The 229,376-nt window shown below is 71.5% G+C and carries 208 protein-coding genes, 5 tRNA genes, 1 pseudogene and 1 riboswitch (1 of these 215 running past the window's edge); of the genes and pseudogenes, 62 read left to right on the forward strand and 152 right to left on the reverse strand.

What is annotated here, in order from left to right:
* Window positions 1-278: 278 nt before the first annotated feature.
* Genes ISU07_RS08875 through argC form a run of 10 tightly spaced genes read right to left on the reverse strand, consistent with a single transcriptional unit; the run spans window position 279 to window position 9,868 of the window.
* The gene (locus tag ISU07_RS08875) at window positions 279-866 is read right to left on the reverse strand and encodes a DNA-3-methyladenine glycosylase (protein WP_194706436.1); all 588 of its coding nucleotides are present in this window, start codon (window positions 864-866) and stop codon (window positions 279-281) included.
* Window positions 863-2,278: an argininosuccinate lyase gene (gene argH, locus ISU07_RS08880; RefSeq protein ID WP_194706437.1), complete on the reverse strand. Its 1,416-nt coding sequence runs from the start codon at window positions 2,276-2,278 to the stop codon at window positions 863-865. The genes ISU07_RS08875 and argH overlap by 4 nt, the downstream gene beginning before the upstream one ends.
* The gene (locus ISU07_RS08885) at window positions 2,275-2,736 is read right to left on the reverse strand and encodes an NUDIX hydrolase (RefSeq protein WP_194706438.1); all 462 of its coding nucleotides are present in this window, start codon (window positions 2,734-2,736) and stop codon (window positions 2,275-2,277) included. Before ISU07_RS08885 ends, argH begins: the two co-directional genes overlap by 4 nt.
* Complete coding sequence (argG, locus tag ISU07_RS08890) at window positions 2,736-4,169, reverse strand: argininosuccinate synthase (protein WP_194706439.1); 1,434 nt, start codon at window positions 4,167-4,169, stop codon at window positions 2,736-2,738. The genes ISU07_RS08885 and argG overlap by 1 nt, the downstream gene beginning before the upstream one ends.
* Window positions 4,170-4,176: 7 nt before the next feature.
* Entirely contained in the window at window positions 4,177-4,695 is a 519-nt protein-coding gene (locus tag ISU07_RS08895; RefSeq protein ID WP_194706440.1) for an arginine repressor, read from the reverse strand.
* Window positions 4,692-5,618, reverse strand: coding sequence for an ornithine carbamoyltransferase (gene argF, locus ISU07_RS08900; RefSeq protein ID WP_194706441.1), 927 nt, complete (start codon window positions 5,616-5,618; stop codon window positions 4,692-4,694). Before argF ends, ISU07_RS08895 begins: the two co-directional genes overlap by 4 nt.
* Window positions 5,615-6,784 carry an acetylornithine transaminase gene (locus ISU07_RS08905; protein ID WP_194706442.1) on the reverse strand — a complete coding sequence of 390 codons (1,170 nt, stop codon included), beginning with the start codon at window positions 6,782-6,784 and terminating at the stop codon, window positions 5,615-5,617. Before ISU07_RS08905 ends, argF begins: the two co-directional genes overlap by 4 nt.
* Window positions 6,781-7,704, reverse strand: a complete 924-nt coding sequence (gene argB / locus ISU07_RS08910; protein WP_194706443.1) for an acetylglutamate kinase — start codon at window positions 7,702-7,704, stop codon at window positions 6,781-6,783. Before argB ends, ISU07_RS08905 begins: the two co-directional genes overlap by 4 nt.
* Window positions 7,701-8,852: a bifunctional glutamate N-acetyltransferase/amino-acid acetyltransferase ArgJ gene (gene argJ / locus ISU07_RS08915; protein ID WP_194706444.1), complete on the reverse strand. Its 1,152-nt coding sequence runs from the start codon at window positions 8,850-8,852 to the stop codon at window positions 7,701-7,703. The genes argB and argJ overlap by 4 nt, the downstream gene beginning before the upstream one ends.
* Entirely contained in the window at window positions 8,849-9,868 is a 1,020-nt protein-coding gene (argC, locus tag ISU07_RS08920) for an N-acetyl-gamma-glutamyl-phosphate reductase (RefSeq protein ID WP_194706445.1), read from the reverse strand. The genes argJ and argC overlap by 4 nt, the downstream gene beginning before the upstream one ends.
* A 79-nt stretch (window positions 9,869-9,947) precedes the next feature.
* On the opposite strand from argC, the gene ISU07_RS08925 reads away from it, so the two are divergent.
* A complete protein-coding gene (locus tag ISU07_RS08925) occupies window positions 9,948-10,748 on the forward strand; it encodes a maleylpyruvate isomerase N-terminal domain-containing protein (RefSeq protein ID WP_194706446.1) in 801 nt (266 codons plus the stop codon).
* 116 nt (window positions 10,749-10,864) lie between these two features.
* On the opposite strand, the gene pheT is transcribed toward ISU07_RS08925, so the two are convergent.
* The 10 genes from pheT to ISU07_RS08975 all read right to left on the reverse strand — a co-directional run bounded on the left by pheT (window position 10,865) and on the right by ISU07_RS08975 (window position 21,982).
* Window positions 10,865-13,348 carry a phenylalanine--tRNA ligase subunit beta gene (gene pheT / locus ISU07_RS08930; RefSeq protein ID WP_194706447.1) on the reverse strand — a complete coding sequence of 828 codons (2,484 nt, stop codon included), beginning with the start codon at window positions 13,346-13,348 and terminating at the stop codon, window positions 10,865-10,867.
* Window positions 13,349-13,355: 7 nt separating this feature from the next.
* The gene (pheS, locus tag ISU07_RS08935; protein ID WP_194706448.1) at window positions 13,356-14,453 is read right to left on the reverse strand and encodes a phenylalanine--tRNA ligase subunit alpha; all 1,098 of its coding nucleotides are present in this window, start codon (window positions 14,451-14,453) and stop codon (window positions 13,356-13,358) included.
* Between the two features lie 42 nt (window positions 14,454-14,495).
* Complete coding sequence (locus ISU07_RS08940; protein WP_194706449.1) at window positions 14,496-17,030, reverse strand: DUF4153 domain-containing protein; 2,535 nt, start codon at window positions 17,028-17,030, stop codon at window positions 14,496-14,498.
* Window positions 17,027-17,740 carry a response regulator transcription factor gene (locus tag ISU07_RS08945; protein WP_194706450.1) on the reverse strand — a complete coding sequence of 238 codons (714 nt, stop codon included), beginning with the start codon at window positions 17,738-17,740 and terminating at the stop codon, window positions 17,027-17,029. The genes ISU07_RS08940 and ISU07_RS08945 overlap by 4 nt, the downstream gene beginning before the upstream one ends.
* A gap of 120 nt (window positions 17,741-17,860) precedes the next feature.
* Window positions 17,861-18,919: a sensor histidine kinase gene (locus ISU07_RS08950; RefSeq protein ID WP_194706451.1), complete on the reverse strand. Its 1,059-nt coding sequence runs from the start codon at window positions 18,917-18,919 to the stop codon at window positions 17,861-17,863.
* Between the two features lie 10 nt (window positions 18,920-18,929).
* Window positions 18,930-19,748 carry a TrmH family RNA methyltransferase gene (locus tag ISU07_RS08955; protein ID WP_228521595.1) on the reverse strand — a complete coding sequence of 273 codons (819 nt, stop codon included), beginning with the start codon at window positions 19,746-19,748 and terminating at the stop codon, window positions 18,930-18,932.
* The gene (gene rplT / locus ISU07_RS08960) at window positions 19,745-20,137 is read right to left on the reverse strand and encodes a 50S ribosomal protein L20 (protein ID WP_194706452.1); all 393 of its coding nucleotides are present in this window, start codon (window positions 20,135-20,137) and stop codon (window positions 19,745-19,747) included. The genes ISU07_RS08955 and rplT overlap by 4 nt, the downstream gene beginning before the upstream one ends.
* Before the next feature lie 47 nt (window positions 20,138-20,184).
* Complete coding sequence (locus ISU07_RS08965) at window positions 20,185-20,397, reverse strand: large ribosomal subunit protein bL35 (protein WP_194706453.1); 213 nt, start codon at window positions 20,395-20,397, stop codon at window positions 20,185-20,187.
* A gap of 106 nt (window positions 20,398-20,503) precedes the next feature.
* Window positions 20,504-21,217 carry a translation initiation factor IF-3 gene (infC, locus tag ISU07_RS08970; RefSeq protein ID WP_228521597.1) on the reverse strand — a complete coding sequence of 238 codons (714 nt, stop codon included), beginning with the start codon at window positions 21,215-21,217 and terminating at the stop codon, window positions 20,504-20,506.
* Window positions 21,218-21,463: 246 nt separating this feature from the next.
* A complete protein-coding gene (locus ISU07_RS08975) occupies window positions 21,464-21,982 on the reverse strand; it encodes an SseB family protein (RefSeq protein ID WP_323742512.1) in 519 nt (172 codons plus the stop codon).
* A gap of 117 nt (window positions 21,983-22,099) precedes the next feature.
* Here ISU07_RS08975 and ISU07_RS08980 point away from each other — a divergent pair, with 117 nt between their 5' ends.
* From ISU07_RS08980 to ISU07_RS08995, 4 genes are all read left to right on the forward strand, one after another.
* Window positions 22,100-22,567, forward strand: coding sequence for a cellulose synthase (locus ISU07_RS08980; protein WP_194706455.1), 468 nt, complete (start codon window positions 22,100-22,102; stop codon window positions 22,565-22,567).
* Window positions 22,568-22,637: 70 nt separating this feature from the next.
* Window positions 22,638-23,198: a nucleoside/nucleotide kinase family protein gene (locus ISU07_RS08985; RefSeq protein WP_194706456.1), complete on the forward strand. Its 561-nt coding sequence runs from the start codon at window positions 22,638-22,640 to the stop codon at window positions 23,196-23,198.
* Between the two features lie 31 nt (window positions 23,199-23,229).
* Window positions 23,230-23,760, forward strand: coding sequence for a hypothetical protein (locus ISU07_RS08990; RefSeq protein ID WP_194706457.1), 531 nt, complete (start codon window positions 23,230-23,232; stop codon window positions 23,758-23,760).
* A gap of 22 nt (window positions 23,761-23,782) precedes the next feature.
* Window positions 23,783-24,700 (forward strand): aldose 1-epimerase family protein, encoded by a 918-nt coding sequence (locus tag ISU07_RS08995; RefSeq protein ID WP_194706458.1) that lies wholly within the window; start codon window positions 23,783-23,785, stop codon window positions 24,698-24,700.
* A 72-nt stretch (window positions 24,701-24,772) separates the two neighbouring features.
* Here ISU07_RS08995 and ISU07_RS09000 read toward each other — a convergent pair whose 3' ends face one another.
* From ISU07_RS09000 to ribD, 7 genes are all read right to left on the reverse strand, one after another.
* Entirely contained in the window at window positions 24,773-25,207 is a 435-nt protein-coding gene (locus tag ISU07_RS09000) for a PH domain-containing protein (RefSeq protein WP_323742513.1), read from the reverse strand.
* Window positions 25,208-25,220: 13 nt separating this feature from the next.
* Window positions 25,221-26,066 (reverse strand): ATP phosphoribosyltransferase, encoded by an 846-nt coding sequence (hisG, locus tag ISU07_RS09005; RefSeq protein WP_194706460.1) that lies wholly within the window; start codon window positions 26,064-26,066, stop codon window positions 25,221-25,223.
* 24 nt (window positions 26,067-26,090) lie between these two features.
* The gene (locus ISU07_RS09010) at window positions 26,091-26,357 is read right to left on the reverse strand and encodes a phosphoribosyl-ATP diphosphatase (RefSeq protein WP_323742530.1); all 267 of its coding nucleotides are present in this window, start codon (window positions 26,355-26,357) and stop codon (window positions 26,091-26,093) included.
* Between the two features lie 80 nt (window positions 26,358-26,437).
* Window positions 26,438-26,926 carry a 6,7-dimethyl-8-ribityllumazine synthase gene (gene ribH / locus ISU07_RS09015; protein WP_194706462.1) on the reverse strand — a complete coding sequence of 163 codons (489 nt, stop codon included), beginning with the start codon at window positions 26,924-26,926 and terminating at the stop codon, window positions 26,438-26,440.
* 1 nt (window position 26,927) lies between these two features.
* Entirely contained in the window at window positions 26,928-28,169 is a 1,242-nt protein-coding gene (locus ISU07_RS09020) for a bifunctional 3,4-dihydroxy-2-butanone-4-phosphate synthase/GTP cyclohydrolase II (RefSeq protein WP_194706463.1), read from the reverse strand.
* On the reverse strand, window positions 28,166-28,774 hold the full coding sequence (locus ISU07_RS09025) for a riboflavin synthase (RefSeq protein WP_194706464.1): 609 nt from the start codon (window positions 28,772-28,774) through the stop codon (window positions 28,166-28,168). Before ISU07_RS09025 ends, ISU07_RS09020 begins: the two co-directional genes overlap by 4 nt.
* Entirely contained in the window at window positions 28,774-29,817 is a 1,044-nt protein-coding gene (ribD, locus tag ISU07_RS09030) for a bifunctional diaminohydroxyphosphoribosylaminopyrimidine deaminase/5-amino-6-(5-phosphoribosylamino)uracil reductase RibD (protein ID WP_228521574.1), read from the reverse strand. The genes ISU07_RS09025 and ribD overlap by 1 nt, the downstream gene beginning before the upstream one ends.
* Window positions 29,818-29,903: 86 nt before the next feature.
* Window positions 29,904-30,032: riboswitch (FMN riboswitch) on the reverse strand.
* A 107-nt stretch (window positions 30,033-30,139) separates the two neighbouring features.
* Between ribD and ISU07_RS09035 the strand changes: the two genes are divergently transcribed.
* Window positions 30,140-31,033, forward strand: coding sequence for a hypothetical protein (locus ISU07_RS09035; RefSeq protein WP_194706465.1), 894 nt, complete (start codon window positions 30,140-30,142; stop codon window positions 31,031-31,033).
* Here ISU07_RS09035 and rpe read toward each other — a convergent pair.
* Window positions 31,021-31,701 (reverse strand): ribulose-phosphate 3-epimerase, encoded by a 681-nt coding sequence (rpe, locus tag ISU07_RS09040; RefSeq protein ID WP_194706466.1) that lies wholly within the window; start codon window positions 31,699-31,701, stop codon window positions 31,021-31,023. The two genes, ISU07_RS09035 and rpe, sit on opposite strands and share 13 nt — an antisense overlap.
* Before the next feature lie 124 nt (window positions 31,702-31,825).
* Window positions 31,826-32,788, reverse strand: coding sequence for a non-homologous end-joining DNA ligase (ligD, locus tag ISU07_RS09045; RefSeq protein WP_194706467.1), 963 nt, complete (start codon window positions 32,786-32,788; stop codon window positions 31,826-31,828).
* A gap of 38 nt (window positions 32,789-32,826) precedes the next feature.
* Between ligD and ISU07_RS09050 the strand changes: the two genes are divergently transcribed.
* Entirely contained in the window at window positions 32,827-33,558 is a 732-nt protein-coding gene (locus tag ISU07_RS09050) for an AAA family ATPase (protein ID WP_194706468.1), read from the forward strand.
* A gap of 202 nt (window positions 33,559-33,760) precedes the next feature.
* On the opposite strand, the gene ISU07_RS09055 is transcribed toward ISU07_RS09050, so the two are convergent.
* From ISU07_RS09055 to ISU07_RS09140, 18 genes are all read right to left on the reverse strand, one after another.
* Window positions 33,761-35,107 (reverse strand): RsmB/NOP family class I SAM-dependent RNA methyltransferase, encoded by a 1,347-nt coding sequence (locus tag ISU07_RS09055; protein WP_194706469.1) that lies wholly within the window; start codon window positions 35,105-35,107, stop codon window positions 33,761-33,763.
* Window positions 35,100-35,516 (reverse strand): MmcQ/YjbR family DNA-binding protein, encoded by a 417-nt coding sequence (locus tag ISU07_RS09060; protein ID WP_194706470.1) that lies wholly within the window; start codon window positions 35,514-35,516, stop codon window positions 35,100-35,102. Before ISU07_RS09060 ends, ISU07_RS09055 begins: the two co-directional genes overlap by 8 nt.
* Before the next feature lie 10 nt (window positions 35,517-35,526).
* Window positions 35,527-36,447: a methionyl-tRNA formyltransferase gene (fmt, locus tag ISU07_RS09065; RefSeq protein WP_194706471.1), complete on the reverse strand. Its 921-nt coding sequence runs from the start codon at window positions 36,445-36,447 to the stop codon at window positions 35,527-35,529.
* A gap of 2 nt (window positions 36,448-36,449) precedes the next feature.
* Window positions 36,450-36,995, reverse strand: a complete 546-nt coding sequence (gene def / locus ISU07_RS09070) for a peptide deformylase (protein WP_194706472.1) — start codon at window positions 36,993-36,995, stop codon at window positions 36,450-36,452.
* A 161-nt stretch (window positions 36,996-37,156) separates the two neighbouring features.
* Complete coding sequence (locus ISU07_RS09075) at window positions 37,157-39,193, reverse strand: primosomal protein N' (RefSeq protein WP_194706473.1); 2,037 nt, start codon at window positions 39,191-39,193, stop codon at window positions 37,157-37,159.
* A gap of 42 nt (window positions 39,194-39,235) precedes the next feature.
* Entirely contained in the window at window positions 39,236-42,097 is a 2,862-nt protein-coding gene (locus ISU07_RS23910; RefSeq protein ID WP_194706474.1) for a M4 family metallopeptidase, read from the reverse strand.
* A gap of 95 nt (window positions 42,098-42,192) precedes the next feature.
* Complete coding sequence (gene metK / locus ISU07_RS09085) at window positions 42,193-43,383, reverse strand: methionine adenosyltransferase (protein WP_194706475.1); 1,191 nt, start codon at window positions 43,381-43,383, stop codon at window positions 42,193-42,195.
* A 63-nt stretch (window positions 43,384-43,446) separates the two neighbouring features.
* The gene (coaBC, locus tag ISU07_RS09090) at window positions 43,447-44,697 is read right to left on the reverse strand and encodes a bifunctional phosphopantothenoylcysteine decarboxylase/phosphopantothenate--cysteine ligase CoaBC (protein ID WP_194706476.1); all 1,251 of its coding nucleotides are present in this window, start codon (window positions 44,695-44,697) and stop codon (window positions 43,447-43,449) included.
* A gap of 22 nt (window positions 44,698-44,719) precedes the next feature.
* Window positions 44,720-45,046, reverse strand: coding sequence for a DNA-directed RNA polymerase subunit omega (gene rpoZ, locus ISU07_RS09095; protein ID WP_194706477.1), 327 nt, complete (start codon window positions 45,044-45,046; stop codon window positions 44,720-44,722).
* Between the two features lie 36 nt (window positions 45,047-45,082).
* The gene (gmk, locus tag ISU07_RS09100) at window positions 45,083-45,652 is read right to left on the reverse strand and encodes a guanylate kinase (protein ID WP_194706478.1); all 570 of its coding nucleotides are present in this window, start codon (window positions 45,650-45,652) and stop codon (window positions 45,083-45,085) included.
* Between the two features lie 23 nt (window positions 45,653-45,675).
* Window positions 45,676-45,993, reverse strand: coding sequence for an integration host factor, actinobacterial type (mihF, locus tag ISU07_RS09105; protein WP_194706479.1), 318 nt, complete (start codon window positions 45,991-45,993; stop codon window positions 45,676-45,678).
* A gap of 119 nt (window positions 45,994-46,112) precedes the next feature.
* Window positions 46,113-46,607, reverse strand: coding sequence for a hypothetical protein (locus ISU07_RS09110; RefSeq protein WP_194706480.1), 495 nt, complete (start codon window positions 46,605-46,607; stop codon window positions 46,113-46,115).
* 4 nt (window positions 46,608-46,611) lie between these two features.
* Window positions 46,612-47,445 carry an orotidine-5'-phosphate decarboxylase gene (gene pyrF / locus ISU07_RS09115; RefSeq protein ID WP_194706481.1) on the reverse strand — a complete coding sequence of 278 codons (834 nt, stop codon included), beginning with the start codon at window positions 47,443-47,445 and terminating at the stop codon, window positions 46,612-46,614.
* 4 nt (window positions 47,446-47,449) lie between these two features.
* Window positions 47,450-48,475 (reverse strand): quinone-dependent dihydroorotate dehydrogenase, encoded by a 1,026-nt coding sequence (locus ISU07_RS09120; protein ID WP_194706482.1) that lies wholly within the window; start codon window positions 48,473-48,475, stop codon window positions 47,450-47,452.
* Window positions 48,472-51,819 (reverse strand): carbamoyl-phosphate synthase large subunit, encoded by a 3,348-nt coding sequence (gene carB / locus ISU07_RS09125; protein WP_194706483.1) that lies wholly within the window; start codon window positions 51,817-51,819, stop codon window positions 48,472-48,474. Before carB ends, ISU07_RS09120 begins: the two co-directional genes overlap by 4 nt.
* Window positions 51,819-53,054 carry a glutamine-hydrolyzing carbamoyl-phosphate synthase small subunit gene (carA, locus tag ISU07_RS09130; RefSeq protein WP_194706484.1) on the reverse strand — a complete coding sequence of 412 codons (1,236 nt, stop codon included), beginning with the start codon at window positions 53,052-53,054 and terminating at the stop codon, window positions 51,819-51,821. Before carA ends, carB begins: the two co-directional genes overlap by 1 nt.
* Before the next feature lie 100 nt (window positions 53,055-53,154).
* Window positions 53,155-54,564 carry a GntP family permease gene (locus ISU07_RS09135; RefSeq protein ID WP_194706485.1) on the reverse strand — a complete coding sequence of 470 codons (1,410 nt, stop codon included), beginning with the start codon at window positions 54,562-54,564 and terminating at the stop codon, window positions 53,155-53,157.
* On the reverse strand, window positions 54,561-55,112 hold the full coding sequence (locus ISU07_RS09140) for a gluconokinase (RefSeq protein WP_194706486.1): 552 nt from the start codon (window positions 55,110-55,112) through the stop codon (window positions 54,561-54,563). The genes ISU07_RS09135 and ISU07_RS09140 overlap by 4 nt, the downstream gene beginning before the upstream one ends.
* A gap of 60 nt (window positions 55,113-55,172) precedes the next feature.
* On the opposite strand from ISU07_RS09140, the gene ISU07_RS09145 reads away from it, so the two are divergent.
* Window positions 55,173-56,546 carry a pyridoxal phosphate-dependent decarboxylase family protein gene (locus tag ISU07_RS09145; protein WP_323742514.1) on the forward strand — a complete coding sequence of 458 codons (1,374 nt, stop codon included), beginning with the start codon at window positions 55,173-55,175 and terminating at the stop codon, window positions 56,544-56,546.
* Between the two features lie 112 nt (window positions 56,547-56,658).
* On the opposite strand, the gene ISU07_RS09150 is transcribed toward ISU07_RS09145, so the two are convergent.
* From ISU07_RS09150 to pyrR, 7 genes are all read right to left on the reverse strand, one after another.
* Complete coding sequence (locus ISU07_RS09150) at window positions 56,659-57,498, reverse strand: SDR family oxidoreductase (RefSeq protein ID WP_194706487.1); 840 nt, start codon at window positions 57,496-57,498, stop codon at window positions 56,659-56,661.
* Between the two features lie 13 nt (window positions 57,499-57,511).
* Window positions 57,512-58,591 carry a M36 family metallopeptidase gene (locus ISU07_RS09155; RefSeq protein WP_323742515.1) on the reverse strand — a complete coding sequence of 360 codons (1,080 nt, stop codon included), beginning with the start codon at window positions 58,589-58,591 and terminating at the stop codon, window positions 57,512-57,514.
* Window positions 58,592-58,661: 70 nt separating this feature from the next.
* Complete coding sequence (locus tag ISU07_RS24745) at window positions 58,662-59,669, reverse strand: phospholipase D-like domain-containing protein (RefSeq protein ID WP_323742531.1); 1,008 nt, start codon at window positions 59,667-59,669, stop codon at window positions 58,662-58,664.
* 602 nt (window positions 59,670-60,271) lie between these two features.
* A complete protein-coding gene (locus tag ISU07_RS09165) occupies window positions 60,272-61,879 on the reverse strand; it encodes an ABC-F family ATP-binding cassette domain-containing protein (protein WP_194706489.1) in 1,608 nt (535 codons plus the stop codon).
* Window positions 61,880-61,984: 105 nt separating this feature from the next.
* Complete coding sequence (locus ISU07_RS09170) at window positions 61,985-63,262, reverse strand: dihydroorotase (RefSeq protein WP_194706490.1); 1,278 nt, start codon at window positions 63,260-63,262, stop codon at window positions 61,985-61,987.
* Window positions 63,259-64,221 (reverse strand): aspartate carbamoyltransferase catalytic subunit, encoded by a 963-nt coding sequence (locus ISU07_RS09175; protein WP_194706491.1) that lies wholly within the window; start codon window positions 64,219-64,221, stop codon window positions 63,259-63,261. The genes ISU07_RS09170 and ISU07_RS09175 overlap by 4 nt, the downstream gene beginning before the upstream one ends.
* Entirely contained in the window at window positions 64,218-64,820 is a 603-nt protein-coding gene (pyrR, locus tag ISU07_RS09180; RefSeq protein WP_194706492.1) for a bifunctional pyr operon transcriptional regulator/uracil phosphoribosyltransferase PyrR, read from the reverse strand. Before pyrR ends, ISU07_RS09175 begins: the two co-directional genes overlap by 4 nt.
* A 138-nt stretch (window positions 64,821-64,958) precedes the next feature.
* Here pyrR and ISU07_RS09185 point away from each other — a divergent pair, with 138 nt between their 5' ends.
* From ISU07_RS09185 to ISU07_RS09200, 4 genes are read left to right on the forward strand one after another with little or no spacing between them, the layout of a single operon-like run.
* On the forward strand, window positions 64,959-65,363 hold the full coding sequence (locus tag ISU07_RS09185) for a TIGR03618 family F420-dependent PPOX class oxidoreductase (protein ID WP_194706493.1): 405 nt from the start codon (window positions 64,959-64,961) through the stop codon (window positions 65,361-65,363).
* Window positions 65,364-65,411: 48 nt separating this feature from the next.
* Window positions 65,412-66,692 (forward strand): aminotransferase class V-fold PLP-dependent enzyme, encoded by a 1,281-nt coding sequence (locus tag ISU07_RS09190; protein WP_194706494.1) that lies wholly within the window; start codon window positions 65,412-65,414, stop codon window positions 66,690-66,692.
* A 7-nt stretch (window positions 66,693-66,699) separates the two neighbouring features.
* A complete protein-coding gene (locus tag ISU07_RS09195) occupies window positions 66,700-67,632 on the forward strand; it encodes an aminotransferase class IV (protein WP_194706495.1) in 933 nt (310 codons plus the stop codon).
* Window positions 67,629-68,366 carry a sulfotransferase-like domain-containing protein gene (locus ISU07_RS09200; protein ID WP_194706496.1) on the forward strand — a complete coding sequence of 246 codons (738 nt, stop codon included), beginning with the start codon at window positions 67,629-67,631 and terminating at the stop codon, window positions 68,364-68,366. The genes ISU07_RS09195 and ISU07_RS09200 overlap by 4 nt, the downstream gene beginning before the upstream one ends.
* A gap of 38 nt (window positions 68,367-68,404) precedes the next feature.
* Here ISU07_RS09200 and ISU07_RS09205 read toward each other — a convergent pair whose 3' ends face one another.
* The 11 genes from ISU07_RS09205 to ISU07_RS24750 form a co-directional block, all read right to left on the reverse strand.
* On the reverse strand, window positions 68,405-68,914 hold the full coding sequence (locus tag ISU07_RS09205; protein WP_407671399.1) for a general stress protein: 510 nt from the start codon (window positions 68,912-68,914) through the stop codon (window positions 68,405-68,407).
* 48 nt (window positions 68,915-68,962) lie between these two features.
* Window positions 68,963-70,006: a hypothetical protein gene (locus ISU07_RS09210; RefSeq protein WP_194706497.1), complete on the reverse strand. Its 1,044-nt coding sequence runs from the start codon at window positions 70,004-70,006 to the stop codon at window positions 68,963-68,965.
* A gap of 77 nt (window positions 70,007-70,083) precedes the next feature.
* Entirely contained in the window at window positions 70,084-71,472 is a 1,389-nt protein-coding gene (locus ISU07_RS09215; protein WP_194706498.1) for a dihydrolipoyl dehydrogenase family protein, read from the reverse strand.
* A gap of 35 nt (window positions 71,473-71,507) precedes the next feature.
* Window positions 71,508-72,329 (reverse strand): DUF1206 domain-containing protein, encoded by an 822-nt coding sequence (locus tag ISU07_RS09220; RefSeq protein ID WP_194706499.1) that lies wholly within the window; start codon window positions 72,327-72,329, stop codon window positions 71,508-71,510.
* 60 nt (window positions 72,330-72,389) lie between these two features.
* On the reverse strand, window positions 72,390-72,800 hold the full coding sequence (gene nusB / locus ISU07_RS09225) for a transcription antitermination factor NusB (RefSeq protein WP_194706500.1): 411 nt from the start codon (window positions 72,798-72,800) through the stop codon (window positions 72,390-72,392).
* Between the two features lie 12 nt (window positions 72,801-72,812).
* Window positions 72,813-73,376 (reverse strand): elongation factor P, encoded by a 564-nt coding sequence (efp, locus tag ISU07_RS09230; RefSeq protein ID WP_194706501.1) that lies wholly within the window; start codon window positions 73,374-73,376, stop codon window positions 72,813-72,815.
* 120 nt (window positions 73,377-73,496) lie between these two features.
* Window positions 73,497-73,916, reverse strand: coding sequence for a type II 3-dehydroquinate dehydratase (locus ISU07_RS09235; protein ID WP_194706502.1), 420 nt, complete (start codon window positions 73,914-73,916; stop codon window positions 73,497-73,499).
* A complete protein-coding gene (gene aroB / locus ISU07_RS09240) occupies window positions 73,913-75,004 on the reverse strand; it encodes a 3-dehydroquinate synthase (protein ID WP_194706503.1) in 1,092 nt (363 codons plus the stop codon). Before aroB ends, ISU07_RS09235 begins: the two co-directional genes overlap by 4 nt.
* The gene (locus ISU07_RS09245; RefSeq protein ID WP_323742516.1) at window positions 75,001-75,504 is read right to left on the reverse strand and encodes a shikimate kinase; all 504 of its coding nucleotides are present in this window, start codon (window positions 75,502-75,504) and stop codon (window positions 75,001-75,003) included. The genes aroB and ISU07_RS09245 overlap by 4 nt, the downstream gene beginning before the upstream one ends.
* A complete protein-coding gene (aroC, locus tag ISU07_RS09250) occupies window positions 75,501-76,679 on the reverse strand; it encodes a chorismate synthase (RefSeq protein ID WP_228521575.1) in 1,179 nt (392 codons plus the stop codon). The genes ISU07_RS09245 and aroC overlap by 4 nt, the downstream gene beginning before the upstream one ends.
* A 19-nt stretch (window positions 76,680-76,698) precedes the next feature.
* A complete protein-coding gene (locus ISU07_RS24750) occupies window positions 76,699-77,493 on the reverse strand; it encodes a prepilin peptidase (RefSeq protein ID WP_194706504.1) in 795 nt (264 codons plus the stop codon).
* A gap of 245 nt (window positions 77,494-77,738) precedes the next feature.
* On the opposite strand from ISU07_RS24750, the gene ISU07_RS09260 reads away from it, so the two are divergent.
* The gene (locus tag ISU07_RS09260) at window positions 77,739-78,668 is read left to right on the forward strand and encodes a type IV toxin-antitoxin system AbiEi family antitoxin domain-containing protein (RefSeq protein WP_194706505.1); all 930 of its coding nucleotides are present in this window, start codon (window positions 77,739-77,741) and stop codon (window positions 78,666-78,668) included.
* Window positions 78,669-78,795: 127 nt separating this feature from the next.
* On the opposite strand, the gene ISU07_RS09265 is transcribed toward ISU07_RS09260, so the two are convergent.
* From ISU07_RS09265 to ISU07_RS09335, 15 genes are all read right to left on the reverse strand, one after another.
* Entirely contained in the window at window positions 78,796-79,590 is a 795-nt protein-coding gene (locus ISU07_RS09265; RefSeq protein WP_194706506.1) for a shikimate dehydrogenase family protein, read from the reverse strand.
* Between the two features lie 10 nt (window positions 79,591-79,600).
* Complete coding sequence (mltG, locus tag ISU07_RS09270; protein WP_194706507.1) at window positions 79,601-80,809, reverse strand: endolytic transglycosylase MltG; 1,209 nt, start codon at window positions 80,807-80,809, stop codon at window positions 79,601-79,603.
* Complete coding sequence (gene ruvX / locus ISU07_RS09275) at window positions 80,802-81,287, reverse strand: Holliday junction resolvase RuvX (RefSeq protein ID WP_194706508.1); 486 nt, start codon at window positions 81,285-81,287, stop codon at window positions 80,802-80,804. Before ruvX ends, mltG begins: the two co-directional genes overlap by 8 nt.
* Before the next feature lie 10 nt (window positions 81,288-81,297).
* Window positions 81,298-83,994, reverse strand: coding sequence for an alanine--tRNA ligase (alaS, locus tag ISU07_RS09280; RefSeq protein WP_194706509.1), 2,697 nt, complete (start codon window positions 83,992-83,994; stop codon window positions 81,298-81,300).
* Window positions 83,994-84,275, reverse strand: coding sequence for a DUF6167 family protein (locus ISU07_RS09285; RefSeq protein WP_194706510.1), 282 nt, complete (start codon window positions 84,273-84,275; stop codon window positions 83,994-83,996). The genes alaS and ISU07_RS09285 overlap by 1 nt, the downstream gene beginning before the upstream one ends.
* The gene (locus ISU07_RS09290) at window positions 84,272-84,793 is read right to left on the reverse strand and encodes a hypothetical protein (protein ID WP_194706511.1); all 522 of its coding nucleotides are present in this window, start codon (window positions 84,791-84,793) and stop codon (window positions 84,272-84,274) included. Before ISU07_RS09290 ends, ISU07_RS09285 begins: the two co-directional genes overlap by 4 nt.
* 11 nt (window positions 84,794-84,804) lie before the next feature.
* Window positions 84,805-86,187 (reverse strand): replication-associated recombination protein A, encoded by a 1,383-nt coding sequence (locus tag ISU07_RS09295; RefSeq protein ID WP_323742517.1) that lies wholly within the window; start codon window positions 86,185-86,187, stop codon window positions 84,805-84,807.
* Window positions 86,188-86,254: 67 nt separating this feature from the next.
* Complete coding sequence (locus tag ISU07_RS09300) at window positions 86,255-87,499, reverse strand: ABC transporter ATP-binding protein (protein WP_194706512.1); 1,245 nt, start codon at window positions 87,497-87,499, stop codon at window positions 86,255-86,257.
* A 7-nt stretch (window positions 87,500-87,506) separates the two neighbouring features.
* On the reverse strand, window positions 87,507-88,715 hold the full coding sequence (locus ISU07_RS09305; RefSeq protein WP_194706513.1) for an ABC transporter ATP-binding protein: 1,209 nt from the start codon (window positions 88,713-88,715) through the stop codon (window positions 87,507-87,509).
* Window positions 88,712-89,707, reverse strand: coding sequence for an ABC transporter permease (locus ISU07_RS09310; RefSeq protein WP_194706514.1), 996 nt, complete (start codon window positions 89,705-89,707; stop codon window positions 88,712-88,714). Before ISU07_RS09310 ends, ISU07_RS09305 begins: the two co-directional genes overlap by 4 nt.
* Before the next feature lie 148 nt (window positions 89,708-89,855).
* Window positions 89,856-91,589: an ABC transporter substrate-binding protein gene (locus ISU07_RS09315; RefSeq protein ID WP_194706515.1), complete on the reverse strand. Its 1,734-nt coding sequence runs from the start codon at window positions 91,587-91,589 to the stop codon at window positions 89,856-89,858.
* A gap of 79 nt (window positions 91,590-91,668) precedes the next feature.
* Window positions 91,669-92,670: an ABC transporter permease gene (locus tag ISU07_RS09320; RefSeq protein ID WP_194706516.1), complete on the reverse strand. Its 1,002-nt coding sequence runs from the start codon at window positions 92,668-92,670 to the stop codon at window positions 91,669-91,671.
* 282 nt (window positions 92,671-92,952) lie between these two features.
* Entirely contained in the window at window positions 92,953-94,725 is a 1,773-nt protein-coding gene (gene aspS, locus ISU07_RS09325; RefSeq protein ID WP_194706517.1) for an aspartate--tRNA ligase, read from the reverse strand.
* Between the two features lie 10 nt (window positions 94,726-94,735).
* Window positions 94,736-96,076 (reverse strand): histidine--tRNA ligase, encoded by a 1,341-nt coding sequence (hisS, locus tag ISU07_RS09330; RefSeq protein WP_194706518.1) that lies wholly within the window; start codon window positions 96,074-96,076, stop codon window positions 94,736-94,738.
* Between the two features lie 4 nt (window positions 96,077-96,080).
* A complete protein-coding gene (locus ISU07_RS09335) occupies window positions 96,081-96,803 on the reverse strand; it encodes an MBL fold metallo-hydrolase (RefSeq protein WP_194706519.1) in 723 nt (240 codons plus the stop codon).
* 136 nt (window positions 96,804-96,939) lie between these two features.
* On the opposite strand from ISU07_RS09335, the gene ISU07_RS09340 reads away from it, so the two are divergent.
* Window positions 96,940-98,349 (forward strand): DUF349 domain-containing protein, encoded by a 1,410-nt coding sequence (locus ISU07_RS09340; RefSeq protein ID WP_323742518.1) that lies wholly within the window; start codon window positions 96,940-96,942, stop codon window positions 98,347-98,349.
* 8 nt (window positions 98,350-98,357) lie between these two features.
* Here the strand turns inward: ISU07_RS09340 and ISU07_RS09345 are convergent, their stop codons facing one another.
* Both ISU07_RS09345 and ISU07_RS09350 read right to left on the reverse strand, forming a co-directional pair.
* On the reverse strand, window positions 98,358-99,812 hold the full coding sequence (locus ISU07_RS09345; protein ID WP_194706521.1) for a DUF7379 domain-containing protein: 1,455 nt from the start codon (window positions 99,810-99,812) through the stop codon (window positions 98,358-98,360).
* 10 nt (window positions 99,813-99,822) lie between these two features.
* Window positions 99,823-101,994, reverse strand: coding sequence for a CHAT domain-containing protein (locus ISU07_RS09350; RefSeq protein WP_194706522.1), 2,172 nt, complete (start codon window positions 101,992-101,994; stop codon window positions 99,823-99,825).
* Window positions 101,995-102,132: 138 nt separating this feature from the next.
* On the opposite strand from ISU07_RS09350, the gene ISU07_RS09355 reads away from it, so the two are divergent.
* Window positions 102,133-104,358 (forward strand): CHAT domain-containing protein, encoded by a 2,226-nt coding sequence (locus ISU07_RS09355; protein WP_194706523.1) that lies wholly within the window; start codon window positions 102,133-102,135, stop codon window positions 104,356-104,358.
* A 102-nt stretch (window positions 104,359-104,460) separates the two neighbouring features.
* Here the strand turns inward: ISU07_RS09355 and ISU07_RS09360 are convergent, their stop codons facing one another.
* From ISU07_RS09360 to pdxT, 11 genes are all read right to left on the reverse strand, one after another.
* Window positions 104,461-105,339, reverse strand: a complete 879-nt coding sequence (locus tag ISU07_RS09360) for a hypothetical protein (RefSeq protein ID WP_194706524.1) — start codon at window positions 105,337-105,339, stop codon at window positions 104,461-104,463.
* A gap of 331 nt (window positions 105,340-105,670) precedes the next feature.
* Window positions 105,671-107,902, reverse strand: a complete 2,232-nt coding sequence (locus ISU07_RS09365) for a RelA/SpoT family protein (protein ID WP_194706662.1) — start codon at window positions 107,900-107,902, stop codon at window positions 105,671-105,673.
* Between the two features lie 101 nt (window positions 107,903-108,003).
* A complete protein-coding gene (locus ISU07_RS09370) occupies window positions 108,004-108,540 on the reverse strand; it encodes an adenine phosphoribosyltransferase (RefSeq protein ID WP_194706525.1) in 537 nt (178 codons plus the stop codon).
* A gap of 5 nt (window positions 108,541-108,545) precedes the next feature.
* Window positions 108,546-109,781 (reverse strand): protein translocase subunit SecF, encoded by a 1,236-nt coding sequence (gene secF / locus ISU07_RS09375; protein ID WP_194706526.1) that lies wholly within the window; start codon window positions 109,779-109,781, stop codon window positions 108,546-108,548.
* A complete protein-coding gene (gene secD, locus ISU07_RS09380; RefSeq protein ID WP_194706527.1) occupies window positions 109,781-111,607 on the reverse strand; it encodes a protein translocase subunit SecD in 1,827 nt (608 codons plus the stop codon). Before secD ends, secF begins: the two co-directional genes overlap by 1 nt.
* A 1-nt stretch (window position 111,608) precedes the next feature.
* Complete coding sequence (gene yajC, locus ISU07_RS09385) at window positions 111,609-111,953, reverse strand: preprotein translocase subunit YajC (protein WP_194706528.1); 345 nt, start codon at window positions 111,951-111,953, stop codon at window positions 111,609-111,611.
* 118 nt (window positions 111,954-112,071) lie between these two features.
* A complete protein-coding gene (gene ruvB, locus ISU07_RS09390; RefSeq protein ID WP_194706529.1) occupies window positions 112,072-113,154 on the reverse strand; it encodes a Holliday junction branch migration DNA helicase RuvB in 1,083 nt (360 codons plus the stop codon).
* A gap of 4 nt (window positions 113,155-113,158) precedes the next feature.
* Window positions 113,159-113,758, reverse strand: a complete 600-nt coding sequence (ruvA, locus tag ISU07_RS09395) for a Holliday junction branch migration protein RuvA (RefSeq protein ID WP_194706530.1) — start codon at window positions 113,756-113,758, stop codon at window positions 113,159-113,161.
* A complete protein-coding gene (gene ruvC, locus ISU07_RS09400) occupies window positions 113,755-114,270 on the reverse strand; it encodes a crossover junction endodeoxyribonuclease RuvC (protein WP_228521622.1) in 516 nt (171 codons plus the stop codon). Before ruvC ends, ruvA begins: the two co-directional genes overlap by 4 nt.
* Window positions 114,271-114,377: 107 nt before the next feature.
* The gene (locus ISU07_RS09405) at window positions 114,378-115,142 is read right to left on the reverse strand and encodes a YebC/PmpR family DNA-binding transcriptional regulator (protein ID WP_194706532.1); all 765 of its coding nucleotides are present in this window, start codon (window positions 115,140-115,142) and stop codon (window positions 114,378-114,380) included.
* Between the two features lie 20 nt (window positions 115,143-115,162).
* Complete coding sequence (gene pdxT / locus ISU07_RS09410) at window positions 115,163-115,795, reverse strand: pyridoxal 5'-phosphate synthase glutaminase subunit PdxT (protein WP_194706533.1); 633 nt, start codon at window positions 115,793-115,795, stop codon at window positions 115,163-115,165.
* A gap of 55 nt (window positions 115,796-115,850) precedes the next feature.
* Here pdxT and ISU07_RS09415 point away from each other — a divergent pair, with 55 nt between their 5' ends.
* A complete protein-coding gene (locus ISU07_RS09415; RefSeq protein WP_194706534.1) occupies window positions 115,851-116,423 on the forward strand; it encodes a peptidoglycan-binding domain-containing protein in 573 nt (190 codons plus the stop codon).
* Here ISU07_RS09415 and ISU07_RS09420 read toward each other — a convergent pair.
* Window positions 116,420-117,112: a response regulator gene (locus ISU07_RS09420; RefSeq protein WP_194706535.1), complete on the reverse strand. Its 693-nt coding sequence runs from the start codon at window positions 117,110-117,112 to the stop codon at window positions 116,420-116,422. The two genes, ISU07_RS09415 and ISU07_RS09420, sit on opposite strands and share 4 nt — an antisense overlap.
* Window positions 117,109-118,701, reverse strand: a complete 1,593-nt coding sequence (locus ISU07_RS09425) for a sensor histidine kinase (RefSeq protein WP_194706536.1) — start codon at window positions 118,699-118,701, stop codon at window positions 117,109-117,111. The genes ISU07_RS09420 and ISU07_RS09425 overlap by 4 nt, the downstream gene beginning before the upstream one ends.
* Before the next feature lie 90 nt (window positions 118,702-118,791).
* On the opposite strand from ISU07_RS09425, the gene ISU07_RS09430 reads away from it, so the two are divergent.
* Window positions 118,792-120,153: a cation:dicarboxylate symporter family transporter gene (locus tag ISU07_RS09430; protein ID WP_194706537.1), complete on the forward strand. Its 1,362-nt coding sequence runs from the start codon at window positions 118,792-118,794 to the stop codon at window positions 120,151-120,153.
* Window positions 120,154-120,336: 183 nt separating this feature from the next.
* Here the strand turns inward: ISU07_RS09430 and pdxS are convergent, their stop codons facing one another.
* The 5 genes and pseudogenes from pdxS to ISU07_RS25060 form a co-directional block, all read right to left on the reverse strand.
* Entirely contained in the window at window positions 120,337-121,233 is an 897-nt protein-coding gene (gene pdxS, locus ISU07_RS09435) for a pyridoxal 5'-phosphate synthase lyase subunit PdxS (protein WP_194706538.1), read from the reverse strand.
* 33 nt (window positions 121,234-121,266) lie between these two features.
* A complete protein-coding gene (gene pgsA, locus ISU07_RS09440; protein WP_194706539.1) occupies window positions 121,267-121,902 on the reverse strand; it encodes a phosphatidylinositol phosphate synthase in 636 nt (211 codons plus the stop codon).
* A 12-nt stretch (window positions 121,903-121,914) separates the two neighbouring features.
* Window positions 121,915-123,159, reverse strand: coding sequence for an ROK family transcriptional regulator (locus ISU07_RS09445; protein WP_194706540.1), 1,245 nt, complete (start codon window positions 123,157-123,159; stop codon window positions 121,915-121,917).
* A 6-nt stretch (window positions 123,160-123,165) separates the two neighbouring features.
* Window positions 123,166-123,516, reverse strand: a complete 351-nt coding sequence (locus tag ISU07_RS09450) for an ABC transporter permease subunit (protein WP_323742519.1) — start codon at window positions 123,514-123,516, stop codon at window positions 123,166-123,168.
* A 232-nt stretch (window positions 123,517-123,748) separates the two neighbouring features.
* Window positions 123,749-124,498, reverse strand: a pseudogene (locus tag ISU07_RS25060) (thiamine pyrophosphate-binding protein); the annotation flags it as partial.
* Here ISU07_RS25060 and ISU07_RS09460 point away from each other — a divergent pair.
* Entirely contained in the window at window positions 124,476-125,093 is a 618-nt protein-coding gene (locus ISU07_RS09460) for a hypothetical protein (RefSeq protein ID WP_194706541.1), read from the forward strand. The pseudogene ISU07_RS25060 and the gene ISU07_RS09460 overlap by 23 nt on opposite strands.
* Window positions 125,094-125,099: 6 nt before the next feature.
* Here ISU07_RS09460 and ISU07_RS09465 read toward each other — a convergent pair whose 3' ends face one another.
* A complete protein-coding gene (locus tag ISU07_RS09465) occupies window positions 125,100-125,720 on the reverse strand; it encodes a hypothetical protein (protein ID WP_194706542.1) in 621 nt (206 codons plus the stop codon).
* Between the two features lie 378 nt (window positions 125,721-126,098).
* A complete protein-coding gene (locus ISU07_RS09470; RefSeq protein ID WP_194706543.1) occupies window positions 126,099-126,464 on the reverse strand; it encodes a DUF2568 domain-containing protein in 366 nt (121 codons plus the stop codon).
* Window positions 126,465-126,529: 65 nt separating this feature from the next.
* On the opposite strand from ISU07_RS09470, the gene ISU07_RS24450 reads away from it, so the two are divergent.
* Together ISU07_RS24450 and ISU07_RS09475 are read left to right on the forward strand one after the other, a co-directional pair.
* Entirely contained in the window at window positions 126,530-126,661 is a 132-nt protein-coding gene (locus ISU07_RS24450; protein ID WP_267238912.1) for a hypothetical protein, read from the forward strand.
* Between the two features lie 35 nt (window positions 126,662-126,696).
* The gene (locus ISU07_RS09475) at window positions 126,697-127,191 is read left to right on the forward strand and encodes a GNAT family N-acetyltransferase (protein ID WP_194706544.1); all 495 of its coding nucleotides are present in this window, start codon (window positions 126,697-126,699) and stop codon (window positions 127,189-127,191) included.
* On the opposite strand, the gene ISU07_RS09480 is transcribed toward ISU07_RS09475, so the two are convergent.
* Genes ISU07_RS09480 through thrS form a run of 3 tightly spaced genes read right to left on the reverse strand, consistent with a single transcriptional unit; the run spans window position 127,188 to window position 130,893 of the window.
* On the reverse strand, window positions 127,188-127,733 hold the full coding sequence (locus ISU07_RS09480; RefSeq protein WP_323742520.1) for an HIT family protein: 546 nt from the start codon (window positions 127,731-127,733) through the stop codon (window positions 127,188-127,190). The two genes, ISU07_RS09475 and ISU07_RS09480, sit on opposite strands and share 4 nt — an antisense overlap.
* Window positions 127,730-128,899, reverse strand: a complete 1,170-nt coding sequence (locus ISU07_RS09485; RefSeq protein WP_194706545.1) for an acyl-CoA thioesterase/bile acid-CoA:amino acid N-acyltransferase family protein — start codon at window positions 128,897-128,899, stop codon at window positions 127,730-127,732. The genes ISU07_RS09480 and ISU07_RS09485 overlap by 4 nt, the downstream gene beginning before the upstream one ends.
* A 5-nt stretch (window positions 128,900-128,904) precedes the next feature.
* Window positions 128,905-130,893, reverse strand: coding sequence for a threonine--tRNA ligase (gene thrS, locus ISU07_RS09490; RefSeq protein ID WP_194706546.1), 1,989 nt, complete (start codon window positions 130,891-130,893; stop codon window positions 128,905-128,907).
* A 170-nt stretch (window positions 130,894-131,063) separates the two neighbouring features.
* Between thrS and ISU07_RS09495 the strand changes: the two genes are divergently transcribed.
* Window positions 131,064-132,989 carry a DUF4012 domain-containing protein gene (locus tag ISU07_RS09495; RefSeq protein ID WP_194706547.1) on the forward strand — a complete coding sequence of 642 codons (1,926 nt, stop codon included), beginning with the start codon at window positions 131,064-131,066 and terminating at the stop codon, window positions 132,987-132,989.
* Between the two features lie 6 nt (window positions 132,990-132,995).
* Here the strand turns inward: ISU07_RS09495 and ISU07_RS09500 are convergent, their stop codons facing one another.
* A complete protein-coding gene (locus ISU07_RS09500; RefSeq protein ID WP_228521577.1) occupies window positions 132,996-133,334 on the reverse strand; it encodes a hypothetical protein in 339 nt (112 codons plus the stop codon).
* A 47-nt stretch (window positions 133,335-133,381) separates the two neighbouring features.
* Window positions 133,382-134,989 (reverse strand): MFS transporter, encoded by a 1,608-nt coding sequence (locus tag ISU07_RS09505; RefSeq protein WP_194706548.1) that lies wholly within the window; start codon window positions 134,987-134,989, stop codon window positions 133,382-133,384.
* Between the two features lie 105 nt (window positions 134,990-135,094).
* Between ISU07_RS09505 and ISU07_RS24755 the strand changes: the two genes are divergently transcribed.
* Window positions 135,095-136,285 (forward strand): glycosyltransferase, encoded by a 1,191-nt coding sequence (locus ISU07_RS24755; RefSeq protein WP_194706549.1) that lies wholly within the window; start codon window positions 135,095-135,097, stop codon window positions 136,283-136,285.
* A gap of 2 nt (window positions 136,286-136,287) precedes the next feature.
* Here ISU07_RS24755 and ISU07_RS09515 read toward each other — a convergent pair.
* From ISU07_RS09515 to ISU07_RS09530, 4 genes are all read right to left on the reverse strand, one after another.
* Window positions 136,288-136,359 (reverse strand) — tRNA-Ala (locus ISU07_RS09515).
* Window positions 136,360-136,365: 6 nt separating this feature from the next.
* Window positions 136,366-136,437 (reverse strand) — tRNA-Val (locus tag ISU07_RS09520).
* Window positions 136,438-136,519: 82 nt separating this feature from the next.
* A complete protein-coding gene (locus ISU07_RS09525) occupies window positions 136,520-138,952 on the reverse strand; it encodes a M6 family metalloprotease domain-containing protein (protein WP_194706550.1) in 2,433 nt (810 codons plus the stop codon).
* Between the two features lie 115 nt (window positions 138,953-139,067).
* On the reverse strand, window positions 139,068-139,889 hold the full coding sequence (locus tag ISU07_RS09530) for an aminotransferase class IV (RefSeq protein WP_194706551.1): 822 nt from the start codon (window positions 139,887-139,889) through the stop codon (window positions 139,068-139,070).
* A 113-nt stretch (window positions 139,890-140,002) separates the two neighbouring features.
* Here ISU07_RS09530 and ISU07_RS09535 point away from each other — a divergent pair.
* The 3 genes from ISU07_RS09535 to ISU07_RS09545 all read left to right on the forward strand — a co-directional run bounded on the left by ISU07_RS09535 (window position 140,003) and on the right by ISU07_RS09545 (window position 140,286).
* Window positions 140,003-140,075, forward strand: a tRNA-Gly gene (locus tag ISU07_RS09535).
* A gap of 31 nt (window positions 140,076-140,106) precedes the next feature.
* Window positions 140,107-140,177: transfer RNA gene (locus ISU07_RS09540), tRNA-Cys, on the forward strand.
* Between the two features lie 34 nt (window positions 140,178-140,211).
* Window positions 140,212-140,286 (forward strand) — tRNA-Val (locus ISU07_RS09545).
* A gap of 135 nt (window positions 140,287-140,421) precedes the next feature.
* Here the strand turns inward: ISU07_RS09545 and ISU07_RS09550 are convergent.
* Window positions 140,422-140,628, reverse strand: coding sequence for a helix-turn-helix domain-containing protein (locus ISU07_RS09550; protein WP_194706552.1), 207 nt, complete (start codon window positions 140,626-140,628; stop codon window positions 140,422-140,424).
* A gap of 205 nt (window positions 140,629-140,833) precedes the next feature.
* Between ISU07_RS09550 and ISU07_RS09555 the strand changes: the two genes are divergently transcribed.
* The 6 genes from ISU07_RS09555 (at window position 140,834) to mobF (ending at window position 155,925) form a co-directional block, all read left to right on the forward strand.
* The gene (locus ISU07_RS09555; protein ID WP_194706553.1) at window positions 140,834-142,288 is read left to right on the forward strand and encodes a type I restriction-modification system subunit M; all 1,455 of its coding nucleotides are present in this window, start codon (window positions 140,834-140,836) and stop codon (window positions 142,286-142,288) included.
* Window positions 142,285-143,421: a restriction endonuclease subunit S gene (locus ISU07_RS09560; RefSeq protein WP_194706554.1), complete on the forward strand. Its 1,137-nt coding sequence runs from the start codon at window positions 142,285-142,287 to the stop codon at window positions 143,419-143,421. The genes ISU07_RS09555 and ISU07_RS09560 overlap by 4 nt, the downstream gene beginning before the upstream one ends.
* A gap of 21 nt (window positions 143,422-143,442) precedes the next feature.
* Entirely contained in the window at window positions 143,443-144,507 is a 1,065-nt protein-coding gene (locus tag ISU07_RS09565) for a PDDEXK family nuclease (RefSeq protein ID WP_228521579.1), read from the forward strand.
* Between the two features lie 9 nt (window positions 144,508-144,516).
* A complete protein-coding gene (locus ISU07_RS09570; protein ID WP_194706556.1) occupies window positions 144,517-147,867 on the forward strand; it encodes a DEAD/DEAH box helicase family protein in 3,351 nt (1,116 codons plus the stop codon).
* 242 nt (window positions 147,868-148,109) lie between these two features.
* Entirely contained in the window at window positions 148,110-152,141 is a 4,032-nt protein-coding gene (locus ISU07_RS09575; protein WP_194706557.1) for an NACHT domain-containing protein, read from the forward strand.
* Between the two features lie 190 nt (window positions 152,142-152,331).
* Window positions 152,332-155,925, forward strand: a complete 3,594-nt coding sequence (mobF, locus tag ISU07_RS09580; protein WP_194706558.1) for a MobF family relaxase — start codon at window positions 152,332-152,334, stop codon at window positions 155,923-155,925.
* Here mobF and ISU07_RS09585 read toward each other — a convergent pair.
* Window positions 155,846-156,796, reverse strand: a complete 951-nt coding sequence (locus ISU07_RS09585; RefSeq protein WP_194706559.1) for a hypothetical protein — start codon at window positions 156,794-156,796, stop codon at window positions 155,846-155,848. The genes mobF and ISU07_RS09585 overlap by 80 nt on opposite strands.
* A 98-nt stretch (window positions 156,797-156,894) precedes the next feature.
* Between ISU07_RS09585 and ISU07_RS09590 the strand changes: the two genes are divergently transcribed.
* The 4 genes from ISU07_RS09590 (at window position 156,895) to ISU07_RS09605 (ending at window position 159,327) form a co-directional block, all read left to right on the forward strand.
* Entirely contained in the window at window positions 156,895-157,539 is a 645-nt protein-coding gene (locus ISU07_RS09590) for a helix-turn-helix transcriptional regulator (RefSeq protein ID WP_194706560.1), read from the forward strand.
* 196 nt (window positions 157,540-157,735) lie between these two features.
* The gene (locus tag ISU07_RS09595) at window positions 157,736-158,515 is read left to right on the forward strand and encodes an RNA polymerase sigma factor (RefSeq protein ID WP_194706561.1); all 780 of its coding nucleotides are present in this window, start codon (window positions 157,736-157,738) and stop codon (window positions 158,513-158,515) included.
* Between the two features lie 338 nt (window positions 158,516-158,853).
* Entirely contained in the window at window positions 158,854-159,057 is a 204-nt protein-coding gene (locus tag ISU07_RS09600) for a hypothetical protein (RefSeq protein WP_194706562.1), read from the forward strand.
* Window positions 159,058-159,162: 105 nt separating this feature from the next.
* Window positions 159,163-159,327, forward strand: a complete 165-nt coding sequence (locus ISU07_RS09605; protein WP_323742521.1) for a zinc ribbon-containing protein — start codon at window positions 159,163-159,165, stop codon at window positions 159,325-159,327.
* 74 nt (window positions 159,328-159,401) lie between these two features.
* Here the strand turns inward: ISU07_RS09605 and ISU07_RS09610 are convergent, their stop codons facing one another.
* The gene (locus ISU07_RS09610) at window positions 159,402-160,004 is read right to left on the reverse strand and encodes a COG1361 family protein (protein ID WP_194706563.1); all 603 of its coding nucleotides are present in this window, start codon (window positions 160,002-160,004) and stop codon (window positions 159,402-159,404) included.
* A 75-nt stretch (window positions 160,005-160,079) separates the two neighbouring features.
* On the opposite strand from ISU07_RS09610, the gene ISU07_RS09615 reads away from it, so the two are divergent.
* The 3 genes from ISU07_RS09615 (at window position 160,080) to ISU07_RS09625 (ending at window position 162,084) form a co-directional block, all read left to right on the forward strand.
* Window positions 160,080-160,955: a hypothetical protein gene (locus tag ISU07_RS09615; RefSeq protein WP_194706564.1), complete on the forward strand. Its 876-nt coding sequence runs from the start codon at window positions 160,080-160,082 to the stop codon at window positions 160,953-160,955.
* Window positions 160,952-161,533 (forward strand): restriction endonuclease, encoded by a 582-nt coding sequence (locus tag ISU07_RS09620; protein WP_194706565.1) that lies wholly within the window; start codon window positions 160,952-160,954, stop codon window positions 161,531-161,533. Before ISU07_RS09615 ends, ISU07_RS09620 begins: the two co-directional genes overlap by 4 nt.
* A gap of 137 nt (window positions 161,534-161,670) precedes the next feature.
* A complete protein-coding gene (locus ISU07_RS09625; RefSeq protein WP_194706667.1) occupies window positions 161,671-162,084 on the forward strand; it encodes a helix-turn-helix domain-containing transcriptional regulator in 414 nt (137 codons plus the stop codon).
* Between the two features lie 2 nt (window positions 162,085-162,086).
* On the opposite strand, the gene ISU07_RS09630 is transcribed toward ISU07_RS09625, so the two are convergent.
* The 5 genes from ISU07_RS09630 to ISU07_RS09650 form a co-directional block, all read right to left on the reverse strand.
* A complete protein-coding gene (locus ISU07_RS09630) occupies window positions 162,087-162,584 on the reverse strand; it encodes a hypothetical protein (protein WP_228521581.1) in 498 nt (165 codons plus the stop codon).
* Window positions 162,581-163,642: a tyrosine-type recombinase/integrase gene (locus ISU07_RS09635; protein WP_323742522.1), complete on the reverse strand. Its 1,062-nt coding sequence runs from the start codon at window positions 163,640-163,642 to the stop codon at window positions 162,581-162,583. Before ISU07_RS09635 ends, ISU07_RS09630 begins: the two co-directional genes overlap by 4 nt.
* 349 nt (window positions 163,643-163,991) lie before the next feature.
* Window positions 163,992-165,179, reverse strand: a complete 1,188-nt coding sequence (locus ISU07_RS09640; RefSeq protein WP_194706567.1) for a FlgD immunoglobulin-like domain containing protein — start codon at window positions 165,177-165,179, stop codon at window positions 163,992-163,994.
* A gap of 610 nt (window positions 165,180-165,789) precedes the next feature.
* Window positions 165,790-166,434 carry a response regulator transcription factor gene (locus tag ISU07_RS09645; protein ID WP_194706568.1) on the reverse strand — a complete coding sequence of 215 codons (645 nt, stop codon included), beginning with the start codon at window positions 166,432-166,434 and terminating at the stop codon, window positions 165,790-165,792.
* On the reverse strand, window positions 166,422-167,837 hold the full coding sequence (locus ISU07_RS09650) for a sensor histidine kinase (RefSeq protein ID WP_194706569.1): 1,416 nt from the start codon (window positions 167,835-167,837) through the stop codon (window positions 166,422-166,424). Before ISU07_RS09650 ends, ISU07_RS09645 begins: the two co-directional genes overlap by 13 nt.
* 107 nt (window positions 167,838-167,944) lie before the next feature.
* Between ISU07_RS09650 and ISU07_RS09655 the strand changes: the two genes are divergently transcribed.
* Together ISU07_RS09655 and ISU07_RS09660 are read left to right on the forward strand one after the other, a co-directional pair.
* Window positions 167,945-168,904, forward strand: a complete 960-nt coding sequence (locus tag ISU07_RS09655; RefSeq protein WP_194706570.1) for an alpha/beta fold hydrolase — start codon at window positions 167,945-167,947, stop codon at window positions 168,902-168,904.
* A complete protein-coding gene (locus ISU07_RS09660; RefSeq protein WP_194706571.1) occupies window positions 168,901-170,439 on the forward strand; it encodes a TRAP transporter substrate-binding protein in 1,539 nt (512 codons plus the stop codon). Before ISU07_RS09655 ends, ISU07_RS09660 begins: the two co-directional genes overlap by 4 nt.
* Here ISU07_RS09660 and ISU07_RS09665 read toward each other — a convergent pair.
* The 6 genes from ISU07_RS09665 to ISU07_RS09690 all read right to left on the reverse strand — a co-directional run bounded on the left by ISU07_RS09665 (window position 170,414) and on the right by ISU07_RS09690 (window position 175,897).
* Complete coding sequence (locus tag ISU07_RS09665; RefSeq protein ID WP_194706572.1) at window positions 170,414-171,718, reverse strand: sensor histidine kinase; 1,305 nt, start codon at window positions 171,716-171,718, stop codon at window positions 170,414-170,416. The two genes, ISU07_RS09660 and ISU07_RS09665, sit on opposite strands and share 26 nt — an antisense overlap.
* 49 nt (window positions 171,719-171,767) lie before the next feature.
* Window positions 171,768-172,184: a nuclear transport factor 2 family protein gene (locus tag ISU07_RS09670; protein WP_194706573.1), complete on the reverse strand. Its 417-nt coding sequence runs from the start codon at window positions 172,182-172,184 to the stop codon at window positions 171,768-171,770.
* A gap of 63 nt (window positions 172,185-172,247) precedes the next feature.
* Complete coding sequence (locus ISU07_RS24760) at window positions 172,248-173,771, reverse strand: HD domain-containing phosphohydrolase (RefSeq protein ID WP_194706574.1); 1,524 nt, start codon at window positions 173,769-173,771, stop codon at window positions 172,248-172,250.
* A gap of 6 nt (window positions 173,772-173,777) precedes the next feature.
* Window positions 173,778-174,335, reverse strand: a complete 558-nt coding sequence (locus ISU07_RS09680) for a dTDP-4-dehydrorhamnose 3,5-epimerase family protein (RefSeq protein ID WP_194706575.1) — start codon at window positions 174,333-174,335, stop codon at window positions 173,778-173,780.
* Between the two features lie 7 nt (window positions 174,336-174,342).
* The gene (locus ISU07_RS09685) at window positions 174,343-175,374 is read right to left on the reverse strand and encodes a glycosyltransferase family 2 protein (protein WP_194706576.1); all 1,032 of its coding nucleotides are present in this window, start codon (window positions 175,372-175,374) and stop codon (window positions 174,343-174,345) included.
* A 25-nt stretch (window positions 175,375-175,399) separates the two neighbouring features.
* A complete protein-coding gene (locus ISU07_RS09690) occupies window positions 175,400-175,897 on the reverse strand; it encodes a hypothetical protein (protein WP_194706577.1) in 498 nt (165 codons plus the stop codon).
* A gap of 87 nt (window positions 175,898-175,984) precedes the next feature.
* Here ISU07_RS09690 and ISU07_RS09695 point away from each other — a divergent pair, with 87 nt between their 5' ends.
* On the forward strand, window positions 175,985-176,953 hold the full coding sequence (locus tag ISU07_RS09695; protein ID WP_194706578.1) for an NAD-dependent epimerase/dehydratase family protein: 969 nt from the start codon (window positions 175,985-175,987) through the stop codon (window positions 176,951-176,953).
* A gap of 4 nt (window positions 176,954-176,957) precedes the next feature.
* On the opposite strand, the gene ISU07_RS09700 is transcribed toward ISU07_RS09695, so the two are convergent.
* Window positions 176,958-177,953 carry a hypothetical protein gene (locus ISU07_RS09700; protein ID WP_194706579.1) on the reverse strand — a complete coding sequence of 332 codons (996 nt, stop codon included), beginning with the start codon at window positions 177,951-177,953 and terminating at the stop codon, window positions 176,958-176,960.
* A 144-nt stretch (window positions 177,954-178,097) separates the two neighbouring features.
* Here ISU07_RS09700 and ISU07_RS09705 point away from each other — a divergent pair, with 144 nt between their 5' ends.
* The 5 genes from ISU07_RS09705 to ISU07_RS09725 all read left to right on the forward strand — a co-directional run bounded on the left by ISU07_RS09705 (window position 178,098) and on the right by ISU07_RS09725 (window position 185,405).
* The gene (locus ISU07_RS09705) at window positions 178,098-178,412 is read left to right on the forward strand and encodes a hypothetical protein (RefSeq protein ID WP_194706580.1); all 315 of its coding nucleotides are present in this window, start codon (window positions 178,098-178,100) and stop codon (window positions 178,410-178,412) included.
* Between the two features lie 224 nt (window positions 178,413-178,636).
* A complete protein-coding gene (locus ISU07_RS09710; protein ID WP_194706581.1) occupies window positions 178,637-181,030 on the forward strand; it encodes an AAA family ATPase in 2,394 nt (797 codons plus the stop codon).
* A complete protein-coding gene (locus ISU07_RS09715) occupies window positions 181,027-182,280 on the forward strand; it encodes an HNH endonuclease family protein (RefSeq protein ID WP_194706582.1) in 1,254 nt (417 codons plus the stop codon). Before ISU07_RS09710 ends, ISU07_RS09715 begins: the two co-directional genes overlap by 4 nt.
* A 13-nt stretch (window positions 182,281-182,293) precedes the next feature.
* Complete coding sequence (locus ISU07_RS09720; RefSeq protein ID WP_194706583.1) at window positions 182,294-184,195, forward strand: patatin-like phospholipase domain-containing protein; 1,902 nt, start codon at window positions 182,294-182,296, stop codon at window positions 184,193-184,195.
* Between the two features lie 124 nt (window positions 184,196-184,319).
* Window positions 184,320-185,405, forward strand: a complete 1,086-nt coding sequence (locus tag ISU07_RS09725; protein WP_194706584.1) for an Ig-like domain repeat protein — start codon at window positions 184,320-184,322, stop codon at window positions 185,403-185,405.
* Window positions 185,406-185,412: 7 nt separating this feature from the next.
* On the opposite strand, the gene ISU07_RS09730 is transcribed toward ISU07_RS09725, so the two are convergent.
* The 3 genes from ISU07_RS09730 to ISU07_RS09740 are packed head-to-tail and all read right to left on the reverse strand — an operon-like array spanning window position 185,413 to window position 187,145.
* Complete coding sequence (locus ISU07_RS09730; protein WP_194706585.1) at window positions 185,413-186,096, reverse strand: hypothetical protein; 684 nt, start codon at window positions 186,094-186,096, stop codon at window positions 185,413-185,415.
* Window positions 186,097-186,142: 46 nt separating this feature from the next.
* Window positions 186,143-186,907 (reverse strand): hypothetical protein, encoded by a 765-nt coding sequence (locus ISU07_RS09735; protein ID WP_194706586.1) that lies wholly within the window; start codon window positions 186,905-186,907, stop codon window positions 186,143-186,145.
* A gap of 4 nt (window positions 186,908-186,911) precedes the next feature.
* Window positions 186,912-187,145, reverse strand: coding sequence for a hypothetical protein (locus tag ISU07_RS09740; RefSeq protein ID WP_194706587.1), 234 nt, complete (start codon window positions 187,143-187,145; stop codon window positions 186,912-186,914).
* Between the two features lie 108 nt (window positions 187,146-187,253).
* Here ISU07_RS09740 and ISU07_RS09745 point away from each other — a divergent pair, with 108 nt between their 5' ends.
* Window positions 187,254-188,468, forward strand: coding sequence for a hypothetical protein (locus tag ISU07_RS09745; RefSeq protein WP_194706588.1), 1,215 nt, complete (start codon window positions 187,254-187,256; stop codon window positions 188,466-188,468).
* Between the two features lie 244 nt (window positions 188,469-188,712).
* Complete coding sequence (locus ISU07_RS09750) at window positions 188,713-190,587, forward strand: Ig-like domain-containing protein (RefSeq protein ID WP_194706589.1); 1,875 nt, start codon at window positions 188,713-188,715, stop codon at window positions 190,585-190,587.
* Window positions 190,588-190,602: 15 nt separating this feature from the next.
* Here the strand turns inward: ISU07_RS09750 and ISU07_RS09755 are convergent, their stop codons facing one another.
* The 5 genes from ISU07_RS09755 to ISU07_RS09775 form a co-directional block, all read right to left on the reverse strand.
* The gene (locus ISU07_RS09755) at window positions 190,603-192,339 is read right to left on the reverse strand and encodes an N-acetylmuramoyl-L-alanine amidase (RefSeq protein WP_194706590.1); all 1,737 of its coding nucleotides are present in this window, start codon (window positions 192,337-192,339) and stop codon (window positions 190,603-190,605) included.
* A gap of 571 nt (window positions 192,340-192,910) precedes the next feature.
* Complete coding sequence (locus ISU07_RS09760; RefSeq protein ID WP_194706591.1) at window positions 192,911-195,622, reverse strand: beta propeller repeat protein; 2,712 nt, start codon at window positions 195,620-195,622, stop codon at window positions 192,911-192,913.
* Between the two features lie 93 nt (window positions 195,623-195,715).
* Entirely contained in the window at window positions 195,716-196,081 is a 366-nt protein-coding gene (locus tag ISU07_RS09765; RefSeq protein WP_194706592.1) for a VOC family protein, read from the reverse strand.
* 263 nt (window positions 196,082-196,344) lie between these two features.
* Entirely contained in the window at window positions 196,345-197,001 is a 657-nt protein-coding gene (locus ISU07_RS09770) for an SDR family oxidoreductase (protein ID WP_194706593.1), read from the reverse strand.
* Complete coding sequence (locus ISU07_RS09775) at window positions 196,998-197,474, reverse strand: PGPGW domain-containing protein (protein WP_323742523.1); 477 nt, start codon at window positions 197,472-197,474, stop codon at window positions 196,998-197,000. The genes ISU07_RS09770 and ISU07_RS09775 overlap by 4 nt, the downstream gene beginning before the upstream one ends.
* 80 nt (window positions 197,475-197,554) lie before the next feature.
* On the opposite strand from ISU07_RS09775, the gene ISU07_RS09780 reads away from it, so the two are divergent.
* On the forward strand, window positions 197,555-200,191 hold the full coding sequence (locus ISU07_RS09780; RefSeq protein ID WP_194706594.1) for a bifunctional acetate--CoA ligase family protein/GNAT family N-acetyltransferase: 2,637 nt from the start codon (window positions 197,555-197,557) through the stop codon (window positions 200,189-200,191).
* A 49-nt stretch (window positions 200,192-200,240) separates the two neighbouring features.
* On the opposite strand, the gene ISU07_RS09785 is transcribed toward ISU07_RS09780, so the two are convergent.
* Together ISU07_RS09785 and pta are read right to left on the reverse strand one after the other, a co-directional pair.
* On the reverse strand, window positions 200,241-201,461 hold the full coding sequence (locus tag ISU07_RS09785; protein ID WP_194706595.1) for an acetate kinase: 1,221 nt from the start codon (window positions 201,459-201,461) through the stop codon (window positions 200,241-200,243).
* Window positions 201,458-203,566: a phosphate acetyltransferase gene (gene pta, locus ISU07_RS09790; protein ID WP_194706596.1), complete on the reverse strand. Its 2,109-nt coding sequence runs from the start codon at window positions 203,564-203,566 to the stop codon at window positions 201,458-201,460. The genes ISU07_RS09785 and pta overlap by 4 nt, the downstream gene beginning before the upstream one ends.
* 64 nt (window positions 203,567-203,630) lie before the next feature.
* Here pta and ISU07_RS09795 point away from each other — a divergent pair, with 64 nt between their 5' ends.
* The 3 genes from ISU07_RS09795 to ISU07_RS24455 are packed head-to-tail and all read left to right on the forward strand — an operon-like array spanning window position 203,631 to window position 205,404.
* A complete protein-coding gene (locus tag ISU07_RS09795; RefSeq protein WP_194706597.1) occupies window positions 203,631-204,170 on the forward strand; it encodes a type 1 glutamine amidotransferase domain-containing protein in 540 nt (179 codons plus the stop codon).
* Entirely contained in the window at window positions 204,167-205,282 is a 1,116-nt protein-coding gene (locus tag ISU07_RS09800; RefSeq protein WP_267238915.1) for a carboxylate-amine ligase, read from the forward strand. The genes ISU07_RS09795 and ISU07_RS09800 overlap by 4 nt, the downstream gene beginning before the upstream one ends.
* Entirely contained in the window at window positions 205,279-205,404 is a 126-nt protein-coding gene (locus ISU07_RS24455) for a hypothetical protein (protein ID WP_267238913.1), read from the forward strand. The genes ISU07_RS09800 and ISU07_RS24455 overlap by 4 nt, the downstream gene beginning before the upstream one ends.
* Before the next feature lie 5 nt (window positions 205,405-205,409).
* On the opposite strand, the gene ISU07_RS09805 is transcribed toward ISU07_RS24455, so the two are convergent.
* The 4 genes from ISU07_RS09805 to ISU07_RS09820 are packed head-to-tail and all read right to left on the reverse strand — an operon-like array spanning window position 205,410 to window position 209,797.
* Window positions 205,410-205,628, reverse strand: a complete 219-nt coding sequence (locus ISU07_RS09805) for a hypothetical protein (RefSeq protein WP_194706599.1) — start codon at window positions 205,626-205,628, stop codon at window positions 205,410-205,412.
* Between the two features lies 1 nt (window position 205,629).
* A complete protein-coding gene (locus ISU07_RS09810) occupies window positions 205,630-207,612 on the reverse strand; it encodes an ATP-binding protein (protein WP_194706600.1) in 1,983 nt (660 codons plus the stop codon).
* 3 nt (window positions 207,613-207,615) lie between these two features.
* Window positions 207,616-208,734 (reverse strand): potassium channel family protein, encoded by a 1,119-nt coding sequence (locus ISU07_RS09815; protein ID WP_323742524.1) that lies wholly within the window; start codon window positions 208,732-208,734, stop codon window positions 207,616-207,618.
* Window positions 208,715-209,797 (reverse strand): YihY/virulence factor BrkB family protein, encoded by a 1,083-nt coding sequence (locus ISU07_RS09820; RefSeq protein WP_228521583.1) that lies wholly within the window; start codon window positions 209,795-209,797, stop codon window positions 208,715-208,717. The genes ISU07_RS09815 and ISU07_RS09820 overlap by 20 nt, the downstream gene beginning before the upstream one ends.
* A 42-nt stretch (window positions 209,798-209,839) precedes the next feature.
* Here ISU07_RS09820 and ISU07_RS09825 point away from each other — a divergent pair, with 42 nt between their 5' ends.
* The gene (locus ISU07_RS09825; RefSeq protein WP_194706601.1) at window positions 209,840-211,462 is read left to right on the forward strand and encodes an acyl-CoA dehydrogenase family protein; all 1,623 of its coding nucleotides are present in this window, start codon (window positions 209,840-209,842) and stop codon (window positions 211,460-211,462) included.
* A gap of 12 nt (window positions 211,463-211,474) precedes the next feature.
* Window positions 211,475-212,149 (forward strand): hypothetical protein, encoded by a 675-nt coding sequence (locus ISU07_RS09830; RefSeq protein WP_194706602.1) that lies wholly within the window; start codon window positions 211,475-211,477, stop codon window positions 212,147-212,149.
* Here ISU07_RS09830 and ISU07_RS09835 read toward each other — a convergent pair.
* Complete coding sequence (locus tag ISU07_RS09835; RefSeq protein WP_194706603.1) at window positions 212,052-212,525, reverse strand: MarR family winged helix-turn-helix transcriptional regulator; 474 nt, start codon at window positions 212,523-212,525, stop codon at window positions 212,052-212,054. The two genes, ISU07_RS09830 and ISU07_RS09835, sit on opposite strands and share 98 nt — an antisense overlap.
* A 39-nt stretch (window positions 212,526-212,564) precedes the next feature.
* Here ISU07_RS09835 and ISU07_RS09840 point away from each other — a divergent pair, with 39 nt between their 5' ends.
* Together ISU07_RS09840 and ISU07_RS09845 are read left to right on the forward strand one after the other, a co-directional pair.
* A complete protein-coding gene (locus tag ISU07_RS09840; RefSeq protein WP_194706604.1) occupies window positions 212,565-213,230 on the forward strand; it encodes an MOSC domain-containing protein in 666 nt (221 codons plus the stop codon).
* Window positions 213,231-213,298: 68 nt separating this feature from the next.
* Window positions 213,299-214,429, forward strand: coding sequence for a phosphotransferase (locus tag ISU07_RS09845; RefSeq protein ID WP_194706605.1), 1,131 nt, complete (start codon window positions 213,299-213,301; stop codon window positions 214,427-214,429).
* A gap of 137 nt (window positions 214,430-214,566) precedes the next feature.
* On the opposite strand, the gene ISU07_RS09850 is transcribed toward ISU07_RS09845, so the two are convergent.
* Window positions 214,567-215,988 carry a glycine hydroxymethyltransferase gene (locus ISU07_RS09850; protein ID WP_407671409.1) on the reverse strand — a complete coding sequence of 474 codons (1,422 nt, stop codon included), beginning with the start codon at window positions 215,986-215,988 and terminating at the stop codon, window positions 214,567-214,569.
* 376 nt (window positions 215,989-216,364) lie between these two features.
* Between ISU07_RS09850 and ISU07_RS09855 the strand changes: the two genes are divergently transcribed.
* The 5 genes from ISU07_RS09855 (at window position 216,365) to ISU07_RS09875 (ending at window position 221,357) form a co-directional block, all read left to right on the forward strand.
* Window positions 216,365-218,089: a nitrite/sulfite reductase gene (locus tag ISU07_RS09855; protein WP_194706607.1), complete on the forward strand. Its 1,725-nt coding sequence runs from the start codon at window positions 216,365-216,367 to the stop codon at window positions 218,087-218,089.
* Window positions 218,086-218,286, forward strand: a complete 201-nt coding sequence (locus ISU07_RS09860; RefSeq protein WP_194706608.1) for a hypothetical protein — start codon at window positions 218,086-218,088, stop codon at window positions 218,284-218,286. Before ISU07_RS09855 ends, ISU07_RS09860 begins: the two co-directional genes overlap by 4 nt.
* Complete coding sequence (locus ISU07_RS09865; protein ID WP_194706609.1) at window positions 218,283-219,029, forward strand: phosphoadenylyl-sulfate reductase; 747 nt, start codon at window positions 218,283-218,285, stop codon at window positions 219,027-219,029. Before ISU07_RS09860 ends, ISU07_RS09865 begins: the two co-directional genes overlap by 4 nt.
* Window positions 219,030-219,135: 106 nt before the next feature.
* Complete coding sequence (locus tag ISU07_RS09870; protein WP_194706610.1) at window positions 219,136-219,876, forward strand: sirohydrochlorin chelatase; 741 nt, start codon at window positions 219,136-219,138, stop codon at window positions 219,874-219,876.
* 62 nt (window positions 219,877-219,938) lie between these two features.
* On the forward strand, window positions 219,939-221,357 hold the full coding sequence (locus ISU07_RS09875; protein ID WP_323742525.1) for an amidase family protein: 1,419 nt from the start codon (window positions 219,939-219,941) through the stop codon (window positions 221,355-221,357).
* Here ISU07_RS09875 and ISU07_RS09880 read toward each other — a convergent pair.
* The 8 genes from ISU07_RS09880 to recA form a co-directional block, all read right to left on the reverse strand.
* Window positions 221,308-222,129, reverse strand: a complete 822-nt coding sequence (locus ISU07_RS09880; protein ID WP_194706611.1) for an alpha/beta fold hydrolase — start codon at window positions 222,127-222,129, stop codon at window positions 221,308-221,310. The two genes, ISU07_RS09875 and ISU07_RS09880, sit on opposite strands and share 50 nt — an antisense overlap.
* Complete coding sequence (locus tag ISU07_RS09885) at window positions 222,126-222,509, reverse strand: DUF3037 domain-containing protein (protein WP_194706612.1); 384 nt, start codon at window positions 222,507-222,509, stop codon at window positions 222,126-222,128. Before ISU07_RS09885 ends, ISU07_RS09880 begins: the two co-directional genes overlap by 4 nt.
* Entirely contained in the window at window positions 222,506-223,294 is a 789-nt protein-coding gene (locus tag ISU07_RS09890; protein ID WP_194706673.1) for a HipA family kinase, read from the reverse strand. Before ISU07_RS09890 ends, ISU07_RS09885 begins: the two co-directional genes overlap by 4 nt.
* A 5-nt stretch (window positions 223,295-223,299) precedes the next feature.
* Window positions 223,300-224,166, reverse strand: a complete 867-nt coding sequence (locus ISU07_RS09895) for a polyphosphate kinase 2 family protein (protein ID WP_194706613.1) — start codon at window positions 224,164-224,166, stop codon at window positions 223,300-223,302.
* 28 nt (window positions 224,167-224,194) lie between these two features.
* The gene (locus ISU07_RS09900) at window positions 224,195-224,416 is read right to left on the reverse strand and encodes a hypothetical protein (protein ID WP_194706614.1); all 222 of its coding nucleotides are present in this window, start codon (window positions 224,414-224,416) and stop codon (window positions 224,195-224,197) included.
* A gap of 171 nt (window positions 224,417-224,587) precedes the next feature.
* Window positions 224,588-225,061 carry a GNAT family N-acetyltransferase gene (locus ISU07_RS09905; RefSeq protein WP_323742526.1) on the reverse strand — a complete coding sequence of 158 codons (474 nt, stop codon included), beginning with the start codon at window positions 225,059-225,061 and terminating at the stop codon, window positions 224,588-224,590.
* A 43-nt stretch (window positions 225,062-225,104) separates the two neighbouring features.
* Entirely contained in the window at window positions 225,105-225,752 is a 648-nt protein-coding gene (locus ISU07_RS09910; RefSeq protein WP_194706615.1) for a regulatory protein RecX, read from the reverse strand.
* A gap of 103 nt (window positions 225,753-225,855) precedes the next feature.
* Window positions 225,856-226,899 (reverse strand): recombinase RecA, encoded by a 1,044-nt coding sequence (recA, locus tag ISU07_RS09915; RefSeq protein ID WP_194706616.1) that lies wholly within the window; start codon window positions 226,897-226,899, stop codon window positions 225,856-225,858.
* A gap of 181 nt (window positions 226,900-227,080) precedes the next feature.
* Between recA and ISU07_RS09920 the strand changes: the two genes are divergently transcribed.
* On the forward strand, window positions 227,081-228,103 hold the full coding sequence (locus ISU07_RS09920) for a GNAT family N-acetyltransferase (RefSeq protein ID WP_194706617.1): 1,023 nt from the start codon (window positions 227,081-227,083) through the stop codon (window positions 228,101-228,103).
* Here ISU07_RS09920 and ISU07_RS09925 read toward each other — a convergent pair.
* The gene (locus tag ISU07_RS09925) at window positions 228,039-229,337 is read right to left on the reverse strand and encodes an MFS transporter (RefSeq protein WP_194706618.1); all 1,299 of its coding nucleotides are present in this window, start codon (window positions 229,335-229,337) and stop codon (window positions 228,039-228,041) included. The genes ISU07_RS09920 and ISU07_RS09925 overlap by 65 nt on opposite strands.
* A protein-coding gene (locus ISU07_RS09930) for a DUF3046 domain-containing protein (protein ID WP_194706619.1) crosses the window boundary here: on the reverse strand, window positions 229,334-229,376 show its end. Its footprint extends 152 nt past the window's final position; 43 of the gene's 195 nt are visible here — the last part of the coding sequence; the start codon falls outside the window, past its right edge; it ends in the stop codon at window positions 229,334-229,336. Before ISU07_RS09930 ends, ISU07_RS09925 begins: the two co-directional genes overlap by 4 nt.

A 229,376-nucleotide genomic window follows, 5' to 3' on the forward strand; every position in this document is an offset into this window, starting at 1 on the left:
GTAAAAAACAAACATCAAACCCAAACCAAAAAGATCAGGGCATGACAAACTAATTCGTCGACTAAATGACACACTGTTGAGTTCTCAAAAATCAGACGCGCTCCAGTCGTGCCCTCTCGGGCCGTGCTGGGGGCAACCTGAGAAAACTTACCGGAGCGGCACCATCGGCGCAACTCGGTAGAGCTCCTCGTGTGTCGCGTTCCAGGGGGCCTTCTGGCCCGGCCCGGAGGCGACTCGGAGAAACCTACACACGCCCTCAGCGGCGTTCCAAATCGGGGTCATGGTGCGGGTGGGAGGCGCTTCGCGGGCCGGTACGACGACACCGTGGCAGCCCCCGACTCCCAGAACCGCCAGGGCCGGTCGGGGGCTCCGCGGAGACCCACGCGCGGGCCTGTGGAGACCGCGGTGACCTGCTCCCCGAGCTCCAGGGTGAGCGGGCCGGAGGTGAGGTCGGCGCCGTTCTCGGCCAGGCCGATGGCGAGCGCCTGGCACAGCCGCGCCGGGCCGCGGGCCAGGTCGCGGTCGGACCTGCTGGTGCGCCGCGATCGCGCGATCTCGGCGCCCCGGACGACCTCGCCGGCGCGGAGCAGGACGGCGCTGGGGGTGCCGGGCGGACCGCAGACGACGTTGCAGCAGTGGTGCATGCCGTAGGTGAAGTAGACGTAGAGGTGGCCGGGGTCGCCGAACATCGCGGCGTTGCGCGGCGTCCGGCCGCGGAAGGCGTGGGAGCCCGGGTCGTTGGGACCGTCGTAGGCCTCGACCTCGGTGAGGCGCACGGCGACGTCGCCGTGAGTCAGGACGGCCCCGAGGAGCCTCGGGGCGACCTCGAGGACCGGACCGGCGAGGACCTCGCGCAAGCTGCTCACGTCAAGCGGGCACGGTGTCCGGCGAGCCGGTCGGTCAGCTCCGCGAGCTGCTCGCGTACCCGGTCGGGTGCGGTCCCGCCCCGGCCGTTGCGCGAGGCGACCGAGCCCTCGACGGTGAGCACCGACCGCACGCCCGGCGTGAGCAGCGGCGAGATCGCGGCGTACTCGGCGTCGCTGAGGTCGGGCAGGTCGCAGTCGAGCTCCTCGCAGCGGCGTACGCAGGCACCGGCCAGCTCGTGGGCGATGCGGAACGGCACTCCCTCGCGGACCAGCCACTCGGCGACGTCGGTGGCCAGCGAGAAGCCCTGGGGGGCCAGCGCGGCGAGACGGGCCGTGTCGAAGGTCAGGGTCGCGACCAGGCCGGTCATCGCGGGCAGCAGCACCTCGAGGGTGTCGACGGAGTCGAAGACCGGCTCCTTGTCCTCCTGGAGGTCCCGGTTGTACGCGAGCGGGAGCGCCTTCAGGGTGGCGAGCAGGCCCGTGAGGTTGCCGATCAGCCGGCCTGCCTTGCCGCGGGCGAGCTCGGCGATGTCCGGGTTCTTCTTCTGCGGCATGATCGACGACCCGGTCGACCAGGAGTCGTGCAGCGTCACGAACCCGAACTCCTGCGTCGACCACAGCACCACCTCCTCGGCGATCCGCGACAGGTCGACGCCGATCTGCGCCGCGACGAAGGCCAGCTCGGCCACGAAGTCGCGGGATGCGGTGCCGTCGATCGAGTTGGGGGTCGAGTCGTCGAAGCCGAGCTCGCGGGCGACGGCGTGCGGGTCGAGGCCGAGGCTGGATCCGGCCAGGGCACCGGCGCCGTACGGCGAGTCGGCGGCCACGCGGCGGTCCCAGTCGCGCAACCGCTCGACGTCGCGCACCAGCGCCCACGCATGGGCGAGCAGGTGGTGGGACAGCAGCACGGGCTGCGCGTGCTGGAGATGGGTGCGGCCGGGCATCACGACGTCGAGGTGACCCCGCGCCTGGTCGGCGATCGCCGACACCAGCTCGAGCAGCAGCACGGCGACGGTGCGGGCGTGGTCGCGCAGGTACATCTTGAACAGTGTCGCGACCTGGTCGTTGCGCGAGCGGCCGGCCCGCAGCCGGCCGCCGATCTCCTCGCCGACCTCGAGGATGAGCAGGCGCTCGAGGGCGCCGTGCACGTCCTCGTCGGACGGGTCGGGGTGGAGCGCGCCTGCGGCGTACCGCTCCCCCAAGGCGTCGAGACCGGCGAGGAGCGCCGCGTGATCAGAGGAGGTCAGCAGGCCAGCCGAGAACAGCGCGTTGGCGTGGGCGCGGGAGCCGGCGAGGTCGTACGGCGTGAGCCGCCAGTCGAAGTGGGTCGACCGGGAGAGGGCCTCGAGCTCGGGCGACGGGCCGGAGGCGAACCGGCCGCCCCAGAGCGCGCCCTCGTTGGTGCCGCTCACCCCAGCACCGCCTCGACCGCGAGGGTCATCAGACCGGGCAGGTCCCGGGCGATGGCGCCACCGTCGGCCGCCAGGGCCTCGGGCGTCCACCAGCCTGCGGCCACCACGTTGCCGACCTCCTCGGGGACGAGGTGGTCGAAGGACACCTGGACGTCACGACCCATCGGCAGGGCGAACCAGGTGTTGTCGCTGACGTAGCTCACGCCGTCCCAGCTGAACGCGTTGGTGCTGCGGTGGAACGGCGGGGTCAGGGCCGCGGGGTCACCGACCAGGCCGGTCTCCTCGTACATCTCCCGGATCGCCGCCTGCTGGTGCGTCTCGCCGGGGTCGAGGGCGCCGCCGATCGTGCCCCAGCGCAGGACGCCGGGGTACGTCGGGTCCTGGTCCTGCAGGAGCAGTACCTCGCCCTCCGGGCAGACGGGCAGGACTCGCGCCGAGACGCGCGGGATCGGCTCCATCAGTCCGTGCCCACCTCCATGGCGGCATTGTCCAGCGCCTCGTCGTCGATGTCGTCGGCGAGGGTGGGGTTGGAGGTGATCCGGTCGTACCCACCAGCGGGCAGGGCGCCGAGCAGGATGCCGTGCTCGACCAGGACCTGGCCCTCGTCGAGGGGTTGGTCGGCGTACAGCTCGAGCTTGGCCCGCGAGTCGGCGATGTCGAGGTTGCGCATCGTCAGCTGCCCGATCCGGTCGGTGGGTCCGAACGCCGCGGTCTCGACACGCTCCATCGACAGCTTGTCGGGGTGGTAGGAGAAGTTCGGACCGTCGGTGCGCAGGATTGTGTAGTCCTCGCCGCGGCGCAGCCGCAGGGTGACCTCGCCGGTGACGAGCGAGCCGACCCACCGCTGCGTCGCCTCCCGGATCATCAGCGCCTGCGGGTCGAGCCAGCGGCCTTCGTACAGCAGCCGGCCGAGGCGACGACCCTGGTCGTGGTAGGACGCGAGCGTGTCCTCGTTGTGGATCGCGTTGAGCAGCCGCTCGTAGGCGATCCAGAGCAGCGCCATGCCCGGCGCCTCGTAGATGCCGCGCGACTTGGCCTCGATGATGCGGTTCTCGATCTGGTCGGACATGCCGAGGCCGTGGCGGCCGCCGACGGCGTTGGCCTCCAGGACCAGCGACACCGCGTCGTCGTACGTCGTGCCGTTGATCGCGATGGGCCGGCCCTTGTGGAACCGGACCGTGACGTCCTCGGCCTCGATGACCACGGACGGGTCCCAGTGCTTGACGCCCATGATCGGCTCCACCGACTCCAGCGACACGTCCAGGTGCTCGAGGGTCTTGGCCTCGTGGGTGGCGCCCCAGATGTTGGCGTCGGTGGAGTAGGCCTTCTCGGCGCTGTCGCGGTAGGGCAGGTCGTGCTCGGTCAGCCACTGGCTCATCTCGTGGCGGCCGCCGAGCTCGGTGACGAAGTCGGCGTCCAGCCACGGCTTGTAGATGCGCAGGTCCGGGTTGGCCAGCAGGCCGTAGCGGTAGAAGCGCTCGATGTCGTTGCCCTTGAACGTCGACCCGTCGCCCCAGATGTCCACGCCGTCCTCGTGCATGGCCCGGACGAGCATGGTGCCGGTCACGGCGCGGCCGAGCGGGGTGGTGTTGAAGTACGCGCGGCCCGCGCTGCGGACGTGGAACGCCCCGCACGCCAGGGCCGCGAGGCCTTCCTCGACCAGCGCGGAGCGGCAGTCGACGGCACGGGCGATCTCGGCGCCGTAGGCGATGGCGCGGTCGGGGACGGCGGCGATCTCGGGCTCGTCGTACTGGCCGAGGTCGGCGGTGTACGTGCACGGGACCGCGCCCTTGTCGCGCATCCAAGCGACGGCCACCGAGGTGTCCAGGCCGCCGGAGAACGCGATGCCGACGCGCTCGCCCTTGGGGAGGGTGGTCAGGACCTTGCTCATGTTGGGCTCATGTCTGGTGCTCCTCGGCGAGGGTCAGGAAGCGTCGGGCGACCGACTCCCCGCCCTTGGGGTCGCGGGTGATGACGAGGACGGTGTCGTCGCCGGCGATGGTGCCGAGCACGGAGTCGAGCTCGGCCTTGTCGACGGCGCTGGCGAAGAACTGGGCGGCGCCGGGGGGCGTCCGCAGCACGACCAGGTTGGCGCTGGCCTCGGCGCTGACCAGCAGCTCACCACAGAGGCGGGCCAGCCGGTGCGAGGCGGCGGCGGTCTCCCCCGGCGCCGCGGGTCGTCGGTCGCCGCCCTCGCCGGGGACGGCGTACACGAGGGCGCCGGTCGTGGAGCGGACGCGGACAGCGTCCAGCTCGACCAGGTCGCGGCTCAGCGTGCCCTGGGTGACGTGCACGCCGTTGGCGGCGAGCAGCTCGGCGAGCTCGGTCTGGGAGCGCACCTCGTGCGCGCCGACGAGGTCGACGATCTGCTGGTGCCGGGCGCTCTTGGTGGCCGGCCTGAGGGCGGCCTTGGTCATCCGCTCTGCTCCAGCAGCCAGGTGATGACGGCCTTCTGGGCGTGGCGGCGGTTCTCGGCCTCGTCCCAGATGACGCTCTGCGGACCGTCGAGGACGTCGGCGTCGATCTCCTTGCCGCGGTACGCCGGGAGGCAGTGCATCACGATCGCGTCCGGGTCGGCGTGCGCCATCAGCTCGGCGGTGACGGTGTAGTCGGCGAACTTCACCAGTCGCTCCTCGGCCTCGCTCTCCTTGCCCATCGAGACCCAGGTGTCGGTGACCACGACGTCGGCGCCCGCGACCGCCTTGACCGGGTCCTGCTCGAGCAGCGCGGAGCCGCCGGTGGTCCGGCCGATCGCGTTGGCGCGGTCGACCATCGACTGCTCGGGGTTCTGGCCCTCGGGCGCGCTGATGCGGACGTGCATGCCGGCGGTGGCCCCGGCCAGCAGCCAGGAGTTGCCCATGTTGCAGGCCCCGTCACCGACGAACGCCACGGTCAGCCCGGCCAGCGATCCCTTGCGCTCCTTGACGGTGAGCAGGTCGGCGAGCAGCTGGCAGGGGTGGTACTCGTCGGTGAGGGCGTTGACGACGGGCACGCCGGAGTACGCCGCCATCTCCTCGATGGCGTCCTGGCCGTAGGTGCGCCAGACGATGACGCTCGCCTGCCGGCCGAGCACGCGGGCGACGTCGGCGACCGACTCGCGCTTGCCGATGTCGGCCAGCGTGCCGTCGACGAGCATCGGGTGCCCGCCGAGCTCGGCGATGCCGGCTGCGAAGGAGGCCTGGGTCCGCAGGGTCGGCTTGTCGTAGATGGTCGCGACGGTGAGCGGTCCGGCGAGCGGCTTGGCGTCGTACGGCGCCCGCTTCAGGTCGGCGGCCAGGTCGAGCATCGCGGCCTGCTCGGCCGGGCTGAGGTCGTCGTCGGCGAGGAACGAGCGGGTCATCTGAGACCTCCGTAGGCGTCGTCGAGGATCGCTGGCCAGGCGGCCAGGAACGCGTCGACGTCATCGTGGCCGATGACCAGCGGCGGGGCGAGGCGGACGCGCTCGGGCGTCGGGTTGTTGAGGATGAAGCCGTGGGTCAGCGCGGCGGCGGCCACCTGGGCGGACACCGGCTCGGAGAGGTCGAGGCCGATGAACAGGCCGCGGCCACGTACCTCGGTGACCCGCGGGTCCTGCGCCAGCCCGTCGCGCAGCCGCTGCCCGACCTCGGTCGCGTGGTCGAGCAGGCCCTCCTTCTCGATGGTGTCGAGGACGGCGAGCGCGGCGGCGCAGGCGACCGGGTTGCCGCCGAACGTGGTGCCGTGGTTCCCGGGCTGGAGAAGGGTGGCCGCGTCGCCGAGCCCGATACAGGCGCCGATCGGGATGCCGCCGCCGAGACCCTTGGCGACCGTGACGACGTCCGGATCGGCCGACTCGCCCGCGAACCACCGGCCGGTACGGCCGATGCCGGTCTGGATCTCATCGAGCCACAGGAGCGCGCCGTTGTCGCGGGTGATCTCGCGCGCCGCCGCGAGGTAGCTGTCGGGCGGGACGACGACGCCGGCCTCGCCCTGGATCGGCTCCAGGACCACGGCGGCCGTCTGGTCGGTGACGGCGCGAGCGAGCGCGGCCTCGTCGCCGTACGGGACGAAGGTGACGTTGCCGGGCAGCGGCTCGAACGGCGTGCGGTAGGCCTCCTTGGCGGTCAGTGCCAGCGCGCCCATGGTGCGACCGTGGAAGGCGCCCTCTGCGGCGACCAGGTGCGTGCGGCCGGTGCGCCGGGTCAGCTTGAAGGCCGCCTCGTTGGCCTCCGTGCCGGAGTTCGTGAAGAACACGCGGCCGTCGGCCCCGACGAGGGACAGGAGCCGCTCGGCGAGCTCGACCTGCGGGGTGCTGGTGAAGAAGTTGGAGATGTGGCCCAGGGTGCCGAGCTGCTCGGTCACGGCGGCGACGAGCGCGGGATGGGCGTGGCCGAGGGCGTTCACGGCGATGCCGCCGAGCAGGTCGACGTACTCCTTGCCGTCGGCGTCCCAGACGTGCGCGCCCTCGCCCTTGACCAGCACCAGCTTGGGCGGGCCGAAGGTGTTCATCACCGAGGCGGCGTAGCGCTCTTGCCACTGCTGACTCATGAGCTCTTCGCCTTCCGGACCTTGGTGGCGACCCCGGGAAGGACCTGGGTGCCGACGCCCTCGTCGGTGAACAGCTCGAGCAGCACGGCATGGTCCTCGCGGCCGTCGACGACGGTTGCGCGGGGGACGCCGCCCTGGACGGCCTGCAGGCAGGCGGCCATCTTCGGGACCATCCCGCTGGCGAGAGTGGGCATCAGCTCGGCGAGCGCCTCGGGCGAGATCTCGCCGATGACGTCGTCGCTGTCGGGCCAGTCGCGGTAGAGCCCCTCGACGTCGGTGAGGACGAGGAGCTTCTCGGCGCCGAGAGCGATCGCCAGGGCGGCGGCAGCGGTGTCGGCGTTCACGTTGTGCACCGTGCCGTCGACGTCGGGCGCGACGCTCGAGATGACCGGGATGCGGCCGGCCTCGACGAGGTCCAGCACAGCCTCGGGGCGCACGCTGGCCACCTCGCCGACCAGGCCCAGGTCGACCTCCTCGCCGTCGACGACGGTGTTGGTGCGCTGGGCGGTGAAGAGACCGGCGTCCTCGCCCGAGAGCCCGACGGCGAGCGGGCCGTGCTCGTTGACCAGTCCGACGAGCTCGCGCTGCACCTGGCCGACGAGCACCATCCGGACGACGTCCATCGCCTCGGGCGTGGTGACGCGCAGGCCGCCCTTGAACTCCGACGCGATGCCGAGCTTGTCGAGCATGGCGGAGATCTGCGGGCCGCCGCCGTGGACCACGACCGGCTTGAACCCGGCGAACCTCAGGAACGCGACGTCCTCGGCGAACGCGCGCTTGAGGGTGTCGTCGGTCATCGCGTTGCCGCCGTACTTCACCACCACGATCTTCCCGTGGTAGCGCTTGAGCCACGGCAGCGCTGCCGCGAGCACGGCGGCCTTGGCGGGCTCGACGGCGGGCCGGACATCGGTGTCGGTCATGAGCTGTACGCGCTGTTCTCGTGGACGTAGGCGTGGGTCAGGTCGTTGGTCCAGATCGTCGCCCGGTGGTCCCCGGACTTGAGGTCGACGGTGACGGTGACCTCGCGACCGGTGAGGTCGACCTTGGCGGGGTCCTCGGCGGGAGTGGACTGGCGGCAGACCCAGACGCCGTTCATCGCGACGTCCAGGTCGGCGGGGTCGAACGCCGCCTTGGTGGTGCCGATCGAGGCGAGCACCCGGCCCCAGTTGGGGTCGTTGCCGAAGACCGCGGCCTTGAAGAGGTTGCTGCGCGCGATGCTGCGCCCGACCTCGGTGGCGTCGTCCTCGCTGGCCGCGCCCTGGACGGTGATCGCGATCTCGTGGTCGGCGCCCTCGGCGTCGGCGAGCAGCTGCATGGCCAGGTCGGTGCACGCGCGGGTGACGGCGTCGGTGAGGTCGGGCAGGGACGGGGTGATGCCGGAGGCGCCGCTGGCCAGCAGCGCCACGGTGTCGTTGGTCGACATGCAGCCGTCGGAGTCGAGCCGGTCGAAGGACACCCGGGTGGCGGCTCGCAGCGCGGCGTCCAGGTGGCTCGCGGACGCGACGGCGTCGGTCGTGAGGACGACGAGCATGGTCGCCAGCTGGGGCGCGAGCATGCCGGCGCCCTTGGCCATGCCGCCGACCGACCAGCCGGCGCCCTCGACCACGACCTGCTTGCTCACCGAGTCGGTCGTCATGATCGCGTGGGCCGCGTCGTCCCCGCCCTGCGGTGAGAGGGCGCCGTACGCCGCGTCCGTGCCGGCGAGCACCTTGTCGCGCGGGTTGGCCAGGCCGATCAGGCCGGTCGAGCAGACGACCACGTCGCCCGCCCCGGCGCCGAGGTGCTCGGCGACCCGCTCGGCCACCGCGTGGGTGGTCTGGAAGCCGTCGGGGCCGGTGTAGCAGTTGGCGCCGCCGGAGTTCAGGAACACCGCGCGCACGACCCCGTCCTTGACGACCTGCTCGCTCCAGAGCACCGGGTTGGCCTTGCAGCGGTTGGCCGTGAACACCGTCGCGGCGTCGTACCGCGGTCCCTGGTTCACGACGAGCGCGACGTCCTTGCCGCCGCTGGACTTGAGGCCGGCCTCGACGCCGGCGGCGGCGAAGCCCTGGGGATGGGTGACGCTCATGGCGCGAGTCCTACGGTGCTGAGGCCCGTGGTCTCGTCGAGACCGAGGGCGAGGTTCATGCACTGCACGGCGGCGCCGGCGGTGCCCTTGGTGAGGTTGTCGACGGCACCGACCGCGACCAGGCGCCCGGCCCGCTCGTCGACGGTGACCTGGAGGTGCACGGCGTTCGAGCCGAGCACGGCCTGGGTCTGGGGCCACTGGCCGGGCGGAAGCACGTTGACGAACGGCTCGTCGGCGTACGCCTTCACGTACGCCGCCCGGGCGTCGTCCGCCGTCACGCCGCTCTTGATGGGCGCCGAGCAGGTGGCCAGGATGCCGCGGGGCATCGGCACCAGGACGGGGGTGAAGCTGACCCTGGCGCCGAGGTTCTGCTCGATCTCGGGAGTGTGCCGGTGGACGCCGCCGACGCCGTACGCCGAGACGTTGCCCATCACCTCGGAGCCGAGGAGGTTGGCCTTGAGGGACTTGCCGGCGCCGCTGGTGCCCGAGGCCGCGACCACCACGACGTCGGGCTCGACGAGCTGGTCGTTGACGGCGGGGGCCAGGGCGAGGGTGGAGACGGTCGGGTAGCAGCCGGGTACGGCGATGCGCCGGGCGCCGCGGAGCGCGTCGCGGGCGCCGGGCAGCTCGGGCAGGCCGTAGGGCCAGGTGCCGGCGTGGTCGGAGCCGTAGAAGTCCCTCCAGGCGTCGGCGTCCTCCAGGCGGAAGTCCGCCCCGCAGTCGACGACCACCGTGTCCTCCCCCAGCGCCTCGGCGATCGCGGCAGAAGTACCGTGCGGCAGGGCGAGGAAGACGACGTCGTGGCCCTCGAGGACCTCCGGCGTCGTGGGCTCGAGGACCCGCTCGGCGAGCGGGACGAGGTGGGGCTGGAGCGACCCGAGGAGCTCGCCGGCGTTGCTGTTGGCGGTCAGCGCCCCGACCTCGACCGCGGGGTGGCCGAGCAGCAGGCGCAGCAGCTCGCCGCCGGCGTACCCACTGGCTCCGGCGACCGCGACTCGTACCTTCGACACCCGCATGACTATACATACCTCTGCATGTTCATGCACATCGGAATCCGCCCGTGACGATGTCGGCCGTCGGGTCTACCGTCGTTCCATGAGCCGGTTGAGCGCGTCCCAGTACCTGTCCGCCATCGAGTCCGAGTCGGCCCGCTTCCGGGAGGTGCTGGGAGGCGCAGAGCCCGCCGCCCCGGTTCCCAGCTGTCCCGCCTGGTCGGCGATCGACCTGCTCAACCACCTGGCGGAGACGCAGGCGCAGTGGGCCTGGGTCGTGACGAACCGCCCGAAGAACCCCGACGAGCGCCCGCAGCCGGACGCCTCCCCCACGACGTACGACGCCGCCCTCACCGCCTTCGACGAGGCCTCGGCCGGACTGGTCGCCGCGCTGCGCGACGCCGATCCTGCTGATCCGGCCTGGACCTGGTCGAAGGAACAGACGGTCGGCTTCATCCTGCGACGACAGGCGCACGAGGCCCTGATCCACCGCCTGGACGCGGAGCTCACCGCGGTCGGGCACATCTCCGACCTCGACGCGGCACTGGCGTCCGACGGTGTCGAGGAGGTGCTCGACGTGATGTTCGGCGGCTGCCCCGAGTGGGGCGAGTTCTCACCGCTGCCGCACTACATCCGCGTCGAGCTCACCGACACCGGCGAGAACGTCTGGGTGCAGCTCGGCCGGTTCAGCGGGACCGACCCGTCCGACGGCACCCACTACGACGAGGACGACATCCACGTGGTGGCCGACCCCGGCGTGGATGCCGACGCGGTCATCTCCTCCCCCGCCGCGGTGATGGACGCCCGCCTGTGGCGCCGCGGCGACGGCGACTCGATCCACCTGGCGGGTGACCTGGAGATCGTGGATCACTTCCGGAGGGTGATCCACCAGCCGATCAACTGAGCTCGCTCCGCTCGCTCGGTCCGCGCGCTATAACCCTTGGTCTTCCTCCTCGCTTCGCTCGCAGAGCTCGCTCCGCTCGTCGTGCAGACCAAGGGGCGCGCGCGGACAACCCTGTATCACCTCTGTACGGCGCCGCACCTCTCGGCGGCTGAGGCCACGGCGGCGTCGCGGAAGGCGCCGGCCTCGGACTCGGTGAGCGTGCGGTCGGGGGCGCGGAAGCGGAGGGCGAAGGCGAGGGACTTCTTGCCCTCGCCGACCTGGGGGCCGGTGTAGACGTCGAAGAGGCGGACCGACTCGAGGTACTCCCCCGCACCGGCGCGCAGGGCGGCCTCGACGTCGGCGGCCGTGACCGTGTCGTCGACGACCAGCGCGACGTCCTCCTTGGCGACCGGGAAGCTGGAGTACTCCGGGGCCTCGACCATCGACGAGGCGTGCTCGAGCAGCCGGCTCAGGTCGATCTCGGCGGCGGCGGTGCGGGCCGGGATGCCGTACGCCGCGCAGACGCGCGGGTGCAGCTCGCCGGCGTGCCCGAGGACGGCGTCGCCCACGGCGATCTCGGCGCAGCGGCCGGGGTGCCAGGGGGCGTGCGCGGTGGCGCGGACCGTGACCTCGACCCCGACGGACTCGGCGACGCGGCGCACCCCGTCGAGAGCGTCGGCCCAGGTGCCCGGTCGACCCGGGCCCCACCAGCCCGCACGCTCGCGCTCGCCGGAGACGGCCAGGCCCAGGTGCAGCGGCTGGCCCGGCAGGGCCTTGTCGAGCTCGTCGAGCTGGGCGTCGCTGGGCCGGTGGTCGACCCCGAAGATCGGGGCCGGACCGCTGGCCCTGGGCAGGGTCACCGTGGCGGTCTCGAACAGGGCCACGTCGAGCGCGCCGCGGCCGGCGTTGCGGGCCACGGTCTTCAGCAGCCCGGGGAGCAGCGTGGTGGTCATGGCCGGCTCCTCGGAGGAGAGCGGGTTGGCCAGCCGCAGCAGCGTGCGCCGCGGGTCGCTGGCGTCGAGCCCGAGGGCGTCCAGGTCGCGCGTCCCGATGAACGGGAAGCTGACCACCTCGACGTACCCCTCCCCGGCCAGCGTCCGGCCGACCCGGCGCCGCAGCCGCTGGGACCGGGTCAGGCCACGGCCGTGGGCGGCGGGCGGGAGGACGGAGGGCACGTCGGAGTACCCGACGATCCGCGCCACCTCCTCGACCAGGTCGAACGGGTCGGTCAGGTCGCCGCGCCACGGCGGCGGCGTCACCGTCAGCGTCGAACCGGACTCGACGACCGTGCAGCCGACCGCGCGCAGGTTGGCGACCGTCACCGACGCCGGGATGTCCATCCCCGACACCCGAGCCGGCAGGCCGGCGTCGACGGTGATCGACGCGATGGCCGGCGGGGCGCCCACGTAGGTCACGCCGTCGTCGACGATGCCGCCGCCGTACGTCGTCAGCAGCTCGGCGACGCGGTCCGCGGCGACGAGCGGGATGGTCGGGTCGGTGCCGCGCTCGAACCGCTTCGACGCCTCCGACGGCAGCTTGTGCCGGCGCTCGGTGCGGAAGATCGCGACCGGGTCCCAGTGGGCGGCCTCGATGAAGATGTTGGTGGTCGTGTCCGACAGCTCGGTCGTCTCGCCGCCCATCACGCCGGCCAGGCCGATCGGCCCGGAGTCGTCGGTGATGAGGAGGTCCTCCTCCGACAGCGTCCGGTCGGCGCCGTCGAGGGTCCGCAGCTTCTCGCCCGCGCGAGCGCGCCGGACGACGATCGGGCCGGCCAGCTTGTCGCGGTCGAAGCCGTGGATGGGCTGCCCGAGCTCGAGCATCACGTAGTTGGTGACGTCGACCGCCAGCGAGATGGGCCGCATGCCCGCCAGCTGGATCCGGCGCGCCATCCAGTCCGGCGTCGGCGCGGACGGGTCGAAGCCGGTCACCGAACGGCCCGTGAACACCGGGCAGCCGACCGGGTCCTCGACCACGACGTCGTACGCCGCCTGGTCGGAGGCCGGCACCGGCCGGTCGGCCGGGTCGTCGAAGTCGACCCCGTAGGCCAGGGCGGCCTCGCGCCCGACGCCGCGCAGGGAGAGGGCGTAGGCACGGTCCGGGTTGATCTCGAACTCGATGACCTCGTCGCGCAGGGGCAGGACGTCGAACACGTCGTCACCCGGTTCGCCGGCGTCGGCCGGGAGCACGATGATCCCGTCGTGGTCGTCGCCGAGGCCGAGCTCGCGGGCCGAGCAGATCATGCCGGCGGAGACGTGCCCGTAGGTCTTGCGGGCGGAGATCTCGAAGTCGCCGGGCAGGACGCCGCCCGGCAGGATCACCGGCACGAGGTCGCCCACCACGAAGTTGTGGGCGCCGCAGACGATGCCCTGCGGTTCACCGGTCCCGTTGGCGGACCCGACGTCCACCGAGCACCAGCGGATGGTCTTGCCGTTCTTCTGCGGCTCGTCCTCGAACGACAGCACGCGGCCGACGACGAGCGGACCGGTGACGTCGTGGCCGGGGCGCTCAATGGCCTCCTGCTTGAGGCCGAGGGCGGTCAGCCGGTCGGCGAGCTGCTCGGTGGTGACGTCCGCGGGCAGGGCCGGGACGACAGCACGGATCCAGGAAACAGCGGCACGCATCGCGGGCTCAGAGCTCCGTTCCGAAGGCCGAGGAGAACCGGACGTCGCCCTCGAACAGGTCGCGCAGGTCGCTGACGGCGTACCGCATCATCAGCGTGCGGTCGATGCCCATGCCGAACGCGAACCCGGTGTAGCGGTCGGTGTCCACGCCGCACGCCGTCAGCACGCGCGGGTTCACCACCCCGCAGCCGCCCCACTCGACCCAGCCCTCGCCGCGGCAGGTACGGCAGTCCTCGGAGTTCACGCCGCGGCAGATCCAGCAGATGAGGTCGACCTCGGCGCTGGGCTCGGTGAAGGGGAAGTACGACGGGCGGAACCGCGTCGTGATGCCGTCGCCGAACATCGCGGCGGCGAAGTGGTCCAGCGTGCCCTTGAGGTGGGCCATGGTGATGCCCTCGTCGACGACGAGGCCCTCGACCTGGTGGAACATCGGCGAGTGCGTGGCGTCGTACGGGTCGGTGCGGTAGACCCGGCCCGGGCAGACCACGTGGATCGGCGGCGTGCGGGTCAGCATGGTGCGCGCCTGCACAGGAGAGGTGTGGGTGCGCAGCACGACGTGGTTCTCGGCCGGCTCCGCCCAGATCGTGTCCTGCATGGTGCGCGCCGGGTGGTCCGGGCCGAGGTTGAGGGCGTCGAAGTTCAGCCACTCGGCCTCGACGACCGGGCCCTCCGCGACCTCCCAGCCGAGGGCGACGAAGACGTCGGCGATGTCCTCGGCCAGCGTGGTCAGCGGGTGTCGGGAGCCCGCGGGGCGGCGCGAGGTCGGCAGCGTGACGTCGACGGTCTCGTCGACGAGCATCCGCTCCTCGGCCTGCACCTCGAGCTCCGCCTGGCGGGCCGCGATGGCCTGCTGCACCGCGCCCCGCGCCTGTCCGACCCGCTGGCCGGCCTCCTTGCGGGCCTGCGGCGGCAGCGCGCCGATCTCACGGTTGGCCAGGGCCAGCGGCGAGCGGTCGCCGGCGTGGTCGAGGCGCACCTGCTTGAGCTCCGCGAGGTCGCCGGCGGCGGCGATGGCGGCAAAGGCCTGCTCGCGCATCTCCTCGACCTGGTCAGCGCGCAGCGGCGTGACCTCGACGGGGTCGTACGACGAGTTGGGGCCGGACATGCCCCGAAGTCTAGGAACGCGGCCTCACACGCGGCGAACCGGTTAGCCCCCGGCAAGACGATCCGCGAGATCGTCCTGCGCCCGGGAGCGACCGAGGTTCCACTCCAGCCAGTCGTCGTCGGCGGGCCGGCGGTCGCCCAGCGCCTCGGTCCGCAGGGGCTCCGGGAGGCTGAGCAGGGCCGGTACGGCGTCGTCGGAGAGCCCGGCGAGGTACGCGGTGTCGACCTTGCCGGTGTCGACGTACCGCTCGATGTTGTGCCGGGCGATCCACGCGTCGGGGTTGATCGCCGCGATGCCGAGCAGCCCGACCACGCCGGTGACGAACGCGAACCGCGGCACCCACGTGCCCCAGCGCACCAGGCCGGCCACGGCGACGGCGAGCACCACGAGCCCGAGCCAGCCCTCGAAGACGTCGACGACCAGGCGGGCCTGGGTGAAGCCGTAGGCCTGCTGGTAGAGGTGCATGCGGTGGAGTGCGGAGACCACGACGACCAGCGTGAGCGCGCACAGCAGCCCGAGCGAGAGCCGCATCGCCAGGACGTCGCGCGGGTCGGTGCCGACGCGGCGGGAGGCGGCCCAGACGACGAGCAGGGTGAGCAGCGTGGCGACGGTCAGCTGCCCGAAGCCCTGGTGCACGTACTCGGCGTACGTCAGCCCGGTGGTCCGCTGCACGTAGTCGTGGCCACCGAAGAGGACGGCCGCCTGCGCCGCCACGAACACCGCGACGACGGCGTCCACGACGAGGACCGGCACCAGCCACTCGAAACGGCGGGCGGCCGGGCGCGCGGTCCGGCCGGGGACCGCGGAGACGTCGGGCGGGTTGAGGGCGAGGTACGCCGCGCCGAGCGTGGCGCAGCCGACGAAGACCGCGACGAAGACCCGGAACACGAACGACTGGATCGTCAGGTCGGGCAGCACCGAGTCGGCCCACCCGGCGACCACGGCGTCCGCCGAGGCGAAGAGCACGCCGAACACCAGCAGTCCCAGCACGGACCACGCGACGGTCACGGCGATCCGCGGGGCCTTGCCGTCACCGACGATCCCGCGCACGCTGCGTCCGAGCCAGGGCAGCCCGCGGATCGCCGACAGCGGCCAGGCGATGCCGGCGACGACGTACTCGGGGATCCGGGTGCCGCGAGTGACCCCGATGATCATCGAGGCGACGCCGGCGAACACGCACAGGACGCCGATCCACGGCGCGTCGAGCAGCACGACGGGCAGGCAGCACAGCGCCCCGAGCACCATGCAGGTGACCGTGAAGGGATCGCGCCGGTGACGGGCGGCCCACCAGACCGAGGCGCCGGCCGCGGCGAGCACCAGGAACATCGCGAGGCCGGGGTCGCGGTACGGCAGCAGTACTCCCGCGAGCACGCCGACGCCGGCCGCGACGAGGACGACGTCGCGTCGGCCGCCGGGTACGTCGGGCCAGTGCCGGCCGAACAGCGGGTCGATCACCGGCGATGCGGCAGGCGGGACCGCCGTCGGGGTCGGAGCAGGCGCGGGCGCGGACATGGTGGCGGCCTCCGGGGTCGGGACGGCGACGGGAACGGGTACGGCGGCCGGGCGCGGCGGCGGGTCGAGCGGCAGGTCGGCACGCACCACCGCACCCGTGGTGCCGGCCGGCGGGTCGACGAAGCGGACCGTGCCGCCGTGCAGGCCGGCCACCCAGCGGGCGATGGCCAGGCCCAGGCCCGTGCCTCCCCCGCCCGCGGCCCCGGGGTCGGAGCCGAGCGTGCCGAACCGCTCGAACGCCCGCTCCCGGTCGGCCGGCGCGACGCCGGGCCCGGAGTCGGCGACCTCGAGGTCCCAGCGGTCGCCGGCGGGTGCCGCGGTCACCCGGACCGTGCCGCGCTCGGGGCTGTGCCGCACGGCGTTGTCGAGCAGGTTCGTGAGCAGCTGGCGCAACCGGGCCCGGTCCGCGCGGACGGTCAGCGCCGGGTCCGCGTCGACATGGAAGGACACGCCCCGGCCGGTGGGGACCAGGTCGGCGACCACCTCGTCGAGGAGCTCGCCGACGGAGAGCTCGGCCAGCCCGAGCGCCGTCACTCCCGCATCGACGCGCGAGAGGTCGAGCAGGTCGGTGACCAGAGCGGACAGCCGTCGGGCCTGGCCGACCGCAGCCTCGAGGTGGACCTCGTCGCTCGGCACCACGCCGTCGGCGAGGTTCTCCAGGACGGCGGTCAGGCCGGCGAGCGGCGTACGGAGCTCGTGGGACACGGTGGCGACCAGCTCGCGCTGCTCGCGGTCCACCGTGGCCAGCTCGGCCGACATCTGGTTGAACGCGCGGGCCAGCTCGCCCACCTCGTCGGACGAGTCGTCGGTGACCCGCGCCGAGTAGTCGCCCCGGGCCATCCGCCGCGCCGCGTCGGTCATCTCGCGCAGCGGGCTCGTCATGCCCACCGCGAGCAGCTGGGTGACCCCGAGCGCCAGGGCGACGGTCACGGGGAGGGCGAGCGCGAAGGGCACGTCGGCGCCGACCCCGAGCGCGCCGGTGACGGCCGCGACCAGGACGCTGACCACGACCAGCACGCCGAACTTGACCTTGATGGAGCCGACGGTCGCCAGCGGGGTGGTCACGGGTGGCTCACCTGCGCCTCCTCCAGCGCGTACCCGACCCCGTGCACGGTCCTGACCCGGTGCGCGCCGATCTTGGCGCGCAGCGCCTTGACGTGGCTGTCCACGGTGCGGGTGCCCGCGGCGTCCGGCCAGTCCCACACGTCCGCGAGCAGTCGCTCGCGCGGCAGCACCTCGCCGGGCACCTGGGCCAGCCGGACCAGCAGGTCGAACTCGGTCGGTGTCAGCCGGACCTCCTCCCCCGCGACCGCGACCCGCCTCGCCCCCGTGTCGACGAGCAGGTCGCCGACCTCGAGACGGGCCGCGGGGCGGGACGCCAGCTCGGCGGCCCGGTCCACGCGCCGCAGCAGCGCTCGTACCCGGGCGACCAGCTCACGCATCCGGAAGGGCTTGGTCAGGTAGTCGTCGGCGCCGACCGCCAGGCCGACCAGGATGTCGGCCTCGTCGTCGCGTGCGGTGAGCATCAGCACGGGCACGGGCACGGGCGCCGGCGACAGGTCAGGGGCCTGGATCCGCCGGCACACCTCGAGCCCGTCGAACCCGGGCAGCATCACGTCCAGCACCACGAGGTCGGGACGGACGGCGGCGTACGTCGTCACCGCGCCCGGCCCGTCGAAGGCCTGCTCGACGTCGAACCCCTCGGCCCGCAGCCGGTCGGCGACGGCGTCGTTGATGACGCGCTCGTCCTCGACGACCAGCACCTTCGGGCTCATGTCAGCAGGCTAGGAGTCCGGGCGTGCAGGACGTCGGTGCAACTCGTGAAGGCTTTGTGGAGGTTGAGGGCGCACCCGTCCACGCCGAACCGAGGAGCTTCGTCCGGCGCGCCCCTTGCGTCAGTACAGGTCGGGGGGCTCGCCCGGCCAGTCCATGACGATGCGGGCTCCGCCGGTGGGGGCGTCGAGGATCGCGACCTGGCCGCCGTGGGCACGGGCGATGCCGTTGACGAGGTACAGGCCGAGGCCGGTGCCGCCGCGGTTGCCGTGGCCGGTCCAGAACTTCGTGAACACCCGTCGCCGCATGTCGTGCGGGATGCCGTCGCCCTCGTCGTCGACGGTGAGGCGGACGCCCTCGGTGCCGGCACCGTCGCCCTCCCACGCCTCGGCACGGACGCGGACGACCCCGCCGCCGTGGCGGATGGCGTTCTCGACGACGTTGGTGACGACCATCGTGAACTTGTCGGGGTCGACGTACACCTCGGGCAGCCCCGGCTGAGCGTCCAGCTCGATCGCGTGCGGGGCGCCGGCCTGCACGCTGGTGATGATCCGGTCGAGCAGCACCTTCACGTCCTGGCCGCGGCGGGCGAGGCTGAGCCGGCCGGTGTCGAGGCGGGCGACGTCGAGGAGCTCGGTGATCAGCCGGCTGAGCCGGTCGGCGTCGGCGTGCACCGTCGTCAGCATCAGCAGCTTCTGCTCGTCGTTGAGCTTGCCCCAGCGGCTGAGCATGGCCTGCACGAAGCCCTTGACCCCGGTCAGCGGCGAGCGCAGCTCGTGGGCGACCGCGGCGACCAGGTCCGAGCGCTCGCGGTCGAGGCGGGCGCGGCCGCGGCCGGACCGGACGGTCAGGGCGACGCCGGTGGGCGGCCCGAGGGGTTCGTCGCGGAGGATCCGGGCCGTGACCAGGCACTCGGTGCCGTCGGGGAGCACCCACGACTGCTCCGGCACGCCGGTGCGGATGTGCGGCCCGTCGAACGGCCGGTTCACGCCGGTCCAGGTGCGCGCGTCGTTGCTCCTCAGCGAGAAGCTCTCGTCGAACGGCTTGCCGACGACCTCGTCCCGGTCGACGGCGAAGAGCTGCTCGGCGGCGTGGTTGACCAGCTCGACCGTGCCGTCACGGCCCACGATGACGACGCCGTCGGCGAGGGCGTCGACGGCATCCCCTGGCTCCCACGACACGACCGGCAGGCTACCGCCGTTGGGCCGACGCGGAGGCGTACAGGCACAAGGCCGCGGCGGTCGACAGGTTGAGCGACTCGGCGCGACCGTGGATCGGGATGCGCACGCGGTGGTCGGCCAGGGCCGCGACCTCGGCGGGCAGGCCCCACGCCTCGTTGCCGAAGAGCCAGGCCGTACGCCGCGCCAGCAGGTCGCCGACGTGGTCCAGGTCGACCTCTCCGGCGCCGTCGGCCGCCAGGACGGTCAGCCCGGCGGCCCGTGCCGCGGCGACCGCGGCGGGCACGTCGGGCTCGACCGCGAGAGGTACGTGGAAGAGGCTGCCGACGCTGGCTCGCACGGTCTTGGGGTTGTAGGCGTCGACGCTGGCGCCGGCCAGCACGACGGCGTCGGCGCCGGCCGCGTCGGCGGTGCGGATCACCGTGCCGGCGTTGCCCGGGTCGCGGACGTCGGCGCAGATCGCCACGAGAGATGGTCTCGTGACGGGTTCCCGTCGCTCCTCGAGGAACAGGGACGAGACCGGTACGTCGACGAAGCGGCAGACGGCGACGACGCCGGCCGGGGTCACGGAGTCGGAGAGCGACGCGAGCGCGCGGTCGTCGACGACGGCCCAGGCGGGCGCAGAGCCGGGCCACGCGGCGTACCGCTCGGTGGCCTCGACGGTGGCGAACACCTCGACCACGCAGCCCTCGACCTCGAGGGCGGCCTCGACGGCCTTGGGGCCGTCGGCAAGGAACAGCCGCCGCTCGGTTCGCACCGAGCGGCGGCTGAGCTTCCGTGCCTCCTTGACCCGGCTGTTGCCAGCGGTCAGGGGCGCAGAAGGGATGTTCAGGCGGAGACCTCGGCCTTGGGGGCGTTGACGTCCTCGGGCAGGGCGGCCTTGGCGGCCTCGACGAGGGCCACGAAGGCCGCGTTGTCGTGGACGGCCAGCTCGGCCAGGATCTTGCGGTCGACCTCGATGCCGGCGAGGTTCAGGCCCTGGATGAAGCGGTTGTACGTGATGCCGTTGGCGCGGGCCGCGGCGTTGATGCGCTGGATCCAGAGCTTGCGGAAGTCGCCCTTGCGCTGCTTGCGGTCACGGTAGCTGTAGACCAGCGAGTGGGTGACCTGCTCCTTGGCCTTGCGGTACAGGCGCGAGCGCTGGCCGCGGTAGCCGCTGGCGCGCTCGAGGGTGGTCCGGCGCTTCTTGTGGGCGTTCACTGCCCGCTTGACGCGTGCCATGGTGGTTCTCCTTGTGGTGCGGGTGTCAGGGGTTCAGGGCAGGAAGGTCAGCGACCGAGGAGCTTCTTGGCGGCCTTGACGTCGGCCGCGGCCACGTCGGTGTAGCCGCTCTTCTGGCGGTGCTTCTTCCGGCTGCCCGTGGTGGGCGCCGAGGCGAAGGCCGCACCGGACTTCCGGCCGACCTTGAGCCGGCGGAGCTTGCCGCTGCCGGTCACCTTGAACACCTTCTTGGCACCCGAGTGGGTCTTGTTCTTCGGCATGTGTCTCTCCTTGCTTCTGGCTGGCTCGTCGCGCACCGGTCAGCGGTGCTGGACGGTCACGTTCTCTTGGTCGGCCTCGGTGGCACTCGATCGAGTCGTGACTTCGTCACGCCTCGATCTCGGGATCCAAATTCTCGGAGCGACCGCGCTCCTTCTTCTGCGCCACGGCGTGCCCGGCGTTGTGAGCGGTCCGCTCGGAACGCTCCTCCTCCTCGGCGGCCTTGCGCTCGGCGATGCGGGTCTGCTTCTCCGCGGCCAGCTCGACCTTGGCCTCGGCCTTCTTCCGGTGCGGCCCGAGCACCATGATCATGTTGCGGCCGTCCTGCTTGGGGGCCGACTCCACGAAGCCCAGCTCCGTGACGTCCTCGGCCAGCCGCTGCAGCAGCCGGAAGCCCAGCTCGGGGCGGTGCTGCTCGCGTCCGCGGAACATGATGGTGATCTTGACCTTGTCGCCGGCCCTCAGGAACCGCACGACGTGACCCTTCTTGGTCTCGTAGTCGTGCGCGTCGATCTTGGGACGAAGCTTCATCTCCTTGATGATCACGTTCGTCTGGTTCCGGCGCGCCTCACGGGCCTTCTGGGCGTTCTCGTACTTGAACTTCCCGTAGTCCATGAGCTTGCAGACCGGCGGACGTGCCATCGGGGCGACCTCGACCAGGTCGAGGTCGGCCTCCTGGGCGAGCTTGAGGGCTTCGTTCGTGGGGACGATGCCGACGGTCTCGCCGTTGGGTCCGACGAGCCGGACCTCGGGAACCCGGATCCGGTCGTTGATGCGCAGCTCGGTGCTGATGTGTCCTCCTCGTTCGGTTGGCCGACCCAGGAGCCTCTCAGGAATGCCATCAAATGACAGAGAAGCCCCCGTGCGACGCACGGAGGCTCGTTGATCGCTCCGGGAAACAGCCCATCAGGGCACGCCTCCCGGCGCGGACCGTACCCGACGACCTGGTGGTGCCTCGGTCGGTGCGGGTGGGAGTGAGCCTCCACTTGTCGGATCCGGCGTCCCCACCCGAGGGCGGACACGACAGATCGGTCGCTGGCAAGAGTAACAAGGCTCAGGCGGGGCTGCCTATTCCTCAGGATCGTCACGCGCGGGGGCCACCCATGCCGAGCGGCCGCCCACGCGGGCGAGGGTCCAGCCCCGCGCAAGGCCGTCGAGGTCCTCGCCCTGCACCACGAACGACGCCGGGCCGGCCACGTCGACCACGATCGCCGCCGCGCCGTCCTGGAGGGCCGCCTGGGCCGCGGTCCGCGCCGTCACCGGCACCGGGCGGGCGTCGGGGTCCCAGGCCCGCAGGGTCGCGGTGCCGGAGAACGCCAGCAGTGCCATCCGCCCGTCGGCGCCCTGGAGCAGCACCGACGCCATGTCGCTCGTCTTCTCGCGGGTCAGCCCGTGCTCGTCGACCTCGGAATCGCCGAGCACCGCCACGACGGGCACCAGCAGCCGCGACCCGCGCAGCGCGGCCAGCGCCTCGACGTACCCGCCCGTCCCGGCGGCGTACGCCGTCAGCGCCGCCTCGAGGGCGGGCGCCGCCTCGCCGGAGTCACCGGCGAAGCCGGGGTCCGGGATGCGCCTGGTCTGGTCCACGTGCCCATCCAACCGTGCCGGCATGGTGGAGCATCGAATCGAGGTGCACGCACGACCAGGGGTGCCCCAGGGTTCCGCCCGATGAACGGGCGTTGCGCCGTGTGCCACGCTTGAGGCGTGGACGACGTCACCTGGGGCGCCCTCACGCTGACCCTCACCGTCATCGGTGGGTTCTACACGTGGTGGGCCTACCGCAACCGTGGCGCGACGCCGGCGATGCGCGGCCTCGCGCTGACCCTGCTGCCGGCCGCCGCGTGGCTGACCGGGACGCTGCGGATGTTCACCGAGATCGCGGACGCGGTCAGCAGCTGGGCCGTCCACCTGGCGTTCAGCCCGAAGGTGTGGCTCGGCGTGATCTTCGCCGGCCTGTCCGTCGCGCTCTTCCTGGTCTCCGGGTTCCTGCGCGACCGCGGCATCGGAGGCAGCGCCCGGCCCGCCACCCAGAAGGAGCCGAAGGCGTCGCGCAAGGCGCCCAAGGCGCCCAAGGCCCTGCCGAGGGCACAGCAGCAGGCCGGACCGCTGGGTGGGGACGACGGGCTGGACGACGAGATCGCCGCCATCCTCAAGCGGCGCGGCATCTCCTGAATACCCCACGACACCGCGCGGCGACCCGCTTCGCTCGTGTGAGGCACGCTGCCGCGGGGACCCCACGAACATGATCACCAACGCCGAGCGGGTCCTCGAGCTCGTCGACGACCGTCCGCCCACCCTGGGCCGGGGCCGCCTGGTCTGCATCGACGGGCCGGCCGGCTCCGGCAAGACCACGCTCGCCACCGAGGTCGCCGAGCTGACGGGTGCGCCCGTCGTGCACATGGACAACCTGTACGAGGGCTGGCACGGGCTGCCCACCATCGGCCGGCAGCTGGACCGGCTGCTGCGTCCGCTGTCGCGCAACCGGTCGGGCAGCTACCGCCGGTGGGACTGGTACGAGGGGAGGTGGGCCGAGCTGGTCGTCGTCCCTCCCGTCCCGCTGCTGGTGCTCGAGGGCGTCGGTGCGGGTTCGCGCACGCACGACGACCTGATCACCACGCTCGTGTGGGTCGAGGTACCCGAGGACCTGCGCCTCGAGCGCGGCCTGGCGCGGGACGGGGCCGAGCTGGACGAGTACTGGGAGCGGTGGGCCGTCGACGAGCAGCGGCACTTCGCCGAGGACGACACCCGGGGCCGGGCCGACCTGGTCCTCGACGGTCGACAGGGCTCCACCACCCGGCCTTGAGACCCTTGTGTAACGGTGTAATCATGTAATCATGCTTGCGAACGAGGACCTGGAGCGGGTCCGCGGCTGGTTCACCGGCCGCCTGCCCGAGGAGTGGAAGGTCGCGGCGCCGGACGTGACGGTGGACCGCGAGGAGATCACGGTGATCCTGACGATCGCCGACGTGGACGCGGCCGACGGTGCGTCCGAGGCCGAGACCGACGAGGCCCGCGTGGGCCGGGTGAGCGCGTTCCGCGAGGACACCCGCCGGCAGCGGATGGGGATCGCCGACGAGGCGCAGCACCGGTTCGAGCGCAAGGTGTCCTGGGGGGTCCGGCTCGCCGGCATCGAGGACCAGACGGCTCTGTTCACCCACGTCTCGGCGCCGGTGATGACGCGGCTGCGCCAGCCCCAGCGGCTGGTGCTCGACACCCTCGTCGACGCCGGCGTCGCGCGGTCGCGCGCCGACGCGCTCGCGTGGTGCGTCCGGCTGGTCGGCCAGCACGAGGACGACTGGCTCGCCGAGCTGCGGCAGGCGATGGAGTCGGTCGCCGACGTACGGGCGAAGGGACCTGCCGCCTGACGCTCGGTCTAGGGTGTCGGCCGTGGTGGCGCCGAGCGGGGACCAGTTCGAGATCAGCGGCGGCGGCTACCGCGCGGTGGTCACCGAGAGCGGTGCGGCGCTGCGCGTGCTGGAGCACGAGGGGCGGCCGGTCGTGGACGGGTTCGCCGAGGACGAGATGTCGCGCGGCGGGCGCGGTCAGCTGCTGATGCCCTGGCCGAACCGGATCCGCGACGGCCGCTACTCCTTCGACGGCCGGTCCCTGCAGCTGGGCCTCACCGAGGCCTCACGGGGCAACGCCTCGCACGGCCTGGCCCGCTGGGCGGCCTGGACGCTCGAGGAGCACTCCCCCGCCTCGGTGTCGCTGACCTACCGGCTGATGGCGCAGTCCGGGTATCCCTGGACCGTCGACCTGCACGTCCTCTACGACCTGTCCGCCGACGGCCTCACCGTGACCCAGACGGCGACGAACCTGTCCTCGTCCCCCGCGCCCTTCGCCAGCGGTGCCCACCCGTACCTCACCGTCGGCGGCGGTCCCGTCGACGGCTGGGAGCTGACGCTGCCGGCCTCGACGCGGCTGGTCGTCGACGAGCAGCTGATCCCGGTCGGCGAGGAGCGGGTCGACGGCACGGCGTACGACTTCCGCGTCACCCGGCCGCTGCGCGACACCGTCATCGACAGCGCGTTCGGCGACCTGGACCGCGACGAGAACGGCGTGGCCACGGTCGAGGTGCGCGCGCCGGAGACCGGCGATGCCGTCGCGCTCTGGGTGGACGACCGGCACCCCTGGCTGCAGGTCTACACCGCCGAGCAGGACTCCCCGCCGCGCCAGGCGCTGGCCGTCGAGCCGATGACGGCTCCGCCCAACGCGTTCGCCTCCGGACGGGACCTGGTCACCCTCGCCCCGGCGGGTACGGGCGACGACGAGTTCTCCGGTTCGTGGGGCATCCGGGTGCTCTGAGGTCCTGGCGTCGCGATAGTCCCTGACGTTCGGGCCCTTCGTGGTGCCTCGGAGGGGCCCGAACGTCAGGGACTATGCCGACGTCGCGGACTCGATCACGGCCCGCAGCTCGCGCAGCGCGGTCTGGGCGCGGGCGCCGTCGGAGCCCTGGATGCCCATCGCGGCGACCGTGCTGCCGTCGTCCAGGTCGAGGGTGACCCAGGGAGCGCCGGGCGGCAGGTACGCCTCGACGACCTGGGCGTAGGCCAGCTCGCGGCGCCGGTAGCCGTTCACGACCACCAGCCGGTCGGGCTCCGCGACCACGCGGGAGCGCGCCAGCGCGTAGCCGAGCGACAGTGCCAGCAGCCCGAGCAGCATCAGCGTCACGACTTGGAAGGGCGTGAACGCCGCGCGGGTCTCGGCGTCGAAGGACACCCACGCGAACCCGATGACGACGGCGAGCATCAGGCCGAGGCCCGAGGCGGCGATGCGCACGCCGAGCGGGCGCCACGTGTGCGGCAGCGACACGGGTCCCGATCCCTCAGAGCCGGCAGGCATGGATGTCGGTGAGCAGGATGCCGCGCGCGCCGATGTCGAACAGCTCGTCCATCAGCCGCTGGGCCCCGGCACGCGGCACCATCGCCCGCACGGCGACCCAGCCCTCCCGATGCAGGGGCGAGATGGTCGGGCCCTCGATGCCCGGCGTCAGGGCGACCGCCGCGTCGACGTTAGCCCGCTCGATGTCGTAGTCCATCATCACGTAGCTCCGCGCGACCAGGACGCCCTCGACGCGCCGCTTGAAGACCTCGAGCCCGCCGGGTACGTCGCCGCCGCGGGTGATGAGCACGGCCTCGGACTCCAGGATCGTCTCGCCGAAGACCTCGAGCCCGGCCTGCCGCAGCGTCGATCCGGTCTCGACGACGTCCGCGATCGCATCGGCCACACCGAGCCGCACGCTGGACTCCACGGCGCCGTCGAGGCGGACGACGGTGGCGTCGATGCCGCGCTCCTCGAGGAAGGCTCGAACCACGCCGACGTACGACGTGGCGATCCGCTGTCCGGCGAGCTGGTCGAGGTCGGTGAACTGCCCGATGGGTCCGGCGAACAGGAACCGGCTGCGTCCGAACCCGAGGCTGAGCACCTCCTCTGCCTTGGCGCCGGAGTCGAGCAGCAGGTCGCGGCCGGTGATGCCGACGTCGAGGGTGCCCTCCCCGACGTACAGGGCGATGTCGCGGGGGCGGAGGTAGTAGAACTCGACGCCGTTCTCGGCGTCGAGGAGGGTGAGCTCCTTGGCGTCGTGGCGCTGGCGGTACCCGGACTCGCGGAGGATGTCGGTCGCGGCCTGGGAGAGCGATCCCTTGTTGGGGACGGCGATCCGGAGGTTCATCGGAGCCCTTCTGAGGAGCACAGCCTAGAGGTGTGTGTAGACGTCGTCGGGGGTGATGCCGGCGGCCAGCATCAGGACCTGCGCGTGGTACAGGAGCTGGCTGATCTCCTCAGCCGTGCGCTCGGGTCCCTCGTGCTCGGCGGCCATCCAGGACTCGGCGGCCTCCTCGACCACCTTCTTGCCGATGGCATGGACGCCGGCGTCGAGCAGGTCGACGGTGCCCGACCCCGCCGGGCGCGTGCGGGCCTTCTCGGCCAGCTCGTCCCAGAGCGCGTCGAACGTCTTCACGATCGTCAAGGGTAGTCGTGGCGCTCACCGCGGGTGGTTTCGAGGCTCGGTCGTGGACGGCCGCACACCTCGACCAGCGACCATCAGTCGTCGTAGCCGCGGCGGATCTTCTTCAGGGCCATGGCGGTGACGAGGGCGGCGGCGGCGGCCTCGTAGCCCTTGTCCTCGCGGGAGGAGTCGAGCCCGGCGCGGTCGAGGGCCTGCTCCTCGGTGTCGCAGGTGAGCACGCCGAAGCCGACCGCGACCTGGTGGTCCAGGGCCACGCGGTTGAGGCCGTCGGTGGCGGCCGAGCAGACGTACTCGAAGTGCGGCGTGCCGCCCCGGATCACCACGCCCAGCGCGACCACGGCGTCGTACCCCTGGCGGGCCAGGGCGTCGGCGGCCACGGCGAGCTCGAAGGTACCGGGGACGCGGATCACCCGCGGCTCCTCCACGCGGTAGTCCTTGAGAGCCCGACGCGCGCCGTCGAGCAGCCCGTCCATGACCTCGACGTGCCAGCTCGCGGCCACGACCGCGACCCGGAGGTCGTGGCAGTCGATCGGGCGCTGCTCCGGGGCTCCGTGTCCGGCCACGTCAGTTCTCCTCGAGGTCGACGACCAGGTCGGGCAGCGTGTGCCCCATCCGGTCCCGCTTGGTCCGGAGGTAGGCGAGGTTGTGGTCGTTGGGCCGCGTGGTCAGCGGCACCTGCTCCTTGACCGGCACGCCGTACTCCTCCAGCGCCCTCGTCTTCTCCGGGTTGTTGGTCAGCAGCCGCACGCTCTCGACGTCGAGGTCGCGCAGGATCTGCGTGGCTGCACCGTAGTGCCGCGCGTCGGCGGGCAGCCCGAGGTCGAGGTTCGCGTCGACGGTGTCGCGGCCGGCGTCCTGCAGCGCGTACGCCTGCAGCTTGGCGACCAGGCCGATGCCGCGACCCTCGTGACCGCGGAGGTACACGACCACGCCGCGTCCCTCCTCGACGATCCGGGCCAGCGCCTCGTCGAGCTGCGGGCCGCAGTCGCAGCGCGCGCTGCCGAACACGTCGCCGGTCAGGCACTCCGAGTGCACGCGCGTCAGCACCGGCTCGCTGCCGGACAGGTCGCCGTAGGCCAGGGCGATGTGCTCGGTGCCGTCGAACCCGATGCGATAGCCGTACGCCGTGAAGTCGCCGTGGGCGGTCGGCAGCGACGTCACCGCCACCCGGTCGACGAGGACCTCGGTGCGCTGGCGGTACCGGACCAGGTCCTCGATCGAGATCATCGCCAGGCCGTGCTCGTCGGCGAACGCGCGCAGCTGCGGCGCGCGCTTCATGGTGCCGTCGTCGTTGACCACCTCGACGAGCACGCCGGCCGGCGTCAGGCCGGCCATCCGGGCGAGGTCGACGGCCGCCTCGGTGTGGCCGCGGCGCACGAGCACACCGCCCTCGCGGTAGCGCAGCGGGAAGACGTGGCCCGGCCGGGTGATCTCCCAGGGCTCGGTCGCCGAGTCGGCCAGGGCCCGCGCGGTGTGGGCGCGATCGGCGGCGGAGATGCCGGTGGTCACGCCGTCGCGGGCGTCGACGGAGATCGTGTACGCCGTCCGCATCTTGTCGCGGTTGTGCGGCGTCATCAGCGGGATCTCGAGCCGGTCGAGCATGAAGCCGGGCATCGGCACGCAGATCACGCCGCTGCTGTGCCGGATCGTGAAGGCCATCAGCTCCGGCGTCGCCTTCGAGGCGGCGAAGATGATGTCGCCCTCGTTCTCGCGGTCCTCGTCGTCGACCACGACGACAGCCTTGCCGTCGGCGATGTCGGCGAGGGCACGCTCGATGGAGTCCAGCCTGACTGACGACGCGCTCATGCGGGTGCTCCTGGCAGGTAGGGAGTGAGCAGCTTCTCGACGTGTCGTGCGATCACGTCGGTCTCGAGGTTGACCCGGTCACCCGGTGCGCGGGTGCCCAGCGTGGTGCGGGCGAGGGTCTCCGGGATGAGGCTCACGGTGAAGGAGTCCGGCCCGACGCCAACCACGGTGAGGGAGACGCCGTCGACGGTGATGGAGCCCTTCGGCACGACGTACCTGGCCAGCTCGGCGGGCAGGGAGACCTCGACGACGTCCCAGTGCTCGCTGGGGTCGCGGCGGACGACGACCCCGACGCCGTCCACGTGGCCCTGGACGATGTGGCCGCCGAGGCGCTGCTCGGGCGTCATCGCCCGCTCCAGGTTGACCCGGTCGCCGGGGGTCGCGCCCTTCAGCGAGGTCCTGTCGAGCGTCTCCTGCATGAGGTCTGCGGTCCAGGTGTCGCCCTCGATCGCGGCGACCGTGAGGCAGCAGCCGTTGACGGAGATCGAGTCGCCGAGGCGGGTGCCGTCCAGGGCGGTCGTCGCGCGGACGGTCAGGCGCAGGGCGTCGCCCTGGTCCTCGATCGCGGCGACGGTGCCGAGCTCCTCGACGATGCCGGTGAACATCAGGTGGTCTCCTTCGGCTCCAGGGTGATGCGCACGTTGGTGTCGTCGCCGGGCTCGTGCGGATCCAGCACGGTGACGTCGGTGACGGCCAGGTGGGCGGCGCCGGCGATGGTGCCGATGCCGAGGTCGCCGACGGCGTTGCGGCCGGCGCCGAGCAGCATGGGGGCCAGGTACGTGACGACCTCGTCGACCAGGCCGGCCTTCCAGAACGCCGCCGCGAGGGTCGGACCACCCTCGAGGAAGACGTGCTGGCGGTCGAGGGCGAAGAGCTCCTTGAGGGCGACCAGCGGGTCGCGCGTGCGCAGCCGGACGGTCTCGGCCGAGTCGTCGAAGACGCGCTTGGCGTCGGGCAGGTCGCGCAGGCCCATCACGGCACGCAGCGGCTGCGGGATGAGTGGCTGGTCGTCCGCACCGCGGACGGTCAGCAGCGGGTCGTCGACGTCGATGGTGTTGGTGCCGACCAGCATCGTGTCGCACAGCGCGCGCAGGCGGTGCGTGTCGAGCCGGGCCGCCCGGGAGGAGACCCAGCGGCTGGTGCCGTCGGCGGCCGCGCTGCGGCCGTCGAGGGTCGTGGCGAACTTCCAGGTCACGAACGGCCGGCCGTGGTCCATCGCGAAGGTCCACTCGCGGTTGACCGCACGCGCCTCGTCCTCGAGCAGCCCGCCCTCGACCTCGACGCCGGCGTCGCGCAGGGTGGCCGCTCCCCCGGCCGCGACGGGGTTGGGGTCGCGCTGGGCGTAGACCACGCGGCGTACGTCGGCCTCCACCAGCGCGCGCGAGCACGGACCGGTGCGCCCGGTGTGGTCGCAGGGCTCGAGGGTCACGACCGCGGTGGCGCCCCGCGCGGTGTCTCCGGCCTGGCGCAGGGCGTCGACCTCGGCGTGCGGCGAGCCGGCGCCGCGGTGCCAGCCCTCGGCGAGCGTGCGACCCCTGTCGTCGAGGAGCACGCAGCCGACGCGCGGGTTCGGGCCCGTGGGCACGCCGGGCGAGGCCGCGAGCGCGAGGGCGCGCCGCATGGCGGCGGTCTCGGCTGCCTGGTTCATCTCGCCTCCGGTCGGATCCGTCACGGACCCCGGGGCGTGCGGGCCGGTCGCTGGTCGCCGCGGGCGCGGCTCCGGCGTACCGGTCCCTCGTGCTTCTTCCCATCCGGACTTTGACCGTCGGTCCAGGAGTTCCACCTGGTCAACCGGTCACTGGCTGTGACCGGGTCGCGGACTTTCACCGCCGGCTCGGAATTTCACCGACCCCAGAGCACGTGAGCATGGACGCTCTTGCCCTTCCAGTGTGGCACAGCGGTCGAGGGTGGTTCACCGAGGCGTTCGCCACACGGGTTTCGGTTCTTTACTTTCGGGGTAGGGGCCGCGCATGTCCCTGAGCCCCGTGGTCAGCGCTGCCCTCGTCACGGGTCTCGTCGCCGGCCTGGGTCTCCCCGGTCCGGCCGAGGCGAAGGGCTCGCTGGAGTGCTACGCCGAGGTGCCGGGCGTGACGGCGCGGGGCGTGCCGACGACGTTCGTGTACGACGACGGGCGGGCCTCGTCCCAGACCCGCGGGCCCGACGACCTGGGGTACCAGCCACGCGACGTCGCCTACCCGCACGAGGTGGGCGAAGGGCGGGCGGCGCCCACCAGCAGCCACTGGTTCACGCTCTCCGGCGACCAGCTGCGCGAGGTCACCGAGGTGGACGAACGCGACGCGCACGGGGTGCTCGTCTCGGCGCGGTACGAGACGCGGGTCGTGCGACAGCACTGGGCCGGCGCTCGGCAGATCTCGATCGGGGCGGACCGCTCCTACCTGTACGTCCTGACCAACACCGACCAGCTGCTGCGCTACCGGCTCTCCGGCAGGGACGGCGACACCAGCGTCAAGCTGTCGGCCACGGTGGGCGTGGGGTTCGGGTCGATCGGCACGTTCGAGTACGCCCGCACCGCCACCACCGGCGGCACGCGCTCCGAGGTCTTCCTGGCGACCGACGCCGACAGCGGGGCGCTGCTCGAGTACGCCGTCCCGGTCGACGACCCCACGGCGTACACGCGCACCGAGCTCGCCGCCGAGGGCTGGCTCGGGATGCAGTCGGTCGGCCGCACCGCGTCGTGCCTGAACACCAGGTCGGGACGCTCGTACGACGGCATCGTGGCCGTCGACCACGACGGCGAGGTGGTCCTGTGGACCGACCGCGACGCCGCCGACGGCCTCGGGGACGACATTGTGCGCCGCGGGGTGCTCAAGGCGGCGTGGAAGCCGCTGTCCTACAGCGACTGAGCCGTCTCAGCCGCCGCGTCCGAAGCCTTCTCACGCAGCGCGGCGACCATCGCGTCCGGGTCGTCCGCGGAGAAGACGGCCGAGCCGGCCACGAACACGTCGGCACCCGCCTCGGCGCACCGCTCGACGGTCTCCAGTGAGATCCCGCCGTCGACCTGGAGCCAGGTCTCCAGGCCGTGCTTCTTCAGCAGCGAGCGGGCGGTGCGGATCTTGGGCAGGCACAGGTCCAGGAAGCTCTGCCCGCCGAACCCGGGCTCGACGGTCATGATCAGCACCATGTCCAGCTCGCCGAGCAGGTCCTCGTAGGGCTCGATCGGCGTCGCCGGCTTCAGCGCCATGCTCGCCCGCGCGCCCAGCGACCGGATCTCCCGAGCCAGCCGTACCGGTGCGGCCGCCGCCTCGACGTGGAACGTGACGCTGCCGGCCCCGGCCTCGACGTACGCCGCGGCGTGCCGGTCGGCCTCGGTGATCATCAGGTGCGCGTCGATCGGCAGGTCGGTGCTCCGGGCCAGCGCCTCGACCATCCCCGGCCCGAAGGTCAGGTTCGGCACGAAGTGGTTGTCCATCACGTCCACGTGCACCCAGTCGGCACTGGGGATCCTGCCGATCTCCGCCCCGAGGTCGGCGAAGTCGGCGCTGAGGATGCTCGGCGTGATCTGGATGCCCACGCGGTGATCTTCTCAGGAGGCGGCGGCTCTGGTGAGCACCGCCGGGGCCTTCACCGCTGAGTAACGCACCCACAACCCGACTACTGACCCCGTACATGTGGTCAGTAGTCAGCCTCTGGGTGCGCTACTCGCCAGGATCGGGCTCCTCGGGCGTCTCCTTGCCCTCCGCCTCGTCGCGGTCGGCCCACTCCAGCAGCGGGGCGATGTCCCAGGCGACGTCGTCGATCGACTCGTGCAGGTCGCCGAGCGCGGCGAAGCGCTCGGGGACGGTGAAGATCGTGAAGTCGTGGGGGTCGGCGTCGTCGACCTCGTCCCACCGGATCGGGGTGGAGACGCGGGCGTCGGGGAGGCCGCGGACGGAGTACGCCGCGGCGATGGTGTGGTCACGGGCGTTCTGGTTGTAGTCGACGAAGAGGTGGTGAGGGTCGCGGTCCTTGCGCCACCACTGGGTCGTGACGTCCTCGGGGGCACGCCGCTCGACCTCGCGCGCGAAGGCCAGGGCGGCGCGCCGGACGACCTTGTGGCCGTGGTCGGGCTTGATGCGCACGTAGACGTGCATGCCCTTGGAGCCGGTCGTCTTGGGGAACCCGACCACCCCGAGCTCGTCCAGGACCTCGTGGACGACGTGGGCCACGCGGCGTACCTGCGCGTAGTCCGACAGCGGCCCCGGGTCGAGGTCGATGCGCCACTCGTCGGGCTTCTCGGGGTCGTCGCGACGGCTGTTCCACGGGTGGAACTCGACCGTCGACATCTGCACCGCCCAGATCACCGAGGCCAGCTCGGTGACGCAGAGCTCGTCGGCGGTGCGGTTCCAGCGCGGGAAGTGCAGCCGGACCGTGTCCACCCACGGCGGCGCGCCGGCGGGCAGCCGCTTCTGGTGCACCTTCTCGCCGGAGAGGCCCGTGGGGAAGCGGTGCAGCATGCACGGCCGCTCGAACAGGGCGTTCACGATGCCCGGCCCGACGGCCAGGTAGTACTCGACCAGGTCGAGCTTCTTGGCGCCGCTCTCGGGGAAGTACACGCGGTCGGGGTTGGTGACCTTCACGACGCGGTCGTCGACCTCGATCTCGACGAACGGGCTGGCCACCGAACCAACGTAACGGGAGACACGCCTAACCTGCGCACGTGGACTTCGACCAGCCGCCCGTACGGCGGGTGGAGCTGTCCCCGGACGCCGAGCTGCCCGGGGGCGCTTGGCCGCTGACCATCCCCGCCGTCGCCCAGGTCGCGAAGGACGGCCTGGACCTGGCGAAGGGCGTGACGTTCCTGGTCGGGGAGAACGGCTCGGGCAAGTCCACGCTGGTCGAAGGCGTGGCCGCGGCGTACGGGCTGTCACCCGAAGGTGGATCCACACACTCCGAGCACTCGACCCGTCCGACCGAGTCACCGCTGGGGAGGTCGCTCCGGCTGGTCCGAGGCGTCGGGGCCTCGCGATGGGGCTTCTTCCTCCGCGCCGAGACGATGCACGGCTGGTACTCCTACATCGAGCAGCGCCCCAACCCCCGCAACCCGGACCCGCGCTTCCACGAGCTGAGCCACGGCGAGTCGTTCCTGGCCGTGCTGGAGACGAGGTTCGACGGCGGCGGCCTCTACTGCCTCGACGAGCCCGAGGCCGCGCTGTCGTTCTCCTCGACGCTCGCGCTCATCGCCGTGCTGCAACGGGTCGTCGGTGCCGGCGGTCAGGTGCTGTGCGCGACCCACTCCCCCGTCCTGGCCGCGCTGCCCGGCGCGCGCATCCTCGAGGTCGGAGACTGGGGACTGCGCGAGACCACGTGGGCGGACCTGGAGCTGGTCTGGCACTGGAAGCGGTTCCTCGACGCGCCCCAGGCGTACCTGCGGCACCTCGACGGTGACTGAGGCTTCTCATGCTGGTCGAGCCGGGCGAGCCCCTGGGCGAGCCCGTGTCGAGACCCTGGAACTCTCACGGGGTCTCGACGCGCTTGCTAGCGCCCGCTGGGCTCGACCCTGGTACGTGACGCGAACAACGACCGCTCCTTGGGCCAGTCTTCGAACTGTGCCGCCAGGTCGTCGACATCGGCCTCGACCAGGTCGGTGATCCTCACGCCGGCAGCCGACGAACCAGCGCGCCGAACATCGCATCGGTCTGGTGCCGGTGCGGCCACAGCTGGAACGTGCCCGGCAACGGTCCGGCGCAGTCCGGTACGCCGGGCAGCAGGGCCGCGGCGTCGCCGAGCTCGGCGTCGGTCCGGGACGCGAGCACGGAGGTGACGACCTCGGACGTCTCGGCCAGCACGGGTGAGCAGGTCGCGTACACGACCACTCCCCCGGGCCTCACCGAGTCGAGCGCCGACGACAGCAGCGCCCGTTGGAGCGGCACCAGGTCGTGCAGGTCGGCACGCTGACGGCGCCACCGCGCCTCCGGGCGGCGCCGCAGCGCGCCGAGGCCCGTGCACGGCGCGTCGACGAGCACCCGGTCGAACGAGGAGGGCTCCCAGGGCGGCGCGGTGCCGTCGGAGGTGACGATGCCGAGCACGCCCGGAGACCCCGCGAGGGCGCGGCGCACGAGCTCGGCGCGGTGGGGCTGGCGCTCGTTCGCGACCAGGCCCGCACCGCGGGAGCCCGCCAGGGCGGCGAGCAGGGCTGCCTTGCCGCCCGGGCCGGCGCAGAGGTCGAGCCACCGGGCGTCCGGCCCGTCGAGCGGTGCCGCGGCGAGCACGAGAGCCACGAGCTGCGACCCCTCGTCCTGCACGCCGGCCCGTCCGTCCCGCACCGCGGGCACGGCGCCCGGGTCGCCGGACTCGAGGTGCACGCCGTACGGCGACCACGCGGTCGGCTCCCCAGGCAGCTCGTCACGGGTGGACCGGCCGGGGCGCGCGACCAGCGTGACGCCCGGCGCCTCGTTGTCGGCAACGAGCAATGCCCCGATCTCGTCCTGCCGCGAGCCCAGTGCGCGCGACAGCTCCTCGACCACCCAGCGCGGGTGCGCATGGGCGACGGACAGGTGGCCGACCAGGTCGTCGCCCGCGTCGGGCGCCACCCGGTCGACCCACCCGTCGAGGTCGTGCTCGCAGACGCGTCGGAGCACGGCGTTCGCGAACCCCGCCGCTCCCGGCCCGACGTCGGAGCGGACCAGCGAGACCGTGGTGGAGATCGCCGCGTGGGACGGCACCCGCATGGCCAGCAGCTGGTGCGTCCCCAGCCGCAGCGCGTCCAGCACCCGGGCCTGGACCTTGGCGAGCGGGCGGTCGACGCAGTCGGCCAGCACCGCGTCGTACAGGCCCTGGCGACGTACCGTGCCGGAGGCCAGCTCGGTCGCGAACGCCGCGTCCCGGCCGGACAGGCCGTGCCGCTTGAGGGCGGCCGGCAGGGCGAGGTTCGTGTAGGCATCCGCGGAGCGGACGGCGCGCAGCACCTCCAGCGCCGCGGTACGGGCCGCGTCAGCCAAGGTGCTCCTTCACCAGCCGCGCCGGCGCCTTGGCGGCCCACGCGTCGGTGATGACCTCCTCGAGCTCCTGTCGCGTGATCTCGCCGAGCCGCGACTGCTGGACGAGCACCGCGCTGTAGCCGTTGAAGTGCGGGATCGTGAAGAACGGCGTGGACTCGTCCTCGACGAGGGCGTTCTTCTCGACCTCGGTGGGTGTGGTGATCACGATCAGGTCGTCGTACCGCTCCCCCGTCGCCGGGTCGACGGCGGTCGGGCCGGGCGCGCGGTACAGCAGGAAGCCCTTGCCCTTCGGCCCCCGCGGCACCTTCCACGTCGGCCGGTCGCCCCACGAGATCCCGAGCTCGGTGTCGGGGAGCGCGGCACAGATCTCGTCGACGTCCTCCGGGCGCGCCTTCCGGGAGCGGGGCATGTCCAGCAACCTAGACGAACCGCGCGCCGGGCTCGATGCGCAACCCGCGCGCCCAGTCGGCGGCCGGCATCTCCTTCTTGCCGAACGCCTTGACCAGCCCGAGCCTCATGGCGGCGCTGCCGGTGCCGACCGCCACGGCGTTCTTGCCGACGAGCAGCTCCCCCGGCGGCAGCGCTCCGTCCGCGGGACTGAGCGGGCCCAGCTTGACCCGCTCGCCGTCGTACGTCGTCCACGCGCCGGGCGCGGGGGTGCAGGCGCGGACCCGCCGGTCCACGCCCATCGCCGGCTCGGACCAGTCGACCCGCGCATCCTCGACCGTGATCTTGGGGGCGAACGTCACACCGTCGGTGCCCTGCTCACGCTCCTCCAGGGACCCGTCGGCGATGCCGTCCAGCGTGGCGACGAGCAGGCCCGCGCCGCCCTCGGCGAGCCGGGCGAGCAGGTCGCCCGCCGTGTCGCCGGGGCGGATCCGCTCGGTCATCAGGCCGTACGTCGGCCCGGCGTCGAGCTCCTTCACGAGCCGGAACGTCGTCGCGCCCGTCACCTCGTCGCCGGCCCAGATCGCGTGCTGCACGGGCGCCGCACCGCGCCAGGCGGGGAGGACCGAGAAGTGGAGGTTCACCCAGCCGTGCGGCGGGATGTCGAGGGCAGACTGCGGCAGCAGCGCGCCGTACGCCACGACGGCGCAGCAGTCCGGCTCGAGCGCCCGCAGCGCCGCATGGAACTCCGGGTCGCGCGGGTGCTCGGGCTTGAGGACCGGTACGCCGAGCGCCTCGGCGCGTGCCCCCACGGGCGACGCCGTCAGCTTCCTGCCGCGCCCGGCCGGTGCGTCCGGGCGGGTCACGACGCCGACCAGCTCGTGCGCCGAGTCGGCGACCGCCTCGAGTGCGGGCAGCGCCGGTTCCGGGGTACCGGCGAACACCACGCGCACGGTCAGAACCCCAGCCCGAACGTGTCGTGCGGCGAGACCTTCACGGCCGGCTTCTCCAGCCCGAACCACTCGGCCTCGCGGATGTACCGCATCGCCTCCTTGCGGCGCTCGGTGTCGAGCCGGTCCACGAACAGCACCCCGTCGAGGTGGTCGGTCTCGTGCTGGATCGCCCGGGCCAGCAGCTCGGAGCCCTCGATGGTCACCGGCTCGCCGTGCTGGTCGAACCCCTTCGCCACGACGCTCAACGCACGGCGGCAGTCGATCGACAGCCCGGGGATCGAGAGACAGCCCTCTGTGCCGTCCTGGATGTCCTCCGACAGCTCGAGGACGGGGTTCACCAGGTGGCCGACCTCGCCCTCGATGTTCCACGTGAACACCCGCAACCCGACCCCGATCTGCGGCGCGGCGAGCCCGGCCCCGGGCGCGCCGAGCATGGTGTCGGTGAGGTCCTCGACCAGCCGGCGCAGCTCCTTGTCGAAGTCCACGACCTCGTCGGCCCGCTGCCGCAGGACCGGGTCGCCGAACAGCCGGATGGGTTGGATCGCCACGCGGCGAGTCTAGGGAGGCGGCACCACCCGGCTGGCCGAGGGCTCGTGGTGCCAGGAATCGCGCGATCGCGCCGGAACTGCAGCTTCTGGCCGCGCGGATCTGCCATACGGCTGCGATCGCGCGATTTCCGGCACCCCGCGCCCGACCAGCCGGCGCTGACCTACAGCGACACGGGATCGACCTGGACTCGTACGGCGTCCAGCTTGCGGGCCGAGCGGACCCGCTGGAGCTGGCCCAGGGCCCGGGACAGCGCCAGCCCGTGGGCGCGAGGGACGCGGACCACGACCCGCTGCTCCCCGTCGCCGACCGGGACCGGGCCCAGCCGCTCCGCCGACGCGGGCGCGTCGAGGAGGGTCAGGGCGTCGTCCAGCGCTCCCGGCTCGCCGGTGATCGTGGCCAGTCGTGACGCGGGCGGGAGGTGGGCGGCGGCACGCTCGTCCGCCTCTCGCGCGGCGAAGCCGCCCGGGTCCCAGCGCACCAGCGCCTGGAGCCCGGCCAGGGCGGGGTCGCCGACGAGCACCGCCCGGCCGCCGGGGCGGACCAGGCCGATCGCGTTGGCCCAGCGGCGGACCGCCTCCTCCTCGGTGCGCAGGTCCGGACGGGCGAGCATCAGCCAGGCGTCGAGCAGCACGACCGCGGCGTACCCGCCCTCGGCCACCGGCTCCGCGCCCGGCGTGGCCACCACGATGGCCGGCTTCGGCCCCACGCGCGCCAGCACGGTCTGGCCTGACGAGGAGGTCCGCACCGTCGTCGCGGGGAACGTGCGGCCCAGCTCCTCCGACGTCCGGGCGTCGCCGATCACCGGCGCCCGCAGCCCGCGGTGGCCGCACACGGGACACGCCCACGCCGGGTGCGAGGTGCCGCACCAGGTGCACCGCGGCGGCGCGGTGGCCGCGGGGATGGCCAGCGGACCCTGGCAGACGCCGCACCGGGCGGCCGTCCGGCACCGCTCGCAGGCCAGCGCGGCGGCGTACCCGAGACGCGGCGTCTGCACCAGCACCGGCCCGGACCGCAGGCCCTCCTCGACGGCGTCGTGCGCGGCCTTCGGGAACCGGACACCGCGCGCGAACGGGTCGCGAGCGAGCTCGGCGTCGCTGGCCCCGGCCACCTGGACGGTGACCCGGTCCCGCAGCCGCTCGCGCGGGACCGACAGCTCGTGCGCCCAGCCGGTACGCAGCAGGTGGTCGGCCTCCACGGACCTCGCGAACCCGCCGACAAGGGCCGCCGCGCCCTCGTGCTCGGCGCGCAGGAGCAGCGTCTCGCGCGTGTGCGGGTACGGCGCCCGCAGCTCGGCGTGCAGGTCGTCCCCGTCGTCCCAGACCACGACCAGGCCCAGGTCGTGCACCGGCGCGAACGACGCCGCCCGGGTGCCCACCACGACCCGGCGGGAGCCGCGCGAGACGGCCAGGAACTCTCGGTATCGGCGTGCCGGCCCGGCGCCAGCGGTCAACGCGACGTGCTGTCCGGTCCCGAGGACGTCGGTGAGCGCGTCGTCGACCCGGGCGACGTCCTTGGCGTCGGGCACGCAGATGAGCACGCCGCGACCCGAGCCGGCGTACGTCGCCGCGGCGGCGTGGGCGAGCAGCCGCGGCCAGTCCTCGCCGGGCGGCGTCCCCCAGACGGCACGGGGTGCGTCCCCGAGGGCCAGCCGGCGCAGGAAGGCCTCACCCTGGGGGTGCTCGGCCCACGCGGCAGCGGCGGCCGGGGTGTCGTACGCCGGCGGCACCGCAGGCGCCGGTGGCGAGGCCTTCTCCGTGGCGGCGTGCCGCGGCGGGACGGCCAGCCGCAGCACGTCGCTGCGCGTGCCGGCGTACCGCTCGGCGACCTCGCCCACCAGGGCGGTGACGGCCGGGCTGAGGACGGGCTCGGGGCTGACGACCCGGCGCAGCGCCGCGAGCCGTCCGACGTGGTCGGTGGTGGCGGAGCGCTCCAGGACGTACCCGCCCACGTCCTGCCCCGCGAACCGCACCTTCACGCGGCACCCGGGCACCGCGTCGGCGGCCATCGCGGCCGGCACGAGGTAGTCGAACGTGCGGTCCAGGTGGGCCAGCGGCAGGTCGACCAGCACCCGCGCGACCGGGTCCACGGCCGCGGGCTCGGCCGCCGCCACCGTGGCCGCCCGGGTGCGCGCAGCCTTGGACCGCGACGTCTCCACGGCCTCCCGCAGGCCGGGGAGGGCCTCGGGCTGCTCGGTCACGGCCGCTGTTCTACCAGCCGCCGCCCCCGGCGATCAGCGTGGCTAGCGGTGGCGCACCGGCGACCGGTTGCCCAGGAGGCCCGGCCCGCCGGCGTACACCGCCCGGAACTTGCGGATCTTCGTCCCCGGCACCTTCGCGAGGTACTTGCCGCCCTTCCCGGTCTTGACGGTGGCCACCTTGACCCACTTCTTGCCCTGCTGCACGTATAGCTTCAGCGTCGCGCCGACCACGCCCGTCGCGCCCGCGAGGAGCTTGCCGTTGAGCTTGGTCTTCGAGCTCGCCTGGCGCACGACCAGCCGTGTCGACGTCCCGACGAGCTGCACCGTCACCGGCGTTCCCGGCTGACCGGCGGCCACGATGGGCACGACCGTGATCGGGTACGTCGTGCCCTGCTTCAGTCCCGTCAGGCTCACACTGCGCACGGATGCGGCCACGTTGGTGGTGATGCCGGTGGTGAAGACGCGGTACGCCGTCACCGCCGAGGCGCCCGTCGTCGGGGTCCCCCAGCTGACGACCGCCTTGCCCAGCCCGCCCCTGACGGCGACGTTCGCCGGCGCGGGCGTGCCCTGCCCCGGCGTCGGGGTGGGGGTGGGGGTCGGAGTCGGGGTCGGGGTGGGGGTCGGAGTCGGTGTGATGACCGCGCCGTCGCAGGTGTACACGACGACGTCGTCGACGAACCATCCCAGACCGCTGAAGCTGCTGTCGGTGCTCATCGTGAACCGGGGGGTGACCGACTGCCCTGCGAACGCACTCAGGTCGAGACGGCTGGCGAGGTACCCGCGGCTGTCGCCCCCGAAGCCGAGCTTGCCTGCCTTGGGGTTCCCGAAGCCGCCGGCGATCAGGTTCGTCGGGCCGTTCACCCACGACATCCCCGAGGTGTCCGCGCCGTTGACCTCCACGGTCCCGGCGTCGTAGAAGCCGGCGGCGTCGTAGTCGAGGACGCGCCACTGCTGGAAGTACAGGTACGACGGCTGGCCGGCAGGCAGCGCGATGGCGGCGCTGGCCACCAACGACGTGCTCCCTGCCGACGCCGACTCGTCGTTGGACCACGCGTCCGGACCGGAGTGAGCGACCTGCCCGACGCCCGGGGTGCCGTCGCGCCCCCACAGGGACCCGGCGGTGAACTTCGTTGTCGGCGTGCCGCTCTCGCCGTCCAGCAGGACCCGCAATGACCCGGCGGCACAGCTCAGGGTGGCGTCGGCGGGCTGCGGGTTGTTGGTGGGGGTGTTGCGGAGCTCGGTGGCGAGGGTCGCCTGGTGCACCGCGGCGCAGTTGTCGGGCGTCATCACGCCGGTGCCCTGGAGCGCGGCACAGGACTGGTCCAGGACAGCGGCCTCGTCGGCGTAGTCGCTGCCCGACGTGAGGGACTGGTCGACGAGGAGCCACAGCTTCGCCGACCGCGTCAGGGTCGGCTCCCCCGTGTCGATCCCGGTGATCGTCTGGCCGTTGAACGTGCCGCCCTGGGAGGCCAGGTAGAACGTGTGGTTGCCCACGCCCGAGTTGGTGTGCACGCCGTCGTTGTCGGGGTAGCAGGCGTTGCAGACCTCCTTGACGTACAGCGGGCTGGACATCTTGTCGGGATCGTTCTTGAGCGTCGGATCCTGCACGTTGCGCAGACCGGTGGGGAAGCCAGGGAGGTCCTCGCCGAGGGCCCAGGCGGTAGCCGGCACGTCTGAGCCGGTGACGTTCCGGTGGTCGATGATCTCGCCCATGATGTCCGACAGCGACTCGTTCATCGCCCCTGACTGGCCCCAGTAGACGAGGTTGGAGCTGCGCTCGGTGACGCCGTGGGTCATCTCGTGGCCCACCACGTCGTCGGCCACGGCGTAGCCCTGGCCGTAGTACATCTGGCTGCCGTTCCAGAAGGCGTTGGCGTACGGGCACGTGGACCCGCTGTAGCACCAGCGGACCGTCTGCGAGAGGGCCTTGGTGGTGCCGCCGTCGACCACGCGGCCGATGAGGTTGGTGAGGTCGATGTTGCCGAAGGCCTGGTAGTTGTCCCATACCACGCCGGCCAGGTCGAAGGCGGTGTTGGCCTCGGCCAGGGCGGCGTCGGGGCCGGCCTCTGTCCGGACCAGGTTCCCCGATGCGTTGACGCACGGCGCATTCGCGACGTTGGGGTTCTGGAGCGCACTGTTGTTGTCGCAGACGACCCTGTTCTTGGCTTCGCCGATGAGGTCGTTGTTCATCAGCACGAGGCCGGTCTGGTCGTCGATGAGCAGCAGGCGGCGCTCGTCCGCCGACCGCGTCACTTCGAAGCGCCAGGCAGTCCGGATCGGCAGGTCCGACGACGCGCCGATCAGCAACGGGTCGACGACCCATCGGCCGAGGCTGGTGACCGTGGCGTCGTCACCGTGGCCGGCGGCTCGCTGGAAGTACCCCTGGGCCGATCCGGCGGCGGTCGCCTCGGACACCAGGGCGGTGGGGACCTTCGTGAGGCCGGTGGTTTCCGCCAGGATGGAGTCGAGCTCGCGATCGGGCCGCAGGCTGACCACCAGCTCTCCGCCCAGGACGGGCAGGCCACCGACGCGCTGCTGGTAGCGGACGACGTTGCCCGTCACCGTGCGGCTCGCGCCCAGGTCGGTGATGGTCGTGCCGGACCGTTCGGTCCCGAACGCTGCGCCGTACCTGGCCAGGTGCGCCGCCGCCGCGGCGCGGACGCTCGTGCCAGCCGAGACGTCCGGATCGTCCAGCGACTCGCCCGCGGGCACGCCCAGGAAGCTGAAGCCACCTGCGCCGTCGGGTCGCAGCGTCAATGGTGCGGACGCGTCGTCAACCAGCCGGCTGGCGGCCGCCTCGGCCGCGGTGGGGGTCGCCGCGGCGGCGTTCGTCTGCACCGCCGCGTGCCCGAGCGCGAGCGTGGCGACCGCGACGAGCGCGACGCCGGACGTTCTGTGACCCATGCTGCTGTTCCCCGTTCCGACAGGCGTTCCTGTCGGAAGGCTAGGCGGGCCGCCGGGACGGCGTCCCGGCTTTGGGCCAGGCTCCGTGGTGGGCGTCAGACGCCGGCGGCGGCCTTCAGCGCGTCGGCACGGTCGGTGCGCTCCCAGGTGAACTCGGGCAGCTCGCGGCCGAAGTGGCCGTACGCCGCGGTCTTGGCGTAGATCGGGCGCAGCAGGTCGAGGTCCTGGATGATCGCGGCCGGGCGGAGGTCGAAGACCTGGAGGACGGCCTCCTGGATCTTCTCGTCCGGGATCACGCCGGTGCCGTAGGTCTCGATGAAGACGCCGACGGGCTGGGCCTTGCCGATGGCGTAGGCGACCTGCGCCTCGCAGCGGCGGGCCAGGCCGGCGGCCACGACGTTCTTGGCGACCCAGCGCATGGCGTACGCCGCGGAGCGGTCCACCTTGGACGGGTCCTTGCCCGAGAACGCGCCGCCGCCGTGGCGGGCCATGCCGCCGTAGGTGTCGACGATGATCTTGCGGCCGGTCAGGCCGGCGTCGCCCATCGGGCCGCCGACCACGAAGCGCCCGGTCGGGTTGACGAGCAGCCGGTACCCCTCGGAGGGGATGTCGAAGTCCGCCAGCACGTGGTCGATGACGTGCTTCTTCACGTCGCTCTCGAGGGTGTCGAGCTCGACCTCGTCGGAGTGCTGCGAGGACAGCACCACCGTGTCGACGCGCACGGGCCGGTTGTCGGCGTCGTACTCGATCGTGACCTGGGTCTTGCCGTCGGGCCGGAGGTAGTCCAGGGTGCCGTCCTTGCGGACCTCGGTCAGCCGCTCGGCCAGCCGCTGGGCGATCACGATCGGCAGCGGCATCAGCACGTCGGTGTCGTCGCAGGCGTAGCCGAACATCAGGCCCTGGTCGCCGGCACCCTGCTTGTCCATGGCGTCCACCGAGCCGGTGCGCGACTCGTGGCCACTGTCGACGCCCTGGGCGATGTCGCCCGACTGACCGCCGATGGCGACCATCACGCCGCAGGAGTGGCCGTCGAAGCCCTTGAGCGAGGAGTCGTAGCCGATCTCGATGATTCGCTTGCGCACGACGTTCTTGACGTCGACGTAGCCCGTCGTGGTGACCTCGCCGGCCACGACCACCAGGCCCGTGGTCAGGAGGGTCTCGACGGCGACACGGCTGTGCGGGTCCTGCTCGAGCATGGCGTCGAGGACCGAGTCGCTGATCTGGTCCGCGATCTTGTCGGGGTGACCCTCGGTCACCGACTCCGAGGTGAAAAGACGTCCGGGCACGGTGTGCTCACTCCTGTGGTGCTGCGGTTGGTCGGTCAGGACCCTAGCCGTGGTCGGGGCGGGTCACGGCATCCGGGCCAGCACCTGGTCCCAGATGGCATGGGCCAGGGCTCCCTTGGAGCCGAGGGGTACGTCGGTGACGGCGCCGTCGGCGCCCAGGATCACGGCCTGGTTGTCCGCAGCGCCGAAGACCGCTCCCCCGCTCACGTCGTTGACGACGATCAGGTCGCAGCCCTTGCGGGCCAGCTTGGCGCGGCCGAGCTCCAGCACGGTGCCGGTGGCGTCCCCCGTCTCGGCGGCGAAACCGACGATCACCTGCCCGCCGCGGGCCCGGTCGTGGGAGATCTCGGCGAGGATGTCGGGGTTCTGGGCCAGCTCGATGGCCGGCGCGCTGCCGTCGTCGGCCTTCTTGATCTTGGTGTCGCTGTGCGAGACGGGCCGGAAGTCGGCGGGCGCCGCGGCCATCACGACCGCATCGGCGCCGGCGGCGGCCGACACGACCGCGTCGCGCAGCTGGGCCGTCGTCTCGACGCGCAGCACCTTGACGCCCGCGGGGTCGGGCAGCGTCACGTTGGCGGCCACGAGCGTCACCTCGGCGCCCCGCGCTGCGGCGGCCCGCGCCAGCGCGTAGCCCTGGAGGCCCGAGGAGCGGTTGCCGAGGAAGCGGACCGGGTCGAGGTACTCGCGGGTGCCGCCCGCGCTGACGACCACCGACTTCCCGGACAGGTCGGGCGTGGCGACCCCGCGCGAGAGGACCTCGCGGCAGATCTCGAAGATCTCCTCCGGGTCGGGCAGCCGGCCCTTGCCGGAGTCGGCCCCGGTCAGCCGCCCCTCGGCGGGCTCGATGACCAGGGCGCCGCGCTCGCGGAGCGTGGCCACGTTGGCGGCGGTCGCGGCGTGCTCCCACATCTCGGTGTGCATCGCGGGGGCGAAGACGACCGGGCAGCGAGCGGTCAGCAGGGTGGTGGTGAGCAGGTCGTCGGCCAGCCCGTGGGCGGCCTTGGCGAGCAGGTCGGCGGTGGCCGGCGCGACCACGACCAGGTCCGCGCTCTGGCCGATGCGCACGTGCGGCACCTGGTGGACGTCGTGCCAGACCTCCGCGGAGACCGGCCTGCCGGACAGGGCCGCGAAGGTGTCGGCGCCCACGAACCGCAGGGCGGCGGCGGTCGGGACCACCGTCACATCGTGACCGGACTCGGTGAACCGGCGCAGCAGCTCGCAGGCCTTGTAGGCCGCGATGCCCCCCGACACCCCCAGGATGACGTGCGGCCGGGACCCCGGAGTCGGGGTCCCGGCCGTCAGGTCGGTGGTCATGCGACCGGCTCGTTCGCCGGTGCTACTCGCCGAAGTTGTCGTCGAGGGTGGCGGCCGCGCGGGCCTCCTCCTCGGCGGCGATCTCGGCGGGGTCGATGTCCTCGCACGTCAGCAGGTCCTCGTTGATCTCGCGGAGCGCGATCGACAGCGGCTTCTCCTGGACGTGGGTGTCGACCAGCGGGCCGACGTACTCCAGCAGGCCCTCGCCGAGCTGGGAGTAGTAGGCGTTGATCTGGCGGGCGCGCTTGGCGCTGTAGAGCACCAGCTTGTACTTGCTGTCGGTCTTGGTCAGCAGGTCGTCGATCGACGGGTTGGTGACACCCTCGGCGGCGATGTTGGGAGCAGACACGCGGAAGCCTCACAGGAGCTAGAAGAGGGTCGCGCGTTAGCGGTCCGCGACCTCAGAACAGATCAAGGCTACCAACTCCTCCGCAGCAGCGTGAACTTCGTGGTTGACGACCGTGGCGTCGAACTCCTCCTCGGCCGCCAGCTCGGCGTGTGCCGTCTGCAGCCGGCGCTCTCGCTCCTCCTCGGTCTCGGTGCCGCGGCCGACCAGCCGGCGGACCAGCTCCTCCCACGAGGGCGGGGCCAGGAACACGAAGAGAGCGTCCGGCATCGTGCGCCGTACCTGCCGTGCGCCCTGGAGGTCGATCTCCAGCAGCGCCGCCCGGCCCTCGGCCAGCGCCTGCTCGACCGGGCCGCGCGGGGTGCCGTACCGCGCCGCCTGGTGGACCACCGCCCACTCGAGGAGCTCGTCGTCGTCGACCATCCGGTCGAACTCCTCGTCGGAGACGAACCAGTAGTGCACCCCGTTGACCTCGCCGGGTCGGGGAGCGCGGGTGGTCGCCGAGACGGAGATCCAGATCTCGGGGTGGTTGCGGCGCACGTCGGCCGCGACGGTCCCCTTGCCGACAGCGGTCGGTCCCGCGAGGACGGCGAGTCGGGAGCGGGTCACTCGGCCCCGTCAGTCGTCATGGCTCAGTCCTGGGCGAACTCGCGCTCGAGCGCGGCCACCTGGTTGACGCCCAGCCCGCGCACGCGGCGGCTCTCGGCGATGCCGAGGCGCTCCATCATCTGACGCGCCCGGACCTTGCCGAGGCCCGGCATGGACTGGAGCAGGTCGACGACCCGCATCTTGCCGATGACCTCGTTGCGCTGGCCCTCGTGGAGCACGTCGACGATGGAGGCACCGGAGTTCTTCAGCCGGTTCTTGACCTCCGCCCGCTCCCTCCGCGAGGCGGCCGCCTTGTCGAGCGCTGCCTGTCGCTGTTCGGGAGTCAGAGGAGGAAGGGCCACAGAACTTCCTTTTCAGGGAACCAGCTCGGCTGGGCGTGCGAACCGGGCCAATCTAGTCAGGTTGGCGACGGGTCAGCAATCCGGCCGAGCTGCCGGCCGGGGCCAACAACAGAGCGGGATCAGAGGCTGAGCGGCGTGTGGCACACGTCCTTGGCCTGCTGTTGGACGCTGTCGAACGCCTGGACCACCGACGGCGCGAGGAGCGCCGCGGCGGCGTCCTCGACGCGGGTGCGCTGGTCGTCGGTGAGGTCGTCGGGCAGCTGTTTGCCGTCGTACGTCGCCGGGTCGATGCCCGCGGCGTGCAGCGCGTCGTCGAGCTCCTGGAGCGGGTCGAGGAGCGCCTTCCAGTCGTCCTGGATGTCGTCGGGCGCGTCGGCGGAGAGGTCGCGGAAGATCGGCAGGGCCTGGAGCAGGGCGCCGGGGGTCGCTGACGCGGTGACGTCGGTCAGCTTGGCCTGGTTCGACTGCACCGCGTCGCAGTAGTCGTCGCCTCCCCCGCAGCCGGACAGCAGCGTGAGGGCCAGCGCGACCGCGGCCAGGGCGGCGGTGCATGTGGGTCGGTTTCTCCGGTCCGGCGGTGCGTGGGTGTCGCTTTCCAGGGCTGAGACCGACACTCACTCACCGCCCCTGGGCGAGAAGCGCACGCAGCTCGTCGTTCGTGCGCCGGGCCGCGTCGCGCATGGCGGACGCCGACGGGCCGGCGCGGAGGAGCTCGCGCGAGGAGCTGGGCAGGACGTTCGGGAGGGCGGCGCCGAAGATGCGCGGCAGGTCGGCCGTCGTACCTCCCTGGGCGCCGTACCCGGGCGCGAGGACCGGACCGTTGAACGCGAAGTCGTCCGAGCTCGAGCCGATCGTCGCGCCGACGACGGCGCCGAAGGAGCCGAGGGGTGCCGCACCGGCGTTGAGGTGGCGGAGGTGGTCGAGCATGGTCGCGGTGACCGTCCGGCCGTCGTCCCCGCGGGCGTCCTGGACCTCGGGGGCCTCCTTGTTGGAGGTACGGGCCAGCACGAACAGGCCGGCGTCGTGCTTGCGCGCGGCGTCGACGAAGGGCTCCAGGGAGCCGAAGCCCAGGTACGGGCTGACGGTGATCGCGTCGGCGGCGATCGGGCTGGCCGGGTCGAGGTACGCGTCGGCGTACGCCTCGCTCGTCGACCCGATGTCCCCGCGCTTCACGTCGAGCAGCACGAGGGCGCCGGCCTCACGGGCTGTCGCGATCACCTGCTCGAGCACCGCGACGCCCCGGCTGCCGAACCGCTCGTAGAACGCCGACTGCGGCTTGACCACCGCGCACTCGGCGGCCAGGGCCTCCGTGGCTCCGAGCGCGAAGGACTCCAGGCCCTCCACGCTGTCGGGCAGGCCCCACTCGTGCAGCAGCGCGGCGTGCGGGTCGATGCCGGAGCACAGCGGGCCGCGCTCGCTGACCGCGTGGTGCAGGCGGGATCCGAAGGTCATGCGGTCACTCCTGAGGGTGGGCGAGGGCGGAGGCGATGCGGCGCGGCCACCACGGCCCGCCGTACACGAAGCCGGTGTAGGCCTGGACGAGCGTGGCCCCGGCGTCGAGGCGCTCGCGCGCCTCCTCCGGGGCGGTGATGCCGCCGACCGAGACGAGCACCAGGTCGTGCCCCACGGCGTCGTGGAGGAGACGGAGCACCTCGCGCGACCGCGCGGCCACCGGGGACCCGGAGATACCGCCGGCGCCGGCCGCCTCGACGTCGGCGGCCGGTGTCCGCAGGCCCTCGCGCGAGACGGTCGTGTTCGTCGCGATGATGCCGTCCAGCCGCAGCTCCAGCGCTAGCCGGGCGACGGCGAGCACGTCGTCGTCGGCGAGGTCGGGGGCGATCTTGACGAGGAGAGGTACGTCGGCCACGCCTCGCACGCCCTCGAGGAGCGGCCCCAGCCTGTCGACCGCCTGCAGACTGCGCAGCCCCGGGGTGTTGGGCGAGCTGACGTTGACGACCAGGTAGTCGGCGTACGGGCTGAGCAGCCGCGCGGACTTCATGTAGTCGGCCAGGACCGCGGCCTCGTCGTCCTCGGGCACGACCTTGGTCTTGCCGATGTTCACGCCGAGCACGACGGGACTGTGTCGGTGCTTGGCCCGCTCCGCGAGCCGCGCGGCCACCGTCTCGGCCCCGTCGTTGTTGAATCCCATCCGGTTGACGATGGCCCGGTCGGCGGGCAGCCGGAACAGCCGCGGCCGGGGGTTGCCCGGCTGCGCCTCGCCCGTCACCGTGCCGACCTCGACGTGCCCGAACCCGAGGGCCGCGAGCGCGTCGACGCCGACGGCGTTCTTGTCGAACCCCGCCGCCAGGCCCAGCGCCGAGGGGAACGTCAGGCCGAGGGCGTTGACCGGCCGCGTCGAGGGGCCGGGGTAGAGGCGGGTGGCGAGGCGGGCCGAACGGATGCCCGCGAAGCCGAGATGGTGCGCGCGCTCGGCGTCGATGCGGGTGAGGAAATGGTCGAAGAGTGCCTGGTACGTGGTCATCGCTCCCGACCGCGGGCCCAGTCCTGCAGCGACCGCACCCCGATGTCGCCGCGGATGCGGGCCTCGATGCCCTGCACCGCCGCGCCCAGGCCCTGGACGGTGGTGATGCACGGGATGTCGGCGCCGACGGACGCCGTGCGGATCTCGTAGCCGTCGACGCGGACCGACCCGCCGGAGCCCGACGAGCCGTGCGGGGTGTTGATCACCAGGTCGATCTCGCCGTCGGTGATCATCTGGACGGTCGTCTTCTCGCCGTTGGGGCCGGGACCGTCGAAGTGCTTGCGCACCACGGTCGCCTGCACGCCGTTGCGGCGCAGCACCTCGGCGGTGCCCTGGGTGGCCAGGATCTCGAAGCCGAGGTCGGCCAGCACCTTCACCGGGAAGATCATCGACCGCTTGTCGCGGTTGGCCATCGACACGAAGACCCGGCCACTGGTCGGGAGCGAGCCGAACGCCGCGGTCTGGGCCTTGCTGAACGCCCGCCCGAAGTCGGCGTCCAGGCCCATCACCTCGCCGGTCGAGCGCATCTCGGGGCCGAGCACGGTGTCCACTCCTCTGCCGTCAGGGCGGCGGAACCTGTTGAACGGCATCACCGCCTCCTTGACCGCGATCGGGGCGTCGGCCGGCAACGTGCCGCCGTCTCCCTCGGCGGGGAGCATGCCTTCGTCGCGCAGCGCCTTGATCGAGTCGCCGAGCATGATCCGGGCCGCGGCCTTGGCCAACGGCGTCGCCGTCGCCTTGGACACGAACGGCACGGTGCGGCTCGCGCGCGGGTTGGCCTCGAGGACGTAGAGCACGTCCGCGCCGAGCGCGAACTGGATGTTGATGAGGCCGAGCACGCCGACGCCGCGGGCGATGGCCTCGGTGGCCTCGCGGATCCGCTCGATCTCGCGCGCACCCAGGGTGATCGGCGGCAGCGCGCACGCCGAGTCGCCGGAGTGGATGCCGGCCTCCTCGATGTGCTCCATCACCCCGCCGAGGAAGAGGTCCTGGCCGTCGAACAGCGCGTCCACGTCGATCTCGACCGCGTCGTCGATGAACCGGTCGACCAGCACCGGGTGCTCCGGACTGATCGCCGTGGCGCGGGCGATGTACCCCTCCAGCGCCTCGTCGTCGTACACGATCTCCATGCCCCGGCCACCGAGCACGTACGACGGGCGCACGAGCACCGGGTACCCGATCCCGGCCGCGATCGCCGCCGCCTCGTCGTACGACGACGCCATGCCGTGGGTGGGTGCGTTCAGGCCGGCCTCGGCGAGCACCCGGCCGAACGCGCCCCGCTCCTCGGCGAGGTGGATCGCCTCGGGCGGGGTGCCGACGATGGGCACGCCGGCGTCCGCCAGACCCTGGGCCAGCCCGAGCGGTGTCTGGCCGCCGAGCTGGCAGATCACGCCGGCGATCGGGCCGGCCTGCCGCTCGGCGTGCACGACCTCGAGCACGTCCTCGAGCGTGAGCGGCTCGAAGTACAGGCGGTCGGAGGTGTCGTAGTCGGTCGAGACGGTCTCGGGGTTGCAGTTGACCATCACGGTCTCGTAGCCGGCGCCCCCGTTGTCACTGTTGCCGAGCGCCAGTGACGCGTGCACGCACGAGTAGTCGAACTCGATGCCCTGGCCGATCCGGTTCGGGCCGCTGCCCAGGATGATGACGGCCGCCTTCTCGCGGGGCGCGACCTCGGTCTCCTCGTCGTAGGAGGAGTAGTGGTACGGCGTGGCCGCGGCGAACTCCGCCGCGCAGGTGTCGACCGTCTTGTAGACCGGCCGGATGCCCAGGGCGTGCCGGACGCCGCGGACGACGTCGGCGGTCATCCCGCGGATCTTGCCGATCTGGAGGTCGGAGAAGCCGTGCCGCTTGGCCAGCCGCAGCAGCTCGGGAGTGAGCTCGGGGGCGGCGGTGACCTCGGCCGCGACCTCGTTGATGAGCACCAGCTGGTCGACGAACCACGGGTCGATCGCGGTCGCGTCGAAGATCTCCTCGGCCGTCGCGCCGGCGCGGATGGCGTCCATGACGTCCTTGAGCCGGCCGTCGTGCGGGACCCGGGCGCGCGCCAGGATCTCGTCCTTGTCCAGCTCGACCCACTCCTGGTGCCAGTCGAAGACGGCGGACCCGGGACCGGATGACGGCGCCTCCAGGGACCGCAGCGCCTTCTGCAGGGCCTCGGTGAAGTTGCGGCCGATGGCCATCGCCTCGCCGACCGACTTCATGTGCGTGGTCAGCACCGGGTCGGCGGCCGGGAACTTCTCGAAGGCGAACCGCGGCACCTTGACCACGACGTAGTCCAGCGTGGGCTCGAAGGACGCCGGGGTGCTCTGCCCGTCTTCTCGGGTGGTGATGTCGTTGGGGATCTCGTCGAGCGTGTAGCCGATCGCCACCTTGGCCGCGATCTTGGCGATCGGGAAGCCGGTCGCCTTGGAGGCCAGCGCACTGGAGCGGGACACCCGCGGGTTCATCTCGATCACCACGACGCGGCCGTCGCGCGGGTTGACCGCGAACTGGATGTTGCAGCCGCCGGTGTCCACGCCGACCGCGCGGATGATGCCGATGGAGAGGTCGCGCAGGTGCTGGTACTCGCGGTCGGTCAGCGTCATCGCCGGCGCGACGGTGATCGAGTCGCCGGTGTGCACGCCCATCGGGTCGAGGTTCTCGATCGAGCAGACGATGACCACGTTGTCCTTGCGGTCCCGCATGACCTCGAGCTCGTACTCCTTCCAGCCGATGATCGACTCCTCCAGGAGCACCTCGGTGGTCGGGCTGGCGGCCAGGCCGGCACCGGCGATGCGGCGCAGTCCCTCCTCGTCGTACGCCATCCCCGACCCGACCCCGCCCATGGTGAAGCTGGGACGGACGACCATCGGGTAGCCGAGCTCACCGGCCGCGCCCAGGCAGTCCTCCAGCGTGTGGCAGATGACCGACTTCGCGACCTCGCCGCCCAGGCCCTCGACGATCTGCTTGAACTGCTGGCGGTTCTCGCCGCGGTCGATGGCCTCGATGGAGGCGCCGATCAGCTCGACGCCGTACTTCTCGAGGATCCCCCGCTCGGCCAGCGCCACCGCGCAGTTGAGCGCGGTCTGGCCGCCGAGGGTGGCCAGCAGCGCGTCGGGGCGCTCCTTGGCGATGACCTGCTCGACGAAGTCGGGGGTGATCGGCTCGACGTACGTCGCGTCCGCGAACTCCGGGTCGGTCATGATCGTGGCCGGGTTGGAGTTCACCAGGACCACCCGGATGCCCTCGGCGCGCAGCACGCGGCACGCCTGGGTGCCGGAGTAGTCGAACTCGCAGGCCTGGCCGATGACGATCGGGCCGGACCCGATGACCAGGACGCTCTGGATGTCGGTGCGCTTCGGCATCAGGCGTCCCCTCCGGTGGTCGAGGAAGGCGCGCCAGCGCCTGTCACGAGACCCGGTGAGGGGTCCGCCGGCGCCTCCGGAGATCTCGTGACGGGACTTCGTCCCTCCTCGATCAACGACACGAAGCGGTCGAAGAGGTACGCCGCGTCGTGCGGGCCGGCGGCGGCTTCCGGGTGGTACTGGACGGAGAACGCCTTCAGCGTTCCTGCGTCGTCCCGCAGCTCCAGGCCCTCGACCACGTCGTCGTTGAGGCAGACGTGGGAGACGGTGGCCACGCCGAAGGGCGTCGGCGTGCTGCCGTCCAGCGGGGCGTCGACCGCGAAGCCGTGGTTGTGCGCGGTGACCTCGACCTTGCCGGTGGTGCGGTCCATCACCGGCTGGTTGATGCCGCGGTGGCCGTAGGTCAGCTTGTAGGTGCCGAACCCGAGGGCGCGGCCGAAGAGCTGGTTGCCGAAGCAGATGCCGAAGTACGGGAGGCCGCGCTCGAGCGCCCCCTGGAGCACCTCGACCTGGCTGGTGGTCGCGGCCGGGTCGCCGGGGCCGTTGGAGAAGAACAGGCCGTCGGGCTGGGTGGCCAGCACGTCGTCCAGGGACGCGGTGGCGGGGAGCACGTGGGTCTCGATCCCCCGCTGGGCCATCATCCGCGGGGTGTTGGCCTTGATGCCGAGGTCGAGGGCTGCCACGGTGAACCGCTTCTCCCCCGCCGCCGGGACGACGTAGGCCTCGTTCGTGCTCACCTCGTCGGAGAGGTTCGCGCCGGACATCTGCGACGACTCCCGCACCCGCTGGAGCAGGGCGTCGGGAGACGTCTCGGTCGAGGAGATCCCGACGCGCATGGCGCCGCGGTCGCGCAGGTGACGGGTCAGGGCGCGGGTGTCGATGCCGCTGATGCCGACCACGCCCTGGTCGCGCAGCGCGTCGTCGAGGGACCGCTGGGAGCGCCACGAGGAGGGACGGCGGGCGGGGTCGCGGACGACGTACCCGGCGACCCAGATCCTCGAGGACTCCGGGTCCTCGTCGTTCATGCCGGTGTTGCCGACGTGCGGGGCGGTCATCACGACGACCTGGCGGTGGTACGAGGGGTCGGTGAGCGTCTCCTGGTAGCCGGACATGCCGGTGGAGAAGACCGCCTCGCCGAAGGTCTCTCCCGGGGCTCCGTAGGAGTCCCCGCGGAAGGTGCGGCCGTCCTCGAGGACGAGCAGCGCCGGGGTGTGGGCACGTGCAGGCGCAGGCATCGAGTGCCGGACCTCCTTCTCCGCCTCACGGGACGGATCGTTAAAGGATGTCGATCGGATCGGGCCCGACCCTACCAGCGCTGGTCTCGAGACAGCGCGCTCACACCACCAGGTTGAGCAGCAACACGCACACGAGACCGACGACCGAGATCGCCGTCTCCATCACCGACCACGACTTGATGGTCTGGCCGATCGTCAGGCCGAAGTACTCCTTGACCAGCCAGAACCCGGCGTCGTTCACGTGGCTGAAGAACAGCGAGCCGCAGCCGATCGCCAGCACGAGCAGGGACAGGTCGTTGGTGCCGAGGTCCGCCGCGATTCCGCTGACGATGCCGCCGGCGGTGATGGTCGCGACCGTGGCCGAGCCGGTCGCGAGCCGGACGCCGACCGCGACCAGCCAGCCCAGCACCAGGATCGACAGGCCCGAGCCCGCGGCCCAGTCACCGATCACGTTCGCCACGCCGGAGTCCACCAGCATCTGCTTGAAGCCGCCACCCGCGGCGACGATCAGCAGGATGCCCGCGATGGTCGGGAGCCCCGATCCGAGGGACTTCTCGACCTGCTCGCGGTTCATGCCCGTGCCGAAGCCCAGCGCGAACATCGCCACCAGCACCGCCGCGAGCAGCGCGACCGCCGGCGTGCCGATGAAGTCGAAGAACTTCTGGGCGCCGTTCTCCGGGTCGTCGACGACCAGCTCGACGATGGCGCGGATGAGCATCAGCACCACGGGCAGGGTGATGCTGACGATCGCCGCGGCGAAGCCCGGTCGCCGGGTGACGGGCTCGGTCTCCGTCGTACGGCGGTCCTCACGGTCCCCGCCGAGGTCCGGGTCGGCGCCCCCGGGCGCCGCCACGGCCGGCACCGGGACCCACTGCTCGACGAACCTGGCCAGCAGCGGGCCGCACACGACCAGCGTGGGCACGGCCACGATCAGGCCGAAGAGCAGGGTGCGGCCGAGGTCGGCGCCGACCGCGTCGATGGCCACCAGCGGGCCGGGGTGCGGCGGCACCAGGCCGTGCAGGATCGAGAGGCCGGCCAAGGCGGGGATCCCCACGCGCATGACCGGGATGTCGAGGCGTCGGGCCACCAGGAGGACGACGGGGACGAGCAGCACCACGCCGACCTCGAAGAACAGCGGCAGGCCGAGGATGGCCGCGATCAGCGCCATCGCCCACGGCAGGCCACGGGCGCCGACCTTGCCGATGATCGTGTTCACGATGGTGTCGCTGCCGCCGGAGTCGGCCAGCAGCTTGCCGACCATCGCGCCCAGGGCGATGAGGATGCCGACCGTGCCCATGGTGGTGCCGAACCCAGTGGTGAAGCTGGTGACGATGTCGAGCGGCGCGACGGCGGCGACGCCGCCCATCACGGCTGCGCCCAGCATCAGCGCGATGAACGGGTGCAGCTTCGCCAGCGTGATCAGCAGGACGACCGTCGCGATGCCGAGGATCGCGGCGATGACCAGCTGGGTGTTGCCCGCGTCGGTGAGCGGGGCGGCGAGAGCGATCACGGACGTTCTCCTTCGTCATCGGGGTCGGCTGGCACGTGCAGGTCCAGGGCCGCGAGGGCGCGCTCGATGACCTCGGCGGCGCTGCCCTCGATGGTCACCTCGACGCCGGGCTCGTCCGGGTCGAGCGGCTCGAGGGTGTCGTACTGGCTGTGCAGCAAGGAGGTCGGCATGTAGTGATCACGACGGTGGCTCATCCGGTCGGCGACCAGCGACTCCCCGCCGACCAAGTGGCAGAAGCGGACCTCGGGACGCCCGTCGCGGAGGAGGTCGCGGTAGGACCTCCGGAGGGCCGAGCACGTGACGACGGACGGCTGACCGGCCGCGACCTGCCCGGACATCCAGGCGCCGATGCTGCGCAGCCACGGCCACCGGTCCTCGTCGGTCAGCGGGTGGCCGGCCGCCATCTTGGCGACGTTGGCCTCGGAGTGGAAGGCGTCGCCCTCGGCGTACGTCCAGCCGAGCACCGTGGAGAGGCCCTTGGCGACGGTGCTCTTCCCGACGCCGCTGACGCCCATCACCACGACCTGCTGCGCCCCGAGTGGCTGCATGCTCGGACCCTACTCAGGACACCTCCTGACGGGACCACCCCGGAGGACTAGCGTCGGCTCGTGCCGCCCGACGACCACGTCCGCGCTCTGCGCGCAGCCCAGCGGATCGCCGAGGAGTTCCTCGCCGGGCTCGACGAGCGGCCGGTGTGGCCGCGAGCGACCTTCGACGAGATGCTGGCGGCCTTCGACGGCGCCCTGCCCGACGAGGGTGCCGACCCGGTCGCCGTCGTCGAGGAGCTCGCCGCGACCGCGGACGTGGGGCTGTCCGGGAACGTCGGGCCGCGGTTCTTCGGGTTCGTGATCGGCGGCGCCCTGCCGGCCGCCCGCGGCGCCGACCTGCTGACCGGAGTCTGGGACCAGAACGCCGGCATCAACTCCCTCACGCCCGCCGCGGCCGCGGTCGAGGTGGTCGCCGGGCGCTGGGCGGTCGACACCCTCGGTCTGCCGGCGGGGTCGACCGTCGGTTTCGTGACCGGCGGGATGATGGCGAACTACTCCTGCCTGTCCGCCGCCCGCCACTCCGTCCTGGCGCGGGCGGGCTGGGACGTCGCGGCGCGCGGGCTCTTCGAGGCACCGCGGGTACGGGTCGTGGTCGGGCGGTACCGCCACGACACCGTCGACCGCGCTGTCCGGTACCTCGGCCTCGGCCAGGACTCCGTGGTCGAGGTGGACACCGACGGCGAGGGACGGGTCTCGACACCGAGCCTCGAGGCCGCGCTGGCGGCCGGCGAGGGCCCGGCCATCGTGTGCCTGCAGGCCGGCGAGGTGCACACCGGCGCCTTCGACGACTTCGCCGCCGCGGTCCCGGTGGCCCGGAGGTACGACGCGTGGGTGCACGTCGACGGCGCCTTCGGGCTGTGGGCGGCTGCGTCCCCGTCGTACCGACACCTCACTCTCGGCTTGGACGCCGCCGACTCGTGGGCGACCGACGCGCACAAGACGCTGAACGTGCCCTACGACTCGGGGCTGGCGATCGTGCGCGACCCGACCGCGCTGGCGGCCGGGTTCGGCGTGGAGACCGACTACCTGATCGGCGCCGCCGGCGACCCGATGGAGCGGGTGCCGGAGTTCTCCCGGAGGGCCCGCGGCTTCGCGGTGTGGGCCGCGCTGCGCTCGCTCGGCCGCGACGGCGTGGCCGCGCTCGTCGACCGCCTCTGCGCCACCGCGGGGATGCTGGCCAAGGGCTTCGAGGAGATCGACGAGGTCGAGGTCGTCAACGACGTCGTCTTCACCCAGGTGATGTTCCGGCTCGCCACCGACGAGCGGACCTCGGAGGCGGGCCGCCGCCTGCTCGCGGACGGTACGTGCGTGGTCACCCCCGCCGTCTGGCACGGCCGCGCCGTCCAGCGCTGCGCGGTCTCCAACTGGTCCACCACCGAGGCCGACGTCGCCCGCACCGTGGACGCGGTACGCCGGGTGGTCGCCGGCCTCTGAGCTTGCTGGGGTCCGGAATATCGCGCGATCGCGCGGTTACTGCAGGATTCGCGAGCCGAGATCTGCAATTCCGGCGCGATCGCGCGATTACTGGCACCCACGGCCACACCTCCTAGCCGGCGGGCAGACCGACCAGGCGCGCACTCTCCTTGACCAGCATGGCGGCCAGCTCGTCGTCCTGGGCGAGGGCCGAGGGAGGACGCGCCGTGAACCGGTCGACGTACTCCCCCGTCATCCCCTCGACGTCCGGCGAGACGGCCAGGTGGGCCAGGGTGCGGCCGCCCTCGGCGGGCGAGAGCATCCGCAGCTTGGCCAGGGCGAGGACCGGTCGCGCGTACCACGGCGCACCGGACCAGATGTCGGTCGCGACGGCACCGGGGTGGACGGCGTTGACCGTGACGCCCGACGACGCCAGCTCGGCCGCCAGCGACCGGGCGTACAGCACGTTGGCCAGCTTGGAGCGGGCGTAGGCGTTCATGATCGAGTACCCGCCCCGCTCGAACCCGACGTCGGCGAGGTCGAGGGTGCCCCGGTAGTGACCGGCCGAGGAGGTGATCACCACCCGCGACGGCGCCGACGAGACCAGGCGACACTTGAGCAGCTCGGTCAGCAGGTACCCGCCGAGGTGGTTGACCTGGAACGTCGCCTCGATCCCATCCTCGGTCAATGTTCGGCGCGCGTGGACCGTGCCGGCGTTGTCGACCAGCACGTCGATCTGCTCGTACCTCTCCAGCAGGTCGCGGGCGAGCTCGCGCACCGACTCCAGCGACGCGAAGTCGGCGCGGTGCGCGTCCACGCGGGCGGCACCCGCGCGGCGTACGGCGTCCTCGGCGGCCTCCAGCCGTTCGGGGTTCCGGCCGACGAGCACCAGGTGGTGCCCGTCGGCCGCGAGCTGGAGCGACGCCTCCCGCCCGATCCCCGCGGTGGCGCCGGTGACGACGATCGTCCTCACCGTCGGCCCGCCGTCAGAAGGTGATGCCCCGGGCTGCGAACCGGGCCTTCACCGCGTCGGCGAAGGTCGGGCCGTCGAGCTCGACGGCCTTCAGGTACGTCGTCCTCGCGGCCGCCGAGAAGGTCGTGTCGGGCGCGTAGTCGTACTGCGAGGAGATCAGCGTGGTGTCCCACGCGCGCGTGGTCTTGCCGTGCGCGGCGTAGAACTCCCGGATCTCCCACAGGGCCTGGGCCCAGATCTGGCCGTCGGCGTGCACCTCGTTCTCGCGCTTGGCCACCGTCAGGTCGGTGTGGAAGCTGCGGATGCAGTGCGGGACCTCGTCGGTGTAGGACGTGGAGTCCCAGTCCATCGGGCACGACGGGTCGGCGGCCACCGGCCAGCCGAACTGGTCGGCGGCGTCCAGGCCCACGCTCACGGCGAGGTAGTCGCCGAACGCCTCGCCGATCGAGCCGGCGTCCAGGCCGGAGCCGAAGCCGGGCACCTGGGAGGCGTGCACGGCGTGGCCGTACTCGTGCACGATCACCTCGGCGTCCTCGCCGTCGTCGACACCGCCCTTGCCGATCCGGATCCGGTACGGCTTGTCGGTCTGGTAGCTGTTGTCGCCGCCGTACTGCCCCACCTTCACGTGGAAGGGCTGGTGCACGATGTCGTCGAAGCCGAGCGACTGGAGGTAGGTCTGCGCCCGGTCGACCCAGAAGTACGCCATCACCTGCTCGAACTGGTCCTGGTCGCGGGTGTAGAAGTACTCGCCCTTGTCGGAGTACGCCGGCCTGCCCGTCGCCGACTCGACGTAGGCCCACCTGCCACGGAGGTAGCCGGAGCCGTCGAGGTTGGCCAGCGGGACGGTCGCGTACGCCGACATCGGGACCGCCGACCTGGCGTCCTTGTCGTCGGCCAGGTCCTGGTCGTTGCTCGACTGGACGGGGTTGACCATGAACACCCAGGCCTTCGGCGTGGTGCTGCCGGTGGGCGGCTTGGCCGTGGAGGTGGGTGCCCAGACCAGGGAGGCGGCCAGCGTGCCGGCGGCGGTGGCCGCGGCGACGATGGCGAGCGAGGCACGAAGCGTGCTGCGGGTCGTCACAGGGTTCGTCACGGCCGTCAACCTAACCCGAGGTCCTCCGGAGGATCGAGGGCCGGTGCGCAATCTTTGCGTTGACAGGGGTCTAGAACCGGCGGCTCTTCCGCAGCCGCCACGGTCGGCCGTCGGGGTCCTGCACGACCCGCAGCGGCAGCCTGGCCCAGATCCGGGTCGGCCGTGCGAGGTCGGGGACGTCCAGCCGGCGCAGCTGCCCGGGCGGCCGCGGGCCGACGCGCCCGCCTGCGTGCCAGGTCTCGAGGGCGTCGGCACACGCGGCGTACGCCGTCACCATGTCGTGCGGGTCCAGGCAGTCGGCCACCACGTCGGCCAGGTCCTCGCCGGCCAGGACGCGGTCGAGCCGGCCGAGGTGCTCGGCGGCCAGCCGGAGGCGGAGCGCCTGCGCGTAGGGGCTCGTGGAGCCGTCGGCCCGGTCCACGATCGCCGCGGTCAGCTCGGAGTCGTGGGTCCACGATCGCCGGTTGAAGTTGTCCGACCCGGTCGTGCACCACACGTCGTCCATCACGCAGAGCTTGGCGTGCACGTAGATGGGCGTGCCGGCGTCGTTCTCCAGGCCGTACGCCGCCACCCGCCCCGGAGCCGCCTCCATCAGGTCGCGGATGGCGCGCTGCCGGCCGAGCAGCTGCGGGGTGCGTGACGAGCCCTCGAGGTCGGGGTACAGCGGCAGCACGCACACGATGTGGAGTCCCGGGTTCTCGACCAGGGAGTCCAGGAAGGTGGAGGCGATCTCGTTGCCCCAGAAGTACTGGTCCTCCACGTAGATCAGCCGGCGGCTGCGCTTGGCCGCCTTCGCGTAGCCCAGGGCGACGCTGCGCTCCCCTCCCGGCGCGAACGGGTAGTCGCGGGCCTGGCGGAGGTTCGGGTAGGTGCGCAGCAGCTGGACGACGTGCGTGCCGCCCTCCACCGGCGGGGGCGGCGGCTGCTGGTCCGGCAGCGGGTCCGGCGTGCGATCCAGGCGCCGGATCTTGTCCATCAGCCAGTAGTCGGGCCGGCGGCTCAGCGGCGCCGGGTCCTCCCACCGCTCGCGGAAGACCGTCTCGACCGCGTGCACGGCCGGACCGGTGATCGCGACCATCGCGTCGTGCCAGGGCGGGCGGTCGCCGTACTCCTGGCTCAGCGGCTGCGACTGCGGGTCGCCGAGATGACGGTGGTCGTCGCGGCGCGAGTGGGCGAGGTCGATGCCGCCGACGTACGCGATGTCGCGGCCGGGGTCGTCCCGGTGCCGGATGACCACGAACTTCTGGTGGTGCGAGCCGCCGTTGCGCACGCGCATGTCGAGGAGGGCTTCGGCGCCTCGCTGCTGGAGCTGCTCGCCGAGGGTGCGGTTCTCGCGGGCGAAGAAGCCGACCTTGTCCCAGTGCGAGCGCCAGATGAGACCGCGGACGTCGACGCCGCGCTCGTCGGCGCGGGCCAGGACCTCCACGACGGCACTGTCGGGGTCGTCGGCGACGAGGAGCTCGTCGGCGTCGCCCTGCCAGTCGGTGAAGAGGACCAGGTCGCCCGGCCGGGTCGCCTGGAGCCGCTCGTGCAGCTCGCGGAAGTACGTCGCGCCGTCGATCAGCGGCCGGGCGAGGTTGCCCTCCCACCAGGCGCCGAGGTCGTCGAGGCGGGTCGCGTCGTTGTCGCGCTCCTCGTGCGTCAGCAGCCAGTCGGTCACGTCCCCCACGTCTCCCGACGCTAGCCCTGTCCGCCGGAGAGCGCGTGCACGGACCCCTGCCAGCGCCGCCGGAGCCACCGGTCGTGGGAGGCGACGACGACCGCGCCCGGGCTGCGGCCCAGGGCCTCCTCGATCTCGCCGGCCAGCGCCGGGGACAGGTGGTTGGTCGGCTCGTCGAGCAGCATCAGGTCCGGCGCCTGCGCGACGGCGACCGCGAGCCCGAGCCGTCGGCGCTGCCCGACGGACAGCAGTCCCACCGCTCGGTGGTGGTCGCGCGGGTGCACCAGGCCGAGGTCGCGCAGCGCGGGCGCGTCGTCGAGGCCGGTGACCGCGTCGGCGTACACGTCGGCCACCTTCCGGGACGGGTCGGGGAAGACGACGTCCTGGGCGAGCTCGGCGACGCGCCCGCTGACCGACGCCTCGCCGGAGGCCGGCGACAGGCGGCCGGCCAGCACGGCGAGGAGCGTCGACTTGCCCGAGCCGTTCGGGCCGGTGACCAGGACGTGCTCGCCGGCCTCGACGTCGAGCCGGTCGAGGGCGAGGCGGCCGGGGACGACGAGGTCGCGGACCTGGACGACGCGGCCGTTGCGGCTCCCTTCCGCCAGCGCGGTGTCGAAGGTCAGCTGCCTGGGCGGCTTGCGGACCTGGTCGCGCTCGGCGGCATCGAGCCGGCGTGCCGCGTCCTTCTTGCGACGGGCGAGCGTGCTCTCGACCTTGGCGCCCTTGAACTTGTAGATGAACTTGTCGTTGTCCGTCGGACCGCGGTTGTGCGCGATGGCGCCGGTGCCGATCCTGGTCGCCGCGCGGAGGCGGTCGAGCTCGTCCTGCTGCTCGTCGTAGGTCTGCTCCCAGCGCCGCCGGGCGTCCTCCCGGGCCGCGACGTACTCCGTCCACCCGCCGCCGAACCGCCTCCCACCCAGTCCGTCGGTCCCGAACGCCGTCGGGTCCAGGTCGACCAGGTCGGTGCAGACGTCGTCGAGCAGCACCCGGTCGTGGCTGGCCAGCAGCACCACGCCGGGCAGGCCGAGCAGGAACGTCGTCAGCACCTCGATCGCGTCGTCGTCGAGATGGTTGGTCGGCTCGTCGAGCAGCAGGCAGGCGGGCCGCGTGGTCATCACCGTGGCCAGCGCCAGGCGCGTCCGTTGGCCGCCCGAGAGGGTGCCGATCCTCCTCGTCGGTTCGAGGGCGCCGAGGCCGAGCTCCTGGGCGGCCACCTCGGCCCACCGGTCCGCGTCCCAGGCGTCGTGGTCGACCGCGTGCTCCAGCGCCGCGGCGTACGCCGCCTGCGCGGCCTCGTCGTGGAGGTCGCCGGCGAGCTCCTCGACGCGGCGTACGGCGTCGCGCAGCGGCTTCAGGGTCGCCGCGAGCACCTCACCGATCGTGCGGTCGTCCTTGAACGGCGGCTCCTGGCCGAGCAGCACGAGGTCGGCCGGTGCCTCGACGGTGCCCGCGAGACGCGCGGTCGCCGGCAGCCGCCCCGCGACCGCGCGGAGGAGCGTCGACTTGCCGGCGCCGTTCTCGCCGACCAGACCGATGCGGCGGCCCGGTTGGGAGACGAGGTCGACCCCGTCGAGGACGGTGCGGTCACGGTAGGCGACGGTGAGGTCGGTGATCACGACCGGTTGCATGCGGGAGTCCTGACTCTGAGCAGAGGACTCGCCGGGCCCCCAGGAAAGGGTTCAGTCCGCGGACGCGAGTCGGGTCAGGCGTGGATCCACATGATGCGCACCAGCCTACTGCAACTTGCCGTCCAGCACCGTCGCCTTTCCGCGCAGGAACGTGGCCACGACCCGACCGGGCAGCTCGCGGCCGGCGTACGGCGTGTTGCGCGACAGCGAGGCCGTCTCGGAGCCGTCGACGACGCGGGTGGCCTTAGGGTCGTACAGCACGATGTTCGCCGGTGCACCGTCCTCGAGCGGGCGGCCGTGGTCGGCCAGCCGGCCGATCCGTGCGGGTGCGTAGGACATCCGCTCCGCGACGCCGGCCCAGTCGAGCAGGCCGGTGTCGACCATCGTCTGCTGGACGACCGAGAGCGCCGTCTCCAGGCCGAGCATGCCGAACGCGGCGGCCGCCCACTCGCAGTCCTTGTCCTCGTGCGGGTGTGGCGCATGGTCGGTCGCGACGATGTCGATCGTGCCGTCGGCCAGGCCGGCCCGCAGCGCCTCGACGTCCGAGGCCGAGCGCAGCGGCGGGTTGACCTTGTAGAGCGGGTCGTAGGTCGCCGCCAGCTCGTCGGTCAGCAGCAGGTGGTGCGGGGTGACCTCGGCGGTGACGTTCCAGCCCTTCTCCTTGGCCTGGCGGATCAGCTCGACCGACCCCGCCGTGGAGACGTGGCACACGTGCAGCCGGGAGCCGACGTGAGCGGCGAGCAGGCAGTCGCGGGCGATGATCGCCTCCTCCGCGACGGCCGGCCAGCCCGCCAGACCGAGGCGGCCGGACAGCTCGCCCTCGTTCATCTGGGCGCCCTCGGTGAGCCGCGGCTCCTGCGAGTGCTGGGCGATCACTCCGTCGAACGCCTTGACGTACTCCAGGGCCCGCCGCATCAGCAACGGGTCGCTGACGCAGTGGCCGTCGTCGGAGAACACCCGGACGCGAGCGGCCGAGTCGGCCATCGCGCCGAGCTCGGCGATCTTCTCGCCGGCCAGCCCCACCGTGACGGCGCCGATCGGGTACACGTCGCAGTAGCCCGCCTCGCGGCCCAGCCGCCAGACCTGCTCGACGACACCGGCGGTGTCGGCCACCGGCTCGGTGTTGGCCATGGCGTGCACCGCCGTGAAGCCCCCGATCGCGGCGGCCTGCGTGCCGGTCTCGACGGTCTCGGCGTCCTCGCGGCCCGGCTCGCGCAGGTGGGTGTGCAGGTCGACCAGGCCGGGCAGGGCGATGAGGCCCTCGGCCTCGATGACCTCCTCGACCCCCTCGGCCGGCCCGGAGGCGATCACGCCGTCCCGGATGACCAGGTCGGTCGGCGTACCGCCGAGGACCGAGACGCCCTTGATCAGGTGGGTGGTCACAGGTCGTCTCCCTCGGTGTGGGCGGGCTCGGAGCCGCCGAGCAGCAGGTACAGGACGGCCATCCGGACGGCGACGCCGTTGGTGACCTGCTCGACGATCACCGAGCGGTCGGAGTCGGCGACGTCGGCGGTGATCTCCATGCCGCGGACCATCGGGCCGGGGTGCATGACGATCGTGTGGTCCTGCAGCGTGGCCATCCGCCGGCCGTCGAGGCCGTAGCGGCGGGAGTACTCGCGGGCCGTGGGGAAGAACCCGCCGTTCATGCGCTCCCGCTGGACGCGCAGCATCATCACCGCGTCGGCCTTCGGGATGACCCCGTCGAGGTCGTAGGACGTCTCCACTCCCCAGGTGTCCACGCCGACCGGCAGCAGCGTCGGCGGCGCGACCAGGGTGACCTCGGCGCCGAGTGTGCGGAGCAGCAGCGCGTTGGAGCGGGCGACCCGTGAGTGCAGCACGTCGCCGACGATCGCGATGCGCTGGCCGTCCAGGGTGCCGCCGTTGCGCGGCCCGAGGTGGCGCCACATGGTGAAGGCGTCGAGCAGGGCCTGGGTCGGGTGCTCGTGGGTGCCGTCGCCGGCGTTCACCACCGAGGACCGCACCCAGCCGGAGTGCGCGAGTCGGTGCGGGGCGCCGCTGGCGCCGTGCCGGATCACGACCGCGTCCGCGCCCATCGCCTCCAGGGTGAGGGCGGTGTCCTTGAGCGACTCGCCCTTGGAGAGCGACGAGCCCTTGGCGGAGAAGTTGATGACGTCCGCGCTCAGTCGCTTCGCGGCGGCCTCGAAGGAGATGCGCGTGCGGGTGGAGTCCTCGAAGAAGAGGTTCACCACCGTGCGGCCGCGCAGGGCGGGCAGCTTCTTGATGGGCCGGTCGGCCAGCGAGCGCATCTCGTCGGCCGTGCTGAGGACGAGCTCGGCGTCCTCGCGGGTCAGGTCCGCCGCGCTGAGCAGGTGTCGCTTCATCGGGCGGCCTCCTTGCCGTGGGTGGGGGTGGTCTCCAGGATCTGGACGGCGTCCACGCCGTCGTGCGGCTCCAGGCTCACGCGCACCCGCTCGGCGAGCGAGGTCGGCAGGTTCTTGCCGACGAAGTCGGCGCGGATCGGCAGCTCACGGTGCCCCCGGTCGACGAGGACCGCGAGCTGGACGCCCTTGGGGCGGCCCACCTCGGTGATCGCGTCGAGGGCCGCGCGGATGGTGCGGCCGGAGTACAGGACGTCGTCGACGAGCACCACGACCTTGCCGTCGATGCCGCCCGGCGGGATCTCGGTGGGCATCAGGGTCCGGGCCGGCTTGAGCCGCAGGTCGTCGCGGTACATCGTCACGTCGAGCGACCCGACCGGCACCTGGACGCCCTCGACGGAGGCCATCCGCTCGGCGATCCGCTCGGCGAGCGGTACGCCGCGGCTCGGGATCCCGAGCAGCACGAGGTCGCTGGCCCCGCGGTTGCGCTCGAGGATCTCGTGGGAGATGCGGGTGAGGGCCCGGGTGATGTCACGGGCGTCGAGGACGGTTCTGGATCCGTCGTCCTCGTGGTCGTGCTGGGCTGCAGGTTGGGCGCACACAGGCCGCCTGACCTCCTTCTCCGCCTCACGGGACGGCTCGTTAAAGGATGTCGCCAGAACTACTTGGCGCGGTGACTCTAACAGCGGTCGCGAGGTACGGCGGGATCGGCACGTGGCGCGTCTTCCTAAGGTGGCCCCATGGCCAGGCCCCCGTTCCCCGACGACGTCCGTGAGCTGCTCAGCCGGCCGCTGCCCGCCGTGGTGGCGACGCTGCGTTCCGACGGGATGCCGGTGACGGTGGCCACCTGGTACCTGCTCGAGGACGACGGCCGGATCCTGGTCAACATGGACCACAGCCGGGTCCGGGTGAAGCACCTGCGCCGCGACCCGCGGATCGCGCTGACGGCGTTGGCCGACGACTGGTACACCCACGTCTCGGTCAACGGCACCGTCGACGGCGTCACCGAGGACGTCGGCCTGGTCGACATCGACCGGCTCTCGCAGCACTACCGCGGGCAGCCCTACCGCAACCGCACCTCGCGACGGTTCTCCGCGCGGATCGTCGTCGAGCAGTGGCAGGGCTGGGGAGCCACTCGCACCTGAGACCTCGTCGTGCTTGTCGGTGTCGGCGCCCGCCCGCACGATGAGCGGGTGCCCGCACCCACCCGCCGTACCGTCCTCGGCGCCGGCCTCGCCTCGGTCGCCGCCCTCGGGCTGACCGCCTGCGACGACGACACCTCCGCGACCCCGCAGTCGCAGGTCTCGAAGGCCTCGACCAGTCCCACCGGTGCCCCGGCGCCGAGCGACTGGGACCCCACCGACTGGGACGACGTCCGTGCCCAGTTCCCCCTCGACCCGAGCCTCGCCCAGTTCGCGGCGTTCGTGCTCTCGCCGCACACCCAGGAGCTGGACGCGGCCATCGCCGGCTACCGCGACGAGCTGGCGTTCGACACCGAGGGCGCGCTCTTCCAGGGGATCGACCGTGAGGACGCCGTCCGCGACGAGGCCGCCGGCTTCGCGGGTGGCGCGCCGGGCGAGTACGCCCTCACCGACTCGACGACGATGGGCATCGCCCACATGTACGGCGGCCTGTCCCTGTCCCCCGGCGACGAGGTGGTGTCCACGACCCACGACTTCTTCTCGACCGAGGACGCGCTCCGGCTGCTGGAGCTGCGCACGGGGGCCACGGTCAAGCGGGTCACGCTGTACGACGACCCGTGGAGGGCCTCGGTCGACGAGATGGTCGACCGGCTGATGAAGGGCGTGACCGCTCGTACCAAGGTCGTCGCGGTCACCTGGGTGCACTCCTCGACCGGGGTCCGGCTGCCGATCCGCGAGATCGCCGACGCCCTCGACGGCCGCGCGCTCCTGTGCGTCGACGGAGTGCACGGCTTCGCGGCGGTCGACGTCGACCTGCCGGACCTCGGCTGCGACCTCCTCGCGGCCGGCACCCACAAGTGGCTGTTCGGGCCACGTGGCACCGGCATCCTCTGGGCGAGGAGCTTCGGGCCGCTGACCGAGCTCATCCCGTCCTTCGACGGCTTCGAGGACGGCGCCCGGCTGACGCCCGGCGGCTACAAGGCCTTCGAGCACCGCTGGGCGATGGCCGACGCGTTCCGGATCCAGCGCCGGATCACCCGCAAGGCCGTCGTCGCGCGGACCGTCGCCCAGGCCACCCGGCTCAAGGAGGGCCTCCAGGAGGCCGACCGGATCACGGTCATCACCCCGCAGGACCCGGCCGTCTCGGCGGGCATCGTCTGCCTCGACGTGGAGGGGTTGATGCCGGCCAACGCCGTGCTCGAGCTGCGCGACCAGGGCATCGTGGCCAGCGCCACGCCGTACCGCACGTCGTACCTCCGCCTGGGTCCCTCGATCGCCACCACCCCCGAGCAGGTCGACGCGGCGATCGAGGCGGTGAGCGGGCTGGTTTGATCGGCACATGGCCACCGGGACCCAGCACAGCGCCGACGACCCGCGCAACGACGACATCCTGATCTGGGTCAACGGGGAGCTGAAGCCCCGCGCCCAGGCCGTGGTGTCCGTCTTCGACTCCGGCTTCGTGCTGGGCGACGGCGTGTGGGAGGGCATCAGGGTCGCGAACGGCCATCCGGCGTTCCTCGACCTCCACCTGGACCGGCTCTTCGAGGGCGCCAAGGCGCTGATGCTCGACGTCGGCATGAGCCGCGACGCGCTGACCGCGGCGATCTACGACACCATCCGCGGCAACGACATGACCGACGGCGTCCACCTCCGGCTGATGGTGACGCGCGGCGTGAAGTCGACGCCGTACCAGGACCCGCGCGCCACCGTCGGTCCGGCCACCGTGGTGATCATCGCCGAGCACAAGGAGGCGACCCCGGCGACGATCACCGACGGGATCACGCTGTTCACCACGCACGTGCGCCGCGCGACGCCGGACACCCTCGACCCCAAGCTCAACGCGCACTCCAAGCTCAACGACATCCAGGCGTGCATCCAGGCCTACACCGCCGGCGCCGACGAGGCGCTGATGCTCGACCCGCACGGGTTCGTGGCGACCTGCAACAGCACGCACTTCTTCTGCGTGGTCGAGCGCGACGGGGAGTCACAGGTCTGGACGAGCGACGGCCGGTTCTGCCTCGGCGGCATCACCCGCAGCAACGTGCTCCGCGTCTGCCGCGAGAACGGCATCACCGCGCGCGAGACGACGTTCAGCCTGACCGACGTGTACTCCGCCTCCGAGGCGTTCGTGACCGGCACCTTCGCCGGCGTGGTCCCGGTCCACACGATCGACGGCCGCACCATCGGCACCGGCAAGCGCGGCCCGGTCGTGGAGCGGCTGCAGGGCCTGTACGGCGAGCTGCTGCGCGCCGACGTGGCGGCGCGGGCATGACCGTCCGCGTGGGCATGTGGTCAGGGCCCCGCAACATCTCCACCGCGATGATGCGGGCCTGGGAGAACCGCCCGGACACCGTCGTGGTCGACGAGCCGTTCTACGCGGCGTACCTCGCCCGCACCACCGGCTCCCGGGGCGACCACCCCGGGCGTGAGGACGTGCTCGCCGCCCAGCCGACCGATCCCTCCGAGGTCGTGGCCGGGCTGGCCGCTCCCCTGCCGGACGGCATCGCGGTGCAGTACGTCAAGCACATGACCCACCACCTGCTCCCCGAGGACGACCTCTCGTGGGCGCGGCCCCTGCGCAACGTGCTGCTGATCCGCACGCCGGACGAGGTGGTCGCGTCGTACCTGCGGTCGCGTGAGGTCTGCGAGCCCGAGGACATCGGCATCCTGCAGCAGGGCCGGCTGCTGGACGAGCTCGGCCCATCAGGGGAGCTAGTGCCCGTCATCGACGCCGCTGACTTCCTGCGCGACCCGGAGTCGTACCTGAGATGGCTCTGCGACTGGCTCGGGATCGGGTTCACCGACCGGATGCTGGCGTGGCCTTCGGGGCCGCGCGACAGCGACGGGGTCTGGGCACCGCACTGGTACGACGCCGTGTGGGCGTCGACCGGCTTCGAGCCGTACCGACCCCGCGACGTCCACCTGGACGCGGCGGGCGAGGCGGTCGCGGCGGCCTGCCGCCCGGCGTACGAGCGGCTGCACGACGCACGACTAGTGCTGACGTAAACCCGTCGCGCGGTCCGGGGGATCAGGCGGGGCGCCGGTCAGGCGAACGGGTTGGGCGTAGCGCCCGGCAGCTGGGCCAGCAGCTCGCGGGCCTGGGCGGCGACCTTGTGCTCGACCAGCACTTCGTACTTGGTCGCGACGACCGACGTGACGGAGGAGAAGTCGCGCTGGCCGCGCGTCGCGGCGTACCCGACCAGTGCCCAGACCACGCCGAACAGGGCGCCGATGACCATCGTCGAGATGATCACGGCGAGCGCGCCCTGGTCGGTGAACAGCGCGAAGACCAGGCCGATGAACAGGCCGAGCCAGACGCCGGAGACCAGGCCGCCGAGGGCGACGCGGCCGGTCGTGAGCCGCCCGGTGATCCGCTCGACCCGCTTGAGGTCGGTCCCGACGATCATGCAGTTCTCGACCGGGAACTCCTTGTCGGAGAGGAAGTCGACGGCCTTCTGCGCGGACGCGTAGTCGTCGTACACGGCCAGCGACTGCGGGAACTCCAGGCGCAGCGGGTTGGCCGCGTTGCGGGGCAGGCCAGGCGTCATGCTCATGGCGCCAGTCTGCCAGCCGGGCCTTCGACCGGCCCCGGACGTCTGCGCTCAGAGCGCCGTCGCCATCCCCGCGCACGCGGTCAGCCAGGCCTGGCGGGTGCCCTTGGTGAGGTCGCGGTACGGCAGCACCGAGCCGGTCACCAGAGCCGGGTCGAACGGGACCCGGTAGACCCCACGGGTGCGCTGGCCGTAGACCTCGACCAGGTCGCGCACCAGCCCCTCGTCGACGCGGTCGGAGGGGTCGGAGAGCACCGCGACCGTCTTGTACTTGAGGTTCGGGTACCCCGCCTCGGCCAGCGCGTCGAGCATCCAGAGGCCGGAGTACCCGGTGTCCTCGCGCACCGTGCTCGTCACCACGAGCAGGTCGGCGGCCTCGGCAGCGGCCAGCCAGTTCTCGGCGCGCATGTTGTTGCCGGTGTCCACGAGCACGAGCCGGTAGAAGCGCTCGAGCAGCCGGTGCACGTCGGTGAAGTCCTGCGCGCGGATCGTGCCGGTGACGCCCGGCCGCTCGTCGGAGGCCAGCACGTCGAAGTGCGCGTCACCCTGGGAGCGGACGTACGACGCCAGGTCACCGATCCGCGCCTCGGCACCGGTGAACCGGGGCAGCTCGTCGAGCAGCTCGCGGGTCGTGTTGTCGTGGCCCCCACCCATCGACGGGCGCAGTGCGCGGATGCCGAGCGTGCCGCGCGTCTCGTTGTTGTCCCAGGCGACCACGCCGCCGCCGCGGACCGTGCCGAACGTGTACCCGGCAGCCAGGACACTGGTCGTCTTCGCGGCGCCGCCCTTGGGGTTGAGGAACGCGATCGTCCGCGGGCCACCGAACTCGCGCTGCACCGCGGCCCGCTCCTCCTCGTGCCGGCGCTCCGCGCGGGACGGCTGCGGCTGCACCAGCCCGCCGCTCCACCGGTTCATCGCACCGCGCCAGCCCCAGGCAGCGGGACGGCGCTCCACGGCGCCCTCGCGGCGGTGCAGGAACTCCCCCGCGCTGGCGCGCCGCGTCTCCGCGTGCCGTCGCGACGCCGGCTGCGGCTCCTCCTCCGGAGGAGCGGGCTGGGTGGGGATCGCGGTGAGTCGGGCATGGTCCGGGGCCATGTCAGGCTCCTTCCGAGTGGGGGGCTGCTCTCACAGTAAAGACCCTGCGTCACTTCGGCACCAGGGGTCTCACGCGGTTACAGGTCGAGCCCGTTGAGCGCGTGCTCCAGGGCGCGGTGGTACGTCGGGTACGCGAAGTGCATGGTGCGCAGCGTCGTCACGGGGATCTCGGCGTGCACCGCGGCCTCCAGCATCGACAGGATCTCGCCGCCGGACTCCCCCACCACGCAGCCTCCGACGAGCACGCCGCGCTTCTTGTCGGCGACCAGCTTGACCAACCCCGTCTCCTTGGCCAGCCACCCGCGCGCGCCCAGGTCACCCGTGGCGGTGGCCACGTCGACACCGGCGTCCCGCGCGGCCTTCTCGCTCTGTCCGACCGAGGCCACCTCGGGCGACGTGAACGTCACCCGTGGCACCGCCCGGTAGTCGGCCCACGGGCCGTCCTGCCCGAGGATGTCGCGGATCGCGACGGCGCCCTGGTACATCGAGACGTGCGTGAAGGCGCCCTTGCCGGTGATGTCGCCGACTGCCCAGAGCTTCTCGACGGTGGTTCCTGAGGAGTCGGGGGACGAGGCGCCTCGACGGACACGCATGCGCTCGTCGGTCTCCACGACCTTGAGGTCGTCGCCCAGCCCGACGGTGTCCAGGCCGATGAAGTCCAGGTTGGCCTTGCGGCCGGCCGCGACGAGGAGCTTGTCGGCGGTCACCTTCTCGTCCCCGAGGTCGAGGGTGAAGCCGTCGTCGCCGTACCCGACCGACCGCACCGTCGCGCCGGTGCGGACCTCGATCCCCTCGGCCTCGAACGCCTTCGTGAGGAGCTCGGACGCCTCCGGCTCCTCGATGGCGACCAGCCGGTCGGCCACCTCCACGACGGTCACCCGGACCCCGAAGCGCGCGAAGACCTGGGCGAACTCACACCCGATCGGCCCCCCGCCCAGCACCACGAGGGAGCCCGGCAGCTCGGTGACCGCGACGGCGTCGCGGTTCGTCCAGTACGGCGTGCCCTGGAGGCCGTCGATCGGCGGCGCCGCGGGCGCGGTGCCGGTGTTGAGGACGACGCCCGAGCGGGCGACGTACGTCGTCTCGCCGACGCGCACCCGACCGGGACCGTCCAGGACGCCGCGGCCGCGGTGGAACCGCCCGCCGTTGTCCTCGAGTCGCTTGACGGCGACGGCGTCGTCCCAGTCGTCGGTGGCCTCGTCGCGGATCCGCTGGGCCACCGGACCCCAGTCCGGCGTGACGGTCGCGGTGCCGCCGAACTCGGGCACGCGCCTGGCCGCCGCCACGGCGTGTGCGGCGGCGATCATCATCTTGGAGGGGACGCAGCCGTAGTACGGGCACTCGCCGCCGACGAGACGGTCCTCGATACCCACGACGTCCAGGCCGGCCCGGCCCAGCTTGATCGCGACGTGCTCGCCACCCGGCCCGAGGCCCAGGACGACGACGTCGCACTCGACCTCGGTCATGCGGCGAGGCTACTTGTCGCCCGACCCGTCACCGGCTACTTGTCGCTGGGTGAGAGGTGCCGGGCTCGCGCGAAGCAGAAGAGCCCGTAGCAGACGATCCCGGCCGCGATGACGACAAGCAGGACCTGCCCGAACGGGTAGGTCAGCACCTTGTGCAGGGCCTGGTCGAGGTTGCCCGACTTGTTGGCGTCGTGCGCGATGCCGCCGTAGGTGATCAAGCCACCCACGATCGCGATCGCGATGCCCTTCCCGACGTAGCCGACCTTGCCGAACAGGAGGTAGGCCCTGCCGGTCTGGCCCGACTTCCCCTCGGCGTCCAGGTGCTTCGCGTAGTCCTCGGTGAATCCCTTGCGCACGTGGTTGGCGCCGTAGACGATCACCGCGAGGCCGACCGCGGCCACGATCCACTGGCCGGCCGGCCACCCCATCACGGTCTGGGTCCACTTCGAACCGCCACCGGACTTGTTCTTGCCGATGACGACGCTCAGCGCGCTGATCCCGACGGCGGCGTAGATGATCGCCTTCATGACCGAGACGGCGCGGGCCTTCCAGCGGTCCGCGCCCTCGTCCTTGTCCTGGTGACCGACGGCGGCCTCGAGGCCGCGCCAGATGACCAGCAGGAACATACCGACCGCGATGGCCCAGACCAGGACCTCGCCGAACGGCTGCTGCGCCAGCTCCTGCATCGCGCCCTTGTTCGACGCCTTGCTCTGGCTCTCGCCGAACGCCAGCTGCAGGGCCAGCCAGCCGACCAGCAGGTGCACCACCCCATAGGCCACCAGCCCCGCGCGAATCGCCCAGTCGAGCCAGTCGCTCTGGTGGGCCTCCCTGCCCAGCGCCTCGGCCCGATCGGTCATGTCTCCCATCCCGCCAACCTAGCCGCGGGATCCGGTGGGCCGGTCCACCCTCAGGGAGGGTCAGACGGCGATCTCGTCCTTGCTCCGCAGCATCGCCCCGAGAACGCCGTTGACGAACCCCGGCGAGTCGTCGGTGGACAGGTCGCGGACCAGGGCGACGGCCTCGTCCACGGCCACGGCGCCCGGCACGTCCTCGGACCAGAGCAGCTCCCAGACGCCGATGCGCAGGACGTTGCGGTCGACGGCGGGCATCCGGTTGAGGGCCCACCCCTGGGAGTACTCCGTCAGCAGCTCGTCGATGCGGCGGCGGTGCTCGGCGACCCCGCGCACGAGCAGCGCGGCGTACGGGTTGCTCGGACCCTCGCCGGCCTCGATCGCGCGGTCGAGGTACCCGATGGTGTCCTCGCCGCGCATCTCCGCGGCGTACAGGATGTCCAGGGCCTTCTTGCGGGCCCGTGAGCGAGCTGGCACCTCAGCGGGTCATCAGCCGGTGACGCGGCCGAGGTAGGAGGAGTCGCGGGTGTCGACCTTGATCTTCTCGCCGGTGGTGATGAACAGCGGCACGTTGACGGTCGCACCGGTCTCGACGGTGGCCGGCTTGGTGCCGCCCGTCGACCGGTCGCCCTGCAGGCCCGGCTCGGTGTAGGTGACCTCGAGCTCGACCGAGGCCGGGAGCTCGATGTAGAGCACGCGGCCGTCGTTGGTGGCGACGATCGCCTCCTGGTTCTCGAGCATGAAGTTCGAGGCGTCGCCGACGATGTCCGGGGAGACCTCGAGCTGGTCGTAGGTGCCGGTGTCCATGAAGACGTACGACGTGCCGTCGTTGTAGAGGTACTGCATCGTCCGCTTGTCGACGTTCGCGACGTCGACCTTCACGTCGGCGTTGAAGGTCTTGTCGACGCTCTTGCCGGACTCGATGTTCTTGAGCTTGGTGCGGACGACGGCACCGCCCTTGCCGGGCTTGTGGTGCTGGAACCAGATGACCTGCCAGAGCTGGCCGTCGAGGTTGAGCACCATGCCGTTCTTGAGGTCGTTCGTCGTCGCCATGCGAAAAGATCTACCTTCGGAAGTCGTGAGGGTGAGCAGCAGCCGAGTTTAGTGCCGGGCCCGACGGGATCATGAATCCCGAGCCACCAGGAGCTTCTCGTCCGAGCGGAGCGAGCCACATCACAGAGACTGCAGCGCTTCCCGGTAACCCTCGACGCCCTTGCCGACCACCACGGCCTTGGCGTGGGGGGTGACCACGGAGGTGTGGCGGAACTCCTCCGGGCGTTGCTCGGGGTTGCTCAAGTGCACCTCGACCAGCGGGGCAGTGAGCTGGGCACAGGCGTCGAAGAGCGCGTAGGAGTAGTGGGTCCAGGCGCCGGCGTTCAGCACCACCGGCGTGTGCTCGTCGGCGGCCTCGTTGAGCCAGTCGAGCAGGTCGCCCTCGTGGTTGGTCTGCCGGACCTCCACGTCGTACCCGAGCTCGCGGCCCCAGTCGATGCAGAGCTCGACGAGCTCGTTGTACGACGTGTGGCCGTACACGCCCGGCTCCCGGCGGCCGAGCCGCCCGAGGTTGGGGCCGTTGAGCACGAGCACCTTCATCCGGCACCTCCCCCTGTCATCACGTCGTACGCCGCCCGCAGCATCTCCTCCGGAGGGTCGGCGAGCACGCGGGGCACGCCGATGCCTTCCAGCACGACGAACCTCAGGGTGCTGCCGCGGGCCTTCTTGTCGACGGCCATCGCGGCCCGCAGCTCCTCGTACGACGCGCCGTACCACCGCGTGGGCAGCCCCACCCGCTCGAACGCCGCCCGGTGCCGCTCGGCGGTGGCGTCGTCGAGGACCCCGGCCACCCGCGCGAGCTCGGCGACGAACACGCTGCCGATCGCCACGGCCTCGCCGTGTCGGACCTGGTAGTCGCTGGCCCGCTCGATCGCGTGCGCCATGGTGTGGCCGTAGTTGAGGACCTCACGGCGCCCCGACTCCTTGAGGTCGTCGACGACGACGTCGATCTTGACCTGGATGGCGCGCTCCACGAGCTCGCGCAGCACGTCGGAGTCGGGCGTGATCGTGTCAGGGTCGGTGCCCTCGACGAGGTCGAGGATGACGGGATCGGCGATGAAGCCGCACTTCACGACCTCGCCGAGGCCGGCGACCAGCTCGGCGCGGGGCAGCGAGTCGAGGAGCGCCACGTCGCAGAGCACGCCGGCGGGCTCGTGGAAGGCACCGACGAGGTTCTTGCCGGCGCCGGTGTCGATGCCGGTCTTGCCGCCGACGGCCGCGTCCACCATGGCCAGCAGGCTGGTGGGGACGTGCACGACCCGGACCCCCCGCAGCCAGGTCGCCGCCACGAACCCGCCCAGGTCGGTCGTCGCGCCGCCGCCCAGAGCGACGACGGCGTCGGAGCGGGTGAACCCGAGGCGGCCGAGCGCCTCCCAGCAGTCCGCCGCGACGGCCGCGGTCTTGGCGGCCTCGCCGTCGGGCACGGGCAGCAGGTGGACCTCGTAGGCGCTCATCGCGGTGCGGGCCAGGTGCGCCAGCTGGCCCAGGCCCACGGGGTGGACCAGGGCGACGCGCTGGGGGCCGTCCCCGAGCACGCCCGGGAGCCGGTCGAGCAGCTCGCGGCCGACGACGACGTCGTACGGCGACGCGCCGCCGACGTGGAGGACGGTCGGCTCCCGGGCGCTCATGCCGGCACCTTGCGGAGGATCTCCTCGGCGACCTGCTCGGGGGTGAGCCCGTCGGTGTCGACGGTCTCGGTGGCCACCGACTCGTACACGGGCGTGCGCTCGTCGAGCAGCGCCTTGATGCGGGCCCGGACGTTGCCGAGGAGCAGCGGGCGGGAGGTACCGAGGCCGACACGCTTGACCGCCTCGGACAGCCCGACCTTCAGGAACACCACGCGCTGACCCTCCAGGAGTCCGCGGGTCTGCTCGTCGAGGACCGCGCCGCCGCCGAGGGACAGCACGCCGTCGTGACCCGTGAGTGCCTGGGCGACCGCATCCTTCTCGAGCGTGCGGAAGGCGGCCTCACCGTCGTCGAGGAAGATCTCCGAGACCGTCTTGCCGGCCACGGCCTCGACATCGGTGTCGGTGTCGCGGGCCGACGTGCCCCAGGCCTCGGCGAGCAGGGCCCCCACGGTGGACTTGCCGGCGCCCATGGGGCCGACCAGGACGACCCTCGGGCTCACCTGAACCTCAGGGTGTCCAGGTAGCTCTCCGCGTTGCGCCGGGTCTCGGTCACCGAGTCGCCGCCGAACTTCTCCAGCACGGCGTCGGCCAGCACCAGCGCCACCATCGCCTCGGCGACGACGCCGGCCGCGGGGACGGCGCAGACGTCGGAGCGCTGGTGGTGGGCGACGGCCTCCTCGCCGGTGCTCACGTCGACGGTGCGCAGAGCGCGCGGGACGGTGGCGATCGGCTTCATGGCGGCGCGCACGCGGAGCACCTCGCCGGTGGTCATGCCGCCCTCGGTGCCACCGCTGCGACCCGACGTACGCCGGATGCCCTCGTCGGTGGGAACGATCTCGTCGTGGGCCTCGCTGCCGGGGGTGGCCGCCAGCGCGAAGCCGTCGCCGACCTCGACGCCCTTGATCGCCTGGATCCCCATCAGCGCCCCTGCAAGCCGCGCGTCGAGGCGACGGTCCCAGTGGACGTGCGAGCCGAGGCCCGGCGGCAGGCCGTGCACGACGACCTCGACGACGCCGCCGAGGGTGTCGCCGTCCTTGTGGGCCTCGTCGATGCGCTCGACCATCAGCTTGCTCGCGTCGGGGTCGAGGCAGCGGACCGGGTCGTCGTCGAGGTACCCGCCGTCGTCCGGCGTGGGGATCACCCCGGCGGGGGCAGGTACGCCGCCGAGCTCGACGACGTGGGAGACGAGCCGGGCGCCGACGGCCTGGTGGAGGAACGCGCCGGCCACGCGGCCGAGGGCGACGCGAGCCGCGGTCTCGCGGGCCGAGGCGCGCTCGAGGACCGGGCGAGCCTCCTCGAAGGCGTACTTCTGCATGCCGACGAGGTCGGCGTGGCCGGGGCGCGGCCGGGTGAGGGCGCCGTTGCGGGCGAGGGCGTCGAGCACGACGGGGTCGACGGGGTCGGCGGCCATCACCTGCTCCCACTTGGGCCACTCGGTGTTGGCGATCTCGATCGCGACCGGGCCCCCGATGGTCTCGCCGTGGCGGACGCCGCCGACGAAGCGGACCTCGTCCTGCTCGAACTTCATCCGCGCGCCGCGGCCGTGGCCCTGGCGGCGGCGGGCCAACGCGTCGCGGACGTCGTCGGTGGTGACGGAGACGTGCGCGGGCAGCCCCTCGAGGATCGCGACGAGGAGCGGGCCGTGGGACTCGCCCGCGGTGAGCCAGCGCAGCATGCCGTCAGTGTTTCACGGCTCAACCAGTGGTCAGGCCGCCGAGCCAGTCGCCGAACAACAGGCCGGCCAGGGCGCCGACCAGCATGAACGGGCCGAACGGTACGTGCTTGCGGTGCACGATCCTGGCCAGCGAGAGGAGCGCTCCGCCGACCCCGCCGAGCAGGAACCCGGCGTACACGCCCACGACGAGCTCCGCCGTGCCGACGTACCCCAGGGCGATGCCGAGGATGCCGGACAGCCGGACGTCGCCGTACCCGAGCCCGCGCGGGTAGACGTACCAGAGCACGAAGTACAGGAGGCCGGCTCCCGCCCAGCCGATGGCCGCGCGGACGAGGTCCTGCCAGTCCTGGGTGACCAGCGCGGCGACGACGACGAGCACGATCACGCCGGCGTACGTGCGGAGGATGAGCCACGTCGGCAGCAGCCGGGTGCGCCAGTCGATGACCGCGAGCGCGATGCTGACGGGTACGAGCGGCAGCCACACCAGCAGCGCGACGTCCCAGCCCAGCGCGAACCCGACCAGCCCGCCGATGACCAGGCTGGCCGCGATGCTTTTCCAGAGCAGCCCGGGCAGGTCGGCGATGGCGGCGTACAGCTCCTTCGGCGGCTCCTCCGCCTCGGTCTCCCCGCCCTCGAACCGCGGCGCGGCCCCCGCCTCCTCGGCCCCGGCGCCGTCCCCGGCGCCGTCCTCGGGGACCTCGGCCTCCGGCTCGGGCACCCGTTCGATGATGCGAGGGACGAGGACGCCGGCCGCCGCCGACACCAGCGCGCCGAAGGCCGCGGTGTCCACGTGCGCCGCCCACTCCACACCCACACCCGGACCCTACTGACCCCGTTGAGCTGCGCCCCCGAAACACGCGAGTTGCGCTCCGGGTACGGGCGAGTTGCGCCCCCGGTACAGGCGAGTTGCGCCCCCGGGACGGTCGAGTTGCGCCCTCGGCACGGTCGACGTGCGTTCCCGTACCCACTTTCCGCCCACAGTCGTCGAATCCGCCCGCTCCTCCACAGGTTCGCGGGAGGGCCGGTACGTCGGGACCTGGCTCGGGCAAGGAGCTCCACATGATCGTGGACTTCCCGAAAGAACCGTTCACCGTGGCCTCGGCGGCAACCTTGGGCATCACCAAGCGGCGCATCGGAGAGGGCGTACGTCGCGGCGAGCTGGCCAGGCTGTTCCGCCACGTCTATCTCCGCACCGACATCGAGGTGACGACCGAGATGCGCGTGTCGGCGGCCCTCCTCGTCATCAGCCCGCACGTGGTGGTCTGCGACCGGACGGCAGCGTGGATCTGGGGGGTCGACTGCTTCCGCCTCCGCGAGCTCGAGGTGCCAGCGGCGTTGGAGACCTACACACTGCGCGGACACCGCGCACCGGAGCGGCCTGAGATCCGAGGTGGTCAGCGGGACCTCGGTCCACAGGACTGGACGACGGTCGGTGGTCTTCGCGTCACGACACCGCTTCGGACAGCGCTCGACCTCGGCTGCTGCCTGCCCCGGCGAGATGCCCTCGCCGCCATGGACGCCCTCGCTCGCGCGTTCGGGTTCACCTCACGCGATCTCGTCCTGCAGCTGCGGCGGTACGCGCGCCGCCGCGGGGTCGTCCAGCTACGCGAGCTCGCGGCCCTGGTCGATCCGCGGGCCGAGTCCACCGGCGAGTCCTGGACACGCCTCGTCATGCACGACCACGGGCTACCGGCGCCGCAGGTCAACTGGTGGGTGCTCGTGGACGGCGTACCGACGTTCCGACTCGATCTCGCCTACCCACTCGCGAGGGTTGCTGTCGAGTACGACGGGGAGGAGTTCCACTCGAGCGATGAGGACAAGCACGCTGATGCCGAGCGACGGGACTGGCTGGAGTCGCACGGGTGGACCGTGATCGTCGTGGACAAGGGCTCCTTCACCGACGACGCCATCGGCGAGTGGATCCAGGAGGTTCGGGATGCGCTGAGCACGGCCCAGCAGCCGCCGCGACGCTGGTACGCGCGGGTCTGACGCGCAACTCGCCCGTACCGCAGGCGCAACTCACCCGTACCGCAGGCGCAACTCACCCGTACCGCAGGCGCAACTCACCCGTACCGCAGGCGCAACTCACCCGTACCGCAGGCGCAACTCGACCGGCTCAGGCCAGGGCGGCGCGCATGGGGGTGAGGACGTCGGCGGCGGGGGTGCCCGTGAAGAGCTCGAACTGGAGGGCGGCCTGGTGGACGAGGAGGTCGAGGCCGGTGACGAGCACCTGGTCGCCGGCGGACGCGGCGGCCAGCGGGGTGGGCCAGGGGTGGTAGGTGACCTCGAAGAGGACGGGTACGCCGGCGCAGCGGGACACCAGGGCGGGGGACTGGGCCGCGGCCGGGATGGTCGACACCAGTACCTCCCCCACGACGGTCCCGGACGACAGCGGGGCGACCGACACCGTGGGCCCGGCCGGGTGGGCGGCCAGCACGGAGACGGCCGTCGCGGACCGGGCCGCGTCGCGGACCAGCAGCGTGATCTCCCGGGCACCCAGGGACGCCAGCGCCAGCCCGGTCGAGACGGCCGTCGCTCCCCCGCCCAGGATCGTGGCCGAGGTGACCGGCCCCGCGTACCGCTCGCGCAGCGCCGCGGCCGCCCCGGGGACGTCGGTGTTCTCCGCCGACCACGCGCCCGAGGACGACCGGACGAGCGTGTTGGCCACGCCCGACGACGTCACGACCGGCGAGGCCGTGGACGCCAGGGCGGCTGCCTCGCGCTTGAGCGGCGCGGTCACCGACAGCCCGCGCCACTCCTCGTCCAGGGACGACACGAACGACGCCAGCGTCCCGGACGGGACCTGCACCGCGTCGTACGACCACGACAGCCCGGCAGCCGCGTACCCCGCGCGGTGCAGCACCGGCGACTGCGAGTGACCGATCGGGTCACCGACGACGGCGCACCTCATGAGGACCGCGTCAGCACCGGTCGGACTGCGTCTCGCAGTACTGCTCGTACTCGTTCTTGAACGTCAGGAACTCGTCGTAGCTGTCGGTGAACTTCGTCTCGCCGGTTGCCAGGTTCACCGTCACGTAGAAGAACCAGGGCCCTTCCTCGGGGTTCAGCGCGGCCCGGATGGCGTCGTCGCCCGGGGCCTCGATCGGCGTCGGCGGGAGCCCCTTGTGCGTGTAGAGGTTGTACGGCGAGTCCGCCACCGACTCCTTGTCGGCGTCGGTGATCACCGTCGAGCCGCTGCGTCCGAGCGCGTAGTTCACGCTGGCGTCGATCTGCAGGAAGCCGGCCGACGGGTTCGGGTCGATGTCCAGCCGGTTGTAGATGACCCGCGCGATCTTGCCGCGGTAGTCGCCGCGTCCCTCGGCCTCGATGAGGCTGGCGACCGTCATCACCTCGCCCGGCGTGTGGCCGAGCGCGGCAGCGCCCTCCTCGAGGCCCGCGTCGTCGGCGGCCTGCTGCCAGCGGGCGACCATCTTCTTCAGCATGTCGACCGGCTTGTCCTGGGGACCGAAGTCGTACGTCGAGGGGAACAGGTACCCCTCCGCGTTGCCGTTCGCGTAGTCGGGCAGCCCGAGCCTGGTCGGGTCGTCCAGCACCTTCTCGAAGGCCTTCGCCGGGTAGTCGGTCGAGGCGGCCAGCCGCTCGATGATCTGCTTGACCTGGAACCCCTCGGGGATGGTCACGGTGTTCTTGATGATGTTGGCCGGGTTGCTGAGGATGTCGAAGGCGTCGGACGCCTTCATCTCCTTCTTCAGCTGGTAGAAGCCGACCTGGATGTTGGTGCTGCTGCCGGCCGCCTCCATGAACGCGTCGACCGACTGCACGACGCCCTTGTCCTTGAGGTTGCGGCCGATCGCGCCGACCGTGTCGCCGGACTTCACCTCGAAGGTCACCTTGCCCTTGCCCGGTCCCGGGTAGTCGGGCGAGGTGGAGAACTGGTCGCGGATGAACTCCGCACCCTTGGTCAGGGCGACGTACGCGCCGCCGCCGATCAGCGCGAGCGCGACCAACGCCGCCAGGCAGCCGGGGATCGAGCGACCGCGCTTCTTGCGGCGGCCACCCTCCGGCGGGTACTCCTCGTCGTCCCCGATCTCGGACGCGTCGTCGTACGCGTCGTCGTACGCGTCGTCGGGGGGCTCGTCGAGGCCGTACCTCGGGTCGCGGTCACTCATCGGTCTCCTCACGGGCCCCGACGACGGGGGCTCTGACGACTTCTCCGGGGGGCGTCCCCGTGCTTCGTTCGGTGTCGAGCGCGTGTTGCAGGATCACCACCGCGGCGGCCATGTCGACCACCGCTCGGCGGGCCTGCCCCTTCACCCCCCGGTCGCGCAGCATAGCCTCCGCGGAAATCGTGGTCAGACGCTCGTCGACGAGCCGCACGGGGACCGGGGCGAGCACGCCGGCGAGCCGGTCGGCCCACGTGCGGGTCCTGACCGCGGCCGGGCCCTCCCCGCCCGACAGCGACCGCGGCAGCCCGACGACCACCTCGACCGCCTCCGCCTCGCGCGCCAGCCGGGCGATGCGACGCAGGTCTCCCTTGCCCCGCCGGACCGTCTCCAGCGGGGTGGCCAGGAAGCCGGTCGGGTCGCTACGGGCGACGCCGATCCGCGCGTCGCCGGGGTCGAGCCCGAGACGGACACCCCACCTCACGAGCAGTGCCTCACCAGCTGGCGCCGGCCTTCACCGCCACCTCGGACCGCACCAGCTCGAGCGCCTCGTCGACACGCGAGGCGTCCGCGCCGCCGCCCTGCGCGACGTCGTCCTTGCCGCCACCCCGGCCGCCGACGAGCGGGCCGACGGCGCCGACCAGGTCGTTCGCGCTCAGCCCGCGCGAGCGGGCCGCGTCGTTGACAGCCACCACCACGGCCACCTTGGTGTCCTCGCCCGAGCCGGTCACGCCGATGACGACCACGACACCCGGACGGTCGCCGGGCAGCCGGCCGCGCACGTCGAGCGCGAGCGTCCGCACGTCCCCGCCGGACGCGCCGTCGACCCGCTGCGCGACCACCTGGACGCCGTGCACGTCCTGGGCACCCGCCGCCAGCGCACCGGCCGCCGCCAGCACCTGGCCGACGCGGTGCTTCTCGATCTCCTTCTCCGCCGCGCGCAGCCGCTCGACGATGTCGTTGACCCGCTCGGGCAGCTCCTCCGGGCGCGCCTTGAGCGCCTCGGACAGCTGGGAGACCAGCACGTGCTCGCGCGCCAGGAACTGGTACGCGTCGGCGCCCACCAGCGCCTCCACGCGCCGCACACCGGAGCCGATCGACGACTCACCGAGCAGCTTGACCACGCCGAGCTGGCCCGAACGGCCCGCGTGCGTCCCGCCGCAGAGCTCGCGCGCCCAGTCCCCGACGGTGATGACGCGCACCTGGTCGCCGTACTTCTCGCCGAACAGCGCCATGGCGCCGGACTTCACGGCCTCCTCCTGGCTCATCAGCTCGGCGTGCACGCCGAGGTCCGCGAGCACCAGGTCGTTGACCCGCGCCTCCACGTCGGCCATCACCGACGCGGGCACCGCGCCCGTCGCGGAGAAGTCGAACCGGAACCGGCCGGGCGCGTTCTCCGAGCCCGCCTGGGTCGCGGTCTCCCCCAGCGCCTCGCGGAACGCCTTGTGCACCATGTGGGTCGCGGTGTGCGCGCGCGAGATCGACTTGCGGCGCTCGACGTCGACCTCGGAGTGCGCCTCCAGGCCCGGGGTCACCTCACCGCTGAGGATGCGCCCGCGGTGGACGACGAGTCCCGCGATCGGGGCCTGCACGTCGCGGACCTCGACCCGAGCGCCGTTCGAGAGCTCGATGACCCCCTGGTCCGCGAGCTGGCCGCCGCCCTCGGCGTAGAACGGCGTCCGGTCGAGCACCAGCTCGACGTCGTCGCCCTCGCGCACCTCCTCGACCACCTCGCCGCCCCAGAGGAGCCCGCGCACGGAGCCCTCCGAGACCACCTCGCGGTAGCCGGTGAACTCCACGGGCCGGCCGAGGTCGTCGGCCACCTTGCGGTACGCCGTCGTGTTGACGTGCGCGCCCTTCTTGCTGGCCGCGTCCGCCTTGGCCCGCTGCCGCTGCTGGTCCATCAGGTCGCGGAACCCGACCTGGTCGACCTCGAGCCCCTGCTCGGCCGCCATCTCCAGCGTCAGGTCGATCGGGAAGCCGTAGGTGTCGTGCAGCGCGAACGCCCGGTCGCCGCTGAGCACGTGACCGCCGGACTGCTTCACCTGCGTCGCCGCGAGGTCGAAGATCTGCGTCCCCGCCTTGAGCGTCTGGCGGAACGCCTCCTCCTCGGCGTACGCGACCTGGGAGATGCGGTCCCAGTCGCGGTGCAGCTCGGTGTAGGTCTCCCCCATCTTGTCGCGGCTGACGGGCAGCAGCTCGGGCAGGACGCGGTCCTCGGTGCCGAGCAGCCGCATCGACCGGACCGCACGACGCAGCAGCCGGCGCAGGACGTACCCGCGGCCCTCGTTGCCCGGCGTCACCCCGTCGGCGATCAGCATCAGCGTGCTGCGGACGTGGTCGGTGACGACCCGGAGCCGCACGTCGTCCTCGTGCGACTCGCCGTACCTCTTGCCGGTCAGCTCCTCGGCCTTCTCGATCACCGGGAAGAGCACGTCGATCTCGTAGTTGTTGTCGACTCCCTGGAGCAGGAACGACACCCGCTCCAGGCCCATCCCCGTGTCGATGTTCTTCTTCGGCAGCGAGCCGGCGATGTCGAAGTCCTCCTTGGACCGCACCGCGCTCAGCACGTCCTGCATGAAGACGAGGTTCCAGATCTCGAGGTACCGGTCCTCGCCCTTCGGCCCGAAGTCGAGGTCCGGACCGTACTCCGGGCCCCGGTCGTAGAGGATCTCCGAGCACGGGCCACCGGGCCCGGGCACGCCCATGGACCAGTAGTTCTCCTTCCGGCCGAGCCGGATGATCCGGTCGTCGGGGACGCCGGTGACCTTGTTCCAGAGGTACGCCGCCTCCGGGTCGTCCTCGTAGATGCTCGGGTAGATCCGGCTCTCCTCGAGCCCGAAGCCACCGTCCGCCTGGGACTTGGTGACCAGGTCCCACGCGAGCTCGATCGCGCCTTCCTTGAAGTAGTCGCCGAAGGAGAAGTTGCCGCACATCTCGAAGAAGGTGTTGTGGCGCGTGGTCTTGCCGACGTCCTCGATGTCGGGGGTGCGCACGCACTTCTGGATGCTCACGGCACGGTCGTACGGCGGGGTCTCCTGGCCGAGGAAGTACGGCTTGAACGGCACCATCCCCGCGGCCACGAACAGGAGCGTCGGGTCGTCGAGGATCAACGACGCCGACGGAACGGCGGCGTGCGCGGCCCGCTCGAAGTGAGCCACGAACCTCCGCCGAATCTCCGAGGTGTCCATCAGTCGGTGCCTTTCCCGTCGATGTTGCGGTCTCGCTGGTCCGCAGGCCCGGTCAGCTCGGGTAGTCCATGAGGCGTGAGGCCGAACCGCTCGCGCAACTCGGTTTCCTTGTCCGCCTGGGCCTGGGCGACGTCGTCGCGCAGCATCCGGGCGCCGAGGGTGACGGCCTCCCAGCGGTCGCGCAGCCCGTCGGCGGTGAATGCCTCCTTCAGCCGCCGGGCACGGGTCATCGCGTAGACACCCGCCCCGGCTCCGGCCACGAACCAGAGCCCGCGCCTCATGCCGCGCTCTCCTCCTGGCGCACGGAGCGCACGTCGGCGCGCCGGCGCGCTCGCCACTCGCGGATGGCCTCGCGCTCCTCGGCCTTGCGCTCCTTGCGGGCGCGCTTGACCTCGCGGCGCATCTCGAACCAGATCCGGTTGCGGTTGGCCGGCGACAGCCCGCGCCGCACGCCGTAGGCGAACGACGCCGCTTTCACCACGGTCTCGCGCAGCACGACGTCCGCGAACAGCTTGGTCTCCAGGGTCGGCGCCGCGTCGGGCTCGGGGTCGCCGAGCCGCGTGATCACGAACTCCTCGGCCGACGCCACGGGCACCGGCGCTGGAGGCTCGCTGGTCGAGGAAGGCGCGCTGGTGCCTGTCACGACTTGTCCTGAGGAGCCGAGGGACGAGGCGTCTCGAAGGGGACCACGTGCCTCGATCGCGTCCAGCCTGGCTGCCACCGTGCGCAGCGCCACGACCAGCGCCGCCACCGCACCGGCGAGCACCAGGCACACCAGGAGGAGGACGGCCGTGATCATGGTGACCGACCCTATCGCGGGCCCTCGCCGCGGATCATCCGCCTGATCCGGTCCCAGCGCTGCTTGACCGCGGCCTCGGCGCCGAGCTCGGTGGGCTGGTAGTACCGGGCGTCGAGGACGACGTCGGGGGCGTACTGCTGCTCGGCGACGCCGAACGGCTCGTCGTGGCTGTACTTGTACGGCGTCGGGGCACCCGAGTTGTGCCCGAGCTCCTTCGCGCCGGCGTAGTGACCGTCCCGGAGGTGCGGAGGGACGTTACCGATCTTGCCCGCCCGGACGTCGGCGCTCGCGGCGTCGATGGCCGTGATGACAGCGTTGGACTTGGGCGCGACGGCCAGGGCAATGGTCGCCTGGGCGAGGTTGAGCCGGGCCTCGGGCATCCCGATCAGCTGCACTGCCTGGGCGGCCGCCACGGCGGTCGTCAGCGCGGTCGGGTCGGCCAGGCCGATGTCCTCGCTGGCGAGGATCACCAGCCGCCTGGCGATGAACCGCGGGTCCTCGCCAGCCTCCATCATCCTGGCCAGGTAGTGCAGCGCCGCGTCGGCGTCGGACCCGCGCACGGACTTGATGAACGCCGAGATCACGTCGTAGTGCTGGTCGCCCTGCCGGTCGTACCTCACCGCGGCCCGGTCCACGGCCGTCTCGGCGGTCGCCAGGTCGATGGTGGCCAGCCCCTTGCTCTTGGCGGCGCCGGCCGACGACTCGAGGTAGGTGAGCGAGCGGCGTGCGTCGCCGCCGGCGAGCCGCACCAGGTGGTCCAGCGCGTCGTCGTCGATGCCGTAGCCGCCGGCCAGCCCACGCTCGTCGGCCAGTGCCTGGGTCAGCACCGCGCGCACGTCGTCGTCGGTCAGCGACTCCAGCCGCAGGAGCAGGCTGCGCGAGAGCAGCGGGGAGATGACGGAGAAGAAGGGGTTCTCGGTGGTGGCGGCGACCAGGGTCACCCAGCGGTTCTCCACGCCGGGGAGGAGCGCGTCCTGCTGGGCCTTGGAGAAGCGGTGCACCTCGTCGACGAACAGCACGGTCTCGCGGCTGCTGCGCACCAGCTCCGATCGGGCCGCGTCGATCGCGGCACGCACCTCTCGCACGCCGGCGGAGACGGCCGAGACCTCGACGAAGTGCCGGTCGGTCTGCTGGCTCAGGATCGAGGCGATCGTGGTCTTGCCGGTGCCCGGTGGACCCCACAGCAGCAGCGACATGGGCTGGTCGCCCTCGATCAGCTGCCGCAGCGGCGACCCCGCGGCGCGCAGCTGCTCCTGGCCGACCAGCTCGTCGAGGGTGCGCGGACGCATCCGGACCGCCAGCGGGGCGGACGCGTGCGTGTTGCCGGCCAGCGACCCGCCGCCACCAGCACGCGGCGCCGCGCCCAGCGCCGAGGCGTCGAACAGCTCGTCCACGTGCTCAGTCAACAGTGCTCAGTCAACAGTGCACGTCACCAGCACGCCCCGGACCCGGACGCGGGCGTCAGGCCTTCACGAACGACTTGGACTTCAGGTCGTACCACTCGTCGTCGTACCCCGGGTTGGTGCTGAGGGTGGTGGGTGTCGAGCCGGCGTCGTGGTTGCCCTGGTCGTCGACCCCGAGCAGGCCCGTGGTGACCGGCCGGGGTGGCGTCTGGTTGAGCTCGGAGGCGAAGTGGCAGGCGACCTTGTGCGACTTGCCGATCTGCAGCAGCGGCGGCTCCTGCTTGGCGCAGATGTCCTGGGCCAGCCAGCAGCGGGTGCGGAACCGGCAGCCACTCGGCGGGTTGATCGGCGACGGCACGTCACCCTCGAGGCGGATGCGCTCGCGGCGCCCGCCGATGGCCGCCTGCTTCACGTCCGGCGACGCGGACAGCAGTGCCTGGGTGTACGGGTGGTGGGCGTGGTCGTAGACCGACTCGCGGTCGCCGATCTCCACGATCTTGCCGAGGTACATGACCGCGATCTCCGGGCAGAAGTGCCGGACGACGGCGAGGTCGTGCGCGATGAACAGGAAGGCGATGTTGAACTCCTGCTGCACGTCGCGCAGGAGGTTCACCACCTGGGCCTGGATCGACACGTCGAGGGCGGAGACCGGCTCGTCGGCGACCAGCAGCTTCGGCTGCAGGGCGAGCGCCCGGGCGATGCCGATGCGCTGGCGCTGTCCGCCGGAGAACTCGTTGGGGTAGCGGTTGTAGTGCTCGGGGTTGAGACCGACCACCTCGAGCAGCTCGCGCACCCGGCCGAGGACCTGCTTGTCCGGCACCACGTTGTGGACGCGCAGCGGCGTGCCCACGATCGTGCCGACGGTGTGCCGGGGGTTCAGCGAGCTGTAGGGGTCCTGGAAGATCATCTGGACCTCCTTGCGCATCGGCGTCATCGCCTTGTGCGACAAGGTGGCCAGGTCCTTCCCCTGGAACATCATCGAGCCCGCCGTCGGGTCGTAGAGCCGTGTGATCAGCCGGCCGGTCGTCGACTTGCCGCAGCCGGACTCGCCGACCAGACCCAGGGCGCTGCCCTTGCGGACCTCGAAGGAGACCCCGTCGACCGCCTGCACGTGGCCGATGGTCCGCCGGACCAGGCCGGACGACTTCACCGGGAAGTACTTCTTCAGGTCGGTCACCGACAAGATCGCCTCGGCGTGGCGGTCGAACCGCGGCGGGGCGGCCGACTGGTGCTCGGCCGACTCGTACGACTCGGGCGCCTGACCTGCGGCGCTGGAGGCGGGGGCCACTTCGGACTCGGTCATGGAGGTTCTACCGCTCCTTCGGGAGAGCATCGTCAGAGGGAGAGTCTTCCACCAGCCCGGTCCCGACCTCTGCCGGGAACTCGTCCTTCACGGTCATCTCGACCAGGTCGGGCGCGATCTCGGGCAGGATCTCCTGCTCGTAGATCGCCGACGGGTCGGGGAGGTGACACCTCTTCAGGTGCTCATCACCGTGCTCCCCCCGAGTCAGCTCGGGCAACGTGGTCCGGCACAGGTCGCCGGGGACCTTGCCCGTGTGCGGGCACCGCGGGTGGAACGCGCAGCCGCTCGGCGGCCTCAGCAGGCTCGGCGGGTTGCCCTGGATCGGGATCAGCCGGGCGTCCGGGTCCGCGGTCACGTCCGGGACGCTGGCGAGCAGGCCCCAGGTGTAGGGCATCTCCGGGTGGACGAGGATCTCGCGCGTGCGGCCGTACTCGACCGCGCGGCCGCCGTACATCACCATCACGTCATCGGCCATCTCGGCGACGACGCCCAGGTCGTGGGTGATGATGATGATCGCGGAGTTGAAGTCCTTCTGGAGCTCCTGGAGCAGGTCCAGGATCTGCGCCTGCACCGTGACGTCCAGCGCCGTCGTCGGCTCGTCGGCGATCAGCAAGGACGGGTCGTTGACCAGCGCCATGGCGATCATCGCGCGCTGCCGCATGCCGCCGGAGAACTGGTGCGGGTAGTCGTCGACACGGGTGCGGGCCTGCGGGATGCCCACGCGGTCGAGCATCTCGATGGCCTTGGCGCGGGCCTTGGCCTTCGAGACGTCGTGGTGAGCGCGGTAGGCCTCGGAGATCTGCGCACCCACCTTGTAGAAGGGGTGCAGCGCGGTCAGCGGGTCCTGGAAGATCATCGCAACCTCGCGGCCGCGGATCCGGCGCATCCGGTCGTTCGAGAGGCCGAGCACCTCGGTGCCGCCCACCCGGATCGAGCCGGACATCTGCGTGCGCTTGGCGTCGTGCAGGCCCATCACGGCCAGGCTGGAGACGCTCTTGCCGGAGCCGGACTCGCCCACGATGCCGAGCGTGCTGCCCTGCTCGATGCTGTAGCTCAGGCCCGAGACCGCCTGGACGAGACCGTCGGCCGTAGGGAACCGGACGGTGAGGTCCTCCACGACCAGAAACGGTTCTCCGCTGTCGCCGGCCTGGCGACTCGTCGGCTCGGTGAGGTGACCGGCGCCCTGGTCGGAGGCCGGTCCGTTGGTCTGGGTCATGTCAGCCGCACCCTGGGGTCGATGACGCTGTAGAGGATGTCCACAACGATGTTCGCGAGGACGATCGCCGCGGCGCCCATCATCACGGTCGCCGAGATGATCGGCAAGTCGGTCCGGGTCACCGCGTCGAGGCCGGCCAGGCCCAGACCCTGGATGCCGAAGATCTTCTCGGTGAAGATCGTGCCGGCCAGCAGGTAGGCGAAGTCGAGGCCGAAGATGGTGACCACCGGGACGATCGCGGCTCGCAACGCGTGCCGCCGGACGATGATTCGTTCCGCCAGGCCCTTGGCCCGCGCCGTGCGCACGTAGTCCTCGTTGAGGGCGTCGACCATGGCGCCGCGGCTGAACCGGGCGTACTGGGTGGAGTAGGAGATGCCGATCATCACCCACGGCAGCAGCATGCCGCCGATGAACTTCATCGGCCCCTCGTCCAGCGGGTTGAAGTAGCCGGTCTGCGGGAAGATGGACAGGCTCTGGACCAGGTAGAGGTAGGCCAGCAGGGCGAGCAGGTAGTAGGGGATGGCGTTGATGAACAGGCTCGTGCTCACGATGGCCTTGTCGGCGGTGGTGCCACGTCTTCGCGCCGCGAAGATGCCGCTGAACAATCCGATCGTGAGGAAGCAGATCGCGCCGCCGATGGCGACGGAGAAGGTGGCCGGCACCCGTTTCCACAGGTAGTCGAAGACGTTCACGCGGTACTTGAACGAGACGCCCATGCAGGGCCAGTCGCAGTCGATGGAGATCCCACCGGACGCGATGTGCCGGCCGTGGACGTAGCCGCTCATGTACTCGGCGTACTGCTTCGGGGCGGGTTGGTCCAGGCCCAGGTTGTGGCGGAGGTTGTCGAGTCGCTGCGGGGTGCACCGCGACTCGGGGCAGTAGGCCAGTGCCGGGTCGTTCGGCCCGTAGAAGAAGATCGCAAAGACCACCATCGACACCGCGATGATGACCAGCAGACCTGCGATGAGTCGGCGAACGATGTATCCGAACATCTGGCGCTAGCTCCTGTCTGGTTCGGTCGGAGTTCCCATCGGGCGGGCCGTCCCGGACCGGGTGGCCACTCGAGGAGAGGCCGTCCGGGCCGACGTGGAAGTCGGCCCGGACGGCCCTGGTTCAGCTCGAGGTCATCTCGTCAGTCAATCACTGAGTGGTGTACATGATCGAGAAGGTCGGCATGCCACGAACGTTGTCGTTGTAGAAGCCGCCGATCTTGGACCCACGGATGATCGCGGTACCGGAGTAACCGGTGACCACGGCCGGGTAGTAGGTCTCCTCGATGAACTTGTCGAACTCGCCCCACGCAGCCGGGACCTGGTCGGAAGGCAGCGACAGGATCTCCTTCTGCTTGGCGTCCGCGTCCTTCTCGACGAACATGGCCGGGTTCGGCATGCCCTCGAGGTCGGCCAGAGCGCCGTCCCACTGGGCCGGGAACCACGAACCACCGGACGGCCAGTCCGAGCACCAGCCGCTGGAGCGGACGTTGATCGGGCTGTCGGGGTCGGTGCGCGCGTCGCGGATCTTGTCCGTGGTCGACGCGATCGGGGTCGCCTTGAAGCCGGCGGCCTCGAAGCCCTTCACGAGCTGGTCCTTCGCGGCCACCGACAGCGGGTCGTCGGTCGCGTAGAGGAACTTCAGCTCGTAACCCATGGCGTTGGCCTGCGTGAGCAGCTCCTTGGCCTTCTCCGGGTCGGTGTTCTGACCCTTGATGCCCAGCACGTCGTACTCGACACGACCAGCGGTGCCCGGAGGCAGGATGCTGGTACCGGGGACGCGGGTCAGACCCACGATCTCGCCACCGGCCTTCCAGACGTCGACGTACGGGTAGGCGTAACCAATCGCCTTGCGCACGTTGATGTCGGTGATCTTGCGCATGTCGAGGTACCACATGTACGTGCACGGCGAGGTGCCCGTCACGAGGCGCTCGGGACCGTCGGCCGAGATCTTCTTGTAGGTCGGCGGCGTGATGTTGTCGTAGGTGACCGTCGTCTGGGCGTCACCGGTGTCGCTGAGGATGGTGTTCTCGGTCTTCGCCGTGTCCTCACCGAAGTGGAACACCCACTTGTCGACGGCCTGGATGCGGCCCGGGTCCGTGTTGGGGTCCCAGTTGGGGTTCTTGACCAGGGTCAGCGAGGTGCCGGGCTTGTAGTCCTCGAACATGTACGGACCGGTCGCCAGCGGGTGGTTGCCGTACTCCTCCTTGGTGTCCTTCGCCTGCGGGATGCCGGTGAAGACGGGGAAGGAGGCGTAGTAGTCCATCTCGGGGAACGGCTGCGACATGTGGATGGTGATGCTGTTGCCGTCGACCGTCACACCCTTGTAGGGCGTCTTGTCCTTGAAGGGACCCTTGTACGTGTCGCCGTCCTGGAAGAACTGCAGCTGGTACGTCGGGCCGTCCGGGAGCTCCTCGATCGCGAACGAACGGGCGACCGCGTAGGCGACGTCCTCGGCCTTGACGTCGGTGCCGTCCTCGTACTTGAGGCCGTCACGCAGCGTGAAGGTCCACTCGGTGTTGTCCTCGTTGGGCGTGCCGAGGTCGGTCGCCATGTCGGGGATCAGCACCATGTCGTTGGTGTCGGGGTCGTAGACGTACTGCGTCAGCGCCCGGGTCACCAGGTTCATGATCTCGGTGGAGTCGGTGTAGTAGGCACGCGTGGGGTCGAGAGTCGCGGGGACGTTCACCGTGTCGACGGTGATGGTGCCACCCTCGGCTGCGTCGTCCGGCACGGCCATCGGCGCCTTTGCGTCCGGGTTCTTGCCCGCACCCGCACCGCCACCGGCCTCCTGGGTCGGCACAACGGTGTCGTTCCCGCCGCTGTCGTTGGAACCGCCGCACGCGGCAAGCGCGAGCAGGGATGCGGTCGCCAGAACGGCCACCGCGGATTTCTTGAGTCGCATCAGGGTGTTCCCCACCTTTCTAGGGCTGATCGATGATGCCTCTCGGTCGGTGTCAGTCTCACCGGCGAGTCTTGGGGTCGAAGGCGTCACGGATGGCGTCTCCGAGCAGGTTGAGCGCGACGACCAGCAAGAAGATGCCGACCACGGGCGCGTAGAGGTAGAGCGGGTAGGTGTCGAAGTACTCGACCGCCTTGTTGACCGTCTGGCCCCAGGACGGGACGCCGACGATGCCGATGCCGAGGTAGGAGAACCCTGCCTCGGCGGTCACGAAGAATGGCAGGCCGAGCGAGATCGAGACGATGATGGGAGCCATCATGTTCGGCAGCAGCTCCTTGAACAGGATCAGCCGCGTGGGCACGCCCATCACCCGTGCCGCCTGGACGAACTCGCGCTCACGCAGCGAGAGCACCTCGCCGCGGATGAGCCGCGCGAGCTGCATCCAGCCGAAGAAGATCAGCACGCTCGTCAGCGCGATCACCTGGGCGTACTTCAGCGTCGTGGGCTGGTCGGCGAAGCGCAGGGTGATGATCGGGGCCAGGGCCAGCGCGATCAGCAGCAGGGGCAGCGCGAGGAACGTGTCGATGATGAAGGAGATGACCCTGTCGAGCCAGCCGCGGCTGAAGCCGGCGACCAGGCCGATCGTGATCCCGATCAGGGTCGAGACGGCCGTGGAGACGGTCGCGATGCCGAGCGACGTCCGGGCTCCGTAGAGCCACTCGGCGAGGTTGTCGTCACCGGTGTTGGGGGCGAGGCCCAACGGCGCCTTCCACGTGAAGCCGTGGTCCGGCGGGCCGATCACCGGGAAGTTGAAGATGTCGGTGTCGGACGACGGGTCACCGGCCCGCACCTCGACACCGAAGAGCTTGGCGATCAGGGGGGCGAAGATCGCGATCAACACGAAGATCAGCACGATCGCGGAACACACCATCGCGATCTTGTCGGAACGGAGACGGGCCAGCGCGATCTGGAGTGGAGATCGGCCCGCGATCTCGGCTTCCTTCTCCTGGTCGGGAAGCTGGGTCACGTCGGGTGCGGCCATCTCCAACGGTGTCAGCGCCATGTCGCCCCTTTGCTGGTCGTCACTGCTTGCTGTCTTCAGCCCGGCGCGAACTCCCGTGTCACTCGATCGGCGTGGCCGGACAAGTGATGGGGGACACACACGTAGGCACCCGAAGCGCGACATTAGACGAACGGCACACGATGTTGAGCATCGGGGAGGTAACGGTTTGATACCAGCGCGTCGTGCGAGTGTCACACCGCAAGATTTCAACGAGCGCGCGCGACCGCCGGCTGTCAACCGAATTCCTCGTCGACAACCCTCCCACCTGCGGTTATCCGCGGTCTACGCCTCCGTCGCCGTCTCCTTCCCCGGTACGGCGTCCACGCCGGCCTCCTTGCGCTGCTCCGGCGTGATGGGGGCCGGGGCCGCGGTGAGCGGGTCGAAACCACCGCCGGACTTGGGGAAGGCGATCACGTCACGGATCGAGTCGGTGCGCGCGAGCAGGGCCACGATGCGGTCCCAGCCGAAGGCCAGACCACCGTGCGGCGGGGCGCCGTACTTGAACGCCTCGAGCAGGAACCCGAACTTCTCGGTCGCCTCGGCCTCGTCGAGGCCCATGATCGCGAAGACCCGCTTCTGGATGTCCTCGCGATGGATACGGATCGACCCGCCGCCGATCTCGTTGCCGTTGCAGACGATGTCGTAGGCCCACGCCAGCGCGTTGCCGGGGTCCTGGTCGAAGGTGTCGAGGTCCTGCGGGGAGGTGAACGCGTGGTGCACCGCGGTCCACGCGCCGCTGCCGACCGCGACGTCGCCGGCGGCGGTCGCCTCGTCGGCGGGCTCGAAGAGGGGCGCGTCGACGACCCACAGGAAGCTCCAGGCGTCCTCGTCGATCAGGCCGCCGCGACGGCCGATCTCCAGCCGGGCGGCGCCGAGCAGCGCGCGGCTGCTCTTGGTCGGGCCGGCCGCGAAGAACGCACAGTCCCCCGGCTCGGCCCCGATGTGCGCAGCCAGGCCGGCGCGCTCCTCCTCGGACAGGTTCTTGGCGACCGGCCCACCGAGCTCGCCGTCCTCCTGGAACAGCACGTAGGCGAGCCCCCGCGCGCCCCGCTGCTTGGCCCACTCCTGCCAGGCGTCCAGCTGCTTGCGCGGCTGGCTGGCGCCCCCGGGCATCACGACCGCGCCGACGTACGGCGCCTGGAAGACGCGGAACGGGGTGTCGGAGAAGTAGTCCGTGCAGTCGACCAGCTCCAGGCCCATCCGCAGGTCCGGCTTGTCGGAGCCGAAGCGGGCCATCGCCTCGGCGTACGTCATCCGCGGGAACGGCGTCTCGAGCCGCACGCCGATCAGCGACCAGAGCGCGACGAGCACCTCCTCGGAGACGGCGAGGACGTCGTCCTGGTCGACGAAGCTCATCTCGATGTCGAGCTGGGTGAACTCCGGCTGACGGTCGGCGCGGAAGTCCTCGTCGCGGTAGCAGCGGGCGATCTGGAAGTAGCGCTCCATGCCGGCGACCATCAGCAGCTGCTTGAACAGCTGCGGGCTCTGCGGCAGGGCGTACCAGCTGCCCGGCTGGAGCCGGGCCGGGACCAGGAAGTCGCGGGCCCCCTCGGGCGTGCTGCGGGTCAGCGTCGGCGTCTCGACCTCGACGAAGCCGTGGCCGTCGAGCACGTCACGCGCGGCCTTGTTGACCTTGCTGCGCAGGCGGAGCGCCTGGTTGGGGCCGGTACGGCGCAGGTCGAGGTAACGGTGCCGGAGCCGCGCCTCCTCGCCCACGTCCAGGTGCTCGTCGATCGGGAACGGCAGGGGCGCGGCCGCGCTGAGCACCTCGACGCGCTCGGCGATCACCTCGATCTCGCCGGACGGCAGGTTCGGGTTGGCGTTGCCCTCGGGACGGCGCTGGACCGCGCCGGTGACCGCGATGCAGTACTCGTTGCGCAGGCTGTGCGCGACCGCCTCGTCGCGGACCACGACCTGGGCCACGCCGCTGGCCTCGCGCAGGTCGAGGAAGGCGACACCACCGTGGTCGCGCCGGCGGGCGACCCAGCCGGCGAGGGTGACGGTCTGGCCGGCGTCGGCGGCGGTGAGCGTGCCGGCGTCGTGGGTGCGGATCACGAGATTGCTCCTAGCTGGATGACTGGGTGACGATCGTCTGCTGCAGGTCTTCGGCGGGTGGGGTCCACGCGTCCGGGTCGGCGTCGACCTGGTCACCGCTGCGGATGTCCTTGACCTGGTGGGTGCCGTCCTCCTGGGGGAACCACACGTACGGGATGCCGCGCCGCTCGGCGTACCGGATCTGCCTGCCGAACTTCTGCGGCGCGGCGGCCACCTCGGTGGCGATGCCGCGGCGGCGCAGCCGGTCGGCGAGGTCCTGGGCCGACGTCCGGGAGTCCTCGTCGGCCAGCGCGACGAGCACGGCGCTGGACACCGGGCGGCTGCCGCGCAGCACGCCGTCGGCGACCAGGGGGACGAGGGTGCGGGAGACGCCGAAGGAGACGCCGACGCCGGGGTACGTCGTGCGGCCGTCCGTGGCCAGCGCGTCGTAGCGGCCGCCGCCGCCGACGGACTTCAGCCGCTCGTAGCCCTCCATGAAGATCTCGACGACCGTGCCCGTGTAGTAGTCGAGCCCGCGGGCGATGCGCAGGTTCGCCTCGACGGTGACGTGGTCGTCGACGACGGCGGCGCAGCCCTCGACGACGGCGGCCAGCTCCGCCAGACCGGCGTCGAGCAGCTCGTCCTCGACGCCGAGGGCGCGCACGGACTCCACGAACGACGTGTCGGCCACCCGGATGGTCGCGAGGGCGAGGCAGCGCTCGGCCTGCTCGGGCGTCGCGCCGGCCGTGTCCACGAGCAGCTGGGCGACGGCGTCGGCCGGTTGCTTGTCGAGCTTGTCGATGGCGCGGATCGCGGCAGGTACGTCGGGGATGCCGAGCCCGCGGTAGAAGCCCTGGATCAGCTTGCGGTTGTTCACCTGGAACGACAGCCGCGGCAGCGGCAGCGAGCCGAGCGCCTCGACCATCACCCGGACGACCTCCACGTCGTGGTGGAACGGCAGCTCGTCCTTGCCGACGATGTCGATGTCCATCTGGGTGAACTGGCGGTAGCGGCCCTCCTGCGGCCGCTCGCCCCGCCACGCCGGCTGGACCTGGTACCGGCGGAACGGGAACTCCAGCCGGCCGGCGTGCTCCAGCACGTACCGGGCGAACGGCACCGTGAGGTCGAAGTGGAGGCCCAAGCCGGAGTCACCAGCTTGGTCGTCGGCGTGCAGCCGGCGCAGGACGTACAGCTCCTTGTCGATCTCGCCGCCCTTGGACAGCCGGTCGAGCGGCTCGACGGCGCGGGTCTCGATGTTGGTGAAGCCGTGCAGCTCGAAGGTGCGCGACAGCCGGGAGACGACCTCGCGCTCGACGGCCCGCTCGGCAGGCAGGAACTCGGGGTAGCCGCTCAGCGGCGTGGGCTTGCTCAACGCTTCACAGTCCTCGGGTGCTGGCTGATCCCCTGGGTCCCGCTGCTCGCTCGTCCTGGAGCTCGAGGAGGAACGGGTTGGTCGCGCGCTCGCGACCGATGGACGTCTGGTCGCCGTGGCCGGGCAGCACGACGATGTCGTCGGCCAGCGTGAGCACCTTGGTGCGCAGGCTGTGCAGCATCGTCGGGTGGTCGCCGCCCGGCAGGTCGGTGCGCCCGATCGAGCCCTGGAACAGCAGGTCCCCGGAGAACATGACCTGGGAGATCTCCTGCTGCTCGTACGGCGCCCGGAACGTCACCGACCCGCGCGTGTGGCCGGGCGTGTGGTCGACGGTGAACGTCAGCCCGGCCAGCTCCAGGTCCTGGCCGTCAGCCAGCTCCTCGACGCGGTCGGGCTCGGCGAAGGTGTAGTGGCCGCCCAGCAGCATCTGGGTGGTCTCCCGGCTCATGCCCGCCATCGGGTTGGCCAGCAGGTGCCGGTCGTCGGGGTGGATCCAGGCCGTGGCGTCGTACGTGCCGGCCACCGGCGCCACGCACCACATGTGGTCGACGTGGCCGTGCGTGACCAGGACGGCGACCGGCTTGAGGCCGTGCTCGCGGACCACGTCGGCGACGCCGGGGGCGGCGTCCTTGCCGGGGTCGATCACCACGCACTCGGTGCCCGGCCCGGTGGCCGCGACGTAGCAGTTGGTGCCCCACGGACCTGCGGGGAATCCGGCGATCAGCACCGTCGCAGACTAGCGAGAGCGGTGGCAGCGGCCCGCATCCCTACCTGGGGGCGGAAGCCGCGGGAGACGATTGACTAGCATGGTGCCTCCCGCGCGGGCGAGCCGGAGCCCGTGGGACCGAGACGTAGGGACTGCCGTGACGAGCGACCAGGCCGACCCGCAGGCCGACCAGCCGTCGGACCAGCCGTCAGACCGGCCGCCCGCGGAACCGACCGTCGAGCCCGTCGCCGAAGCGCCCGCCGAGGCTCCGGCCGAGGTACCCACCGACACCCCGGCCGAGGTACCCACCGAGACTCCGGCCGAGCCGTCGGGACACGTGTGGGGAGCCGAGTGGGGTCGCGTCGGCGAGGACGGCACGGTCTTCGTCCGCACCGCGGACGGCGAGCGTGCGGTCGGGCAGTACCCCGAGGGCTCGCCGGACGAGGCACTGAAGTTCTACACCGACCGGTTCGACGCCCTCTCCTTCGAGGTCGACCTGCTCGACCAGCGCATCAAGTCCGGCGTGATGTCGCCCGAGGAGGCTGCCGAGTCGGTGCGGACCGTGCGCGGCCAGGTGTCCGACGCCAACGCGGTCGGCGACCTGGGGTCCCTGCTCGCCCGGCTGGACTCCTTCGGCGAGCTCATCGGCCAGCAGCGCGAGGCACGCAAGGCCGAGCGGGCCCAGAAGCAGGCCGAGGCCAAGGTCGACAAGGAGCGCATCGTCGCCGAGGCCGAGAAGCTGGCCGCGGGCACCGACTGGCGCAACGGCGCCAACCGGCTGCGCGACCTGCTCGACCAGTGGAAGGCGCTCCCCCGCATCGACCGACCGTCCGACGATGCGCTGTGGCGGCGGTTCTCGACCGCACGGACGGCGTACACCAAGGCCCGCAAGTCGCACTTCGCCGAGCAGCACGAGAAGCGCGCCGGCGCCCAGGTCGTCAAGGAGCGGCTGGTCAAGGAGGCCGAGGCGCTCTTGGACTCGACCGAGTGGGGGCCGACGTCGGGTGAGTACCGCGAGCTGATGCGGCGCTGGAAGGCCGCCGGACCGGCTCCTCGCGACATCGACGACGAGCTCTGGAAGCGGTTCCGGGCCGCGCAGGACCACTTCTTCTCCTCGCGTGACGCCGCGAACGCCGCGCAGGACGCCGAGTTCGCCGCCAACGCCGAGGTGAAGGAAGGGCTCCTGGTCCAGGCCGAGGCGCTGGTGCCCGTCACCGACCTCGAGGCCGCGAAGAACGCGTTCCGCGACATCTCCGAGAAGTGGGATGCCGCCGGCAAGGTGCCGCGCGAGCGGATGCGCGACCTGGAGGGCCGGATCCGCAAGGTGGAGCAGGCCATCCGCTCGGTCGAGGACGAGCAGTGGCGGCGTACCGACCCCGAGAAGTCCGCGCGCGCCGACGACATGGTCTCCAAGCTCGAGGACGCGATCGCCAAGATCGAGGCCGACCTCGCCGCCGCCCAGTCCTCCGGCAACGAGAAGAAGGCGCAGGAGCTGGCCGAGAACCTCGAGTCCCGCCAGGCCTTCCTCGAGATGGCCAAGCGCGCCGCCTCCGACTACTCGGGCTGATCCGCCCGTTACGTCGGCAGCCAGTCCAGCAGCTGCTGGGCGACCTCGGCCTGGCGGAAGTAGGAGTTGTGGTCGACCGACGCGCTCGCCTCGAGCACCAACCGGTCGGCGATCGGGAAGCCGGCCGAGCCCTCGACGTCCCAGCAGCCGAGCGTCGGCACGACCAGGTCGTTGTCGGCCTTGTCGAAGACCAGGTCCGTCGCGCCGTCGCGCGCCACGCGGGCCAGCGGGGCTCCGCGCGGAGGCTCGTAGTCGGCGGCCACCGCGCGCAGCAGGGCGGCCGGTGCGGGACGGCCGTTGAGTCCGGCGAGGTACGGCTCCTCGGGGTTCATCGCCATCAGGCCGTCGAGGCCGCCCACGGCGCCGACCGCGACCTGCTTCACCACCGCGAGCAGCAGGCCGAGGGTGTCGGTGACCCCGTTGTCCGGCACGAACTGCGCGAGGTCGGTGATCCGGTCGAGCAGGTCGGAGAGGTGCTCGCGGTCGGCCAGGACCGTGCCGGCGTTCGGACAAGCCACCATCACCAGGCCCGGTACGGCGATGGCCGCGGCCGACGCGATCTCGCGGCCGACCAGGCCGCCCCGTGAGTGGGTGACCACGTCCACCTCGACGCTGACGCCGGCCGGCACGAGCGAGGCGAGCAGGTCGGCGTTCTCCTTCGGCGTGACCGAGACGGAGTGGTGCTCGAACGCGGCGACCCGGCCGTCGTACCGCTCGTGCAGCTCGGTCATCGTCGCCTGCGGGATCCCCCCGAAGCCGCCCTGCGGCGTGGAGAAGGTCCCGTGCACGAGCAGGAGGGCGCGGCCCTCGCCGAGCGTCGCCCAGTCGGCGTCGCCGAACGACGGCGCGTCGCCGCTGCGGTAGCCGTCGACGGTCATCCAGCGCACGCGGTTCCGCCGGTGCTGGTCCTCCCACTTGTGGGCGAAGTGGTCCCCCACCTTGCCGAGCACCGGGTCGACGAGCGGGAAGACCAGGACCTTCAGCACCTTCTTGCCGACGGCGCCGAGGATGCCGCGATGGGTGTCGCCCTCCTGCTCGTCGGGCGGGACGACGGCCCTGGGGACCCGGTACGTGCGCCGGTCGCCGCCCCGGTCCGGTTGTGCCTGCGGCGGCACGTCGACGGAGAAGTGCCACGACAAGGAGCCGTCCTCCGCGGCGTACAGCAGCACCTGCCCGTTGCCGTCGCCCGGAGCCGGCACGTTGACCTCGATGTCGTCGGCGCCGCCGCTGCCGCGGGTGCCGTCGGCCGGCGTGATCTCCTGGTGCTGGGAGATCACGACCGAGAGCTGCTCGTCGAGCCCGGCGTCCTGGAGCGCGACCAGGAAGTCCTCGGTCGTCTGCTCCTCGCCGCGCATCCCCGGTGACGTCGGGCGGTAGACCTCGACCTCCCCGGTCAGCCCGGGGGTACGGATCACGACGTCCTCGACGAAGACGTCCCCGTCGGGGCGCAGGGGTTCGGCCATGGGTTGCTCCTCAGGTTGTCGAGAGGTGCAGGCGCGGGTGCCCGAACACCTGGTAGGCGATGAGGGTGGCGTGCTGGTGGGGATCGTCGGCCCTGGCGGCGGCCTCGGTGTACGTCGCCCGGATGGCGCGCATCGCCTCGGCGGCCGGCACGGCGTCCGGGCCGAGGGTCGCGGCGTAGAAGTCCTTGGCGACCGCGGCCGCCACCTCGTCGCGGACGTTCCAGAGCGGGGCCACGACTCCCCCGGCGCCGATCCGCATCAGCGTCGAGGCGAACCCCGCGTAGTCGCCGAGCACCGACTCGTCGGACGCCACCTGGCAGGCGTTGAGGAACACGAACGGACCGTGCGCGAGGCTTCCGGCTTCGAGCATCGTCGGTGTCAGGAACTGCGCGGTGGCGCCACCCGCCGGGCTCTTCTTGAGCAGGACGATGCCCTCCTGGCCGCCCTGGTCGTCGAACTTGCCGTGCAGCGCGGCGTGCAGCACGTCGTACTCGGGCCGGCTGTTGAACAGGTCGATCACGGTCAGCAGCTCGGGCTGGACCGGTGTGGCCGGCGGGTCGAAGAGCTTTGCGACCTCGTCGGCCTCCTCGAGGGCACTGTCGAGCCTCTTCCAGCTCGGTACGCCGGTGTAGTCGGCGGTCAGGACGGCGGCCTGGCGGATCGCCACCGTGCTGCGCGGCCGCGGCCGCGGCTTGTGCTCGTCCAGGGGCCAGCGGGACACCGCCACGTGCGCGCCCATGAACGGCGAGGGGCCACCCCAGGTCGTCGCCAGCTTGGGGTCGAAGGTCGCCAGCTCCCAGGGCACGACGAGCTCCTCGGTGAGCAGCAGCACCGCCGGGGCCGTCGTGCGTCCGGCCTGCTCGGCGACGTGGCGGACCGCCTCCTGGATGGCGGTGGGAACGGCGCGGCCGATCTGCACGGCGCGTCCGGCGAGGCTGTAGTAGTCGTCGGCCGCCCCGCCGGAGAACTCGATGGTCCGCCGGATCATGGTGGCGAAGCCGGCCACGTCCGCGTCGAGGGTGCTGGCGCTGGGCAGGTCCGGCACCGGCACGGCCGGGTCCGCGGCGTACGCCGTCCAGACGAACGTCGTGGACCCGGCGTCGGAGCGGCAGACCGAGACGACCAGGTCCGGGGCGTCGCCACCCACCAGCGGGTCGAGGTCCAGCAGGTCGACGTCACGGCGGTCGGGGACGACGGCGTCGGCGACGCGGTCCGCGGTGTCCACCACGACGACGGTGCGCCAGGCGACGCCGACCACCTGGCCGTCGCGGTGGAGCTGGAGGCCCAGGCGTCGCTCGGGCGAGAGCTCCTCGCCGTAGCGGGCGGTGCAGGTGAAGGTCGTCGACGGGTACGGGTCGAGGTCGGTGACCGTGAGGTGGGCCCGGGGCGTGCCCGTCACCTCGAACGACGCGGGGTCGTAGAGGAGCACGACGTCGAGCTCGACGGTCTCGCCGGCGTCGAAGGCGAGCGGCGAGCTGGCGACGAGCTGGGCGTCGCGGCGCTGCTGGAGACCGAGGACGACCTGGAACGCCTGGTCGAGGACGACGACGTCAGGTCTCGGGGTGCCGGTCACCTCGAGCCGGGGGTAGGCCTTGCGGGACGTGCTCGCGTCCGGGCCCCGCACGGCGTCGGGCTCGGTGCCGTCGTCGGGTCCGGCGCCCCGGCCCTCGTCGGGCGGTTCGGCCATCGCCGTCTCGGGGTCGTGCCACCAGCGGTACGGCGGACCTGCGGCGAGCGACGTACGCACGGTGGCGACCTTGGCCATCAGGGCGTCGAGCTCCGGGTCGGGGTTCGCCTCGAGGTCGTCGAGGAGCGAGCGCATTCGCAGCCGCGAGGCGAGCGCGACGCCCTGGATCATCATGTCGTGGGCGTAGAGCTCCGGCGGCAGCGCGCGAGCCATCCGCAGCAGCGCCATCAACGGGTAGCGCTGGGGTGAGGTGGCCTCCACGACGTGCTCGAGCGCGACGGACTGCCCGGAGTCGGCCAGGTCCTGGGCCAAGGACCCGGCCTCGTCCGGGGAAAGAGCGGCCAGGTCGGCGGGGTCGACCATCGAGTCGTCCCCGTGCGCGCGCAGGTCGGCGGCCGCCGCCCTCGCCCGGTCGAGGTCGTCGTCGCTGAACGCCGGCGCCGTCTCGATGGCAGGCTCGACCGCCTCGATCGCTGCCCGTGTCGCCTCGTCCATCCCGGTCCCTCCGTCCGAGAGGAGCCGGCCCCGGGCCGGTGGATACCTGCGGCTCGCGTCGGTATCTGGGGGGCGGCTCGTCCCTCTAGTCTGATGTCCGCACCGGGAAAGTTGAATGGGCACGCGAAAGAGCCGCAGATGGCACCTCGGCGCTACCTGAACTTCGACCTTCTCCTGGAGCAAGAGGGAGAGGGTCAGTACCAGGCGCGCGTCACGGAGTCCCCGCTCGGTGAGACTCCCAGCGTCCGGTTCCGGCTGCCGTACGACGCCACCACCCTGGAGAACCTCCTCCTCAAGCTCGACCCGGGCCGGTCCGGCACGCGACGCGTGGGAGGTACGTCGCAGGCGCAGGCCGCGATGGACTTCGGCGGTCCGCTGTACCAGGCGATCTTCACCGGCGACCTGGCGCTCGCGTGGCAGCGCAGCCTGGACCGGGCGCGCAGCGAGGACGCCGGCGGGCTGCGGCTCCGGCTGCGGCTGAACGACGCGGCCGGGATCGCGGGGCTGCCGTGGGAGCTGCTGTACGACGCGAAGTCCAACAGCTTCCTGGCGCAGTCCGAGCGCACGCCGCTGGTCCGGTTCCTCGACGTGCCGGAGGTACCTCGGCCGATCGCGGTCGACGGCCCGCTGCGGGTGCTGGCCGTCATCTCCTCGCCGACCGACCTCGAGGAGCTCGACGTCGAGGCCGAGTGGCGGCGGATGACCGACGCGCTGAAGGCCAGGGTCGACGCGGGCCTCGTCGTGCTCGACCGGCTGCCCAGCGCCACGATCGGTGACCTCGGCCAGTGGCTGCGCCGGCACCAGACCCACGTCCTGCACTTCGTCGGGCACGGCGACTTCGACGAGCGGCTACGCGAGGGCGTCATCTACTTCCAGGACGAGCACGGCCGGTCCACGCCGGTGACCTCCTCGATCCTCGGCCCCTACGTGCGCGACCACGACCCGCTGCGGATGGTCGTCCTCAACGCCTGCCGCTCGGCCCGCGTCGACGGCACCGACCCGTTCGGCGGCATGGCGCAAGGTCTGGTGCAGCAGGACGCGACGGCCGTCGTGGCCATGCAGTTCCCGATCAGCGACCGCGCCGCCGTCCGGTTCACCGGCGAGTTCTACGGCGCCCTGGTCGACGGGCTGCCCGTCGACCAGGCGATCAGCAGCGCCCGCAAGGCGCTGCTGGCCGACTTCGGGGACGAGTGGGCCACGCCGGTGCTCTTCCTACGGTCACCCGACGGCAACATCTTCGAGAACGTCCACGCCGCCACGGTCGACGTACCCGCTCCTCCCCCGCCGACTCCGCCTCATCCTCCTTCCCCGTGGCTGTTGTGGGTGCGCAGGCACGTGCCGGTCGTGGCCGCCGCGGCCGTCGCCCTGGTGGCGCTGGTCGTGCTGGCGGTCGTGGTGCTGCCGGGCGGCGGCGACGGGGGCGAGGACGGCGGCCCACCCGTCACGGCGCTGAGCGGCGACCAGCTCCTGGTCGCGGCCGGCAACGACGAGGACGGCCTGCGCATCTTCGTCCTCGACGTGACCACGGGAGCCGAGGTCGCCGGGCCGCTGTCGACCGCGGCCGGCGCCAAGGAGTTCAACCCGGTCCTGAGCCCCGAGCGCACGTCGATGATCTACTCGCGGCAGGGGGCGGGCGGCAACCAGCTGCGGGCCGCGGCCGTCGACGGGACCGACGACCGGCCGCTGTTCGACCAGAGCTCGTTGCGACAGTGCAGCGAGAGCGCCGGGCGGCCGGCCTGGATCCCGACCAGCAACGACCTGCTGATGCGGTGCTTCGGCCGCGACAAGTTCATCCGCGTCGTCCGGGTCGACGTGCACGGGAAGTTCCTCGAGTCGTACGCCGAGATCGAGCCCGGCGACAAGACCCAGGACTTCGGCCACCCCACCGTCTCCCCCGACGGGACCACGGCCGTGCTGCCGATCGCGGGTACGTCGAAGTCGCGGGAGGGCCGGCTGTTCACCATCGACCTCGCCACGCACGAGCGGCGCCTGCTGCTCGCACCGTTCGCGCCGTACGTCGCGTTCGGCGACCCCGTCTACTCTCCCGACGGGACCATGCTCGTCTGGCGGGCGAGCACCGACCCGACCGGGGACCTCGGCTCGGAGATCCTCGCGGCGCCGTTCGTGGACGGCGCCCTGGCCGTCGACCAGCTCGTCCACGTCTCCGGCGACGTACCCGGCGACGACCTGGACCCGATGTTCTCCCCGTCGGGCACGCAGGTCGTCTACACCCACTCCCCCGTCGAGGACGCCGACACCGTCCGGGAGCTCTGGGTCGCCTCGATCCCCGACCCCACCGACCGCCACCAGGTCAGCGGTTCGGCCCACACCTTCTACTCCACGCCCGCCTGGTCCCGCCGCTGAGCGAGCGATCGTGGCGGCGGCGGGATAGTCCCTGGCGTTTGGGCCCCTCCAAGGCATCCCGAAGGGCCCAAACGTCGGGGACTACCCGGACAACAGGGACTTTCAGGTGCGCCAGAGACGGTCGGCTCGGCCGGTGCGGACGAGGTACTCGTCGACGGTCTCGGGCCTGGTCCGCCATGGTGGGGTGTCCAGGGTCCAGGCGCGCGACTCCGGCGGCAGGAACTTGGCTCGACCCCGGGCGTTGCGCATGCGCTGGACGGCCACGTACCGATTGGCGATGTCGCCGCCGACCAGCTCGAAGTACTCGAGACCGTGGTCTCGGAACCTCTCCTCCCGGTCGACGTCTTCCCGGTGCTGAGCGCCGCCCTTGTGGTCCTCGCCTTGGTACTCACCCACCAGCCCCGCGACCGGGTCGAACAGGTCGGGCACACCGATGAGCCGGCCGTCGAGGTCGTACACCTCGACGTTGCACAACGGCCGGCCGAAGCCGGCGTCCAAGGCCCAGATCATCACCATCCGGTGCTCCTGTGGCGATCGGCAGTCGTCGCGGGCAAGACCGACGGCCAGTCGTGCACGGGGTACTCCGGTCCAGGCCTTCCGCTGGGCAACGTACATCCTGAACAGCCGGACCGAGATCAGCAGCGCGGCCGCGGCCATGCTGATCGCCACCGCCGCCTCGCGAACGCTCCGGATACGCACGACCTCGTCGAAGAGAGCTCGCTGGACGGTCGTGACGCGCAGTCCGTCCACGACCTCCCACTCCGTCGGCGCCAGTTGCGCCTCGGTCTGGGTGAACCGCGGGTCCGGTCGGATGCCGTCATGCAGCACGAGCGGCACCGGCAGACGCTCGCCTTCGTAGCCGATCCCGTTGAAGTACGTCGCTCCTCGCCACCGCAGCGACGCCCACGCGGTGACTGCGCCGTACGTCGTGATGCGCGCACCCTGCTCGACGATCCGCTGCTCGACGACGTCACCATCCACGGAGGCCGGCACGTACAGGCCAGATCCCGTCTGTCTCCAGTGCGGTCCCCTCGCCTGCTTGCGGGTCGGTCCGTCGAATCCCGTCGTGTCCACACGGACGGGGACGACGAGGTCGCTCGGTCGCTGACACACGGGATCCCAGGGCATGCCGCATCGGTCCCCGTTCCCTCCTCATCGGGAACCACCACGTCACGAGTCCTGTGGACAGCGGCCCATGGACCTCCCCTGTGGACGAGGAGCGGGTCCCTGGAGTTGCGATAGTCCCTGACGTTTGGGCCCCTCCGAGGTGTGCCTGAGGGCCCAAACGTCGGGGACTATCCCGAAAACCGCCCTACTGCGTGACGCGGTAGGCGTCGAAGACGCCGGGGACGGAGCGGACGGAGCGGAGGACGCCGTCGAGGTGCTTGGCGTCGGCCATCTCGAAGGTGAAGCGGGACTTGGCGATCCGGTCGCGCGTGGTGGAGAGGTTCGCCGAGAGGATGTTCACGTGGGCGTCCGAGAGCGCCATGGTGATGTCGGACAGGAGGCGGTTGCGGTCGAGGGCCTCGACCTGGATGTTCACCAGGAAGGTGCTCTGCGCGGTCGGGGCCCACTCGACGTCGAGGAGCTTCTCGGGCTGGGACTTCAGCGACGCGGCGTTGGTGCAGTCCTGGCGGTGCACCGAGACTCCCCCGCCCTTGGTCACGAACCCGAGGATCGCGTCCGGCGGCACGGGCGTGCAGCACTTCGCGAGCTTCACCCACACGTCGGTCGCACCGCGCACGATCACGCCCGCGTCGCCGCCGGCCGAGACCTTCGAGCGGACCCGGCGACCGGTGATCTGGACGGCCTCGGACAGGTCCTCCTCGGCCCCGCCGGCACCGCCGTGCAGCTCGATGACCCGGCGTACGACGGCCTGGGCGCTGATGTTGTTCTCGCCGACCGCGGCGTACAGGGCCGACACGTCCGCGAGCTTGAAGTGCACCGCGGCCTGGGTGAGCGACTCGTGCGACAGCACGCGCTTGAGGGGCAGGCCCTCCTTGCGCATCAGCTTGGCGATCTGCTCCTTGCCGCGCTCGATCGCCTCCTCGCGGCGCTCCTTGGTGAACCACTGGCGGATCTTGGAGCGCGCCCGGGGCGACCGCACGAACCCGAGCCAGTCCTGCGAAGGACCGGCGTTCGGCGCCTTCGAGGTGAAGATCTCGACGACGTCGGAGTTCTCCAGGGTCGACTCCAGCGGCACCAGCCGGCCGTTCACCCGGGCGCCGATGGTGTGGTGGCCGACCTCGGTGTGCACGGCGTACGCGAAGTCGACCGGCGTCGCGCCGACGGGCAGCGGGATCACGTCGCCGCGCGGGGTGAAGACGTAGACCTCGGCGCGGTTGATCTCGAACCGCAGCGACTCGAGGAACTCGCCCGGGTCCTCGACCTCGGACTGCCAGTCGAGCAGCTGGCGCACCCACGACATGTCGTCCATGTCGCCGCGCTGGTCGGTGTCGAGGCCCTTGCTGCCGTCCTCCTTGTACTTCCAGTGCGCGGCCACGCCGTACTCCGCCCGGCGGTGCATCGCGTTGGTGCGGATCTGGATCTCGACCGGCTTGCCCTCCGGGCCGATGACCGTCGTGTGCAGCGACTGGTACATGTTGAACTTCGGCATCGCGACGTAGTCCTTGAACCGGCCGAGCACGGGGTTCCACCGCGAGTGCAGCACGCCGAGCACCGCGTAGCAGTCGCGGTCCTCCTCGACCAGCACCCGCAGCCCCACCAGGTCGTAGATGTCGGAGAACTCGCGGCCGCCCAGGATCATCTTCTGGTAGATCGAGTAGTAGTGCTTGGGCCGGCCGGTGACGGTCGCCTTCACCTTGGCGTCCTTGAGGTCCGCCTCGACCTGCCGGATCACCTCGGCCAGGAACTGGTCGCGCGACGGCGCGCGGTCGGCGACCATCCGCACGATCTCGTCGTAGACCTTGGGGTGCAGGGTCGCGAACGCGAGGTCCTCCAGCTCCCACTTGATCGTGTTCATGCCGAGCCGGTGCGCCAGCGGCGCGTAGATGTCCAGCGACTCGGTGGCCTGCCGCTCCTGGGTGCTCTGCTTGACGTACCGGACCGTCCGCATGTTGTGCAGCCGGTCGGCCAGCTTGATGACCAGCACCCGGATGTCGCGGGCCATCGCCACGATCATCTTGCGGATCGTCTCGGCCTGCGCGGCGTCGCCGTACTTGACCTTCTCGAGCTTCGTGACGCCGTCGACGAGCCGCGCCACCTCGTCGCCGAAGTCGGCACGCAGCTCGTCGAGGGTGTACGGCGTGTCCTCGACCGTGTCGTGCAGCAGCGCGGCGACGAGCGTCGGCTCGGTCATGCCGATGTCGGCCAGGATCGTGGTCACGGCCAGCGGGTGGGTGATGTAGGGGTCGCCGCTCTTGCGCATCTGCGTGCCGTGGTGCTTCTCGGCGGTGAGGTACGCCCGCTCGAGCAGCGCGAGGTCGGCCTTCGGGTGGTTGGCCCGGACCGTGCGGAACAGCGGCTCCAGCACCGGGTTGCCCGTCTGGCTCCGCGAGCCCATCCGGGCCAGCCGCGCGCGCATGCCGCGGGCAGGGGGAACCGCCTCGGGGGCACGTACGGCGGGGACCGCGGGCGACTGCTCGGCCATTTGGCCTCCAGTCTACGGGCGGGTCGGCGTGCGGGTCAGACGGTGAGCAGGCTCGTGAGCGGCAGGTCGCCGATGGTCTCGCGACCCGCGAGGAAGCTCAGCTCCATCAGCACCGACGCCGCGACGGCGACGGCGCCCGCCCGCTCGACCAGCCGCACGGTCGCGGCGACCGTGCCACCGGTCGCCAGCACGTCGTCGACGAGCAGGACGCGCGCGCCCGGGGCCAGGGCGTCCTCGTGCATCTCGAGGGTGGCCTGGCCGTACTCGAGGTCGTAGGACTCGGCGTACGCCGCCCGCGGCAGCTTGCCGGCCTTGCGCACCGGCACGAACCCCGCACCGAGCGCCAGCGCCACGGGCGCGGCGAGGATGAACCCGCGCGCCTCCATGCCCACCACCGCGTCCACCACCGTGGACCCGGACTCGTCGCGGCCGGCGGCCGCCAGCGCCTCGACGATCTCGCTGAGCGCCGCGTGGTCGGCGAGCACCGGCGTGATGTCCTTGAACACCACCCCGGGCTCGGGGAAGTCGGGGACGTCGACGACGAGTCGTTCGAGCGTCTCCCGGGCACCCACGGCGGTTACTTCTTGCCGCGCTTCGAGCGCGGCTGGCGCGTCGGCTGCGTCCGGCGCGAGGCCGGGCTCTCCTCCACCGGGCGCTGCGCCTGCGGTACGACGCGGCCGCGGCCGGTCGGGACCGGTCGCTGCGGTGTCGTGGTCGCGGTGACCTCGTGGCCGGCGTGCTCGTCCTCGTCGTCGAGGTCGTCGTCGGCGTCGCGCACCGGCATGTCCTCGGTGAACACCGGGACCGCGGCGTACCGGTCGGCCTCGTGACGGCGGCGGGTCGCCAGCCGCTTCTCCAGCGCCTTGTTGGCGGCCTCCTTCTCCTTCATGTGCGCCAGGAGGGGCGTGGCGATGAAGATCGAGGAGTAGGCACCGGCCGCCATGCCGACGAACAGCGCGAGGGCGAGGTCCTTCATCGAGCCGGAGCCGAGCTGGACCGCGCCGACGTACAGGATCGCGCCGACCGGGATGAGCGCCACGATCGAGGTGTTGATCGAGCGCACCAGGGTCTGGTTCACCGCGAGGTTCGCGGCCTCGCGGTAGGTGCGGTGGCTGGCGCGGAGGTTCTTGGTGTTCTCGCGCACCTTGTCGAACACGACCACGGTGTCGTAGAGCGAGAAGCCCAGGATCGTCAGCAGGCCGGTGACGGTCGCGGGCGAGACCTCGAAGCCGGACAGTGCGTAGACGCCGACGGTGATGATCATGTCGTGCGCCAGGGCCACGATCGCGGCGACCGACATCTTCCACTCGCGGAAGTAGGCCCAGATGAAGAGCACCACCAGGATCAGGAAGACGATGAGTCCGGTGAGCGACCGCTTGGCGACGTCCTTGCCCCAGCTCGCGCCGATCTGCTCCTGCTGCATCTGCGAGGGCTTGGCGTCGAGGGTCTGGAGGATCGCGTCGACGACCTTCTGGTTCTCCGCCGTCGACAGGCTCTTCGTCTGGATGATGACGCTGTTGGAGCCCGACGTGGTCACGACGGGCGCGGACGCACCGTCGACCCCGGTGCCGGCGACGGCCTGGCGCACGGCGTCCGCCTGGTCCTGGCCCACCGAGGAGCCCGCCAGCGTCACCTTGTACTGGGCGCCACCGACGAACTCGATGCCCATGTTGAGGCCCTTGAAGTACAGGCCGGCGACAGCGAGCAGGATGATGACGCCGGACGCGGCGTACCAGACGTAGCGACGGGCGACGAAGTCGACCGACTTCTTGCCCGTGTAGAGGTCGTTGCCGAGCCTCGAGAACTTGCCCATCAGGCCTTCCCTCCAGCCGTCACCGGGGCGATGTTGATGCGGTCCACACCGAGCGCCTCGGCGTCGAGACCGGAGAGCTTGTGGCCCCGGTTGAAGAACGGGTGCCGCGCGAGCCAGGACACCATCGGGTGGGTGAACCAGAAGAACACCACGAGGTCGATGACCGTCGAGATCCCGAGGGCGAAGGCGAACCCGCGCACCACGCCCGCGGCGAAGATGTAGAGCACGACGGCCGCCAGCAGGGAGACCGCGTCCGCCGCCAGACAGGTGTTCCGTGCGCGCTTCCAGCCCGCTTCCACGGCCACCCGCATGGACTTGCCGTCGCGCATCTCGTCACGGATGCGCTCGAAGTAGACGATGAACGAGTCGGCCGTGATGCCGATGGCGACGATGAGGCCGGCGATGCCGGGCAGGGTCAGGGTGAAGTTGGCCGCCTTGTCGAGCAGCAGCACGAGTGCGTAGGTGATCGACGCGGCGACCAGCAGTGACGCCAGGACCACGAGGCCGAGGCCGCGGTAGTAGAAGAGGCAGTAGATCATCACCGCGCCGAGGCCGATCGCCCCGCCGATCAGGCCCCACTTCAGCTGGTCGCCGGCCAGGGAGGGACCGATGGTCTCGACCGAGACGTCCTTGTCGAAGGCGATCGGCAACGAGCCGTAGCGCAGGCTCAGCGCGAGGCTCTGCGCGGACGCCTGGTTGAAGTTGCCGCTGATCTCGGCCTGGCCGTTGGTGATGATGCCGTTCATCGTCGGCGCCGACAGCACCTTGCCGTCGAGCACGATCGCGAACAGCTTCTGCGTGCCGTAGAGCGCCTGCGAGATCTTCGCGAACTCGTCGCTGCCGTGGCCGTTGAAGTCCAGGTTGACGACCCAGTTCAGCTGGTTCTGCGGGATCCCGGCCGACGCGTTGTCGAGGTCGGTGCCCTCGACCATCGAGACCGACAGCAGGAACTTCTGGCCCTGGTCGTCGCACGCCAGCAGCGGCAGCTTGGGGTTGTCGCCCTCGGTCGTCTTGCCCGTCTCGGGGTCGACGTTCTTGGAGATCGTGTTGGCGCCGTTGTCGCAGGAGAAGGCGTTGTACGCCGCCACTGACTTCGCGTCGGGGTTGTCCATCCACGTCAGCGGGTCGTTGATGTCGGGCGTGCCGCCCGCGCCGTCGGTCGCCCCGTCGGTCGGCGTGGCCGTGGCCCCGTCCGTCGGGGACGAGCTCGGGGAGGCGCCGTCGGTGGGTGACGCCGTGCCGGACGGGTCCGCGGACTTGGTCTTCTTGCCGTCGAGCAGGAACCCGGGCCGGTTGTTGCCGGTGCTGCCGCTCGCGCTGGAGGACGGCTTCGTCTTGGGCGTCTTGGTGGCCGACGGGCTGTCGCTCGGCAGCAGCACGCCGCCACCCGGCGAGACCGAGGGGGTCGGCTCGGCGGTCGAGCTGCCCGTCGGGCTGGCCGGCGCGGTCGGCGTCGCGGTGCCGACGCCGCTCTGGGCCACGACGCGGAACCGCAGCTGGGCCTGGCGCTCGACCGTCTCGACAAGGTCGCGCCGGCTCTTGCCGGGGATCTCCACCACGACGTACTGGTTGCCCTCGGTGGTGACCTCCGCCTCGGAGACACCCGAGCCGTTGACGCGCTGGTCGATGATGCCGGCGGCCTCCTTGAGGTTCTCCGACGTCACGCCGTCGCCGACGGCGGTCAGCCGGATGCGCGTGCCGCCCTCGAGGTCGAGGCCCAGGGCGGGCTTCCAGGAGCCGGCCAGGGCGACCAGGCCGTACATGACGAGGATCCCGAGGAAGAAGATCGCGAGGGTGCGCTGCGGACGCGCCGTGCGACGGGCCATCTCAGCGCTCCCCGGTCTGGTTGTCGGTCGGGTCGGTGCTCTCGGAGCCCACGGAGTCTGAACGCTCGGCCTCATCGGAAAGTTCGGCCTTGGTCACCACGGTGCCGACGGCGCCGCGGGCGACGGTCACGACCACACCCGGGGCGATCTCGACCTCGAACCTGTCGTCCACGACGGCCTGGACCGTGCCGAAGATCCCGGAGGTCAGCATCACCTCGTCACCGACCGCGATCGCCGACTGCATCCGCAGCGTCTCGCGCTGACGGCGCTGGGCCGGCCGGATCAGCAGCAACCAGAACAACAGGGCGATGCCCACGAGGGGCAGCAGGGAGGCAAGGCTCTCCACGACAAACAGACCTCTTCACAAGGGGTTCCTGGGGAACGCCAGCCACTCACCGGGGCCGACCGACTGTGAAGTGTAACCGTGCGTGCTGCAGGTCACGGCATCGCCATGACCCCGGCTCTCACTCCTCGAAAAGCGTCGGTTCTCCCGGTACGGCGGGGGGCACGGGCGGCGCCTCCAGACCCAGGTGCCGCCAGGCGGCGGGGGTGGCGACCCGGCCCCGCGGCGTGCGCGCGAGGAAGCCCATCCGCACCAGGAAGGGCTCGGCGACCTCCTCGACGGTCTCGCGCTCCTCCCCGACCGCCACGGCCAGGGTGGAGATGCCGACCGGTCCCCCGCCGAAGTGCCGGCACAGCACCTCGATGACCGCGCGGTCGAGGCTGTCGAGGCCGAGCTCGTCGACCTCGTAGAGCTCGAGCCCGCGTCGGGCGACCTCGCGGGTGAGCACCCCGTCGGCCTTGACCTGGGCGTAGTCGCGGACCCGCCGCAGAAGGCGGTTGGCGATGCGCGGCGTGCCCCGGGAGCGGGAGGCGATCTCGGAGCCCCCGTCGTCGGTCAGGTCGACGCCGAGGAGCCCGGCCGAGCGCCGGACGATGCGCTCGAGGTCGTCGGACTCGTAGAACTCCAGACGCGCGGTGAACCCGAACCGGTCGCGCAGCGGCCCCGGCAGCAGGCCGGCACGCGTCGTCGCGCCGACCAGCGTGAACGGCGGGATCTCGAGCGGGATGGCCGTGGCGCCGGGGCCCTTGCCGATGACGACGTCGACGCGGAAGTCCTCCATCGCCATGTAGAGCATCTCCTCGGCGGGCCGGGACATCCGGTGGATCTCGTCGACGAAGAGGACGTCCCCGTCGTTCATCCCCGACAGGATCGCGGCCAGGTCGCCGGCGTGGGTGATGGCCGGGCCGCTGGTCAGCCGCAGGGGCGCGGTCATCTCGTGGGCGATGATCATCGCCAGCGTGGTCTTGCCGAGGCCGGGAGGTCCGGAGAGGAGCACGTGGTCCGGCACGCGGCCCCGGTTGCGCGCGGCCTCGAGGACGAGCCCCAGCTGCTCGCGCACCCGCTTCTGGCCGACCACCTCGTCCAGCGTCTTCGGTCGCAGCGCCGCCTCGACCGCGCGCTCGTCGCCCTCGGCCTCGGCGGCCGTCAGCGAGCGGAGGTGCTCGGTCTCCTGTGCTTCGAGGTGGTCCACGGGCTCGCTCATCCGCCTAGGCCTTGCTCAGGGTGCGCAGGGCGGAGCGAAGCAGCAGCGCGATCTGCGGGTCGTCGCCGGCCTCGGGCGCGACCGCCTCGACGGCCGCGTCGGCGTCCTTGGCCGACCAGCCGAGGCCGACCAGGGCCTGGAGCACCTGGTCCTTCCAGGGCGCCGGGGCCGTCGGCGTACGGCCGTGGCGTGCGTGGCCGACCGGCGCGCCGAGCCGGTCCTTGAGCTCGAGGATGATCCGCTGCGCCCCCTTCTGGCCGATGCCGGGGACCCTCGTCAGGGTCTTGGTGTCGTCGGAGGCGACCGCGACCCGGAGCTCGTCGGGCTCCAGGCAGGCCAGGATCGACTGGGCCAGCTTGGGACCGACGCCGGACGCCGTCTGCACGAGCTCGAAGCAGGTCTTCTCGTCCTCGTCGAGGAACCCGAACAGCGTCAGGGAGTCCTCCCGGACGACCATGCTGGTCGGCAGGGTCGCGACGTGGCCGGTGCGCAGCGTGGCGAGCGTGCCCGGCGTGCACATCAGCTCGAGCCCGACTCCTCCGACCTCGAGGACGGCGCTGTTCAGGGTGACGGCGGCGACCTCGCCGCGGACGAACGCGATCAACGGGACCTCCCTCGGGCGGCGGCCAGGGCCGCGTCGATGCGGGCCTGGGCCCCGCCGCGCCAGATGTGGGTGATGGCCAGCGCCAGCGCGTCGGCGGCGTCGGCCGGCTTGGGGGCGGCGTCGAGCCGCAGGATGCGCGTCACCATCGCCCCGACCTGGGCCTTGTCGGCGCGGCCGCTGCCGGAGACCGCGGCCTTCACCTCGCTCGGGGTGTGCAGGGCGATGGGCAGCCCGCGCCGGGCCGCCGCGACGAGGGCGATGCCGCTGGCCTGGGCGGTGCCCATGATCGTGCTGGAGTCCGACCGTGCGAACACCCGCTCCACCGCCACCGCGTCGGGCCGGTGCTCGTCGAGCCAGGCGTCGATGCCCCTCTCGATCGTCACCAGCCGCTCGGCGATGGGCAGGTCGGCGCTGGTGCGGATCACGTTGACGTCGACCAGGGTCAGCGGGCGGCCGACGGACCCCTCGACCACGCCCATGCCGCAGCGGGTCAGCCCCGGGTCGATCCCCAGCACGCGCACGTCTGGCCGCCTTCCGTCCGAACAGGTGTTCGCACGTCACGCTATCCGCGACCACCCGCCGTACGGCGTGCGACACGCGGCGCCGCCGCGGCCGGCGGTCAGGCGTCCAGCTCGGCCATGACCTCGTCGGAGACGTCGAAGTTGGCGAAGACGTTCTGCACGTCGTCGGAGTCCTCGAGAGCCTCGATGAGGCGGAACAGCTTGGCGGCGTTGTCCTTGTCGAGCTGGACCTGCATGTCCGGCACGAACTCGGCCTCCGCGGAGTCGTAGTCGATCCCGGCGGCCTGGAGTGCCGTGCGTACGGCGACCAGGTCGGTGGCCTCGGAGACGACCTCGAAGCTCTCCCCCAGGTCGTTGACGTCCTCGGCGCCGGCGTCCAGCGCGGCCTCGAGCACGTCGTCCTCGGAGACCGTCTTACCCTCCTGCTGCTGCGGGACGATCACCACGCCCTTGCGGTTGAACAGGAACGAGACCGAGCCCGGGTCGGCCAGCGAGCCGCCGTTTCGCGTCATGGCGGTGCGGACCTCCATGGCGGCGCGGTTCTTGTTGTCGGTCAGGCACTCGATGAGCATCGCGACCCCGGCCGGCCCGTAGCCCTCGTACATGATCGTGGTGTAGTCGGCGCCGCCCGCCTCCGCACCGGAGCCGCGCTTGACCGCGCGGTCGATGTTGTCGTTGGGGACCGAGGACTTCTTGGCCTTCTGGATCGCGTCGTACAGCGTCGGGTTGCCGCCGGGGTCACCGCCGCCCATGCGGGCCGCGACCTCGATGTTCTTGATGAGCTTGGCGAACATCTTGCCGCGGCGGGCGTCGACGACGGCCTTCTTGTGCTTGGTGGTCGCCCATTTCGAGTGGCCGGACATGCGCTTTCAGTCCCTCTTCCCTACGGCTGTGCCAGTCGTTGGTTCACGAGGTCGACGAAGAGCCGGTGCACCCGGCCGTCGCCCCCGACCTCGGGGTGGAACGACGTCGCCATCAGTGGTCCCTGACGGACCGCCACGATCCTACCGGCGGCCCGACCGTGGGCCGGGTCCTCGCCCACCCGGGCGAGCACGTCGACGCCCTCACCGACGGACTCGACCCACGGCGCACGGATGAAGACGGCGTGCACGGGGTCCGTCAGCCCGGCGAAGTCCAGGGACGTCTCGAAGGAGTCGACCTGGCGCCCGAACGCGTTGCGCCGCACGGTGATGTCGAGACCGCCGAGGGTCTCCTGGTCGGCGGTGCCGTCCTCGATCCGGTCGGCCAGCAGGATCATCCCGGCGCAGGTGCCGAAGACGGGCAGGCCGTCGGCGATCCGGGCACGCAGCGGGTCGAGCAGGTCGAAGATGCGGAGCAGCTTGGCGATCGTGGTCGACTCCCCGCCCGGCACGACCATGCCGTCGACCGAGGCCAGCTCGGACTCGCGGCGTACGGCGAGTGGTCGCACGCCGAGGGACTCCAGCACGTGCAGGTGCTCGCGCACGTCGCCCTGCAGGGCGAGCACACCGATCGTCGGCGTGGCGGGAGCGGGCACGCGCGCAGGCTAGTGCCCCCTTCCGGTGCGCCCGAAACTGCCGCACCATGGGTCGATGCGGACCCTCGCCTCGGTCGTGGTCACCCTGCTCGTCAGCGTTCTCCTCCTCGGGTTCCTCGGTCCGGCCGCCTCCGGCGCGGCCCCGCCCACCGCCGGCCGGCAGGCGACCTGCCAGCGCACGCTCCCGTCGTACCCCGAGATCAAGCGCGGCACGACCAGCAGGGCCGTGCGCTCGTTGCAGTGCGTGCTCAACGACGCCGGGTTCGGGCCGGTGACCGTCGACGGGTTCTACGGGCCCGAGACGCAGGCGGCCGTGAAGGAGCTGACCGACGGGTTCGAGTGCTGCATCAAGAACCCGCTGCGGGTGCGCACCTGGTACTGGGTCATCCTCTTCACCGCCTCCCACAAGCTGGGCGGGCTGGAGCGCGGCGACAGCGGCATCCGGGTGAAGACGTTGCAGCGGGCGCTGCGCGCCGACGGCGAGACGCTCGCGGTCGACGGCGCCTTCGGCGGGCAGACCGAGCGGGCGCTGATGGCGTTCCAGGAGAACTGCCAGGAGAAGCAGACCGGCCGGGTCGACCAGCAGACGCTGTTCAACCTGTCGCAGGGCGGGTGCGGCGCGAGCTAGCTGCCCGTGCCCCAGCGGTACTCGACCTCGGGCCGCCCGCTGCCGCCGTACCGCGGGCGGCGCCCGACCGCCCCGGAGTCGGCGAGGTGCTCGAGGTACCGGCGGACCGTGACCCGCGACGCGCCGACGACCTCCGCGACCTCGCTCGCCGATCGCCCGTCGGGGGCGGCGGCCCGCACCGCGGCCGATACCGCCGCCAGCGTCTCGGGGCTCATCCCCTTGGGCAGCCCGGGGCCGCCGGCGGAGGCGCGCAGCGGGTCGAGCAGCCGGTCCACCTCGTCCTGGGCGAGGTCGGCGTTGGCCGCGGCCAGGCCGTCGTGGTACGCGGCGTACTGCTCGAGCTTGGCGCGGAAGGTGGCGAACGAGAACGGCTTGAGGAGGTACAGCACGACGCCCTGCGCGACCGCGTGCCGGACCACCTCGGCGTCGCGAGCGGACGTGACCGCGACGACGTCGACGAGCCGGCCCTGCGCACGCAGCCGCTGGACCAGTCCGAGCCCGTGGCCGTCCGGCAGGTGCATGTCGAGCAGCAGGAGGTCGACGCCGGGATCGGACTTCAGGAACCGCGCCGCCTCGCCGGCCGACCGGGCCACACCGGCGAGCTCGAAGCCGGGGACGCGGCCGACGTACGTCGCGTGCGCCTCGGCGGTCAGCTGCTCGTCCTCGACGACGAGGACCCGGACATTCATGCCGTGACTCGGCTCGGGTGCATCACCACGACGAACTCGGCGCCGCCCTGCGGCGAGCGGCCCACCCGTACCTCGCCCCCGTGCCGGCGCGCGACCTGCGCGACCAGGGCCAGGCCCACGCCGCGGCCCGCGGCCTTGGTCGACCAGCCGCGCTCGAGCACGCGGGCCGCCGCGTCGTCGTCGAGCCCAGGCCCGCTGTCGCGCACGGTCACCGTGAGGGTGTCCGCGTCGCCGGCGAGCTGTACGTCGACGCGCTTCCAGGAGGCGCCGGCCACCGCGTCGAGCGCGTTGTCGACCAGGTTGCCCAGGACGGTGACCAGGTCGCGGGCGGGTACGCCGCCACCCGAGGGCAGCTCGCCCGTCACCGTCAGGTCCACGCCCCGCTCCGCCGCCTCGGCGCTCTTGCCCAGCAGCAGGGCGGCGACCACCGGGTCGCCGACCGCGCCCACGACCTGGTCGGTGAGGCGCTGGGCGACCTCGAGCTCGGTGGTCGCGAACTCCACCGCGTCGTCGGGCCGGCCCATCTCGATGAGGGACACGACGGTGTGCAGCCGGTTGGCGGCCTCGTGCGTCTGCGAGCGCAGCGACTCGGTCAGCCCGCGGACGGCGTCGAGCTCGCCGGTCACCGACCGCAGCTCGGTGTGGTCGCGCAGCGTGACCACGGCGCCGACGTCCCGGCCGGCCCAGGCCGCCGGGGCCGACGAGACGAGCAGGATGCGGTCGCCCGCGACGTACAGGTCGTCGCTCTCGGGCGTCGTGCCCCTGGCGGCGGCGACCAGGCCCGGCGCGAGCCCGAGGTCGTCGAGGTGCCGGCCGACGACGTCCTCGGGGAGGTCGAGCAGGCGCCGCGCCTCGTCGTTGACGAGCTGCACGCGGCCGTCGGCGTCGACGAGGAGCAGGCCCTCGCGGACGGCGTGCAGGACCGCCGAGTAGTACTCGTACATCCGGGTGATCTCGCGCTCGCCCATCCCGTGGGTCTGCCGCTGGAGGCGCCGGCTGACCAGCCAGGCGCCGAGCAGGCCGGCGGCCAGCACCGCGAGCGCGACGAGCAGCACCTTGAGGACGTCGTCGCGCAGCTGCCGGTCGATGGACGCGACGGTGATGCCGACCGAGACGAGGGCGACGACGCGGTCGCCGTCGGCCGGGTCGCGGACGGGGACCACGGAGCGCATCGACGGCCCGAGGGAGCCGGTGTACTGCTGGGTGAAGATGCCACCCTGGGGCGCGTCGCCGAGGTCGCCGACGAACTTCTTGCCGATGAGGCTGGGCGTCGGGTGGCTGTAGCGCGTGCGGTCCAGGCCCATCACCACGACGAAGTCGACGTGGGCGTCGAGGCGGACGTCCTCGGCGTACGGCTGGATGACCGTCGACGGGTCGGGCCGGTCCAACGCGTCCACCACCGTCGGCGAGTCGGCGACGGCGAGAGCGACCGCAACGGCGCGATCGGTGGCGGCGTCGCGCGCGTCGCGGCGAGCGTCGAAGGCCGCCAGCGTGATCGAGACCAGGACGAGGACGAGGACGACGAGCGCCTGGAGCAGCAGGATCTGTCGCGCCACCGACAGCTCCCGGACCCACCGCGGCGCGCGCACGGGTACATCCTTCCCCGGCGAGTGAGCCAGGTCACGAACTCAACGACCAGAACGGTGACGGCGTTCACACGGGCCAGGAGGGTGTGCGTCATGAGCATCCCTGGAACGACGGTCCAGAACCGGACCCACTACCTCTACATCGCGGTCATCGTCGCGGTGCTGCTCGGCATCGGGGTCGGCCTCGTCGCGCCGGACCTCGCCGTCGAGCTCAAGCCGCTCGGCACGGGCTTCGTCGCGCTGATCAAGATGATGATCCAGCCCGTGATCTTCTGCACGATCGTGCTCGGCGTCGGCTCCGTGGCCAGCGCCGCCCGCGTCGGCAAGGTCGGCGGCCTGGCCCTCGGCTACTTCCTGACGATGTCGACGTTCGCGCTCGCCATCGGCCTGGTGGTCGGCAACCTGCTGCACCCCGGTGAGGGCCTGCGCATCGACGACACCGTGTCGGCGGCCGGCCAGGAGCAGGCGGCCGGCGGGCACGGCAGCACCGTCGACTTCCTGCTGGGGATCATCCCCACCTCTCTTCTCTCGGGACTGACGTCCGGTGAGGTGCTGCAGACCCTGCTGGTCGCGCTCCTCATCGGCTTCGCCCTGCAGCGGATGGGAGCTGCCGGCAAGCCCGTGCTGGGTGCCGTCCAGCAGATCCAGAAGCTCGTCTTCCGCGTCCTGGCGATGATCATGTGGGCCGCTCCGGTCGGTGCGTTCGGCGCCATCGCGGCGGTGGTCGGCGAGACCGGGGTGGACGCGCTGAAGAGCCTGGCGGTGCTGATGTTCGGGTTCTACGTGACGTGCTTCCTGTTCGTCTTCGTGGTGCTCGGCACGGTGCTGAAGGTGACGACGGGTGTGAACATCCTGTCGCTGTTCAAGTACCTCGCCCGCGAGTTCCTGCTCATCCTGTCCACGTCCTCCTCCGAGTCGGCGCTGCCCCGGCTGATCGCCAAGATGGAGCACGCCGGCGTGGACAAGCCGACCGTCGGGGTCGTCGTACCCACCGGGTACTCCTTCAACCTGGACGGCACCGCGATCTACCTGACCATGGCGTCGCTGTTCATCGCCGAGGCGATGGGCGACCCGCTGTCGATCGGCGAGCAGATCTCGCTGCTGGTGTTCATGATGATCGCGTCGAAGGGCGCGGCCGGCGTGACCGGTGCGGGCATGGCGACGCTGGCCGGTGGCCTGTCCTCGCACCGCCCGGAGCTGGTCGACGGCGTCGGCCTGATCGTCGGGATCGACCGGTTCATGTCCGAGGCGCGGGCGCTGACCAACTTCGCCGGCAACTCGGTCGCCACGGTGCTGATCGGCCACTGGACCGGCGGCCTCGACCGCGGCCAGCTCGACCGGGTGCTCGCCGGTGACGACCCGTTCGACGAGGCGACGATGGTCGACGACGAGCCCGCGCCCGCGTCGGTTGCCGGCTCCCCGCCCGAGCCCGCCCGGGAGCCCGCGACGGTCTGATTCCGGAGTGTGCGTGTCGCCGCCGTGGGGTCCCCCACGGCGGCGACACGCCGTTCGGGACCGTCCACGACCCCGAGGACCGCATGCCTTGACGGGCCATCCTGGCGCTGGGGGGGGTGACGTTTCACCCGTCCAGCGCAGGTTTCACCGGCCGGCCGGTGAAACCGACACAGCCAGCGACCGCTACCAGCCCCGCTCGGCCAACCGGTGCGGCTGGGGGATCTCGTCGACGTTGATGCCGACCATGGCCTCACCGAGGCCGCGGGAGACCTTGGCGACGACGTCGGGGTCGTCGTAGAAGGTGGTGGCCTTGACGATGGCGGACGCGCGCTCGGCGGGGTTGCCGGACTTGAAGATGCCGGAGCCGACGAACACACCCTCGGCACCGAGCTGCATCATCATCGCCGCGTCCGCGGGGGTGGCGATGCCGCCGGCGGTGAACAGGACGACGGGCAGCTTGCCCGCAGCGGCGACCTCGACGACAAGGTCGTACGGCGCCTGGAGCTCCTTGGCGGCGACGTACAGCTCGTCCTCGGAGAGCCCGTGGAGGCGGCGCAGCTCGGCGCGGATGGTGCGCATGTGGGTGACGGCGTTGGAGACGTCGCCCGTGCCCGCCTCGCCCTTGGAGCGGATCATCGCGGCGCCCTCGGTGATGCGGCGCAGGGCCTCGCCCAGGTTGGTCGCGCCGCAGACGAACGGCACGGTGAACTGCCACTTGTCGATGTGGTGCGCGTAGTCGGCCGGCGTCAGCACCTCGGACTCGTCGATGTAGTCGACGCCCAGCGACTGGAGCACCTGCGCCTCGGCGAAGTGGCCGATGCGGGCCTTCGCCATGACGGGGATGGACACCGCGGCGATGATCCCGTCGATCATGTCCGGGTCGCTCATGCGGGAGACGCCGCCCTGGGCCCGGATGTCGGCGGGCACCCGCTCGAGGGCCATCACGGCGACCGCGCCGGCGTCCTCGGCGATCTTCGCCTGCTCGGGCGTGACGACGTCCATGATCACGCCGCCCTTGAGCATCTCCGCCATGCCCCGCTTCACGCGGGTCGTACCAGTACCGGTCGACTCCTGAACCATGGCTCAAGCGTACGGCGCGAGAGGGGTCCGGCCCTACTCGGGGACGACGGGTGAGCGGTCCAGGGCGATCGCCTGGCGACGCACCTTCAGCACCCGGAACACCACGGTGTACGCACTCGCCGCGGCCAGCACCCACAACACGCCCTCGACCAGCCACGGGACGTCCAGCAGACCGGTGAACCCGATGCCCAGCAGGATCGCGACCAGCCGGTCCGACCGCTCCGCGATGCCACCCCGGGCGTCGAGCCCCAGCGACTCGGCCTTGGCGCGGGCGTACGACGTGAGGTTGCCGGTCACCAGGCAGAACAGGGCGAGGCAGAGGTACAGGTAGCTGTCGCCCTCGTCGCCGGCGAAGTAGAGGGCCAGCCCGCCGAAGATCGCCGCGTCGCCGACCCGGTCGAGGGTCGAGTCCCAGAACGACCCGAACACCGAGGAGCGCCCGGACTTGCGCGCCATCGCGCCGTCGACCAGGTCGGAGAACACGAACGCCGCGATGAAGACCGTGCCCCACAGCAGCTCGCCGCGCGGGTAGAACGCCAGCGCGCCGACCGAGACCCCGATGGTGCCCACCAGCGTGACCGTGTCCGGGCTGACCCCGAGCTTGAGCAGCAGGTTGACGACGGGTGCGAGCACGACGCCCTGCCAGAACGCCTTGAACCTCTCCAACATGAGGGGAGCAGGCTACCGGGCCGCCACCGCGCCGGACGCCACCCGGTCCAGCACGCCGGCGGGGTCGGCGAGCAGCGGGGCGAACACCAGCTCCGCGGCGCCGCGCCACGGCGAGTCCAGACCGAAGGCCGACGAGCGGATCAGTACGTCACGACGCGGCGTCATCAGCGTCCAGCGGTCGACGACGCTCTCGATGACCGCCTGCCGGGAGCGCCACAGCGCGGCCAGCGACCCGCCGAGGACGATGATCTCGGGGTCGAAGATGTTGATGACCGCCCGCAGCCCGACCCCGATCCACTCCGCCACCTGCTCGAGGGCCTCGGTGGCGCGCTGGTCTCCTGCGGCGGCGGCCGCGATCACCTCGGCCACGCCGTCGGGACCGCCCCCGGGCAGGCGGCCGGCCGCGACGAGGAGGTGGTTCTCCCCCGCCTTCGTCTCCCAGCAGCCGACGTTGCCGCACCGGCACGGCTCGGTCGCCGCGCCGTCGACGAGGAGGTGCCCGACCTCCCCGGCGTACCCGCGCGCACCCGACAGCGGCACCCCACCGACCAGGAAGCCGCCACCGATGCCCACGCTGCCGTTGAGGTAGGCGACGTCGGAGTACCCCACCGCGGCCCCGCGCAGGTGCTCGGCCAGCACGCCGAGGTCGGCGTCGTTGGCGGTGAACACCGGCCGGCCGAGGCGATGCGACAGCTTCTCGGTGAACGGCTGGTCGACCCAGCCGAGGTTGGGGGCGAAGCGCACCAGGCCGTCGGCCTCGCGCACCGCGCCCGGCACCGAGACCCCCACCCCGAGGCACCGCACGTCGGGGCGGGCGGCCAGCACCTCCTCGATCATCTGCGCGGCGGACTCGATGACGTGCTCGACGTCGTGCTCGCCCGGCGCGTGCGGTCGCTGCCGCTGGAGCAGCACCTCACCACCGAGCGCCACCAGGGCGGTGACGATGCGGTCGACGCCGATGTCCACGCCGACGACCGTGTTGTCCCGGCGGGCTTCCAGCACCAGCGAGGGCCGCCCGGAGCGCCGTACGGCGTCCGGGAGCCGCTCGCTGACCAGGCCGAGGTCCTCGAGCTCGGCGGCCAGGGCCCCGATGGTGCTGCGGTTCAGCCCGAGCTCGCGCGTCAGGGACGCCCGGCTGATGGCGCCGTGCAGGTGCACGCGCGTCAGCAGCGCGCTCAGGTTGTTGCGTCGCAGCTCCTCCTGACCGAGACCCGTCTTCGTGGGGGATGTCGGAGGGCTGCCCGGTCGTCGGGTCACCGGCGTTCAGGCCCTGCCCGACGCCGATGCTCGTCTCCGGCTGATGGCGTCGACGCTGGCTGCGACCAGGAGGACCAGGCCGGTGATCATGTAGACGTTGCCGGTCGACTGGCGCAGCAGGCCCATGCCGTTGGCGATGACCGTGATCACCACGCCGCCGATGACGGCATCGGACACACGGCCCTTGCCGCCGAACAGGCTGGTGCCGCCGATGACGGCAGCGCCCACGCCGAACAGCAGGAACGTGCCACCGCCCGTGCTGGTCGACACCGAGTTGTTGCGGCTGGCGATGAGCAGGCCCGCGAAGCCCGCCAGGGTGCCGGTCATCACGAAGCAGGTCAGCTTGACGCGCAGCACGTTGATGCCTGACCGGCGCGCGGCCTCGGCGTTGCCGGACCTCGTCGGGGAAGACGAGGTGGGCGACGCCGCGCCGGTCGACGGCGTGCTTCACCGCCAGCGCGGCCAGCTCGGCGGGGTCGCTGCCCGCCGTGACGGTCGCGTTCCAGACCGACACGTCGCGGAACACGGCCTGCAGGTCGACGTCCTGGAACGCCCCGCGGCCCAGCACGCTCGACGGGACCTGCCCGGAGAGCGCCAGCACCGGCGAGCCGTCCAGCTTGGCGTCGTACAGGCCGGTCAGCAGGTTCGTCGAGCCGGGTCCGGCGATCGCGAAGCAGGCCGCCGGGCGGCCGGTGAGCTTGCCGTAGGCGCTGGCGGCGAAGGACGCCGCGCCCTCGTGCCGGATCCCGACGTACCTCAGCTCGCCGCGCTCCTCGGCCCGGCGCATCGCGTCGGCGATGCCCAGGTTCGAGTGGCCGACCATGCCGAAGACGGTGTCCACCCCGTGCGCGACCAGGGTCTCGACGACCGCGTCGCCGACGGTGCGGCCGCGTCCGTGGTGGGCGGGCAGCGCGACGTACGCGCCGTCCTCGCGCTCCTCCGCGTCGTACGCCGTGACCGCGTCCGTGAAGCCCTCCGGCGGCTTGCCGGTGCCCGGGTCGTAGTCGTACCCGTGCCACGGGCAGCGCAGCCAGCCGTTCTCGATCGAGCCCTCACCGACCGGGCCCCCTTGGTGCGGGCAGCGGTTCTCCAGTGCCCCGAGCCGGCCGGCACAACGGGTGAGCGCGACGGCGCGGCCGTCGACGACGGTGCTGGTGACCCGGCCCTCGGCGGGTACGTCGTCGCCGTCGACCCGGTGCCACTGCGTCGTCACCGTCTCGTCATCCACGGCTGTTCCCTCTCCCTCGCGGTTGCCCGAGACTGCTCTTGCTCCGTGTCGCTGACAAGGCGCGGCGTTACGTCGTAAGGAGAAGGAAATGGGCGGCGACTCCACCCTCATCACCACCCGGCGCTCGCTGCACGCCGTCGGCGAGCTGGTGCTGGCCGGACCGCAGCACGCGCAGACCGGCGAGATCTCGCTCCGCGCGCTCCCGGGCGGGTTCGGCACGACGCACACGCCGGACCTGCGCGTCGACGGCACCGACGTGGTCGGCCCCGAGGCGACGGTCGGCATCACCGGCCTGACGCCGGCCGCGCTGGGCCGCGCGCTCGGGGTCGAGGCCCGCGGTCTCGCCGACCTCTACCCCGACGGGTCCGGTGTCGGCCTGGACGACGTGCTGGAAGTCGACCCCGACGCGGCGGCGGTCGTCGCGGCGGCGTTCGCGGACGGCGACGCCGCCCTGCGCGCGCTCGCCCCCGACCAGACGCCGATCCTCTGGCCTGAGCACTTCGACATCGGCATCAGCGTCGGCGAGGTCAACTACGGCGTCTCGGCCGGCGACACGTACCTCGCCGTCCCCTACGCCTACGTCGGCCCCTGGTCCCCGCCCGCCGAGGACGACTACTGGAACGCCCCCTTCGGCCGGGCCGTCCCGGTCTCCGACATCGACGACCTCGCGGCGTTCTTCGCCGAGGGCAGGGACCGGGCAGGCTGAGGGCTGTCAGACGTGCTCGGGCACGCGCAGGTGCGCGATGGCGAGCTCGAACGCGTTGACGTCGACGATTCGCAGTCCGATGTCCTCGGCACCGGTGTCCCGGAGCTCCCGGGCCGCCGCGGCCGAAGCCATGAGGGCGTCGTGGTCCGCGAACCGTGCCGTGCTGCAGGCCCGACCGCTCGCCCGGTCGATCATCATGCTGGCGCTGCAGAAGCCGTGCATGTCCTCCAGCGTCGTCAGGACCCTGGTCCGGTAGTAGTCCAGCAGCGGGTCCATCTTGTCCGGCGTCATCTCGAGCCAGGTGGCCCGGCACCACGACCCCTCGTGGGCGTCGTGCTCGCGGTGCATCACCGCGATCTCCCACATGTCGACCACCGGTGTGCCGCCCATGATCTCCGCCGCCTTGGCGCGAGCGGACGAGACGTTGGCCGCGGATGCCACCATCGCGTCGTACGACGACCACGACGTGGTGGCGATCGACCGGCCATCCGCACGGTCCACCATCATCGACAGCCCGACACACCCGGGCATCTGCACGAGCATCGGCATGACCTCGTCACGTACGTAGGCGATCCCTGCCTCGATGGCGCCCGAGTCGCCGTTGATCGTCGTGGAGCGTGCGTGCATGTGCTCCTCCCATCGACAGGGCGGCACCCCAGCGGCACCGCCGCTCCTCGGCACTCTCCTCCGGCTGCGCACGGGGGACAAGGCATCGGGGCTTGCAGACCGATTCTTCTGCGGTCTCGTCTGTCTTCTTCCGCTCAGCGACGCAGGCGAATCGCCGCGAGGGCCCTCGCCACCGATTCGTCAGCGATCCTCCGGGCACCCGCAGCGCACACAGTGCTGACGAATCGCCCCCCGGGGCCCTCGCCACCCATTCGTCAGCGATCCTCCGGGCACCCGCAGCGCACACAGTGCTGACGAATCGCCCCCCGGGGCCCTCGCCACCCATTCGTCAGCGATCCTCCGGGGACCCGCAGCGCGCGGAGGGCTGACGAATCGCGGTCAGCGCGCCGAGCCGTCGTGGGCAGCCGCCAGGTCCCGGATGTCGCGGTGCAGCGCGACCGCGTTGACGACCAGCGAGAACACCAGCAGCGCCCAGGCCCACCCGTCGTACCCCGCGACGAACAGCCCGGAGACCGCCGAGCCGATGACCAGCACCTTCGCGGCGGGACGGACGACCGGCCCACCGAAGCGGGCCTTGGGCGAGGCGAACAGGAACCACACGAGCACGCCGGCCAGCGCCGCGACGACGGCCAGCCACCAGGCACCGGCCCAGGCCCCCCAGACGGCGAGCGCGGCCATCACGAGCAGCTCGTCGAGGAACACCAGCGCGAGCACGGACCAGCCCAGGGCCGGGGGAATCCTCACGCGTGGAGCCTAGGCGTAGGTTGGGCCCACGGAGCCACTCAGGCAACCGACTCGAGGGAGCCGCGATGAGCGACAAGTCGCCACGCCAGGGCATGTCCAAGAAGTCCGGGAAGTCCATCAAGGAGAAGCGCGCCGAGAAGCGCGACAAGTCCCACGTCGAGACGCTCTCGGAGAAGATCCACGACAAGAAGAAGTAGCAGCACCGTCGGACCCCGTCCCTAGGCTCGCTCGCATGAGCCCGACCGGCGCGAGCGTGACCCTGCGGCCCGGCACTCCCGACGACGCCGCGACCGTCGCGGACATCTGGCACGAGGGCTGGCACTCCGCCCATCCCGGGCACGTGCCCGACGGACTGACCGCGCGCCGGACGCTGGCCGCGTTCCACGACCGCGCCCCGCACCGCGTCGCCGACACGACGGTGGCCGAGATCGACGGTGAGGTGGTCGGGTTCGTCATGGTGGTCGCCGACGAGGTGGAGCAGGTGTACGTCGGCAGCGCCGCGCGCGGGTCCGGCGTGGCCGCGTTGCTGCTGGACGAGGCCGAGGCCCAGGTGGCGGCCGGCGGCCACGACGTCGCCTGGCTGGCGGTCGCATCGGGCAACGCCCGGGCGCGCGCGTTCTACGAGAAGCGCGGCTGGACCGACGCGGGGTACCTCCCCTACGAGGTCGAGGCGCTGGGCGAGCGGTTCGTCTCGCCCTGCCAGCGCTACGAGAAGGCCGTGCGCTAGGGGGCCCAGCCCTCGGCCAGCAGCGACCGTGTCTCCTGGAGCAGCTGCGGCAGGGTCTTGGTCCGGCCGATCACCGGCATGAAGTTGGCGTCGCCGACCCACCGCGGCACCACGTGCTGGTGCAGGTGCGCGCGGATCCCGGCGCCGCCGGCCGTCCCCTGGTTGATGCCGATGTTGAAGCCTTCCGCGTGCGAGACCGCACGTACCGTGCGCATCGCGGCCCGCGTCAGCGCCGCGATCTCGGCCGACTCCTCGTCGGTGACCTCGGTGTAGTCGGCGACGTGGCGGTACGGGCAGACCATCAGGTGCCCGGCGGCGTACGGGTAGAGGTTCAGCAGCACGTACGCCGTCTCACCGCGCCGCACGACCAGTCCGGACTCGTCGTCCAGCGACGGGATCCGGCAGAACGGGCACTCCTTCTCCGAGGCGTCGGCCGGCTTGTTCTCGCCGCGGATGTAGGCCATCCGGTACGGCGTCCAGAGCCGCTCGAGGCCGTCCGGCTCGCCGATCCCGTCCTGGTGCGCGGCATGGTGGTCGGTCACCGGGCCCCTCCCACGTGGTCGAGCAGCCGGCGCCAGGCATCCAGCCGGGCGCCCTGGTTGCCGGCCCGGCTGCCGCCGTTGCGCAGCGCCTGGTCGGAGATGATCGGGAAGCCGGGCGGGGTGGTGCAGAAGTGGCCGGCGTCCGGGTACGCCACGTGCACGACCCGGTCCCCCGCCCCCTCGCGCTCGGCGCGGGCCTCGGCGATCCGGCTCAGGCGCGCGCTGGGCCACATGGCGTCGTCCTCGGCGCTGAGCAGCAGCACCGGCCCGGTCGCCCGCTCCAGGGGGATCTCCGCCGCCGCGACCATCGAGGCGTCGTCGAGGCAGGCGCCCGGGTCGTCCTCGTCCTCGGCCATCTGGGCGACCGGCTCCCCGTCGTACCGCCACGCCGTCTCGAGCACGTCCGTACCCTCCCCAAAGGCGCCCCACGCCACCCCGCTGCCCACGAGCGAGGCCACCGGCCCGAGCTTGTCCGGCATCAGCGCAGCCGCCAGCAGCGCGAGCTCGCTCCCCCGCGAGGCACCGACAACGCACGGAGGCACGTCGTCGATGCCGTCCTGCGCGCGTAGCCAGTCCGCGGCCCGCCCGACCGTCTCGACGTCGACGTCGCGGAGCACGTCCAGGGTGCCGGGGAAGCCCCAGTACGCCAGCGACAGTGCGGCGACGCCGTGGCCGGCGAGCAGCGCGCCCGTCGCGGGCAGCCCCGGACCGGGGACCGACCCGCCGAGCAGGATCACGCCGCGGCTGGCACGGGGGGGCAGGAACAGCCGGCCGACCACGCCCGGCTCGCTGACCTGGTGCTCCCCCACGCCGTCGCCGAGCACCGGGCGGGCGTACGACGTCTGCACGACCGCGTCCTCACAGGTGGCGCGCAGCACGACCCGCATCGGGTGCAGCAGCGACCAGTCGTACGGCGCGTCCAGGGTCACGCTCCAGAACAGGCCGAACGGGTCGGTGCCGCTGTAGGTGCCGCCCGAGCTGGCGTCGGCGGCCGTGTCGACCTCGCCGTCCCGGTCCGCGACGTACGTTCCCGTGCAGCTCCACGACCGGCCGCAGAGGTCCAGCGTCGCCTCGATCGTCACGTCCGCACCGGGAGGTGCGCCGGTCAGCAGCACCCCGTCGGGGCTGTCGACCAGCGCGCCCGCCCGGCCGGGACGCAGCTGCACCTGGATCAGACCTGTTCGCGCGAGGCGACGGCGGCGGCCACGCGCTCGATGGCCTCCGCGACCGGTACGCCGTTGTCCTGGTGCCCGTCGCGGTAGCGGAACGACACCGCACCGGCCTCGATGTCCTGGTCGCCGGCGATCACCATGAACGGCACCTTCTGGAGCTGCGCGTTGCGGATCTTCTTCTGCATCCGGTCATCGGAGTCGTCGACCTCGACCCGCAGTCCCCGCGCACGCATCTGCTTCGCCACGTCGGCCAGGTAGTCGTTGTGCCGCTCGGCGATCGGGATGCCCTGCACCTGCACCGGCGAGAGCCAGGGCGGGAACGCGCCGGCGTAGTGCTCGACGAGCACGCCGATGAACCGCTCGATCGACCCGAACTTCGCGGAGTGGATCATCACCGGCTGCTGGCGGGTGCCGTCGGCGGCCTGGTACTCCAGCCCGAACCCGGCCGGCTGGCCGAAGTCGTACTGCACCGTCGACATCTGCCAGGTGCGGCCGATCGCGTCGCGGGCCTGCACCGAGATCTTCGGGCCGTAGAACGCCGCGCCACCGGGGTCGGGCACCATCTCGAGACCCGACTCGTCGGCCACCTTCTGCAGGATCGCGGTGGCGACCTCCCAGTCCTCGTCGGAGCCCTGGAACTTGTCCTTGTTCTTGTCGTCGCGGGTCGACAGCTCGAGGTAGAAGTCGTCGAGCCCGAAGTCGCGGAACAGCCCGAGGCAGAAGTTCAGCAGGTGCTTGACCTCGTCGGGTGCCTGCTCCTGGGTGACGTAGGAGTGCGAGTCGTCCTGGGTCATCCCGCGCACGCGGGTCAGGCCGTGCACGACGCCGGACTTCTCCAGCCGGTAGACGCCGCCGAACTCGAACAGCCGCAGCGGCAGCTCGCGGTAGGACCGGCCGCGCGACTGGTAGATCAGGTTGTGCATCGGGCAGCTCATCGCCTTGAGCCGGTACTTCGCGTTCTCGAACTCCATGGCGGGGTACATGGTCTCCGCGTAGTACGGCAGGTGCCCGGAGGTGTGGAACAGCCCCTCCTTGGAGATGTGCGGGGTGCCGACGTACTCGAACCCCTCCTCGATGTGCCGCTGGCGGACGTAGTCCTCCATGACCCGCTTGATCACCCCGCCCTTGGGGTGGAAGACCGCGAGGCCGGACCCGAGCTCGTCGGGGAAGGAGTACAGGTCGAGGTCACGCCCGAGCTTGCGGTGGTCGCGCTTCTCGGCCTCCTCGATGCGGTGCAGGTGGTCGGCCAGCGCCTCCTTGGACTCCCAGGCGGTGCCGTAGATGCGCTGGAGCTGCTTGTTCTTCTCGTTGCCGCGCCAGTACGCCGCGGCGCTGCGCATCAGCTTGAACGCTGGGATCCGCTTGGTGGTCGGCAGGTGCGGGCCGCGGCAGAGGTCGGACCAGGCCACCTCGCCGTCGCGACGGATGTTGTCGTAGATCGTCAGCTCGCCGGCGCCCACCTCGGCGGACGCGCCTTCGGCCGCGTCCTCGGCCTTGCCGGCACCCTTCAGCCCGATCAGCTCGACCTTGTAGGGCTCGTCCTTGAGCTCGACCAGCGCGTCGTGGTCGGAGACCACCCGCCGGGAGAACCGCTGGCCCTCCTTGATGATCTTGCGCATCCGGGTCTCGATCTTCTCGAGGTCCTCCGGCCTGAACGGCACCTCGACGTCGAAGTCGTAGTAGAAGCCGTTCTCGATCGGCGGGCCGATCCCGAGCCGGGCGTCGGGCCAGATGTCCTGCACGGCCTGGGCCATCACGTGCGCGGTGGAGTGCCGCAGGATGTCGTGGCCGTCCTTGCTGTCGATCGCGACGGCCTCGACCTCGTCGCCGTCCTCCAGTTCGTAGGCGAGGTCCTTCAGCTGGCCGCCGACCCGGGCCGCGATGACGTCCGGCTCCTCGGCGTACAGCTCCCAGGCCTTCGTGCCCGTCGTGACCGCCTTCTCCTCGCGCGCACCGGCGGTGACGAGGGCGATCTTGATGTCGGACACGGGCCTGCTCCTCTCGGGTCGTTCCGCTGGTCGAGGAGGGACGAAGTCCCGTCACGAGACCCCAGCGGACAGGCTGTCGATGCTAGCGAGCACTTCGGCGTTCCTGCGCGGCGGTTTCGCCTCAGCACCTATCCTTCCTGCTACGGATGCAGGCCGGACGAGGGGGCTCGATGGCACGCGAGAAGCGTGGATCCGGGGGTCGGCGCCGCCGATGGCCCTGGGTGCTGCTCGCCCTCGGCGTGCTCGCGGTCGTCCTGGTCGGTCTGGCCCTGCTGGCCCGCCCGATGATGGACGTCAAGCCGCAGGCCGACGCCGCGCGTGACGAGCTGGGCATGGCCCAGGACGCCATCAAGGCCGACGACATCGACGCGGCCCGCGCCCACGTGGCCGCGGCTCGTGTGCACGTCGACGACGCCTCCTCGCGGGTGAACGGCTTCGGCGGTGACGTGTGGCGGTGGGTGCCGGTGGCCGGTGGCGCGGTCAACGACGCCCGTCACCTGGTCGGCGCCCTCGACCAGGCGACGTCCGTGGCCGAGATCGGCACCGAGGTCTACCCGAAGGTCATGCAGAGCGACAGCCTCGTCCTCAACTCCACCGTCGACCTGGCCCAGGTCGAGGACATCCTCACCTCGCTCAACCAGGCCGGCCTGCACCTGCGCGCGGCCGCCGACGACCTCGCCGCGGTCAAGGGCAACACCCCGATCGTCGGCCAGCAGGTGCGCGACGCCCGCGACGAGGCGATGGCCAAGATCGAGCCGCTCCGGACGACGTACGACGAGGCCGAGCCCGTCCTCGACGCGCTCCCCGACGTGCTGGGCGCCGACGGCGACCGGCACTACATCGTGGCGATCATGAACCCCGCGGAGCTGCGGTACTCCGGCGGCGCCACCCTCACGCTGGTGCCGCTGACCCTGGCGGACGGCAAGGTCGAGTTCGGCGACACGGTCACCAACGAGGACGTGGTCGCCGACACCGACGGCAAGATCAAGTGGCCGAAGGTGAAGGGCAACCCGTTCCACACGCCCGGCAAGACGCGGCTGATGAACGCGACGTTCTCGCCGAACTGGTCGCAGTCCGGCGAGGAGCTGCTCCGGGCCTGGCAGGTCCGGTTCGGCCAGAAGTTCGACGGCGTGATCACCGTCGACCTCCAGGCCCTGGCCCGGCTGATGAACCTCACCGGCCCGGTCGAGGCCGAGGGCGTCGGCCAGCTCGACTCCGGCAACCTCGTCAAGGTGCTCGCCGGCAGCTACGACTACTACGACACCGAAGAGGAGCGGAAGGCCATCAACGCCGCGGTCGTGCCGGCGTTCCGCGAGAAGCTCTTCGAGGGCGGTCACTTCGCCGACAAGTTCGAGACCCTCGCGAACGCCGCCAAGGGCCGGCACTTCGCGCTGTACTTCCGTGACCCGCGGCTCCAGGACGCCTTCGAGAAGCGCGGCCTCGCGGGCGACCTCAGCGGGACCGACCACGACTACCTGGGCGTGTTCACCCAGAACATCAACTCCAGCAAGGCCGACTACTGGCAGGCCCGCCGGGTCGAGTCCGACGTCAAGCTCGCGGCGGACGGCAGCGCGCAGGTGCACCTGACCGTGACCATCGACAACAACTCGCCGGTGTTCACGCCGCCGTGGACCGACAACCAGCCCGAGGACCCGGCCAAGGACCCGCACTGGGGCTACTACACCCGCTGGGCCGGCAACGCCGTCGCGGTCTTCCTGCCGAAGGGCGCCACGGTCGAGGGCCAGCCCACGATGCGCGGGATCCCTTTCCGGCCCATCATCCGCTCCGTGATGGACCGCCCGTACTTCTACCGCAAGGTCACCCTCGAGCCGAACAGCAAGGCGGTCCTCGACGTCACCTACACGGTGCCGCACGCGGCCACGGTCGACGGCGACGCGATGACGTACCGGCTCGACCTCGACCCGCAGTCGATGGTCGGTCCCGAGGCGGTCGAGGTCACCCTGCACCTGCCCGAGGGCTACGGCCTCAGCAGCCCGCCGCTCGGCTGGAAGATCGCCGACGGTCGCACCCTGTCCTACGACACCGCCGGGATGGACGACTCCCCGCGGTGGTCGATCGCGATGACCAAGCTCTGACGCTCCTCAGGCCTGGTCGAGGGTCCCGGCCGGGAGCCACTCCTCGACCAGGATCCAGCCACCGACGCCGGCCGGGTCGGGGACGGGGTGCACGACGCGGCCCTGCCAGCCCGACGCCGTACGCCGCCACTCCAGCAGCAGCGCCGGCAGCCGGCCGTGCTGGTCGCGGACCCAGCAGTGCCTGAGCCTGTCGGGTCCGCGGCCGGGCTCGGGCGACGGTGCCGCCGAGGCTGGGGCGGGAGCCGGGTCGGGAGCCGGTGACGCGGCGGCGGCCTTGGTCGCGGCGATGCGCTCGGCCATGGTGCCGTAGGGGTGTCCCCCGCGCTTGTTCATGCCTCCGGCCACGGCTCCAGTGTGGCACGAGATCGAACAGGTGTTCGAGCGAACCGGTGTCAGCGGTAGTTGACGCGGGCGTGGTCGTCGACCGCGGAGCGGGACCGCGGAGCCCCTGCCAGCGCGGTCAGGAACGTCGTGCGGTCGACCGTCAGCAGCGTGAGCGGGGTGTCGGCCGTGACCGTCGCCGTGCGGTGCCGGTCGGCGTGCAGCAGCGCCAGCTCGCCGAACCAGTCCCCCGCGCCGAGCCGACGGATGGTGTCCGAGCCGTGCGCGACCACCGCCTCGCCCGACTCGATGACGTAGAAGAGGTCGCCGACCTCGCCCTCGCGCACGACGGCGACGCCCGGCTCGTGCCACTCCCGGCCGGAGAACAGCGCGAGCCGCTCCACGACGCGGGGCGCCAGCGGCGCGAAGACCGAGACCTCCTGGAGCAGGGCCAGCCGGTCGGCCGGGACCACCGTGGACGCGTCGAGCCGTCCCAGTGTCCACCAGGCGAGTCCGGCCACGACGGGCAGGAACAAGCCGGTGACCACGAACGCCAGGGCGGGCCCGAGCCCCGTGACCAGGGCAGGCGCCATCACCGCCCCGAGCGCGAGGCCCGCCATGGAGGTCGCCTCGTTGAGACCGAACATCGCCGTCAGCAGCCGGTCGGGCAGCAGCCGCTGCACGAACGTGCGCACCGTGACGTCGAAGAAGACCTTGCCGGCTCCTCCCAGCGCGATCAGCGCGAACGCGGGCAGGACGGAGGTCGACAGCCCGGCGAGGGCGATCGGCACGCCGGCGACGACGGCGGCCGCGACCAGCACCGGCGCCAGGCGCCGTGACCCGATGAGCACGACGGTGAACGCCGCTCCGACGACGCCACCCAGACCCGCCGCGGAGTTGAGGACACCGGGCCCGGCCGACGACGTCTCGAGGATGTCCAGCGCGAGCACCACGATGAGGATGTCGAGCGTCCCGATCAGGACGTACTCGGCGGCCACCATCCCGCTCAGCAGCCGCGCGGCCGGGTCCCGCAGCACGGACCGGGACACCGACGGGCCGGTGTCCGACCCGTCGTCGAAGGTGTGCGGCACGCCCGGACCCAGCCCCAGCGTGCACAGCACGCCGAGGGTGGAGGCGGCGCCCATCGCGACGAGCACGCCACCCGGGTGCCACCACGCCGTGAGGATGCCGCTGACCAGCGGCCCGAGGAAGATCGCGGCCGCCTCCATCGAGCCCGAGCCGGCGTTCCCCGCGGTGAGCTCCGCGGCGGTGTCGGAGATCTCCGGGAGGAGGGCGTGGTGGACCGGCCGGGTGAACGTCATGGTCACGGCCGAGCACGCAGCCACCACGCAGGCCACCACGAACGGCACCTCGAGCAGCACGGCCACGCCGACGACCGCCATGGACACCGCCTGCGCGGCGTACCCCAGACGCAGCGCCCGCGGTCCCCGCATCCGGCCGAGCCAGGCGGCCGCGGGCGAGGCCAGCACCGCCGACGGCACGAGCTGGGCGACCGCGATCGCGCTGGCCCCGCGGACCCCCTCCGCGTCGTACGCCCACACGAGCAGGGCGATCCAGCTCGCCCACTCGTTGAGGTTGAAGAGGAAGTACGCCGCGAGGGCGCCGCGCATCCGGCGGTTGCCCCAGCACCGCCGCAGAGCCTCGCCCCGTCCCCCCATCGCCTTCCCTCCCCCGTTGATCGTGCTGCCTCGGTCGCGGGAGCACAATCGGGCATTTGCCCGGGGTCGGGACGGGACTGACTGGCTGTTCAGTACGCTCCGCGCGTGCCGCAGCGTGTCCTCGTCGTGGACCACGCCGTCCCGACGCCCGACCGCGACAGCGGCTCGGCGAGCACGTTCTCGACGCTCCAGATCCTGAGGAGCGCCGGCTTCGAGGTGACCTTCGCGGCGGCGGGAGCAGACCCCGACGAGCCGTATGCGCGCGCCGTCGCCGCGCTCGGTGTGTCGGTACCGCGGGTCGCCGACGCGGAGGCCCTGGTGGAGGTCGTGTCGGCGCTGGCGCCGGTGCACGACGTCGCACTGCTCTACCGCGCGCCGACCGCGACCCGCGTGCTGGAGCCGATCCGGGCGACCGCACCCGCGCTCCCCGTGGTCTTCCTGCCGGTGGACCTCCACCACCTCCGGATGGAGCGCGACGCGGCCGTCGGCGGGTTCGACAACCCGGACGTCGGACGGATGCGGGACATGGAGCTCGGCCTGATCAACGGTGCCGACGCCACCATCGTGGTCAGCACCGCCGAGCGCGACCTGCTGCGCACCTCGACGCCCGGGGCCACGGTCCACGCGGTCCCGCTGATGCGCGAGGCACCCGTGCTCGCGTCCGCCCAGCGCGCCCTGTTTCGGCGACGTCGCGTGCTCCACCGTCTCGGGCCGGTCGGCCGCTGGGCGAACTCGCGGTCGGCCGAGCTGCGGCGCCGGCGCGACCTGGTGTTCCTGGGCGGGTTCGCGCACACCCCCAACGCCGACGGCGTGCACTGGTTCGTCGACGAGGTGCTCGGCCTGGTCCGATCGGCGGGTGTGACCAACCGGTTCGTGGTCGCCGGCCACGGCATCCCGCCGTCCGTGGCGGCGCTGGCGCGCGAGGACGTCGCGGTGGTCGGGTACGTGCCGGACCTCGCCGACCTCTTCGCCACCGCCCGCATGAGCCTCGTCCCGCTGCGCATCGGCGCCGGCTTCAAGGGCAAGATCGTGACCGCGATGAGCTACGGCGTGCCCACGGTGACCACGTCGATCGGCGCCGAGGGCGGCGGCCTGGTGGAGGGGCGCGACCTGCTGGTCGGCGACTCACCCGAGGAGCTCGCCGCGCAGGTCGTCCGGCTCAGCCGCGACGACGACCTCTGGCAGGCGATGGCGGAGGCGTCGTACGACGCGTTCGTGAACGGGTTCTCGCACGAGGCGGCGGGGCCGGGGCTGGTGGCCATCGTGCGGGATCTGGCGAGGAATTCTCGCTCATGAGGTGGGCGATACTGGGTTCGAACCAGTGACCTCTTCGGTGCAAACGGCAGAGCCGCGCTACCACTGCGCCAATCTCGAGGTGGGCGATACTGGGTTCGAACCAGTGACCTCTTCGGTGTGAACGAAGCGCGCTACCACTGCGCCAATCGCCCTTCGGGTCCCTTGCGGGACGAGGCGAAACCTTAGCGCACGGATCCGGCCGATCCGGCATCGAGGTCGGCTACCGCCACGGCGTCAGCCGTGCCAGCGCAGCACCAGCTTCCCGGCGTCCGAGACGCCCGCGACGGCGATCCGGTACGTCGTGCCGCGCACCACCTTGAACGACACCAGGCTGCGCCTGCCCTCCGCGCTGTCGTCGTCCGCGGCCACCCGGTGCAGGTGGGACACCGTCGAGCCGGTGTAGACGGCCAGCAAGGTGTCGAAGTTCGATCCCGACAGGTCGACGACGAGACGGCCGCTGGCCGGGGCCTTGTACGAGTACCAGACGGAGTGGTCGGCCGGCTGGCCGGCGACCTTGGTCGGTTCCTTGCGCTCGAGGGTGGCTCCTTCGGTGGAGCCCAGCACCCGACCTGGGCTGCCCGTCAGGCGGACCGCGTCGCGCAGGTCGTCGTTGCCCGGTGTGAACGCGTAGGTGAGCAGTGAGAGGCCTTGCGCCACTGCGCCGGTGGCCGACGAGCCGTCCACGGCGACGCGGTAGGTCCTGCCACGCTCGACACGCGCGGTGAGGGCACTCCAGGTGGCCGCACCGCGGTTGTCGTTGTCCGCCACCTTCTTCAACGACGAGACGGACGTGCCGCTGTAGACGCCCAACACGGTGTCGAACCTCGACCCCTGCGTGGAGAGCGCCAGGTCGCCGTCCGCCGGTGCCGTGAACCGGTACCAGATGGACGCGCCACCGGGGTCTCCGGCGACCGCCGGCTCCCCCGCTTGCTTCGTGGCCCCGCTGGTCCCGCCCTGCAGGCTGCCCTCTGCTCCGCCCATGAGGGACGCCGCACTGAACGCGTCGTTCGGGATGGGCGCGGCGAAGTCGGCGGCCATGCTGGCCGGTGCGCACCCGCCCGACACGTGCATCGACACCCGGGTCGCCGCGCCGGAGTACAGCCGTGCGGCCGGCGAGGTGGTGTCGGTGAAGTCGACGTGCCCGCTCGAGCCGGGGAACACGTCCGCGGCCGAGCCGTTGTAGGAGTCGGAGTCGAGCGGCGTCGTACCGATTGCCTCGACGATGTCCACCAGCCGGTGCCGGTCGCGATCGCCGGCCACCGAGCCGAAGGGCGTGACGGACTCGTCGACGTGGTAGACGAGGACCCCGCAGGCGGGCAGGCCGACGTCCCAGCTGAGCTGCTGGCGGTTCTCGACGAGGAAGTACTCCCCCTTGCCGCGTTGCTCGTCGCGCACCCAGTCCACGCCTCCGGGGTTCTCCAGGAGCCGGTACGCCGTGGGGCTCGTCTCCGCGGGCGGCAGCGGCCCACCGGGCAGCCCGCCGAACACACCGGTCGGGGTGACCCAGCCTTGGAGCGACTTGGAGAAGGCGTCGAGCATCGCGGGTGCGGTGCCCGACGGGGTTCCGGGGAGCCTGTTCCAGGCCCCTTCCGCCATCAGGCTCCAGGTGCCGAGCCCGGACGAGGAGCCGTCCCTGTCGAAGAGCGCGGGCAGGCCGATGTCGAAGCCCATCAGGGCCGCCGAGAGACCGATCGTCGACATGTGTCCCGGGTTGTCGGAGGTCCGGCACATCCACTCCCCGATCATGGTGCCCGCGTCCCTGTCGAACTGCATGCCGTCGACCTTGGGTCCCCCGTCCAGCAGCGCGCCCTGGTGGGCCCAGACGCTGGGCCCGCAGACGTCGCCCGCACCGCCGTACGACGTCTCGTACCCCGCCGCCACGATGGCGATGCGCAGCTCGGCCGGCGCGATGCGGCCGTCCTTGTCCTTGTCGAAGGCCTGGTAGTCGACGTAGCGGTCGGCGCCCCTCAACGCGTCCTTGGTGAGCTTGGCCCGCCGGCTGTCGAAGTCGCCCGCGAAGTTCGGGTGGGGGTAGGGCATCTTCAGCCAGCCGACGACACCGTCGTCGCGGCTGCCGCTCGTCTCCCGCGCCGGGACGAGCTGGAGGATGTTGAAGCTGTTGTCGCGGTAGTAGGCCGCGAGGCTCCCGCGCGAGCCGAAGTACTGGGCGGCCCAGGCCGCCTCGGAGCTCCCCACCGGCGCCCGGTCGGAGAACGACACCAGGATGACCAGCAGCGGCTGCCTCCCCTGGCCGCTCCCCGGGACTCCGTCGGCGTCGAGATGGCTGGCAGCGGGGCGGTCGGAGGCGCCGGTCCCGGCGGCGTACCGCCAGGTTCCCGAGGCATCCTTCGCGACCGCGTGGCCGTCGAGCGTGCGGAAGCCGTGGTTCCTCGCGTCGCCCCAGGCGACCACGGTCAGGTGGCTTCCGTCAGGCTGCTGGACCCTGTAGGGCCCTGGGTTCACCGGCATGCTCTGCCCGCGCGCCCCGGAGACGGGCTCGCTCGACCGCGGCGCCTGGCCCTGGCCCTGGCTCCGGCTGGCCTCCGCCACCCCCGGCGTCGGCGTCATCGCCGCCACCAGGCCCAGCGACGCGGTGGCCGCGAGCAGGACCACCCGTCCGAGCCTGCGGTGCTTGCTGCTCCTCGTCCAGGCGTCGCGTGCGGGCATGGTGCCTCCTCAACGATGGGTCGATCCCCCGAGAGTGCGGCATGCGGGCGTCCCGCTCCATGGGTTAAGAGACCCGGAAGTGCCGGGAAGTTCACGCCCTCCCCAGGACGTGGGCTCAGGCGCCCAGCAGCTCGGGCTCGCGCCGCCGCCAGGTCGCCAAGGCATCCGCCGTCACCGGACCGGGCGCGGGCAGCTCGCGGTCGTCCCACCGCGCTACGGCCTGCACGTCGCGGGTCGTGGACGCCAGGAACACCTCGCTTGCCTCGTCGACGACCTCGATCGGCTCGTCCACCTCGCGCCCGCCGACCCACTCGAGGATCAGCGCGCGGGTGACGCCGGCGAGGCAGCCACTGGCCAGCGTCGGCGTGCGCAGCTCGCCGTCGACGACGTAGAAGACGTTGCTGCCCGTGCCCTCGCACAGGTGGCCCGCAAGGTTCGCGAACACCGCCTCCCCGGCCCCGCGCCGCTTGGCCTCGGCCAGGGCGACCACGTTCTCGGCGTACGACGTCGTCTTCAGGCCCGCGAGAGCACCCCGCTCGTTACGTGGCCACGGCACCGTCGCGACGCTCGCGGTCGGCGGCCAGGCCGTCATCGGCGCCGCGGCGACGATCAGCGTCGGCGGGGCATCCCCCCGCCCGGACCCCATCGGCGCCGGCCCGCCGGTGTACGTGATGCGCAGCCTTCCCAACGCCAGCCCACCGTCGGCCAGCACCGCCTTGATGCCCTCGCGCACCGTCGCGTCGTCCACCTCCGGGAGCCCCAGCCCACGTGCGGACCGCTGCAGCCGCTCGAGGTGCCGGGTCAGCGCGAACGGCTGGTCGTCGACGATCTTGACCGCCTCGAACACCCCGTCCCCGACCGTCAGACCGTGGTCGCTGACGGTGATCGCCGCGCTCTCCGGGTCGTCGAGGAGGCCACCGTTCACCCACACCCGCATGCCCCCGACCCTAGGGCGCACGACCCCGCGCCACGCCCGCCGGACCTGAAATTGGAGGAGGTTGGGTGTTTGGGTATGGTTCTCTTCGTTCTGCCGGGCAACCGGTCAGACAAGCGGACGTAGCTCAGTTGGTAGAGCGCAACCTTGCCAAGGTTGAGGTCGCGAGTTCGAGCCTCGTCGTCCGCTCGGGAGTTGCCGGCCACGTGTGGGCCTCCACGGTGGGTTGGCCGAGAGGCGAGGCAACGGACTGCAAATCCGTGTACACGGGTTCAAATCCCGTACCCACCTCGAACAACTCAAAGATGCACCCAGCACCACCCACGGGCGATTGGCGCAGCGGTAGCGCGCTTCCTTGACACGGAAGAGGTCACTGGTTCAAACCCAGTATCGCCCACCATATAACCGCAGGTCAGAGGCCCTTTCGAGGGCCTCTTTCCAATTCGGGGAACAATCGGGGAACAAGCGCTTCTGACCAGGTCTGTCCGCTCCCCCGGGGTGGTTGAGGTGCGAGCGAAGCGAGCCTCGAAACCACTCATCCCGCCCGCCGCCAGCCGCCGACGGGCCGTGCGTCGGTGAACCTGTCTATCGAGTCGACCTTGATCCGCAGCGTCTTGCGCCCGAGCCGCACCGCCTCGAGGTGCCCGTCGGCGATGTAGCGACGGACGGTCTTCGTCGAGACGGCGAGGATCTCGGCGGCGTCGGTCAGCGACACGACCTTGCGAGTGATGGTGGCAGCCATGGGAACTCCTGGGGTCGGTGGCGGCCCGTCTGGCCGCCGTCGTTCCCCAAGGCCGACGCGCGGCAGCGAGTGGCCATCAGCGTGTGCAACATGACCACTTGTGTCGGTGGCAACGGCCATCCTGCAGGGCTGCCCAGAGATCCAGGGCAGCGGGAGGTGGCCAATGCCGCCGTCTGAACGCCGTGCGCTCACTAGAGTTGCGCCAGTGATCACGGGTGAGCTGAAGAGCAAGATCGACCGCGTCTGGGACGCCTTCTGGTCCGGTGGCATCAGCAACCCGCTGGAAGTCATCGAACAGATCACCTACCTACTGTTCATCCGACGTCTTGACGACATTCAGACCCTGGCGGAGAAGAAGGCGCGCGTCACCAGGACCGAGGTCGACAACCCGGTCTTCCTGCCGGGCCATGCGCACCTGCGGTGGGGCCAGTTCAAGAACGCCTCCCCCGAGCTGATGCACAAGACCATCGCCGATGAGGTGTTCCCGTTCCTGCGCAGCTTGGGCGACGGCACCACCTACAGCGAGCACATGAAGGACGCCCGCTTCACCATCCCGACCCCGGCGCTGCTGTCCAAGGTCGTTGACATGCTCGACGACATCCCGATGGCGGACCGTGACACTAACGGCGACCTGTACGAGTACCTGCTCTCCAAGATCGCCTCCGCCGGCGTCAACGGCCAGTTCCGCACCCCTCGGCACATCATCAAACTCATGGTCGAGATGGCCGCTCCTGAGCCGTCGGACGAGATCTGCGACCCGGCCTGCGGCACGGCCGGGTTCCTGGTCGCCGCGAGTGAGTACGTGCGCGACACCCATGCCGAGGCCCTCCTCGACTCAACGCAGCGCATGCACTTCCACGCCTCGATGTTCCACGGCTACGACTTCGACTCCACCATGCTGCGCATCGGCAGCATGAACATGCTGCTGCACGGCATCGAGTCCCCCGACATCCGCTACCGAGACTCTCTCTCCGAGGGAGCAGCCGGAGATGCAGACAAGTACACGCTGATCCTGGCCAATCCGCCGTTCGCGGGCTCACTCGACTACGAGTCTGCGGCCAAGGACCTACAGCGCGTGGTCAAGACGAAGAAGACCGAGTTGCTCTTCGCCGCGCTGTTCCTCAAGCTGCTCAAGCCTGGCGGGCGGGCTGCGGTCATCGTCCCGGACGGCGTGCTGTTCGGCTCTTCGAAGGCGCACAAGGACCTGCGGCGCATCCTGGTCGAGGACCAGAAGCTCGACGCGGTCGTGAAGCTGCCCCCCGGTGTCTTCCGTCCATACGCTGGTGTCTCGACGGCGATCCTGTTCTTCACCAAGACCAACTCGGGCGGCACCGAAGACGTCTGGTTCTACGACGTCCGCGCCGACGGCTTTTCTCTCGACGACAAGCGCAACCCCGTCGAAGCCAACGACCTGCCCGACGTGCTCGCCCGCTGGCAGAACCGCGCGACCGAGAAGGATCGTGCCCGGACCGACTGTTCCTTCCTCATTCCCAAGGCGGACATCGTCGCCCAGGGCTACGACCTCTCGATCAACCGGTACAAGGAGATCGTCCACGACGAGGTCGAGCACCGCGCTCCGCTGGAGATCATCGCCGACATCGAGACTCTGGAAGACGAGATCGCCAAAGGGCTCGCCGAGCTGAAGGCGATGCTCTCGTGACCACGCTCGGCGACGTCTGCACCGTTCGGTCATCGCTTGTTGATCCAACTCGTCCGGAGTTCGCCCGCCTGCCTCATATCGCGCCCGACTCCATCGAGAAGGGCTCCGGACGTCTACGTGACTATCGGACGGCTGGCGAGGACGGCGTAACCAGCGGCAAGTACCGATTCGAGGCAGGCGACGTCTTGTACTCGAAGATTCGTCCCAACCTGAACAAGGTAGCCCTCGTCGACCTCGCGGGGGTTTGTAGTGCTGACATGTACGCGCTCGATGTCGACCGCAACCTCGCCATTCCCGAGTACGTCGCGTACGTACTCCGCAGCCAGGACTTCCTCGACTACGCGACGTCTTTGTCGAACCGCGCAAATATTCCGAAGCTCAACCGCGAGCAACTCCTCCGATTCGACCTACATCTGCCCCCCGTCCCCGAGCAGCGCCGCATCGCCGCGATCCTCGACCACGCCGACGCGCTCCGCGCCAAGCGCCGCCAGATCCTCACCCACGTCGACGCGTTGACGCAGTCGATCTTCAACGAGATGTTCGTGACTGAGATCTGGAGCTCAACACTCGGTGAGATCGCGAACGTTCAGATCGGCCCTTTCGGCTCGCTGCTGCATAAGGAGGACTACGTCTCCGGTGGCGTGCCCGTCATCAACCCGATGCACATCCGGGACGGACAGCTGCAACCAGACGGCGAGTTTTCTGTGACTGACACCAAGGCCGCTTCACTCTCGCTCTACCGGCTTCACGAAGGGGACGTTGTTCTCGGGCGACGAGGTGAGATGGGTCGCGCCGGCGTCGCCGGACCCGGGCACGATGGCATGCTCTGCGGAACCGGCTCCTTGATTCTTCGGCCCCGCGCCGTGGATAGCCGCTTCCTTCACTCGGTCGTCACATCTCCTCGGATGAAGTCGCATTTGGAGCGGAGCGCCCTCGGTGCCACGCTCCCGAATCTGAACGCCACCATCGTGAAGACGTCCCCGGCGCCTAGGGCATCCGACCGGGCCCAGGCAGAGTTCGCCGAAGCTTTGGGGGCAGTGGATGAGTCTCTCAACGCTGTGCGGCGAGCCGCGACCAAAGACGACGAGCTCTTCGCCTCTCTCGAAGCCCGCGCGTTTCGAGGGGAGCTGTGACTGATGCCCGTTGAGATGAGGATGTGGCGCATCGACGGCGACGAGCCGAAACCGCTGGCGACATCTGTGCTCCCTGCAGAGAAGGACCTGCACGAGTTCCTCAAGCGTGATCCTTCGCTTCTCGGAGATCGCCTGCTCGTCATCGGCAGCGAGGTGATCACGCCGTACGGGCCGCGTCTCGACCTGCTGGCAATTGACGTCGACGGCAATCTTCACCTGCTGGAGCTCAAGCGCGACAAGACCCCACGCGAGGTCGTCGCCCAGGTGCTCGACTACGGCTCGTGGGCGTCCACCCTGTCGCGCGACGACATCATCGACATCGCCACCAAGCACCTTGACCAGCCGTTCGAGGCGGCGTTTGAAGACGTATTCGGCAGTGCACCACCCGACGAGCTCAATGGCGAGCTGAGCTTGACCATCGTGGCGGCCGAGCTCGACGCCAGCTCGGAACGGATCGTCAACTACCTGCGCGAGTTCGGCGTCCCGGTCAACGCCGTCTTCTTCGCGTATCTGGAGGACGACAACCGGCGCTATCTCGCAAGGTCGTGGCTGGCCGCGTCCGACGAGGAGACGGCGGCCGCTCCGAAGGGCAGCAAGAAGAGCAAGCGGGCGCCGTGGAACCAGATCGACTGGTACGTGTCGTACGGCGGAGGTCGCAACTGGGCCGACGCCCGGCGATTCAACTTCATCGCCGCCGGTGGTGGCCGGTTCTACAGCCAGACGATGCGTTCGCTGCCCGAGGGCGCACGCGTCTGGGTCAACCTCCCAGGGACCGGCTACGTCGCGGTCGGCAGGACGCTGTCGGCCGCCAGCAGGTGGATAGACGCGCGGGTCAAGGTCGGTGGCGCCTGGGTACAGCTGGCCGAGCAGGATCTGGAGTCCCAGCCGCATGCACGCTTCGACCACCCCGACGACGAGCAGGCGGAGTGGGTTGTCCCCGTGGAGTGGCTCGACGCCCGGCCTGAGAGCGACGCCTACTGGGAGAAGGGCATGTTCGCCAGCCAGCACAGCGCGTGCAAACTCAGGCAGGAGTTCACTCTCGAGCGCCTTGCTACCCACTTCGATATCGACAGCGACGGCGAGTGAACTATCGCCATGGGCAACTTCGACTTCGTCCGCCAAACGCTGCCGTCGCTGCATGACGACTGCGCCCGGGCTGAGTCGTACCTGTCGTCGGACCCGCGTTCGGCGTGCTTCTACAGCCGGCGCGTCGTCGAGGAGCTGGTCGGCTACCTCTACGAAGTCCTGTCGCTGCCGATCCCCTACCGCGACGACCTGGCCGCCAAGATCAACGACGCAGCGTTCAAGGCGAAGGTGCCGCAAGGCATCGCCCAGAAGTTGACGGCGATCCGGCGCATCGCCAACACAGCAGTGCATGAGAACCGGAAGATCCGCCCGGATGTCTCGCTGGCCGTGCTGCGCGAGCTGTTCAACGTCGTGGTGTGGACCTCGTATCACCACTCGCCGCAACCAGGCGTGGTGCCGCTGAAGGCGCAGTTCGACCCGGCGGTCGCCGCCAAGGCTGCCCCGCTGTCTCGCGAGGAGTTTGCCCGCCTCGCTACGAAGTTCAAGGAGCGGGACGAGGCGTACGCTCGCGAGCTTGCCGAGAAGGACGAACGCCTCGCGGCACACGAGGCCGAGATCGCCGACCTGAAGCGGCAAATCGCGGCCGCCCAGGCCGCAGCCGCTCCTGACACCCGGGACTACGACGAGGCGGCTGCACGCGACCTGTTCATCGATGTCCTGCTGCACGAGGCCGGCTGGGAGCTGGCCGAGGCGCGCGACCGCGAGTATGAGGTCACGGGCATGCCCAACGCCGAGGGCACGGGCTTCGTCGACTACGTGCTGTGGGGTGCCGACGGCCTGCCGCTGGCGGTGGTGGAGGCCAAGCGCACGTCGAAGTCCCCCGAGGTCGGCCAGCAACAGGCCAAGCTGTACGCCGACTGCCTAGAGGCCCAGTTCGGGCGCCGACCCGTGATCTTCTACACCAACGGCTACGAGCACCGGATCTGGGACGACGCCGGCGGCTACCCGCCACGGGAGACCCAAGGCTTCTACACCCGCGACGAGCTCGAGCTGCTCATCCAGCGCAGGCAGACCAAGCTGCCGCTCACCGCGGCGCAGGTGAACACCGACATCGCCGGCCGGCCCTACCAGGTGCGCGCAATCAAGGCTGTGGGAGATGCTCTTGACCGCAAGCAGCGTGAAGCGCTGCTGGTCATGGCCACCGGGTCGGGCAAGACTCGCACCACCATCGCACTGGTCGACCTGCTCCAGAAGGCGAACTGGGTCAAGCGGGTGCTGTTCCTCGCCGACCGCACGGCCTTGGTGCGCCAGGCGGCGAACGCATTCAAGGAGCACCTGCCCGGCTCGACGACCGTGAACCTCGTGACCGAGAAGGCCGTCGAGGGCCGCGTCTACGTCTCGACGTACCCGACGATGATGAACCTCATCAACGAGGTCGACGGCGGCCTCCGTCGGTTCGGGCCGGGCCACTTCGACCTCATCGTCATCGACGAGGCCCACCGCTCCGTCTATGCCAGGTACGGCGCGATCTTCGACTACTTCGACGCGATGCTCGTCGGTCTGACGGCGACGCCGAAGGACGAGGTCGACCACAACACCTATCGACTGTTCCATCTCGAAGACGGCGTACCCACCGACAACTACTCCCTCGACGAGGCCGTCGAGTCCGGCTACCTCGTGCCACCGAAGGGCATCAGCGTCGGCACCCAGTTCCTGCGTTCGGGCATCAAGTACGACGACCTCACCGAGGAAGAGCAGGACCAGTGGGACGCCCTCGACTGGGGCGAGGACGGTCCGCCCGAGGAGGTCGATGCCGAAGACCTCAACCGGTTCCTCTTCAACGAGGACACCGTCGACAAGGTCCTCGAAACCCTAATGATCCAGGGATACAAGGTGGCCGGCGCCGACCGACTGGGCAAGACGATCGTCTTCGCCAAGAGCCAGAAGCACGCCGAGTTCATCGAGAAGCGCTTCAATCTCGCCTATCCCGAGCTTGCCGGCCACTTCGCCCGCGTGATCACCCATGGCACCCCGTACGCGCAGTCACTGATCGACGACTTCTCGATCAAGGACAAGGCGCCGCACATCGCGATCAGCGTCGACATGCTCGACACCGGCATCGACGTCCCCGAAGTCGTCAATCTCGTCTTCTTCAAGATGGTCCGCTCGAAGTCGAAGTTCTGGCAGATGATCGGACGTGGCACACGCCTGTGCCCAGATCTGTTCGGCCCGGACGAGGACAAGGAGGATTTCCTCGTCTTCGACTTCTGCGGCAACCTCGAGTACTTCAGCCAGGATCTCCCGGGCTCGCAGGGCGAGATCCAGAAGTCGCTGTCTCAGCGTCTCTTCGAAGCGCGCCTCGGTTTGGTGATCGGGCTGGGTGACACCGAGCCGGACCTGCGGACCTCGACCGCGTCGACGTTGCACGAGGTCGTCGCGGGGATGAACCTTGACAACTTCGTGGTCCGCCCGCACCGCAAGGCAGTCGAGAAGTACGCCGACACCGGCGCCTGGAGGTCGATCGAGGCGGAGGACACCGAGGCACTGCTCGCGCTTGCCGGACTCCCGTCGTCGGTTCATGACGACGATGAGGACGCCAAGCGCTTCGACCTGCTCATACTGCGCCGCCAGCTCGCTCAACTCGACGGCGACGCGGTTCTGGCCGAACGACTGCGCGAGACGGTGCAGCGCATCGCGTCCGCGCTGCTAGGCAAGACAACCATCCCGAGCGTCGCCGAGCGGGCGGTGCTGCTGGAGTCGGTCGCCGGCGATGAATGGTGGATCGACGTCACCCTGCCCATGCTCGAGGAGGCGCGCCGCAAGCTGCGCACCCTGGTCCGCTTCATCGAGAAGACGTCGCGCAACCCCGTCTACACCGACTTTGAGGACATCCTCGGCGAGGGCATCGAAGTCGTCCTACCCAGAGTCACGCCCGGCACGAACTTCGAGCGCTTTCGCGCCAAGGCAGAGGCCTACCTGCGCGAGCACCTCGACAACCTCGCCCTCCAGCGCCTCCGTCGCAACAAGCAGCTGACCGGAGAGGATCTCACGGAGTTGGAGCAGATGCTCGTCGCCTCGGGGGGCCACCACGTCGACATCGAATGGGCCACCGAGCAGGGCGGCGGCCTCGGCATCTTCGTCCGCAGCCTCGTCGGCCTCGATCGGTCCGCGGCCATCGAGGCATTCGAGAACTACCTCGACAACACCAAGTTCTCCGCCGACCAGGTCCGATTCGTGAACCTCATCATCGACGAGCTCACCAAGAACGGAGTCATGGAGCCGGCCCGTCTCTTCGAGTCCCCCTACACGGACCACGCCCCCACCGGCCCCGACTACTTCTTCCCCGATGCTGACGTCGAGCTCATCGTCGACACGCTCGAGCACATCAAGCAGACCGCCGTGCCCGAGGTTGTGGCGTGACGCCGCGCCCTGGCGGTGCCCATGTCCGCTTGAGAGAGATTCGCGCCCACGAGGGGAGTCAGGCTCGGGCATGGGAGGAGCTTTCTTACCAACTTCGTCCGCCCGTGCGAGATGGTCACCTCGAGACTCGAAAGACCCGTGCTCCGGACGCGGGAGTCGAGTGGTACGAGCTCTACTCGGACGGGCACCAAGAGGGATTCCAGGCGAAATTCCATGCCAGCCTCGCCGACGCACTCGGTGGCATGCGTGAGTCTGTCGAGGCCGTCTGTGCGAAGCGTCCGAGCCTGACGAAGTTGACCTTCGTGGTGCCGTACGACTTTACGGACTCGGGGGCAGGGACCACCAAGGCAGATCAAGACCGTTGGGACGAGGCCGTCGCCCGGTGGCGCTCCGATTTCCCAGCCGCGAGCGGAATCGAGTTCGCCACCCTTCGCGCCGGAGACATCACAGCAGAGCTGACTCGGAAAGAGCATGCTGGACGTCGCGAGTATTGGTTCGGCGGACTCGAGATCACGGACGAGTGGTTGAAGGACAGGTTCGCCGAGTCGGTCCGAGTGGCAGGTGAGCGCTACACCCCTCAGGCCGACTCCCCGTCGTCCATCAACGGCATCATCGATGCGTCGGTGATCGGCCCATCGTTCGTCGCCACTGCCCGTACTCTCGCCAAAAGCGCGATCGGCGCAGCCATGCATGACATCGGAATGTGGGGCGCCAGCACGGGCGCAGCAGTACCGTTGATCACAGAGCTCGACGACGCCTGCGCACATACCTTCGGCACTGGCGATAGCGAAGGGGACGTCTTGCCACCCCTCGTACCTGATCTCGGGAAGATCGCAGGGCTCACGAGCAGGCTGGTCGATCTTGCGTACGTCGAGTGGGAGAAATTGTCGACCTATGACCGGCGAAACCTGGATTCAGCCATTTCCGCTCTGCAGGCCCTACAGTACTTGGCCACCGGCAGCGCCGCCAAGGCCCTCACCAATCGCGGATTCGCTCTGATCGGCCCGGCGGGCCAAGGCAAGACCCACGCGTTGATGCGTGCTGTCGACGACTGTCTCACTCGCGGTGTTCCAGCCCTCGCCATCCTGGGCCAGCGGCTGAGCGATAAGAACTGGTGGCCGGCAACGGCGGAAACACTCGACGGAATGGCTGTCGCCAGCGACGATTTCCTGCAGGCGCTCGACTCCTTGGCGGAGGCGCGACACTGTCGTGCTCTCGTAGTGATCGACGCGATCAACGAATCTCAGTCACCCAGGCGATGGCGAGACGAACTGCCGGCTATGCTCGCGCAGTTCCAGAAGTACCCCCACGTCGCGCTCGTCGTGTCCTACAGGACCGACTACCGCGATGTAGTCGGAGCACCGGCCTCGCTAATCGAGATTCGGCATCCAGGACTCGCAGGTCGTGAAGCGGAGGCACTGGCGGCGTACTGCAACCTGTTCGACATTCCCATTCCGTCCAAGGGCCTCTTCGAACCAGCCTTGAGCAGTCCGCTCTTTCTCCGCATGTATTGCGAAGTGATGGCAGCAGACCCCCTCGAGGGGGCTGACGCTCCCTCACGATCCAGCCTATTCGGGCGTTACTCGAAGGTGATTGGACGAAAGGCGGCTAACAGGCTCAACCTCGCCCCGACAAGCCCGATCATCTCAGACGCCATGACGCATGTTGCCGACCGCATCCTCGACAACGGTGGGCGACCTGTCCCCCGCGAGCTGATCGAGCAGGAGGTGGATGCCTACCTTCCCAGCCGGACGTGGCCAGACACACTCTTCCAACAGTTGGCGAGCGAAGGCCTCATCGAACTCCGTCCTACCTACAACGGGACTGAGGCCGTCGCCTTTCCGTTCCAGGCGTACTCCGAACACCTCCTCGCCGACCGACTCCTGGCGACGGTCGAGTCAGAGTCTCGTGCCTGGGCCCGCCGTCTCATCCCACTCCCGCGGGAGGTGAAGAGAAGGCGGTTGCTTGCGAAGAAGGTCGCGGGCGCACCGTGGTCCTGGCGGTCGTTGGCTGTAGTACTTCCGGAAAGGGAGGGCGTCGAGCTCATCGACCTCCTGCCCGACATGCCCGACGACTTCCGACTGCAGGAGGCGATGCACGAGAGTCTGACGGACCGTGCTGCCTCCGCCTTCGGGGACCGCGCGCTGGAGCTCCTTAGCCAGACCATCGCATTAGGTCCCGAGGACGATGCGCGTGGAGTCGAAGCCGTTCTCGCCTTGGCAGCGCGTGAGGGGCACCCAGGAAACGCAGACTGGCTACACGCACAACTCGTCGGGCGCTGCATGCCAGATCGAGACGCAACCTGGTCGATCACGACCTTCCAAGTCGATGAGTACTCCGACGCATATCGGCGGCTGACCAAATGGGCGGAGCGCCTCTCGAACTCAGTTGGCGACGAAGAGGTGCGGCTCGCATCGATCCTTCTGATGTGGCTGTTCACATCCCCAAACAGGTTCCTCCGAGACGGTGCGTCGAAAACGTTGGTCAAACTTCTGTCATCGCATCTAGCTGTGACGCCTTCACTGGTGCGGGCCGCGAGGGAGACCGATGATCCGTACGTCCAGGAGCGCGTGCTGACGTGCTGCTACGGAGCAGTTCTCGTAGGCGGCGACGAAGACCTCGACGGTGTTCGCGTCCTATTTGAAGAGTTGTCTGACTGGAACGTGTCTGGCCTCCCGATCGACGTCATCGCGCGGGACTCTGTCCGAGGCATCGCCGCATGGTGTGCCGACCGCTCACTCCTCGCGGAGGCAGGCTTGCCCAACTTCTCACCCCCTTACGGCGCTGAACCACCCAACGAGCCACCGACTCGAGGCGAGCTTGAAGCAGCCCATGGTCCGATCAAGGATGCCGATGGCAACTTCACCGCCTGGCGCGCGTCGTCGATCCTCCACTCGTGCCTGGACTGGTACGGCGACTTCAACAAGTACGTCGTGAAGAGCGACGTGGAGTTCTTCAGTTGGCATCCGCTATCTGGTCCGGCTCCAACTCAGAAGAACCACAAGAATCCGCTAGATGAGGTGGACGTCAACTGGGCGGGGCGGTGGATCGCAAACCGCGCCATCTCGCTTGGCTGGACCACAGAGCGCTTCGAGTCGTTCGAACAGAATCACAACCTCAGGCGCGGACGAGAGGCACACAAGGCCGAGCGGTTCGGCAAGAAGTACCAGTGGATTGCGCATCGAGAACTGCTGGCGCGCCTCGCCGACAACTTCCACCCGTCCTTTGAGACATGGAGTACCAAGCAGAACGCATACGAAGGGCCGTGGGTCTGGTACGGACGTGACTTCGACCCGACCCTCCCGCCGAGCACTGTCATTGGTGAGTCCCAAGTCTGCTGCGTAGCCCGAGACGCAGCCGCCGAGTGGGCGACGCTCGACTCCCCCGCGATGGATGTCACCGCCACTCCAGACGAGTGGGTTGCGAAGACCGACGACCTCCCAACCGCCTCGTCGATGTTCTCGTGCTCCGATCTAGATGGCCGCAAGTGGATCGCGATCCAGCGCTACTCGACCTGGGATCGGGACAACGCACAGCGCACAGGGATGTCTAAACGGGAACGTGACGTCTTCTTCCTGCAGTTCTCGTGGCTCGTGCCACGGGGCCAGGGAGCCCAGCTGTATGAGTTCATCGAACGCGAGGGCCTATCCGGCCGGGGAATGCCAGAAACGAGGCGTATGCGGCACCAGTACCTCGGTGAGACAGCGGCTGCGCCGATTGTGTCGACCAGCGAAGTCGAAGTGGACGACTACGACATCCCGATCAAGTTGCGCGATCTCGGGCTCCAGCCCATACCCGCGGTAGAGCAGTACCTCTGGGAAGGCAGCACCCTGGACTGTTCGATTGACGAATCCGTCGACTTCTACGCGCCCACACCCGAACTCCTTGGCGCGGCCCGATGGGTAGGCCATCAGGCAGCGTGGTCCGTGGACGGGCGAGTCGTGGCCCGAGCGATTGAGTTCCCAGAGGGCGAGAACGCACAAGATGTGCTCCTGGTCGACGCCGAATGGCTCGCCGGCAGGCTTCAAGACCTGGAGGCCGACATGGTGATCGGCACGCTCAGTGAACGCCACGCTCTACCGATGGATGACGACGACTTCCGCCGAATGGCCTTCTCAGACGTCTGCTACGTAGCGCTCGTAACGTCGGACACGGTCAGTCGAGCGGCTGGACCCCTGCTCAAGGTCAGACGCCAGGTCGACGAAGACCCGGATGTTGCCGCGGACGAGGATGGGATAGGCGCAGATGAACCCTTTGACCCAAGCTCGATCTAGCGCCCCGCTGCAGTCTCCGCCTCTGCTCCCCGCTCCGCCGCCCTGATTTCCCATCTCACGGTTCGCGCTCCCCGTCCTCCCATGGCCATCTCCCCGCACTTCCCGACCACTCACTCCCCGACCACACACCTCTTTCATTGGCCCGCCCGCCCTGGCCACTCGCGGCAGGCCCGTGGCCCTGCGGCATGTGATGACGCTGCATAAGCTGTCGGCCGGGTCGGGCTACGAGTACCTCACTGACCAGGTCGCTGCGCTCGACTCGACGGAGAAGGGCGCCACTCCCCTGGCCGACTACTACGCCGCGAAGGGCGAGGCGCCCGGTCGCTGGGTCGGCTCGGGGCTCGCCGGGATCGACGGACTCGAGACCGGGGACGTAGTCACCGCCGAGCAGATGAAGCACCTCTTCGGCACCGGGTCGCATCCTCTGACAGGTGAGCCGCTCGGGTCGGAATACAAGGTCTACGGGACCGAGGGCGTCGACGGGTTCAACGCCGAGGTGCAGCGGCGGGTTTCGACAAGCTCAACCTCCGCGGCGGGTCGTCCGCCCGACGACCTCGTCGCGAGGATCAAGTCGGAGGTCGCACGCGAGTGGTTCGTCCGGGAGCACGACCGCGAGCCGGCCTCGGAGCGCGAGCTGTCGGCTGCGCTGGCGCGCTACTCCCGGCCACGGCAGACCGCGGTCGCCGGGTACGACCTGACGTTCAGCCCGGTGAAGTCGGTCTCGACGCTCTGGGCCGTTGCCCCACCCGAGGTCGCCAAGTTGATCGGACAGGCTCACGACGCTGCGGTCGCCGACGCGATCGCCTACCTCGAGCGCGAGGTGATCTTCACCCGCGAGGGTGCGAACGGTGCTCGGCAGGTCGAGACCCGCGGGCTGATCGCGACCGCGTTCACCCATCGTGACTCCCGGGCCGGCGACCCGGATATGCACACCCACGTCGCGGTTGCGAACAAGGTGCAGACCCGCGAGGGCAAGTGGCTCTCGATCTACGGACGGGTGCTGCACCAGCACGTCGTGGCCGCCTCGGAGACCTTCAACACCGCGCTGGAGCACCACCTGCACGCGCTGCTCGGCATCCGCTTCGAGGCTCGTCCGGCCCTGCCGGGCGGCAAGCGGCCGGTGCGCGAGATCGTCGGGGTCGACCCGAGCCTCTGTCGGCTCTGGTCGACACGTCGAGCCGATATCGCCAAGCGGCAGCGAGAGCTGGCACGCGACTTCACCCGCGCTCAGGGGCGGCCACCGACGCCGGTCGAGGCCGTGGCGCTGGCCCAGCAGGCGAACCTGGAGACTCGCCAGGCCAAGCACGAGCCGCGCTCGGAGGCCGAGCAGCGCGACGCGTGGCTGCGGCAGGCCACGGACCTCCTCGGCTCGGCGCGGCTCGGCGCGATGATCCGCGCCGCGCTGCACCCGAGCGCCCCCGAGCCGCAGCAGGTGTCGGCGGACTGGGTGAGCGCGACAGCGCGGCGCGTACTGAGCGAGCTCGAGTCGCATCTGGCGACCTGGCAGTCCTGGCACGTGTACGCCGAGGCGCAGCGCCAGGTGCGGGACGTCGCCGTGCCTCCGGACCGGGTCAGCGAAGTCGTGCAGTGGGTCGTCGACGCCGCCGAGCAGCTCTTCATCAACCTGACCCCCGGCCGCGACCCGATCACCGAGCCCGACGCGCTGCGGCGCTCGGACGGCACCAGCGTCTACCGCCATACCGGCCGCGACCACTTCACCAGCGCCTGCGTCCTCGAGGCCGAGGAGCGTCTGCTCGCCGCGGCCGGGATGAACGGTGCGTTCTCGTTCGATCCCGAGGAGGTCGAGATCACCATCCGTGCCGCCGCGGTCGAGGGCGACCGACTCAACCGCGGTCAGCGCGACCTGGTGCTGGCGATGGCCAGCAGCGACAGCCGGGTCCGGCTCGCGCTCGCGCCCGCCGGGTCGGGCAAGACCACCGCGATGAAGGTGCTCGCGCAGGTGTGGACCGACCGCGGGTACGACGTGATCGGGCTCACCCCCTCGGCCGCCGCGGCCGCCGTGCTCACCGACGCCGCCGAGATCTCCAGCGAGACCCTGGCCAAGCTCGACCACCAGATCACCACCGACCGGTTCGAGGGCTGGGCCGCCGGCATCGGCCCACAGACCCTGATGGTCATCGACGAGGCCGGGATGGCCGACACCCTCACCCTCGACCGGGTCGTCGGCTTCTGCCTGGCCCGCGGCGCCACCGTCCGGCTCATCGGCGACGACCAGCAGCTCGCCGCGATCGGCGCCGGCGGCGTACTCCGCGACATCGCCCACCGGCACGGCGCCGACCGGCTCGACGAGGTCGTCCGGTTCGCCGACCCCGCCGAAGCAGCCGCATCCCTCGACCTGCGCGAGGGCGATCCCGCCGCGCTCGGGTACTACCTCGACCATGACCGCGTCCACGTCGGCGACACCGAAACCTGCGTCGAGACCGTCTTCGACTCCTGGACCCGCGAGACCGGCGGCGGTCGCGACTGCCTCATGCTCGCCCCCACCCGCGAGCTCGTAGCCGAGCTCAACGCCCGCGCCCGCGCCGTACGCCTCAAAGGGACGAAGCCACGCACCGAGGTGCCGCTGCGCGACGGCAACCAGGCGTCGGTCGGCGACACGATCATCACCCGCCACAACGACCGCCGCCTCGGCGTCAGCGGCACCGACTGGGTCAAGAACGGCGACCGCTGGACCGTCACCGGCGTCCACGCCGGTGCTCTGACGGTGCGGCACACCGGCTCCGGGCTGGCCACGACGCTGCCCGCGGAGTACGTCGCCGCGCACGTCGACCTCGGCTACGCCAGCACCGTGCACACTGCCCAGGGCCTCACCGCGGACGCGATGCACGGCATCGTCACCGGCGAGGAGTCCCGGCAGCTGCTCTACACGATGCTCACCCGCGGCCGCAGCGAGAAACACGCCCACGTCGTGCTCGCCGCTCCCACCGACCCGCACCAGCTCGCCCTGCCCGGCCTCGGCGACCAGCTCACTGCCACCGAGATGCTCGAAGGCATCCTCGCCCGCGATGGCGCCGCCGTCTCCGCCACCACCAGGGCCGCCTCGGCCGCACGTGTGGAGGCACAGCTGCACGAGGCGGTCGTCCGGTACGCCGACGCGGTCGCCCTTGGCGCCCGGCGCGTGCTCGGCTCGGGCGGGGAGGAGGAGCTGGACGCCGCCGGCGTCGGCCCACTCCCCTGGCTCCCCGGCATCCCTTCAGGCGTAGCCGCTCACTCGACGTGGGGTCCGTGCCTTGAGGCTCGGGCCCAGCGGGTCCGGACCCTGGCCGACCGTGTCCGCTCGCAGCCGCGGGACACCCTGCCGGCGTGGGCCGAGCGGTACGCCGACGTCCTTGACGGTGCGCTCTACGGCGAGGTCGCTCTGTGGCGGGCAGCTCAGGGCGTCCCGGACGACGACCGCCGACTCGCCGGCCCGCCACCCGACGACGATGCCGCCGCGGCGTACCACCGCAAGCTCACCACCCGGATCAACCAGCGCTACACCGACATTGTCCGCGACTGGGAGTCGAAGATCGTCGAGCGTGTTGGCCGCAGCGACGACCAGACCCTGCAGTTGGCGCGCGAGCTCGACCGGCTGCAGCGGACCGGGCACGACGCCGAACGGCTGCTTGCCCGCGCGGCGTCCCGCAAGCCGCTGCCCGACGACCATCCGACCGCCGCGCTGGCGTATCGGATCCGCACCCAACTCAAGCCGAGGCGCGCAGCACCAGCGGAACCCCATCCGTCCCGACCGGCTCCCAGCGAGGGCCCTGGCCTCGGCTTGTGAGGAACTCGTCGTAGACCCGCTCGGTCTCGAGCAGGTCCCTCTCGGTGGGCAGCCGGTGCGGGTGGTCGGCGCGCCATTGCTTGAGCCGGGCGTCGTCCTGCCAGCAGTCGACGTACGCCGCGAGCTCGTCGACCGCGCTGCCGAGCCACCGCCGCAGCGTACGCGCGGCCTCCGGACGCCGTCGGGCGATCTGGTCGACCAGCGCCGGCGAGGTGAGTCCGCACCGCCCACGGCGCATCGGCGCGTCCGCGGCGTGGGCGGCCACCGCCAGCTCGTGCAGGAGCCAGACGTCGATGCCCCCGACGGCGTTGTCGCGCAGTGCGGCGTCGAGCACCTCGACCAGCTCGTCGTACGGATCGACGCGCTCGGACTCTCCCTGCACCGCCTGTTCCTCGAACCGGTCCAGCAGGACCGCCTGGCTCCACGCCCGATCGCGCTGCCGCCCGTGGCTGCCGACACCCAGCTCGGCGAGCACGGCGCGTCGGGTGCTGTTGAGGACCGCCTTCGCCAGCCCGTACGGCGAGTGCAGGTGGCTCCGGGAGACCTCGATCCAGAGCTGGCCGGCGACCAGCCCGTCGATGTCCGCGGTCAGGTCGCGCAACCCGTCGGCCAGGTTGACTGCGCCGGGCAAGAGCAGCCAGACCAGCGCAGCCCGCGCCGCGTCCTCGGTCTGCGCGATCTCGGCCAGGCGACCGAAGACACGGCCCTTCGCCTCACGCTCGGCGCACCAGGTCCAGGCCCGGAGGTCGGTCAGGTCGTCGACGACCGCGAGGTCGGGGTTCTCGGCACACCACCGGAGCCACCCGGCCCGTGCCTCGGTCATCAGTGCGGATTCGGGGTCGTCGAATCCGAAGTAGTCAGCCACACTCATCTCGCACTCCTTCAGGTCAGTGGGTGCCTTTGGAGGACAGGTGTGCAGGCCATCGTCCCGCTATGGGCGCGTCAGATCTTTTTGGATATGTTCTAGTGGTGGACCGACGCTCGCTGCTCGAGGTCGCCCGCGTCGCGCGCGGGCTGACTCAGGAAACCGTCGCCCGCCGGTCTGGCACGTCCCAGCCCACGCTGTCGGCGTACGAGCGGGGCACAAAGTCCCCGACGCTCGCCGTGGCCGAGCGCATCCTCCACTCGCTCGGCTTCGACCTCGGCCTCCAGCCACGGGTGACTTTCCGCGAGGTCCACGGCGAACGCGGTGGGACTTACCTCGTGCCCGACCAGCTCTGGCGCGTCGACCCACCGGCCTGCTTCGCCCCGATCGACGTCCGCGACGCCGGCCGAAGCCTCCGAACGTCCGACCTGCTGAACCGCGACGGCCGCATCGATGCCTACGCGTGGCTCGTCACCCACGGCGACGAAGAGCAGTTGTTCAACCATCTCGACGGCGCTCTCCTGGTCGACGCCTGGCCCGACCTCGCTCCGCGCCTACCGTCGGCAATCCGCAGCGAGTGGCAGCCACTTGTGCGCGACGCAGCCATGGGCTGGTTGGCCGGTGAACGCTCCAAATGGCAGGACGAGCACAGGAAGCCGATCAGCCGGCGCGCCCGAGAACGTGCCATCCGCCGGCTCGCCAGCCGCGGGCTCACTGCGGACGAGATCCGACGCACACTCCGTGGCTGAGGACTGGGCGCCCTCCTGCCACTCGACGCGCCGAGTGAACCACCGGGGCTGTCGATGTCACGGCGGACAATGACTGCAAGTGACAGCACACCCCGAAAGTTCTTCGAGAAAAGTTGGGGGGTGGTCGCGGCAGGTGCACTTATGAGGGAACAACCATCGACGGAGTCGCTGGTCGTCCCCGAGGAAAGAGACGGTTATGGCCCCGCAGCCGGAGAGCGAGCCGGAACAGTCCGGCGCCTCTGGCGCGCGCATACAACCTGAGTCATCGGTCCCGGAGGCATGGCTCGTCGAAGCCGGACAGGCCGACCTCGCCGACTCGGTCGACCGCATGGCCGGCGACGTCGACCTGAACATGGACCTCGCGCTCGAGGGATACCAGGGCCCGCTGTGGGACCACTTCTCGAACGAGCTCGCGAAGTACGGCTACGCCGTGATCGCCAGCTGGATCGGCCGGAGGATGATCTTCGAGCGCTGCAAGAGCAGGGGCTTCGGCGGGCTGCCTGCCATGGACCGCCCCTTCACGGACGACGAGAACGCCGAGCTGACGAACGAGACGGTGGCGAAGGCGCTGGCCCACTTCCGCACTGACGTCTTGATGAAGCGCAAATGGGACCACCGCCGTGGCGCAACCCTCCGCACGTACTTCATCGGCCAGTGCCTGATCCGGTTCCCGAACGTCTACCGCCGCTGGTTGGCAGGAGAGAACCGAAATCGGTACCTGGTCACGGACGACGACGGGCTGATCGACTCGATCGGACGTTCCTCGAAGAGTCCTGAATCGCAGGTGGTCGCCGGCGTCACGGCGGCTGATGCCATGTCCACCGTGAAGAATCCCAGAGTCCGGAAGCTCATGCACCTGAGGGCTGCTGACTGGACGCACGCGGAGATCGCAGACTTCCTCGGGATCACCGAGAAGGCCGTGGAACGCATGCTCGCGAACGAGCGGGGCCGACTGAAGAAGAGGGGTATCGCGTGACCAGTAGAGAGATCAGAGCGAAGGTGAACAACAGTTCACTCGGAACGAAGTCGGCAAGGGCGGCTCGACGCTCCGTGCCGAACGAGACGTCGCGGAGGATCGTCGCGCGTGCGGAGGGACAGTGGAAGAGCAAGGGCTCGGCGGCAAGAAAGTCTGGGGGGTAATCGAAGACCCGGGACTTATACACAGACAGCAGTCAGGTCGAACAGAGGAGCTGACTGTGGGGCCCACAGAAGTGCGGCTCCTCAACCAGCAGAAGCCAGTCGAAGAGCCGTCACGGGTAGCAACGGGAAGACTACTCGACAAAGCTTCTGTGCGAGGGACTTGGAGGTCCCAACATGGCCAAGGGCCACGCGCGCAGCGCAATCACGGGGCGCTACATCTCGAGGGCGGCTGCCGCCCGTCACCCCCGCACCTCCGTCGTCGAGTCCGGCGGCAACAAGGGGGCGGGCAAGGCGTACCGGTCGGCGATCAGCGGCCGGTACGTGACCAAGGGAACGGCTCAGCGGAGCCCGAACACCACCGTCACCGAGAACGGGTAACCGACGGGCAAGGCTGCGGGCGTCGACTCCACGGCGCCCGCAGCCTTGTCACGATTCAAGGCCATTGGGTCCAAGGATGTGTCGGAGCCATGCGGTGACGTTTGCGTGAAGGAGGTGATCGAGCTGTACGACATCGGTGAGAAGCCCGGCATCGGCCGCTATTGCTGCACGAACTGCGGCTGGTCCGTCAACCTTGACGACGCCAGCGACCGCCTGCCCCCGTGCGGGAGCTGCGGCAAGGGCCAGGACACGACCTACAACCGCTGCTGACCGAGTGCCAAGGCCGGTCCCGTCTGCACCAGACGGTGGGCGGGACCGGCCGTACTCGCACGCAGTCCAGGCAGTCAGCGCGTTCGGATAGTCCGCACGAGCGCCTGCATCGCCGCGACCGCCTGCTGGCCCAACTTAATGGGGTTGTCCGTCTTGCTGGGCGCAGAGGAGGTCTCTTTGAGGACGTGATCTGGGTGGAGAAGGAAGGGCTCTGAGTATTTCGACCCGTCTGGCCCTTCGTAGGACAGTGTCACAGTTATCGGCTCCAGAGAGTCCTGACCGCTACGGATCACATTGCTAGTCGTCCATCCCGGCCCCCAAACCGGGACAGGCACAGCGAACCGCTGATAGAGCCACTTCTTCATGTCGCTGTCGGCGAGCGCGGCGACTTCGTCAGCGGGCGGTGCCGGCGGATCGAAGTCGACACGGACGTCGGTTGCGGTCGAAGCTCCGAAGTTCTTCACCACAAGCAAGATGGTGCCGGGGGATAACAGCTCCCGTTCGAGGTAGGCCACCAGCACCGGGCGGGTGCGCGAACGGCTGTCCTCCCTGGTGGCCACGAGGGTGCGCTTCGCGTAGATCGCCGTCACGACGATTGCGACAGCCATCGCTGCCGTGAACAGCGCCGTAATCGCGGCTGCGATCGCCCCGATCGCGATCCAGTCTGTATCGGTCACGTCGCAAGGGTAGGTCGCGGCGCCGAGAGCGAGCTCAGGCTCCGGACTGTCGCACGGCACGGGCAGTATGGACACGTGAACAACACCAAGGGCCAGTTCAAGGTCTTCGTGAGCTATTCGTACGCCGACGCCGATGCGATCCGGGTCCGCGATTGGCTACGCAACACCTTCGACGTCTCGTCAGCCGAATCGGCTACCGGGGCCACCACACGCCACGACGCCCTCCTCCGGGCGATCAGTGCGGCAGACGTGGCCGTGATTCTCATGCCAGCACCAGAGGATCCTGCCAGCCGCAATGTTCTTGTTGAGGCGGGCGCGGCTATCGGAGCAGGACTGCCAACCATGGTTGTCGGCGAGGATTCCTCGATCCCCGCAGACTTGGCCGACGTCACGTTCACGAGTTGGGACACTCCCGAACGACTGATTGAGAAGGTGCAGCGCCTTGCGGCTCGTCCTCTGGCCCCCAGCGAGCAGACATACCCCTTAGCGAGCTCCTCGAAGATTCCGACTTCGACAGTTCAGACTGCGCGGCAGCAGTTGAGCCATGCTGGATTGCAGGGAGCAGACGCCATCCGCGTGTTCGACGACCTCTTCAAGGCTGCTGGTGCGACGACGCGCGTGAGCACTACGTCGTCCGATGTCACTGTGCCGGACCTCGCCATCTGGCACGACGAGCTGACTGCCACCTTGGGCACACCTTTGCCCGTAGAGATCTTGGCTCGAGGCGGCTCCTGGCCCGCAGTCCGGCCACGGCTCGAACGGACATTAGCGGCAAGCGGCGGTCGTACCCTCCTCGCAATCAGCCTCGGTGATGTGCGGGACGGCCCACGTCTGTGGAGCGACAGTCGCCATCGCATCTTGTTCGTGTCCGCCGCAGATCTCCTCGAAGCCCTCATGGAGGTGGCGCTACCCGCCGCATTGGCGATGCTCGTTGAAAGGGCGACGGCGTGACATCGCCTCCGGACCCTCTGCCCCTGCCTCACGGAGGTGGCACCACGTGGGAGGCCACCCTCGACCTTGGGAAGCTCGCGAACTACGTCGAATCGTGCAAGGAAACGGGGCTCTCGACGACCGAGCAAGGCATGCGCCTGCAGAGGCTGGCTACATGGCTCTTGGCTCACATCCCCGGCTTCGTTGTGCAGTCCAGCAACGACTGGAGCGCCTCGGGATCTCAGGAGATCGACCTGATCATCTGGAACGAACAGGTTCCGGGAGGCTTTCCTTCCTTCGGCGACACGGTCTTCGTCGAGTGCAAGAACACGGTCGACCCCGTTACTGCTCGCGATGTCGCGTGGTTCGACTGGAAGATGCGGCTGGCGAACGCGTCACACGGGATTCTCGTCACCAGATCCGGCATCACTGGTGACCCTCAGAGCAGGACTGCGGCAAACGACATTGTCTCGTTGGCCAATTCCGAGGGCCGGCGGATCATGGTGATCGAGCTGTCGCAGATCGAGGCCCTCACCAGCAGTGCTGAGGTTCGCCAGCTCCTAGTCGAGGCCGTGATGAGAACTGTGACGCGGTCCTAGCTGCCGACGGCCGTCTGCCGCCTCGGCCCACCCGGTTCGAACGTAGTCTGGAAGCAGGGGAAGGCGACCCTCGCAGAACGGGTTCTTCGCCAGACGCGTAACATATATGCTACGCTCTCGGCGAGGAGTTGAAGCTGATGACGAAGCAGACTGCGTTCTGGGACGACCTGGCCCGTGACCTCGAGGATCCCGAGTTCCTCCGCGAGTACGTCGTCGAATCCATGCGCATCGCCACGATCGACCAGGTCGTGAACGCCATCGACGACGCCCGCGAGGCTGCGGGACTCTCGAAGGCCGAGCTGGCTCGGGCGATCCAGAAGGAGCCGGCCACGATCCGGCGCCTTCTATCGTCCGACAACTCCAACCCGACACTCGGCACCTTGGCGGAGGTCGCAGCAGCCCTCGGCCTGCGGATCACCGTCGAACCGATCCCGAAGGCGGAGCGTGGGCAGATCACTCAGCCCCTGCTTGAGGGCCGCGCAGCAGATCCGAAGAAGCTCGCCCGGCATCTCGACAAGTTGCGAACCTCCAAGGCGAAGGTTCCGGCCTGACGTCAGGTCAGTGAACGTGGGTTTCGACCTCGGTACTCGTCACCCAGCCGACGGACCGCGGCATAGTCCGCCTCCGACAGAGTCGTCCTGAATGGCTTGTCCCGGCCATCGATCACAACCAGCAGTGGCTTATCGACGCCCTCCGCCTCGTAGTCGAGCAGGCAGAACAGCCTGTAGTGGTGGCGACCAGGCCCGTCGACCCGAAGCTCGAACCACCCTGTCATGTCGCCCTTCATCGCTTCCCAATACCCGCCACCAGCGAAGCGCTTCGGAGGCGCGGACGCCACAGCGACCAGCGCCGCCCGCATCGTGGCCCGCACTTTGGCCGGGTAGGAGTTGAGAGCCCTGCGTCCAGGCTCCGTTTCGGCGGCGTCGTCGGAGGAGTGTCGCTTGAAGAACATCACCTCGTGCGGATCGTCGGGCGAAGGACCAGTGCGCACAGCAGGAGGTTTCGTCTGCGGCTTCTTGAGCTTCCTGCGATCGCGTGGGTCCGGGCTCATTTGTTCGCCATCCTGTCTGGAGCCTCCGTCAGCAACGCGGAGAGCCGCCGGGCGATCTCGGCGTCCCGGTCCGCCGCCGCGTGCTGGTAGCGCATGGCCGCTCCCGGCGTGGAGTGCCCGAGCCGACCCATCAGCTCGGCGAGCGTTGCCCCGGTCTGGGCGGCCAGGACCGCCCCGGTGTGGCGGAGGTCGTGCCAGCGGAGGTCCTCGCGGCCGGCGGCCTTTCGGGCCGGATCGTAGACCTTGTACAGCGTCGAGGGCGCCAGGTGTAGGTTCTCGTCCGCGGACGCCGGGAAAAGCAGCGCGTCCCTGCGGGGTGCGGTGAACTTCTTCAGGTGGTCTTTGACCAACGGCACCAGGTGCGGCGGGATTGCCACGTCACGGCTACCCGCGTCGCTCTTCGGCGGCCCGACGATGAACCTGCCCTCGACGCGCACCACTCCCCTGCGGATCTTCACCCGGTTGGTCCGCAGGTCGATGTCACCACGGCGCAGCTCCGCCAGCTCGCCGAAGCGCATCGCGCACCAAGCCGCGAGCAGAGCCATCAGCTTGTAACGATCCGGCAGCGCCTCGACGATGACCCGTAGCTCGTCCAGACTCGCCGGCTGCACGTGGTGGGCGCGCTTCGTGCTGCCGGCGCCGCGGATGTGCGCCGGGTTGTAGGGGATCCACGGGTGCGGCCGCTCTGAGGCCGCGCTGGTAAAGATGGTGCGCAGCAGGCTGTAGGACTGGGCTCGGATGGTCTCGCGGCCAGGTGCCAAGCCGTCGTACCAGGCGTTGACCGCTTCGCTCGAGATCCGGTCGATGGGTTCGTCGCCGAAGGTCGGCAGGATGAACTTGTCGAGGAGCATGCGGTACTGCCGGCGAGTCGTGGGTCGCAGCTCGCGGCCCTTGGTCTTGCGCGTTTCGATCCACACGGCGGCGTAGGCACGGAACGTCGGTACGTCACGCTTCCGGGCACCCCGCGCCGCGACCTCAGGTGCCCAGACCTCCATCTGGATCTCGGCCCGTCGGGCAGACAACCAGGCAACCGCATCGTCCTTCGCGTCGAAGGTCACCGGGGCTCGATACAGGCGCCCGTCCGGACCTGTGTACGCCGCACGGTAGCGGCCGTTGTCACGTCGCTCGATGCGCCCGAAACTCCGTCGGGTACGCGCCTTCGCCCGAGACATCTAATGCACTCCCAGTGTCGCCTTTCGGGGGAACAAGAGGGGGATCTCGGGGAATATAGACGTCCAAACGCGACCCCGTCTGACCACGTATGTCAGACCCCAGAAACCGCCTCTGACCTGCGAGTTTACGACAGATCAGGCGTCAGGAGCGAGAGCCGCGAAGACCCGTCTCTCAACAATTCAAACCCAGTATCCGTCTCCGCATCCAACTCAGGGCCGGTCACGAGACGAGCACCTAGGAGGCGGCCGACACGTAGTAGCGGTACTCGACGCTGAAGGTCGCCACGTCGAAGGAGTTCGGGGGCTTGGTGCCGAAGGTCCAGTGGATCGGCGCCTCGCCAACGGGAAGGTAGGGGTAGTCCACCAAGTCGACGTGGAACCAGGGGCTGCTCGCGGTCGAGTCGCCCCGCATGAGCACACCGCTCAGCGCCCCGACGTCCGAGGCTCCCGGAACGGTCGGACCACCGACGGCGGTGATCCGGTAGGTGTCCACCGGCGCGGCCGTGAACGGCAGATCCATCAGGAAGTAGCCGGACGTGCCCCAGGTGGACTCGTTCGGACGGAAGCTCAGCCCACCGGGATAGCGGTCGCTGGCCACCGGTGAGGCGAAGTTGTAGCAGTCGTTGCAGCCGAGGTCGAACCAGGGGTAGAACCTGCCAGCGGTCGCTGCGGGGACGGTGTTGGTCCACACCTGCTCGACGAGCTGGGCGTGGGAGACGGTGATGCGCTGCGAGAGGCGCAGCAGATTTCCGGCCTGGTCGATGGTGCGAAGCCTGGCCCGGTAGGTGCCCTCGGCGAGGGCGGTGCCGTCGGTACGGCGAGCATCCCAGGTGAAGGTCGGCGTCGCGGAGTCCTTAACGACCTCGTCCCGGACCACCTTGTCGCGGTGGTTGAGGATCCGTAGCTCCGTCCGGGGCTGGAAGTCCTCGCCGACCCACACGACGTACGGGCTCCAGCCCTCGGCGACGTAGACCAGCTGGATCTGGTCGTCGACGATCTGGGCGCGTGGGTAGACCGTGGGTCGCGAGGTCACCAGCCTCCCCTGGGCCACGGTGTCGGCCACGGCCCGCGTCTTGAGGGTCTGGGTGACGGCTCCCCTCCGCGCCCTGATCCAGATGTCGTAGGAGCCGTCGGCCACGACCGTGCCGTCGTCGCTGCGTCCGTCCCAGGTCCAGTGGTGGCGCCCTGAGTCCAGGCGATGCAGCGACTGGGCGTGCAGGACCGTTCCACCGCTCGCGCGCACTCCGGCGGTCACGCGGGCCCCGTGAGCCAGGTCGAAGACGAAGCGGACGGTGTCGCGGCGTCCGTCGCCGTTGGGAGAGAAGAGGTTGTAGGCGTGGACCCACTCGATGAGGTCGCGGTGCCCGGCCGCTGACGCACCGAGCGCGGGGACCAGGAGCCCGGTGACGAGGAGGAGGGCCACGGTGACCGTTCGGCCACGTGCGCGAGGAAAGTGGCCTCGAGGACGCGACCTCTCCATCCGTGGCCTCCCGTCCGTCCTGACGTCACTTCCACATCATCAGTACGGCGGGTTGCGGCACCAGGGCCGGATGTCACCGGCCAGGGGGTAGATGGTCGAGGTTGCCGGCACGGGTACGGGGTCTCGACACGGCTCGCTGGCGCTCGCCGGCTCGACCAGCATGCACGGCTCGCCGGCTCGCCCAGCATGCACTCCGTGTGGGCCGTCCGGGCGGCTCGACCAACGTCCACGGGAGGAGAGATCTGGTGATCAACTACCGAGATTCTGCGCCACCGGCACTGGCGGGTCGCGGGGCGCTGGACCTACGCTCCCGTCAGCCCCGGCGAGGGCCTCGCGTCCCCCACGCGACCTGCCTTCTGCCGTGTTTCCCTGGGCGTGAGCAGTCCCCGCGACGTTCGCCACCCCCAGAGGCTTCGCGGGGACTGCTCCTGACCTGGTAGACATGCCGCCGGGGGGCGCTTCTGCGCCAGGCGTTTCCGTCCGGGGGGATCGGGACGCCCGGTGTCCTGACCGTCGCAAGACGCGTCGGGACACCGCCTCGGGAGCTCTCAGGTCACGACCGCAGCGCCGCCAGCACGGCGAGCACCCGACGGTTGCTGTCTGGAGACGCCTCGAGGCCGAGCTTGCGGAAGATCGAGGCGCAGGTCGCCTCGACGGTGCGCTCGCTCAGGCCCAGGAACTCGGCGACGCCGTGGTTGGAGCGTCCCTCGGCGATGAGGCCGAGGGTCTCGATCTCACGGGCGGTCAGGAGGGCCAGCAGGTCGCCGGAGCGGCGGCGTTGCATGAGCGAGGCGACGATGGAGGGGTCGAGGACGCACTCGTCCTCGGTGACCCGGCGCAGGGCGTCGACGAGGACGGCGATGTCCGAGACGCGCTCCTTCAGCAGGTACCCCAGCCCGGCGGGCTGGTCGGCGAACAGCCGCTGGGCGTAGCGGGTGTCGAGGTGCTGGCTGAGCAGCACGACGGCCGTACCCGGCCACTCGTCGCGGATGCGCCGTGCGGCGACAAGCCCCTCGTCGGTCTGGGTCGGGGGCATCCGGATGTCGACCACGGCGACGTCGGGGTGCTCGAGGGCGACGAGCCTCATCAGCTCGGCCGCGTCGCCGGCCTCGCCGACGACCTCCACACCGGCGCCGGCCAGGAGCCGGGCGAGGCCGGAGCGGATGAGCATCATGTCGTCGGCGATCACGACGCGCACGGCAGGCTCCCCTCGATCCGTCCGTCCAGGACGGTCAGCGTCCCACCGAGGGCGCCGAACCTGTCGTGCACGTCGCCGAGGTCGGCGCGCGGGCAGCCGACGAGCGACACGTCGATGGTGCTCCCCCGGCTCACGACCGACACCTCGACCGATGCGTCGGCCACCCCAGAAGCGACGCGGGAGACCAGCGCGTAGATCGCGCGACCCTGCTCGGGCGGGACCGGGCCGTCGATCCGGAGGTGCAGCCGGAGGTCGGCGTCGGAGGTCGCTGCGAGCTCGCCGAGCGCGACGGCCAGGCCCTCCTCCTCGAGGACCGGAGGGAAGGTGCCGTGGCTGAAGGACCTGAGGTCGGCCAGCACCTCCCGGATCTGCCCCTCGACGCCGTCCAGGCCCCTGCCCGAGAGCTGCATGAGCACCCCGACCAGCCGCTGCTGCGTGCCGTCGTGGAGGTCTCGTTCGATCCGGCGGCGCTCGGCGTCCGCGGCGGCCACCACACGGCGCTGGCTCGCCCGTACCTCGACCACGCGGGCTCGCGACTCGGCGGCGAGCCGCGCGTTGCGCAGGGCCAGCTGCTGCCCGGCGCTGAGGAGGGACACGTCCACCTTCTCGCCCAGCTCGAGCAGGCCGTCCGGGTCCTCGGACAGGTCGTCGGCCAGCCGCCGTACCGCCGAGCGCCGGCGCGCCGACCGTGCCCAGCCCACGAGAGCGGGCAGCGCGACCAGACCGGGGACGGGTACGGCGAGCAGCTGGAGGTCGGCGGACACCTCGGCGTCGCCGACGCTGCGCCAGCGCACGACCGCGAGTGCTGCCAGGACGACCGCGCCCGCGGCCGGGCCCAGGTAGCGCGTCCCGCGGGACACAGCACGGGCCGCGACAAGGAGGGCCGCGGCGGTCAGGGCCACAGCCATGAGAAGGCCGAGGCGGCTCGTCGTCATGGTCACCGCCGCCGGGACCTGCAGGCACACGCGGGCGCAGCCGACGTCGCGGAACGGGTCGTAGGCCAGGGCGTGCAGCACGGCAGCAGCCGCAGCGAGGGCCGCCCCGACCCGCGACCGGGTCATCAGGGCGAACCCGGCCACAGCCAGCGGCCCGAGGGCGAGCGACCACGCCCGCCACCGAGGGTCCAGATCCGACGACCCGGCCCACAGCGGCAGGAGCCCATCGCAAGCGGCGACGGTCAGCCCCACCGCAGCCCGGGAGTCGTCGGCCCAGGCCAGGATGCCGAGCGGCGCCAGAGCGGCCACGCCGAAGATGGCGACCAGGACCACGAGGGGCAGCCGGCCGTCGGAGAGCGACGTGATCGCCCGGTTCGCGTCGTCCACCGCCGGCCTCCACGTGGCGACCAGCGCGCCACCGGACAGCAGCGCTCCCCCGGCGGCGACGAGCACACGTGGGTGTGGCACGTGCTCAGTGTCGTGCAGGACGTCGTGCGGACGTTGCCGTGTTTTCCGCAGATCTGGCCCGAGGTACCCCGGTCATCGCGCCCGCGAGCGCTCCTAGCGTCGCGAGCATGAACCGCAGGACCACCATCGCCACCGTCAGTCTCGTCCTCTCCGCTCCCCTCCTGGCGGGTTGCTCGGACTCCGGCACCAGCGACGCGACCCAGTCGCCGCAGCCGACGAGCTCCTCCCCGACCAGCGAGGAACCCGACCCTGCTGCCGGCCGCCTCCCCGACGTACCTCTGCCGGTCGCCGCAGGAGCGAAGGTCGACGGACTCGTCGAGGTCGACGGGCACCGGCTCGCGGTGCACTGCGCCGGGTCGGGCCGTCCCACCGTGGTGATCCTGCACGGGTGGATCGACCAGCCCGGTCAGACGTCCTTCGACTACTACGGCGGGCTGACGGCCGACCTCGAGGGAGACTTCCGGACCTGCAGCTACGACCGCGCCAACGTCGGTGACAGCGAGTCGGTGCCCGGGACCCAGACGCCCGAGATGGTCGTCGGCGACCTCGACGGGCTCATGGAGGCGCTCGGCGACCCGGGCCCCTACGTGCTGGTCGGTCAGTCCGCGGGGGGCATGGTCGCCTCGGCGTACGCCGTCGCCCACCCGGACAAGGTGGCCGGCATCGTGATGGTCGACGCGTCCTTCGACGAGGAGGTCACCATCGAGGACGTCGGCCTGGTGCCGGACGGCACCGGTCCCTGCGACCCGGGCAACCGCCGGATCGACGGGCACGAGTCGCTGCAGAAGATCGACAACTGTGCGATCTACAAGTGGGCATACCGCAGGCGGGACCAGCGACCCGAGGTCCCGCTGGTGTACCTCGCGTCCAAGCGGGAGCCCTGGAGCAGCTACACCGACATGGGTCCGGCGTACGCGAAGGCGATCGTCCCGCTGCAGAAGGCGTACGCCTCCGGCTGGCACCCCGGACGCTTCGTGTGGGTCGACGCCGGGCACGACATCCACGCCGAGAAGCCCGCTGTCGTGGGGGATGCTGTGCGGTGGGTGGTGAAGGAGGGCGGCAGGTGAGCAGGGCGGCCGGCACCGTCGCCGCGCTGGCGGCGCTGGTGCTGCTGGCCGCCTGCGCACCGGGAGGCACGGACAAGTCGGGCTCCGTCGAGCTCCGGCTGCACTTCGCGACCGTCGACGGCCGGGTGAACAGCAGCGGCTACGACCCGGGGCCCGAGGTCTTCATCCGCTCCCTAAGGGAGCTGTCCGGCAACCGCATCCAGGTCGACGTCGCGACGGAGTACGGCGGCGGGCGGGCGACCGGCGAGTCCGACCTCGTGCAGGCGGTCGCGGACGGCGAGGTGGACGGGGGCTGGCCGTCGAGCAGGGCGTTCGCCGCGGCGGGGATCCCGGGACTGGCCGCGCTCGAGGCGCCCCTGACGGTCACCAGCCGCGCCGCCCAGACCGACCTGGTCACCGGAGATGCGGCCCGCCTCGTGGCAGCGGCGGTGGACGACCACGGGATCAGGGACCTGGGGCTCCTGGTCGGTCTGCCGCGCCGGCCGTTCGGGGTCGGCGTGTTTCCCCTCTCGGCCCGCGACTGGAAGGGGCTGCGCTTCCGGTCGTTCAACTCGCCCGTCCAGACAGCGGCGCTGCGCGCGCTGGGCGCGACACCCGTGCAGGCCGGCGCCGACTGGCTGGCGCTGGCTCGCGACGGGGAGCTCGACGGGGTCGAGATGGACGTGGCGCAGTACTTCGAGAACGGCTTCGGGCAGCAGGCGGGCAAGGTCGTGTCCAACGTCGTGCTGTGGCCGAAGATGCCGGTGCTCGTCCTCAACCAGGCCGTGTGGGACGGCCTGACCGACCAGCAGCGCGACTGGGTCCAGGAGTCCGCGGACCGCGCGGTCCGGGTGTCCGTCGACACCGAGTACCCCGAGGACGAGATCGCCGCCCAGCTGTGTGCGCGAGGCGCGAGGTTCCGCCCGGCCGACCCGGGCCAGATCCTGGCTATGCGCGATGCGGTGCAGCCGGTGGTCGACGCACTGGCGGCGGATCCCGAGGAGGCGCCCGTGCTCCGGGAGGTCCAGGCCGTTGCGCAGGTGCACGCCGACGACGTCATCACCGTCGAGGACTCCTGCAGGACGGAGGCCACCCTCCCCCAGCCGTCCGACGTGCCGACGACCCTCGCTCCGATCCCGGACGGCACCTACCGCAAGCAGATCACCGAGGCGGAGGTGGCCAAGGCAGGCCTGGGCAACAACGACGGGACGTCCGGCACCTGGACCTTGGAGGTGAGGCATGGCCACTGGTACGTGAGCTGCCGGCCGCTGCAGGCGCCCGGGCTGGACTGCGGTCACAGCGTGAGCGACGACGTCCTCGCCGCCGGCTCGTTCTACGGGGACGACCGACAGGTCTGGATGGTCGAGCAGCCGACCCTCCTCGCGGATGCCACGGGGTGCCGGATGCCTCCAGCCGACGCCGAGGGCTACTGCCACCCGCCGAGCCCGCCGGCGCAGCTCGCCTGGGAGCTGGACGGCAGGGACCTGGTGTTCAGCGGCCTGAGCGGGTCCCTCGGCTTCGAGACGATTCTCAAGCCGTACGTGCGGATCGACTAGGCACGCTCGCGACGAGCACCGTGCCGGTCGGGGTGCCCGCGCCCATCGACAGGCTCCCGCCGACGGTCGCCAGCCGGTCCGCCAGGTTCTGCAGTCCGGACCCGCGCGGATCGGCTCCCCCGATGCCGTCGTCCGTGACGGTCAGCACGAGAGGGTCCCCCGCTCGCAGCCTGACGACGACCCGGTCCGCACCGGCATGCTTCGCGACGTTCGCCAGCGCCTCCGAGCAGGCGTAGAAGAGCGCGGTCTCGGCGGCCGTGCTGCCGCGCGCGTCCGGGTCCGCCTGCAGGTCGACGGGCACGGGATGGCGCGAGCACAGCGACGCCAGGGCCGGGCCGATGCCCCCGTTGCCCAGACCCGCCGGCGCCAGACCGGCGACGATGCGCTCGATGTCGGTGACCGCGGCCGCCAGCTCACGTGCCACGTCGGGCAGGTCGGACACAGTGGCCTGGCAGTGCCGCAGGGTCGCGAGCCGGCCCTGGAGGTGAAGACCCGCTCGTGAGCGCTCGGCGTCGGCCGCGACCAGGAGCCTGGAGCGCGCCGCCTGCAGCTCCCGGAGCTGGAGAGCGGTGTCGGCGAGCGCCCGCTCGTGGGCGACCGTCAGCGAGACCGCCCGGTCGACGGCCGCCGACGTCTGGGCGTCGGCCGGGTCGAGCCCGTCCACGACCACGTGGTCCTCGACACGAGTGAGGCGTACGGCGCGCAGCCCCGCGGTCCGCCGCAGTGCCGACTCCAGGCCGACGAGGCCACCCGGACCGTCGGCCAGGACCCGGTCCGCCAGCGAGGCCCTGCGCCGTACGTCCCACCGCATCCCGAAGGGCAGGCCCACCGCGACGACCAGCAGGACGAGCTCGTAGCCCGTCAGCGCTCCCGCGGGGTCGTAGGAAGCCGGCCAGGACTGCGACCAGGCGAAGCTCCCCGCCAACCACGTGCCGAGGAGCACCGCCGACAGCCGCACGAACCTGACGCCACGGCCGGCGAACGCCGCCACCGCGAGGAAGCCCACCGCCGCGCCGGCCTGGCCGAGCAGTCCGGTCGCCATCGCCCCACCGACGACGAGGAGCGCCAGGTGAGTCCGGCTGCGCGGCCGCCCGGTCGGATACAGGGCCAGCGCTCCCACGAGCACTCCCTGGTGCAGGAGGCGTAGCGGCTCGAGGTCACCCAGCCACCACGCGACTCCCACCGCTGCCCACCAGCAACGAAGGGCCGCCGGCGTACGTGTGGTGGCCGCCGCCACAGCGACGAAGCCCACCCCGACCATGACGTCCAGGAGCTCCACGGCGGCCTCCTTCGTCAACGACGAAGCCAGTGTGCCGCCGGACGACCGGTCAGGCCCAGAACTCCGTCACGGCGGGCGGGTCGCCGATGAACTGGTCGACCGAGCGCACCAGGCCGTCCTCGAGCTGGAAGTACAGGATCTGGGTGTCGTCGAAGGTGCGGCCGTCGGGGCGGGTGCCGGAGACGCGGGTCAGCACCGCGACGTGGCCGGCGCCGTCCGGCAGGTAGCGCTCGGCCACGGCACGCAGAGTGCCGCCCGTGAGCTCGAACGAGGCGCCCAGGAACCCGGTGATCTCGTCGATGCCGTGCTTGGTGCCGCCGAGGCGGTCGGGGTTGCGGTGGTTCCAGGTGGCGTCGGGGTGGAAGCCGGCGGCGAAGGCGGCGATGTCGCCGGCGGCGACGGCGTCGTACCCGGCCTTGACGGCCTGGACGTCGGCCTGGGCGGTGGTGTCGGTGAGAGTGTTCATGGACCCGACGCTAGGAGCGGCGGGAGCACGGCGGCATCGACTGTTCGATGGATATCCCCGATGTCACCGAGGTGCGGCGGCGAGCCCGTGCCGCATGGCGAACATCGCCAGGCCGGCGCGGGTCGAGACCTCGCACTTCTCGTAGATGTGGACGGTGTGGGTGTGCACGGTCGAGGGTGAGATGAACAGCCGCTCCGCGATCTGCTTCTTGGTCAGGCCGGAGGCGAGCAGGCGGAGGACCTCCAGCTCGCGGTCGGTGAGGTCGACGGGAAGACGGGGGAACGACGGGCGCGGAGCCTCGGCGGCGTCGAGCACGGCACGTACGGCGTCACGGTCGAGCGGCATCGCCGAGATGATCCGGGCCGCGTCGGCCTGGGCGTGAGCCGGACGGTGCGGTCGGTGCTCGCCCAGGGTCTGCCAGACGTCGGCGGCCGCAAGCAGCCGCGAGGGCGCGTCGAGGTCGAGGGCGCGGACCCCCATCGGGTAGCCCGAGCCGTCCAGCCGCTCGTGGTGCCTGCTCACGATCGCCGAGAGCGGCTCCAGGACGGGTGAGCGAGCGAGAATCCGTCCGGAGTGCAACGGATGCAGACGGACCAGGTCCCGCTCCTCGTGGCGCAGCGGACCGGGACGTTCCCAGACGCCGGTCGGGACGGCGACCCGGCCGAGGTCGTGGAGGAGACCGGCCCGGTACATGGTGGCGGGGTCGACTCCCTCGAACGACCCGGCGGCCGCCCGTGCCAGTCGTGCCACTCCTCGTGCGTGGCCCTGGAAGAAGGGCGCCTTGAGGTCGGCCGCGTCGCCGAAGCCCGCCAGGACGTCGTCGAGGTGGCCGTCGTCGCGGAACTGGCGACCGGTGCCCGGCTCGGCGGCGACCACCGCGGACCACAGGTCCTCGGGATCGGAGAGCGCGAGCAGCTCGCCCGGCGCAGCCAGGCAGGCGCCGGTGATCGCGGGGTCCAGGGCGCGACCCGACCAGCGGGTGAGGGTGTCCACAGCCAGGTCGAAGCCACCCACGGCCTCGAACATCACCGCCGCGTAGCCGACCGCGGCGAAGCGGGCGGGCGCCGGGAGGTCCTCGCCGGCGCGTCCCTGGGGTGCGCCCTTCCCGTCGTACCGCTCGAACGCGCAGAGCACGGACGTGGTCACCGCCGGCGGCAGGCCGAGCACGGTCGTCAGCGACGCACCCACCTCGCAGTCGGCCCGCGCGGCGTCGGCCACCAGGCCGGGCACCATCGGGACCCGCGCCAGCACCCGCAGTCGTTCGACACCGCTCCCGAGGCCGGCCAGGAACCGCAGCGCCTCAGCGGGCCGAGCGGTGTCGGTCAGGTCGCCGCGCGCCCGGACCGCGACGTCGTCGCCCCCGAAGTGCGCGGCCGCCTCGTGCGACGTCGCCGCGCAACCGGCGAACCGCAGCAAGGTGGTGTAGTAGACCTCCGCCTGGGCCGACGCGGACTCCCCGGCCCGCCGCGAGAGCTCGGTCGCCACGAGGCAGGCCCGCATCGCTTCGCCGGGTGGGTGGCCGCGCACCAGGTCGCTGGTCACCGACAGGGCGGCGACCACGCCTGCGACACCGGCCGGTCTCGGCATGTTGCCTCAGAACTTGGGGAGGTAGTCCTTGACGTTGACCGGCAACTCGTCGGTGTCCCACGGGAGCAGGATGCGGTCGGGGTGGTCGTGGTCGTAGGGCTCGGTGGGGAAGTTGATGACCTGCGCGTCCTGGTCGCCGAGGTTGACGATCATGTGCCAGACGCCGACGGGGATGACGACCTGGCGGTCGCCCTCGGGCGAGAGCATGACCCGCTGGGTGAGGCCCCGCGTCGGAGACCCGGCGCGGTCGTCGTGGAGGAGCAGCATGAGGTCGCCGCTGGTGAGGCAGTAGCGGTCGGTCTTGACCTCGTGGCGGGCCCAGCCCTTGAGCTGGCGCGGGCGGACGGAGGTCTGGTAGCACCACACGACGGGCGTGCTCCAGAGCGCCGGGTCGCCGTTGAAGACCTCGAAGAGGGTGCCGCGGTGGTCGTGGTGGTGGACCGGGCGGTGGACGACGACGCCGTCGATCGTGCGCAGGCGCGACTCCCCCGTGGGCTTGACGGTGGGCACGTCCTGGAAGCCGAGGCCGCCGTCCTGGGCCGGGGCGTCCTGTAGGTCGGTCACCGCGCGATCATCGCAAACGCCGCAGCCGGCGCATCAGCCTGGCCGCGAACGACGGGGCGGGGTGCGCCTCACCGAGCTCCCGCTCGAGATGGGCGATCGTCCGCTGGAGGTGGTTGCGCAGCTCGACGAGCCCGGCGAACGTCGATGCCTGGCTGCGGGCGAAGGGCACGAGCATCGCGGAGGCCTCGCGGCCGGCGAGTCCCTCGATCAGGCCGATCTCCTCGGTGCGCCACTCGGCGCACGGATGGTCCACGACACCGGACGTACGACCGACGAGCGCGGTGACCGCGCCGGCCCAGCGCTCGTCGAACCAGCCGTCGCGCCACTCGTCGAGGAAGACGCGGAAGGGGTTGGGCGCGGACCGGGCCCCGGCGTGCCGGACCCGGGCGGACGGCACCAGCGCGACGTCGTACCCGTGGCAGCGCACGTGCGTCGAGTAGTCCTTGTCGACGTGGTTGAGCGGCCAGAGCCGCGGGTCCGGTCCGCCGACCTCGTCGAAGACCTGGGTGCGGGTCAGGCAGCCCGCGCTCGTCACCCAGTCGAGGACCGTGACCTCGGTCGGGGTGTGGGTGTCGGTCGAGTCGGTGTCGTTCCAGCGCTCGACCCGGTCCGGCGGCTCCGCCCGGCCGCCACTGTGCAGCACGACCGCTCCCCCGTCGTCGACACGCAGCGCGCCGAAGACGCCGACCGACGGAAGGGCGTCCGCCGCGTCGACCAGCGCGTCGAGCCAGCCGGGCTCGGGCAGCATGTCGTCCTGCACCCACGCGAACAGCTCGCCGTCCGAGAGCGCGCGGAGCAGGTGCAGCCCGCCGCTCCAGCCCACGTTGGCGTGCGGGCGCTCCACGCGGACGCCGTCGGGGAGCTCGACGCGCAGCGGCGCATCACGGATCGAGGCGCGGTTCACCAGGCAGCTGACCACGAAGTCGTGCCGCGACTCGTGCGCGACGAGAGCCCCCAGGCTGGACGCCAGCCGCGGCGGGTCGCCCAGCGCCACCACGCCGAGGTGGACCCGTACCTGGCGGTCGAAGGGCACGAACACGCGCCGAACGTATCCGGCACGCGGGTCAGCGGGTGACGGTCCCCGTGTACGTCTCGCGGGCGAGGGCGTCGTCGGACGCGTCGTACGTCGTCTCGAACTCGCCGCTGCCGTCCAGCCCCTCGTAGGCGCCGGTGCCGCTGGCGATCGTCCACGTGCCCGTCTGTTTCAAGCCGCTTGCCTGCCCCGGCGTGAAGCCGACCTTCACCGTGCCGTCCGGGCAGGTGATCGTCCGCGCCAGCAGGCCGAGCGGCTCCACCTCGGGATCGAGGTTCGCGTGCGAGTCCTTGATGGCTCCCCCGACGCAGAACGGCGAGTCCCCCAGGGTCGACCCCTCGAGGACCTCGCCGGTGGCGACCACCTCCGCGCCCGCCGTCGGGGCGACGGTCAGCTTCGTCCTGATGACGACCGCCTCAGGGCTGTGCGCGGACGTCGAGGGCCGGTCCGCGTCCGACGCGCCCTCGTCGGCACCGGAGCAGGCCGCGGCCAGCAGGCCCACCAGGACGACGGCCGCGGCTCCGCGCATGGACACTCCTCGAGCAACGCCCGAGCAGGCTCACCAGTCTGGTACGCGAGGGTGGCCGGGGGCAACGCGTCACCTAGTCTCGCCAGGATGAAGATCCTGATCATCGGCGGCACCCGGTTCGTCGGCCACGCGATGGCCGAGGCGGCGCTCGCGGCCGGCCACGACGTGACCCTGCTCCACCGCCACGCCACGGACGAGCTGCCCGACGCGACCCACCTGCTCGCCGACCGCGACGGGGACCTCGCCCTCCTCACGGACGGGCGGTGGGACGCGACGATCGACGTCTGCGCGTACCTGCCCGGGCAGGTCACCCATCTCGCCGACGCCCTCGGTGACCGGGGCGGCCACCACGTCTTCGTCTCGACGGTCTCGGTGTACGCCGAGACGCCCGCGCCCGGAGCCGACGAGGACGCCGAGCTGCTTCCTGAGCCCGACCCGGACACCGCCGAGGTGACCGGCGAGACCTACGGCCCGCTCAAGGTCGCCTGCGAGCGGGTCGCGCGCGAGCGGTGGGGCGACAGGCTGACGATCATCCGGCCGACGTACGTCGTGGGGCCGCGCGACCTGACCGCCCGCTACCCGTGGTGGGTGCTGCGGGCGGCTCGGGGCGGACGGATGATCCTGCCCGGGCCTGTCGAGGCGCCGATGCAGTGCGTGGACGCCCGCGACATGGGCGCCTGGACGATCCGTCTGGTCGAGGCCGGCACCAGCGGCGTCTTCACGGCGGCCCGGCCGGCCACCACGTTCGGCCAGTTCCTGGCCGACACCGTCGCGACGGTCGGCGAGCCCGTCGAGCTGGCACCCGTCGACGGCGGCTACCTCGTCGAGCAGGGCGTCGACGGCGCCCAGCTGCCGCTCTGGTCCGAGGGCACGCCCGAGAATGTGCTGGCGATGAGCACGGCGCGAGCCGAGGCCGCGGGGCTGACGCACCGGCCCTTCGACGAGGTCGTCCGGGACACGCTGGCGTGGGCGCAGGCGAACCCCGGCCGCGCCGCGCGTCCCGGGGTGGGGATCACCGACGAGCGCGAGCGGGAGCTGCTCGACGGGGCCGGGTGAGCCGTCAGGACGAGCCGGCGTACAGCCACGCCGGGCGCGGCTGGTAGAGCCGCTCGAGGGGCCGGTCGAGGACGTCGACGTCGGCGTCGACGCGGCGGCGGTACCACGTGCGGCGCGGCCCGCGGGTCGAGGCCTGGTAGGCGACGACCGAGCCGGCGGCGACGGCGGCGGTGAGGACGATGGGTGCCGCGATGACGGCTCCGATGCTGAGGACGGCCGTGGAGGCCGCGCCCACGCCGACGGCCGTCGTGGGCTTGCCGAGCTTGGCCAGCAGGCGACCGAGGACCGCTCCGTCGACACGCTCGTCCGGTGTGGCGGCGGACAGGCCGATCGGGTCCTCGGAGAGGAGCTGGGCGATGTCGTCGTCGAGGTCGCCGGGGCGGAGGTCGACCTCCTCGACGTACGCCGCCAGCGCACCGCGCTTCGCGCTCTCGTCGCGCGCGCCGAGGGCCCACTTGCTGAACCCGTCGGGGTCCTGCTCGTAGCCCCACACCGCGCTGTAGATGTCGCGCAGCTGGCGGACCGTGAAGTAGCGGGGCAGGAAGCCCAGCGCGCAGTTGCGCTCCTCGAGCTGCTGGCGCCAGTAGTCGACGACCCCGGCGGCGTGGTCGAGGTCGGAGATCATGTCGCGGCCGAGGTGCTGGGCGTCGGACGCCCCCGCCCGCGGGCTGAGGAGCTCGTGCCACGCCTCGGCGTCCAGGAGCCCCTCGGTCAGGGCCGACGGCAGCTGCAACGTGTAGAGCAGTGTCACGCCCTCACCCGCGTCGGTGTTGTCCTGGAACGCCACGGGTCGTGGGCGCGAACCCAGGCGCTCCGCGAGCCGGGCGAACGAGTCCCCCATCGTCGCGACCAGGTCACGAGCCGTCTGCTCGGGGCTGGTCCTGGCCGTGGCGGTCAGCCACCTGCCGTCGTCGGGGGCGTAGCCCACCAGCACCGGGAGGCCGTCGGCGTTCTGCTCCCGCACGGCCACCGGCACGAGGACCACGCGCAGGGGAACCACTCGCCGCACTCTAGCTGGACTAGCCCAGATCCGGGCCCGAATGCCCGTATCGGCCAACTTTCGCGATCTTTCTTCCCGCAGTCCGCCAGAGGGCGTTCAATAGTCGCCAGCACCACATATTCGAATCGGACTTCGGGGGGAAGCATGAGCAAGGCCCAACGTCGAGGGGCACAGCGCCGAGGCACCTGCCAGGCCACCGGGAAGCGTCGCTTCCGCGACCACCGGGAGGCGACCGCGATCCTGCACCGTGTGCGGAACGTACGCCGCCGGGCGAAGGTGGAGGGCCTCGACAGCCGGCGCCACGAGGAGCGCTGCTACGAGTGCGAGTCCTGCCACGGCTGGCACCTGACGAGCTGGGAGCAGCCCGACAGGCGGCGCGCCCCCCGGCGCCGGCTGGACCCCGAGGTGTTCGAGCTGTTCGTGCTGCGGGGGCTCGCGGCCGGCTGGGTGCCTGCCTGAGGGGTGGTTTCGAGGCTCGGCCGTGAACGGCCTCGCACCTCAACCACCGAAGAGGCCGTGAACGGCCTCGCACCTCAACCACCGAAGAGGCCGTGAACGGCCTCGCACCTCAACCACCGAAGAGGCCGTGAACGGCCTCGCACCTCGACCACCGATGTACTTCGTGGCGCGCTGCGTGCTCCTCCACAGCAGGGGCTGTTCCTCAGACGGAAGGCGGTGCGCCGATGATCCGCGTCGAGCGTGGCCAGGTGCCGGAGTTCGTGCACGAGCCGGGGTTCCTCGAAGCACGGGCGAGGTACGAGGAGTTCCGGTCGGGGGGTGGGTCGCGGACCTCGCAGACCTACCTCGACTTCCAGACCGCGCTGGGTGAGTACCAGCGCACCGTCAGCGACTACGTGCACCAGCTCTTCCACGGCAAGTGCGCCTACACCGAGGTCGTCGTCGCGCCCCAGCTGCACCTGCACCGCCCGGACGCCGACGCGTACGACGACCGCTTGCCGACCGCGCCGAACCACTACTGGTGGACGGCGCTCTGGTACCGCAACTGGTACAACGCCGCGGGCGAGATCGTCTCGCTCAAGCGCACCATCTTCCCCGTCATCGGCGAGCGGGCGCCCGAGCCGAAGCCCGAGCAGATCACCGGCGACGACGGGCCGGGCCGGTTCCTGGACCGGGGCCTGCTGCTCGACCCGTGCGAGGACCACCCGCAGCTGCACCTGCTCTTCCAGGTCGACGGCCAGGTGGTGCCCTGGGCGGAGCAGTCGGCCCCGTGGCTCGACGCCGACAACGCGAAGCGGGGACCGGAGACGATCCGGCTGCTGGACCTGAACAACCGCGCCCTGGTCGAGTCACGGCGCGCTGCCGCGGTCACCCTGCTCAACTTCACCGACCCGGACGCCGAGGTGCTCGGTCCGCTCCTCGACCCGGCGCTGCCGCACCTGGGTGCGAGCCGGCAGATCTCGGCCGCCCGCCTGCTCGACCACGCCGGCGACGCGATGACCGACGCGATGCGGCTGGTGGCCCCGGAGCTGGTGCCCTACATCCTGGCGAGCCCCGGCCGGTTCGGCGACGCGTTCGTGACCGACGTACGTGCCGCCCTCGCGCCCGACAGCCCGGGCCTGGCCGAGCTGCTGGCGACGCCCGCCTCCGAGCTCCGCGGCGCCGAGCCGGAGTCGCTGCCGTCGGGACCACCGCCCGAGGAGCCTGCGCCGACCGGACGGGTCATCCCGCGCACGGCCGCGATCACCCGGGTCGTCATCCGGAACTTCCAGGCGATCGACAGCTACCAGCTCGACGTACCGACCGGGGTCGAGACCGTGACCACCCTCGACCCGGTGCTCGCGGTCTCGAAGACTGCTCCGCCGCCGACCAACCCGGCGGTCGGCTCGTCGAGCCGCCCGTGGCGGGTGTTCCTCGGCGAGAACGGCTCGGGCAAGAGCTCGGCTCTCCGGGCGGTCGCGCTGGCCGTCGCCGGTGACGAGGTCGACGCGCTGGTGGAGCTGTGCGGTCTCGAATGGCGCGACCTCCTCCGCCGCGGCACGACCGACGGCAGCATCCGGCTGGAGCTCACCGGCGGGGACGCGATCGAGCTCGCCTTCACCGCGGACGGCCCGACCGCGGAGTCGCAGGCGAACCTCCCGCACGTCGACCAGTTCGTGCGCGGCTTCGGGGCGACGCGGCTCACCACCGACCCGGCGTCGGGTCCGGCCGACAACGTGCGGCTGGGCAACCTCTTCGACCCCCTCCAGCCCGTCGTCGACGCGCAGCAGTGGCTGGTGGCGCTGGAGAAGCGCGAGGACAAGGGCGACTTCAACGTCGCGGCGCTGACCATCGCCAAGCTGCTCGGGCGTGAGGAGCAGGTCGCGGAGACCGGCGATGCCGCCGCCGCCAAGCTCATCACCCGCGAGGGCGAGGAGATCTGGGTCGGCGGCGAGCCGCTGCGCACCCTCAGCGACGGCTACCGGGCGATCATCTCCCTCGCCTGCGACCTGATGGCCGGCGCCGGCAGCGGACTGTCCGACATGCGCAACGCCACCGGCATCGTGCTGATCGACGAGCTCGGCTGCTACCTGCACCCCCGGTGGAAGATGCAGATCACGCGCACGCTGCGCAAGGAGTTCCCCTCGATGCAGTTCTTCGTGACCACCCACGAGCCGCTGTGCCTGCGCGGCCTGGTCGAGCGCGAGGTCGTCCGGGTGACCCGCTCGAGCGAGGAGCTCGGCGAGGAGTGGCACGCGGTCTTCGAGACGATCGAGGAGTCGCCCAGCAAGTACCGCGTCGACCGGCTGCTGACCTCGGAGTTCTTCGGGCTCGACACCACGATCGACCCCGACGTCGAGCAGGAGTTCCAGCAGTACTACGCGCTCGTGCGCCGCACCGACCTCTCCGGCGACGAGGACCTGCTGCGCCGCCAGCTCCGCGCCCGGCTCTCCCAGCACGGCATCCTCGGCTACACGGCGCGCGACCAGCTCGTGTACGACGCCATCGACGCCTTCCTGGCCACCAGCTCGACCCTCGAGCCCGAGGCCCGCAGGCGCGAACGGCGTACGACGCTCGACAACGTCGCCGACATCTGGCGCGGCGTCGCGGCCAAGCGGGCGGCGGTGGACCGGCCGTGATCCGCGCCGACCGCAGCGCCGTCGTCACCCCGGAGTCGCTCACGCGCGAGGCCAAGACCGGCGAGAACAAGGGGAAGACCGAGGAGCAGGTGATCATCGAGAAGTACGCCGCGTACCTCCTCGACAACACCCCGGACAAGAAGTTCGTCTTCGACTTCAAGGCCTACAAGGCCGACGACGTGAAGCTGGCGCTCGCGCAGCTGTTCCGCGGCAAGTGCGCGTACTGCGAGTCGCGGTACGCCGGCACGCAGCCGATGGACGTCGAGCACTTCCGCCCCAAGGGCGGCGTCGAGGAGATCGGCCCGGACGGCAAGGCCCACCTGGCGGAGGGCTACCCGTGGCTCGCGGCGCACTGGACGAACCTGCTGCCGTCCTGCATCGACTGCAACCGCCCGCGCATCCAGCACGACGCCCTGACGGGGGTGGACGAGAAGCTCGGCAAGGCCAACCAGTTCCCGGTGACCGGGCCGCGGATGGTGCCGCCCACCCCCGGCAGCCCGACGCTCCCGGCCGAGGACGCCGCGCTGATCATCGACCCGACCGTCGACGACCCACCGTCCCACCTGGACTTCCGCGACGACGGCATCGTCACGTCGACCACGGACAAGGGGCGGCAGTCCATCCGCGTCTACGCGCTCAACCGCGCCGAGCTCGTCTTCGAGCGGCTCGGCCTGTCCCGGCTGATCGAGCAGCGGCTGACGATCATCGAGGCGCTGGCCGGCATCGTGGCGGGTCCCGGCATCAGCGACGCCGTGCGGCTGGACCTCCAGGACCTCGTGTCGCACGAGATCGACGCGCTCATGGAGCTCGCCGAACCCGGCCGGCCGTTCTCGGCGATGGCCCGTCAGCTCATCGACGAGAACTCGCCCCTCCAGCTGGCGCCGACGCCGGCGCTGCCCGCTCCCGTCGCCGCGATGCTGCAGCGGTTCGCCGACGCCGACCCGGGCACCCACCACGCCACGCTCGCGACGCGGTTGGCCGCCCTGGGCTTCGTGCCGAACCTGCCGCCGGTCTCGCCGTTCGTGCGCTGGACGGTCACCGGCCCGGTGCGCACGGCCTCGCTCTTCCAGGAGAAGCTGGGGCTGGTGTCCGACCGCGTCGGGCAGCTCGCCTTCGCGAGTGGCCTCCCTGGCGCCGACATCCGCGTCAACGACCCGCCCAAGGTCCGCTACACCTATCAGCAGGCCCAGCTCGACGCCGTGCTCGACGCGGCGACCCGGTTCCGGGCCTGGGCCGACGGCACCGCATGAAGGGGAGCCCGAGATGACCGAGACAGCCGAGCAGGAACGAGCCCGGGCCCAGCGCGAGATCGACGCGCTCAGCAAGGCGGCGTACGTCGTGCCCGCGGCGGGCAGCGACGACTTCCGCGCCCCCGGCGAGTGCGACGTGATCATGAAGGGCGGCATCACCTCCGGCGTCGTCTACCCGCTGACCATCTGCAAGCTCGCGACGACGTTCCGGCTGCGCAGCATCGGCGGTACGTCGGCCGGCGCGATCGCCGCCGTCATGGCGGCCGCCGCGGAGTACCGCCGGCAGCACGACACCGCCGCCCCCGCCGCCGGCTACCAGGCGCTGGCCACCCTGCCGCTGGACGTCTCGAAGCGGCTCGGCTCGCTGTTCCAGGCGCCGGCCGGGACCCGCCGGATCTTCGACGTGCTGCTGGCCGCCATGGGCGGTGGGGTCTGGGCCGGCATCCGGCAGGTGGTGGTCAGCAAGCTCGCGTGGTTCCTCGGGGGGCTGGCCCTCGTGCTGGTCGTGACCCTGCCCGGACTGCTCGTCGCGGGCGCGGACGGCCGGCGCCTCGTCCTCGGGCTGGTCCTGCCCATCGTGTTGGGCCTGGCGGTCGGCGTGCTGTTCGCCGTGGTCGGCTTCGTGCTCAGCGCCCTCAAGGTGCTCCCCCGCCACGACTTCGGGCTGACCGACGGCGCCACGCACTCCGGCGACCCGCAGCAGCCGGCTCTCACCCCCTGGCTGGCCGACCAGATCGACCGGGTCGCGGGGATCGGCACGGGGTGCCTCACGCTCGGCGACCTCTGGGGCGCGACGGCGCTCGACGCGTGGCGGCAGTCCCTCCAGGACGGCGACGCCAGCGCCCCGCCGATCGGTGAGGTCAAGCGGCAGCGCGACATCGACCTGGAGACGATGACCACGAACCTGACGCTGCGCCGGCCCTTCCGGCTGCCCTTCCGCCAGCAGGTCTTCCTGTTCGACGAGGACGAGATGCTCGGGCTCTTCCCCGAGCGTGTCGTGGCGACGATGACGCGCGGCTTCCCGCTGTCGCCACAGCTCAACCCCACCACGGGCAAGCCGCTGCACTACTTCCCCGGACCCGGCGCGAGCGACGACGGCGAGAAGCGGCCCGGGCCCGAGGCTCTGCCGCTCGTGGTGATGGCGCGGATGAGCCTGAGCTTCCCGGGGCTGATCGCCGCGGTGCCCCTGTACGCCGTCGACCACAACAACGACGGGAAGGTGGTCCGCCACCTCTTCTCGGACGGCGGCATCAGCAGCAACTTCCCCATGCACTTCTTCGACTCGCTGCTGCCCCGCCGGCCCACCTTCGGCGTCAACCTCGCCTCGCCGCACCCGGCCCACCCGGACCAGATGACGTGGATCCCGAGGGCGGCGCGCGGCGGCGTCACCACGCGCGCCCTGCCGTTCACCACCGTCCCGGGCTTCGTGCAGGCACTGCGGGACGCGGTCCAGAACTGGTCGGACAACACCCAGATCAGCCTGCGCGGGTACGCCGAGCGCGTGGTCGAGATCCGGCTGCGGCCCGGCGAGGGCGGCCTGAACCTCCAGATGCCGGAGGCTGTGATCATGGCGCTGGTCGCGCGCGGCGCCGAGGCCGGCGACCAGCTCCTCGGCTTCGAGTGGGACGCCCACCGGGTGATCCGCTACCGCACCGCGATGATCCGGCTCAGCGAGTCGCTGGAGGGCCTCGACGCCGCGTGGACCGAGCTCGACTACGAGCACCTCGTCGAGGAGTACCCGACCAGCCAGGCGGCCGGCTCGTCGTACCTGGACTCGAAGGCGTGGCGCAGACGCGACCTCGCCGCCACCGCGCAGCTGCTCTCGACCGTCAAGGACTGGCGCGACGACGACTGGCCGGCGCTCCGGGAGGACCGGCCGGCACCGGCGCCCGTGATCCGGATGGCGCCCGAATAGCAACCGTCCGCACCGAACCAACGGCGCCGCCCCGGCATCTACCCGGTTACCCGGTACCGAGGAGCACGCATGTCGAAGCACGTCGTCCGCACCACTCTCGCCGCCCTGGCGCGGCCTGCTGGGCGTGCTGGGCCCGGTGGCACCGGCGTCGGCCGCGACCGCCACGTTGCTCTACTCGTGCAGCGGACCCGGCTTCGGCGTCGGCGCGTACGACTTCACCGCCGTCGTCGACTCGGACGTGCCGGCGGCCGTGCCGTACGGCCCCGACCGCGCGACCGGCTGGACCGTGCACCTGGTGGCCCCGGACTCGTTCCGGCAGTGGGCGGTGGACCAGGGGTTCACCACGCTGGCCGCCGGCGCGCGGCTGGCTCCGTCCGTCGACAACGTGCCGATCACTGACACGGCGTACGCCTCGGCGGCGGTGACGTCGGTGCCGACCACGTCGGGATCCTGGGACTGGGGAACCGCCTCGACCGGGGTGTTCACGACCAAGCTGCCGGCCTCGGCCGTCGGCCACCACGTCCTGACCACCACCGTCGAGGTGACGGTCGCGTTCCAGAAGAACGGCGTGAACGCGTGGGCGACGTCGGCCACCTGCACGCTCGACGCGTCGGTGCCGCCCGCGGACGCCGTCGTCGACCAGTACGACGTGGTCGCGGCCACGACCACCACGGGGCTGACCCTCAAGGGCGACGTCGCGACCGCGACCGTGACCTCGAACGGCGCGCCGCCGTCCGGCACGGTGACCTTCTCGGTGAGCAGCACGACCGTGACCATGAACCTGGTGTCCGGCAGGGCGTCGGCCACCCTGCCCGTCCTGCCGCCGGGCGGGTACCAGGTCAGTGCCCAGTTCGTGCCGACCCAGCCGACGCAGGAGACGGGCTCGACCGGCTACGCGACGTACCTGGCCCCGAGGATCGCGACCTCGACGGCGGCGGCCGCGAGGTACCGGCCGGCGCGCGACCTGGTGAAGGCCAGGGCCGTGGTGAGCACCGAGGGGTTCGACGTGGCGGGCCGGGTGACGTTCGTCCTCAAGCACAACGGCGTGACGCTGCACAACGTCACGGTGGACCTGAACAGCGTGCACGTGGCGAAGAAGACGTTCCGCCACATCACCGCTCCTGGCAGGTACGTCGTGATCGCCCGGTACGTCAGCAACGAGACCTACCGACCCTCCTCGGACCGCACGACGTTCCGGGTGCGCCGCTGACGACCGCTCAGGACGAGGCCGGGACCGGGTAGATCTCCAGGCCCTTCGCGCCGTACCCGAGCCCGCTCGGCCGGTTGTCGGCCCACAGCCCGTGCATCTCGATGCGGCGGGGGCTGTCGAAACGGGTGGGCGACGGGCTGGCGTCGTCGAAGACGAGCATCACCGCGTCGCACAGGTCCTCGCCGGGCGGCTGACCGGCCGGGAGGTCGTGGCAGTTGTACCAGAGCCGCATGATCCACTGCGGCTGCGGGAAGGCCTTCTCGGGGAGCAGCACGACGTCGAGGTCGACCCGACCGCCCGGTGGCTCCAGGAGCGACCGCACCAGCGCGTCGGCCTCGGGACTCCCCTGGGCGACGAGCGTCTGACCGGGCCGGGTGGTGACGCCGGCCGTCGCACTGGCCGAGGGACTGGCCGAGGGACTGGCCGAGGGACTGCTCGTGGTCGATGACGAGACGGTCGTCGACGGCTCGGTCAGTGTCCCGGACGGACCCGTGGGGAGGGACGTCGACGACGACGGTGCGCGCGAGTCGTCGGAGCTGACGAGCTTGGCGACGCCGTACACGCCGCCGATCGTGGTGGCGACCGCCGTCACCGTCCCGGCGAGTCCGACGACGACCCGCTGGGGCCCGGTGTCCTGGTCGCCGAACCGGGCCCAGAAGCTGCGCCTCGAGGGAGGCTGCTCGTCGGACACACAGGCAGTATCGGGCCAGACGTCTCGGACCGACCAGGGAACGCCGTCAGGTCTTCGCGACCGGTGTCATCCGCCATTCGTAGGTCGCCTTGACGGTGTCGGAGTCGTGCGGCTCGCAGGTGCCGAAGAACTCGTAGGTCGTCCGCGTCACGGAGGTGCCCACGAGCCGCGAGGCCGAGCCCACGAACGGGTTGTAGTGGTAGTGCCAGGTGATCCGGGCCGCCGACTGCTCGATCGGCTGGACCACCCCGGTGTCGGTGTCGACGCAGGCTTCCTTCTTGTTCCGGTAGACCGCGTCCTCCCGGGCGACCACCAAACGCTGCCCGTCCCAGGTGAAGGAGAACTCCTTGCCGCTGGAGCTGCTCACCGTGCCGCTGCACTGCGTGTCCGAGCAGGCCGCGGCTGGGAACGTCCACATGATGGGGTCCTCCCGCTGCTTCAGCGGCTTCGTCTGCCCTCCGCGGGTGGTCAACGTGCGCCCGACGACGACCACCTTCCACACGCCCGTCGGCGCCGACTCCGTCAGCACGTCGGCCGGCGTCGGACTCCTCGGCGACGACGAGGGCGTCGGCTCGACGTCGACCAGGGCGGCGCGGTCGGTCGGCTTGTCGCCGCCCCGCATCAGCAGGAAGGCGATCAGCGCGAGGACCACCAGCGCCACGCCCGCGCCGGCCAGCACACGGGGTCGCAGGGAGCGGCCCGGCAGCCGTGACGCCTCGTCGGAGCGCCCCTTCGCGTCGTCGGCGTGCGCGACGTGACGCGCGCCGGCAAGCACCACGCGGGAGGACCCGCGGGTCTCCTCCCAGGCCACGACGTCAGCCCGACGTCGACGGTCCGGCGGAATCCTCCGAGCCGTCCCCGCGCCGGCGCTGCCACTCGTCGGTGGCCGCGGTGATGCCCGCGTCGGCGCCCTTGTCGAGCACCTTGTCCTTGATGGTGTCCGCCGCCTCCTCGAAGACGGCCGTGACCTGCGTGCCCGCCCCCGCGACCACAGCACCCGAGCCGGCGGCGACCAGCTCGGTGGACGAGATGTTGCCCTTTTCCCCCATGGTGTCTCTCCCCCCAGAGAGTCGAACGTGGGCAACAATGTCCTCACCCTGGTGGAGCCTGTCCACCCCAGGGGGTACATAGGCATACCTGGGGTTGCGGAGGCGGGCATGACACGAGGTCGTCCCCTGCGGGTCGGGGTCGAGCACGAGCTGCGCATGTGGGCAGGGCCCGTCCAGCTGGACTTCCGACAGGTGCTCCCGGAGATCGCGGGTCATCTGCGCTCGCTCGATCCGGGCGACCCCCGCGCGCGTCGGCTCCCCTCGGGCGTCGTCCTGACCGCCGACGGCCGCGAGGCCGAGCTGGCCACTCCCCCGGTCGCGTGGGACGCCGCCGCTCCCCAGCTCCTCGACGAGCTGCTCGCCGCCGAGCGCAGCGAGCTGGCCGGGCGCGTCGGCGAGGCGGCCGGTGCCGACCGCCTCACCGGCTTCTCGACCCACGTCAACCTCAGCGTCCCCGACGACCGCGTGGTCGACGTCGGCCGGCGGTTCGCGCGGTACGGCGGCCTGGCCACGGCCCTGGTCGCCGAGCCGGCGTCGGGCTCCGGCCTGCTCGTCCGGCCCCGCCGTGGACGACTCGAGATCGGTGGCGAGTACGCCGAGGGTGAGCACCTCGTGGCCCTCGTGACGTTCGTCGGTGCCGTCGTCGCCGCCCTCCTCGCCGACGCCCGTCCGCCCGACGTGCCGGAACCCGTCACGGCTCCGGCCCGGGAGAAGTTCGGCTGGTACCTGCCCGCGGAGGGCCCGTACGCCGACCTGCTCACCAGCCCCGTCCCGGACCGGGACCTCCTGGCGGCCGCCTGGGAGTGGGCCCGCCCCTGGTGCCTGCTCCACGGCCTCGACCCGACGCCGATCGACCGCCTCGTCACCGGGGCGCCGTTGAGGTTCCAGGACCGTGGGCCGGCCGACGTCTGCACGACACGGCCGCACCGCGACGCACCCACGCTCGACCTGCCCGACACCGGTCCCCGACGACGACCGGGCGGGGTCGAGGCGGAGACGGTCTGGCTGACCTGGGCGCACGCCGTCTGGGAGCTCAGCGACGGCGACCGCCGCGTGTACGCCGTCCTGCCCCGCGACGAGGAGGGCGACTTCCTGGCCCGGCTGGACGACGGTGCCTACGACGACGTCGTCCGCCGCGAGCTCGCTCGCCGCCTCGGTCGGAAGCGGCTGGTCGTCCACGCGGACATCGGCCGCCGCACCTGGTGGCACGAGGTCCGGCCGGGTGCGCTCGTCCCGGCGGAGAGGCGAACGGACGGCGCCGTGCCGAGGGTCTCCCGCCGGCGAGCGGCGCGACAGCACCGCTCCTCCCGGACGACCCCGTGACGTACCCGATTGTGGGCTTGTGCCGGTGGCGGTCCGGGCCGCAGGGTGAGGGCACGTCACTGCAGGTGGGGGGTCTCTGGTGACACGTGTGGCCGCTTGGGCAGCCCTGGTCGTGTTGGGCGTCGCCCCTGTCCTCGTGGCGCCGCCCTCGCCGGCGGAGGTCACGACGCAGGTGGGAGCCCACGGCAGGCCCGTTCCGTCCACCGCCCCGTCGTCGCCACCGGCCTCCAGGCCGGACGACGCCGTGCCGCCCTTGTCCTACCCAGGGCTCCCGCCGGTCTCGGCGCGGGTCAGCGCCGTGCCGGGCCGGGTGCGCATCCTGGTGATGCGCGTCTTCTGGTCCCCGTCGCCGCCGAAGTTCCCCGACACCGGGCAGATGAAGGGTCTGATGAAGGACACCGCCGCCTGGTTCGCCCGTACCTCGCGCGGTCGGCAGCACGTCAGCAGCAAGGTCACGCCGTGGCTCCGGGTGGGCGGCGGCATGGTCAACTGCGGCGACCTGTACGGGTCGGTCCGCCGTGCGGTCGGCGCCGCGCGAGCCCATGGTGCGGCGACCGGGGGCTTCAACCGGTACATGCTCGTGATGCCGCAGTGCGGCACCAACTCCCAGGGCGAGAAGCCCGGGCGGGTGACGTGGATCCGCGAGAAGTTCCCCCACCTCGACGTGCTCACCCACGAGCTGGGCCACAACCTCGGGCTCGACCACGCCAACTCCCTCATCTGCACCGCCGACAAGCGCAGGATCACGCAGGGCGGCCGCTGCTCGGGCCAGGAGTACGGCGACGTGTGGGACTCCATGGGCATCAGCACCCGCCCGTACTCCGTGGGTGTGCTGAAGCGCTTGGGCTGGGCGGGCCGCACCGCCACGGCCACTGGTTCGGGAACCTGGACGCTGCGCGACGCGGAGGACTCCGGGAAGGGTCTGCAGGGACTGCGGGTGAAGGTCTCCGGCAAGGCGTCGTACTGGCTCGAGCTGCACACCACGGGCGTGGCGATGGCCAAGGAGCCCGGCAGCTTCGCCGTGTCCGGCACGCCGGGCCTGCAGATCCGCCTCGACACCGGCAAGAAGTCGCTGCAGCTGCTCGACGCCGCCCCGGGCAACCCCGACGCCACCCTGTTCTACCCCGATCCCGACCTCGTCAACGCCACGCTGCCGGTCGGGAGCAGCTTCACGACACCGCAGGACGTCCGGATCACGTTGGTGGCCCAGGACGCGGCGACGGCTCGGGTGCAGGTGTCCTTCGGGAAGCGCGCGGGCGCCCCGGACGCACCGACCCTCGTCTCGGCTGTCGCCACCGGGGGCCCCTACGGGCGGGAGTCCCGCCTCGTCATCCAGCCGGGCGGCAGTGACAACGGGCAGGTGGTGCTCGGGTACGTCGCCACGCGGTACCCGGGCGGGGAGAGCACCTTCGTGGCCGATCCCGGCGGCCACCACACCACCCTCACCGTCGACTACGACGGCAAGCCCCCGCAGAAGTGGTCGGTCCGGGCCGTGAACCAGGTGGGATCGTCGCCGGAGTCGCCACAGCTGCAGGAGCACGTGCCGGCACCCGTGGTCACCATCCTGGCGCCGACACCGGGTGCCTCGGTCCCGGGTCCCAACATTCACGTGGTGGTGGACGTGCAGCCGGACGCTCTCAGCCAGAGCCCGATCAGCTCGGTGACGGTGTGCCTCGAGGACCAGACGTGCGCATACGACAGCCAGGCCCCGTGGAGCGTCGACCTGGAGGCCACGGCGGGCCCGCACGTCGTGTCCGCCACCGCCTCGGACGCCAGCGGCGCGGACGGCGTCGCCAGCACCCCCGTCACCGTGGTGCCGGCTCCTCCGACGGTGACGATCACGTCACCCGCGAACGGCAGCACCGTGCCGGCGGGTGTCCCCTTCGCCGTCACGGTCACGGCGACTCCCAACGCGGCCACCGACCGGCCCGTCGAGATGGTCGAGCTCACCATCCGCGACGCGAGCACGGGTGACCCGGTCGACTACGCCGACGACTCCGTCGCTCCCTACTCCGCGACGTTCACCCTCGACCTCGCCGGCACGTACTGGATCGAGGCCACCGCGTGGGACCAGTGGTACCAGTCCGCACCCGCCGCCGTGACGGTCACGGTCGAGTAGTGACTGCGGGTCGCGTCAGCGCCTGACCCGTACCTTCGCCAGCGCCCGGGCCTTGTCGTGGACGGCGTCGCCCTGGTACCTCGCCTTGACCCACACACGACGAGGAGGCAGCGGCGACCCGGCGCCGAACGTCGCCGTGCCCCGGCCGTCGTGCAGCCGCACCACCGCACGGCGTCCGGCGACCTTCACCACGACCTTGCCGGTCGGCGTCGGTCGCACGCCGGGCGGTGAGGACACGAGGACGTCGACGCGCAGCCGGCGGTCGGACGACCTCGCGGTGACGGAGACGTGCGCCGGACCCGTCGTCCGGCCGGATGACCAACGCCGGCGGGTGGCGGGCTTGAGGCCGCGCTTGCGGGCGGTGATGCGCACGGACAGCCGGGTGCCCACGTCGGCCGGGCGCACGTCGTACGACGGCCCCGACGCGCGCGGGATGGGCCTGCCGTCGCGCAGCCAGACGTAGGTGAGCGCGGCGTCGGACGGCGCGTACTCCCCCGGGTCGACGCGCAGCGTGCTGCCCAACCTGGGCGTGCCCTGCAGCGTCGGCGGCGTGAGGACGTGGATGCGCGAGTAGTAGCGAACCAGCGCCGCGGTCTTCTGCCGGATCTCGGGGAGGTGGTGGTAGAGGTGCCGGCCGGGGCAGGCGGTGTCGTTGGTGTCGCGGTGCCCGTCGATCGTGGGCAGCACGACCTGTCGTCCCCAGCGGAACTTGTCGCTGCCGCGCGACCAGACACGGGTCTCCGCGAGCGGGTCGCGGTGGTAGGTGCGCAGCTTCCAGGCGGCCACGGCCGCGACCGCCTGGAGCACGGCCTCCGACGGGCGCGCGGTCTCGAAGTTGCCGATCACCGCGATGCCCGTCGACGTGTTGTTGAAGCCCAGCGTGTGCGCGCCGCGGACGGCGCGAGCGGCGCCGCCGGCGCGGCCGGTCCAGATCCGCCCGAAGCGGTCGACCAGGAAGTTGTAGCCGATGTCGGACCAGCCGAGGTGATGGGTGTGGTACCGGTACATGCCCCGGATCAGCGCGGGCACGTCGTGACGCGAGTACCCGTTGCTGCTGGCCGTGTGGTGCACGTGGACCTGCTGGATGGTCCGGTTGTACGCCGGCCGGCCGCTGCGCCAGGCGCGGTTGGCGCCCCAGTGGCGTCGGCCGCGCATGTGCGGCCGCGGCACGAACCCGGCGCGGACCCCGCGCGCCATGATCTCCTCGTCGAGGAGCGTGTCCTCGTCGCCGGGCTGGGCGTACGGGTGGAGCAGCACGAGGGTCAGGCCGCGCGGTACGGGTCCACCGACCCGGACCTGCACGCCGTCGGCCGGGCCGACCCACGAGAGGTCGGTGCCCGAGCGCGTGGCCACCTCGTCGGAGGCCGGGTCGGGGCCGTCGGCCAGTGGCGGCACCGGACGCCAGTCGTCCCAGGCGCCGTCGGTCCGGGTGCGCACCTCGAGGGGCGGCGCCGCGGCCCCGCGGTCCCAGGTCAGCGCGAGCATGGAGTAGGGCGTCGACGTCATGCCGACGGTCTCGAACGAGCCGTCCCTGGTGCTGCGGGCCAGCGTGGTGAGCGGGACCTCGAGCTCGCCGATCCCGTCGGCCTGCTCCCCCGCCAGGGCGAGCCCGCCCTCGCCCGACCAGCCGGACCGGCCCGGGGTCGGCGGGGCGGTGAACACGCGCGCGGCCACGCCGACCGCACCCACGGCGGCCGCCCCGCCCAGGGCAGCCTTCAGCACCGGTCGGCGGCGCGCCGCTGGCTGGTCCACCGATCATTCATCGCACACCCGCGCCCCCAGGTACGGGAGGACACCCCGCGACCGCTGGTCGAGGAAGGACGAAGTCCTGTCACGAGACCCCCCCGCCGACCGCTGGTCGACGAAGGACGAAGTCCTGTCACGAGACCCCCCGCCGACCGCTGGTCGAGGAAGGACGAAGTCCTGTCACGAGACCCCCCGCCGACCGCTGGTCGAGGAAGGACGAAGTCCTGTCACGAGACCCCGCACGGTCCAGCGGTCTCGTGACAGGCGCCAGCGCGCCTTCCTCGACCAGCGACACGGGACAACCCCGCCGGGCGCTGGTCGAGGAAGGACGAAGTCCTGTCACGAGACCCCGCACGGTCCAGCGGTCTCGTGACAGGCGCCAGCGCCGGGCGCTGGTCGAGGAAGGACGAAGTCCTGTCACGAGACCCCCGCACGGTCCAGTGGTCTCGTGACAGGCGCCAGCGCGCCTTCCTCGACCAGCGACACGGGAGAACACCCCGTGTCCCCTCGGTGGTTGAGGTGCGAGGAGCCCCCGCGACGAGCGTGGCCGGCCTCACACCTCAATCACCGAGCGGGGTCAGCCGACCGGCGCCTTCCAGATGCCGCGACCGAACGTGCCGTCGTAGAGCCAGGTCCCTCCGGAGCCGCCGAAGACGACGAGGTCCGAGGAGATCGTGGTGGGCAGCGTGGTGCCCATCCGCTCCCAGTGACCCGTCGCCGAGCCTGCCGGGTGGACGAACACGCCGAGGTCGGTGGCGAGGTACAGCGAGCCGGTCGGCCCGATGGCCAGGTCGCTGGCCGGGACGTCCGGCAGCGAGTCCGCCGCGGCCGCCGCGCCGGAGACGTCGGTGAACGTCATGCCGCCGTCGGTGGACTTGTACACGTGACCGAACCCGGCCCCGAAGCCCTCGATGTAGCGAGCGCTGAACCCGTTGTACGTCACGTACACCGTCCGGCCGGAGGTGTCGGCCGGGTCGATGGTGACCGCGGAGATGTAGCGCTGCGGCATCCGTGCCGTCGTGCCGTCGCTCTTGGTGTAGGTCATCGGGAGCTGGTGCCAGGTCCCGCCCTCGTTGGTCGCGACGCCGCTGTTGTAGGTCGTCGAGGAGCACGACCCGCACCACGCGGCGTACTCGACGTGGACCGGCTTGCCGGCCACGTCGTGGGTCTGGCTCGCCACCGCGGTCGCACTGGCCGCCGGGTTGGTGCCGACCGTCAGGTCGAACGCCTTCATCCAGCCGTTGTCCGCGGTCGTGCTGGCCCAGGTCTTGGTGTTCTCCCAGACGTAGGCGCCGGCGGCGACCCAGAACTTGTCGCGGTACGCCGCGGTGTCGTCGGCCGCGAACGGTGCGATGAACTGCGGGTTCGGGTCCGCCGGGGCGATCTGCTGGATGGTCGGTGCATCCGGCTGGCCCTTGCCGCAGTTGGTCGTCAGCTGCAGCGTGAGCCCGACGTACTCGCCGACTGCGCGGCAGCCGTTGGCCGGGTCGACCAGCATCATGCCGCCGTCGCCGCCCATCGGGCTGACCTGCTCGCCGTTGTCGGCCGGCCGGAGGAGCGAGACGCCGTTGTCCTGCATGCCGCCCCACGCGGCGACCCCGCCGCCGTCGGAGGCGCCGAGCGCGCCGACGCCGATCCCGTAGTACTGGAGGGCGCGGAGCTCACCGGACTTGCTGAGGCTGGTCCACGACTGCTGCGTGCCGTCGACCTTGCGGCTGTAGAGGCCGCCGTCGTTGCCGGCGTACACCCGGTCGTTGCCGAACGCGATGCTGTGCTGGTCGGAGTGCAGCACGTTGCCGTCGCAGGTGCCCGAGGGCTGGCAGGCGAAGCCGAAGTCCCAGTAGCGGCCGGCGGTCTTCCAGGTCGTGCCGGCGTTGCGGGTCTCGAAGACCTCCTCCAGGCCGACGTACACGTGGTCGCGGTCGGCCGGGTCCACCCCGACGAACCGGTTGTACCAGGCCTGCACGCCCACCGGGTACGAGTGGTCGCCCGGCGTCTTCAGCGCGGAGCCGGAGTTCCCCAGCTTGCTGGCGTCGGCGATCTGGCTCCACGGGCCGTCGGGGTTGCCGGTGGGCGACTCGTAGACACCGGCCAGCGAGCTGGTCTTGGTGTCGAACCCGACGGTGGACTCCATGACGACGTAGAGCCGCTTGCCGTCGGCGGAGTAGGCCATGTCGGAGGGGCCGACCTCCTTGGGGTTGATGGCGCCCTTGAGCTTGGCCAGCCGCCAGGTGCTTCCGTGGTCGCTCGACACGTAGAAGCCGTTGTAGGGCTGCGGGGACCGGTAGGCCAGGTTGGCGACCAGCAGGCCGGTGCGCGGCTGGACGACGATGTCGTCGGCGATGTTCTGCGTCACCGAGGTCTGCGGCTGGACGGGCGCGAGCACGCGCTGCCAGGCCACGGCGTCGTCTGCGAGCGGGCGGCGGTACACACCGCGCGACGTGGCGGCGTACGCGAACGTGTCGTCGAAGGCGAGCTTGCCGATCCAGTGGGACTCGAGCTCCGTGCCGCCGACGCGGTCGCCCGCGGTGAACACCGAGGTGGTCTTCCACGGGTCGTCCAGCCGGTAGACACCGCTGCCGAGCTCGTTGCCGTAGTTGGGCTCGCCGGTGCCGTACCAGAGGCTGCCGTCCGGAGCGACCCGCAGGTCGCCGGTGGCCAGGTTGAGGATCTGGTCCGAGATCGGGGTCCAGGTCGCGCCGTTGTCGAGCGAGCGGAACACGCCGCCCTGCGCGCCGGCGGCGTACACCGGCTGGAAGTCCAGCCCGTGCGTCGACGGGTCGACGGCCAGCCCGACGATGCGGCCGGTGACGTAGCCCGCGCCGCCGCCGCTGTTGGAGGCGACCGGGTCGCGGTACGCCGGGGCGTCGGAGTTGTAGGGCTTGCTGGTGACCTCCTGCCAGGCACCGGCGGCCTGCGGCATGCCGGCCAGGTGCGCGTAGGCGTCGGTGTAGGCGCCCGGGTCCTTGAGCAGGCCCAGCCCGCGGGCGTCTCGGAACAGCGAGATCGCGGTGTGCATGGCCACCGACTCCTCGCCGGCCTCGCCCGCGGCGTTGTGGCGCTCGTGCTCGCGCTCCTCGGCGGACTCGCCCGCCTCGCCCTCCTCGGCTTCCGCCTCGTCCCCGGAGTCGGCGTCGGCCTCGTCGGCCTCTGCGCCGGACTCGGTGCCCGCACTCGCGGAGCGAGGCGGCGGACCGTCGGCGCGGTTCCCGACGACGTACCCGCCGATCAGGACCAGCGCCAGGACGACGAGCCCGGCGAGCAGCGAGAGGTGACGACGACGAACCATGAGCGACCCCCACCCAGGTCTACGACGGCATCCGAGCGATGCCGTGCCACCCGGCAACGTATGTCGGCCCACCCGTTATCGTCAACGAGTGGATTAGTCGTCCCCGGACTTCCCCTCCAGCGGAGCGCCGCCGAAGCCGATCTCGTTGCCGTCGGGGTCGTGGAACGTCGCCTTGCGCACGCCGTTGTCGTAGGTCTCGACGGTGGTCGGCTCGATCCCGCGCTCCTGCACCGCGGCCAGCCAGCCCTCGTAGTCCTCGAGGAACACGGTGACGATGCCGTGGCCGGCGGCCTCGGGGCGCTCCAGCACCACGAGGTAGCGGTGCTCGGCCAGCTCCCACACCGACTCCGTCGCGTGCGCCTCGAAGCTCGCCGGCCTCCCGAGGAACCGCTCGTACCAGGCCATCCCGGCGGCGTACTCGGTCACGGCCAGCTCCGCGAAGAGGTCGATCTCGCTCATCGCGCCATCATCCCCGGCGACATCCCCGCCGACATCTCCGCCGGTATCCGCCCGTGCGCTCGCAGGCACCCAGGCAAGCCGCGGACAGCGGGCCCCGGAGAAGGGCGCCGCTCCCGCGAGCACCCGAGAGGCCGGGTTCCCCCGTCCCAGGGTGTGTCACCCAACCCGGCCGATGCCGACGGTACGCCGATCGGGCGCCTCCGACCCGGTGGACCAGACCACCCGTGGCCGGTGCCGCCCACTGGTCAGCCGGGCCCGGTCGGTCATCCCGAGTAGGGCACCTCGGTGCGCCACTCGGCCTCGTCCTGGTGGGCGGCGTCCCAGAGGGCGTCGGCGACCCGGTCGGGGGTGAACGGACCCTCCTTGCCGAGGGTGCCGCGCACCGTGACCGAGGCGGCCCGGATGCCGTCGGGCTCGAGGGTGGCGTCGATGCTGTGCACCAGGTTGCGGAGTCCGGCCTTCTGCACGCCGAGGGAGGCGGCCTCGTTCCACGGCTCGTCCGCGGCCATGCTGCCGGTGGCGGTGACCCGGCCACCGGCGGACATGTACGGCCGCACCGCCTGCAGGGCGGTGAGCAGCGCCGCGACGCCGAGTCCGACGTCCTGGAGGAGCTCGGCCGAGGTCAGCGTCAGCGGGTGCTTCTGCCGGAAAGCGCTGGGGTTGAAGTGCAGCACGTCGACCCGGCCGAAGCGCTCGGCCAGCCCGCCGATCGCCTCGGTGGCGGCGTCGGCGTCGGTGATGTCCGCGACGACGTGGTGGGCGGTCGCCCCGAGGTCCTCGAGCTCGCCGGCGAGGGTGGTGAGCACGGTCTCGTCGACGCCGACCAGCCCCGTGTCGTACCCCTCACGCGCGTAGCGACGGGCGAGCGAGCCGCTCACCCCGGGGCCGGCGGCGACGACGATGACGACGGGACGGCTCATTGCTCCTCCTCGTACGGCGACCCCCGGAACCGGCGGTAGCTGTAGACGATCGTGGCCAGCGCGAACAGTCCGGACAGCACCAGCGTGATGCCCGGCGCCCACCCGCCGTACAGCCAGTAGTCGTCGTCGACCGGCCACCACGACGGGGCGTCCGGCTGGGCGAGCCAGAGGACGCCGAAGCCGACGATGACCAGGCCGCCGATGGTGGCCAGCACGATCCGCGGCCAGGTCTGGACGGCGTCGGACGCGCCCTCGAGGGCCTTCTGCTTGACCGGCTCGACACGGCGCTCGGCCCATTCGTACTGCTGGGACAGGATCACCAGCCCGGCGAAGATGCCCAGCAGCCCGGGCCCGGGGAGCACGAGGGCGGCGATGCCGGCGACCACGAGCGTCCAGCCCACGACCTCGAGGAGGACGCGCTTGCCGTGCTTGGCCACGGTGGCCCTGCGGGTCGTCGTACGGCCCTGCGGCACGGGTTCTCCTTCGTCGGGCCGGATCACTGAGGGGTCGATCGTTCGGGTGCGGTCGAGAATAGAGGGTGCAGGATGACGGGGTGGCCGACCTGCTCCCCCGCGACTGGTCGGCACCACCGGCCGATGTGCTGCTGACCGACGGCTCGATCGCCGTGGTGCGGTCGCTCGAGGCGACGGACCGGGACGCGGTGCTGGCGCTGCACGAGAACGTCTCCGACGACACCCTGCGGCTGCGGTTCTTCACGACCAGCCGGGAGGCCGGACGGCGGTACGTCGACCACCTCTTCGACGAGGCCAACGAGCAGAGTGCGGCGCTCGTGGCCGTGGTCCGGGGCCGGGTCGCCGGGCTGGCCACGGCCGAGGTGCTGGGGCCGGACCGCGCCGAGGTGGCGTTCCTGGTGTCGGACGACGCGAGCGGCCGCGGGCTCGGCAGCCTGCTGCTGGAGCACCTCGCCGCCCTGGGCCGGGCGCACGGGGTGAACCGCTTCGACGCCGACGTGCTGGGCGAGAACCACGGGATGCTGCGGGTGTTCCGGGGGGCCGGCTTCGCGATCTCCCGGCGCACCGAGGCCGGCGAGGTGACCGTCGAGCTGCGCACCGACGTGTCTGCCGCCGCCCTCGACGCCGCCGACCGCCGCGAGTGGCGGGCCGAGGCCCGGTCGCTGCGCCCGCTGCTGGCGCCCGAGGGCGTCGCGGTGGTCGGGGTACGGCGGACCGAGAGCGGCGTCGGACGCGCGGTGCTCGACGCCATCAGGTCGGGCGGGTACGCCGGGCGGCTGAGCGTCGTGCACCCGTCGGCCTCGTCGGTGGCCGGTGTGCCGGCGTACTCCTCGCTGGCCTCGGTGCCCGGACCGGTCGACCTGGTCGTGGTGGTCGTGCCGGCGGACCAGGTGTCGTCGGTGATGACGGACGTGTGCGCGGTGGGCGCGGGCGCGGCGATCATCGTGTCGGCGGGGTTCGCCGGCGCCGGGGAGCCGGTCGGCCGCGGGCTGCTCGAGCTCGCACGAGCGCACAGCGTGCGGGTCGTCGGGCCGGACTCGCAGGGCGTGCTGAGCCGGCACGCCGCGTTCAACGCGTCGTTCGCGCGTGAGCTGCCGCCGGTGGGCGGGCTGGCGGTGGCCGCCCAGTCGGGCGGCGTGGGGTTCACGGTGCTCGACCTGGCGAGGGCGCAGGGCGTCGGCGTGCACTCGTTCGTCTCGCTGGGCGCCAAGCTCGACGTGTCGAGCAACGACCTGCTGGCCGCGTGGGGCGACGACGAGCGGGTGACGGTGGCCGCGCTGTACCTCGAGTCGTTCGGCAACGCCCTCAAGTTCGCGCGGACCGCGCGACGGTTCGCCTCGCGCAAGCCGCTGCTGGCGGTCGCCGGGGGCTCCGCCGCCACCGAGGGGGTCACCGCGCTGTTCGCCCAGGCGGGAGTCATCCCGTGCCGCGGCGCCGCCGACATCGCCGAGGCGGCGGCGGTGCTGACGCAGCAGCCGCTGCCGTCCGGCTTCCGGGTCGGTGTCGTCACGAACGCCGGCGGCATGGGCCTGCTGACCGCCGGGATGGCGTCGGGTGAGGGGCTCTCGGTCCCGGCCCTGTCGCCGTCGCTGGTGTCTGCCCTGTCGTCCGCGGTGCCGGTCGTGAGCGCCGCGAACCCGGTCGACCTGGGAGCCGACGTGAGTCCCGCGTCGCTGTCGTCGGCCCTCGGCCTGCTGCTGGCCTCGTCCGAGGTGGACGCCGCGGTCGTGACGCTCGTCCCGACGGTGCTGGCCGACCCTGTCGAGCTGCGGGCTGCGGTCGCCTCCGCCGCTCTCGAGGCCGGCAAGCCGGTGGTCGTGGTGGCCTCCGACGTACGTCCCGACGAGTCGCTGCCCGGCCTCACGGCGTACCGGACGCCCCTCGTCGCGGTGGTCGCGCTCGCCCGGGCGATGCGGTACGCCGCGTGGCGACGGGTGTCGGCCGACGAGGCGCCGCCGGTCGACGCGGCTCGTGCCGCCGCGGCTCGGTCCTTCGCGTCGCAGCGGCTCGCCGGCCGGGGCGGCGAGCCGGAGTGGCTGCCGGACTCGGCCGCGGCATCGTTGTTGGCGGGGTACGGCGTGGAGCCGGTCGGCTCCTCGGCGCTGGGTCCCGGGTCCGCCGCGTCGGCGGCCTCGTCGCTCGGGTGGCCGGTCGTGGTGAAGGTCGCCGACCCCGCGGTCCGGCACCGGACCGACCGGGGGCTGGTACGGGTCGGGCTGACGACCCCGGACGCGGTCGCCGACGCGGTGACCGCGTTCGCGGCCGAGCTCGGGGTGCCCGCCGCCTCCCTGGAGGTGCGCGTGCAGCCCGTCGTCGCCGGCGTCGAGCTCGCCGTCGGGATGGTGCGCGACGAGACCTACGGCCCCCTCGTCCGGGTGGCCGCCGGCGGCGTGGCCACCGACCTGCTGCACGACGAGGTCCACCTGCTGGCCCCGGTCTCCCCCGCCGACGCCGGCCGGGCCCTGCGCGGGCTGCGTACCTGGCCGCTGCTCGACGGCGTGCGCGGTCTCGCGCGCGTGGACGTCGACGCTCTGGAGGCGCGGGTGGTGTCCGTCGGGCAGCTCGCGGTCGACGTCCCCGAGGTCGCCGTCGTCGACCTCAACCCCGTCCTCGCCTCCCCCGACGGCGTCCACTGCGTCGACGTGAAGGTGCGCCTCGAGCCGGCCGGGTACGTGGACGTGGGGTTCCCGCGGCGGCTGCGGCCCTCCGCTGGTTGAGGAGGGACGAAGTCCCGTCACGAAACCCGGTGAGACGACCGCAGACCGCTTACGGGGTCTCGTGACGGGCCTGACGGCCCTCCTCGACCAACGACAGCGCCTGTCGGGCGATCTCGTACTCCTCGTCGGTCGGGACGACGAGGACGGCGACGTCGGCGGAGTCCGGGGAGATGAAGGTGGGGCCGTCGACGGGGCCGGCGTTGCGGTCGGGGTCCACCGAGATGCCCAGCCGCGAGAGGCCGGACAGGGACGCGGCGCGGACCTCGGGGCTGTGCTCACCGACACCGGCGGTGAAGACGACGGCGTCGACGGTGCCGAGGACGGCGTAGTAGGCGCCGACGTACTTGCGGATCCGGTAGGAGTAGACGTCGAACGCCAGGGCGGCGCCGGCGTCACCGGCGGCGCGCAGGCGCATCACCTCGCGGAAGTCGTTGTCGCCCGCCAGCCCCTTGAGCCCCGAGGAGCGGTTGAGCGCGGTGTCGATGTCGTCGAGCGACCAGCCCAGCGACCGGTGCAGGTGGGCGTGCAGCGCCGGGTCGACGTCGCCGGAGCGGGTGCCCATGACCAGGCCCTCGAGCGGGGTCATCCCCATCGAGGTGTCCACCGAACGACCCCCACGCACCGCCGTCGCGGAGGCGCCGTTGCCGAGGTGCAGCACGATGACGTCGACCTCCTCCGGCGCACGGCCGAGGGCGGCGGCGGCCGACCGCGCGACGTACGCGTTCGAGGTCCCGTGGAACCCGTACCTCCGGATCGCGTGCTCGTCACGCCAGGCGAGCGGTACGGCGTACGTGTAGGCGGCCGGCGGCATCGTGTGGTGGTACGCCGTGTCGAAGACGGCCACCTGCGGCAGGTCGGGGAACAGCTTCCGCGCGACCGCGATGCCCTCGAGGTTGGCCGGGTTGTGCAGCGGCGCCAGGGGCACCAGCGCCTCCACCGCGCCGATCACGTCGTCGTCGACCAGCGCCGGCGCGGAGAACCGCTCGCCCCCGTGCACCACCCGGTGCCCGACCGCCACCACGCCGGCCGAGTCCAGTGACGGCCCGTACGCCGCGAACGCGTCGAGCGCCGCCCGCAAGGCGGAGTCGTGGTCGGGGAACGCCCGCTCCTCGACGTGCTCCTGGCCGTCGACCTCGTGCGAGAGACGTCCGCTCGACTCCCCGATCCGCTCGACCGACCCCGACGCCGGTGAGTCGCCGGACGCACCGTCGACCAGGCTGTACTTCAGCGACGAGGAACCGGTGTTCACCACCAGGACGAACGAGCTCACCGCGCCCGGCCGACTGTCTGGCTGACTGACTGGCCGACTGACTGGCCGACTGACTGGGCCTGGATCGCCGTGATCGCGATCGTGTTCACGATGTCGCGCACGAGGGCGCCGCGGGACAGGTCGTTCACCGGCTTGTTGAGGCCTTGCAGGATCGGCCCGACGGCCAGCGCGCCGGCCGACCGCTGCACCGCCTTGTAGGTGTTGTTGCCCGTGTTGAGGTCCGGGAACACGAACACCGTCGCCCTCCCGGCCACCTGAGAGCCGGGCAGCTTGGTCCGCGCGACGGCGGCGTCGATCGCCGCGTCGTACTGGATCGGCCCCTCCACCAGCAGCGACGGTGCGCGCTCGCGCACCATGGCGGTCGCCTCGATCACCTTGTCCACGTCGGAGCCGGCGCCGGAGGCCCCGGTCGAGTACGACAGCATCGCCACCCGCGGCTCCACCCCGAAGGCCGCCGCGGTGCGCGCCGAGGCCAGGGCGATGTCGGCCAGCTGGGCCGCCGTCGGGTCGGGGTTGACCGCGCAGTCGCCGTACACCAGCACCTGGTCGCGCAGGCACATGAAGAACACCGACGACACCACCGACACGTCCGGCGCCGTCCGCACCACCTCGAGCGCCGGCCGGATCGTGTGCGCGGTCGTGTGCGCGGCCCCCGACACCATGCCGTCGGCCAGCCCGAGCTCGACCATCATCGTGCCGAAGTACGACACGTCGATCACGATGTCGCGCGCCCGCTCGAGGTCGATGCCCTTGTGCTTGCGGCGCTCGTGGTACGCCGCGGCGAACCGTCCTCGCAGCTCCGGGTCCTTCGGGCTGACGACGGTGGCCCCCGAGATGTCCACGCCCAGCAGGCTCGCGCGGCGCTGCACGTCGGCCGCCTCGCCCAGGATCGTCAGGTCGGCGATCCGGCGGCGCAGCACGATGTCCGCGGCCCGGAGGACCCGGTCCTCGTCACCCTCGGGCAGCACGATGTGCCGGCGGTCGGCGACGGCCATGTCGATGAGCTGGTGCTCGAACATCAGCGGCGTCACCGCCGTCGTGCGCGCCAGCTCCAGCCGGTCGAGCAGCACATCTCCGTCCACCCGCTCGTCGAAGATCCGCAGTGCGGTCGCCACCTTGCGCGGCGAGTGCTTCTGCAGCCGCCCGCGCACCGACGTCAGCGCCCGCGCCGCCTCACTGGTGTCCATCGACGTGGCGACGATCGGCATCGTCGCGCCGAGGCCGTCGATCAACGTGCTCACCTGGGCCGGCAGCTCGAACCCGCCGTTCAGCACGATGCCGGCCATCTGCGGGAAGTTCGCCGACACCTGCGCGGTCAGCACGCCGAGCACCACCTCGGGCCGGTCCCCCGGCGTCACCACCACCGCGCCGTCGAAGAGCCGGTCCAGCACGTGCGGGAGCGTCATCGCCGCGACCACCACGCCCGTCGTCTCCTGGGAGAGCAGTGACTCCTCGCCGCTGACCAGGTGGCCGTGGCACGCGCGCATCAGGTCGGTGACCGACGGCGCGCTGAGCAGCGGCTCCTCGGGGATCGCGAAGGCCGGTACGGCGAGGCCCTCGAGCGCCTTCACCACATCGTCCAGCTGGTTCTCGTCGGCCCGGTTGGCCACCACCGCGAAGAGCGTCCCGTGGTGCGCGCGTAGCTCGCTCACGGCCAGGTCGGCGGCGGTGTGCACCTCGTCGGGCGTGCGCTCGTGGGCGTTGAGCACCAGCAGCACCGGGCTGCCGAGGTTGGCCGCGATCCTGGCGTTGAAGGAGAACTCCGTCGGCGCACCCACGTCGGTGTAGTCGCTGCCGACGACGACCACGGCGTCGGCCTTCTCGGCGACCTGGTGGAACCGGTCCACGATCCGGTCCAGCGCGCCCTCGGGGTCGCGGTGCAGGTCGGCGTACGTCACGCCGGCGCACTCGTCGTACGACAGCTGCACGGCGTCGTGCGAGACGAGCAGGTCGAGCACGTAGTCGGTCGCCGCGTCCCCCCGCACGACCGGCCGGAAGACGGCGACGCGCTCCACGCGCCGCGACAGCTGCTCCAGCACGCCGAGCGCGACCGTGGACTTGCCCGTGTAGCCCTCGACCGAGGCGACGTACACGCTCGTGGCCATGAGCCGACACTAACCACCCTTACGAGTGGTGTCCGGTGCGCGTCCGCCACCTAGCGTCGAGGACATGACGGACCTCAGCGGGAAGAAGATCGCGTTCGCCGTGGCGAGCGAGGGCATCGAGCAGATCGAGCTGACCTCTCCCTGGGAGGCGGTGGAGCAGGCCGGCGGGCAGCCCGTGCTGGTCTCCGTGGAGAGCGGGAAGGTCCAGGCGTTCAACCACCTGGACAAGGGCGACACCTTCCCGGTGGACGTGACGTTCGAGGACGCGGACGTGTCGGAGTACGACGGGCTCGTCCTGCCCGGTGGCGTGGCGAACCCCGACAGCCTGCGGATGGACGCGGACGCCGTGGCGTTCGTGAAGGGCTTCTTCGACGCCGGCAAGCCGGTGGCGGCGATCTGCCACGCGCCCTGGTCGCTGGTCGAGGCCGACGTCGTGCGCGGTCGCACGCTCACCTCGTGGCCCAGCCTGCAGACCGACCTGCGCAACGCCGGTGCTGAATGGAAGGACGACGAGGTCGTCGTCGACGGCAACCTGGTCACCAGCCGCAAGCCCGACGACCTGCCCGCCTTCAACGAGGCGGCCCTGACCGCCTTCGCCCGCTGACCGTCTCATCCCGGGAGGTCCGCACCGTCGGGGTCGAGGAGGAGTTCCTCCTGCTCGACCCGTCCAGCGGCCGGGTGGTCAACCGGGCCGACGCGGTGGTGAGCGAGAGCACCGACGGCGACGACACCGTCGACCGAGAGCTGCTGCGCCACCAGGTCGAGACCCGCACCGAGCCGGCCACCGACCTGGGCGACGTACGTGCCCAGCTGGTCGCGGCACGGCGCCGGGTCGGCGAAGCAGCCCGTGATGCCGGCACCGCCGCCGTGGCGACCGGCACCGCGCCCTTCGGTGCCGGGGAGGTCCAGGTCTCGCCGAAGGACCGGTACCGCGCGATGGTCGACGAGTTCGGCGAGATCAGCCGCGAGGCGGGTACCTGCGGCATGCACGTCCACGTGGGCATCGGGTCGCGCGAGGAGGGCGTGGGCATCGTCGACCGGCTGCGGCCCTGGTTGCCGCTGGTGCTGGCGCTGAGCGCGAACTCGCCGTACGCCGAGGGGCGCGACACCGGGTACGCCTCCTGGCGGTCCCAGATCTGGAGCCGCTGGCCCACGGCCGGCGCGACCGAGCTGTTCGGTGACCCCGCGACGTACGACGCCCTGGTCGACGGGCTGATCGCCGCCGGCGCGGCCAGCGGCCCCGGCATGATCTACTTCGAGGCCCGCCTGGCCGCGGACCACCCGACCGTCGAGATCCAGGTCGCCGACGTGTGCACCGACGTGGACGACGCGCTGGTCGTCGCGGCGGCCGTCCGCGCGATCGCGACCACCGCCGCGGCCGAGTGGGAGGCCGGCACCGACCCCGGTGCCTGGCGCAGCGAGCTGCTCCGCGCTGCCGCCTGGCGGGCCGGGCGGTACGGCCTCGCCGGCACCCTCGTGCACCCGGTCGAACGCGGCCTGGCTCCCGTGCGAGACGTCCTCACGTCCTTCGTCGAGCGGATGCGCCCGGCCTTCGAGGCGGCGGGCGACCTCGACCTCGTGACCCGCGGCTTCGACCGCCTGCTCGGGGCGACCGGCGCAGCCCGTCAGCGGGCCGCCTTCGAGCGTGGTGGCAGCATCGAGGACGTCGCGGCCGACCTGGTCGCGCGCACCGAGGCCACCTGGGAGGACGCGTGACCGATCTCGTGGGACGCATGCGTGGCTTCTTCTTCCTGAGCCACCACCCCTGGGTCGGCGTTGTCGTGCTGGTCGTCCTGGTCGCGCTGGTGCTGTGGGTCAACCAGCGCAACCAGCGCTGAGCAGCTCAGGTCCCTCGGCAGGCGCGCTCGGCCTTCGCGTCGAGCCGGTGGTACTCCACCTCGTCGGCGACCGTGTCCTCGCGCTCGGGCACGGCGTTGGCGGCCGCCCGCAGCTGGTCACACCGGCGCTGCTCGGGTGTCGGCCCGTCGTCGTACGCCGAACGGGCGATCGCCAGCACGACCAGCACGGCGAGGGCGGCGACGGCCACCAGGAGCGTGCGCACGTCAGTCGGGCGACGGCAGCGTGAACTCGAACACCGCGCCCCGGCCCTCGTTGTCGCGGGCCGTGATGGCCCCACCGTGCCGCTCCACGATCCGGCGGCAGATGGCCAGACCGAGCCCACGGCCGTCGTAGGTCGGGTGGACCCGCGCGTGCGGCTCGAAGACCGCCACGTGGCTGCCCGTGGGGAGTCCCACGCCCTCGTCGGCGACCGTGATCGCGACCGTCCCGGAGTCGGTACGTCGGCCGCTCACCTGCACGCTCGGCTCGCCGTCCGCCGGCACGAACTTGACCGCGTTGCCGATGAGGTTCTCCAGCACCTGCCGCACCAGCGCGGGGTCGGCGAGGACCTCGGGGATCGGCCCGACCCGGACGTGACCGTTGGCGCCGCGGTCGTGGGCGACCTCGGTCGCCAGCGCCGTCACGTCGACGCGGCGCAGCTGGAGGGCGGAGTCGTGGGTGGCCCGGTCCAGCAGGTCGTCGATGAGGTGCTTCATCCGGCGGGTGCCGGCGCCGACCCGGTCGATGTAGCGGCGCAGCAGGTCGCGGTCCAGGTCGCCGTTGGCGAGCTCGCCGAGCTCGGCGGCCATCATCTCGGTCCAGTTCTCCACGCCGGCCAGGGGGTTGCGCAGGTCGTGGGCGACCACCGCGGCGAACGCCGACAGGTCCACCCGCCGCGCGTGCTCGACCGTCGCGTCGCGGAAGATCAGCAGGGCCCGGGCCCGTCCGGTCACCGAGTCCCGCGGCAGCGGCGCGGCCGAGATGGCCAGGATCCGGGCGGCGCCGGCGGGGCCCGGCACCTCCAGCTCGCGGTCGCGCACGGTCTCGCCCGCGAACGCGAGGGCGAGCGGGTCCTGGTCGCCCGGCAACGCGGCGAGCAGGCCGCGGAGGTCACCGGCCAGGCCGCCGACCTTCGTCGCGGCGGGGTTGCGCAGCAGCCACCGGCCGGCGTCGTCGACGACGGCCAGACCCTCGGCCATCGAGTTCACGACGGCGTGCAGCAGCTGTGCCTGGTAGGTCATCTCGTCGGAGGTCTGCTGCAGCTCCCGGTTGAGCACCGTGCGCTCGTCCAGCCCCGTCGACAGCGCCAGCCCCATGGAGGCGGTCACCACGACGAACAGCTGCGCGAGCAGGACGTCGACCATCGGGTCGTCACTGGCGAACGGGCCGAGGCCCTCGAGAGTGGCCCAGACGGCGAGGTACCCGAGCACGAGCATGTGCAGGGCGTTCATCAGCGTGCCGAACCGCACCCCGCACCAGACCAGCACCCCGAGCACCAGGAAGAGCAGCGCATGGGCGCCGGCGAGGAACACCACCGCGTAGACGGCCACGCTGGTGAGGCACGCCGCGAGGAACTCCGGCAGGCTGCCCTCCCACAGCCGCGGCCGGTCGCCGGGCTGGGCCAGGTGCTGGAACAACAACAGACCCGCGGTGGTGACCAGCAGGACCCCGCACAGGTTGCGGGCGGCGTACAGGAGCACGTCGGTCGGGGTGTCCGGGTCGCCCAGCAGGGACCACACCACCAGCACGATCGACGCGCTGGCGGCGACGCCGGCGACGACGCAGGCGAAGTACGTCGCCAGCAGCCGCGGCGAGTCGATCGCCCGGTGGCCGCCACACCCCCAGAGCTCGGGGGCGAAGCGACGCAGCAGGACCACGACCACGACCGTCTGCAGCGTGTGGACGGTGGCCAGGGTGACCGCGATCTCGGTCGAGATCGAGGTCGCCAGCGCGAACGCGAGCATGCTGCCGAACATCACGGCGGTGTCCACGCTGATCACCGCCGCCCGGCGCACGAGCAGCCACAGCACCGTGACGCCCGCCGACGGCCAGACCGCGGCGAACTCGGTGCCCGGGATGACGGTGGTGCGGGCCGCGAGCCCGAGGATGCTGGCCACCAGCAGGAACGCCAGCATGACCGGCCACCCCGGCCGGCCACGGACCCCGAGGGACCCGGCGAGCGGCCGAGTGACCGACGTCAGCACCACGGTCTAAGTCTCCTCGTTGGCCAGCGCCTCGTCGTGCGTTCCGGGACGGGGCGCCCACGGCAGCTCCTTGGCCGGGCGCACGACGATCAGCCGGTCGCCGCGGGCGAGCTGGGTGACCACGGGGTCGAAGTAGCGGTAGACCTTCTCGTCGCGGACGACGGCGATCACCTGGTCCGGCAGCGACTGCGGCGGCTTGCCCACCTCGGGCACGAGCAGGTCGCGCTCGGCGACCTCCAGGCCCTCGCCGTACGTCAGGAGGTCCTCCATGACCGAGCCGAGCGTGGGCGACAGCGACGACAGGCCGAGCAGGCGCCCGACGGCGTCGGAGGAGGTGATGACCGAGTCGGCGCCCGACTGCTTCATGAGTGGGACGTTCTCCTGCTCGCGGACCGCGCTGACGATCCAGGCGTCCGGGTTCAGCTGCCGGACGGTGAGGGTCGCGAGCACGTTGGAGTCGTCGCGGTCGGTGGTGATGATGACGTGGCTGGCGGTCGAGATGCCGGCGCGCTGCAGCACCTCGCGGCGGGTGGCGTCGCCGGTCACGACGGCCAGGCCGTCGGCGTGCGCGTCGGCGAGGGCCGTCGCGCCCTTGTCGACGACGACGATGCCCTCGCGGTCCTGGCCGTTGTTGACCAGGGTCTCGACGGCGCTGCGGCCCTTCGTGCCGTAGCCGACGATGACGACGTGCTCTCCCATGTTCTTCCTCCAGCGCGAGACGCGGAACATCTCGCGGCCTTGGGACGCGAGCACCTCCAGGGTGGTGCCGATCAGCAGGACCAGGAACGCGATACGGGCCGGCGTGATGAGGAAGGCGTTGACCAGTCTGGCCTTCTCGGTCACGGGCGCGATGTCGCCGTAGCCGGTCGTGCTCAGCGTCACGGTCGTGTAGTAGATCGAGTCGATGAAGTTGACGCCGTAGCCGGGCGGGTCGTTGCCGTCCCGGTACCCGTGGCGGTCGACGTACACCAGCAGCACGGTCCCGACGAGGATCGCCATCGCGGCCAGCACCCGGCGGCCCAGCTCCCACCAAGGTGAGCGGACCCGGTCCGGAAGGGCGATCCTGGTGCCACCTACGTGGCGGTCGACCAGGATGCGCGCCGGCTCATTCGGGTCGTCGGGCACGCCCCGAATCTAGTCCCTCGTCCCCGTCCGGATCGGCCGACTCGTCGGAGGCGCCCACCGACTCCTCGCCGCTGTCCCACGACATCCGGTGCCGCAGCCGCTGCACCATCTCGAGGCGGGCGCGCGTGGTCGCGTTCTGCGGGAAGACCGAGTCGAACGACGCGTTCACCGCGGCACCGATGAGCACGGCGATGGCGACCAGGTACAGCCAGAGCAGCACCGCGATGGGCGCTGCCAGCGGTCCGTAGATCGACCGCGAGTCGGCGGCGGTGAGGGTGAGGAACTCGCGCAGCAGGTAGGACCCGAGGATCCAGCAGGCCAGGGAGAACGTCGCGCCCGGCAGGTTGAACGTCCAGTTGGTCCGGACCGGCACGGAGACGTGGTACAGCGTGGCCAGGAAGCAGATGCTCAGCACCAGGATCGCCGGCCAGTAGAACGACATCAGGAAGTCCAGCTGGTCGGGCAGCCAGTCGCGCACCAGCGACGGGCCGGCGACGATCAGCGGGATCGAGACGATGCCGGTGAGCATCGCCAGCAGGTAGAGGCCGAAGGACAGCGCCCGGGTCTTGATGATCCCCCGGTGCCCGCCCAGCCCGTGCATGATCGTGATGGTGTCGACGAAGACGTGCAGCGCGCGCGAGCCCGACCACAGGGCGAGCACGAAGCCGACCGAGATCACGTCGAACCGGCCGCCGCCCAGCACGTCGTTGATGGTCGGGGAGATGATCCGGTCGACGGCACGCTCGGTGAGGGCCCGCGAGGCCAGGTCCAGCACCGCGCGGCGTACGTCGTCGATCTGGGCCGCCGTGAACTGGTCGGAGACGTAGCCGATCGACCCGGCCATGGCGAAGACCAGCGGGGGCACCGAGAGGATCGCGAAGAAGGCCGCCTCGGCGGCCAGCCCGGTGACGCGGTGCCGCATGCACGAGCCGACGGTGGCGACCACGATCCGCCACGCCTTGGCACCGGCCCGCCGCCACCACGGCTGCTCCGCCGCGGCCTCCCGGCGCGCGGCCGCCCCGCCGGTGGCGCCACCGGTGGCGCGATCGGGGGCGGCGTCCATGCGCACACCGTAACGACCACAACGCCCTCTACCGTTGACCTCATGGCCCTCGCGAACCAGCCGCCGCCCCTCGTCGGCCACGACGTGGTGGGCTCGGACTCCGCGCTGGTGGAGGCGGTCACCCGGCACGCGTCGGCCGATGTCGCCGAGGAGCTCTCCGCACTGGGCCGGGAGGCGGGGTCGGCCGAGGCCCGCGAGCACGGGATGCTCGCGAACGTCCACGAGCCCGAGCTGACGACGTACGACCGCTACGGCAACCGGATCGACGAGGTCGTCTTCCACCCGTCCTGGCACTGGCTGATGACGCGCGCGGTCGGTCACGGGCTGCAGGCGGCGCCGTGGGAGTCGGACTCGGCCCACGCCCACGTGCGCCGGGCCGCGGGCTTCTTCGCCTGGTCCCAGACCGAGCCGGGCCACGGCTGCCCGATCTCGATGACGTACGCCGCGGTGCCGGCGCTCCGCGCCGACGACGCGATCGCCAAGGAGTGGACCCCCGCGCTGGCCGCCACGACCTACGACCCGGGCATCCGTCCGGTCGCCGAGAAGGCCGGCGCCCTGGCCGGCATGGGGATGACCGAGAAGCAGGGCGGCTCGGACGTGCGCGCCAACATCACCGAGGCCCGGCCGACCGGGGTCGACGGCGAGTACACGCTGCACGGCCACAAGTGGTTCACGTCGGCGCCGATGAACGACGTGTTCCTCGTGCTGGCGCAGGCACCCGAAGGGCTGTCGTGCTTCGTGGTGCCCCGCGCCCTCCCGGACGGCACTCGCAACCGGCTCGACGTGGTGCGGCTCAAGGACAAGCTGGGCAACCGCTCGAACGCCTCCTCGGAGATCGAGCTGTCCGGGACGCTCGCGCGTCGGCTCGGCGACGAGGGCCGCGGTGTCCGCACGATCATCGAGATGGTCGCCGCGACCCGGCTCGACTGCGTGCTCGGCTCGGCCTCGCTGATGCGCCACGCCCTGGCCGAGGCGTCCTGGCACGTGGCGCACCGGTCCGCGTTCGGCTCGCTGCTCGCCGACAAACCCCTGATGCAGAACGTCGTCGCCGACCTGGCGGTCGAGTCCGAGGCGGCCACCGCGCTGGCGATCCGGCTGGCCGCAGCCGTGGATGCCATCGACGACCCGCACGAGGCCGCCCTCCGCCGGATCGCGCTGCCGCTGGCGAAGTTCTGGGTGTGCAAGCGCACCCCCGGGTTCGTGGCCGAGGCGCTGGAGTGCCTGGGCGGCAACGGGTACGTCGAGGACTCCGGCCTGCCGCTGCTCTACCGCGAGGCGCCGCTCAACTCGGTGTGGGAGGGCTCGGGCAACGTCAACGCGCTCGACGTCCTGCGCGCCCTGGCCCGCGAGCCCGAGGTGCTGGCCGCCTGGATCACCGAGGTCGGGCACGCCCGCGGCGCGGACGCGCGGCTCGACCGGGCCGTCGACGACACGCTGGCACTGCTCGGTGAGTCGGGGGCCCTCGAGGCCGGGGCGCGCCGGCTGGCCGGCCGGATGGCGATGTGCCTCCAGGGCTCGCTGCTCGTGCGCTTCGCCCCACCCGAGGTCGCCGACGCCTTCTGCGACTCGCGGCTCGGCTCGTCCTACGACGGCACGTACGGCGCGCTCTCGACGCCGGTCGCCGACCTGAGGACCATCGTGGCGAGGACGACGCCCGTCGTCTGACGGAGGTGTCAGATGAGCGACCCGGCCGTGGTGCCGCCCGCCGTACGTGCCCAGCTGCTCGGACTCGAGCACAGCAGCCTGCTGTCCACGCGAGCCATGACGTGGAGCGAGGTGATGAGCCGGATCACCGCCCAGCTCACGTTCACCTCGGCCGTGCTCGTCGTGCTCGCCCTCGACGTGCGGAACGGCGACCCCGCCGGGTCCTTCCGTCCGCTGGCGCTGGGCCTGGGCTTCGCCCTGCTCCTGACCGGCACCCTCACCACGCTGCGGGTGCACTACGCGTCGCTCGAGGACGCCCAGCTGATGCGCGGGATGAACCGGCTGCGGGCGGGGTACGTCGCGCTCGACCCCGGCCTCGAGCCCTACCTGACCACCGGGTTCACCGACGACGCCGACGGCGTGGTCCGCACCTACGGCCTCGGCTACTCGCGCACCGCGGCCCAGCAGGTCATGGCCAGCGCGATCTTCTTCTCCAGCGTCGTCAACGCGCTCGTCGCCGGCGGCTGGGTCGGGATCCTCGCCGCTCCGGCCGGGCGCACGGTGGCGGTCGTCGTCGGTGTGGTGGCGGGGCTCGGCTACCTGGCCGCGTTCATGTACGCCGTGGCGCGGTTGTTCGCCCAGGCGGAGCGGATGCCGGAGCTGGTCCACTTCCCGACCTCCCAGCCAGCTCCGCCATCACCTTCTTGAACGTCGCGAAGCGGCGCTCCCCCACCTCCGCGCTGAAGCGGTCCTCGATGCGGCCCAGGGCGCCGTACACGCCGTTCATGAAGCGGTCGCCCTCCTCGGTGCGGAAGACCAGGCGGACCCGTCCGTCGTCGGGGTGCGGCCCCGTGCGCAGGTGACCGGTGTCCACCAGCTGGGTGACGAACTGGCCGCAGCCCTGCTTGGACATGCCGGCCAGGTGGGCGAGCTCGGTGACGTTGATGCCCTCGGGAGGTACCCCGGCCATCACGCGGACGTGCGACATGCGGAGGTCCTCCAGGGTGCCGTCGTCCAGCTCGGCGCGGAGGCGTCCGAACAGGCCGGCCATCAGCTCCGGCAGCACATCTCGCGGCGAGGTCATAAACCCACTTTACTAACTTTCGCGCCGTAGGCTCCATCGGTGGCCGCTGCGATCCTCACCGTCAACGTCGGCTCGTCCGAGCCCAACGGGGCCAAGCAGGTCGGCGCGACAGGGATCCACAAGCGGCCGGTCGACTCCGCCGAGCTCCGCGCGCCGGGCCCGAAGCGGGGTGGTCAGGGCAGCGGCGTGGTCGGCGACTTCATCGCCGACCGCCGTTCCCACGGTGGTGACCGCCAGGCGGTCTACGCCTTCGCCCGCGAGGAGCTCGACTACTGGGAGACGCGGCTGGACGTCGTGCTCGCCAACGGCTCGATCGGCGAGAACCTCACCACGGCCGGGATCGACGTGGACGCCGCACTCATCGGCGACCGGTGGCGCATCGGCGGCGACGTCGAGGTGGAGGTGACCGGTCCGCGCATCCCGTGCGCGACGTTCGCCGCTCGGATGGGCGTGCGCGGGTGGGTACGCACGTTCAGCGAGCACGGTCGCAGCGGCGCCTACCTCGCGGTGATCACGCCCGGGACGGTGCGGCCGGGCGATCCGATCGAGGTGGTGCACCGTGCCGAGCACGACGTGGACGTGCCGACGACCTTCCGTGCCTACCTGGGTGACCTCGACGCGGCCGAGCAGGTGCTCGCTGCCGACTGCTGGCCCGAGCACGAGAACGAGCACCTGCGAGACATGCTCGCCCGTCGGCGGTCTTGACGAAACCCGTCAAGTCGCTTTACCTTCTCCCGAAGTAGTAAATCAACTTTCCCAATCGGAGCTCCGCCATGCACGACCGCTCGCTCCTCGGCCCCGCCGACGTCGACGACGCCACGTTCTCCGTCCTGGTGGCGGACCTGCTCGGGATGCCGGCCGCCGACGTCGAGGTGCTCGACTCCGCCGTGACGGAGTTCCCCTACGACCTGCCGGCGATCACGACCGGCGGACGGTACGTCGTCCGGGGCACCGCCCGCGTCTCGGGTGAGCGGGCGCCGTACGCGATGTTCGTCAAGGTCGTGCAGTCCTGGTCGCGGTCCCCGTTCTTCGAGCTCGTCCCGGAGGAGATGCGCGAGATGGCCGAGGCCTCGGTGCCGTGGCGGACCGAGGCGCTCGCCTACCGCTCCGACCTCGCCACCCGGCTGCCCGACGGGCTGGCCATGCCGCGCGCCCTCGGCGTCTTCGACCTCGACGAGAAGTCCGCGTCCATCTGGCTGGAGGCGCTCGACGTCGTCGACTGCGCGTGGGACGACGCGCGCTACGGCCGGGCGGCGTACCTCCTCGGCCGGTTGGCCGCCTCCCGCCGGGTCGCTCCCCTGGCCACGCTCGGCGAGCAGGCGTTCACCATGCGCGACTACGCGTTCGGGCGGCTGGAGAACCAGGTGCTGCCGATGCTGCGCGACGACGGGATCTGGCGGCACCCGCTGGTCGCGGCGACCTTCGGGGAGGAGCTGCGTGACCGGTTGCGCTCCGCCGCCGACCAGGTGCCGGCGTACGTCGAGGAGCTGATGGCCCTCCCCCACACCTCCGGCCACGGCGACGCGTGCCCGAACAACCTGCTCGCGGTGCGGGGCACGGACGGCTTCACCCTGATCGACTACGGCTTCTGGAACCCGATGCCCGTCGGCTCCGACCTCGGCCAGCTGCTCGTCGGCGACGTCCAGATCGGCAAGCGGCCGGCCGACGACCTCGCCGAGCGCGACGACGCGCACCTGGCCGAGTACGTGCGGGGCCTGCGCGACGAGGGCTGCGACCTCCCCGAGCCCGTCGTCCGCCGCTCCCACGCCCTGCACCTGCTGCTGATGAGCGGCCTGTCGGCCGTCGGGTACGACGGTCTCCAGGGTCCACCCACCCCCGACCTCGAGCGGGCCATGACCGACCGCGCCGCCATCACCCGCTTCTGCCTGGACCGCGTCGGTTGAGTTGCGCCTCCGGTACCGCCGAGTTGCGCCTCCGGCTCCGGCGCGTCGTACCTGACGCGCAACTCATCCGTACCGGAGGCGCAAGTCGCACGTACCGGGGGCGCAAGTCGCACGTACCGGGGGCGAAACTCAACCCGTCAGGTGAGCTCGAGGCCCGGGTACAGCGGGTGGGCGTCGAGCATCTCGGCGGACTGGGCGTGGATGCGGTCGGCGACCCCGTCGCCGAGGACGTACGTCGCCTTGGAGGGCTTGCCGTCCTTCGTCGTGCCGGGCTGGGTGTTGGACAGCACGTCGACCATCAGCTCGGCCACCTTGTCGAACTCGTCGTGGCCGAAGCCGCGGGTGGTCAGCGCGGGGGTGCCGATGCGGATGCCGGAGGTGTACCAGGCGCCGTTCGGGTCCTGAGGGACCGAGTTGCGGTTGGTCACCACCCCGGCGTCGAGCAGCGCGGACTCGGCCTGGCGGCCGGTGAGGCCGAACGTCGAGACGTCGACGAGGACGATGTGGTTGTCCGTACCTCCCGTGACGAGCTTCGCGCCTCGCGACAGGAAGCCCTCAGCCAGGGACTGGGCGTTGTCGGCGATGCGCTGGGCGTACGCGCGGAACTCCGGCTGCCGCGCCTCGGCGAGCGCGACCGCCTTCGCGGCCATCATGTGGCTGAGCGGACCGCCGAGGACCATCGGGCAGCCGCGGTCCACGGACGGCGCGAACTCCTCCTGCGCCAGCACCAGACCGCCGCGCGGGCCGCGCAGCGACTTGTGGGTCGTCGTGGTCGTCACGTGGGCGTGCGGCACCGGGTCCTCGTCGCCGGTGAACACCTTGCCGGCCACCAGTCCGGCGAAGTGCGCCATGTCGACCATCAGCGTCGCGCCGACCTCGTCGGCGATCTCGCGCATCTTGGCGAAGTTCACGCGGCGTGGGTACGCCGAGTAGCCGGCCACGATGATCAGCGGCTTGAACTCCTGGGCCTTGGCCCGCACGGCGTCGTAGTCGAGCAGCTGGGTCTCGGGGTTCGTGCCGTACTGCTGCTGGTGGAACATCTTGCCGCTGATGTTCGGCCGGAAGCCGTGCGTGAGGTGGCCGCCGGAGTCGAGGGACATGCCGAGCAGGCGCTGGTTGCCGAGCTTGCCGCGCAGCTCCTCCCAGTCGGCGTCGGAGAGCTCGTTGACGTTCTTCGCGCCGTACTTCTCCAGCTCGGGCGACTCGACGCGGTGCGCGAGGATCGACCAGAAGGCGACGAGGTTCGCGTCGATGCCGGAGTGCGGCTGGGCATAGGCGTACGGCGCCCCGAACAGCTCCCGGGCGTGCTCGGCGGCGACCGACTCGACGGTGTCGACGTTCTGGCAGCCGGCGTAGAAGCGGTGGCCGATCGTGCCCTCGGCGTACTTGTCGCTGAACCAGGTGCCCATGGTCAGCAGCACCGCCGGCGAGGCGTAGTTCTCGCTGGCGATGAGCTTCAGCGAGGAGCGCTGGTCGGCGAGCTCCTTGCGCGTGGCGTCGGCGATGCGCGGCTCGACCGAGCCGATCACCTCGAGGATGGAGTCGTAGGCGCTGGACACGGTCTTGGCGAGTGCACCGGAGGAAAGCCCGGCAGGAAGCTCAGTCACGGGCACAGACTAGGGATCGGCTCGGCGCCCCGAGAAGAGGTGCCCACAGGTGAGGCCCGGAGAACGCGCCTCTCCGGCGCCCAGCAGCCGTCTCGAATAATGGATGGTCGTCTCAGCACATGGGATTCCGGTTTGTGGGATGGGAGTCCAGTCCCTGAGACTCATTGACATGACGCCCGTACTGACCCCGACGTACCTCGTGGCTCGCCGCCACGTGGACCTCGGTCGTACGCGCAGCGCCATGTGTTGGCATCGCTGAATTCGCCGCCCCCAGCCCCTCCGCGCTCAACGATGCGCGCGGCCATCAGCGAACAAGGACTCAGCTCCCGTGCCTGACTTGCGTTTCCAGTCCCAGCCACCTCGGCACACCGAGGTCCCGCGCCCCAAGCGCGCGGAGGGCCAGTGGTCGCTCGGCTACACCGAGCCGCTGAACAAGAACGAGCAGTCCAAGAAGGACGACGACCCGCTCAACGTCCGCGCCCGGATCCTGCACATCTACTCCAAGCGCGGCTTCGACTCCATCGACCCCGCCGACCTGCGCGGCCGGTTCCGCTGGATGGGGCTCTACACCCAGCGCAAGCCGGGCATCGACGGCGGCAAGACCGCGGTGCTCGAGGAGGAGGAGCTGGACGCCCGCTACTTCATGATGCGGGTCCGCTCGGACGGCCGGCTGCTCTCCTCGCAGACCGTGCGGGCGCTCGGCACCATCGGCGTCGACTTCGCGCGCGACACCGCCGACGTCACCGACCGGGAGAACATCCAGTACCACTGGATCCGCATCGAGGACGTCCCGGAGATCTGGAAGCGGCTCGACGACGCCGGCCTGAGCAGCCTGGAGGCCTGCGGCGACTCGCCCCGGCCCTTCCTCGGCTCCCCCGTCGCCGGCGTGGCCGCGGACGAGATCATCGACGGCACCTGGGCGCTGGAGGAGATCTACCGCCGGTACATCGGCGACCCGCGCTTCTCGAACCTGCCGCGCAAGTTCAAGACCGCGCTCACCGGGCACCCCAGTCACGACGTCTCCCCTGAGACCAACGACGTGTCGTTCGTCGGCACGGTCCACCCGGAGCACGGCGCGGGGTTCGACCTCTGGGTCGGCGGCGGCCTGTCGACCAACCCGATGCTGGCGCAGAAGGCCGGTGTCTGGATCCCGCTGGAGCAGGTGCCGGACGTCTGGGAGGCGGTGGCGTCGACCTTCCGCGACTACGGCTACCGGCGGCTGCGCTCCCGCGCCCGGCTGAAGTTCCTGGTGGCCGACTGGGGCATCGAGAAGTTCGTCGAGGTGGTCGAGAACGAGTACCTCGGGCAGCGCCTCGAGCGCACCCCGTCCCCCGCTTCGCCGACCGGGCACCGCGACCACATCGGCGTGCACGAGCAGAAGGACGGCGCCCTGTACGTCGGCATCGCCCCGACCGTCGGCCGCGTCTCCGGCACGCTGCTGGTCCAGCTGGCCGACCTGATGGACGCCTACGCCGTCCGCGGCGCGCGCCTGACGCCGTACCAGAAGATCGTGCTGATCGGCGTGCAGCCGGAGGCCCTCGAGCCACTGCTCGACGACCTCGACCGGATCGGCCTCTCGGCGCGCCCGTCCCAGTGGCGGCGCAACACGATGGCCTGCACCGGCATCGAGTTCTGCAAGCTGGCCATCGTCGACACCAAGAACCGCGCCCGCGACCTGGTCGCCGAGCTGGAGCGTCGCTTCCCCGACCTCGACACCGCCATCAGCGTGAACGTCAACGGCTGCCCCAACGCCTGCGCCCGCACGCAGGTCGCCGACATCGGGCTCAAGGGCCAGCTCGTGCTGGACGACGACGGCAACCAGGTCGAGGGCTTCCAGGTCCACCTCGGTGGCGCGACCGGCCTCGGCGCCAACTTCGGCCGCAAGCTCCGCGCGCACAAGGTGACCAGCGCGGAGCTGGACGACTACGTGACCGCCGTCGTGACGGCGTACCTCGCGCAGCGCACCGACGGCGAGAGCTTCGCCGACTGGGTGGTGCGGGCCGACGAGGCCGCACTACGTGGCGAGGCCCTCCGGGCAGGGGTCTCCGCATGACCGAACCCTTCGAGACGCCTCGTTCCTCGGCTCCTCAGGGACCACGCGCGGTTCCGTTCCACTGCCCCTACTGCGGCGAGGAGAACCTCTTCCCGCGTCCCGACGACGTGGGCGGCGGCTGGGAGTGCCGCGCGTGCCTGCGCGCCTTCGCCGTCACCTTCCTCGGGCAGGTACGCCGGCCGGAGACCGCGTCATGACCGCCGCGACCACCATCCGCGCCCGGGAGAACCGCGGCTCGCACACCGAGGGCCGCAGCCCCGAGGAGCTGCGCGAGCTCGTGTCGCACGTGGGCGCCGAGCTGGAGCTCGCGCCGGCCGAGCACATCATCGAGTGGGCCGTGGCGACGTTCGGCGACCGCTTCTGCGTGACCTCGTCCATGGGGGACGCCGTGCTGGCGCACCTCGCCTCGAAGGTCGCACCCGGCGTTGACGTGGTCTTCCTCGACACCGGCTACCACTTCGTGGAGACCATCGGCACCCGCGACGCCGTCCAGGCGACCATGCCGGTCAACCTGCTCACCATCACGCCCGTGCAGTCCGTCGCCGAGCAGGACGCGGAGTACGGCAAGGACCTGTGGCAGCGCGACCCGGACCTGTGCTGCGCGCTGCGCAAGGTGCAGCCGCTCCAGAGTGCGCTGGCCGAGTACGACGCGTGGGCCACCGGCCTGCGCCGGGCCGAGACCCACAACCGGATCATCGCGCCGGTCGTCGGCTGGGACGCCAAGAAGGGCAAGGTCAAGGTGTCCCCGCTGGCCCGCTGGAGCGACGAGGACGTCGAGCGGTACATCGCCGAGAACCACGTCCTGGTGAACCCGCTCGTGTACGACGGCTACCCCTCCATCGGCTGCGCGCCGTGCACCCGCCGGGTCAACCCCGGCGAGGACCCGCGCAGCGGTCGCTGGGCAGGTACGAACAAGACCGAGTGCGGGATCCATCGATGACCGCCCTCCCCACGAACCCATCCCCTGGTCCCGCCACCGGCGTCGGGGCCCGTCCCGGAAACACCCTGATGAAGCCCGAGAAGAAGAATGAGAGGAGGGCGCGCTGATGGCCGCTCCCGCTCTGGTCGCCCTGGCCCACGGCAGCCGCGACCCCCGTTCCGCCGCCACCATCAACGCGCTGGTCCAGGAGGTCCGCGCGATGCGCCCCGACCTCAAGGTCGAGCGCGCCTTCCTGGACCTGTCCAAGCCGTCGCTGGACACCACGATCGACCGGCTCGCGCGCAAGCACGACGAGATCGTCGTCGTCCCGCTGCTGCTGACGGACGCCTACCACGCCAAGGTCGACGTGCCGTCCGCCGTCGCCGCGGCGTCCGCCGCGCACCCCGAGGTGCAGATCCGCGCCACGCCGATCCTCGGCCTGGAGCCCCGGTTCCTCGAGGTCCTCGACCTGCGGATGCGCGAGGCCCTCAGGGCCGCTCGCGCCCGCGAGCTCGACGCCCTCGTGCTGGCCGCCGCCGGTTCCTCGGACCCGCTGGCCAACCAGTCGGTGGCCCGGCTCGCCCGGCTCTGGGGCACGCACCACAAGCTGCCCGTGACCGCGGCGTTCGCCTCGTCCTCTCCCCCGGCCACCGGTGAGGCCGTACGCGCCTTCCGCAAGGAGGGCCGCCGCCACATCGCCGTCGCCTCGCTGTTCCTCGCCCCCGGCTTCCTGCCGGACCGGGCCGCGGAGCTGGCGCTGGAGGCCGGCGCCGTCGCCGTCGCCGACCCCCTGGGTGCCCACCCGGAGCTGGCCCGGACGATCCTGGCCCGGTACGCCGTCGGTGCGGTGGAGCTGGTCCCCGTCTGACCTCACGAGGTCTCGTGACGGGCCTTGACGGCCCTCCTCGACCAGCGGACTACGGTCAGGCCGTGGACCTGGACCTGGAGACAGCGACCGTCGCGGCGGTGAGCGCGGCGATGGTGTCGGGCGGTACGACGAGCGTCGAGCTGGTCGGCGCGTACCTGGAGCGGATCAACCGCTTGGACCCGCTGGTGAACGCCATCCGCTGCCTGGCGCCGGACGCCGAGGAGCGGGCGGCGGCGCTGGACGCCGAACGTGCGGCCGGACAGGTGCGCGGACCGCTGCACGGCGTGCCCGTCCTGGTGAAGGACAACATCGACGTCGCCGGCCTGCCCACGACGGCCGGGGCGCTGGCGCTCGAGCACTCGGTGCCGGACCGCGACGCTGACCTCGTCACCCGGCTCCGGGACGCCGGCGCGGTGGTGATCGGCAAGACGAACCTCACCGAGATGGCCAACTGCATGGCCCAGGACATGCCGAGCGGGTACTCCTCGCTGGGCGGGCAGGTGCTCAACCCGTACGACGTACGCTTCGACCCGAGCGGCTCGAGCTCCGGCTCGGGGGCGGCGGCCGCGCTGGGACTGGCGACCGTCACGGTCGGCACCGAGACCGACGGGTCGATCCTGTCCCCCGCGGCGAACCAGAGCCTGGTCGGCGTGAAGCCGACCCTCGGGCTGGTGCCCGGCGGCGGCGTGCTGCCGATCGCGTCCAGCCAGGACTGCGCCGGGCCGATGTGCCGCACGGTGGCCGACGCGGCGGCGCTGCTCGGCGTGCTCGCCGCCGAGACGTACGGCGAGGGCTCCGGCCCCGGCACGCTGCGCGGTGCGCGGCTGGCCGTGCCGCCGGTCCCCGACGAGGTACCCGGCCCCGAGGCCGAGCTGTTCCAGGCGGCGCTGGAGGTGCTGAAGGAGCGCGGCGCCGTGCTGGTCGACGTGCCGGCGATCCCGGAGAGCGACGAGTTCCCGGTGCTGCTGCACGAGTTCGCCCGGGACCTGGACGCCTACCTCGCCCGGTTGCCCGAGGGCGCGCCGATCCGCAGCATGGAGCAGCTGGTCGCCTGGAACGCCGCACATGCCGACGAGGCGCTGAAGTTCGGCCAGGTGCACCTGGAGACCGCCGCGGCCGTCGACCACGAGGCCGAGGGGGCGGCGTACGAGCTGAAGAGGGCTCGCGACCTGGCACTGGCCGGCGAGCACGGCATCGACGCGACGCTGGCGATGGCCGACGCAGCGGCGATCGTGTTCCCGGGGCCCTACGGCTGCGGGTACGCCGCGCGGGCGGGGTACCCGAGCCTGGTCGTGCCCGCGGGGTACCGCGCCGACAACCGGCGGCCGGCCGGACTCGGGCTGGTGGGTCCGTCGCGCAGCGAGGGCGTGCTGCTGGTGCTGGCCGCGGCGTACGAGGAGGCCGCGAACGTCCGCAGGGCCCCGTCGGTCGTCAACCCGAGCTTGTTCCGAGGCGTTCGAGGATCTGCGGCCACTGGGTGAGCAGGGTCGCCAGGTGCGTGGTGCCCGGCGCCCGCTCGACCGTGGCCTGCGGGATGCGCTCGGCCCACCACGACGACGCCGCGACGGCGCGGTCGTCCAGCTCGCCGACCCAGATCGACGTCGGGGCGCGCACGTCGGAGGGGTCGAAGTCCCACTCGCGGAAGAGGAGCGCGGCGTCGCGGAGGTACCCGTCTGGCTTGCTCAGCGCGTCCCAGGCGGCGTCGGCCACCAGCCCGGTGCCGAGCCGACCCAGCAGGTCGGCGTCGGCCTCGGGCAGCTCGGCCAGGAACCGCGCCGCTAGCGCCTCGTCGTCCTCGTCGTCGGGGTCGACCTTCGCCCGCCACTCCATGAACCCCGGCCGCAGCCGCTCCATCGCCTCCTCCACGGTGCCCTCGGCCTCGGTCACCTGCATGTCGGGCGCCGAGACGAGGGCCAGGGCCGTGGTGCGCTCGGGGTACGTCGCGGCGAACGCGGCGGCGTACGTCGCCCCCACCGACATCCCGATGACCGCTGCCTGCCCGACGCCCCAGATGTCCATCAGCTCGGCGGCGTCCCGCGCCACCGAGGTGTGCGTGGTGGCGGTCGGTGTCGACGAGCCGTAGCCCGGCCGGTTGAACGACAGCAGCCGGACGCCGGCCTCGCGGGCGGCCTGGTCGCCGGTCATCGCGATCCGGCGGGTGTCGGGCGTGCCGTGGAAGACCAGCACGATGGGGCCGGGGGTCGCCGTGGACCAGTAGCGCAGGGCGCGTCCGTCGCCGAGGAAGACCTTCACCCGACCAGCCTCTCCAGCAGGTGCTCGAGCTGGCGCGCGGGATCCTCGGTGACGCCGCCGTGCACCGGTCCGGGCTGCACGACCGTGCTGCGCGGCGCCTTCAGGAACCCGAACCTCGTGCCGATCGGCTGCTTGGCCGCCTCTCCCCCGCGCTCGTCGCCGGCGCAGACCCCGTCGACGAACGCCAGCGCGTCGCACACCTGGTCCACGTCGATGCGCGGGTCGAGCGCCGTGACCCGCTCGCGGTCGACGTTCCAGGCCGCCTGGAGGAAGTCGGTCGCCTGGCAGTAGAGCACCACGCCGACGTTGAGGAACTCCTCCCGGTCGACGCGGGGCATGCAGCGCAGGACGACGTACTGGTAGGGGTGCTCCGCGCTCATGAGGCGCGCTCCAGCGGCAACCACTGGCGGGTGCCGAGTCGGGCGGTGAGGAACTCGACGTACGCCGCCCGCAGCGCGTCCGGCGAGTCCGCGCCGGGCACCGGTTCCAGCCAGGTGTCGGGCACGTCGGCCAGCACCTCGGCGAAGACCTCACGAGCGAGCACGTCCGCGGCCTCGGCGTCGACGGCGGCCAGTCCGCCCACGCGCGAGCCGAACACGTGGTGGGCCATGTCCCACGGCTGGGCGGCGAACCGATCGGGTGCGGTGACGCCGGCGCCCCACGCGTGGTGGAAGTACAGCGCCGCGCCGTGGTCGATCACCCACAGGTCGCCGTGCCAGCGCAGCAGGTTGGGGTTGCGCCACGTGCGGTCGACGTTGGCGGTGAACGCGTCGAGCCAGAGCACCTTGGCGCCGACCGAGTCGTCGGCACCACCTCGTTCGGCATCGACCTCGCCGTCGAACCCGAACGCCCCCGGCAGGAAGTCCACGCCGAGGTTCGGGCCCGGGCTGGCGTTGAGCAGGTCCTGAACCTCCTCGTCCGCCTCGTACCTGGCCAGCGCAGGGTCGACGTCCAGCACGACGAGCCGCGGGGTCGACAGGCCGAGCCTGGTCGCCAGCCCGCTGACGATCACCTCGGCGACCAGCACCCGCGCGCCCTGGCCGGCGCCACGGAACTTGCAGACGTAGGTGCCCAGGTCGTCGGCCTCGACGATCCCGGGCAGGCTGCCGCCCTCGCGCAGCGGCGTCACGTACCTGGTGACGCGGACGTTCTCCAGACCGTTCACCGACGTCAAGAGATCGGCGCCTCGTCCGTCAGCCGCTTCTTCTCGGCCTCCACGTCGAAGTCCGCCGTCGGCCACTGCGGGTCCAGCCGGCGCAGCGTCTCCAGCAGCAGGCTGCCGATGGCCAGGTTGCGGTACCACTTCTTGTCCGCCGGGATCACGTGCCAGGGGGCGTGCTCGGTGTTGTTGCGCTCGAGCGCGATCTCGTACGCCGCGCGGTACTGCCCCCAGCGCTCCCGTTCGTCGACGTCGCCGGGGTTGTACTTCCAGTGCTTGGTCGGGTCGGCGAGCCGGTCCAGCAGCCGGGCCTTCTGCTCGTCCGGCGAGATGTGCAGCATGCACTTGACGAGGGTCACCCCGCTGTCGACCAGCTCCTGCTCGAAGTCGTTGATCGCGGCGTACCGCCGCTCGATCTCGTCGTGCGGCGCCAGCTCGCGCACCCGGACGATGAGCACGTCCTCGTAGTGCGAGCGGTCGAAGACGCCGAGCATCCCCGGCCCCGGCACCCCCTTGCGGATCCGCCACAGGAAGTCATGGGCGAGCTCTTCCTTGGTCGGCGCCTTGAACGACGTGATCTTCACGCCCTGCGGGTCGACCAGGCCGACGGTGTGCTTGAGCGTGCCGCCCTTGCCCGAGGTGTCCATGCCCTGGAGGACGAGGAGCACCGACCGCTGGCCGTCGTCCTTGCCGGCGAACAGTCGCTGCTGGAGGTCGAACAGCTCCTCGCCGATCGCCCACAGGTCAGCCTTGCCGGACTTCTTGTCCCCGTCGTACCCCGGCGCCGCGTTCGTCTCGATCGCGGTCAGGTCGACCGGGCCGGGCTTCAGACGGAGCAGGTCGGTGAAGGGCTGGGACGTCCCCTGGGCGCTCGACATGCGCCCATCATGTCCGAGATCGCCCGCGTCACTGCGCGGTGGCTGCCCCGATCGTGCGCAGGAGCGGGGGGAGACCGAGGAGCGCGGCCAGCATGACCGCCACCAGGCACGCCCACCCGATCACCATGAGGCGGTCGTGGCGCAGCCAGTGCAGGACACGCGTGTGGATCGGCGGCAACGGGCCCGGCATCCACGAACCGACCTCGTCGGTCCGGTGCTGGGCGAAGTCTTCGGTGTACGGCAACGTCACGGGGGGCCCTCCTGGGCTCTGTCGTTGGGGGGTTTCGACGGAGCGCCGAGGCTCTGGCATGCCGAGCCTCGCTGGAAGGACTGTACGTCAACTCGTTGTCATTGCATTCACTTTCGGTAACAAAGATCTACGCGCGAGTAACAACCGAGCCCTCGTGAGTCCAGGGAGCCCTCACGGGTCGAGCACGTAGACGAGCTCCTCGATGCCGTCGTCAGGAGCGGGCGCCGTCGCCTCCTCCGCGCGATCGCGCCGGAACCCGCACTTCTCCAGGACCCGGATCGAGCCCACGTTGTGCCTGACGACATGGGCATACAGCGGGCGGACCGACACCTCGCCCATGAGCAGGGTGAGGGCCTGCGTCGCGACGCCACGGCCCCACCACTCGCGTCCGACCCAGTAGCCGAGGTGCTGTTGACCATCCGCGGGCCAGCTGCCGATGTAGCCGGCCACCCTGCCGTCCGCGACGATCGTGCGCGTCACGTTGGCGCGGTCGGCACGGACCTTCGCCCAGTGCGCCGCGAACTGCTCCCTGCCTCGAGCCGGGAACGCCGCCATCTCGACCGCCTGGGGATCCGCCTGGTGGCCGAAGAACACGTCGACATCCGCGTCCTCGACCCTCCTGAGACGCACCTCGGGTCTCACCACGTCGGCTCGGTCATGATCAGGCACTCCTCGCACCGGCCAGGCGCTATTCGTGCGGGTCCGCGTCGTCCGGTGCGCCCAGCTCGTCGCGGACGACGGCGAACACCAGGCCGGCGGGATAGCCCTTGCGGGCAAGCATCCCGGCCAGGCGGCGGGTCGCCGTCGCGTGGTCGAGGCGGCGCATCGAGGGCAGCTTCTTGCGGACCAGCGCGCGGGCCGCGGCCTCCTCGACGCCGGGCTCCAGCTCGTCGAGCGCCTCGCGGGTCACCTCGGGGTCGACGCCCTTGCGACGCAGCTCGTCGGCCAGCGCGCGCTTGGCCAGGCCCTTGCCGGCCTGCCGGGACTCCACCCACTGCCGGGCGAACGCCGTGTCGTTGATGAGGCCCACGTCGGTGAACCGGTCGAGCAGCCGGGTCGCGATGTCGTCGGGGACGTTGCGCGAGCGCAGCTTGTCGGCCAGCTCGTGGCGCGAGCGGGCGCGGCCGGTCAGCTGGTCGAGCAGGATCGTGCGGGCGACCGACTCCGGGTCGGCCTCGGGTCCCAGGTCGCGGTCCGCGCCCGGGCGGGAGGAGACATCGGGGACCGGATCCCCCCGGACCGGTCCCCGATCTCCCCCATGGTGAGGCTCGGGACGCCCCTCGTCACCGAGCCACGCCGAGACGCCGGCCTCGACATCTCCTCGCCAGTCAGTCATCGCTCGTCACCTCACCGGGTCTCGACACCGCTCGCTGGCGCTCGCGGGCTCGACCACCCCTAGGTGGTCGAGCCGCCGCGAGGAACGAGCGGCGAGTCGAGACCTAGAAGTCCTCGACCCCGATCGGCTCGGCCGGGACCTCGACGTCCACCTGGGGGCCGACGCCGAGCTTCTCGAGGATCTTCTTCTCGATCTCGTTGGCCAGGTCCGGGTTGTCGCGCAGGAACGTGCGGGCGTTCTCCTTGCCCTGGCCGAGCTGGTCGCCGTCGTAGGTGAACCAGGCGCCGGCCTTGCGGATGATGCCGGCCTCGACGCCCACGTCGATGAGCCCACCCTCGCGGCTGATGCCCTTGCCGTACATGATGTCGAACTCGGCCTGCTTGAACGGCGGGGCCACCTTGTTCTTGACGACCTTGACGCGGGTGCGGTTGCCGACCGGCTCGGTGCCGTCCTTGAGGGTCTCGATGCGGCGCACGTCGAGGCGGACCGAGGCATAGAACTTCAGCGCCCGACCACCGGTCGTGGTCTCGGGCGAGCCGAACATCACGCCGATCTTCTCGCGCAGCTGGTTGATGAAGATCGCGGTCGTGCCGGCGTTGTTGAGCGCGCCGGTCATCTTCCGCAGCGCCTGCGACATCAGGCGGGCCTGGAGGCCGACGTGGCTGTCGCCCATCTCACCCTCGATCTCGGCGCGCGGCACCAGCGCGGCCACCGAGTCGATGACGATCAGGTCGAGCGCACCGGAGCGGCACAGCATGTCGGCGATCTCGAGCGCCTGCTCGCCGGAGTCGGGCTGGGAGACCAGCAGGGCGTCGGTGTCGACGCCGAGCGCCTTGGCGTAGTCGGGGTCGAGGGCGTGCTCGGCGTCGATGAACGCCACGATGCCGCCGGCCCGCTGGGCGTTGGCCACCGCGTGCAGGGCGACCGTCGTCTTGCCGGAGGACTCCGGGCCGTAGATCTCCACGACACGGCCGCGCGGCAGGCCGCCGAGACCGAGTGCGATGTCGAGGGCGATCGACCCGGTCGGGATGATCTCCAGCGGCGCGCGGGTGTCGTCGCCCAGCCGCATGACCGAGCCCTTGCCGAACTGCTTCTCGATGTTGGCGAGCGCGGCGTCGAGGGCCTTCTCGCGGTCTCCACCAGCCATGTGGTCCGTCCTCCGTCTGGATGTCGTTGTTAGATGGCGGGAACGCTAGACACAACCGCCGACAGTCCGCTCGGCCGAGCGTCGACCCTGTGGATCACCGCCTGTCCGACCCTGCGCACCCGAACCTATCGAACAGATATTCGAGCGCGCGAACGACACGCCGGGCTGCCAAGGTGGCCGCATGCCGACCATCGGGGACCTCACGATCCGTCCCGTCGACCCCTGGGACGAGCACGAGATGGACGTGCTCCAGGACCTGTACGTCGAGGCGCAGCGCGCCGAGGTGCCCGACAGCCGCGTCTACTCCCGCGCCGACAGCGTCGCCCTCCTCCGCCGCACCGGTGGGCCCACGTCCTACCACGCCTTCGCGGCCCTGGCAGGAGACACCATGGTCGGGCAGGTGTGGACGGTGGCCGGCACGACCGACAACGTCCACCGGGGTCGCCTGTGGGCGTGGGTGCCGCCGCGCCACGGCCGTCGTGGCGTCGGGACGGCCCTGGTCCGCCACGGCGAGCAGCACCTGATCGACCTCGGCCGGCGTACCGCCCTGACCCAGACCTGGATCGGCGCCGACGGGGTCAGCGGATACCGCCCGTTCGCCGAACGGCTCGGCTACTCCCTCGCCCAGACCCACGTCGAGCGCCGCCAGCAGCTGCCGATGGACGAGGCGAGGCTGGCCCGCCTCGAGGCCGAGGCGACGGCCCACACCGCTGCGTACACCTTCCACGTCGTCGTCGGCCCGATCCCCGCCGAGCTCGCGCCCGGCTACCTCGGCGTCTACAACCTCCTCGACATCGAGTCGCCCGGTGGCGACGTGGAGCACGAGGAGGGCCGGTGGACCGCGGCCGAGCTCGCCGACCAGGACGAGGAGCTGAGCGAGCAGGGCCGCACCCGTGTCACCGTCCTCGCCTCTGACGCGACCGGGGTGGTCGTCGCCTACTCCTGCGCCGTCACCGGCCCGGCCGACCTCGACGACCCCGTCGTAGACCAGCGCGGGACCCTCGTGCTCCGCGAGCACCGGGGCCACCGGCTGGGCCTGGCGGTCAAGTGCCGGCTCACCAGGGCACTGCAGGAGCGCTTCCCGGACCGGACGTACGTCCGCACCACGAACGCCGAGACCAACGCCCCGATGGTGGCGATCAACGAGGCGATGGGCTTCGAGGTCCACTCGGTGGAGGGCGAGTTCCAGCACCGGCTGGGCTGAGGTCCGTACGGCGCGCCGCGACGTACGCCGCCACGCCGACGGCCGCCGGGAGCAGGCAGGTCAGCAGCGCGAGCACGGGGTAGCCCCACCAGGCCACGACCAGGCCGGACGCTCCCCCGGCCCCCGCCGCGGTCAGGTTCATCACCAGGTCGGTCAGGCCCTGGACGTCGGTGCGGCTCTCCAGCGGCGCGTGGTCGGTGACCATGGTCGAGCCGGCGACCGTCGCGCAGGACCAGCCGAGGCCGAGCAGGAACAGGCCGCCGAACACCTGCCACGACGTACCTTCCGGCGACGACGCACACAGCGTCAGCGCGGCCAGCAGCAACGTCGCGCCGAGCATCGCCACCGGCGGGCGGCCGAGGCGGTCGGCCAGGATCCCGACCAGCGGCGAGAACGCGAACATGCCCAGCACGTGCACGCTGATCACCACGCCGATGATCCGCAGCTCGGCACCGCCGTGCTCCATGTGCAGCGGCGTCATCACCATCACGCCGATCATCGCGGCGTGCGCACCGGCCAGCACCACGACCGACGCCAGCAGCACCGGGCGCCGGCGCACGACGGCGAACGCGGTGCCCCAGGACGTATGCGCGACGACGGGTACGTCGGCGGCCCGGCGGGCCGTCAGCAGCGGGTCGGGCCGCAGGAACACCCCGACCACGAGCGCCGCCGCGAGCATCCCGACCGTGCCGACGGCGAACGGGCCGGTCAGCTCGGGCAGGCCGAGGGTGTCGGCGACCCAGCCCGCGGCACCCGTGAGGTTCGGCCCGGCCACCGCGCCGATCGTGGTCGCCCAGACCACCGTGGAGAGCGCTCGGGCGCGTCCGGCCTCGGGCGCGAGGTCGGTGGCGGCGTACCGCGACCCGCTGTTCGCCGCCGTGGTGGCGCCGAGCAGCACGGCGCCCACCAGCAGCAGGGTCATCGAGCCGACCACGCCCGCCAGCACCGCGAGCGCGGCGCCGCCGGCTCCGAGGAGGTACCCGGTCACCAGGCCGACCCGCCGCCCGCGGCGGGACATCAGCCGCGCCAGCAGGAACGACGTCACGGCCGCGCCGAGGACCTGGAACGTCTGGGCCAGTCCGGACTCGGCCTCGGAGCCGGAGATGTCGCGCGCCAGCAGCGACGCGGTCGCGATGCCGATGGTGATGCCGATCGCCCCCACCGCCTGGCTGGCGACGAGGGTGCGCACCGTGTGCCGCTGGACCGCCTCGAGATCGGTGAGCTCGACCGTCACCGGTCGACCGGCGGCAGCTCGAGGACCCGCCACACCACG

The organism is Nocardioides islandensis, assembly GCF_015352455.1.
Lineage (GTDB): Bacteria > Actinomycetota > Actinomycetes > Propionibacteriales > Nocardioidaceae > Nocardioides > Nocardioides islandensis.

Bases quoted from the DNA above. Each gene is read 5' to 3' on its own strand.
- ISU07_RS09705 (WP_194706580.1), top strand. From the start codon at position 178,098: ATGAGCAAGGCCCAACGTCGAGGGGCACAGCGCCGAGGCACCTGCCAG.
- ISU07_RS09305 (WP_194706513.1), bottom strand. From the start codon at position 88,715: ATGACCCAGACCAACGGACCGGCCTCCGACCAGGGCGCCGGTCACCTC.
- ISU07_RS09505 (WP_194706548.1), bottom strand. From the start codon at position 134,989: ATGGGGGGACGGGGCGAGGCTCTGCGGCGGTGCTGGGGCAACCGCCGG.
- ISU07_RS09920 (WP_194706617.1), top strand. From the start codon at position 227,081: ATGCCGACCATCGGGGACCTCACGATCCGTCCCGTCGACCCCTGGGAC.
- ISU07_RS09835 (WP_194706603.1), bottom strand. From the start codon at position 212,525: ATGACCTCGCCGCGAGATGTGCTGCCGGAGCTGATGGCCGGCCTGTTC.
- recA (WP_194706616.1), bottom strand. From the start codon at position 226,899: ATGGCTGGTGGAGACCGCGAGAAGGCCCTCGACGCCGCGCTCGCCAAC.
- pheT (WP_194706447.1), bottom strand. From the start codon at position 13,348: ATGCGTGCCGCTGTTTCCTGGATCCGTGCTGTCGTCCCGGCCCTGCCC.
- ISU07_RS09845 (WP_194706605.1), top strand. From the start codon at position 213,299: ATGCACGACCGCTCGCTCCTCGGCCCCGCCGACGTCGACGACGCCACG.
- ISU07_RS09795 (WP_194706597.1), top strand. From the start codon at position 203,631: ATGACGGACCTCAGCGGGAAGAAGATCGCGTTCGCCGTGGCGAGCGAG.
- alaS (WP_194706509.1), bottom strand. From the start codon at position 83,994: ATGGACACCTCGGAGATTCGGCGGAGGTTCGTGGCTCACTTCGAGCGG.
- argF (WP_194706441.1), bottom strand. From the start codon at position 5,618: ATGACCCGCTCGTTCCTCGCCGACGACGACCTCAGCCCGGCCGAGCAG.
- hisG (WP_194706460.1), bottom strand. From the start codon at position 26,066: ATGAACCTCCGGATCGCCGTCCCCAACAAGGGATCGCTCTCCCAGGCC.
- ISU07_RS09035 (WP_194706465.1), top strand. From the start codon at position 30,140: ATGTCCCTGAGCCCCGTGGTCAGCGCTGCCCTCGTCACGGGTCTCGTC.
- ISU07_RS09710 (WP_194706581.1), top strand. From the start codon at position 178,637: ATGATCCGCGTCGAGCGTGGCCAGGTGCCGGAGTTCGTGCACGAGCCG.
- ISU07_RS23910 (WP_194706474.1), bottom strand. From the start codon at position 42,097: ATGGGTCACAGAACGTCCGGCGTCGCGCTCGTCGCGGTCGCCACGCTC.
- ISU07_RS09760 (WP_194706591.1), bottom strand. From the start codon at position 195,622: ATGGTTCGTCGTCGTCACCTCTCGCTGCTCGCCGGGCTCGTCGTCCTG.
- ISU07_RS24760 (WP_194706574.1), bottom strand. From the start codon at position 173,771: ATGCCGAGACCGGCCGGTGTCGCAGGCGTGGTCGCCGCCCTGTCGGTG.
- ISU07_RS09860 (WP_194706608.1), top strand. From the start codon at position 218,086: ATGACCGAACCCTTCGAGACGCCTCGTTCCTCGGCTCCTCAGGGACCA.
- ISU07_RS09720 (WP_194706583.1), top strand. From the start codon at position 182,294: ATGACCGAGACAGCCGAGCAGGAACGAGCCCGGGCCCAGCGCGAGATC.
- ISU07_RS09300 (WP_194706512.1), bottom strand. From the start codon at position 87,499: ATGACCGAGTCCGAAGTGGCCCCCGCCTCCAGCGCCGCAGGTCAGGCG.
- ISU07_RS24450 (WP_267238912.1), top strand. From the start codon at position 126,530: ATGAGCGACAAGTCGCCACGCCAGGGCATGTCCAAGAAGTCCGGGAAG.
- ISU07_RS09820 (WP_228521583.1), bottom strand. From the start codon at position 209,797: ATGGACGCCGCCCCCGATCGCGCCACCGGTGGCGCCACCGGCGGGGCG.
- ISU07_RS09550 (WP_194706552.1), bottom strand. From the start codon at position 140,628: ATGGCTGCCACCATCACTCGCAAGGTCGTGTCGCTGACCGACGCCGCC.
- ISU07_RS08965 (WP_194706453.1), bottom strand. From the start codon at position 20,397: ATGCCGAAGAACAAGACCCACTCGGGTGCCAAGAAGGTGTTCAAGGTG.
- secD (WP_194706527.1), bottom strand. From the start codon at position 111,607: ATGGCCCGTCGCACGGCGCGTCCGCAGCGCACCCTCGCGATCTTCTTC.
- ISU07_RS09210 (WP_194706497.1), bottom strand. From the start codon at position 70,006: ATGGCCCCGGACCATGCCCGACTCACCGCGATCCCCACCCAGCCCGCT.
- ISU07_RS24745 (WP_323742531.1), bottom strand. From the start codon at position 59,669: ATGGTCGCGATCACCGGTCCGGCCGTGCACGCGGTCGAGACGGTCTTC.
- argJ (WP_194706444.1), bottom strand. From the start codon at position 8,852: ATGAGCGTCACCCATCCCCAGGGCTTCGCCGCCGCCGGCGTCGAGGCC.
- ISU07_RS09465 (WP_194706542.1), bottom strand. From the start codon at position 125,720: ATGCACGCACGCTCCACGACGATCAACGGCGACTCGGGCGCCATCGAG.
- ISU07_RS09895 (WP_194706613.1), bottom strand. From the start codon at position 224,166: ATGTCGAGCGCCCAGGGGACGTCCCAGCCCTTCACCGACCTGCTCCGT.
- ISU07_RS09525 (WP_194706550.1), bottom strand. From the start codon at position 138,952: ATGCCCGCACGCGACGCCTGGACGAGGAGCAGCAAGCACCGCAGGCTC.
- ISU07_RS09405 (WP_194706532.1), bottom strand. From the start codon at position 115,142: ATGTCCGGCCACTCGAAATGGGCGACCACCAAGCACAAGAAGGCCGTC.
- ISU07_RS09565 (WP_228521579.1), top strand. From the start codon at position 143,443: ATGTGGCGCATCGACGGCGACGAGCCGAAACCGCTGGCGACATCTGTG.
- ISU07_RS09585 (WP_194706559.1), bottom strand. From the start codon at position 156,796: ATGAGTGTGGCTGACTACTTCGGATTCGACGACCCCGAATCCGCACTG.
- ISU07_RS09140 (WP_194706486.1), bottom strand. From the start codon at position 55,112: ATGCAGCCACTCGGGGCGCAGCAGGTCGTGGTGATGGGCGTCAGCGGC.
- ISU07_RS09260 (WP_194706505.1), top strand. From the start codon at position 77,739: ATGATCGTGGACTTCCCGAAAGAACCGTTCACCGTGGCCTCGGCGGCA.
- ISU07_RS09495 (WP_194706547.1), top strand. From the start codon at position 131,064: ATGGCACGCGAGAAGCGTGGATCCGGGGGTCGGCGCCGCCGATGGCCC.
- ISU07_RS09415 (WP_194706534.1), top strand. From the start codon at position 115,851: ATGCGGACCCTCGCCTCGGTCGTGGTCACCCTGCTCGTCAGCGTTCTC.
- ISU07_RS09120 (WP_194706482.1), bottom strand. From the start codon at position 48,475: ATGACCACGTACCAGGCACTCTTCGACCATTTCCTCACCCGCATCGAC.
- pheS (WP_194706448.1), bottom strand. From the start codon at position 14,453: ATGTCCGGCCCCAACTCGTCGTACGACCCCGTCGAGGTCACGCCGCTG.
- efp (WP_194706501.1), bottom strand. From the start codon at position 73,376: ATGGCGACGACGAACGACCTCAAGAACGGCATGGTGCTCAACCTCGAC.
- ISU07_RS09365 (WP_194706662.1), bottom strand. From the start codon at position 107,902: ATGCGCGCGCGGCTGGCCCGGATGGGCTCGCGGAGCCAGACGGGCAAC.
- ISU07_RS09025 (WP_194706464.1), bottom strand. From the start codon at position 28,774: ATGTTCACCGGCATCGTCGAGGAGCTCGGCACCGTCGCCGCGATCGAG.
- ISU07_RS08985 (WP_194706456.1), top strand. From the start codon at position 22,638: ATGATCACCAACGCCGAGCGGGTCCTCGAGCTCGTCGACGACCGTCCG.
- ISU07_RS09265 (WP_194706506.1), bottom strand. From the start codon at position 79,590: ATGAGGTGCGCCGTCGTCGGTGACCCGATCGGTCACTCGCAGTCGCCG.
- ISU07_RS08945 (WP_194706450.1), bottom strand. From the start codon at position 17,740: ATGAGCCCGAAGGTGCTGGTCGTCGAGGACGAGCGCGTCATCAACGAC.
- ISU07_RS09885 (WP_194706612.1), bottom strand. From the start codon at position 222,509: ATGAGCGCGGAGCACCCCTACCAGTACGTCGTCCTGCGCTGCATGCCC.
- ISU07_RS09285 (WP_194706510.1), bottom strand. From the start codon at position 84,275: ATGAGGCGCGGGCTCTGGTTCGTGGCCGGAGCCGGGGCGGGTGTCTAC.
- ISU07_RS09910 (WP_194706615.1), bottom strand. From the start codon at position 225,752: ATGACTGACTGGCGAGGAGATGTCGAGGCCGGCGTCTCGGCGTGGCTC.
- ISU07_RS09290 (WP_194706511.1), bottom strand. From the start codon at position 84,793: ATGATCACGGCCGTCCTCCTCCTGGTGTGCCTGGTGCTCGCCGGTGCG.
- ISU07_RS09765 (WP_194706592.1), bottom strand. From the start codon at position 196,081: ATGAGCGAGATCGACCTCTTCGCGGAGCTGGCCGTGACCGAGTACGCC.
- ISU07_RS09235 (WP_194706502.1), bottom strand. From the start codon at position 73,916: ATGAAGGTGCTCGTGCTCAACGGCCCCAACCTCGGGCGGCTCGGCCGC.
- ISU07_RS09430 (WP_194706537.1), top strand. From the start codon at position 118,792: ATGAGCATCCCTGGAACGACGGTCCAGAACCGGACCCACTACCTCTAC.
- ISU07_RS09570 (WP_194706556.1), top strand. From the start codon at position 144,517: ATGGGCAACTTCGACTTCGTCCGCCAAACGCTGCCGTCGCTGCATGAC.
- aroC (WP_228521575.1), bottom strand. From the start codon at position 76,679: ATGCTGCGCTGGCTCACCGCGGGCGAGTCCCACGGCCCGCTCCTCGTC.
- ISU07_RS09600 (WP_194706562.1), top strand. From the start codon at position 158,854: ATGGCCAAGGGCCACGCGCGCAGCGCAATCACGGGGCGCTACATCTCG.
- ISU07_RS09460 (WP_194706541.1), top strand. From the start codon at position 124,476: ATGGGCGGCGACTCCACCCTCATCACCACCCGGCGCTCGCTGCACGCC.
- pdxS (WP_194706538.1), bottom strand. From the start codon at position 121,233: ATGGTTCAGGAGTCGACCGGTACTGGTACGACCCGCGTGAAGCGGGGC.
- mltG (WP_194706507.1), bottom strand. From the start codon at position 80,809: ATGAGTGACCGCGACCCGAGGTACGGCCTCGACGAGCCCCCCGACGAC.
- ISU07_RS09745 (WP_194706588.1), top strand. From the start codon at position 187,254: ATGACACGAGGTCGTCCCCTGCGGGTCGGGGTCGAGCACGAGCTGCGC.
- coaBC (WP_194706476.1), bottom strand. From the start codon at position 44,697: ATGACCACCGACCTGACGGCCGGGACCCCGACTCCGGGGTCCCGGCCG.
- ISU07_RS09825 (WP_194706601.1), top strand. From the start codon at position 209,840: ATGGCCCTCGCGAACCAGCCGCCGCCCCTCGTCGGCCACGACGTGGTG.
- ISU07_RS09420 (WP_194706535.1), bottom strand. From the start codon at position 117,112: ATGAATGTCCGGGTCCTCGTCGTCGAGGACGAGCAGCTGACCGCCGAG.
- ISU07_RS09200 (WP_194706496.1), top strand. From the start codon at position 67,629: ATGACCGTCCGCGTGGGCATGTGGTCAGGGCCCCGCAACATCTCCACC.
- ISU07_RS09830 (WP_194706602.1), top strand. From the start codon at position 211,475: ATGAGCGACCCGGCCGTGGTGCCGCCCGCCGTACGTGCCCAGCTGCTC.
- rplT (WP_194706452.1), bottom strand. From the start codon at position 20,137: ATGGCACGCGTCAAGCGGGCAGTGAACGCCCACAAGAAGCGCCGGACC.
- ribD (WP_228521574.1), bottom strand. From the start codon at position 29,817: ATGAACCAGGCAGCCGAGACCGCCGCCATGCGGCGCGCCCTCGCGCTC.
- ISU07_RS09740 (WP_194706587.1), bottom strand. From the start codon at position 187,145: ATGGGGGAAAAGGGCAACATCTCGTCCACCGAGCTGGTCGCCGCCGGC.
- pyrF (WP_194706481.1), bottom strand. From the start codon at position 47,445: ATGACCTTCGGATCCCGCCTGCACCACGCGGTCAGCGAGCGCGGCCCG.
- ISU07_RS09530 (WP_194706551.1), bottom strand. From the start codon at position 139,889: ATGCGGGTGTGGGTGAACGGTGGCCTCCTCGACGACCCGGAGAGCGCG.
- ISU07_RS09345 (WP_194706521.1), bottom strand. From the start codon at position 99,812: ATGGCCGAACCCCTGCGCCCCGACGGGGACGTCTTCGTCGAGGACGTC.
- argG (WP_194706439.1), bottom strand. From the start codon at position 4,169: ATGAGCAAGGTCCTGACCACCCTCCCCAAGGGCGAGCGCGTCGGCATC.
- argC (WP_194706445.1), bottom strand. From the start codon at position 9,868: ATGCGGGTGTCGAAGGTACGAGTCGCGGTCGCCGGAGCCAGTGGGTAC.
- ISU07_RS09625 (WP_194706667.1), top strand. From the start codon at position 161,671: ATGACGAAGCAGACTGCGTTCTGGGACGACCTGGCCCGTGACCTCGAG.
- ISU07_RS08925 (WP_194706446.1), top strand. From the start codon at position 9,948: ATGAGCCGGTTGAGCGCGTCCCAGTACCTGTCCGCCATCGAGTCCGAG.
- ISU07_RS09575 (WP_194706557.1), top strand. From the start codon at position 148,110: ATGCGTGAGTCTGTCGAGGCCGTCTGTGCGAAGCGTCCGAGCCTGACG.
- ISU07_RS09670 (WP_194706573.1), bottom strand. From the start codon at position 172,184: ATGAACACTCTCACCGACACCACCGCCCAGGCCGACGTCCAGGCCGTC.
- ISU07_RS09630 (WP_228521581.1), bottom strand. From the start codon at position 162,584: ATGAGCCCGGACCCACGCGATCGCAGGAAGCTCAAGAAGCCGCAGACG.
- ISU07_RS09595 (WP_194706561.1), top strand. From the start codon at position 157,736: ATGGCCCCGCAGCCGGAGAGCGAGCCGGAACAGTCCGGCGCCTCTGGC.
- ISU07_RS08990 (WP_194706457.1), top strand. From the start codon at position 23,230: ATGCTTGCGAACGAGGACCTGGAGCGGGTCCGCGGCTGGTTCACCGGC.
- ruvB (WP_194706529.1), bottom strand. From the start codon at position 113,154: ATGAGCGAGCCCGTGGACCACCTCGAAGCACAGGAGACCGAGCACCTC.
- ISU07_RS09020 (WP_194706463.1), bottom strand. From the start codon at position 28,169: ATGAGCGCGTCGTCAGTCAGGCTGGACTCCATCGAGCGTGCCCTCGCC.
- ISU07_RS09175 (WP_194706491.1), bottom strand. From the start codon at position 64,221: ATGAAGCGACACCTGCTCAGCGCGGCGGACCTGACCCGCGAGGACGCC.
- ISU07_RS09475 (WP_194706544.1), top strand. From the start codon at position 126,697: ATGAGCCCGACCGGCGCGAGCGTGACCCTGCGGCCCGGCACTCCCGAC.
- pta (WP_194706596.1), bottom strand. From the start codon at position 203,566: ATGGCCACGAGCGTGTACGTCGCCTCGGTCGAGGGCTACACGGGCAAG.
- ISU07_RS09165 (WP_194706489.1), bottom strand. From the start codon at position 61,879: ATGCAACCGGTCGTGATCACCGACCTCACCGTCGCCTACCGTGACCGC.
- carA (WP_194706484.1), bottom strand. From the start codon at position 53,054: ATGCCTGCGCCTGCACGTGCCCACACCCCGGCGCTGCTCGTCCTCGAG.
- aroB (WP_194706503.1), bottom strand. From the start codon at position 75,004: ATGAGCGCCCGGGAGCCGACCGTCCTCCACGTCGGCGGCGCGTCGCCG.
- ISU07_RS09310 (WP_194706514.1), bottom strand. From the start codon at position 89,707: ATGTTCGGATACATCGTTCGCCGACTCATCGCAGGTCTGCTGGTCATC.
- ISU07_RS09205 (WP_407671399.1), bottom strand. From the start codon at position 68,914: ATGAGCATGACGCCTGGCCTGCCCCGCAACGCGGCCAACCCGCTGCGC.
- ISU07_RS08885 (WP_194706438.1), bottom strand. From the start codon at position 2,736: ATGGAGCCGATCCCGCGCGTCTCGGCGCGAGTCCTGCCCGTCTGCCCG.
- ISU07_RS09355 (WP_194706523.1), top strand. From the start codon at position 102,133: ATGGCACCTCGGCGCTACCTGAACTTCGACCTTCTCCTGGAGCAAGAG.
- ISU07_RS09770 (WP_194706593.1), bottom strand. From the start codon at position 197,001: ATGAGCCGTCCCGTCGTCATCGTCGTCGCCGCCGGCCCCGGGGTGAGC.
- ISU07_RS09215 (WP_194706498.1), bottom strand. From the start codon at position 71,472: ATGACCGAGGTCGAGTGCGACGTCGTCGTCCTGGGCCTCGGGCCGGGT.
- ISU07_RS09690 (WP_194706577.1), bottom strand. From the start codon at position 175,897: ATGCGCGGAGCCGCGGCCGTCGTCCTGGTGGGCCTGCTGGCCGCGGCC.
- carB (WP_194706483.1), bottom strand. From the start codon at position 51,819: ATGCCGAAGCGCACCGACATCCAGAGCGTCCTGGTCATCGGGTCCGGC.
- ISU07_RS09350 (WP_194706522.1), bottom strand. From the start codon at position 101,994: ATGGACGAGGCGACACGGGCAGCGATCGAGGCGGTCGAGCCTGCCATC.
- argB (WP_194706443.1), bottom strand. From the start codon at position 7,704: ATGACCGACACCGATGTCCGGCCCGCCGTCGAGCCCGCCAAGGCCGCC.
- pgsA (WP_194706539.1), bottom strand. From the start codon at position 121,902: ATGTTGGAGAGGTTCAAGGCGTTCTGGCAGGGCGTCGTGCTCGCACCC.
- ISU07_RS09870 (WP_194706610.1), top strand. From the start codon at position 219,136: ATGGCCGCTCCCGCTCTGGTCGCCCTGGCCCACGGCAGCCGCGACCCC.
- ISU07_RS09320 (WP_194706516.1), bottom strand. From the start codon at position 92,670: ATGGCGCTGACACCGTTGGAGATGGCCGCACCCGACGTGACCCAGCTT.
- ISU07_RS09220 (WP_194706499.1), bottom strand. From the start codon at position 72,329: ATGACCGATCGGGCCGAGGCGCTGGGCAGGGAGGCCCACCAGAGCGAC.
- ISU07_RS09695 (WP_194706578.1), top strand. From the start codon at position 175,985: ATGAAGATCCTGATCATCGGCGGCACCCGGTTCGTCGGCCACGCGATG.
- ISU07_RS09185 (WP_194706493.1), top strand. From the start codon at position 64,959: ATGGCCAGGCCCCCGTTCCCCGACGACGTCCGTGAGCTGCTCAGCCGG.
- ISU07_RS08895 (WP_194706440.1), bottom strand. From the start codon at position 4,695: ATGACCAAGGCCGCCCTCAGGCCGGCCACCAAGAGCGCCCGGCACCAG.
- ISU07_RS09195 (WP_194706495.1), top strand. From the start codon at position 66,700: ATGGCCACCGGGACCCAGCACAGCGCCGACGACCCGCGCAACGACGAC.
- ISU07_RS09060 (WP_194706470.1), bottom strand. From the start codon at position 35,516: ATGCCCCGCTCCCGGAAGGCGCGCCCGGAGGACGTCGACGAGATCTGT.
- ISU07_RS09655 (WP_194706570.1), top strand. From the start codon at position 167,945: ATGAACCGCAGGACCACCATCGCCACCGTCAGTCTCGTCCTCTCCGCT.
- mobF (WP_194706558.1), top strand. From the start codon at position 152,332: ATGACGCTGCATAAGCTGTCGGCCGGGTCGGGCTACGAGTACCTCACT.
- ISU07_RS08905 (WP_194706442.1), bottom strand. From the start codon at position 6,784: ATGAGTCAGCAGTGGCAAGAGCGCTACGCCGCCTCGGTGATGAACACC.
- ISU07_RS09865 (WP_194706609.1), top strand. From the start codon at position 218,283: ATGACCGCCGCGACCACCATCCGCGCCCGGGAGAACCGCGGCTCGCAC.
- secF (WP_194706526.1), bottom strand. From the start codon at position 109,781: ATGGGCAAGTTCTCGAGGCTCGGCAACGACCTCTACACGGGCAAGAAG.